The organism is Rhizobium sp. JAB6 (assembly GCF_003024605.1).
In the GTDB taxonomy this organism is placed as follows: Bacteria; Pseudomonadota; Alphaproteobacteria; order Rhizobiales; family Rhizobiaceae; genus Rhizobium.
In genome coordinates, this window is record NZ_PYJQ01000005.1 from 390,691 (window position 1) to 590,981 (window position 200,291).

The window sequence follows — 200,291 nt, forward strand, 5'->3', positions numbered from 1 at the left end:
AACTGATCGCATATTGCATCGGGTGGTGCGCTGCCGCATACATGCTGGGCATGCAAATTTGTCGGTGAGAAAAACAGGCAATGCTGGCATGAGTGGTGAATATTGGTCAGTTTGATGCATTTCTTCGAATATTGCTGAGAGATCATGACGGTTGAGATTATCGGACGCGCAAGCATTGCCCCCGGGGCGGGTTCTATCGATGAACTGCAGCTCGTACTCAAGGAGGGGCGTTGCACCGTAAGCCGTATACCAGAGGAGCGCTGGGATCTTGCGCGCTTTTGGCATCCGGCTGTTGGCATCCAGGGAAAGACTTACAGTTTTGCAGCCGGCGTCTTCGACGATGTCTACGCCTTCGATCCTGCGGTTTTCGGTCTTTCCCAGCGTGAAGCGATGCAGATGGATCCGCAGCAGCGTATCCTCCTGAATATTGTCTGGCGGGCTCTGGAAGATGCAAACCTGCCGATCGATGGCTTCGAAGGCCAGCGCGTGGGCGTCTATGTCGGCGCGTCCTCGCTTGAATATGGCAATCTGACGCTTGAGGACCCGGCCTCGGGCAGCCCGCATTTCATGACGGGCAACACGCTTTCCATCGTTTCCAACCGCATCTCGCATATATTCGGCCTATGCGGGCCAAGCATGACCATCGATACGGCCTGTTCGTCGTCGCTGGTAGCGCTCGACCAGGCCGTAAAGGCCCTGGAAAATAGTGAGATCGATACTGCGATCGTCGGCGGCATCAATATTCTGCTCAATCCCATGTCCTTCGTGGGCTTTGCCCAGGCACGCATGCTGTCCCCAGAGGGCCTTTGCCGTGCCTATGACGACAATGGCCGAGGCTATGTCCGAGCCGAGGGGGGCGCGGCGATCGTATTGCGCCGCACGGACGTCGCGCTTCGCGAGAAAGACCGCAGCTATGCCAGGATCCATGCCGTAGGCGTCAATTCTTCGGGACGCACCAACGGCATTTCCATGCCGTCGCGCGAGGCGCAGGCTGCCTTGCTTCAGTCGATCTATGAAGGGCACAATATCGACGTCAACCGCATCGCCTTCATCGAAGGGCATGGAACGGGAACGAAGGTCGGCGACCCCGCCGAAATCTGGGCGATCGGCGAAGTCATAGGACGCAATCGGCGGGCGCCTGTGCCGATCGGTTCGATCAAAACGAATATCGGCCATACCGAACCCGCATCCGGCCTTTTCGGGCTGCTGAAGGCCGTGATTGCGCTGGAAAATAATTTCCTTCCGGCTTCTCTGCATTTCGATCATCCGAACGAGTCTATCGATTTCGAGAGCCTGAACGTTCGGGTCAACACATCGACGATCGAGCTGCTTCCAGCCAAGCAGGCACGTTTTGCCGGGATCAATTCCTTCGGCTTCGGCGGAACGAACGCTCATGTCGTCATCAGCGATCCCGATCCGATTGCGCCGCCGGAGCCGCCAATCCGGGGTGAGGGGGTCGTTTTTGCCGTCAGCGCCCACACGGCTTCGGCCCTTTCGACATTGCTCGAGGAATACAGGACCCGTCTTGAAACTGCCGAGCCCAAGGAGGCGCGTCAGATCGTTGCTTCCGCCGCCGCTAACCGCGAACCCATGCGTCATCGCTTCGCAGCCCGCGCAAAGGATAGCGCAGCCGTGCTTGCCGCGATCGATGCGCATCTTGCAGGCAGAAATTCGGTCGGCGAGGCGGGCGAAGCGCCGGCGCAGGCCGCCAAGATTGCCTTCGTCTTTTCCGGCAACGGCGCGCAATGGGCGGGAATGGGTGTCGGCGCCTATCAGAAAAACCGCCACTTCCGGCAATGCTTCCAGTCCTTCAGCGCACTCTTCGAATATTATCTCGGCGAGAAGCTGACCGATGTTCTGGTCGCCTCAGATCTTGCTGCGCGCCTCGCCGATACCAAGATCGCACAGCCGCTGCTGTTCGCGATCCAGGCCTCCCTCTCGGATTGTCTGTGGTCCATGGGCGTCAAGCCGGATGCGGTTTTCGGCCACTCCGTCGGCGAAATCGCAGCCGCCTACGCAGCCAAGGCATTGACAGCAGCCGAGGCGGTCGCAATCGTCGCGAAGCGTTCGCTGCATCAGGATCTTCTTGCCGGCGAAGGCAAGATGGCGGCAGTCGTGCTTGGCGAGGATGCAGCGCTGGCCTTTGCGAAAGCCAGGGGCCTGGACAACATATGTATCGCGGCCATCAACGCGCCGAATTCGGTAACGATCTCCGGACCTGCCGATGAGATAGAGGCCTATAAGGACGCTGCGCGTAAATCCCAGATCGTCGCGCATGTTCTCGATATCAACTACCCATTCCATCACCCCATCATCGATCGCGCCAAGGAGGCCTTCTTCGCAGATTTGCCCGATCTGGCGCCGGATAGCGGGACGGGGACCTTTATCTCGACGGTGACCGGCGAACTGCGTGACGGGCGCCTGCTGGATACGCAATATTGGTGGCGCAATGTTCGCGACCCCGTTCTTTTCAAGGCTGGTTGTCAGGTCGCCTTGGCAATGGGCTGCAATCTCTTCATAGAAATTTCGCCGCGCCCGATCCTGTCGAACTATGTCGCGGAGATCGCAAAACAGGCATCGGTTCAGGCCATCGCAATACCGACTTTGTTGCGCGAGGCCCCCATTGATGGCCATGATCCGGTCTCGCAGTCATTTGCGCGGGCGGTTGCCAATGGCGCGCCTGCGCTGCGCACCCGCGGCAGCGCCACGCGCAACGCCTTCGTCAAGCTGCCGTCTCTGCCTTTCGAGCCTGTGGAGCTTCGTGCTCATGCGACAACGGACGAGATCGATATTTTCGGTCGCGATCGTAAAAGCCCATATACACTGCTTGGCTGGCGCACCGATCTCAATGGTACGAATTGGAAGAACCATCTTGACGCCCGCCTTTTCCCGGACCTTGCCGAACATGTGGTCGATGGCAAGGCAATCATGCCAGGCAGTGGCTTTATCGAAATCGCCGTAACGGCCGCGCAGCGCTATTATGGCACTGATGAAGTCGAAATCGGCAATCTCGAAATCTTCCGGCCGATCGAATTGTCTCAGGACAGGATGGTCGAATTGTCGACCATCCTGTCACCCGAAACCGGAGATCTCGAGATCCGGTCGCGCGAGCGCCTCAGCCATGACGAATGGACGGTGCACGCAGTCGGGCGTTGCCGCAAGCCGCTGCCGGGTGAGATGGATGGCAAGGTGGCCGCGCGATCGAGCGGGGACCGTAAGTCCATATTGACGTCCGAGGTGGCCTATGAAACGGCGGAACGTTTCGGATTGCATTACGGCCCGCATTTCCAGCTTCTGGCGAAAGCCGTGGCGTTCGGCCATCATGCCATCGAAGTGGACCTGAAGCCGGCTGCCCCGCCGTCTCATCCCTTCGCCAGCTATAATCTCAGTCCCATGTCCGTCGATGCGGCCTTTCACGGCCTCGTCGCATTGTTCGATCAATTTTCCGGCGATGAAGCCGGCGCTCCCTATATCCCCGTTCACTTTGGCACGGTGAAGGCTTCCGGCAAGGAAAGATCGATCGTCAAAGCCGTCATCGAGATCGAGCGTTTCAGCGCGAATTCGATCAAGGCGCGTTTCACCCTGTTCGATGCGGAGGGCCGCGCGGCTGCCGTTCTTGACGATTGTCGTTTCCGCCGCACGCAACTGCGCCGCAGGGCGACGCTCGATTCGGTCGCATTTCATTATGAAAGCGTACCTTCCGTTCTTTTCGCCGGCGTCGGCAAACCGGGCACTGACGGGCGGCCGATTCCGTTATCCGCCAACTCCGGCGAGAACCGTGCGCTCAACAATGCCAGCCTTCTTCTTGAAGCCGCGGTCTATCGCGCCTGCCACGATATCGCGCTGAAGGTTGCCGACCGCAACGGCGCCGTCGCATTCTCCGGTCTTCCCGGCGATGCCGAATTCCGGTCTTTCCTCGTCAACTGCCTCTACATTCTGGAAGATGCCGGGATTGCGGAGACGGGAGACGGCAAGTGGCATGTCCCCCTTGAGCCGGCACTGCCGCCGGTGGCTGAACTGCTGCAGGAAATCTATCGGGAGGACGCCGGGCGCGTTGCCGAAAGTGTTCTCGTTGGCGATGCCTATCGCGAGACGCTCGAACATCTGGCGACGATACGTCCGCACGTGCTGGAGCGTGATCCGGCTGCTCAGGGGGCGAACATTCCCGGCGGGGCGACTCTGGAGCATGTGCTTGTTCATTCGCCTCTGAGCGAACGGCGGCTTTCTATGCTTGCCGAGGCACTGGCATCCGCCATCGAAGCTGATGCCGGCGCGATCGAACACGTTTTGGAGGTGGGCTCAGTATCGGCCGCTTTCAGCCGAAAGCTGGCGACGATCGCCGCGGCAGCGGGCGCACGTCTCGTAATCGCCGAGCCGCGTGAGCAGGCGCGCCGAGCATTGGAGATCGCTTTCGAGCGTGATGCGCATGTCATCGTCGCCGATCCGGCCAGGCTGACGGATCGCTATGTTGCGGATATCGTGGTCGCCTCCGGCGATCAAAGCCAGTATCTGCTGCGCCATAATGACGATATCAAGCGAATTGTCCGGACGGTTGCCGTCGGCGGCGCGCGGTTGTTGCTGGTCGATCGTGCGCCGAGCGCCTTCAATGATTTCGTCTTTGGCCTTTCCGAAGGCTGGTTTGCCGATAGCCAATCACCGGAATTCCCGGTCGGACGGCTTGGCACGCCGCAGCAGATCGCCGAACTCCTGGGCAGCTTGGGCTTTGCCAAGCCGCAAATCCGCGAGCAGATATTCCCCGAGGGCGCATTGATAGCGGTGTCGGCTCTATCCGAACGACAACCGGAAACAGCTGTTATCGCTGAGACCGCAGCGCCGATCCTGATCTTGTCGGAGCGGGGGAGGAAGGGTCTCGGCAAGCTGGGTGAGAATGCAAAGGTCATCGATCTCGCTGCGCTATCGGCAGATATCGCCGGCGCTCTCGATGTGGTCGACCGGCGGACCAGCCGGATCGTGTATCTTGCCGGCGCGGAGCGCGGCGATGCTGCGGAACTCTCGCTGTCGCGTCTCTCGATCTTCACCGAACTGGCGAACCTGCTGTCCCAGCACGGCGACGGAGCACGGCCTCGGCTGGTAATCCTGGCGTCGGGCGGCTCTCCACTATCGATTGGCTCCGTTAACGACGCCAATGCCGGCCTATGGGTCTTCGGCCGGGTCCTTCAAAACGAATACGATACCTTTGACGTGCATCTGCTGGACGCCGATGCGGATGACGGTCGAATGTTTTCCGCCGTCGATACCCTGATGACGGCGGAAACGGATAATCGCGAATGGTTCATGGATCGCGCGACCGGAAAGGTCCGGGAGATCAGAGCAGTCTCTGGTCCCTTCGATGCCATCGAAGCAAGCCGCCGGGATTTTGCCGCGGCGATGATCCGGCAACATGTGGGCGGTCGTCTGGATAGCGTCGTCTGGGAGGAAGTAAGCCTTCCTACGCCCGGCGAGAGCGAGATTGTCGTCTCCGTCGACGCGACCGGCCTCAATTTCCGCGATGTCATGTGGGCCATGGGCCTCTTGCCGGAGGAGGCGTTGGAAGACGGCTTTGCCGGCGCCACCATCGGCATGGAATTCGCTGGGCGAATTCTTGCCGTTGGCGATGCTGTCGGCGATCTCAAGCCGGGCGACAAGGTGATGGGGATCGGACCTGCTGCGTTCTCGACCCATGTTCGTGTCCATCGTGATGGCGTGACGAAATTGCCGGACCGGATGGACACCGTTGCGGCTGCGACCGTGCCGGTAGCCTTTTTGACCGCCTATTATGCGATGGTCGAGCTTGGGCGCATTCAGCCGGGTGAAACCATCCTGATTCATGGAGCTGCCGGCGGCGTCGGTCTGGCGGCGCTCCAGATTGCCAAGCACAAGGGTGCCAAGGTGATCGCCACCGCCGGCACGGTCGAGAAGCGCGGCTTCCTCGAAATGCTGGGCGCCGATCATGTGCTTGATTCCCGCTCTCTGGATTTCGTTTCCGGCGTGCGGCGGCTTACGGGCGGCGAGGGTGTCGATCTTGTTCTTAATTCGCTCTTTTCCGAAGCGATGGAGCGGAGCATCGAACTGGTCAAGCCATTTGGCCGCTTCCTGGAGCTCGGCAAGCGCGATTATTATTCCGACCGTAAGATTGGCCTGCGTCCATTCCGGCGCAATGTCAGCTATTTCGGTATCGATGCGGATCAGCTTCTGGTCAACGTACCCGATCTCACACGGCGCATCTTCAGGGAGATCGGTCAGCTTTTCACCGAGGAAAAGCTGACGCCGCTGCCATATCGCGCTTTTGCTTATGACGAGATCGGCAATGCCTTCCGGCTGATGCAGAATGCCGGCCATATCGGCAAAATCGTGGTACGGCCGCCCGTTACGGGCGCGGACGGCGTCTTGCGCGCTCCCGCGAAATCCCTGCGATTCGATGGCAAGGGTGTTTTCCTGGTCGCGGGCGGCATCGGCGGCTTTGGGCTGTCCGCCGCCGATTGGCTCGTTTCGAAGGGTGCGCGCCGCATAGCGCTGTGCTCGCGCAGAGGCATTGCCGATGCGGAAACGAAGCAGGCAATAGCAGATTGGGCAAAGCGGGGTGTCGCCACGACGCTGCATGCCTGCGATATCACCGATGCCGCCGCGGTCGAGACGCTGCTTGCCTCGCTTCGCACCGAAGGAGCATTGAAGGGCGTCATTCACGCCGCCATGGTTCTGGACGACGCACTCCTCGCCAATTTGACGCCCGAACGCAATCGTCCCGTTCTCGAGGTCAAGATCCGTGGCGCGGAAAATCTGGATCGCCTGACGCGAGATGACAGGTTGGAGCTCTTCCTGCTGTTCTCCTCGGCAACGACCATGCTCGGCAATCCCGGCCAGGCCAACTATGTAATGGCAAATGGCTATTTGGAAGGTTTGGCGCGTGCGCGTCGGGCCGCCGGTAGGCCTGCGCTCGCCGTCGGCTTCGGCGCGATCGCCGACAAGGGCTTTCTTGCCCGCAACATCGAGGTCAATGACCTCCTCTCCAAGCGTATCGGCAAGGCGGCGCTGAAGGCGCGGGACGCGCTGGAACAGGTCGAGCGTTATATGTTGGCCGACAGAGGAGCTGTCGATGCAGCCGCGGTCATGATCGCCGAGATCGATTGGAATGCCGCTCGTCTGCTGCCGATCGCCGGACGTTCTCTGTTCGAGCCGCTGATGCGCCATGCCGGCAGTCATCAGGCCCTCAACGAGGGTAACAGCATCGATCTCAGGGAGCTGATCCGGGGGAAATCAGAAGAGGAGGCTCAGGCCGCTCTGCATGCGCTTGTCGCTGCGGAGATTGCCGCCATCCTGCGTGTGACGGAAGACACGGTGACGCCCGACAAGGTTTTGAAGGATATCGGCCTCGATAGCCTGATGGCCATGGAGCTCGGCATGAGCTTCCAGCAGAAAACCGGCTTCGATATTCCTCTGAGCGGCGTGGGCGAGGGTACGACGGTGGGCTATGTCGTCAGCCGTTTGCGTGATCGGGTCATGAATCGCAACGGCGATAGCGCCGCGGGCGACGTGGCGGGCGACGAGGTGGTCGAGCGCCTGGCCCGCAGCCATGCCGCAGAACACGAGAAAAGGGCCGTGCAGTGACCGATGTTAGCGAACCGGCGGATGAGAAGAAAAGCAGGCTGCTCGAGCAGATGCGCCGTGTCGGAGAATCCTCCGGCCGCAATCGGGCCGAACGGCTGAACCGGCAGCCACAGTCGCAACCGCGTCAGGCAACCCGCTTCGAGGACCTGCCGGAATATAAGCGTGTCGCAACGCAGCGCATGGCAGGTGAACTGCTCGGCGTTGCCAATCCATTCTATCGGTCGCACGATGCCGCCGCCGGCGCGACGACGCGCATTGGCGGGCGCGAATTCGTCAATTTTGCCTCCTATGATTATCTGGCGACCAATACCGACCTGCATGTCACCAAGCGCGCCAAGGAGGCGATCGACCGCTTTGGAATCTCGGCATCGGCGAGCCGTCTGGTCGCAGGCGAACGGCCTGATCATGTGGAACTCGAGCGAAGGCTTGCCGAGGTCTACGGCGTCGATGCCGCCGTCTGCTTCGTCAGCGGCTATCTGACCAATGTCGCCGCGATCGGCTGCCTGATGGGGCCGCAGGATCTCGTGATCCACGACGAATTCATTCACAACAGCGCGCTTGCCGGCATCAAGCTTTCCGGAGCCGCCCGCCGGCTGTTCCAGCATAACGATGTCGATAGCCTCGAGAGCATCCTGAAGACGCTGTCGTCGGATTTCCGGCGCATTCTGGTCATCGTCGAAGGCATCTATTCGATGGATGGCGATATCGCCGACCTGCCGGCCCTGCTGGAGCTCAAGGCGCGCTACGGTTTCTGGCTGATGGTCGATGAGGCGCATGCGCTCGGCATTCTCGGCAGGACGGGCCGCGGGACGTTCGAGCACTTCGATCTTGATCCGCGCGAAGTCGATATCTGGATGGGCACGCTCTCGAAGACGACGTCGAGCTGCGGCGGCTATATTGCCGGCACGCGCGCGCTTGCCGATATTCTGAAGGCGGAGGCCGGCGGTTTCGTCTACAGCGTCGGCCTTTCGCCGGTTCTCGCCGCCGCCGCCATAGCTGGCCTCGATATCCTCAAATCCGAGCCGGAGCGGACCGAGCGGCTCAGGCGCAACGGCCATCTGTTCCTCAAAGAGGCAAAGGCGGCCGGCCTCGATACCAGCCTTAGCGTGGGACATTCGGTCGTGCCCGTGATCGTCGGCGATTCGCTTCGGGCGGCGCAGCTTTCGAACGACCTGCTCGCCGAAGGCATCAACGTGCTGCCCATCATTCATCCGGCGGTGCCCGAGGGCATGGCGCGCCTTCGTTTCTTCATCACCTGCAATCACACCGATGAGCAGATCCGGCGCGCGGTCAGGCTGACGGCGGAAAAGCTCAAGAGCTTGAAGGACCGCAATTTCGGTCTTGCCTCGCTGGATATGGAAAAGATGATGCAACTGCTGCCCATGGCCCAGGCTCCAGGCGGCTCATAAGTTCGGGGCGATCGTCTCATGCACGTGATCGTCACGGGAGGTTCGAGCGGAATTGGTCTGGCGATAGCGAAGCTTTATGCGGCCCGAGGGGCTCGAGTTTCGCTTCTTGCTCGCGATAGGGGGCGCCTCGAAGAGGCGCGCGCCGAAATCGCAGCGCTTCCCGGCGTCGACGGCGCCTTTATCCGAACTGCTTCCGTTGACGTGGCCTCCGCCGAACAGACTATCGAGGCGGTAAAGCTTTGCGAGGTCTCCTTCGGCCCTTGCGATATCCTCGTCGCCTCCGCCGGCATCGTGGAGCCCCGCGCCTTCGATGCCATGCCGGCATCGGTTTTCGATGAGCAGATCTCCATCAATCTCCTCGGGACGGCAAACGCGGTCCGTGCCGTCTACGCTGGCATGAAAAGCCGGCGCAGTGGCCGGATCATGATGATTTCTTCGGGTGCCGCCTTGATCGGCATCTTCGGCTATAGCGCTTATTGCGCATCCAAATCGGCGCTGTCGGGCTTTGCGGAGGCCTTGAGCGCGGAAGCCGCCGCCTGGGGCGTGCGGATTTCCATCTGCTTCCCGCCCGATACGATGACGCCGCAATATCGCCGGGAAATCGCTCTCAGGCCGCGCAAAGCGGAGATTTTGATGGGGGCGGTCAAGCCGTGGAGTGCGGAGGCGGTCGCTGCGAGAATCGTCCGTGGGATAGACCGCGGCAGGCATAAAATTCACTTCGGGTTTTCGCTGACGACGCTTGCTTTCTTCGGACCGCTGATAAAACCATTGCTGTTATGGTGGTTTTCGCGCAAAACGCGAAAAATATTTGGTGACGAGGGACATCGCGGTCTTGCCGATCTCGCTGAGCAGAGCTTTGATCGCGATAAGTAATACGAAGCGGGCGCCGACGTTGCACGGCCCGCGAAACAAGTGCAAGAGAAGGTAATCAGGGGTAGGCGGCCCGTTCCTCGCTGGTATGGAATGCTGCCGAGGCAGCGGGCATTTGGATGGCGCAGTCTTGAAGCTTCACGATTTTCCAGTTCTTTTGACGCTTGCCTGCTTTACGTTTTCCTGCGTCATCGTCTTTTTGACCGATCCCTTGGCGATGCCGGCGGCTATCAACGCTGAGAATCGTCCGAAAAGAAGCGGGTGGCGGGTGGCGTGCGACTGGGCGGTAAGAATTCCAGTCATCATCCTGATCTATGCGGCTTTCTTCGCCATTTCCTGGCGCCCGATCTACAGCACGCAGGCCGTCATCAGCTTTTTCGTCATCTTCACCGGCATATCGAGAGCGAAATTCGAGTTCATCCGCGAGCCTCTGGTATTTTCAGACATCGCGCTCGTCGTGGATGTCTTCAAATACAAGGAGATCTTCTACGCGACATCGCTGAACATCGTCTTCTGGATCATCGCTTTTGCCTACGTCTTCGGTCTCAGCGGCCTTTACATGTATCTGGAGCCTACGGTTCTGCCGGACAGCCATGCTGTGTTTTGGATCCTGCTGATACTGGCTGCGGCCTTTGCGCCATGGATCGCTTTGTTCAGCCGCGTCATCAGCGACCCGGTCTGCCGTTTTACCCAGAAGTTTCTCGGCAAGGTTGACGTCAAGATCGATACGGTGCGATTCGGCACCTTCGCCTCTGTCGTTTTTCATTTCGTCATCTGGGTCGGGGTTCGGCGCGAAGCGATCGTCTCGGAATTGTCCGAGCGCTTTATGTCGGCGTTGCATGAGCTTTGGGAACACGGCGAAGACGAACCGCTGATCGTGGTCTGGCAATCCGAATCCTTCATCGATCTCAGACATTTCGGCGTCGACAACATCAAACTTCCCAATCTCGATCGCCTGAGGGAGCAGGCTGCGCAATGGGGCCGCATGACGAGCGTCTTCGAGGGCGGCTATACGCTGCGGACCGAATTTGCCGTGTTGAGCGGGCTGCTGCCCGAAAATGTGCATATTGACGCCAGCTACCCCTATCTGCGCGCCAGCCATTACAAGGATGTCGTCTGGCCGGCGCGGCTGAAAAAGGCCGGCTGGAAGACGCAATTCATCCATCCCTACGACAAGACGTTTTTCCTGCGTCACAAGGCATTGCCGCAGCTTGGCTTCGATCGGATGATGATGCTCGACGAGTTCGATCACAACCCCGAGCGCGATGGGCCCTATGTCAGCGACCTCTCCCTGACGAAAAGCGTGATTCGGACGATCGATAATGACGGCACGAGCAAGAATTTCCTCTTTGTCGCATCCATGGCGAATCACGGCCCCTGGGAGCCGGGTCGCTGCGGCGATCTCGTCAATCCCGTGGATATCTACGGCGAACTCCTGATGCGCGCCGATCATGCGCTCGGCAATCTTGCCCATCACCTCGACAGGCTGGACCGCCCGGTTTGGCTGCTTTTCTACGGCGATCACGCACCGCTGCTGAAAGCCTTCGCCGATCCATTCCCCGATCCGCGCACCGATTATGTCATCGTTCCGCTTGGCCGGGCGCGCGCCCATTCTCAAAGACCGCAGCCGCCGCGGGAAGAGGCGCCCTGGAATCTGATCGGCACATTGCTGCGCTATGCCGGCCTCGCCACCGAGGTCGCGGAATGATGCCCAGCAGGGAACGGGCCGCGCGCCCGCGCGTCTTCCTTTTCCTGCAGGGCCCATCCTCGCCCTTGTTCGTCGAGACTGCCCGGATATTGGAAAAGGCGGGCGGCCGCTGCATCCGCATCAACCTGAATGCGGGGGACTGGATCTCGTGGCGCAGGCACAAGGCCTTCAACTATCGCGGCGACTTTGCCGGATGGCGCGCCTATGTCAGGCTCCGAATAGAAGCAGAAAATGTCACCGACCTGATTCTGCATGGCGAAGAGCGTCCCTATCATCGGGTCGCCGTCGAGGAGGCCCGTCGCGCCGGTGTTGCCGTCAATGTCGTTGAGATGGGATATCTGCGGCCGGACTGGGTGACGCTGGAGCGAGATGGCCTCTCCTCCAATTCGCGCTTTCCCGCCGATCCGGCCCATATTCTGAAGGCCGCGTCCAATCTGCCGGAACCGGATTGGATGCGTCGCTACCACCAGACGTTCCTGGCGGAAGCGCTTTACGATCTCGCCTATTATCTGCCGACCGTCTTTCTGTGGTTTCTCTATCCCGGTTATCGGCGGCACGGCCTCTACCATCCCTTGATGGAATATGCCGGATGGCTGAAGAAACTGCCCATAAGCGGCAGAAGGACACGGGAAGCGCAGGGTGTGATCGAGAATCTGATCGCCGGCAACAAACGCTTCTTCGTCTATCCCCTGCAGCTTCAGACCGATTTTCAGCTCCGCGCGCATTCGCCCTTCCATCAGCAGCAGGATGCGATCCGGCTGATTCTCCGTTCCTTTGCGGAGAATGCCGCGCGGGACACGCATCTCATCCTAAAACTTCATCCGCTCGACAACGGGTTGGTGGACTGGCGGGCCTATGCCGGGCACATCGCCACCTCATACGGATTGTCGTCGCGCATCGATCTGATCGATGGCGGCAGTCTCGACCGGCTGATTGCCGCCAGCCAGGGCATGGTGACGGTCAACTCGACCGCGGCACTTTCGGCACTGCAGGCGGGAAAGCCGGTGAAAGCGCTGGGCGCCGCGATCTACGATATCGATGGGCTGATCGATCAGGGCGGCTTGGATCGATTCTGGCTGGACCCAACACCGCCGTCACCGGAACTGCGCGACGCATTCTTTCGCCTGCTGGCCGCGGCGGTACAGGTGCGCGGCAATTTCTGCTCCGGCGAGGGGGCGCGCGCCGCCGCCGCCCAGATTGCCGAGAGACTATTATCGCGGGCGGTCAATTTGCCTGACGCCTATGTCGACCCGCCGCCAAGGTCGCGGCCGATAAAGCTTCATGTGCCGTAAGGACGATGCGCTAGAATGGAAGAAGAATTCGTGCCGCTACCAAGCCTTCAGGCTTAAATTGACAATGCGAGCACTTACATATGGACTGATGGAGAACCCGGCGCGGCGATTCGACGTTGGGAGTGAATGTGGATAACGGTTTGCCGGGAGCAAACGCCATGAATGACAGCAAGATGGAACGATTCATGTTGAAGGAGCTGCTGATCATCATAGCAGCCCTCGTGCTTGTTTCCGTGGTGCTTTTGGGCGTGATTATTCTCGGCAACTACTGAGCCGACGCCATAGGCGCGCAACGTCGCTTATCCGGAGCGCAACAAAGCTGCTCGCAGATCAACCGATAACTTAATCTGTCTGAGAAGTGGTGGGCGATGAGAGACTCGAACTCCCGACATCCTCGGTGTAAACGAGGCGCTCTACCAACTGAGCTAATCGCCCTTCTGCGAAGCGGGTCATTGCCCCGCCGCGTTCGGTGGCCGTGATCTATGCGGAACGAGGAAAAACCGCAAGAGTGTTTATGAAGATTTTTTGATTTTTTTGATTTTTGCGCCGTCCCAGCCGCGCTCATCCACATGCACGGATGCGACGCCCGCCGGATTATTCCCATGCATATCAGGTCCCCATGAAATGCATGAGGCGGGAACCTGCCATGTGAAATCGAGAGGACCGAAAATTGCGGGAGCGCTTGTCCAAAACAATTCGCATTCTGTCATCGATTTGTATTCAAACCTGCTTGACACCCAAACACGAACCCCGTAGTTAGCCGCTCATCGAACGGCGAGGCCGCTTTGATGGATGCGGAAGCATCTGAAATGCTTGAAATGAAATGCGGGTGTAGCTCAGTCGGTTAGAGTGCCGGCCTGTCACGCCGGAGGTCGCGGGTTCGAGCCCCGTCACTCGCGCCATTTCAAGGCAAATTTCGGATCCGCACCGGCTGAAAGGCCAAACAATGCGCGGGTGTAGCTCAGTCGGTTAGAGTGCCGGCCTGTCACGCCGGAGGTCGCGGGTTCGAGCCCCGTCACTCGCGCCATTTCAAGGCAAATTTCGGATCCGCACCGGCTGAAAGGCCAAACAATGCGCGGGTGTAGCTCAGTCGGTTAGAGTGCCGGCCTGTCACGCCGGAGGTCGCGGGTTCGAGCCCCGTCACTCGCGCCATTTTCTCCAAGCCATTACAATCAAACATCATTTTATTGCGATTGCGAAAGAGCCTTTTCGCGTCAGCGCTGATTTGTCGCGTTGCCGTCGCAACACATTGATATCTACCGCTCGATAGTACCCTAACGGACAGATTCAAAAGGCTTGCGCGCGCGCTCCGCCTGCGCTAACCACGGCTCTGTTGCAACGCTCTTTCGCTTGCTGGGCATTTGCTCAGATGCGCCGCCCGGCGCTGACCGCAAGCAGGGATGGACATGATGACTGGACTGCTCAGTTCCTATATTCCGATAGCGATTTTCATTGGTATTGCCCTGGTGATTGGCCTGGCGCTGTTGATCACGCCGTTTGCCGTCGCCTTCAAGGCGCCTGACTCGGAAAAGCTGTCGGCCTATGAATGCGGTTTCAACGCATTCGATGACGCCCGCATGAAGTTCGATATCCGCTTCTACCTGGTATCGATTCTCTTCATCATCTTCGATCTGGAAGTCGCCTTCCTTTTCCCGTGGGCCGTATCCTTCGGTGCGATCGGCTGGTTCGGGTTCTGGTCGATGATGGTGTTCCTCGCGGTGCTGACCATCGGCTTTATCTATGAATGGAAGAAGGGAGCCCTGGAATGGGAGTAGCCCCAAGCAACACGACGCTCGTTGCGCCGCAGCCGAAGGGGATCATCGATCCCGCGACCGGCCGTCCGGTCGGCAGCAACGATCCGTTCTTCGGCGAAATCAATAATGAGCTCGCCGACAAGGGTTTTCTGGTCACCTCTACCGATGAACTGATCAACTGGGCCCGCACCGGCTCCTTGATGTGGATGACCTTCGGTCTCGCCTGCTGCGCCGTTGAGATGATGCAGGTCTCCATGCCGCGTTACGACGTGGAGCGTTTCGGCTTTGCGCCGCGCGCTTCGCCCCGCCAGTCCGACGTCATGATCGTTGCCGGTACGCTCACCAACAAGATGGCGCCCGCTCTGCGCAAGGTCTATGACCAGATGCCCGAGCCGCGTTATGTCATCTCGATGGGCTCCTGCGCCAACGGCGGCGGCTACTATCACTATTCCTATTCGGTCGTTCGCGGATGCGATCGCGTGGTGCCGATCGACATTTATATTCCGGGCTGTCCTCCCACCGCGGAAGCGCTGCTTTACGGCGTGCTTCTGCTGCAGAAGAAGATCCGGCGCACCGGCACGATCGAACGGTAAGGCAGGGGACAAGGTATTATGAGTGAAGCCCTGAACGAGCTCGCCGGCTACCTCACGGAAGTTCGCAGCGCCCTGATCTCGTCGAGCGAGATCAAGTATGGCGAGCTGACCGTGACGACGACGACCGAAAACGTTATCGCCCTGCTGACCTTCCTGCGTGACGACGCCAAGTGCGGCTTTGTCAACATGACGGATATTTGCGGCGTCGACTGGCCGCAGCGCGCCGAGCGTTTCGACGTGGTATACCATCTGCTGTCGCCCAAGAAGAATCTGCGCATCCGCGTCAAGGTTTCCGTCGGCGAGGATCAGCCCGTTCCCTCCGCCTGCGGCATCTACCCGGGCGCCGATTGGTTCGAGCGCGAAACCTGGGACATGTACGGCGTTCTCTTCACCGGTCACCCTGATCTGCGCCGTCTGCTGACGGACTATGGTTTCGAAGGCCATCCGCTTCGCAAGGATTTCCCGACGACCGGTTTCGTCGAGGTCCGCTATGACGATGCCGCCAAGCGCGTCGTCTACGAGCCGGTGGAGCTGAAGCAGGAATTCCGCAACTTCGACTTCCTTTCGCCGTGGGAGGGCACCGATTATGTGCTGCCCGGCGACGAGAAGGCGAAAGCCTAATTGTTGGCGTGTGGCAGGCCTCGACCTGCCATTCTCTGAATATCTGACAACGCGAGCATCGCCGCCATGACAGAACATAACGTTCGCAACTTCAACATCAATTTCGGTCCGCAGCATCCGGCCGCGCACGGCGTTTTGCGTCTTGTCCTCGAATTGGACGGCGAAATTGTGGAACGCGTCGATCCGCATATCGGCCTGCTGCATCGCGGCACGGAAAAGCTGATCGAAACGAAGACCTATCTCCAAGCCGTTCCTTACTTCGATCGCCTCGACTACGTGGCGCCGATGAACCAGGAACATGCCTATGCGCTGGCTGTCGAAAAGCTGCTCGGTATCGATATTCCGATCCGCGGCCAGCTGATCCGCGTGCTCTATTCGGAAATCGGCCGCATCCTGTCGCATCTTTTGAACGTCACCACGCAGGCCATGGACGTCGGCGCGCTGACGCCGCCGCTATGGGGCTTCGAAGAGCGTGAAAAGCTGATGGTGTTCTATGAGCGCGCCTCCGGCTCGCGCATGCATGCCGCCTATATTCGTCCGGGCGGTGTTCACCAGGATCTTCCCGAAAAGCTCGTGCAGGATATCGGCGACTGGTGCGACCCCTTCCTGAAGGCGCTCGACGATATCGACGACCTCCTGACCGGCAACCGCATCTTCAAGCAGCGTAACGTCGATATCGGCGTGGTTTCGCTGGAAGACTGTTGGGCCTGGGGTTTCTCCGGCGTCATGGTCCGCGGCTCCGGTGCAGCCTGGGACCTGCGCAAGGCGCAGCCCTACGAATGCTATTCCGATCTCGAATTCGACATTCCGATCGGCAAGAACGGCGACTGCTACGACCGTTACCTCATCCGCATGATCGAAATGCGCGAATCCGTCCGCATCATGAAGCAGTGCGTCAATCGCCTGCTCGGCGATGCCAAGACCGGACCGGTTTCGTCGCTCGACGGTAAGGTCGTTCCGCCGAAGCGCGGTGAGATGAAGCGCTCCATGGAAGCGCTGATCCACCACTTCAAGCTTTATACCGAAGGCTATCACGTGCCGGCTGGCGAGGTTTATGCAGCCGTCGAAGCGCCGAAGGGCGAGTTCGGCGTGTACCTCGTCTCGGACGGCTCCAACAAGCCGTATCGCTGCAAGATCAGGGCGCCGGGCTATGCGCATCTGCAGGCCATGGACTTCATGTGCCGCGGCCATCAGCTCGCCGACGTCGCAGCCGTGCTCGGTTCGCTCGATATCGTCTTCGGTGAGGTGGATCGCTGATGCGGGTCTGGCAGGTAATAGTTCCGGCGCTTCTGGTCGCCTGCGGTGCTTCGGCACAGCAGACCGGCAAGACGCCGAGCCTGCCGACGCTCAACCTGCAGGGTTCGAATGCGACGAGCACGAATACTGCAAAGGGCGGAAATGAGGGTACGTCGACTGGGGATTCGACCGTTGCGGACCTTCTCTCCCGTGGCTACCAGATCAAGGCCGCTGTCCCGAACGGCGGTAAGTTCGTTGTGTTTATGCAGAAAGACCAGTCGGCCTATGCCTGCGAATTCTCGTCTCTGACGAATACGCGGTGTGGGTCCTTAAACTGAGATAAGGCGTGAAAGATGTCCGTTCGTCGACTAGCCGAAGATCAATTCCAGCCTGCCGCCTTCGCTTTCAATGCGGAGAATGCGGTCTGGGCTGAAAAGACGATCAAGAAATATCCGGAGGGCCGCCAGCAGTCCGCGATCATCCCTCTGATGATGCGTGCGCAGGAGCAGGAAGGCTGGGTCACCAAGGCGGCTATCGAAACGATCGCCGACATGCTCGACATGGCCTATATCCGCGCGCTCGAAGTCGCGACCTTCTATACGCAGTTCCAGCTGCACCCGGTCGGCACGCGTGCCCACGTCCAGGTTTGCGGCACGACGCCCTGCATGCTGCGCGGTGCCGAGGGGCTGATCAAGGTCTGCAAGAGCCGGATCAACGATCACGCTTTCGAGCGCAATGCCGACGGCACGCTCTCCTGGGAAGAGGTCGAATGTCAGGGCGCCTGCGTCAACGCACCGATGGTGGTGATCGGCAAGGATACCTATGAGGACCTGACGCCGGCACGGCTGGAAGAAATCATCGATGCATTCGCCGCAGGCAAGGGTCATGAAATTCCGACCGGTCCGCAGATCGATCGTGTTTTCTCCGCTCCGGAAGGCGGTCTGACCTCGCTCGTTTCGGATGAAGCAAAGGCAAAGAGCACGGCGGGTAAGACGGCCAAGGCAACCGCTGACACGGTATCGATCCCGCCGTCCGAAGCCGCCCGTGCCAAGAGCACGGACGCGGAAACCAATACGAGCCTGAAGACGCCGGCGACGGAACCGGCTGCCGCGGCCAAGAATGCCAAGGCTGCCGAAACGCAGCCGCTTTCTGGGACCGCGGCCGCGGAACCCGTAGCCGGGAGACCGTCGCTGGATGATAAGGATCGCCCGGCTGGCATCGAAAGACCCACACAGCCGGATAATCTGCAGCTCATTTCAGGTGTCGGCCCGAAGATAGAAGGAACCTTGCATGAGCTCGGCATCTTCACTTTCGCGCAGATCGCAAGCTGGAATGAGGCCGAGCGCCGCTGGGTCGATGGTTATCTGAATTTCAGGGGCCGGATCGAACGAGACGACTGGGTCAGGCAGGCTGAGGCACTCGCTAAGGGTGGCGAAGCGGAATATATCAAGGTCTTCGGCAAGAAGCCGCGGTAAGAGGTGAAGCATGTTACAGGATCAGGATCGCATCTTTACCAATATCTACGGCCTCAAGGATAAGTCTCTGAAGGGCGCGATGTCGCGCGGCCATTGGGACGGCACGAAGCAAATCCTCGAAAAGGGCCGTGACTGGATTATCAACGAGATGAAGGCATCCGGCCTTCGCGGTCGCGGCGGTGCAGGCTTCCCGACAGGCCTCAAGTGGTCCTTCATGCCGAAGGAAAGCGATGGCCGCCCGCATTATCTCGTCGTCAACGCCGACGAGTCCGAGCCCGGCACCTGCAAGGACCGCGACATCATGCGCCACGATCCGCATACGCTGATCGAAGGCTGCGTCATCGCAGGTTTCGCCATGGGTGCGAACACCGCCTACATCTATGTCCGCGGCGAATACATGCGCGAGCGTGAAGCCCTGCAGGCTGCCATCGATGAGTGCTACGACGCCGGATTGCTGGGCAAAAACAATAAGCTCGGTTGGGATTTTGATGTTTTCGTTCATCACGGTGCCGGCGCCTATATCTGCGGCGAAGAAACCGCGCTGCTGGAAAGCCTGGAAGGCAAGAAGGGCCAGCCGCGCCTGAAGCCGCCATTCCCGGCCAATATGGGTCTCTACGGTTGCCCGACCACCGTCAACAACGTCGAGTCGATTGCCGTTGCTCCGACGATCCTGCGCCGCGGCGCCGGCTGGTTCTCCTCCTTCGGCCGTCCGAACAATGTCGGCACGAAGCTCTTCATGATCTCGGGCCATGTCAACCGTCCCTGCACGGTGGAAGAAACCATGGGCATCACCTTCCGCGAGCTGGTCGACAAGCATGCGGGCGGGGTTCGCGGCGGCTGGGACAACCTGCTTGCCGTCATCCCCGGCGGCGCATCGTGCCCGGTCGTTCCGGCGGCCGATATCATCGACTGCCCGATGGATTTCGACGGCCTGCGCGAAGTCAAGTCGTCCTTCGGCACGGCTGCGGCGATCGTCATGGACAAGTCGACCGACATCATCAAGGCGATTGCGCGCATCTCGGCCTTCTTCAAGCACGAGAGCTGCGGCCAGTGCACACCGTGCCGCGAAGGAACGGGCTGGATGTGGCGCGTTCTTGAGCGTATGGCTCGCGGCAACGCGCAGAAGCGCGAGATCGACATGCTGTTCCAGGTGACGAAGCAGATCGAAGGCCATACCATCTGTGCGCTCGGTGACGCAGCCGCATGGCCGGTGCAGGGTCTCATCCGCAATTTCCGTCCCGAAATCGAAAAGCGCATCGACCAGTATACCGCCAACGCGACAAGCCACGGCGCAGTACTGGAAGCAGCGGAGTAAGGGTCGAAGATGGCGAGGACCAGCAATATCAGGCAGGACAGCCGAGCGACCGATCATGCATCGGGCGATTTCGGCCGCGTTGCTGCCGATATGCTCGGGAACGCGCCGATCATGCCGATCCATCCGCTGATGGCCCATCCGGCCGCAGCCGTCGCTGCCGTCACCGCGATCGGCTTCGGTTTCGCCTCGCAGATGGCGGGTGCATTCCTCGGGGCGTTTCAGGGTGCCGTTCAGGCAACCACCAAACTGGCCGAAGCCCTGGAAGACGAAAAGCATCAGGCTGAGGTCGCTGAGAAACCACCTGCGGCCGATGGCGGGGCGGGGGATGTAAAGCCTGTGAAGGCGGCGTCCGTTGCCATGCAGGCTGCGCCGAAGCCAGTCGCACCGAAGCCGGCTGCTGCAAAGCAAAAGCCGGCTGCCGTGAAGAAAGCCGAGCCAAAGCCGGCTGCTGCCGCGCCCAAAATCGCGACGGCGACTGCAAAGGAGACGGCAAGGGTCGAAGCCTCCCCGCCGGTCGCCGCCAAGCCGACCACTGGACGCGGCCGCAGGGCGGCCGAGAAGGCTGACGACCTGAAGCGGATCTCCGGCATAGGTCCGAAGCTGGAGCAGGTGCTGAACGGACGTGGCATCAAGCAGTATGTCGATATCGCCGCCTGGAGCGATGCGGATATCGAGCGGATCGACGCTGAGTTGGGCTTCGATGGTCGCATCCGGCGCGATGACTGGATTGGGCAGGCGAAGGCGCTGCTGCCGAAGGGCCGGAGTTGAGATTTTTCCTCGGCTGGATGGTGGCCGGGGATGGTGAATGAACGCGCTCGAGATCATTGCGGAGATGTCCGCGATGTTTCGGTCGCAAAGCTGGTCTTGCGGGGACAAGATTCAGCAAAGCTTATTGTGAGCGAACCGGTGCTATCAGGCGTTTGAGCCGCCCCGATGGCAATCCGGTTTGTGATCATGAAATTGTCTGCGGCCGGATTGGGCTGGAGACGTGACATAGGACTGAGTGGACGATGGCTAAACTGAAGATTGACGGTAAAGAGATCGAAGTTCCGGATCACTACACGCTTATCCAGGCGTGTGAGGAAGCCGGCGCCGAAGTCCCGCGCTTCTGCTTCCATGAACGACTGTCAGTGGCCGGCAATTGCCGCATGTGCCTCGTAGAGGTGAAGGGTGGCCCGCCGAAGCCGCAGGCATCCTGCGCCATGGGCGTTCGCGATATCCGTGGCGGCCCGAACGGCGAGCTTCCGGAAGTCTTCACCAACACGCCGATGGTCAAGAAGGCCCGCGAAGGCGTGATGGAATTCCTGCTGATCAACCACCCGCTGGATTGCCCGATCTGCGACCAGGGCGGCGAATGCGACCTGCAGGACCAGGCCATGGCCTTCGGTATCGACAGTTCGCGCTATCAGGAAGACAAGCGCGCTGTCGAAGACAAATATATCGGCCCGCTCGTCAAGACCGTGATGAACCGCTGCATTCACTGCACGCGCTGCGTCCGCTTCACGACGGAAGTTGCCGGCATTTCCGAACTCGGCCTTATCGGCCGCGGTGAAGATGCCGAAATCACCACCTATCTCGAGCAGGCGATGACCTCCGAGCTGCAGGGCAACGTCGTTGACCTTTGCCCGGTCGGCGCCTTGACCTCGAAGCCCTTCGCCTTCACCGCTCGTCCGTGGGAACTGAACAAGACCGAATCGATCGACGTCATGGACGCTCTCGGCTCGGCGATCCGCGTCGATACGCGCGGCCGCGAAGTCATGCGCATCCTGCCCCGCGTCAATGAGCAGATTAACGAAGAGTGGATCTCCGACAAGACCCGTTTCATCTGGGACGGCCTGAAGACGCAGCGCCTCGACAAGCCCTATGTCCGCAAGGACGGTCGCCTGCAGCCGGCAAGCTGGAGCGACGCTTTCGCTGCCATCAAGTCGGCCGTTTCCGCCACCAGCGGCGACAAGATCGGCGCCATTGCCGGCGATCTAGCCTCGGTCGAGGAAATGTACGCTCTCGCCGAATTGCTGAAGTCGCTCGGATCGGAAAATCTCGACTGTCGCCAGGACGGGACGGCGCTTGATCCGTCGCTCGGCCGCGCGAGCTATATCTTCAACCCCAGCATCCAGGGTATCGAAGCCGCCGACGCGCTGCTGATTGTCGGCGCCAATCCGCGCTTCGAAGCGGCCGTGATGAATTCGCGCATCCGCAAGCGCTGGCGCCGCGGCAAGTTCCCGATCGGCGTGATCGGTGAGGCTGCAGATCTTCGCTACTCCTATGATTATCTCGGCGCTGGTCCGGATACGCTGGCCGATCTCGTCAGCGGCTCGCACAGCTTCGCCGACGTGCTGAAGAATGCCCAGAAGCCGATGATCATCATCGGCCAGGGCGCTCTGATCCGCGAAGACGGTGCCGAGGTTCTGGCAAATGCTGCCAAGCTCGCCGCAGCAGTCGGCGTCGTCAAGGAAGACTGGAACGGCTTTGCCGTGCTGCATACGGCCGCTGCACGTGTCGGCGGCCTCGATCTCGGCTTCGTGCCGGGCGCAAAGGGCGTCAATGCGGCTGCCATGCTGTCGTCGATGGACGTCCTCTTCCTGCTGGGCGCCGACGAGCTCGATTTCAGCCGCAAGGGCGCGAAGTTCACTGTCTATATCGGCTCGCACGGCGATAACGGCGCTCAGAATGCCGATGTCATCCTGCCGGCGGCTGCCTATACCGAAAAGTCGGGCACCTGGGTCAACACCGAGGGCCGCGTCCAGATGGGCAACCGTGCCGGTTTTGCACCGGGCGAGGCTCGCGAGGACTGGGCGATCATCCGTGCCCTTTCCGACGTACTCGGCAGGAAGCTTCCCTTTGATTCGCTGAGGGAATTGCGGGCAAAGCTCTATGCAGCCTTCCCGCATTTCGCCGGGATCGACGAGATTGCCGAAACCGATAGCGCCCAAATTGCCGCACTTGCGAAAAAAGCCGGCGCGATGGGCAAATCGGCATTTGCTTCGCCGATCAAAGACTTCTATTTGACGAACCCGATAACGCGCGCATCGGCTGTCATGGCCGAATGCTCGGCATTGGCCCGCAACAATTTCCGCGTTGCGGCAGAGTAAGGGCACAGGACTATGGACTCATTCGTTTCCACCTATCTTTGGCCGGCGCTGATCATAATCGGCCAGTCCTTGCTGCTCCTGGTCTGCCTGCTGGTCTTCATCGCATACATTCTGCTTGCAGACCGCAAGATCTGGGCGGCCGTCCAGCTGCGCCGCGGCCCGAACGTCGTCGGCCCCTTCGGTCTGTTCCAGTCCTTTGCCGACCTGCTGAAGTTCATGTTCAAGGAGCCGATCATCCCGGCCGGCGCCAACAAGACCGTGTTCCTGCTGGCCCCGCTGGTTTCGGTGGTGCTGGCGCTGTCGACCTGGGCGGTCGTGCCGGTGGCGCAGAACTGGGTCGTCGCCGACATTAACGTCGGCATCCTCTACATTCTGGCGATCTCCTCGCTCGAGGTATACGGCATCATCATGGGCGGCTGGGCTTCGAACTCGAAGTACCCGTTCCTCGGCGCGCTGCGCTCGGCAGCGCAGATGGTATCCTACGAAGTCTCGATCGGCCTTGTCATCGTCACCGTGCTGCTTTGCGTCGGTTCGCTGAACCTGACGGATATCGTGCTGTCGCAGCAGACCGGTCTCGGCACCAAGCTCGGCCTGCCGGCTTCGTTCCTCGACTGGCACTGGCTATCGCTGTTCCCGATGTTCATCGTGTTCTTCATTTCGGCGCTTGCTGAAACGAACCGCCCGCCCTTCGATCTTCCGGAAGCGGAATCGGAGCTGGTTGCCGGCTTCATGGTCGAATACGGCTCTTCGCCGTACATGATGTTCATGCTCGGCGAATATGCAGCCGTCGTCCTGATGTGCTCGCTGACGACGATCCTCTTCCTCGGCGGCTGGCTGCCTCCGGTCGATATCTGGATCCTGAACTGGGTTCCGGGCATCATCTGGTTCCTGCTGAAGTCGTGCTTTGTGTTCTTCATGTTCGCGATGGTGAAGGCGTTCGTGCCGCGCTACCGCTACGACCAGCTCATGCGCCTTGGCTGGAAGGTTTTCCTGCCGCTGTCGCTCGCCATGGTCGTTATCGTTGCATTCGTGCTGAAGCTGACGGGATGGGCATGATGATGTCGATTCTCGCTTCAAGCAGATTTGGAGGTTGAAGATGGCCGGAATTTCCAACGCCGTCAGCTCACTGTTCCTCAAGGAATTTGTCGGCGCATTCTTTTTGTCGATGCGTTACTTCTTCAAACAGAAGGCAACGATCAACTACCCCTTCGAAAAGGGGCCGGTCAGCCCGCGCTTCCGCGGCGAACATGCGCTGCGCCGTTATCCCAACGGCGAAGAGCGTTGCATCGCCTGCAAACTCTGCGAAGCCATTTGTCCTGCCCAGGCCATCACCATCGAGGCCGGACCACGCCGCAACGACGGCACCCGCCGCACGGTGCGTTACGACATCGACATGGTGAAGTGCATCTATTGCGGCTTCTGCCAGGAGGCTTGCCCGGTCGACGCCATCGTCGAAGGGCCGAACTTCGAATTCGCCACCGAGACCCGCGAAGAACTCTACTTCGACAAGGCGCGGCTTTTGGACAATGGCGACCGCTGGGAACGCGAAATCGCGCGCAATATCGCGATCGATTCGCCGTACCGCTGAGCGGAGTTTTGAATATGCCGTGACGGGCGGTCAAGCGTCGCCGTCGCGGTTGAATATAGACCGGGGCTTTGCCGGACATGGGTCCGACCGAGCTCCATCGGGCAGGGGAAACACCTCGCTGCCCGGGGGAAGACGAAAAAGGCACCAACATGGGTCTGCAGGCTCTTTTTTTCTATATCTTCGCCTTTGTCGCTGTGGCGTCGGCGTTCATGGTTATCTCGGCGCGGAATCCGGTCCATTCGGTCCTGTTCCTCATCCTGGTTTTCTTCAACGCGGCCGGTCTCTTCCTGCTGATGGGGGCTGAATTCCTGGCGATGATCCTGCTGGTCGTTTATGTCGGGGCCGTGGCGGTTCTCTTCCTTTTCGTCGTCATGATGCTCGATATCGATTTCTCCGAACTCAGGGCCGGCATCCTGGAATACGCACCGATCGGCGCTTTGATCGGCGTCATTCTCGCGGCCGAGCTGATTGTCGTGATCGGCGGCAGCGTGATTTCGCCGACCATTGCCAAGACCGTCGCCATGCCGATCCCGGCCTTGACGCAGCGGACGAACACCGCCGCCCTCGGCGACGTGCTTTACACCAACTACGTTTATTTCTTCGAGATCGCTGGCCTCGTTCTGCTGGTCGCGATGATCGGTGCAATCGTGCTGACGCTGAAGCATCGCACGCACATCAAGCGCCAGAACATTTCCCAACAGGTCGCCCGCACGCCCGCGACCGCCGTCGAGGTGGTCAAGGTCAAGCCGGGGCAGGGCGTCTGAGGCGAGGCACGAGGATCAAAGGAACAACAACATGGTCATCGGACTTTCCCATTACCTCACGGTCAGCGCCATTCTCTTCGTGCTCGGCGTCTTCGGTATCTTTCTGAACCGCAAGAACGTCATCATCATCCTAATGTCCGTCGAACTCATATTGCTCGCCGTCAACATCAACATGGTCGCCTTCTCGTCGTTCCTCAACGACATTGTCGGCCAGGTTTTCGCTCTATTCATTTTGACCGTCGCTGCGGCTGAAGCGGCGATCGGTCTTGCAATTCTCGTCGTCTTCTACCGTAACCGCGGCTCCATCGCGGTCGAAGACGTCAACGTGATGAAGGGCTGATAAAGCTATGTTTTTATATAAGGCTATCGTCTTTCTTCCCCTGATTGGTGCGGTTATAGCCGGCCTTTTCGGCCGTGCGATCGGCGCCAAGGCTTCGGAATATGTAACCACCGGCCTGATGATCATCGCGGCCGTGCTCTCCTGGATCGTTTTCTTCACGGTGGCGCTCGGCCATACGGATGGCCCGATCAAAGTCGAAGTTCTGCGCTGGATCCAGTCCGGCGGCATCGACGTATCCTGGTCGCTGCGTGTCGACACGCTGACCTCGGTGATGCTGATCGTCGTGAACTCGGTCTCGACCCTGGTTCACGTCTATTCGATCGGATATATGCATCACGATCCGCATCGTCCGCGCTTCTTCGCCTATCTCTCGCTTTTCACCTTCGCCATGCTGATGCTGGTGACGTCCGACAACCTCGCCCAGATGTTCTTCGGCTGGGAAGGCGTCGGTCTGGCCTCCTATCTGCTGATCGGCTTCTGGTTCAAGAAGCCGTCGGCCTCGGCGGCGGCGATGAAGGCCTTCATCGTCAACCGCGTCGGCGACTTTGGCTTCGTGCTCGGCATTGCCGGCGTCTTCGTCCTCTTCGGCTCGATCAATTTCGATGTCATCTTCGGCAATGCCCAGAGCTTCGCTTCCGGGCAGGGTGGCCAGCCGGGCGATATCGTGCTCAACCTCTTTGGCATGCATCTCGACCGCGCCCATGCGCTGACGGGCGTCTGCCTGCTGCTTTTCATGGGCGCAATGGGTAAGTCGGCGCAGTTTCTGCTGCACACCTGGCTGCCGGACGCCATGGAAGGCCCGACGCCGGTTTCCGCGCTCATCCATGCCGCAACCATGGTTACCGCCGGCGTCTTCCTCGTCGCCCGCATGTCGCCGATCTTCGAACTGTCGCAGGATGCGTTGACCTTCGTCACCATCATCGGCGCGATCACGGCCTTCTTCGCCGCGACCGTCGGCCTCGTGCAGAACGACATCAAGCGCGTCATCGCTTACTCGACCTGTTCGCAGCTCGGCTACATGTTCGTCGCTCTCGGCGTTGGCGCTTACGGCGCTGCGATCTTCCATCTCTTCACCCACGCCTTCTTCAAGGCTCTGCTCTTCCTCTGCGCCGGCTCGGTCATCCATGCCGTCGATGGCGAACAGGACATGCGTCACATGGGCGGTCTGCGACCGCATATCCAGAAGACTTTCTGGATGATGATCATCGGCACGCTGGCAATCACCGGCGTCGGTATCCCGCTGACACATATCGGCTTTGCCGGCTTCATTTCGAAGGATGCGATCATCCTGGCGGCCTTCGCCTCGCACAATGCAGCCGCCGGCTTTGCCTTCACGCTGCTGGTCATCGCCGCGATGTTCACGAGCTTCTATTCGTGGCGCCTGATTTTCATGACTTTCTTCGGCAAGCCGCGCGCTTCGCACGAGGTCATGCACCATGTGCATGAATCGCCGAACGTCATGCTGATCCCGCTTTACCTGCTGGCGATCGGCGCTGTCGCCGCGGGCATGTATTTCAATGCCGATTTCGTCGGCCACGCCTACGAGGAATTCTGGAAGCATGCGTTGTTCACGCTTCCCGACAACAAGATCCTCGAGGAAATGGAACATGCGCCTGTCTGGGTTGAGCTCAGCCCGTTCATCGCCATGCTCCTCGGTCTCGTCACCGCCTGGTATTTCTACATCAAGTCGCCGGAAACGCCGCGCCGCCTCGCTCAGCAGCAGCACGTGCTTTACGAGTTCCTCTTGAACAAGTGGTACTTCGACGAACTCTATGATTTCCTCTTCGTCCGCTCCGCCAAGGCACTTGGCCGCTTCCTCTGGAAGAAGGGCGACGTCGGGGTCATCGACACCATCGGCCCGAACGGCATTGCCGCTCGCGTCGTCGATGTCACCAACCGCGTCGTGCGCCTGCAGACCGGCTACCTCTATCACTATGCTTTCGCGATGCTTCTCGGCATTGCGGCCCTCGTTACCTGGATGATGCTCGGGAGTTCCCTCTGATGACCGATTGGCCCATTCTTTCAACGGTCACATTCCTGCCGCTCGTCGGCGTCGTTCTCCTGCTGTTTACGCAGGACAACGGTGCCAATGGTCGCCGGAACGTCCTGAACATTTCGCTGGCAACGACCGTCGTCACGTTCATCGTGTCGCTGTTCGTCTGGATCTGGTTCGACAATGCCAATCCAGGCTTCCAGCTCGTCGAGAAGCATGACTGGCTGAACAGCGGCATCAGCTATCACATGGGCGTCGACGGCATCTCCATGCTGTTCGTCATCCTGTCGACCTTCCTGATGCCCTTCTGCGTGCTGGCGAGCTGGCTCTCGGTCGAAAAGCGGCTGAAGGACTACATGATCGCCTTCCTCGTCCTCGAGACGATGATGATCGGCGTGTTCGTGTCGCTGGATATCGTTCTGTTCTACGTCTTCTTCGAAGCTGGCCTCATCCCGATGTTCCTGATCATCGGCGTCTGGGGCGGCAAGGATCGCGTCTACGCCAGCTACAAGTTCTTCCTCTATACGCTGCTCGGCTCGGTGCTGATGCTGCTCGCCATCATGGCGATGTACTGGCAGGCCGGCACGACCGACATCCAGGCACTGCTGCAATACAAGTTCCCGCCGCAGATGCAGACTTGGCTATGGCTCGCCTTCTTCGCCTCCTTCGCGGTGAAGATGCCGATGTGGCCGGTCCACACCTGGCTTCCCGATGCGCACGTTCAGGCGCCGACGGCGGGCTCGGTTATCCTGGCCGGCGTCCTCCTGAAGCTCGGCGGCTACGGTCTCATCCGCTTCTCGCTCGGCATGTTCCCGAACGCTTCCGAATATTTCGCGCCGCTCGTCTTTGCTCTTTCGGTCATCGCAATCATCTACACCTCGCTGGTGGCGATGATGCAGGACGACATCAAGAAGCTGATTGCCTATTCGTCGGTCGCCCACATGGGCTATGTCACGATGGGTATCTTCGCGGCAAACCAGCAGGGCGTGCAGGGTGCGATCTTCCAGATGCTCTCGCACGGTATCGTCTCGGGCGCGCTCTTCCTCTGCGTCGGCGTAATCTATGACCGCACCCATACCCGCGAGATCGCGGCCTATGGCGGCCTGGTCAACAACATGCCGAAATATGCCGTTGCCATGATGGTCTTCACCATGGCGAATGTCGGTCTGCCCGGCACGTCCGGCTTCATCGGCGAATTCCTGACCCTGATCGGCGTCTTCCGCGCCAATACCTGGGTTGCGCTCTTTGCCGCAACCGGCGTGATCCTGTCGGCGGCTTACGCGCTCTGGCTCTACCGCCGCGTCATTTTCGGCGCGCTGGAAAAGGAAAACTTGAAGAAGCTCCTGGATCTGTCGCCGCGTGAACAGCTGATCCTCTATCCGCTGATCGCGCTGACCATCCTCTTCGGTGTCTATCCGGCTCCGATCTTCGATGCCACGGCGGCGTCGGTTGATCTGCTGGTGAACAATTATACCGCTGCCCTGCACGCTGCGCAGAATGTTGCGCTGTCGATGAATTGATGACGGGACCTATTCGACATGACTGCTGACACAATTCTTGCAAGCCTGCATCTTTCCATTCCGGAGCTCATCCTCGCGGTCGGTGCGCTTGCGTTGCTCATGATCGGCGTCTTCTCGGGCGAGCGGTCGGGACCCACGGTCACCGGTCTTGCCATCGCGGTGCTCGCGGTGGCAGGTCTCTGGATCATCTTCGTGCCGGGTGAGGGGCTAGCCTACGGCGGCGCCTATCTCGCTGATGGCTTCTCCCGCTTCATGAAGATCGTGGCGCTGGTCGGCTCGATCGTTGCCATGTTCCTCAGCATGGGCCAGGCGCGCGAGCAGCAGCTCGATCGCTTCGAGTTCCCGGTCCTGCTCGTGCTCGCGACCCTCGGCATCCTGCTGATGATCTCGGCGCATGATCTGATCTCGCTCTACCTGTCGCTGGAACTGCAGTCGCTGGCGCTTTACGTCGTTGCCGCCATCAATCGTGACAGCATCAAGTCGACTGAAGCCGGCCTGAAGTACTTCGTCCTCGGTGCGCTGTCCTCCGGCATGCTGCTCTATGGCATGTCGCTGGTCTACGGCTTTACCGGTCATACGACCTTCGATGCGATCGCGACCGCACTCAGCGCCGAGACCCGCTCGCTCGGCCTCGTTTTCGGCCTGGTCTTCGTGCTCGCCGGTCTGGCCTTCAAGATCTCCGCCGTGCCGTTCCACATGTGGACGCCCGATGTCTACGAAGGTGCGCCGACCCCGGTGACCGCCTTCTTTGCCGCGGCCCCCAAGGTCGCCGCCATGGCGATCCTGACCCGCATCGTCGTCACCGCCTTCCATCCGGTATTGGCCGATTGGCAGCAGATCATCGTCTTTATCTCGATCGCCTCGATGGTGCTGGGCTCCTTCGCCGCGATCGGCCAGCGCAACTTCAAGCGACTGATGGCCTATTCGTCGATCGGTCACATGGGCTATGCGCTCGTCGGCCTCGCCGCCGGCACCAAGACCGGCGTATCCGGCGTCATGCTCTACATGGTCATCTACATGGTCATGACGCTCGGCTCCTTCGCCATCATCATGGCGATGCGCCGCAAGGACGGCCGCCAGGTCGAGAACATCGATGATCTCGCCGGCCTCTCCGCGACCAATCCTTTCATGGCGGTCGTTCTGACGGCGCTGATGTTCTCGCTCGCCGGCATTCCGCCGCTCGCAGGCTTCTTCGGAAAGTACTTCGTCTTCGTCGCAGCCATCCAGGCGCATCTCTATGCGCTCGCCATCATCGGCGTTCTGGCTTCGGTCGTCGGCGCTTACTACTACCTGCGCGTCATCAAGGTGATGTGGTTCGATGAAGCCAAGGACGAATTCGCACGGACGGCTGGTTCGCTGCGCCTCGTCTTCGGTCTCTCCGGCCTGTTCGTCATTGCCTACGTCTTCTTCGGCGGCGCAATCGGCGGTGCTGCCGATCTGGCTGCTGCGACGCTGTTTTGATGGCGTCTGACATGAACAGCCGGAAGTCGCCCGCCGACTTCCGGCACGATGCCCTTCAGGGAACCTCGTCCACAAACAGCGTCTGTCTCGAACGGGCGCGCGCGGGCGACCCGGGGAACCTGTGGGTGACCGCCGAGCGCCAGACGGGTGGACGCGGCCGCCGCGGCCGTCCCTGGGTGTCGGAAGCCGGCAATCTCTACGCATCTCTCCTTCTGATCGATCCCGCTCCCATGGACCGCCTCGGTTCTCTGCCGCTTGCGGTCGCGGTTGCCGTGCATCGGACGGTGCGCGGGGTGCTGCCGCTGGCGGCCGAGCCGGTCGAGATCAAATGGCCGAACGATATCCTGATCGGGCGCAAGAAGACCTGCGGCATCCTGATCGAAGGCGAGGCCCTGCCGGACGGCCGTTATGCGCTCGTCATCGGCATCGGCATCAACATTGCCGTCATGCCTGACAATCCGATGTATCCCGTCACTTGCTTGAGGCAGCAGGGTTCGATGGTATCGCCGGACGAGCTGTTTGCCCATCTTTATGCCGATATGTCCGAGGCGCTTGACGTCTGGAACCGGGGCAAGGGTGTTCGCGAGATCACCGCGCGGTGGCGGGAGTTCGCGTGCGGCGTCGGGGAAAAGATCACGGTAAACTTGCCGGATCGCTCGATTTTGGGCCATTTCTCGGGAATCGATGATAATGGCTTGTTGATGCTCGAGACCGAGGACGGCAGGATCATGCCGATTGCGGCGGGCGACGTTTTCTTTAGATAAGTGTTGGGGATCAGATGGCGAAGCAAGACGAACTGGTGTTTCTGCCACTCGGCGGCGTCGGCGAAATCGGCATGAATCTCGCGCTCTACGGCTACGGCCCGGCGGAGCAGCGCCAATGGATCATGGTCGATTGCGGCGTCACCTTTCCGGGGCCGGATCTGCCCGGCGTCGATCTCGTCTTGCCGGATATTCGTTTTCTCGCCAAGGAGCGCAAGAACCTCAAGGGCATCATCATCACCCATGCCCATGAGGATCACTACGGCGCGCTCAACGATCTCTGGCCTGGGCTGAACGTCCCGATCTACGCCTCCGCCTTCACTGCGGGCCTTCTCGAAGCCAAGCGCGACTACGAGAAATCGATGGGCGAGATCCCGGTAACGCTGTTCAAGGCCGGTGACCGCATCAACGTCGGTCCGTTCGAGATCGAAGGCGTGGCCGTCAACCACTCGATCCCCGAGCCGATGTCGCTAATGATCCGCACGCCGCTTGGCAATGTCGTCCATACGGGCGACTGGAAGATCGATCACGAGCCCTCGCTCGGTCCGCTGACCGACGAGACCCGTTTCCGCCAGCTCGGCGATGAGGGCGTGCTGGCGCTGATGTGCGATTCCACCAATGCCTTGCGCGACGGCGTCTCGCCCTCGGAAAAGGATGTGTCGGAAAGCCTGCGCAAGATCATCGAGGATGCCGAGGGCAGGGTGGCGATCACCACTTTTTCGTCGAATGTCGGCCGCATCCGTACCATCGCCGAGGCTGCCGAAGCCGCCGGCCGCGAAGTGCTGCTGCTCGGCAGCTCGCTGAAGCGTGTCGTCGATGTCGCCCGCGACATCGGCCTCATGGAAGGCATCAAGCCCTTCATCGCGGAAGACGAATATGGCTATATCCCGCGCGACAAGGTCGTGGTGATCCTGACCGGCAGCCAGGGCGAGCCGCGCGCCGCGCTTGCCAAGCTCTCCCGGGACGAGATGCGCAACGTCGCGTTGGCATCAGGCGATATCGTCGTCTTTTCTTCGCGCGCGATTCCCGGCAACGAGAAGGCCATTCAGGATATCAAGAACGGCCTGATCGAGCAGGGCGTGCATGTGGTAACGGATGCCGAGGCGCTTGTGCACGTCTCCGGCCACCCCCGGCGCAACGAACTGCAGAAGATGTATGAGTGGACGCGGCCGAAGGTCGTTATACCCGTTCATGGCGAGGCAACGCATCTGACCGCGCACAAGGAACTGGCCGAACAGAGCGGTATCGCCACTGTGCCGCGCGTCCGTAACGGCGATGTCGTGCGCCTTGCGCCCGGTCCCGCAGAGGTCATCGGTGAAGCGCCGCACGGGCGCATCTTCAAGGACGGTATTCTGATCGGCGATTTCGACGAGATGGGCATCGGCGAGCGCAAGAAGCTTTCTTACGTCGGTCATGTCGCCGTTAACGTCGTGCTCGATGCGCGCTACGACATCGTCGGCGATCCCGATGTCGTACCGATCGGTCTGCCGGCCTATGACGACGAGGGCGAGGAGATGGAGGACACGCTCTTCGACGCCATCGTCAGCGCCATCGAAAGCATTCCGCGCGCGCGCCGCAAGGATCTCGATATGCTGCAGGAGGCCGTGCGCCGAGCAGTACGCGCTGCCGCCAACCAGGGCTGGGGCAAGAAGCCGGTGGTGACCGTGTTCGTCACGCGCACCGGCGGCTGAGTTCAACGGCCGATCGGGGAGGAGAATGTCGTGCTGGGACGTATCAACCATATCGCGATAGCCGTGCCGGATATCGCCGCGGCTTCCAAGGCCTATCGGGAAACGCTCGGGGCTGCCGTCTCACAGCCGCAGGCACTGCCGGAGCACGGCGTTACCGTCGTTTTCGTCGAGCTGCCGAATAGCAAGGTCGAACTTCTGGAGCCGCTGGGCGAAGCCTCCCCCATCGCAGCCTTCCTGACCAGGAACTCGGATGGCGGCATGCACCACATTTGTTATGAGGTCGCCGACATCCTCGCGGCTCGCGATCAACTTGTCGCGTCGGGGGCACGCGTGCTCGGCAATGGCGAGCCGAAAATCGGCGCGCATGGCAAGCCGGTGCTGTTCCTTCACCCGAAGGATTTCTTCGGAACGCTCATCGAGCTTGAACAAGTGTGACATTAAAGCGCTGACGGGCGCTTTGAAAGATGAGCGCTTTGCTCCTATAAGCGACGTGGAAGAGGAAGAGACGAGCAGGCTTGTCTCGAAGGGAGCATAATGGCACAGCAGATCATCGCCAGTTTCGCCGTCTATTTCGTCATCTGGTGGATTACGCTTTTTGCTGTCCTGCCGTTCGGTCTGCGCACGCAAGGCGAAGACGAGCATGTGATTTTAGGTACGGTCGAAAGTGCGCCGACGAAATTCCGGGCCTGGCGAGTGGTCCTCGTCACGACGCTGGTGTCGGCTCTCCTGTACGGCGCCTGGTATGTTGCATCGCATTATTTCGGACTGAACATAGATTCCATTCCAAGGTTCGTTCCGAATTACAATTGATTGATGGAAAGGGCGGACGGAACCGCGGCAGGCTTTTTCCGGACCGCCTGCGCCCCGCAATCGCCATCAAATCGTCACACGGCTGTCATGTGCATGGCGCATCAAATACCTGACGACGCTTGATCTGCTTCGGCCGAAAGGCTGAAGGACGCGCTCTCGCAAGCGGGCGGAGACAGTAGATCGAGCTGAGAAGCAAAAAAAAACAAGGCTATAAGCCTTGTTTTAAAGTATCGCGTGATCCTTATCCGTTACCGGGGCAGCGAACGAGCGCGCCTAAGATCTGATCCTCCCAAGACTTGACCGCGAAACGGCAAGAATTTAGCCTTCCTGCCTCTTTTGTGAGCTAAAATTAGCTCAAACATTGAGCTTTGTCATCCTTTTTTTTGCTTTTTTGCTACAGTCGCGCAGAATTTTTCTGTTGACGGATTTTCGCCGTAAATCCTTATAAATGTGCGTTTTTTCGAAACAGCCGAAATAGGCGCTTTCCTCTGGATTTCCGGGCTTTTGCCAAAATCTTCTGTTGAAGAATGCGGGTTTCCTTCCTTCGCCGAAGCAGTTATGAACTGCCTCCAGTACACAATTTGCTAACGATTCCGCCACGCGCGGAACGTCAAACTATCTGGAACAAGCGTCATGCGTCTGTCTCGTTACTTCATGCCCATTCTGAAGGAAAATCCCAAAGAGGCTGAAATCGTTTCCCATCGGCTCATGCTGCGCACCGGCATGATCCGGCAGCAGTCGCAGGGTATCTATTCCTGGCTGCCGCTGGGCAAGCGCGTGCTCGATAAGGTCAATGCGATCATCCGCGAAGAACAGAACCGGTCCGGCGCCATCGAGCTGTCGATGCCGACGTTGCAGTCGGCCGAGCTTTGGCAGGAAAGCGGCCGTTATGACGCTTACGGCAAGGAGATGCTGCGCATCAGGGACCGGCAGGATCGACCGATGCTCTACGGCCCGACCAATGAGGAGATGATCACCGACATCTTCCGGTCCTCCATCAAGTCCTACAAGGATCTGCCGCTGAACCTCTATCATATCCAGCTGAAGTTCCGCGACGAAATCCGTCCGCGCTTCGGCACGATGCGCTCGCGCGAATTCATGATGAAGGATGCCTATTCCTTTGATCTGACGCAGGAGGGTGCCGTTCATTCTTACAACAAGATGTTCGCCGCCTATCTGCGCACCTTCAGTCGCCTTGGCCTGCGGGCCATTCCGATGCGTGCGGATACCGGTCCCATTGGCGGCAATCTCAGCCATGAATTCATCATTCTCGCCGACACCGGCGAGTCCGAAGTTTTTTGCCATAAAGATTTCGTCAATTTCGACATTCCGGGCGAAGACACCAATTTCGAGGATGTTGCCGGCCTGAAGAGCATTTTCGATAAATGGACTTCGGTCTATGCCGCTACCTCCGAAATGCATGATGAAGCCGCCTTCAACGCCATTCCGGAAGGCGATCGCCTGTCTGCGCGCGGCATCGAGGTCGGCCACATCTTCTATTTCGGCACGAAATATTCCGAGCCGATGGGTGCGAAGGTCCAGGGCCCGGACGGCAAGGAACATGCTGTCCACATGGGATCTTACGGTATCGGCCCGACACGCCTTGTTCCCGCCATCATCGAAGCATCGCATGACGAGAACGGAATCATCTGGCCGGCTTCGGTCGCGCCGTTCGATGTCGTGGTGATCAACATGAAGGCTGGCGATCAGGCTTGCGATGAAGCTTGCGAAACGGTCTACGCCGCTCTGTCGAGGGCCGGTAAGGACGTGCTGTACGACGATCGCGACGAGCGCGCCGGAACGAAGTTCGCGACCGCCGATCTGATCGGCGTGCCCGTGCAGATCATCGTCGGCCCGCGTTCGATCGCGAGCGGCGAAGTGGAAGTGAAGGACCGCAAGACCGGCGCTCGCGAAACGATGACGGTCGAAGCAGCGATCAATCGGCTGGCAGGCTGATTGACGACACAAAGGATGAAAGGCGTATGGCGGTGAGCGCGGCAGTGGAACAGCAGGAAAATTCGTTCAAGGCCGGTCCATCGTCTCGCCCGTTCTCCGGTTTCGAACGGCTTGTCGCCTGGCGCTATCTGCGTTCCAGGCGAAAGGAGGCTTCGATTTCGGTGATTGCCGGCTTCTCGCTGGTGGGCATCATGCTCGGGGTCGCCGCACTCATCATCGTCATGGCCGTCATGAACGGTTTCCGTGCCGAGCTCTTCAAGCAGATTCTCGGCTTCAACGGCCATGTCGTTGTTCAGCCGATCGATTCGCCGCTGAACGATTATGCCGATCTGGCAAAGAAGTTTTCCGCCGTTCCCGGCGTCACCATGGCCCTGCCGCTCGTCGAGGGCGAAACGCTGGCTTCCGGCCGCGGCGGTTCCGGCACCGGAGCGCTGGTGCGCGGCATCCGCTCGGAAGATCTGACCAAGCTCAAATCGGTGTCGGATCACATCGTTTCCGGCGATATGGTCGGTTTCGCCTCCGGGCAGGGCGTTCTGGTCGGCAGCCGGCTGGCGCGACAATTGGGTCTGACGGTCGGCGACCAAATTACGCTTACGGCGCCGGATGGCGATGTGACGCCCTTTGGCGTCAACCCACGCGTCAAGGCATACACGATCTCCGGCATCTTCGAAGTCGGCATGTCGGAATATGATTCCTCCGTCGTTTTCATGCCGCTGGAGGAGGCGCAGGTCTTCTTCAATGCCGAGGGCATCGTCGAGAAGATCGAGCTCTTCATCACCAATCCGGATGACGTCGATCAGCTGCGGCCGAAGATCGAAGAGGCGGCTGGGCGGCAGATCTTCCTGACGGATTGGCGGCAGGTCAACGCCACCTTCTTCTCGGCGTTGCAGGTCGAGCGCAATACGATGTTCATGATCTTGACGCTGATCGTCCTCGTCGCCGCGCTGAATATCATTTCCGGCCTGATCATGCTGGTAAAGGACAAAGGCAGCGATATCGCCATCCTGCGCACCATGGGCGCGACATCGGGCGCGATCATGCGCATCTTCTTCATGACGGGTGCGGCCATCGGCGTCGTCGGAACATTCGCCGGCGTCGTACTCGGCGTTCTGGTCTGCCTCAATATCGAATCCATCCGCCAGTTCTTCTCCTGGATTTCCGGCACCGTGATCTTCAATCCGGAGGTCTATTTCCTCAGCAAATTGCCGGCCCAGATGAATCTCGGCGAAACCGTCTCCGTCATCGTGATGGCGCTGACCCTGTCCTTCCTTGCCACTATATTTCCGGCCTGGCGTGCCTCGCGGCTCGATCCGGTGCAAGCGCTGCGCTACGAATAAGGATATTCCATTTGATGAAACGCAACGTCGTTCTCCAGCTCTCTGGCGTGGAGCGTCATTACGGGCAGGGCGAGACGCGGCTGTCGATCTTGAACGGGGCGGATTTTACCCTGCACAGCGGCGAGATCGTCGCCCTCGTCGCGCCGTCAGGGACCGGCAAGTCGACGCTTCTGCATGTGGCCGGGCTGCTGGAGCATCCGGATGGCGGCGAGGTGCTCGTCAACGGTCAGGCCTGCGAAGGCTTATCCGACGACGGACGTACGGCCGTGCGCCGCAGCGAAATCGGCTTCGTCTATCAGTTTCATCACCTGCTTCCTGAATTCTCGGCGCTTGAGAATATTATGATGCCGCAGCTCATTTCCGGGCTCTCGCGTAAAGATGCGAGCGAGCGAGCGTCTCAGCTTCTCGACTACATGCGCATCGGCCATCGCGCCGATCATCGCCCCGCCGAGCTTTCCGGCGGCGAGCAACAGCGTGTCGCGATCGCTCGTGCCGTCGCCAATGCTCCGCTGGTGCTGTTGGCGGATGAGCCCACCGGCAACCTCGATCCGGCGACCGCGCACTACGTCTTCGATGCACTGGAGGCTCTGGTGCGTCAGTCGGGTCTTGCGGCATTGATTGCCACCCACAATCACGAGCTCGCAGCCCGCATGGATCGCCGTGTCACGCTGAGTGAAGGCAAGGTGGTCGAGGTTTGATCGCTTCCGTCACGGAACGATCAGGCCACCGCGATAATCCAGTTCATAAGCCTTACGCTCTTTCACCATGATAGCCTCATGGCCGGTGAAGTGGTCGCACGACCCGGTGCTGCGGTCGATATAGCGGCCGTAGACATGTTCGAATTCGAAGCCGCCGAGAAAGCGTTTTTCGTCAAGGTAGAGGCGCAGAAGCGCCGCCTTGATGACCATGCCTGCGCGCGTTCCGTCGATCAGATCGGGTTCGATGATATGGCCGAAATAATTCATGGCCCATACCGGCTGACCGTCATACCAGACGAGTTCCTGGCCCGCGAAATCCGTGCCGCCGAAATAGCTGTCGAGATAGCGCCAGCGGCCGCTCGCATAACCGATGTCATGCGAGCCGCTTCGGCAGGACGGCAGCCTTTCACCGTCGCCGACATAGGTCTCGGCTTTGGCGACGACAATGAAACCGTTCAGCTCGGCAAGGTCAGGCATGACCCTCTCCAATTTTGGTGAGGGGGCACGATGCCATCGCTCGCGGTTTTTGTAAAGAACAAAAAGAGAACAGAAGGCGTTGCTACTGGCCGTTTCCGCAGGCCTTCTGACCGACATCGTCCTGCCAGTCCTGGATGCTCACGGTCTTGGCATCGGTCTTCAGCGTCTTGCCATCCTTCGTCACCTTGCCGGTCAAAACGTTATAGTCGCAGCTGTGACTATTGTCTGGTTCAAGCGTATCGCGGGAATCGTAGGTGTAGCCGGCCACCACGAAGTTGTTGTTGCGATAGGCGAGCGTCAGTGTTTGGGTCCAGCGATCGCGGCCAATGGCGTCATTCTGCGAGACGATCGCGATCGAGCCGTTCGGGAGCGTCGAGATCGACGGTTCCTGGCCGACGATGCCGCCGGGCTCGACGCTGCCCCATATTTTGTTCGGAGCGCTTGCGGCGAGCTTCAGCAAGGAGTGTTCGTCATCGCGCAGATAAATATAGACGCCGATCGGATTGTCGGCCTGATCATTCGGCGCGGGCGCCACTAGAAGCGCGAGATCCGGTTTGCCGTCCTTGTTCCAATCGCCGATCGCGGCGTCGATGATGCGGCCGGGCGCAATCGCATCTTCGGCGCGGGCGGTAGTTGTCAGCGAAAGAAGAATGAGAGCGCAGGCAAGTGATTTCATCGTGATCTCCCTGTTTGCCTTTGCATAGCGCCGGGTTTTTTCGGTGTCCATCGAAGGGCTGAAAACCGTCGGATGAAATTTCTTGACGCCTCTATTGACTCCCGAACAAAAATGGAACAAAAAAGAAACATAACGAGTAAGGAGCGCCTAAATGACCGACATTATTCGAGACGTTGCAGCATTCACTTCCATCGTCATGTTCGTCGCCAGCTTTTCCCTCATCATGATGGCGATGTAAGTTTTGTCCCTGTTTGCACATGCTGTTCCCATATTTGATGGGAGCAACTTCTGGACTTTACGGTCCGCAATGCCGAAAATGCCGCTGATTCATTCAGGCGTGCGGAAGGGTATGGAATGGCGGATGCGGGTGTCAGCGGCGCGGTAGTGCCGGTCGGCAAAATGCCGGAATTCGTGCATCTTAGGGTTCATTCCGCCTATTCTCTGCTAGAGGGCGCGTTGCCGCTCAAGAAGATATTGGCCAAGGCTGCCGGGGACAGTCAGCCGGCCATTGCCATCACCGATACCAACAATCTTTTCGTTGCCCTGGAATTCTCGCAGAAGGCGATGGATGAGGGACTGCAGCCGATTATCGGTTGTCAGCTGTCGATCGATATGGAGGATGGCGGCGAGGGCGAGAAGCGTGGGCCGCAGCAGGCTTTGGCAAAGCTGCCGTCCATCGTTCTGCTCGCTGCCACGGAGCAGGGCTATGAACGCCTCGTCGATCTTGTCAGCCGTGCCTATCTCGGCGGTGAAGGCAACAGCGCCGTTCACATTACCAGCTCGTGGCTGGACGAGATCGGCACGGAGGGCATGATAGCACTGACCGGTTCGCTCACGGGCCCCGTCGATATGGCTTTGAAAGAAGGGCACGCCGCCCAGGCGCTCTCCCGGCTGTTGAGGCTGAAGCAGCTGTTCGGCGATAGGCTCTACGTCGAATTGCAGCGCCATGGCACCTACGATCGTCGTCACGAGCAGAAGATGATCAAGCTGGCTTACGAGCACGAGATCCCGCTCGTCGCCACCAACGAAGCCTTTTTCCCGACCCGGGACGATTATGATGCGCATGATGCGCTGATGGCGGTCGCCCACAATGCCATCGTCTCGGACGATACGCGATTTCGCCTGACGCCGGATCACTATCTGAAGAGCCGCGCGGACATGGCGAAGCTTTTCGCCAACTTGCCGGAAGCGCTTGAGAACACGGTCGAGATCGCCCGCCGCTGCTCCTTCGTATTGAAGACGCGCTCGCCGATTCTGCCGCGCTTTACCGGGGCGACCGACGACCCTGAAGAGGCTGGACGCGCCGAGGCGGCCGAGCTGCGCGCCCAGGCGGTCGAAGGCCTTGAGCAGCGTCTCGCCTCGCTCGGCATGGCACCGGGCTATGCGGAAAAGGATTACCGCGAGCGGCTTGAATTCGAACTGAGCGTCATCGAGCGCATGAAGTTTCCCGGCTACTTCCTGATCGTTGCGGACTTCATCAAATGGGCCAAGCGCCACGATATCCCCGTCGGCCCAGGCCGCGGATCCGGTGCAGGTTCGCTGGTCGCCTATGCGCTGACCATCACCGACGTCGATCCGCTGCGCTTCTCGCTGCTGTTCGAGCGCTTCCTCAATCCGGAACGCGTCTCCATGCCGGACTTCGATATCGACTTCTGCCAAGACCGGCGCGAAGAGGTGATCCGTTACGTGCAGGCGAAATACGGCCGCGAGCAGGTGGCGCAGATCATCACCTTCGGTTCGCTGCAGGCACGAGCCGCCTTGCGCGATGTCGGCCGCGTTCTAGAAATGCCCTATGGCCAGGTCGACAAGATCTGCAAGTTGGTGCCGAACAATCCCGCCAATCCGACCCCGCTCAGCAAGGCGATCGCGGAGGAGCCGCGCCTGCAGGAAGAGGCGGACAAGGAGCCGGTCGTCGCCCGTCTTCTCGATATCGCCCAGAAGATCGAAGGCCTCTATCGCCACGCCTCGACCCATGCTGCCGGCATCGTCATCGGCGACCGCCCGCTGTCGAAGCTTGTGCCGATGTATCGCGACCCGCGCTCCGACATGCCCGTCACCCAGTTCAACATGAAATGGGTGGAGCAGGCCGGCCTGGTGAAGTTCGACTTCCTCGGCCTGAAGACCCTGACTGTCCTGAAGACCGCGGTCGATTTCGTCGCCAAGCGCGGTATCTCGATCGATCTTGCCAGCATCCCCCTCGACGACAAGAAGACCTACGACATGCTCTCGCGCGGCGAGACGGTCGGCGTGTTCCAGGTGGAAAGTGCGGGCATGCGCAAGGCGCTGATCGGCATGCGCCCGGACTGCATCGAGGATATCATCGCGCTCGTGGCGCTTTATCGTCCCGGCCCGATGGAAAACATTCCGGTCTACAATGCGCGTAAGCACGGCGAGGAAGAGATCGAGTCGATCCACCCGAAGATCGATTATCTCCTGAAGGAAACCCAGGGTGTTATCGTCTACCAGGAACAGGTGATGCAGGTTGCCCAGGTGCTCTCGGGCTATTCGCTCGGCGAGGCCGATCTCCTGCGCCGTGCCATGGGTAAGAAGATCAAGGAGGAAATGGACAAGCAGCGCGAGCGCTTCGTCGACGGCGCCATCAAGAACGGGGTTTCGAAGGGGCAGGCCGACGTCATTTTCGATCTTCTCGCAAAATTCGCCAATTACGGCTTCAACAAGTCGCACGCCGCCGCCTACGCCATCGTCTCCTACCAGACCGCCTACATGAAGGCGCACTATCCGGTGGAATTCCTCGCAGCGTCGATGACGCTCGATATGGCCAATACCGAAAAGGTCAACGACTTCCGTCAGGATGCCAAGCGGCTGGGCATCGAGGTCATCGCGCCCTCGGTGCAGACCTCGTTCCGCCATTTCGAGACGGGTGACAACCGCATCTATTATGCGCTGGCAGCCATCAAGGGCGTCGGTGAATCCGCTGTCGACCATATTGTCGAGGTGCGTGGGGACAAGCCCTTTGCCGGCATCGAGGATTTCTGCCTGCGCATCGACCCCAAGCAGATCAACCGCCGTGTTCTGGAAAGCCTGATCTGCGCCGGCGCTTTCGATTGCTTCGAGATCGACCGGGCCCAGCTGATCGCCGGCCTAGACCGCATCATGGGCTATGCCCAGGTGGCGCAGGAAAACAAGCGCAGCGGCCAGCACGACATGTTCGGAAGTGCCGCCTCCGGCCCGGAAAAGATCGTATTTCCGCCCTATACGCCTTGGCTTGCCTCGGAGCGGCTGTTGCGCGAATTCCAGGTACTTGGCTTCTATCTGACAGCGCATCCGCTCGATACCTACAAGAGCGTGCTCGACAAGATGCGGGTGCAGTCCTTCGCCGATTTTTCCGCCGCGGTGAAGCAGGGGGCCAGCAACGGCCGTCTGGCCGGCACTGTCATCTCCAAGCAGGAGCGTAAGACCCGCACCGGCAACAAGATGGGCATCTTCGTCTTTTCCGATGCTTCGGGCCAGTTCGAAGCCGTGCTTTTTTCGGAAACGCTCAACCAGTATCGCGACGTTCTTGAGGTCGGCAAATCCTTCGTCATCACGGCCCAGGCGGACGAGCGCCCCGAAGGCATCAGCCTGCGCCTGCAGACCGCACAGTCGCTGGAAGAGAAGTCGCTGCAGATGCAGAAGGCGCTGCGCGTCTACGTCCGCGATTCGGGGCCGTTGAAAGCCGTTGCCGCACATCTGAACACCAAAGGCGACGGTCTCGTTTCCTTCATCGTCATCAAGGAAGAGGGTCTGCGCGAGGTCGAGGTGGCGCTACCGGAGAAATATCGCATCACTCCCGAAATTGCCGCTGCATTGCGCACGGCACCCGGTATCATCGACGTGGAGCTGGTCTGAAGCAATTTCAGGAAAGTGTTTAGCGGTTTTCCGTCCGGAATTGCGTGGAAGCAAAAAGGCTCTCTAGCCCTTCTTACCCAGCGCGCCGTTGTTGGTAATGGTGATGAAATCGGTCTCGTTGCCGGTTTCCGGTCCGACCCCCGTGTCGGAAATTGTCAGCGACGATCCGGCTGTCAGCAGATCCTCGATGCGGTGGCGGATATCGTCAGGAATGGTGATGCGATTGAGCGCCTGTCCGGCTGCGTCGAACGATTGCGATTGCTTCTCGCTGGTGATGCCGTAGCGCCTCTTCGTCTGCTTGCTCAAATCTTCCTCGAGCGTCATGCCGAACCAGTCGGCCTTGCCGCTGATCCGGTCGATCGCGTTGGCGGTGAAGAAGTGCACGCCCAGCGCTTCCTCCGGCTCGGCGATAAGGGCGGGGCCTTCGAAGAGCGGCCTGAAGTTCTGGCGGACCATGATCGCGCCGTTCGGCGGTTCACCCTTGCCGGCGGCGGCATAGGCTGCCTTCATCAGCGCGGGGCTGACGAGGCTACCCGTCGTTTTGATGTCGTGCGTCTTCTTGAAGTCTTCGATCGCCTGCACCGTCGCCGGTCCCAGCATGCCGTCGGGCGTTCCGGTGATGAATCCCATTCCGTTCAGGATGCCCTGCAGGTCGCGCACGTTTTCGCGCAGCCCGCGCCGGGTTATGAGGATGCTGAGCGGCGCGGGATCGGCCGGCGGCGCCAGCGTCTCCTGCGCCTTCGGTATCCGGATAGACGTAACGTCGTTCGTCGCCACCTGCAGCGATTGTGCCTGCGGCAGGAAGCTCGCAGTCATCGGGCGAAGTTCGATGCCGGAAAATAGCGCCGGCGGCGGAGCGGCGAGCGGTTGGAATAGCATCGCGTTTTCAAATGGCTGCGGCACCAGCGGCTGATCGGCGATGACGACATGCACGCCGCGCTCGGTCATTTGATAAAGCATCTTGGCAAAGGCTTTCGGCATGCGCACACAGCCATGGGATGCCGGATAATTGGGGACGGAATTGGATTCGTGCAGTGCGATCCCCGACCAAGTCAGCCTCTGCATGAAGGGCATGGGCGAGGCCGAATAGAGGTTGGACTCGTGGTAGACCTTTTTCTCCAGAATGGAGAAGATGCCGCTTGGAGTCGTGTGGCCGCGCTTGCCGGTGGAAACCTTCGAAGTCGCGATCACCTTGTCGCCATCATAAACTGCGAGCGATTGCCTATCCTTCGACACGACGATCTGCAGGGTGCGGGCATCCTGCGCGGCAAAGACGGGCTGGGAGAGGGTGGTGGCTGACAGCAGTGCGAGCCCCAACAAAAATGGCTTCATAGACACAACCAAAACGCAATACTCGTTGTACCCAAGGTTAGACTTCGAAGTTTAAGGAAGACTTGCCGAAAGGTCTGTCCGTCTATGAAAGCACGAGTTCGCTGACCGCCAGCCCAATACCTCATCGAGCGGTCGAACTCTGCATCGACGATGACTGAAAGCCTGAGCCTACGGAGGATCAGCGGACGCTGGAAGCGACCCAGTTGTGCCAGTCCTGCTCGCTGCCGTGGAAGGCGTTGAGGTCGATCCTGCCTTCGACGCCGTGAGATATGCCGGAGCCGGAATATTGCCAGAACAGCCATTTGCGGCCGGGATAAACCTTGGACGGATGTTGAGCCACTGATCGCAGCCAGAAGGGATAGTCGAGCAGTTCGCCGGTCAGATTGTCGCGATAGAAATCCGGAGCCGTGTAGACGATCGGGCGCTGGCCGTAATGCTTTTCCAGCTTGTCCATGAACACCTTCATCTTGGCGAGAACCTGCTCGCGCGAAGGGCGCCGCGTGCAGCTCGATTCGCCGTTCCATTCGACGTCGATGACAGGCGGCAGCGCTCCGGCTTCCTTCGGGACGTTGCGGATGAACCAGTCGGCCTGTTCTCCTGCGGTCCGGCACCAGTAGAAGAAATGATAGGCGCCGTGTTTCAGGCCGGCCTGCTGGGCGGCACGCCAGTTCTTCTTGAACATGGGATCGAGATGATCGCCACCATCTGTCGCCTTGATGTAGACGAAGTTTGCACCCTGGGTGCGCAGCGTATCCCAGTCGATTTCGCCCTGCCAACGCGAGACGTCGACGCCATGGACGGCGAGCTTCCTGGGCGAGCTGGACGTACCGAAGTTGATCGGCTTGGCATCGCGGAAGCGATGGCTGTAGATCTGCATCGGCTGCTGCCTCAGGGCGCGGGGCACCGGGTTCGAGGGCGAGAGCATGGCGAGCGGCCGTTGCATCGGGACCGGCGCGTCACCGTCGCCGCTCTGGTCCGAGGGCATAAGTCCCTCAGGCCGGAGATTCGTCGGCATGGCGACCGCGAGCGCCTGCTGCCGCTCGACGCGGGAAACGGTTTCGCCGATTTCGACCGACGGTACCGGCCTGCTGGTTTTGGTGATGGAACTCGTCACTTCTTTTGAAGGCGAGGCGGCTTGCGCGGCTTCGCGCTCGCCTCGGGCGGCGCAGCCTGAAATCGTCAGGCAGGCGAGAAGAATGGTCGATACAGCCGATAGACGCATAGGAACCCGTACGCAAAACACTATGGGCGACGAGTTCCCGTCGCCCCGAAGTTACAAAATCCGAGTCCTAATGGAAATTTACCAAAAAAGTTTGAATCCGAGCTTTTTCGCGAGAAAGAATCGCCCGCGTCACGCAAGGATTTCAGCGCAAGCAAATATCACCCGTTGGTGACGCCGCCATAACATATTGTTATTTCTGGTGTTTATCGCCGAATGTGTAACCGGTCTCGACCGTCTTGCTGCCGAATTTTTCTCGCAGCTTGTCCATGGCGGCTTCCGCGGCGGCTCTGCGCGTGGCCTGAACGTCGATGAGATCGGGCGGGTCCGCGCGTCCAGCATCGCCCAGATCCGTAACGCCGATGCCGATGAGGCGGAACTTCGTGCCGTCCGTTTCAGGTTCGAGCAGCCGCAAGCCGGTGCGGAAAATCCGGTCCGCCAGTTGGGTCGGGTTCTCCAGCCGACGGTTGCGCGTGCGGATTTTGAAATCCGAGGTTTTCAGCTTCAGTACGACAGTCTGTCCGGCAATGCCGCCGCGTTTCAGACGCCGGGAAACCTTTTCCGAGAGATCGCGCAGGATCGGCACGAGATCCTCATGGCGCCAGATATCTTCGAAGAAGGTGGTTTCGGAAGACACGCTCTTCGCCGCTTCATTCGGATGCACGGTTCGGTCGTCGATCCCTCGCGACAGCCGGAAAAGCCGCTGTCCGATGGAGCCGTAACGGCGCATGAGGTCGCCTTCCTCCATAGCCTGCAACTGGCCGATCGTGCGAATGCCGTCGCTTTCCAGCGTCGCGGCAAAGGCCTTGCCCACTCCCCAGATGGTCGTGACCGATCGCGGCTCCAGGAAGGAGAGAGCCTCTTCCTTGCCAATGACAGAGAAGCCTCGCGGCTTCTGCAGGTCGGAGGCAACCTTGGCGAGGAATTTGCAGTAGGAAAGCCCGACGGAGATTGTGATGCCGATCTCCCGTTCCACCCGCTTGGCGAATTTGGCGAGGATGCGAGCCGGGGGATCGTGATGCAGCCGCTGTGTGCCCTCGAGCTCGAGAAAGGCCTCATCGATCGAAAGCGGCTGCACCAGCGGTGTCAGGTTCTGCATCATTGCGCGGACCTCGCGGCCGACGCGCACGTATTTCTCCATGTTCGGCGGGATGACGACGGCCTGCGGACAGGCTTCCAGCGCCTTGAACATCGGCATGGCAGAGCGCACTCCATGGATGCGGGCGATATAGCAGGCGGTGGAGACGACCCCGCGCTTCCCGCCGCCGATGATAACGGGCTTGTCAGCCAGGTCCGGATTGTCGCGTTTCTCGATGGAGGCATAAAAGGCATCGCAATCGATATGCGCGAGGGTCAACGCGTAGAGTTCCCGGTGGTAGACGAGGCGAGGGCTGCCGCAGCTCCGGCAGCGCGTGCGCGTCATCGATTGCTCGCTCAAGCAATCGCGACAGAAGCCGGAGATCTTGTCGGGCGCATGGATCATCGAGCGAGAACAAAAATTGAACATCGCCACTTTATGATCTAAGCTCGCGAGTCTCAAGCTGGAAAACTGCCGGGGAGGCGCGAGTGCAGAACTTAATCGTGCAACCATTGACGCCGGATCGATGGAACGATTTCGAGACGCTGTTTGGACCAAGCGGTGCCTGCTATGGCTGTTGGTGCACTTATTTCCGTGTTCCGACATCGCAGCGCAAGACGATGGACGCAGCAGCAAAGAAGCAGTTGATCCAGGAGCGCATCTCGGCTGGGCCGCCGCCTGGCCTTCTAGGCTATATCGATGGGCAACCGGTCGCCTGGGTGCAGGTTGGTCCGCGCGCCGAGCTGCCGCAATGGAATTCACCGAAAACGGTGTCTCGTCCGCTCGATCCAGCCGATGCGGAAGATAGCTCCGTCTGGGCGGTAAGCTGCTTCTTCATCAATTCGAAGGATCGCGGCAAGGGGCATAGCCATCGCATGCTGTCGGAAGCCGTGAATTTCGCTCGCGCCTCCGGCGCGCGGCTGTTGGAGGGCTGTCCGATCGAGCGTACGAAACAGTCGAAATCCGTCGGCCTCTATGTCGGCTCGCAGCGCATATTCGAGGCCGCCGGATTTTCTGAAGTTGCGAAGCGGAAGGATGGCAGGCCTCTGATGCGCCTCGCTTTTTGAGGGGAGCGGATCGATGACGTCAGCGTGCGATATGGGCCTGGATCAGCGGCGCTGCCTGGCCCCATTCATTGGCTTCCGGAATCCCGGCGGCGACAGCGGGCGCCATGCGGTGAACGATGGAGTCCGGTTTCAGATTGATAAGGAGGCATTCCGGAACATATTCGCTGACCGAATGCAGGTTGTGAGCCATGTCGTCGACGAAGGCGACGGGCATCTCGCGCCGCCGATGCAGCGCACGCACGATCGGTCCCTTCGGCTGCAGCGACGCCAGCAGCGGATAGGCAAGTTCAAGCCTGTCGAGGAGCCGCCGCCTCTGCTGCCAGAACTGCGGCGGCATAGCGGTGAGGAAAACGATGTCAGCGTCTTTCGAGAATTCGCCGAGCGTATCGACCACGCGATCGAGAGGCGTCTGCCATTGTTCCTGCGCCTCGAAGAAGGTCTCGATCAGCCGATGAACATCCTTTTCTTCCAGCGCAGAACCATTGGCCTTGGAGACGATGTTGCCCGTCAGCCGGAAGGAGCGCGGCAGGAATTCATGGCCTTCGGCGTCGATGAAGATCAGGAAAGGCGCAAAGAAGTGCAGGACGACGTCGTCGACATCGCAGACGATCAACGGCCGTTCCTGCAGCCGGATATGCGAGACGTCGAATTCAAGCAGCGCATCCATCGTCAATATTCTCCAGAGGCAAGGCCGGGCGGTGAAAAATGCGCCGACGCGGCGGCGACGGCCTCCGGCGGAATGCCGCTGGCCTCGCAGAAGGCCAGCAATGTCGGTTCATGGTTCATGAGGAAATCGAGCATTCCGGCAAGAAAGGCGGGCTCGTTGATGGCGTTGCGCACCTGTGCCGGCTCTATACCAGTGAGCGCCAGGAAGCGGCCGAACATATCCGGTTCATTGGCCAGCCAGCCTAGCACGGCGATTGCAATCTCCTGCGGGTCGGCCGCGCTCTTCTTCGGGTTCTTGAAGTTACTTTGCATTTTGAAGGGTAAGTTACCTATTTTTCAACCAAATGCCGGTAGCGTGCGATTCAACTATTTCTGGAATCGGTTCCTCGCGACCCTATATTTCGAGAGAATGGATGCAATACCGGATGCAGGGACAGCTTTCCATGGCTAAGCAGGTAATGATTGTAGAAGACAATGAGCTCAATATGAAGCTCTTTCGCGATCTGATCGAAGCTTCCGGCTACACGACGATCCAGACCCGCAACGGCATGGAAGCGCTCGATCTGGCGCGCAAGCACCGTCCCGATCTGATCCTGATGGATATCCAGCTGCCGGAGGTTTCCGGTCTGGAGGTCACCAAATGGCTGAAGGAAGACGACGATCTGCACGTCATTCCCGTGATCGCAGTTACGGCCTTCGCCATGAAGGGCGATGAGGAGCGCATTCGCCAGGGTGGCTGCGAGGCCTACGTCTCGAAGCCGATTTCAGTGCCGAAATTCATTGAGACCATTAAGACCTATCTGGGCGACGCCTGATGATCGGGAAGAGCTGATGACCGCACGCATTCTGGTAGTCGACGATATTCCGGCCAACGTAAAGCTTCTGGAGGCCCGGCTGCTGGCCGAATATTTCGAAGTGCTGACGGCTGAGGACGGCTTTAAAGCCCTTGCCGTTTGCGCGAATACGCAGGTCGACCTCATTCTTCTCGATATTATGATGCCCGGCATGGACGGCTTCGAGGTGTGCGAGCGACTGAAATCCGATCCTCGCACTGCGCGTATCCCTGTCGTCATGGTGACTGCGCTCGATCAGCCCGCCGACCGAGTGCGTGGCCTGAAGGCCGGTGCCGACGATTTCCTGACCAAGCCGGTCAATGACCTCCAGCTGATTTCACGCGTCAAGAGCCTGCTTCGCTTGAAGACTTTGAGCGATGAGCTGCATATGCGCAATGAGACTGCGCGCAATTTCGGGATTAGCGATCTGATGCGCTTTGGAGACGGCCGTCCTGAGGAGACCGGCCAGGTGTTACTGGTCGATGGTCGTGCCAATTCGCAGGAGCGTATCATCCGCGCGCTGAAACCGATTGCTCAGGTCGTCGCGATGTCCGATCCGCAAGCGGCTTTGTTCGAAGCGGCGGAGCAGTCGTTCGAACTAGTCATCGTCAATGCGAATTTCGATGAATACGATCCGCTGCGACTTTGTTCGCAGTTGCGCTCGCTGGAGCGTACGCGCTTCCTGCCGGTACTGCTGGTGACGGAGCAGGGGGCCGATAACATGATCGTCCGCGCGTTGGATCTCGGCGTCAACGACTATATTGTCCGCCCGGTGGATCCCAATGAGCTCGTGGCCCGCTGCCTGACGCAGATGCGCCGCAAACGCTATAACGACCGTCTGCGTGCCAGTGTACAGCAAACAATAGAGCTTGCCGTCACCGACGCGCTCACCGGCCTGCACAACAGGCGCTATCTCGACAATCACCTCAAGGTGCTTTTCGACCGATCCCTCGCCCGGGGCAGACCGCTATCGATCCTGGTCACCGATATAGACCGCTTCAAGACCGTCAACGACACCCACGGACACGATGCGGGCGATGAAGTTCTCAAGGAGTTTGCCGCACGAATCCGCTCGACGGTGCGCGGCGCGGACCTTGCCTGTCGTTACGGGGGTGAGGAATTCGTCGTGGTCATGCCGGACACGCCTGCCGATATCGCCGCAGCTGTCGCAGAACGTCTGCGTGCTGCGGTAGAAAATATGCCTGTGAAACTGCGTGATACTGGTATCGCGCTTAACATCACCGCATCCTTCGGCATCTCATGCCGCCTGGAAACAATCGATACGCCGCAGCAGTTGATGAAACAGGCGGATCTTGCGCTTTACGAAGCTAAAAGGGCAGGGCGTAACAGGGTGGTTGCTTCAGCCGCATAGGGCGAACGGGCGAAAATGGCAGTTACCCATCAATATTGAGGGGGGGCTTTTAGGTTTTGAACAGTGATTCAATTTTTTTGTTCTATACCCGACGGGCATAAGTACTAGGGCTCCGTTTAAAGAAAATAATCATATTTATACTCTCGGCATCAGTATATGATTTCGCTTTTGGCGGGTTTCTGACTGTCTTACTATATTTTGCTGTTTTGTTTACGATTTGCGGATGTGTTCGAGTGCGGAAAGTAGGGGATTGACTGGAGGTAATTTTAACATGCAGTTTTACTTAAATATAAATATTGTGTATTTTCTACCGATAAACGAAATATCTGTCTATCCCGGATGAATTCTTGACTATTTTTTATTAATTCTATCGGGACTTCTTTTCCATTAAAGCCGTGAATTTTAACCATCCGAGCAGACAAGTATTCTTATCATTAAGAATTTGTTGATTTCCTTTTAATTTCGCGCGAATTTAGTTTCATACACGGACAGCCCATTAGGGGTATCCGAGATACCCCATGATGCTCAGGTCCGCCGCATCTCCTGGGTCGTGGGGTCGGTCGGCTGGCAGGCAGAAGATAACGGTTCCTCGTGCCGTTTTGCAGGCTAGCCGGCCCCCGTTCAAAACGCCGTTCTTCATTTCTGAAGGGCGGCGTTTTTCTTTTGTCGATCTTTGGCAAGGCATTGTTTCGGTAGAGGCGTTGTCAAACCACTACTGCAAAATCGGACGACGATCGAAATGAGATTGATAAAACAAAAAAGGCGCTAACCCGGAAGGTTGCGCCTTTTTGTAACCTGAAGTTTAGGAAATTTACTTGATCTTCGTTTCCTTGAACTCGACGTGCTTCTTAGCAATCGGGTCGTACTTTGTCTTCGTCATCTTGTCCGTCATCGTACGGCTGTTCTTCGTCGTGACGTAGAAGAAACCGGTGTCGGCCGTCGACAGCAGCTTGATCTTGATGGTGGTAGCCTTGGCCATAGTCGTCCTGCCTTTAATAAAAATGAACGCCGTGGACGGCCAGTGCGGAGGTCCACGGCGAATTCTGGCGCGAAAATACAAATCGCGCCCGAAAAGTCAACCTCTCTTGCCCATGAAAAGCAGCCGTATTCCCGAAAGAAGGACGTAGAGACCGAAGAAAAAGGCCACAGCCCAGGCAAAGCCGCTGGGATTGGCGAAATCCATGGCCGTGCCGATCGTCGGCGGGCCGAGAACCATGCCGACGGCATAACAGAAGACGAAGGCCGCATTGGCGGCGACAAGATCAACGCCGGTCAGCCGCGTGCCGAGATGGCTGAGGCCGACGGTATACATCCCGGAAACGCAGCCGCCCCAGAAGAGCAGGATGATGGCGAGAATGATCCAGTTCGATGACAGCGACGGCAGCAGGAGCGCTCCGACAAGCCCGATCGTGGCCATGATCGACAGCAGCGGCCGCTTGTCGCGCATGCGGTCGGCAAGCAGTCCGAGCGGAATCTGGAAGACGAAATTGCCCACACCCATGACGGTCAGCAGCAATGCCGCCTGTGATTCGTTGAAACCGAGGCGAGTTGCATAGCTGGTGAAGAGCGATCCCCCGCCAACGGTGACCGCACCGAACACGAAGACCGCAGCCGTCGCCGTCGGCACGAGGAAGATGTAGCGCACGAAATGCAGCTCCGGCTTCTCATCGACGATCGGGCTTTCGTTGCGGGCAATGAAGATCGGGATGGCGGCGGCGAGGATGATGCAGGCGCCGATGAGGAAGGGCATCAGGCCTTCGCTGCCCACGACGGAAAAGACGAGGGGGCCGGCCGCAAATCCCAGAGAGAAGACGGTGGAATAGAGGCCGAGCACGAAGCCGCGCTTGGAAGGCGGCGAGGCGGCGTTGATCCAGAATTCCGACAGGATGAAGAGGGTTGTCGTCGCCCCATGAAAGACGATGCGCAGCGGAAACCACAGAAGCAGATTTTCCGCATAATAGAAGCCGAGGGAGCTCAGAGCCGATAGGAAAACGGCCCAGATCATCGTCTGCACGACGCCGAAGCGATGCGCGAGCTTGGTCGTGACGACTGCTGCCAGCATCGAGGCGACGCCCATCATTGCCGTGTTAAGGCCGATGAGGGTCGAAGGAACGCCGCGCTTTTCGAGAATGATGCTCAGAAGCGGCAGCCCCAGACCGATGGCGATGCCAACGGCGGATACGGAGGTAATGGCTGCGACGAGCGAAGGCCAGTGAATTTCTTCGACGTGGCCGGCCTTGTCGTTCGTCGGTTCAAGCATAAACAAATCCCTGGGGCATGAGGCGGGCGAATCGATCGGAATGTAGAGCACAGGAAGCCACGGCTCGGCCAAATTCAGGTGACAGGTCGGCTTTCATGTGATCGATCACACCCTCCGGAGTAGTCCCTATGACGCGCGGCATGTTCAGACAAGAAATGCTGCTCATGTCAAGCGGTTGCCGGCAAAGCAGTCCGCCCGAAGCACGATTAAGCGACAAAACCTCTGCAGTTTCCGATATAGAAGCGCAATGCAAGGAAACAATCTCTGCCAGCGAGAGACTGACGGCATGAATCGTACCGTATGGTCACGGCCGGCCGTTTCCCTGGTCCCATTCTTCCGGGGTGTCGTCATGACCGCCGAAGCCATGCATGCGCAGCGCCCATTGCAGACCGATGACGCCACCCTTGATCGGCTGGATGATGGCGAGCGCGGCGATAATGGTGATGGGCGTCCAGATGGCAAGATGCGCCCATAGCGGTAGCTTGAAGGTCATATCGGTGAGCATATAGGCACCGACGATCAGGTGCCCGAGAACCAGGATCACTAAATAGGGCGGCAGGTCATCGGCGCGCTGGTGAGAGATATCTTCATCACAAACCGCGCATCGGTCGACAGGCTTCAGAAAGGCGCGGAAGAGCTCGCCGGTGCCGCAGCGCGGGCAGCGGTTCAGCATGCCGCGGGAAATCGATCGCCCGAGCGGACGTTCGCTCTCGTGCGAGCCGCCGAAGCGGATGGGGGAGTCGGATGGGCTGCCCGTCATGAATGCGTACCTCCGTGCCGGCAGCCGTCCTTTATCTGCGGCCGCGCGGCGGTCTCGTGCCCGCTGCCTTGCGGGCCTGGTTCTTGTTGCGGCGCGTGGCCTTATGGAACGAACGCACCGCCGTCGGCATAGGCTTGCCGTCGCTCAGCATCTCGAAGCGCAGTGCTCCGGCAAGCGGCACGGCTTCCGCCAGCCTCACCGTCACATCGTCGCCGAGACGATATCCGAGCCCCGTCCTTTCGCCTGTCAGCGCCTGATGGGCCTCGTCGTAGATGAAGTAGTCGGTGCCGAGCGTGGATATAGGAATGAAACCGTCGGCGCCATAGTCCGGCAGAGTGACAAAAAGTCCCGATTTGGTGACGCCGCCGACGCGAGCCTGGAATTCCGCACCGACGCGGCCGGCGAGATGGTGGGCAATGAGCCGGTCCACCGTCTCACGTTCTGCGGCCATGGCACGGCGCTCGAAGGTCGAGATCTCAGCTGCGATATCGTCGAGCGAGGCTTCTTCGTCCGGCGTGATGCCGCCTTCGCCGAGGCCGAGCGAGCCGACCAGCGCGCGATGCACGATCAAGTCGGCATAGCGACGGATGGGCGAGGTGAAGTGGGCGTACTTCACCAGGTTCAGGCCGAAGTGCCCGATATTGTCGGGGCTGTAGATCGCCTGGCTCTGCGAGCGCAGCACCATCTCGTTGACCATGGTCTGGTGCGCCGTACCTTCGGCCTTTGCGAGGATGCCGTTGAAGCTGTTGGCGCGCACATTGCCGCCCTTGGCAAGCGAAATGCCGAGCGTCGCCAGGAATTCGCGCAGCACTTCCTGCTTGGCGAGCGTCGGGCCATCGTGGATACGATAGATCAGCACCTGCCTGCGCTTTTCCAGCGTTTCCGCGGCGGCGACGTTCGCCTGGATCATCATCTCTTCGATGAGCTTATGCGCGTCGAGGCGCGGCGGCACGAAGACGCGATCGACGGTGCCGTCTGGCTTCAGCAGGATCTTGCGCTCGGGCATGTCCAGTTCGAGCGGCTGGCGCCGGTCGCGGCCTTTCTTCAAAATCTCATAGGCGTGCCAGAGCGGCTTCAGGATCGGCTCCAGCATCGGCCCGGTCTTGTCGTCGGGCTTTCCGTCGATCGCCGCCTGCGCCTGCTGGTAGGAAAGCTTGGCCGCGCTCTTCATCATGACGCGATGGAAGGTGTGACCGGCCTTGCGCCCTTCCTTGGAGAAGATCATCCGCACCGCAAGAGCAGGCCGGTCGACGCCCTCCTTGAGCGAGCACAGATCGTTGGAAATGCGCTCGGGCAGCATCGGCACGACGCGATCGGGGAAATAGACCGAATTGCCGCGCTTCAGCGCCTCGCGGTCGAGGGGCGAGTTCGGGCGTACATACCAGCAGACGTCAGCGATGGCGACCGTGACGATCACGCCGTCCGGATTGTCGGGCGAGGGGTCCATTTCGGCATAGACGGCGTCGTCATGGTCCTTGGCGTCGGCCGGGTCGATGGTGATCAGCGGCAGGCTGCGCCAATCCTCGCGATGCGACATGGTGGCCGGCTTGGCCGCATCGGCCTCCGCCATGACCGCGGCGGGGAAGACGTGCGGTATTCCGTGGGCGTGAATGGCGATCATCGAGATCGCCTTTTCCGAGGCGACAGAGCCGATGACCGACAGGACCTTGGCGCGCTGCAGGCCGAATCGGCCGAGGCGCGCCACTTCGACTTCGACCAGATCGCCATCCTTGGCGCCCCCGGTATAATCCGGGTCGATCACCATCTCCTCGCCGCGCCGTTCGATCGGCATCAGGCGGCCGCCACCGCCGGGCGTTTGGCGGAAGACACCCATGGAGGCGCCCTGCCGCTTGTCGATGACCTTGATGATGCGGGCCGTGTAGGCGGGACCGCCACGATCGACGGCCGGGAAGATCTTCGCGAGAATGCGGTCGCCCATGCCGGCGACCGGCGCCTTGCCCTTGCCGTTGCGACCGGCGGGCGAGGAGGACTGCTTGATCATGACGGCGGGCGCGACGCCGTTTTCCTCAGGCCATTCGGCCGGCCGGCCGATCAGCATGCCATCCTTGTCGCGCGTCGTGATGTCCAGAACGGCAATCGGCGGCAGCGCGCCGGGGCGGATGAGCGACTTGCGGCTCTTCTGCACCATGCCTTCTTCTTCGAGCTCGCGCAGCAGTTCCTTCAGTGCGATGCGGCTCTCGCCCTTCAGGCCAAAGGCTTTAGCAAGCTCGCGCTTGGACGCCTGCTGCGGATGATCGGCGATGAAGCGCAGGATGACCTCGCGCGGCGGCAGCTCGCCATGAATGATCGCCATCGTCGGCTCGGCGTTCTCCCCCCGCTTGGTCGCGCGACCAGACTTGCCGGGCCGTCGCTCCGACGATGAAATCCTGCCGCGCGGTTCCTTGCTCACTCTGCGCTCTTCTTTTTCGCTGCCGTCTTGCCCGCCGGCTTCTTGGCAGCAGCCTTCGGTTTGGCGGTCGTTTTCGTTGCTTTGGCACTGGCTGCGGTAGTCTTTGCCTTGGCGGGCGCCTTCTTGGTGCTGCCGCCGCTCTTGCCGGCCTTGGCGGCGATCAGGGCCAGAGCTTCCTCGACTGTGATCGCCTGCGGATCCGTGCCCTTCGGCAGCGTCGCATTGACCTTGCCCCAATTGACGTAGGGACCATACTTGCCGTCGCGGACGGTGATCGCGCCGCCGCCATCCGGATGCTCGCCGAGCTCCTTCAGCGCCGCTGCGGCCCCGCGCGCCTTGCCGCCTGCCGCTTTGCTCTGCTTTTCGGCAATCAGCGTCACGGCGCGGTTGAGGCCGACGGTGAAGACATCCTCCACGCTTTCGAGATTGGCGTAGCTGCCGTCATGCAGAAGGAAGGGCCCATAGCGGCCGATGCCGGAAGAGATCATCTTGCCGGTTTCGGGATGTTTGCCGATATCGCGTGGCAGCGAGATCAAAGCCATCGCCTTCTCGTAATCGATATCTTCGGGCTTCCAGCCGCGCGGCAGCGAAGCGCGCTTAGCATCCTTGCCGTCACCGCGCTGAATGTATGGCCCGAAGCGGCCCGAACGCAGGGTCAGCTCCTCACCCGTCACCGGATCGGCGCCGAGCGCTTTCGGCTCGTTCAAGCCGTTGGATTCGGCCTCCGCGCCGCCCTCTGACGAAAGCTGGCGCGTATAATTGCATTCCGGATAATTCGAGCAGCCGACGAAGGCGCCGTATTTGCCGAGCTTCAGCGAGAGATTGCCGGTGCCGCATACCTGGCAGATGCGCGGGTCGCTGCCGTCCTCGCGCTTCGGGAAGACAAGCGGTGCCAGCGCGTCGTTCAGAGCGTCGAGCACATTGGTGACCCGCAGTTCCTTCGTGTCTTCGATCTGGGCGAAGAAGTCGCGCCAGAAGTCGCGCAGCACGTCCTTCCAGTTCAGCTCGCCGGCCGAGATACGGTCGAGCTTCTCTTCCAGGTCCGCCGTGAAATCATATTCCACATACTTGGTGAAGAAGCTTTCGAGAAAGGCTGTGACCAGCCGGCCTTTCGCCTGCGGCACCAGCTTGCGCTTGTCGATGGTCACGTAATCGCGGTCTCGCAGCGTCGCGAGTGTCGCGGCATAGGTGGAGGGGCGGCCAATGCCCAGCTCTTCCATCTTCTTGATTAGCGATGCCTCAGAATAGCGCGGCGGCGGTTCGGTGAAATGCTGGGTGGAATTGATCTTCTGTTTGGCGAGATTTTCGCGCGCATTGATCTCTGGCAGGCGGCCGCCTTCTTCGCTGTCGTCGCTCTGCTCGCCATCTTCCTTCTGGTCGGTATAGGCGGCGATGAAGCCGTCGAAGCGGATGACGGAGCCGACGGCGCGCAGACCGGCCTTCTTGCCGGCATTGTCGGCGAGGATCTCGACGGTCGTGCGCTCGATTTCGGCCGATGCCATCTGGCTGGCTATGCCGCGCTTCCAGATCAGGTCGTAGAGCTTCAGCTGATCGTCATCGAGAAACTTGCGGATGCGGTCCGGCACGCGATCGAAGTCGGTCGGGCGGATCGCCTCGTGCGCTTCCTGGGCATTTTTCGCCTTGGTAGAATAGAAGCGTGCCTTTTCCGGCAGGTAACGGTCGCCGAACTGGTTGGCGATGGCCCGGCGTGCCGCATCGATTGCTTCCGGCGCCATCTGAACGCCGTCGGTACGCATATAGGTAATAAGACCGACGGTTTCGCCGCCGATGTCGACGCCTTCATAGAGCTTCTGCGCTACCTGCATCGTGCGCGAGGCCGAAAAACCGAGCTTCGAAGACGCAGCCTGCTGCAACGTCGATGTGGTAAAGGGTGGGCTCGGATTGCGCTTGACCGGCTTTGCTTCGACCGTGTCGACAACATAGGAGGCGCCTTCGAGCAGCGCCTTCAGCCTGCCGGCCTCGTCGCCGTTGCCGATGGCGCGCGGCTGCAGCCGCTTGCCGTCGGCAGAGACCAGGCGGGCTTCGAACTCGTCGCCCCGCGGCGTCTTCAGGATCGCCGAAAGGTTCCAGTATTCTTCCGATATGAAGCGTTCGATCTCGGACTCGCGGTCGCAGACCAGGCGAAGGGCCACGGACTGCACGCGGCCGGCAGAGCGGGCGCCCGGCAGCTTGCGCCAGAGAACCGGCGACAGGTTGAAGCCGACGAGATAGTCGAGGGCGCGGCGGGCGAGATAGGCATCGACCAGCGGCACATCGATGTCGCGGGGCTCGGCCATGGCGTCGAGCACGGCCTTCTTGGTGATGGCATTGAAGACGACACGCTTTACCGGCTTGCCGTTGATGACCCGCTTCTTGTTCAATACGTCGAGCACATGCCAGGAAATGGCTTCACCCTCGCGATCCGGGTCGGTCGCGAGAATCAGGCCATCGGAGGATTTCAGCGCGTCGGCGATGTCCTTGATGCGCTTTTGCGAGGCACCATCGACTTCCCACAGCATTTCGAAATCCTGATCCGGCAACACCGAACCATCTTTGGCGGGCAGGTCGCGCACATGGCCGAAGGATGCAAGAACCTTATATCCGGGTCCCAGATATTTATTGATTGTCTTGGCCTTGGCAGGCGATTCCACCACTACAACGTTCATCATTAAGTCTCTGAATAAGAGGTCGCGCCGGTATAAGGCGCGGGAGATACCGGGTTTTTCCGTCTTCCCGGCCCTCCGACATGGACAGGGAAATCGTCGCGGTCAAGAGGCTACTGCATAATTCCTTAAATCGGGAACGATTGAAGGATAAAATTATGCCGCACCTTTAACGTGTTACAGCGACCTTTGCGCGTCACTGACGCGCGGCGCTGTAATGCGATTTGTGCGCTTGGCGCGACGATGCGCTGCTTAGAATCGGTACGCGTGTCACAATTTTCAATCCAGCATGGAGATCGAGACCAGTCCGCCGGGATGGCGATGCAGCCGGCCCGCCATGTCCAGTTCGAGAAGAACGGAATGAACAGCCGATATCGGCAGGCCGGTGTGGCGGACGATATCGTCGATTTCGACCGGTGTCGGCCCGAGCGCTTCGACGATATGGTCGCGCTCGGCGTCATCGGGCGGTGCGGCAAGCAGCACGCTTCTTTCAACGGGCGGTGCGGCGGGGCGCGCGCGAAAGAGGTCCGGTTCGGCGAGCGGCCGCAGGGCGTCGACGACATCGTCCGGCGACGTGACGATCATCGCGCCGTCTTTCAGCAGGCCGTTCGTGCCTTCGCAGCGCGGATCGAGCGGCGAGCCGGGAACGGCAAAGACGAGCCGGCCGAATTCGCCCGCAAGCCGCGCCGTGATCAGCGAGCCGGACCGCGTCGCCGCTTCGACGACCACGACGCCGAGCGAAATGCCGGCGATAAGCCGATTGCGGCGCGGAAAATCGCGTGCCCGCGGTTCCCAGCCGAAAGGCATTTCGCTGACGGCAAGCCCGTTGCCATCCCATATGTCATTGAGCAGGCCGATATTCTCGGGTGGGTAGGGCTGGTCGAGCCCGCCTGCCATGGCGGCGATCGTGCCGGTGGCAAGGCTGGCGCGGTGGGCTGCCGTATCGATGCCGCGCGCCAGGCCGGAGACCACCGCATAGCCGGCATCGCCACAGGCGCGCGCGACCATCGCGGTGAATTTGGCGCCGCTGATCGAGGCGTTGCGAGAGCCGACCATGCCGATGGCCGGCCTCGTTGCCACAGACATGTTGCCCTTGACGGCCAGCAGCGGCGGCGCGCCATCGATCTCGCGGAGGGCAGGGGGATAATCCGGTTCGCCGATACCGACGAAGCGTGCACCGAATCGATGCACTGCTTCCAGTTCTCGCAATGCGTCCCGCTCGTCTGCGATGCGGACGGCACGCGTCGAGTCGCCGCGCTGCGAAAGCTCCGGTAACATGGCGAGCGCTGCTTCGGCGGAGCCGTAATGATTGATGAGATCTCGGAAAGTGGATGGACCGACATTGTCGGAGCGGATGAGCCTGAGCCAGGCGATCCTTTGTTTTTCGGTCAGCGCAACTCCGGTCCGTCGTGCGCTGCCTGTGTCCATTATCCCTTTGCTCCGATCTTGCCTTCCGTTCCCGCGGTCAGCCGGGCAATATTGGCCCTATGCTTGTACCAGGAGATGACGGTCATTAGCGCCATGACGGCGGCGATCTTATCAGCGCCCAATATCCACAATACAACCGGTATGACAAGAGTTGCAACCAGTGCGGAAAGCGAAGAGTAGCGCGTGGTAAAGGCGATCGCCAGCCAGACGATGGCGAAGATCAGGGCCATCAGCGGCGCGAGACCCAACAGGACGCCGAGATAGGTCGCAACACCCTTGCCACCCTTGAAGCCGATCCAGACCGGGAAGATATGGCCGATGAAGGCTGCGAAACCGGCGAGCATGCCGGCGTCCGCGCCGAAGAAATGCGCCGTGATCAGAACGGCGGCCGTGCCCTTGAAAGCATCGAGCAGCAGGGTCCCGGCCGCAAGTCCCTTGTTGCCGGTGCGCAGTACGTTGGTTGCGCCGATATTGCCCGATCCGATGTTGCGCACATCGCCGAGACCGGCCATGCGGGTCAAAAGGAGTCCGAACGGGATGGAGCCGAGCAGATAGCCGATGAGGAGGGCGGCCAGCGCGGTCTGCAGGGTAAGCTGCCAAGTCCAGAAATCAGCCATCGCGTTCTTATTCTCCGTAAACCCTGGCGCTTGCCTTAGAGACTGTGAACCAGCCTGCCGGCGACATAGGTTGCAACCGCCCTGCCGCTCATTCTCGCATCTTCGAAGGGCGTATTCTTCGAGCGCGACAAAAGCATGTCTTTTGCGACAAGCCAAGGCTCGTCGAGATCGACGAGAGCGATATCGGCTTTGGCGCCGGGCTTCAGCGTGCCGGCGGGCAGCCCGAAGATCTGCGCCGGCCGCGTCGAGAGCGCATCGATGATCCGCATCAGGCTCACCTGGCCGCTATGATAGAGCCGGAGTGCTGCCGGAAGCAGCGTCTCCAGCCCGACCGCTCCGTCCTCGGCCTCCCCAAATGGCAGTCGTTTCGTATCCACATCCTGCGGATCATGCGAGGAGACGATGATGTCGATCGTGCCGCCGGCCAGCGCTTCGATCATGCCCATGCGGTCATCCTCGGAGCGCAGCGGCGGGTAGAGTTTGAAGAAGGTTCGGTACTCGCCGATGTCGTTCTCGTTGAGCGCGAGATTGTTGATGGAGATGCCGCAGGTGACCTTTGCGCCGCGCGAGCGGGCAAGGCGGATCGCTTCCGCCGATTCCGGTACAGAGATCATGGCGGCGTGATAATGGCTGTGCGTCAGCGTCGCGATGCGGAGGTCGCGCTCAAGCGGGATCAGTTCGGCTTCCTTCGGGATGCCGGAGAGCCCGAGCCAGCTTGCCAGAAGGCCCTCATGCATGACGCCGTTTGCGCCGAGATATTTATCGCGCGTCTCGCAGGAAATGACGGCGCCGAATTCGCGCGCATAGGTCATGATGCGACGCAGAACCTGGCTGTCGTGGACGCCGGAATGCGCGTCGGTGAACACGACGGCGCCTGCTTCCCGCAGCAGGCCGATTTCCGTCATCTCCTCGCCGGCAAGCCCCTTGGTAAGGGCAGCGGCCGGATAGACATTGACGACGGCCGTATCGCGCGCCGTCTTCCGGACGAATTCGACCAGCGCAATATCATCGATAACCGGATCGGTGTCGGGCATCATGATAAAGGAGGTGACGCCGCCGGCCGCAGCCGCGCGGCTCGCGGAGGCTATCGTTTCCCGATGTTCGCCGCCCGGTTCGCCGACATGCACGCGGGCATCGACCAGGCCGGGAATGGCGACGAGCCCATTGCAATCGCGAACGGTCGCGCCTTTGGGAACGCCGTGGCTCTTCGCATCCTTGCCGGAGGCAACAATCGCACCGTCTTCGACGACGATGGCGCCGACCTCGTCGAGATCGCGAGAGGGATCGATGATACGGACGTTCTGGAGGACGATCGAGTTGCTCATGAGCCCACTCCCTCGCTGCGAGGTCCCTGGTTCTGTGAAACGAGCAGCGTTTCCATCACGGCCATGCGGACGGCGACGCCCATCTCCACCTGTTCGGCGATGACGCTTTGCGGGCCATCCGCCACTTCGGAGGCGATTTCCACGCCTCGGTTCATGGGGCCGGGATGCATGACAAGCGCATCCTCCTTGGCGGCCTTCAGGGTCTCGGCGTCGAGCCCGTAAAAGTGATAATATTCGCGCACCGAAGGCACGAAGGCGCCGGACATGCGCTCGCGCTGAAGACGGAGCATCATGACGACGTCGGCATCCTTCAGCCCTTCCTTCATCGAATGGAAGATTTCGACACCCATGTCGGCGATGCCGGCCGGCAAAAGCGTGGCCGGTGCGACGACGCGGACGCGTGCTCCCATCGCGTTCAGTAGCAGGATGTTCGAGCGGGCAACGCGCGAATGCAGCACGTCGCCGCAGATGGCAACGATAATGCGCGAGAGCTTGCCCTTGGCTCGGCGGATTGTCAGCGCGTCGAGCAAGGCCTGGGTCGGATGCTCGTGCTGACCGTCGCCGGCATTGACCACGGAGCAGGAGACTTTCTGTGCCAGTAATGCGGCAGCCCCCGCGCTCGAATGGCGGATGACCAGCACATCAGGCCGCATGGCATTCAGCGTCATCGCCGTATCGATCAGCGTCTCGCCCTTTTTGACCGAGGAGTTGCCGACCGACATGTTCATCACGTCGGCGCCGAGCCGTTTGCCGGCCAGTTCGAAGGAGGATTGCGTGCGCGTCGATGCTTCGAAGAAGAGATTGATCTGCGTCAGCCCGCGAAGCGTCGACGTCTTTTTCTCGCGCTGGCGGCTGATCTTGACCGCCTCGTCGGCCTTGTCGAGAAGATAGGTGATATCCTGCTCGGTGAGGCCTTTGATGCCGATGAGGTGGCGGTGGGGAAAGAAGACCATGAACCTGCCCTCTGGATTTCGTCAGGCGGTCTATAAAGAGGCAGCGCCGATGGGGCAAGCGGCGGTATGTGCCGAGGCTGTTTGTTCCCCATGCAATTTCGCCCGAATCCCGCTACAGGAGCGATGCCGGTGGGAGACGTAACTTCCAGTTTCCCTTTAGAACCCACTTGCTCTACAAGCGATTCATGACCCAAGCGACCCGGACCGACGACCCCTTTGCCGACCTGAATCAGCCGAGCCTCTGGACCGGCATCAATGCCTATCGTTCCGATCCGCTGATCGTCGATCTCACCTCTGGCCTGCCGCGTTCGATACGGGAAGAGCTTGAGCAACACGGTCGTTTCGTCACCTCGCATGAGGCTCAGGAATTGGCGCGCATGGCGAACCAGGGTACGCCGCAGTTGCGCACCCATGGCCCGCGCGGCGAGCGTCTCGATGTCGTCGAATTTCATCCCGCCTGGCACGCGCTGATGCGCCGCTCCATGGCGATGGGCCTGCATTCCTCGATCTGGGATGCGCAGGCCGATCCTGAAGCCAAGGGCCACTCGCACAAGGTGCGCGCCGCCCGCTTCTATCTGACGGCCCAGCTCGAATGCGGCCATCTCTGCCCCCTCACGATGACCAGCGCCTCCGTGGCTGCCATGATGGCCTCGCCGGCGGTGCAGAAGGACTGGGCGCCTAAGATTCTCTCGCGCAAGTACGACTCGTCCAACAAGCCCGCCATGCAGAAGAGCGCCGTCACCATCGGCATGGGCATGACAGAGAAGCAGGGCGGTACGGATGTGCGCGCCAACAAGACCAGCGCCGACAAGGTCAGCGAGGGCATCTACCGGCTCTCGGGCCATAAATGGTTCATGTCGGCGCCGATGAGCGACGCCTTCATCATGCTCGCCCAGACGAAGGACGGCATGGGTTGCTTCCTGGTGCCGCGGCTGCTCGAGGATGGTTCGGCCAACGGCCTGCACTTCCAGCGGCTGAAGGACAAGCTCGGCAACCGCTCGAACGCCTCCTCCGAAGTCGAGTTCACCGATACGTTCGGCTTCCTGCTTGGCGCGCCGGATGCCGGCATCCGCACGATCCTCGATATGGTCACGTTGACGCGGCTCGATTGCGCGCTGGCATCCGCCGGCATCATGCGCGCCTCGCTCGCCGAAGCCGTACACCATGCGCGCGGCCGCAGCGTCTTCGGCAAAATGCTGGTCAACCAGCCGATCATGACGCGCGTGCTTGCCGACATGGCGCTCGATGTCGCCGCCGCAACCGCGCTCGCCTTCCGTCTCGCCGAAGCCTTCGACAGGGCAAGCGGCAGCAGCGAAGATGCCGCCTATGCCCGCGTCATGACGCCGGTCGCCAAATACTGGTGCTGCAAGATCGCGCCGGCGCTGATCTATGAAGCCATGGAATGCATCGGCGGCAGCGGCTATATCGAGGAACGCCCGATTGCCCGCCACTATCGCGAGGCCCCCGTCAATGCGATCTGGGAAGGCTCCGGCAATGTCATGGCGCTCGATGTGCTGCGCGTGCTGAACCGGGGCAGGGACCTGTTCGAGACCGTCTTTGCCGGACTTGCCCGCGATCTCGGCCCGGCCGGCAAGAAGACCATCGATGTCCTGCGCGCGGCCATGGCGCTTTGCGAACAGGACGAGGGCGCCGCCCGCCTGCTGGTCGAGCAGATGGCCCTCGCAGCCGGTGCCGCCGAGCTTTATCGCCTGGGAGCCGGCAAGATCGCCGATGCCTTCATAGAAACCCGGCTTGCCGGCGGCTGGCGCGCGACCTACGGGATGCTCGATTCGCGCTTCGATGCCAGCTACATCGTTGATCTGCTGTACCCGCCGGCGACTTAAAGCAGTGCCAGCGTTTTGTCGCAGCATCCTTGATTGATACGATACCAATATTTATTATCTATTGGTATTCGCAAGGAGGGCTTCATGGCTCATAACACATCCGTCTCGCTGGGAGATCATTTCAGCGCCTTCATCGAGGCACAGATAAAGACAGGTCGATATGGCTCTGCCAGTGATGTTGTTCGCGCGGGTTTGCGCCTGCTTGAAGAGCATGAGGTAAAGGTCAAGGCCCTGCAGAATGCGTTGATCGCTGGTGAGGAATCCGGTGAGGTTGCTTCCTTCGATAACGCCGCATTCCTCAAGCGGATGCGCGCGACCTATGGTGAATAGGCCTCGCAAGTACGGTCTTTCCCCGCTTGCGGTAGCCGATCTTGAAGGTATCTGGCGATATATGGTCGAGAACTGGTCTGTAAGGCAAGCCGAGAGCTACCATGCCGAAATCGTTGAAGCTTTCGAGGGATTGGCATCCGGTGAGAAAATTGGTCGTGCTACTGATATCCGCGAGGCTATTTCAAATATGCCGCCGGTTCCCACGTGATCTACTATCTTGTGGGATAAAGAGATCGCCATCATCCGCATATTGCATCGGCGGATGGATGTCGGTCGGCACCTTTGAAGAGGTAGCTGCAGTTTTGATCGATTTAGCCATCAGTAATTTTCACGCTCGCCTTCAGAGGCGCTCATGATCAGTCTTCGCCCGGTTCTCCCCGCGGATATCGATCAGCTCTACGCCATCTCGCTCATGACCGGCGATGCCGGTAAGGATGCGACGCCGCTATATCGGGACGGCCGCCTGATCGGCCACATCTATTCTGCGCCTTACGCAACCATTCATCCCGAGCTGGTTTTCGTTGCCGAGGATGGCGAGGGTGTCTTCGGTTATATTGCCGGTGTCTTCGATACGATTGCCTTCGAGGAGCGGTTGGAGCGCGAATGGTGGCCGCATCTGCGGCGGCTTTATGCCGATCCTGAGGGTGATCCAGCCCTTTGGAATGAGGATCAGAAGCGGATAATGGTGATCCATCACCCACAGCGGACGCCGGCGCCGCTTGTCGAAAAGTTCCCCGCCCATATTCATATGAATCTTTTGTCGCGCGCTCGGGGCAGAGGTATCGGCACGGCATTGCTGGATCGGTGGATGGAGAACGCCCGGGACAACGGCGTCAAGGGCATTCATCTTGGTGCCAATAGCAGTAATCACGGCGGAATTCGGTTCTGGTCTTCGCGTGGCTTCGCGCCCGTGAAAGTTCCGCCGGCTCTGGCATCCGAAACAACAGTGTGGTTTGGTCGGCTTCTCTAATCTGTGGATTCGCGCGGTTTGAGGGACACGAGGCCTGACGGCTTTGTTGTTTGAGGCGATCCGGCTTGCTACTCACCGACCGGTGACAGATTGGAGTCGAGTCGATGGCCCCCGCAAACGCTGCCGTTAAAATCCCCTTGGAAGCGCCCGTCGTGGAAAAGCGCGTGCGCAATCGTGCTGCCACGGAGCAGGCGATCCTTGACGCCGCCAAACGGCTTCTGGCGGAGGAGGGGTTCCAGAATTTCGGTATCAACGCGGTCGCCCGCGGCGCCGGCTGCGACAAGCAGCTGATCTACCGCTATTACGGCGGCTTGAATGGTCTTGTGGAGGCCATCGGCACCGATCTCGGCAGCTGGGTGACGGATCGCATTCCCGACGACACCGGCGGCATGTTCCTCTTGACCTATGGCGATCTCATGGAGCGGCTTTCGATGCTGTTCCTCGATGCCCTGCGCGCCGATCCGCTGATGCGCCGCATCGTCGCCTGGGAAATTTCGGAAAACAGCGAGCAGGTGCGCCGCCTGTCGGAAGCGCGTTCGAAGGCGCTCGCCGGCTGGATCGAGCGCATGCGCGGCTCGTTGGTGCCGCCCAAGGGCGTCGATGCTCAGGCCGTCAACGCCATGATCTTTGCAGCCATCCAGCACATCGTCCTGGCTGCGGCCGTCAGCGATCAATGCGCCGGTCTCGTCTTGAAGAACGGCAAGGATTGGGAGAAGGCGGCAACGGCCTTGAAGCGGATCGTGCGCGGCGTCTACGGCTGACATTGCGTTCAGGCCAGGGACGGATATCCACAGGCCCGGCCGGCCGTTAACCTTAACAAATGGTTTACATTGCGTCGCGGCGGTTAACTCGTCACTGTCGGAAGATGATTAGTTAACCATTAAGCGTGCGGTCATGGGGTTAAAACCCGCTAAATTAGTGTTTCTGGTGACGGCGATGATGTTCTTCGCCGTACTCGCACTAGATATAACGCTGCCTACAATGGTCTTGAGCGCCATGGCGCTGTCGAACTGGCTCGTCCTTTCGGCTGACACGACGCAATTTCAGCGTCGGAGGGGTACTGCATGAAGTGGTTGTTGATTTGCTGGGCCGGACCGGTCTCGTTTCTCGGAGCATGGTATTATCTGTCGTACTACGACATGAGCTTCGGCATCTTTATGCTGACGCGGCAGATGCATGACCTGGTTTTCGACATCTACGGCAAGGTTCTCGGCATTCCGCCGGAAAGCATCCCGCCGCTGGTAGCCCGTGCGATCGCCTTCGACAGCCTGCTGGTCTTCGCAATCTTCGGCTTCCGCCGCCGGGCTGCCATTATGAAATGGTGGCGCCGCCGTCAGGCATCGAGATCGGGCAAGATTGCTCTTCCCAGCGCCGACAGCCTATCCAAGGCTCCCTGAAGAATGAAGCTTGCCGCGGCCGAGTCGATCCGCTCGGCGCGCTTGGCCCGCGAGACGTCCATTTCCAGCAGCGCCCGCTCGGCGGCCACGGTCGAAAGCCGCTCGTCCCAGAAAACGAAGGGCAGGGCGGTCTTTTCCGCCATGCTGCGCACGAAGGCGCGCGTTGCCTGCACGCGCGGTCCGGCAGAGCCATCCATGTTCATCGGGAGTCCTATGACGAAGGCTGCGACCTTTTCCTTCTCAGCGAAGGTCAGCAGCGTTTCGGCATCCTGCGTGAATTTCACGCGCTTGATGAGGGGGCGAGGCGTGGCGAAACGCCGCCCAAGATCCGACATGGCCAGCCCGATCGTCTTCGTGCCGAGATCGAGGCCGGCGATCGGCTGGCCGGGCAACAGCATCACGGCTAGATCTTCGATGGTCAGCGTCGTCATGAGGGTCTCGCTCTCGTCAAAACAAATTGAAGCCAGGGCCGCTTTTCTTTGTCGCGGTTTGGGATATCTCCTAATGCATTTCCAGCAGAAGCGCACAGCGGTTTTGCATGCGGAAATGCGGAAGAGCAAATAGAAGGAGCGTTTCCACCGGAAATGCTCCAGACACCAGCTTTCCATTTCAAATCAAGTCATAAGGAGAAATCCAATGAAGATCACCTGGCTCGGCCATGCTGCTTTTCGTATCGAAACGGCCAAGGCAAAGATATTGATCGATCCATTTCTGTCTTACAATTCTTCCTTTGCGGCCGCCGGCCTCGACATCAAGGACGTTGCACAAGGCGTGACCCATATCCTGCTGACCCATGGCCATGGCGACCATGTCGGTGACACGGTTCAGATCGCCAAGGATACCGGCGCCGTCGTTCTCGCCAATGCCGACCTCGCCTCGTGGCTCGGCACCAAGGGCGTCGAGAAGCTCGAAATGGGCAATACCGGCGGCACCGTCGGCCTCGGCGGATTCTCCGCAACCTTTACCAATGCGCTGCATTCTTCCGCCCAGATCACCGAGGACGGCGTTTCCCACGCGCTCGGCAATCCGAACGGCCTGATGCTGCATTTCGACGACGAGCCGACGCTGTTCCATATGGGCGATACGGATATCTTCTCGGATATGGGTCTCATCAACGAGCTGCATCAGCCCGATATCGGCATCGTGCCGATCGGCGACCGCTTCACCATGGGCGGTGCGGTGGCGGCACTCGCCTGCCAGCGCTTCTTCAAATTCAAGACCGCCATTCCCTGCCATTACGGCACTTTCCCGATCATCGACCAGACGCCGGAAAAGTTCGTCGCCGGCATGGAAGGTTCGAAGACTGCAGTTGCCGCGCCGAAGGTGGGCGAGAGCATTTCTGCCTGACGATACCCGTTGCGTATGGCGGGCATGGCCTTTATAGCGTGAAGCAAATCCACTTTTGGTGGATCATCTTGCTATCCGGAGAATGCCATGTCCGTCGATCTCGCCACTGTCAAACGCGTCGCCCATCTTGCCCGCATCGCCGTCAATGAAGACGAAGCACTGCGGATGATGGGCGAGCTGAACGGCATTCTGGGCTTCGTCGAGCAGCTTTCCGAAGTGAATGTCGATGGCGTCGAGGCCATGACCTCCGTCACCCCGATGGCGATGAAGAAGCGCACCGACGAAGTGACCGACGGCAACAAGGCCGCCGACATCGTCGCCAACGCGCCGAATACCGATCAGAATTTCTTCCTGGTGCCCAAAGTCGTCGAATAACGGTTTCTTTCGAGCCTTTTCCGACCCGTTGCCCCAATTCCAGATCAGAAGCGAAACAAAATGAGCGAACTGACCAGCCTGACTATTGCCGAAGCCCGCGACAAGCTGCGTACCAAGCAGATTACCGCCACCGAACTGACCGAGGCCTACATCTCGGCGATCGAGGCTGCCAATGCTCAGATCAATGCCTATGTGAAGGTGACGCCGCAAAAGGCGCTTGCAATGGCCAAGGTGTCGGACGCCCGCCTAGCGGAAGGCAAAGCCGGTGCGCTGGAAGGCATTCCGCTTGGCATCAAGGATCTGTTCGGCACGGAAGGCATTCATACGCAAGCCTGCAGCCATATCCTGGACGGTTTCGAGCCCCACTATGAATCCACCGTCACGCAGAACCTCTGGAACGACGGCGCCGTCATGCTGGGCAAGCTCAACATGGACGAGTTCGCCATGGGCTCCTCCAACGAGACCTCCTACTATGGCCCGGTGATCAACCCCTGGCGTGCCAAGGGCTCCAACCAGCAGCTCGTTCCGGGCGGCTCGTCCGGCGGGTCTGCCGCTGCCGTTGCAGCGCATCTTTGCGCCGGAGCGACTGCTACCGACACCGGCGGCTCCATCCGCCAGCCGGCTGCCTTCACCGGCACCGTCGGCATCAAGCCGACCTATGGCCGCTGCTCGCGCTGGGGCATCGTCGCCTTCGCCTCGTCGCTCGACCAGGCCGGCCCCATAGCGCGTGACGTGCGTGATGCCGCCATCCTCCTGAAATCGATGGCAAGCGTCGATGCCAAGGACACGACCTCGGTCGATCTGCCTGTACCAGATTATGAAGCCGCGCTCGGCCAATCGCTGAAAGGCATGAAGATCGGCATCCCGAACGAATACCGCGTCGACGGCATGCCGGAAGAGATCGAGACGCTCTGGCAGCAGGGCATCGCCTGGCTGAAGGATGCCGGCGCCGAGATCGTCAATATCTCCCTGCCGCACACGAAATACGCGCTGCCGGCCTATTACATCGTGGCGCCGGCCGAGGCCTCCTCGAACCTTGCCCGCTATGACGGCGTCCGCTACGGCCTGCGTGTCGACGGCAAGGACATCGTCGATATGTACGAAAAGACGCGCGCCGCCGGCTTCGGCCAGGAAGTGAAGCGCCGCATCATGATCGGCACCTATGTTCTCTCTGCGGGCTACTACGACGCCTATTACCTGCGCGCCCAGAAGGTCCGCACGCTGATCAAGCGTGACTTCGAACTGGCTTTCAACGCCGGCGTCGATGCGATCCTCACGCCCGCAACGCCGTCCTCGGCCTTCGGCATCGCCGACGAGAACCTCGCGTCGGATCCCGTGAAGATGTATCTCAACGACATCTTCACGGTGACGGTCAACATGGCCGGCCTGCCCGGCATCGCTGTCCCCGCCGGCCTCGACCAGAAGGGCCTGCCGCTCGGCCTGCAGCTCATCGGCAAGCCGTTCGACGAGGAAACTCTCTTCAAGACCGCCCACGTCATCGAACGGGCTGCCGGCAAATTCACGCCGGCGAAGTGGTGGTAAGCACGACAGGGAGACGAGCGGCTTGATGAACGACTTCATCAAGCTTCGCGACGTTTGAGACTAATTCTGAAAAGGGCCGTCCGGAATCCGGGCGGCCCTTTTCAGGTGCCGATATTCCGCCTCAAGCAAGTCTCGGCGATCCTGCTCCTCAGTATCGCATTCCCAGCGATGTTGCTGGCTGCCGATATGGGGTACTCAAGCGATTGCCTTGCACGGCTATCGGTTGTTCAACTGCGATCGTACGAGCCGCAATCCCTTTTCGCTGATGCGGTAGGGATGCCCGTCGGTGGATTTTATCGCCTTGAGGCGCTTCAGCCGCCGAAAGAGGTCGATGCCGAAATCGGGATAGACCCAGCCGTCGCGCGTGAAGCAATAGACGGTCTCGATCTTCTTGTTTTCGCTGCGTTCGATTTCGATGCGCCCGCCCTGGGCGAGCAGGTGGAGAATGCGCTGTTCTGCGCGAGAAATGTCCATTGTTGTCAGAATCCGTATAGCGCCAAAGAGACGCACAAAAACGATCCGAGCCTTCCCTTGGGGAAGTCGGGGCTTCGTTTTTCAGGCCCGGCACGCAAGAAGACTTGCGAGCGGGGCCTTTACCGGCACTGACAAAAATTAGACATCAAAACTCCGTTGATAACTCCTTTCTAAAAGGGGTTGCGCCGGTCGGTCAAGTTCAACCGTCTCGATGGTTTTGCGGTAGGCGCTTATTAATCTCGCCGCTGGCAAAAGCCTTTGGCCGATGCTTTACTGTTTTCAAACGGCGGGGGCTCGATGATCCATATTCGTAATGCCCATGAAGGTGAAACGGCGGTGCTGGCAAGTATCGGTCTGCGCTCCTGGCAGAAGGCTATGGCCACGATCGGCGGTACGGGCGAGCTTCTGGAAGGCGCAAGCGAGGCTTTTACCAATTTCACCCGCAATCTCTGGCTGACGATATCAGTCATCGAATTGAATGGTGAGGCGGTCGGATGGGCCGCGCGCGAAGCGCTCGATGAGGCGATCTCCGATTTCTGGATCGATCCGGACTTCGCGCGACGCGGTCTCGGCTCGGCTTTGCTTGCGCGGATCGAGCACGATGTGCGCGAGCAGGGGCTGGAAAAGGTGTCGCTGCAGAGCCATGCGGGAAATACCGATGCCATAGCCTTCTTCAAAGCGCGCGGCTATGAGATCCATTGGCTGTCCGTCGTCTATTCCCCGAAGCTCGACAGCGACGTGCCGACGGTCGGGCTTTCGAAATCGCTGGTCGCGGAGAGCGATGGCGCCTACGGATCGGGCATATAGCATGCTGGCGGCGCCGAAAGCCTTGCGCCGTCTCGCCAATTGCTCTACCTCACCAAAGCAGAAAACAGCATTATACAAGAGCTTCCCATGACCATTGTCGACGTCCGCACGCCAGAGCCGAAACGCTTCATTCCCGGTGCCACCGGTGACTGGGAAATCGTTATCGGCATGGAAGTCCACGCCCAGGTGCTGAGCAAGTCCAAGCTCTTCTCCGGCGCCTCGACGGAGTTCGGCAATCCTCAGAATTCCAACGTATCGCTCGTCGATGCAGCCATGCCCGGTATGCTGCCGGTCATCAATGAGGAATGCATCAAGCAGGCGGTGCGCACCGGCCTCGGCCTGAAGGCGAAGATCAACAAGCGCTCGATCTTCGACCGCAAGAACTATTTCTATCCCGACCTGCCGCAGGGCTATCAGATCTCGCAGTTCAAGGATCCGATCGTCGGCGAGGGGAAGATCGTCATCTCGCTCGGTCCCGACCGCCAGGGCCAGTTCGAGGATATCGAGATCGGCATCGAGCGCCTGCATCTGGAGCAGGATGCCGGCAAGTCGATGCACGATCAGCACGCGACCATGTCCTATGTCGATCTCAACCGCTCCGGCGTCGCGTTGATGGAAATCGTCTCCAAGCCGGACATTCGCTCGGCCGACGAGGCGAAGGCCTACATGACGAAGCTGCGTTCGATCGTGCGCTATCTCGGCACCTGCGACGGCAACATGGATGAAGGTTCCATGCGTGCCGACGTCAACGTCTCGGTCCGTCGCCCGGGCGGCGAATTCGGCACGCGCTGCGAAATCAAGAACGTCAACTCCATCCGCTTCATCGGTCAGGCGATCGAGTATGAAGCGCGCCGGCAGATCGGCATTCTGGAAGATGGCGGCACCATCGATCAGGAAACCCGCCTCTTCGATCCGAACAAGGGCGAGACACGGTCGCTGCGCACCAAGGAAGACGCGCACGACTACCGCTATTTCCCCGATCCGGATCTGCTGCCGCTGGAATTCGACGACGCCTTCATACAGGAACTTGCCGAGCACCTGCCGGAATTGCCTGACGACAAGAAGGAACGTTTCGTCCGCGAACTCGGCCTCTCGGTCTATGATGCTTCCGTGTTGGTGTCGGAAAAGGCGATCGCCGATTATTTCGAGGCCGTTGCCGCCGGTCGTGACGGCAAGATGGCGGCAAACTGGGTAATCAACGACCTCTTGGGTGCCTTGAACAGAACGGGCAAAGACATTGAAGAGACTCCGGTTTCGCCCGCCCAGCTCGGCGCGATCATCGATCTCATCAAGGCCGAAACCATCTCCGGCAAGATCGCCAAGGATCTGTTCGAAATCGTCCTCAACGAGGGTGGCGACCCCGCCGAGATCGTCGAAGCTCGCGGCATGAAGCAGGTCACCGATACCGGCGCGATCGAAAAGGCCGTGGACGAGATCATCGCCGCCAATCCGGATCAGGTTGCCAAGGTCAAGGCAAAGCCGACGCTCGCCGGCTGGTTCGTCGGCCAAGTGATGAAGTCGACGGGCGGCAAGGCCAATCCGCAGGCCGTCCAGGCGCTGGTCAAGGCTAAGCTCGGCATCGAAGAGGAATAAGCGGTGTTCTTCGTCCGCACCGCCAGCGAGCAGGACCTGGAAAAGGTCCGTGCTCTGCTCGGCGAAGCCTGGCATGCCACCTATGACCGGATCTATGGGCCGGAAAAGGTCAGTGAGCTCCACGCCTCCTGGCACTCGCCGGCTTCGCTGAAGGCCCGGCTGGCGAACAAGAATTCGGAATTCCTCGTCGCCGACGACGGCAGGACGATCGGTGGCATGGGCTATGCCGCCATGTCCAAAGAGATGACGAAAACCGTCATGCTCCACATGCTCTATGTCAGTCCAAAGCATCAGCGCGAGGGTATCGGCCGCGATATTTTCGCGGAACTGGAGACCTGTTTTCCGGATGCGGAGATCATGCGCCTCGAGGTCGATCCGCAGAACGAGCCCGCGATCGCCTTTTATCAAGCCCATGGCTTTGTCGAGGTGGGCCGCACGGAAAACTGCGGCAGCGGGCAGTCGGGCATTCCGGCGCTGGTATTCGAGAAGCCGTTGGGCGGGCCACTGAAAGAATAGACGAGATCGTTCATGCAAGACGCCCGCCTGGTGATCCGCGAAGCAAAAGAAACCGACCTTCACGCCCTGATCGGCCTCTTTGCCGCCGACGCCGTAGGCGGGCACGGCGATACGACCGACCCCTCTGCCTATGATGACTATCTCCATGCCTTTCGCACCATCGCGGCGTCACCGGAGCAGACGCTCTATGTCGCTGAGCTTGCCGGCGAAGTGGTCGGGACGTTTCAGACGATGATCACGACGACGCTGACCGGCCGCGGATCATCTGCCATGATCATCGAAGCGGTCCAGACGCGAGCCGATATGCGCGGGCAGGGGATCGGAGCGGCGATGATCAGTTTCTGCATCGACGAGGCAAAAAGCAGCGGCATGCGGATGCTGCAGCTGACCTCGAACGCGGTGCGCAAGGACGCCCATCGCTTCTATGAGAGACTGGGTTTCAAGCCGACGCATTTAGGCTTCAAGATGCTATTGAAATGAAGCCTTTTGCCCGCTGGAATCACTGGACAAGCAGGCCTAGGGGCGGCATAAGCAAACTATCGAATTCTGGTATCGCTCGCCCCTCAGCGGGTATCGAGGAAAAGACATGTGGAATTTCATCGTACAGACCTTCACCTGGTGGAATAGCCAAACTTTGGGAACGCGCTTTGCGACCTGGCGGTTTGGCAAGCGTGTCGGCGAGGATGAATTCGGCAACGTCTATTACGAAGGCGGCATGTCTTCCTACGGCCTCCCGAAGCGCTGGGTGATCTACAAGGGCTATGCCGAAGCCTCCGCCATTCCTCCGGGCTGGCACGGCTGGATGCATCATCGCACCGACGTTCCGCCGACCAAGGAAAATTATGTCGCCAAGGAATGGCAGAAGGAACATCGCGCCAATCCGACTGGCTCGCCGCAGGCTTACCGCCCCCCGGGCTCTCTCGCCGCTGCCGGCGAACGTCCGCGCGTGACTGGCGACTACGACGCCTGGACCCCGGGCAACTGAGCGAGAAGCCGGCTCGTCCTTTGGCCACAATTGGGCTTTAGGCGCGACATAAGCCGGCTTTTGCTCGGCGCCTTGACCGAGACCAAGCGGAGATTGGCGGATATGATGGTTTTCACGCGGAGCGCTTCTTTGCGTGCAGCAGCTGTAGCGGGCCTTGCTCTCCTCGCCGGCATCATGGCAGCCCCCACCGCCCAGGCTGCCCGCATCGCCAATCCGGTTGCCGTCTTCTCCGGTCTCGACAAGATCACCGGACGCATCACCACTTTCGATGTCTATGTCAACGAAACCGTGCAGTTCGGCGCGCTGCAGGTGACGCCACGTGCCTGTTATTCGCGAGACGATACCGAGCAGCAGAAGGTGGACGGTTTCGTCGAGGTGGACGAAATTACCCTCGACCGTCGCATCCGCCGCATCTTCACGGGCTGGATGTTCGCCGACAGCCCCGGCCTCAACGCCGTCGAGCACCCGATCTATGACGTCTGGCTGAAAGAGTGCAAGCAGAAGTCCGACGTGCCGGCGCCGGATACCGCCGGCGCGAAGTAATCGGTTTCAAGACGCAGATTGTAAAATCGGACAGCAGGCCACAACCGGAATTTGAAGTGGCCCTCAAAGGATCCACCGCTCAGGGCTGATCGCCGGAAAAGCTGAGATTGGGCGATTCCATCGCCTTCTCCAGCATTTTTGCATAGGCATCCTTCGGCACGTCGATGGCGCCGAATGTCTTCAGATGCTCGGTGGTGAATTGCGTGTCGAGCAGGGTGAAGCCGCGTTCGCGCAGGCGCTCCACCAGATAGACGAGGCAGATCTTGGAAGCATCCCTACGGCGGGAAAACATGCTTTCACCGAAGAAGGCGGACCCCAGTGAAACGCCATAGAGACCGCCCACTAGCCGGTCGCCTTCCCAAGCCTCGACGGAATGGGCATGGCCGATATGGTGCAGGGTGGCGTAGAGCGAGCGGATCGTCTCGTTGATCCAGGTGCTGGGGCGATCGCTCGTCTCCTCGCCGCAGGCCGCGATGACGGCCTCAAAATCGGTATCGAAACGGATGTCGAAGGGGCGTTGGCGGATTTTTTTGGCGAGGCTCTTGGAGACGTGAAACGTATCGAGAGGGATGATGCCCCGTAATTCCGGCTCGACCCAGAAGATTTCCGGGTCGTCTGCCGATTCGGCCATCGGGAAAAGCCCGATGGAATAGGCGCGCAACAGGATCTCCGGGGTAATGCCGGGATGTCTGCCGCGCGCTCCGGGCATTGGCTAGGCCGAGGTTTTCGCCAGGTAGTTTTCCAGCCAGTGGATATCGTAATCGCCGTTGGCGATATCCTGGTTGGAAACCAGATCCTGGAAGAGCGGCAAGGTGGTCTTGATGCCATCCACTACGAATTCGTCCAGCGCGCGTCGCAGGCGCATCATGCATTCGACGCGGGTGCGCCCGTGCACGATCAGCTTGCCGATGAGGCTGTCGTAGTAGGGAGGGATCCTGTAGCCCTGATAGGCTCCGGAATCGATACGCACGCCGAGGCCGCCTGGCGCATGGAAATGCGTGATCGTGCCGGGCGAGGGGATGAAGGTACGCGCGTCTTCGGCGTTGATGCGGCATTCGATGGCGTGGCCATGGAAATGCACCTCATCCTGCGTGACCGAAAGGCCGCCGCCGGAAGCGACGCGGATCTGCTCGTGCACGAGGTCGATGCCGGTGATGGCTTCGGTGACGGGATGTTCCACCTGCAGACGGGTGTTCATTTCGATAAAATAGAACTCGCCGTTCTCATAGAGGAACTCGATGGTGCCGGCGCCGCGATATTTCAGCTTCTTCATCGCGTCTGCGCAGATCTGACCGATCTTCATGCGCTGTTCGACATTGAGCGCCGGGGAGTTGGCTTCTTCCCAGACCTTCTGGTGGCGGCGCTGCAGCGAGCAGTCGCGTTCGCCGAGATGGACCGCATTGCCTTCGCCGTCACCGAAAACCTGAATTTCGATGTGGCGCGGCTTGCCGAGGTACTTTTCCATATAGACGGATTCGTTGCCGAAAGCGGCTGCGGCTTCCGTGCGTGCCGTCGACCAGGCTTCGATCAGGTCCTCTTCCGTGCGGGCGACTTTCATGCCGCGGCCACCGCCGCCGGCGGTCGCCTTGATGAGAACCGGATAGCCGATCTCGCGCGCCGTCTTCAGCGCATCCGCCTCGGTCTTGACTTCGCCGTCGGAACCGGGAACGACCGGGATGCCGAGCTGCTGCGCCGTGGTCTTGGCAGTGATCTTGTCGCCCATGATGCGGATATGTTCCGCCGTCGGACCGATGAAGGTAATGCCGTGCGCCTCGAGAATATCTGCGAATTTGGCATTTTCCGACAGGAACCCATAACCCGGATGCACGGCGTCCGCGCCGGTGATCTCGCAGGCGGCGACGATCTGATGGATGTTGAGATAGCTTTCGCGCGACGGCGGCGGACCGATGCAAACGCTCTCATCCGCAAGCCGCACATGCATCGCGTCGGCATCGGCGGTGGAGTGCACCGCAACGCTCGCAATGCCGAGCTCCTTGCAGGCGCGCAGCACGCGCAGAGCGATCTCTCCGCGATTGGCTATGAGAATCTTCGAAATCATGGGCATGGGCGGCCTACTCGATGACGACCAGGGCTTCGCCATACTCGACCGGACGACCGTCCTGAACGAGAATTTCGGTCACCGTACCGGACTTCGGCGCGGGGATCTGGTTCATCGTCTTCATGGCTTCGATGATGAGCAGCGTCTGGCCTTCCTTGACGGTCGCGCCGACCTGGATGAAGGCGGCCGCGCCCGGTGCCGGCGCCAGATAGGCGGTGCCGACCATGGGCGCGCTGACGACGTTGTCGGGATTGCGGGTATTGCCTGCGGGAGCGGCGGCGGCCGGTGCTGCTGCAACGGCGGCGGGAGCGGCGTAAGCGGCCGGGGCGGCAATCGGCGCCTGAACATATTGCGTCGTGCCGGCGCGCGATACGCGGATACGCATATCTTCCTGTTCGACTTCGATCTCGGTCAGGTCCGTGTCATTGAGAATATTGGCGAGATCGCGAATCAGCGCCTGGTCGATACCCGATTTCTTTTCAGCCATTGGTTTTCTTGCCCTGTATTTTTGTTATTGGGTGATGGATTTCAGCGCTTGAAGCGCCAGGATGTAGCTATGAGGTCCGAAACCGCAGATCATGCCCTTTGCCGCGGGCGCGATCATCGATTTGTGCCGGAATTCTTCGCGTGCGTGGATGTTGGAGATATGGACCTCCACGACGGGAATGGAAATGGCGCGGATCGCATCGTGCAGCGCGATCGACGTGTGACCATAGGCACCGGGATTGATCGCGACGCCGGCTGCCTTGTCGCCGGCCTCATGAATCCAGTCGACCAGCACGCCTTCGTGATTGCTCTGGCGGAAGTCGATGACGAAGCCCAGGCTTTCACCGGCGGATTTGCAGTCGGCTTCGATATCCTTGAGCGTCTTGCCGCCATAGATGCCCGGCTCGCGCTTGCCGAGAGCGTTTAGATTGGGTCCGTTAAGGACGAAAATAGTTTGCGCCATCAGTGGTTCCGTCAAAGTGCAGCGCAACCTATAGACTCCCGAGGCTCTATAGGAAAGCCCCGGTGCGAAGGTTGCGTGCCTCTATATGTGGAAACGCCGCGATTTTGGCATTTTTTGCGCCGTTCAGCAGCTCGTCTTGCCGCAACCCCGAACGTTGGCGATCTTCTCCTTGATGGCATCGAGGCCGATCGCGCCGGAAACCATCTCGTTGCCGATGACATAGGCGGGTGTGCCGTTGACGCCGAGATCGGTAGCAAGCTGGTAGGTCGCCTTGATCGTGGCGGTATTCGGCGCTTTTGCCATTTCGGCCCGGATGGCCGCTTCGCTGACCCCGAGCGAGGTCGCGACATCGATGGCGGCGTCTTCGGAGGCACGGCCCTCGCTGCTCAGCAGCTTGTGATGGAACGCGGCATATTTTTCCGGCGCGAGCAGGCGGAACGCGCTGGAAACCCGCGAGGCGGCAACCGAATCCTGGCCGAGGATCGGGAACTCCTTCAGCACGAAACGGACATTCTTGTCCTGCTGCAGCAGCTTGTCCATGTCGCCAAGCGCATGTCGGCAATAGGTGCAATTATAGTCGAAGAACTCGACAACGGTGATATCGCCCTTCGGATTGCCGATGGCGACATCATCCTTGGAGTTGAAGATCGCATCCTTGTTCTCCGTGATCACCTGCGACGACTGTGCGATGCGGGCTTCGTCCTGCTTCTTTTCGAGCGCGGCCTGCGCATCCAGCAGCACCTCCGGGTGCTCGACCAGATAATCCCTGATGAAATCCCCGATTTCCTTCTTCTGCTGGTCGTCCAGCGCGGCGGCCGGCTGGATTGTGGCGAAGGACGCTGTCAGGGCAATCGCCGTAACCGTCAGCAGGCTTTTGAGAGAAAGGGTCATTGGGGTCCTCTTTTGGATCTGATCGGAGACGTTATTCTCGGATGCGCCATAGCATCGTCGGGTTAACATCCGCAAATGAGCATCGACAATTTACGGTGCGTCCTTATTTCCAGAAACAGGAATTTTCACGACAAAGCCGCAATCGCAGGATTGTGAACGAGCCAATATTGCGGCAAATGTCGCGAGCCGATCCGATCCGAAAGAGAATTGACCCGTGTTTTCCCTATCCAAGCGCAGCGATGTCGAACCTTTCCATGCCATGGACGTCCTGGCGGAAGCGACGCGGAGACGCCAGGCTGGGCACGCGGTCATTTCCATGGCTGTCGGACAGCCGTCCCATCCCGCACCCCAGGCAGCGTTGGAGGCAGCGCGTGCGGCTCTCGGCCATGGGCGCATCGGCTATACGGATGCGCTCGGCACTCTGGCGCTGCGGCAGGCACTTTCCACCCATTATCAGGCGCGCCATGGCTTGAGCATCGATCCCAAACGCATTGCGATCACGACCGGATCGTCGGCCGGATTCAACCTTGCCTTCCTGACCCTGTTCGATGCCGGCGACAGCGTCGCCATCGCCCGGCCGGGCTATCCGGCTTACCGGAATATTCTGGCCGCACTCGGTCTCGATGTCGTCGAAGTGCCGGTCACCGAGGAAACGCAGTTCACGCTCACGCCCGAGAGTCTCGAGGCAGCACAGGCGGCAAGCGGCAAGCGGCTGAAGGGCGTGCTGCTGGCAAGCCCCGCCAATCCCACCGGCACCGTGACGAGCAGGGCGGCTTTGAAGGCGCTCGCCGATTATTGTGCGGATCGCTCCATCGCCTTCATCTCCGACGAGATCTACCACGGCTTGACCTTCGTCGGCGAGGAGACCAGTGCGCTGGAGCTGACGGACGAGGCGATCGTCATCAATTCCTTCTCTAAATATTATTGTATGACCGGCTGGCGCATCGGCTGGATGGTTTTGCCGGAACGGCTGGTTCGCCCCATCGAACGAGTGGCTCAGAGCCTTTATATCTCCGCACCGGAACTGTCGCAAATTGCCGCCGAGGCGGCGCTCGGCGCCGGCGCCGAACTGGATGTTTATCGTGAGAGCTATCGCCGCAACCGCGATTTCCTCATGCGCCGGCTGCCGGAAATCGGCCTTCGCATTGCCTCGCCGATGGATGGCGCCTTTTACGCCTATGTCGATGTCAGCCGCTTCACGAACGACAGCATGGCCTTTGCCCGCAAGATGCTGGCCGAAATCAATGTCGCCGCCACTCCTGGCCTCGATTTCGATCCGCTGGAAGGACATCGCGCCATGCGTTTTTCCTATGCCGGCTCGAATGCCGAGATCGAGGAAGCCACCGAACGCATGGCCGCCTGGCTGAAATAGAATCCGCAATCAATGGCTTGGGCGAACTTGCGGAAGCACTTTCGCAAGTGGGGAATCCATGCGCCTTGCTCGATCTGTTTCAGGTGCTTAGGCAGGGACTGCGAATAAATTGGGTGGCGGAAACGAAAAATCCGGCCGCGTCGCCACGGCCGGATTTTGTCGGATCATTTCCTGATGGGCTTCTTAAAAGAAGCCGCGGCGCTGCCACCAGCCTGCCTTTTTCGGCTTGGCCGGCTCTCCGTCGCTCTCACCCCCTTCGTTGGTACGGGTGGATTTCACCACCGGAGCGGAGGAGGAAACGTTGGATTCGCGGTTGGCGCGGGCCGGCTTGGCTGCGTCCTCAGCCGCTTCGGGTGCTGCCGCCTCCGCCGAATTGTCCAGGGCTTCGGTGGTCTCGGCGACCGCTTCTGCTTCGGCATCTGCTGCGGGCGCGTCGTCGACCACGGGCGTCTCGACCGGCGATGCGTCGACAGTCTTTGCCTTGCGGCGACCGCGGCCCTTGGCGGGCTTCACATCTTCGGTGACGGTCGCTGCCGTCTCGACGGCTGCCATGGCCGGCTGCGCCTCGACGGCGGCTTCGCCTTCGGCAACCGCGATCTCGGCCACCGTTACGGTTGCTTCGTCGCCGTCTTCGGCGTCATTCTCATCGGCTTCGCCGGAGTCGGCCTCCTCGCCTGCAGCCGTGTGTTCGTTGCCTTCGTTTTCACGATTGCGTCGGCCACCACGCTTGCCGCGACGGCGGCGCTTGCGCTTTTGCTGCGCGTCATCCTCACCGCCGGCGGACGCGGCATTGTCTGTGCCGGCATCAGCGTCGTCGTCGTCACCTTCTTCCCCGTCCGCGTCCTCGGCGATATTGGCCACGGAGCCATCTTCGGAAGCCGGAGCGCCTTGGATATCATTGCCGCGACCACGACGCCGGCGACGGCGCTTGCGCTTGCGGTTGCCGTCATTGCCTTCAGAGCGGGCGGTAGGCTGCTGCTCGGTGCTTGCAGCCTTTTCTTCCAGTTCTTCGTCTTCATCCTCATCGGCTTCGATAACGATATCGTCGTCATCATCGTCCGGGATGGCTGCGAAGTTGAACAGGCTTTCGATCTTCACCGGATTGGCGACCGGCTCGCCGCGGTCGATCGCGAAGTGCTGCGTGCCGACGGCATTGTCGGCATCGATGACGATCGCGACGCCGAAGCGGCTTTCGTAATCGATGATCGTCTGGCGCTTGTGGTTGAGCAGGTAGAGCGCGATGTCCGGTGTGGTACGCACGGTGATGTCGTGCGTCGTGTTCTTGAGCAGATATTCCTCGATGCCGCGCAGGACGTGGAGGGCAACCGAAGACTGCGAGCGGACGTGACCCGTGCCGCCGCAATGCGAGCAGATCTGCGTTGTACTTTCGAGAACCGAAGCGCGGATGCGCTGGCGCGACATTTCTAGAAGGCCGAAATGCGAGATACGGCCGACCTGGATACGGGCGCGGTCGTTCTTCAGGCATTCCTTCAGCTTCTTCTCGACGGCGCGGTTGTTGCGCTTCTCTTCCATGTCGATGAAGTCAATGACGATCAGGCCGGCAAGGTCGCGCAGACGCAGCTGGCGCGCGATTTCCTCGGCCGCTTCCAGGTTCGTCTGGAGAGCGGTGTCTTCGATCGAATGTTCGCGGGTCGAGCGGCCGGAGTTGACGTCGATCGAAACCAGCGCTTCCGTCTGGTTCATGATCAGGTAGCCGCCTGAACGCAGCGTCACCTGCGGCTGCAGCATGCGGTCGAGCTGCGCCTCGATGCCGGAGCGCGAGAAGATCGGATGGATGTCGCGATAGGGCTGAACCACCTTGGCGTGGCTCGGCATCAGCATCTTCATGAAGTCCTTCGCTTCACGATAGCCTTCTTCGCCGGCAACGATGATCTCGCTGATATCCTTGTTGTAGAGGTCGCGGATCGAGCGCTTGATCAGGCTGCCTTCTTCATAGACAAGGCATGGCGCGGTCGAAGCCAGCGTCAGCGTGCGAACGTTTTCCCAAAGGCGCATCAGATATTCGAAATCGCGCTTGACCTCGACCTTGGTGCGGTTGGCACCGGCGGTACGCAGGATGACGCCCATGCCCTGCGGCACTTCGAGCATCTTGGCGATTTCCTTCAGGCGCTTGCGGTCCTGCGGATTGGTGATCTTGCGGGAAATACCGCCGCCGCGCGCCGTGTTCGGCATCAGCACCGAATAGCGGCCGGCGAGAGAGAGATAGGTGGTGAGCGCCGCGCCCTTGTTGCCGCGCTCTTCCTTGGCCACCTGCACCAGCAGAATCTGGCGGCGCTTGATGACTTCCTGGATGCGGTACTGCTTGCGCGGCTTGCGCTGGGCCCGATCGGGAACTTCTTCCATCGCGTCTTCGGCGCCGACGGATTCGATGACTTCCTCTTCATGGTCATGATCGTCGTCATCGTCGTCGTCATCGCGGCGGCGCTTGGAGGTCGCGACGTCTTCGGAGATCGAATCGGTTTCGACCATCGCAGCCATTTCGCCCGACGGTCCTTCCTCGTCCTCGCCCGGCGCATCGACGGCGGCCGTTGCTTCCGGAGCGGGGGCTTCTTCGGCTGCGGCTTTCTTGCGGCTGCGGCGCGGCTTTGCCTTCTTGGCGGGCGCTGCCTCTTCCGCGGCTTCGACTGCCTCCGAGGCTGGAGCCTCTTCCGCGATTGCGGCCGGCACTGCGGCTTCTTCGCCCTGCGTCGGGACGATACCGATATCGGGCTGTTCCTGCTGCGAAAGATCGAGCGCGGTTTCGACATGCTCGACATCGTCGTCGCGGCGATGCTCTTCGGCCTCCGCCTTCAGAAGCGCCTGCCGGTCGGCCAGCGGAATCTGGTAATAATCGGGGTGGATTTCGGCAAAGGCGAGGAAACCATGCCGGTTGCCGCCGTAGTCAACGAAAGCGGCCTGAAGCGAAGGTTCTACCCGCGTTACCTTTGCAAGATAGATGTTGCCGCGAATTTGCTTCTTGTGCTGGGACTCGAAGTCAAATTCTTCTATGCGGTTCCCGCGAACGACAACGACGCGCGTCTCTTCCTCGTGAGACGCATCGATAAGCATTTTGTCTGCCATGAAAGCTGTGCTCCTCGGCGCAGACAGTCGGATGGGGGCCTGCCTGTCGCTGGGACAGGCTGGATGTGATCCGCCATTGCTGCACCGGATAATGAAAGTCGCGATTGGTTCGGCGATGACAGCATCCAGACGGCAGCCGGGGCATCATTTCCCTGGGGTCTGTTGACTTTTTGAAAAAGCTGCTGCGGTGACATCCGTAACCAAGCGAGATCGACTATGCCTTAGACCCACAAATGGGTCCGATGAATGTGCTCTCTAAAGAGCGTTTGGTGGCTCTCCACCGATGAATTTCCCGTTTGAAGCCGGAAATTCAGATATCCACTGTTTCGAGCAGAAGTACTGCAGACGGCGGATGAATGCCGCTTATTGGCGCCTGGTACTCGAGGCGGCTGCCTTTGCGACGACTCTATCCCGTCAACACTTCTACCCTAATATGCGTTGTATGTTTTATCTGTCACAATAGCAAGGGAAAAGCCAAGTATGCCATAATATTGATGGATTCGTCGGATGATGAGGACGCGGGAGAGTGTCTTGTCGATTCGTCTCCCGGGCATCATCGATGCAGCCATCAGGTCAAACCTGGTTCCCGTTATTGGGACTTCAAAATCAACGTCGAAACCAATATGGGGCGCGTTGGGCACTTGGTAAAGGGATTGCGGCATGTGGCGGAGATTGGCGTGAGGGCTTTGCGATTTGCGGCAGCGGCCTTCGCTCTGGTAAGTCTCGTTTCGGTTTCGACATTTGCGCCGGCAGTGGCGGCAGATGATTCCGTGCTGGCCTATGGCGCCCGCATCGCCGGTGACGATGCCCGCACGCGGATCGTCATCGACATGGATCGGGCTCCTACCTTCACGGTTCACTACCTCGACAATCCCGTCCGCGTCGTCGTCGATCTCCCGTCAACTGCATTCGGCTTTCCCGCTGGCAGTCTCAAGCCGGCCGGTCTTTTCAAGGATATCCGCTACGGCACGATGGATGCGGATAGCGCCCGCATCGTGCTGACGGCAAAGAAACCGGTAAAGCTGGTTACGGCCAAGGTTCAGGCCGATGAGAGCGGTAAGGGGCAGCGCCTCGTGTTGGATGCCGAGATGCTGCCGGCCGAACAGTTTGCCGAGCTGGTGAAGAAGCAGAGCTGGACGAGTGACGATACCGCAAAGAATGTCGGCGCGGTCGAGCCGACGCAGAAGGCCGATCCGAATGTGTTCCTTGTTGCGGTCGATGCCGGTCACGGCGGCATCGACGCCGGCGCGACCGGTACGGACGGCGTCACGCAGGAAAAGGACATCACGCTCGCATTTGCGAAGATGTTTGCCGACAAGCTGAATGCGCAGCCCGGCATCAAGGCTTTTCTGACGCGCGACAAGGATCAGTATCTGTCCCTGTCCGAACGTGTGACGATCGCCCGGCAGAATCGCGCCTCGCTCTTCATCTCGCTGCATGCCGATACGCTGAAGCAGAAGGATATCCGCGGCGCGACCGTCTATACCATCTCGGACAAGGCGTCGGACCGGCTCGCCGGCGAAGTGGCCGATCGTGAAAACAACTCCGATCAGATTGCCGGCGCCGAGGCTCAGACGCAGCCGGCCGCCGTCAACGACATTCTGATGGATCTGACGCGCCGCGAGACCCAGGCCTTTTCCATCTCGCTGGCGCAGGATGTGCTGTCCTCGTTCAATGGTCAGATCGCCATGATCAACAATCCGCATCGCCATGCAGGTTTCCAGGTCCTGACGGCGCCCGACGTACCTTCGATCCTGCTCGAGCTCGGCTTTCTCTCCAACAAGGAGGATGAAAAGCTGCTGCTCGATCCGACTTGGCGCGGGAAGGTAGCCGACCGTCTGACGGAGGCGGTGAAACAGTATCGCGTATCGATCATCGCAAACGGTGGCTGACGGCTCCGGATAGAACGATTGCCGTGGCTTCCATGTAACAGCAATGTACTTTAGAACTGGATCAAATTGGAATGTCGGCCACGAGCCCTATTTTGCTCACATTCCCGCCGTTACAGCGAAGTATCATTTGCTCGCGTATGACGCACGGCTTTGTCCCATTGCCGTCTTGCATTCACGCCGCGAGCGTGCAAAACGCCCGTGACTATGCGATGATCTCGCGCACGTGCCGCATGAAGAACAAGCACCGGTAGTATCAGATGATCAGACTGATTGGATATTTCTTTGGCCTCGGCTGCCTCCTGTTTCTGGGTGCGGCGGCTGCGGCTGCCATCTATCTGAGCGTGGTCTCGAAGGAACTGCCCGATTATGAGGTGCTTGCCAAATACGCGCCGCCGGTAACGACGCGCATTCACGCCGGCAACGGCGCGCTGATGAAGGAATATTCGCGCGAGAACCGGCTTTTCGTGCCGATCCAGGCCATTCCCGATCGCGTCAAGGCGGCCTTCCTTTCGGCCGAAGACAAGAATTTCTATAATCATCCGGGTGTCGATGTCGGCGGCCTTATCCGCGCCGTGGCCGTGAACCTGCAGAATATCGGTTCGGGTCGCCGCTTCGTCGGTGCGTCCACCATCACGCAGCAGGTCGCCAAGAACTTCCTGCTTTCGGCCGACCAGACGTTCGACCGCAAGATCAAGGAAGCGATTCTCTCTTTCCGCATCGAACAGGCTTACAGCAAGGACAAGATTCTTGAGCTTTACCTGAACGAAATCTATTTCGGCCTGAACTCCTACGGCATCGCCGGCGCCGCGCTGACCTATTTCGACAAGTCGGTCAACGAGCTGACCATCGCCGAATCGGCCTATCTGGCATCGCTTCCGAAAGGTCCGTCGAACTACAATCCGTTCCGCCGCGCCGAGGCGGCGCTCACCCGCCGCAACTGGGTGATCGACCGCATGGTCGAGAACGGCTATGTCAGCCAGAGCGATGGCGAAGAAGCGAAGAAGCAGCCGCTGGGCGTCGTGCCGCCGAAGAGCGGCCCGTCGCTGTTCGCCTCCGATTATTTTGCCGAGGAAGTTCGCCGCCAGCTGATCGACCAATATGGCGAAAAGACCCTCTACGAAGGCGGTCTTTCCGTTCGCACCTCGCTCGACCCGCAGATGCAGCTCGAAGCTCGCAAGGCCCTTCAGGATGGTCTGGTCGATTATGATGAGCGCCGCGGCTATCGTGGCCCGATCAAGCAGATTGCGACTTCGCAGGATTGGGGCGCCGAGCTCGCCAAGGTTCCAAGCCTGAGCGACGTGCCGGAATGGAAGGTTGCCGTCGTCCTTTCCGTATCCGATCAAGGCGTCGATATCGGTCTCCAGCCCCGCGTCGATGCCGCCGGCAAGGTATCGACGGAGCGCACGCGCGGCACGATCGCTCCCGCCGACATGCGCTGGGCCTATCGCTCGGCCGGCGGCAAGTCTGCCAAATCGCCAAGCGGCGTCCTGAGCCCAGGCGACGTGATTTACGTGCAGAAGACCGGCAATGCCGATTCGAGCAGCTATCGCCTGCGCCAGCCGCCGAAGGTGCAGGGCGGTCTCGTGGCCATGGACCCGCACACCGGCCGTGTGCTCGCAATGGTGGGCGGCTTCTCCTACGCGCAGTCGGAATTCAACCGTGCCACCCAGGCGAAACGCCAGCCGGGCTCGTCCTTTAAGCCCTTCGTTTACGCCGCCGCCATGGACAATGGCTATACGCCGGCCTCCGTCATTCTCGACGATCCTGTGCAGATCACGCTCAGCAACGGCGATGTCTGGAAGCCGACGAACTACGAAGGCGAGGGCGGTGGCGTCCATACGCTTCGTTTCGCGATTGAACACTCGCGCAACCTGATGACGGTCCGTCTTGCGTCCGACATGGGCATGCCGCTGGTTGCGGAATATGCCGAGCGTTTCGGCATTTACGATCATATGAACCCCGTGCTCGCCATGTCGCTCGGTGCCGGCGAAACAACGGTGCTGCGCATGGTTTCGGCTTATTCGGTCATCGCCAACGGCGGCAAGCAGATCAAGCCGACGCTGATCGACCGGATCCAGGATCGCTACGGCAAGACCATCTTCAAGCATGAAGAGCGCGTCTGCGACAGTTGCAACGTCAGTGCCTGGCAGAATCAGGAAGAGCCCGTCATCGCCGACAACCGCGAACAGGTGCTCGATCCGATGACGGCCTATCAAGTCACGTCGATGATGCAGGGCGTCGTCATCCGCGGCACGGCGGCCGGCAAGATCAAGCTCAATACCGATGTCGCCGGCAAGACCGGCACCACCAACGATGAGAAGGACGCCTGGTTCGTCGGCTACACGCCGAGCCTGGTTGCCGGCCTTTACATCGGATATGACACACCGTCCACGCTCGGCCGCGGCGGCACCGGCGGCGCGCTTGCGGCACCGATCTTCAACGAGTTCATGCAGGCTGCGACCAAGAACCAGCCGCCGGAGAAATTCCAGGTGCCCGCCGGCATGACGATGGTTGCAGTCAACCGTGCGACCGGCATGGCCGCGCAGCCCGGCGAGCCGAATGCCATCATGGAAGCCTTCAAGCCCGGCACGGGTCCGGCTACCAGCCTGCAGGTCATCGGCGGCGGCGATGCCGCGGCTCAGGTGGCACCGGAGGAAATCCTGCGCACGTCGCCCCAGGCAAACCAGGCTGTTACCTCCGGAGCGGGCGGTCTTTTCTGATCCTTTCCGATTTGTCGATCATCACGCCGCGGGGCTTTACAGCAGCGGCATGTATATCTATGTCACCAGCACTCTTGGAATTGGATGACCGCTTGCCTTGAGCGGTGAACTGAAGAAGTGGGATTATGCGAGCCGAAATCGAGAAAGTAGTCGATGAAACCAAGCAGGCTATCACCCTGCTGAGGAGGCATCTTTGACTGGGACCAGGCGATAAGACGACTGGACTGGTTGAACAATAAATCAGAGGATCCGACCCTCTGGAACGACGCTGCCGAGGCGCAGAAGCTGATGCGCGAGCGCCAGCAGCTTGACGATGGCATCAGCGGCGTGCGCGCGCTGGAACAGCAACTTGCCGACAATGTCGAGCTGATCGAGCTTGGCGAGGAAGAGGGCGACGCCGATGTCGTTCGCGAAGCTGAAGAAGCGCTCAAGGGCTTGAAGGCGGAAGCCGCGCGCCGGCAGGTGGAAGCCATGCTCTCGGGCGAGGCGGATGCCAACGATACCTATCTTGAAGTCCACTCCGGCGCCGGCGGCACCGAAAGCCAGGACTGGGCGAACATGCTCTTGCGCATGTATACCCGCTGGGCCGAGCGTCAGCGCTTCAAGGTGGAACTGCTGGAAGTCCATGACGGCGAAGAAGCCGGCATCAAGTCCGCGACCCTGCTCATCAAGGGACACAATGCCTATGGCTGGCTGAAGACCGAATCGGGTGTGCATCGCCTGGTGCGCATCTCGCCCTATGACAGCAATGCGCGCCGTCACACGTCGTTCTCGTCGATCTGGGTTTATCCTGTTGTCGACGACTCGATCCAGATCGAGATCAACGAGAGCGATTGCCGCATCGATACCTACCGTTCATCGGGCGCCGGCGGCCAGCACGTCAACACGACCGATTCGGCCGTGCGCATCACGCACATCCCCACGGGGATCGTCGTGCAGTGCCAGCAGGAGCGCTCGCAGCACAAGAACCGCGCCAAGGCCTGGGACATGCTGCGCGCCCGCATGTATGAGGCCGAATTGATGAAGCGGGAAGAGGCTGCCAACGCCGAAGCCGCCTCCAAGACGGACATCGGCTGGGGGCACCAGATCCGCTCCTACGTCCTGCAGCCTTATCAGCTGGTAAAGGATCTGCGCACCGGCGTTTCCAGCACGGCGCCAGGCGACGTTCTGGACGGTGATCTCAATGAGTTCATGGAAGCTGCCCTTGCGCACCGCATCAGCGGCGCCGCCGATGCCGTCGTGGACGACGTCGAATAGGGTCGCGTCCGTTCGAGCATAGAAAAAGCCCCGGCGACGGGGCTTTTTTCATGGTGCATTGGCGTCTTGGGCCTGATGCAAATATCTCACTCAATCTGAAAACTGTTCCGCCAGAATCCTGTCCGACCATGATCTGTCCGGATCGGAGAGGATGCGGGCCGTTGTATCCTCGCTCTGGCGGATCTGAATGCCGAGAACCGATTTGACCTCGGTATTGTCGGCGGCGGCATTGACCGGGCGCTTCTCCGCTTCGAGCACGGTGATGTCGACCGTCACTTTGTTCGGAAGAAGCGCGCCGCGCCAGCGGCGGGGGCGGAAGGCGCTGACGGGCGTCATGGCGAGCAGCGGTGCTTCGAGCGGCAGGATCGGGCCGTGGGCGGAAAGATTGTAGGCGGTGGAACCTGCCGGCGTCGTCACCATCAGTCCGTCGCAGATCAGTTCCGGCAGGCGAACCAGCCCATCGATCTCCACCTTCAGCTTTGCCGTCTGATAGGACTGGCGAAACAGCGAGACTTCATTGATGGCAAGCGCGACGCAGGAACTGCCGTCGGCATTGCGGGTGGTCATCTGCAGGGGATGAAACGCGTTTTCGACGGCTGCCTCGATGCGCTCGGACAGACCATCCGTGCGATAGTCGTTCATCAGGAAGCCGATGGAGCCGCGATTCATGCCGTAGACGCGCTTGCCGGTATTCATCGTCTTGTGCAGCGTCTGCAGCATGAAACCGTCACCGCCGAGAGCCACGATGATATCCGCATCTTCCTGCGATGTCTGGCCGTAAAGGCCAATAAGCTCTTCCTGCGCCGCTTGAGCCTCTGGCGCGGTGGAGGCGAGAAAACAGACGGATTGAAGATTGCGCGACATGCAATGTCCTTTGAATAGCGATTCTTCGTAATGTTATTCCCTTGCCGCGACAAGACGTTTCGCTCGGACTGGTGAATCGGTCGATCCCCAGCTTTGAAGCGGATCGACCGATTTTCCCTTTACAGGATTTCAAAATCTGGTACTTGGCATGCCGTTACGCCCTTGTAGCTCAGTTGGTAGAGCACCTGATTTGTAATCAGGGGGTCGCGGGTTCGAACCCTGCCGGGGGCACCATTTTCCTGTATATCGTCGATCATTTCATCTCCGGTATGGAAAACCGGCGGCAGCGACATAATATGTCGTCATGCGCGCGTTCCAACTACGCGTAGCGGTCATCAATCCTATCTTCGTGTGTCTGGAACCATATGCCCAGCAATCCCAAGAAGCCTAAACTCGAACACTCCGAGCTTTCGGGTGAATTCACCGATGATGGTGTGACCGTTCTGGTCGATATCTTTCGCCCGGCCGGCACCAATGCCGACTGGCGGATGGAGGTCATTACGCCGGAAGAGGATCTGATCGAATGGGAAGAGCCCTTCGCGACCGATCGCGAAGCATTCGACGAGTTCCTGGCGACGATTGCACGCGATGGCATCAGATCGTTCTTCGACGAAGCGGATCCTGCGATACACTGATCACTCGTCGGCGCATGGACGGCGACAGACGCGCGGAAAGAGCAGCCTGTGGAAGGGCCCGCCTTCGTCATGAAGGCGGCCGGCAATATCAGAAATATAGTTATGCTTGCGATTTGCAGGTAGCGGTCAGGCTCTGCCGCCTTATTTGCGTACCAGCAGCAGGGGCTCGCCTTCCTCTTCTTCGGACTTCTGGAAGCTGCCATCGGGCTTCATGTCGAAGGATAGAGACGAGCCGTCATTGCCCAGCATGACGAGCCCGAACCCTTCTGTCGCCCAGAGGGAAAGCTTGAGGTCGCCGACTTCGCCGGCGCAGTTGCCGTTTGACGACATCTTGGCGGTGCCGTCCTGATCCTTGTCGGCGGTAAGCGTGATATCGCAGACGGGCTTGCCATCCGGTGTCTGGATGCGCCAGGCGCCGGCAAGGCTTTCGGTGGTCGGCACATGATCGACATCGCCGAGCGCCGGCAGCAGCCAGGTCCGGTCGCCGCCTTCGCTTTCCCACGGCGAGCCTTCCTCCTGCTGGAAGCGCATGAGGGACTTGCCCCCACTGTCCGCGATCGCCAACGCTCCATCATCGGTGAAATTCCAGATCTTGGCTGCGGCGAGCGCGGGCAGCGGCGTCGCACAGGCATCCGCCCCCGTAATCTCGTAGCCGCCCGACACCGTATTCGTCCCGAAAGTGAGGCGGCAGCCCTTGGCACCGCTTTCCGGCGCAACCAGCCAGACGCCGGCCTGCGCCTGGATCATTTCGTCATCGGCGGAATGCGCCGGCTGGACCGCTGTCAGAGCAAGAGCGGCGGCAACCGCCGCGGGACCAAGAAGACGGATCAAGGCAAATTCTCCGAACGTGCTGCGGCCGCCAAGGGCGCCACTATGATTTGAGATAGGACCGCGTCGCATATAGCGCGATCGCGGCTGCGTTCGAGACATTCAACGACTTGATGGCGCCGGGCATATCGAGCCGAGCGAGCGCATTCACCGTTTCCCGCGTCTTCTGGCGCAGGCCCTTGCCCTCGGAGCCGAGCACGAGCGCGATCTTGTCGCCGCTGAAGGTTCCTTCCAGCGGAGCCGGACCTTCCGAATCAAGCCCGATCGTCGTGAAGCCGAGACGGTGCAGTTCTTCGAGCGCATCGGCGAGATTGGTGATCTGTATATAAGGTATGAGCTCGAGCGCGCCCGAGGCCGACTTTGCCATCACGCCCGATTCGGTCGGGCTGTGGCGCTGCGTGGTGATGACGGCACCCGCATCGAAAGCGACGGCCGAGCGCATGATGGCGCCGACATTGTGCGGATCCGTCACCTGATCGAGAACGAGGAGCAACGGGCTGTCCTTCAACGCCTCGAGGCGGCGCACGGGCAGGGGACGCGTTTCCAGCATGACGCCCTGGTGAATCGCTTCTGGGCCAAGCACCTTGTCGATATCCTGCGGCGAGACGATCTCGACCGGGATGCCGAGTTGATCGGCCGGACCGATTTCCAGCCGCACCAGCGCATTCTGCGTCGCGGACAGCTTGACGTTCTTGCGCTGCGGATTGCTCAGCGCCGCGCGAACCGTATGGAGCCCATAGAGAAAGACCTGATCGGGCGCGAGTGCCGGCGGCTTCCAATCGTCCGCGCCGGCCTTCTTGCGCTTCTGCGGCGTCGGCGTAGGTATCTCGCCACGCTCGCGCTTGGCATCGCGATGCGCGCGGCGCAGCGTTGCATAATGGGTGTCCTTGGCCGAGCGGTCGCCGGCGGTGTGGTCTTGGCCCTGGCGGCCCGGTGATTTGTCTTTGCTCATGGGGCTTTATAACCAGCGCCTTCCCGAGCGCCTAGTCCTCTTTCGGTGCCGGGCTTTTCCCACAGACTGAAATTTTTTCGTCATTTTTGGCAATTCCTTGTGTTGACAGACGGAAATCGTCCGGTCATATACGCGGCGCAGATCACGGCGGCGACGCCACGGTCTGACAAGCTTGGTCGCAAGATCCAGTCGGAAAACTGGAGGGATGCCCGAGTGGTTAAAGGGGACGGACTGTAAATCCGTTGGCTCAGCCTACGTTGGTTCAAATCCAACTCCCTCCACCATTCCGTGCCGGATCTTGACCATCCCGCGGGTATAGCTCAATGGTAGAGCAGCAGCCTTCCAAGCTGAATACGCGGGTTCGATTCCCGCTACCCGCTCCAGCTATTTCAGTCATTTAGCTATATCCCATATCACTATGCGGCCAATTGCCTTTGGCAAGGGCCATCCAAGATGCTCTTCCCGAGGGCTACTCTCTCTTCCTCTTGAATTGTTCTTTGAGGGCTTTTAAATATCGGGAGACGGATAAAGAGCCTCGGGCCGAGGTTTTCCGTCCACCCCGAACTTCTCAAGCCGAGTTCGTGTCGGGCCTTCAATTCAAAGGAGGCCTATTGTGCCAAACAAAATGTTCGCCATCAGACCTGTCAAAGGTGCAAGATTGAATTGCACGCGGCGGAGGTCGGAAATCAATCGATCGTATTTTGTCCTTCATGCAAAGCGACCGGTCCCCTTGATGGCGCTGGCCTGATTGACGATCCACTACCAGATTGGGCGGTGACAAATTTGCTTGCACAGTCCTTTGTTCATCGCGAACGCTAGGTTTTGTCGTTATTTGACCTCGGCAACGATCTCCAGGTCGAGGTCAATGACGTTAATCCGCGGCTTGACCTTTCCGCATAGCTGTACCTGCAGAATTCGGCAATCTACCCTCCAGGCGTCTCCGACTTGTTGACCTTATTAGGTGGTGCGACTCCCATCTTTGCATAGTTGACATGAAGGGTTGCTTATATCAGCGCGAGCTATAGATACTGCTCAAGCAACCGAAACGGGAGAGCGCAAATGGGTATCTTCGACAAGATCAAGGGTGCAATCTGGGGAGAGGCAAAGGCTGCGGGAGCCGCTCCGGCGCCATCGCAAACTACGGCGGCAACTGCCAATCCGGCGCCTGCGCCAACGCCGGCTCCTTCAGCGACTACGGCAGCAACCTCGCCTGCAACCAGCGCGCCGTCCGCGCCAGTGGATATCGCCTCGATCCTCGATGCAGCGGTCAAGAAGAGCGGCCAGAAGCTGGATTGGAAGCATTCGATCGTCGATCTCATGAAGGCGCTCGGCATGGATGCAAGCCTTTCCGAGCGCGAGGAGCTGGCGCAGGAGCTCGGCTATACCGGCGATACGGGCGATTCCGCCAAGATGAACACGTTCCTCCACAAGGCTCTTCTGAAGAAGCTTGCGGACAATGGCAGCAAGGTGCCGGCCGATCTTCTCGATTGATTGTCTTTTGTCCCGGCGGTCGGCAATGCGCCCGCCGCCGGATGGCATGCCAATCAGGCGACGAGCCATGATTGCGTCCGGTAGTTGCGCGCTCCCGCCGATGGGCGAGGGCGCCTTTTGTTTGCAGCGCCAGATGCCCGGCGGCGCCTCTGGAATTCCTCTTGGCGCTCCTATCTAAGCGCCTGAACCGGCAAATGCTTTTACATCTTGCCGGATCGGCCGGCAAAGCTTGTGCGGCGAAGGAATGCCGAAGGCTGCGGACCGCGCGCCGTCGGCCGGGCTTTGCCGGAAATAGCGCCTGCAATTAAGTCTTGCGCAAATGCGATGAAAGCCTTAAACGGCGGCACTAAACCGGTTCGCCGGGGCCACTCATTACGTTCACAGGAAGCATTCAAATGGCAAAGAGTAAGTTTGAGCGCAATAAGCCGCACGTTAACATCGGTACGATCGGTCACGTTGACCACGGCAAGACGTCCTTGACGGCAGCGATCACGAAGTACTTCGGCGAGTTCAAGGCGTATGACCAAATCGACGCGGCTCCGGAAGAGAAGGCCCGTGGCATCACGATCTCGACGGCCCACGTTGAATACGAGACGCCGAACCGTCACTATGCGCACGTTGACTGCCCCGGCCACGCCGACTACGTGAAGAACATGATCACGGGTGCCGCTCAGATGGACGGCGCGATCCTGGTTTGCTCCGCCGCCGACGGCCCGATGCCGCAGACGCGCGAGCACATTCTGCTCGCCCGCCAGGTTGGCGTTCCGGCGATCGTCGTATTCCTGAACAAGGTCGACCAGGTTGACGACGCCGAGCTTCTGGAACTCGTCGAGCTCGAAGTTCGCGAACTTCTGTCGTCCTACGACTTCCCGGGCGACGACATCCCGGTCGTCAAGGGTTCGGCGCTGGCTGCGCTTGAAGATTCGGACAAGAAGATCGGCGAAGATGCGATCCGCGAGCTGATGGCTCAGGTTGACGCCTATATCCCGACGCCCGAGCGTCCGATCGACCAGCCGTTCCTGATGCCGATCGAAGACGTGTTCTCGATCTCCGGCCGTGGTACGGTTGTGACGGGCCGCGTCGAGCGTGGCGTGATCAAGGTTGGTGAAGAAGTCGAGATCGTCGGCATTCGTCCGACGTCGAAGACGACGGTGACCGGCGTTGAAATGTTCCGCAAGCTGCTCGACCAGGGCCAGGCCGGCGACAACATTGGCGCGCTGATCCGCGGTGTGAACCGTGACGGCGTCGAGCGTGGTCAGATCCTGTGCAAGCCGGGTTCTGTGAAGCCGCACAAGAAGTTCAAGGCCGAAGCCTACATCCTGACGAAGGAAGAAGGCGGCCGTCATACGCCGTTCTTCACGAACTACCGTCCGCAGTTCTACTTCCGTACGACGGACGTGACGGGCATCGTGACGCTTCCGGAAGGCACGGAAATGGTTATGCCTGGCGACAACGTGACGGTTGACGTCGAGCTGATCGTTCCGATCGCGATGGAAGAAAAGCTTCGCTTCGCCATCCGCGAAGGCGGCCGCACCGTCGGCGCTGGCATCGTGGCATCGATCGTCGAGTAATCTTCGGATTATTCTTTTACTAGAAGGGCCTCGCTGGAAACAGCGGGGCCTTTTCGCATTGGGCAAGTCAGCGCCTCGATTCTGCTATCTCGCTGGAAGAACCTCCGCTCACCAAGCCGTGTCTTGCGAAACAGATACAAGGGCCTATGTATCGCTCGATTTTCCAAGGAGGAGATTTTCATGAAGAAACGTATTTTGTTTACCGGCGGAAGCGGCAAGGCGGGGCGTCATACGGTTCCGTGGCTGGTCGATGCCGGCTATGAGGTCCACAATGTCGATCTCGTGCCGCTGAACAGTCCTGGCGTCACCAACCTGCAGGCCGATGTCACCGATGCGGGACAGGTTTATAATGTCCTGACGATGCATCGCGACTTTCCCGATCTCGATCAGGGCAAGGGCGTGCAGCCTTTCGACGCCGTCGTGCATTTCGCAGCCATCCCGCGCATCCTGATCAAGCCGGACAACGAGACATTCCGCATCAACACGATGAGCACCTACAATGTCATCGAGGCGGCGGCGAAGCTCGGTGTGAAGAAGATCATCATCGCCTCCAGCGAGACGACCTATGGCGTCTGCTTCGCCGAAGGCCATCGCGACTTCCATCAGTTCCCGCTGGAGGAGGACTATGATGTCAATCCGATGGATTCCTATGGCCTGTCCAAGGTCGTAAACGAGAAGACGGCTCGGGCTTTCGCCGAGCGTTTCGGCATCGACATCTATGCGCTGCGTATCGGTAACGTCATCGAGCCGCATGAATATCAGCGTTTCCCGGAGTTTTTCGCCAATAGCGAAATCCGCAAACGCATTGCCTGGAGCTATATCGACGCCCGCGATCTCGGCCAGATCGTTCATCTCTGCATCGAGAAGAACGGCCTCGGCTTTCAGGTCTTCAATGCCGCCAACGACACGGTATCGGCCAATACGCCATCGCGAGAGCTGGCCGCCAAGCACTTTCCGAATGTCCCCTTCACGCGCGAGATCGGCGAATATGAGGGCTTGCTGTCCAACCGCAAGATCCGCGAGGTCCTGGGCTTCAAGGAGGAACACGACTGGCGGAAATACGTGAAGGTCTGAGGCGCAAAGCCTGAGAATCCCCCGGGGGCTGCATTTTGGGGGTGTCCGGGGGAGGGGAGCGGCGAAATCTCTCCATTTGTTACGCAGCATAACCAAAAATGCTTCCGCAAACACTCGACAAATATCCTGGTTTCTTTAAGTAGGTTCAGGTTCGCGGCATCTCCTGTAGATTGCAGCGCGTCGTGCGGCGTATTCGGCACATGGTTGAACCGTCATTCCGCGGCCGAAAGGCTTCATGCGATGAAATGAGCCTTGCTTGTCTCACGGCGAAGGATAATTTGCCGGCTGATTCAGAACAGACCAGCCGTTTCGGAGGTATCATGAAGGATAATGTTGCACGCATTTTCGTCGGGTTCGATTCCAAGGAGGTCGTGGCCTATCACGTCCTGACCCAGAGCATCATCGAGCGCTCGTCTATTCCGGTGGTGTTCTCGCCGATCGTGCTCAACAATCTCGAGGGCATCTTCACGCGCGAGCGCAACCCGCTGCAGTCGACCGAATTTTCCTTCTCGCGCTTCCTCGTGCCTTACCTCAGCGATTACCAGGGCTGGAGCATCTTCATGGATTGCGACATGCTCGCCCGCGCCGATATCGCGGAGCTTTGGGCGTTGCGTGACGATCGCTACGCCGCCATGTGCGTCAAGCACGACTACCAGCCAAAGATCGAGACCAAGTTCCTCGGTCAGACGCAGACCAAATACGAGAAGAAGAACTGGTCGAGCATGATCCTGTTCAACAACGCCAAATGCACGGCGTTGACGAAGGATTTCGTCAATACGGCGACTGGTCTTCAGCTGCATCAGTTCAAGTGGCTGGAGAATGACGATCAGATTGGCGAGGTGCCGGTGGTCTGGAACTATCTAGTAAACGAATATGATTATCGCGAAGATGCCAAGCTGGTGCACTTCACCGATGGCGGCCCGTATTTCGACGAATATCGCAACGACGATTACGCCGAAGAATGGTTCGCCATGCGCGATCGGATGCTGCACGTCCAACAGAAATGAACGAAGTGGACCACAGAACGTCGGACGCCATTGATGTCGGCCTTCCGGCTGCGGGTGCCGCAGCCGGCCTGAACGGCGCCGACGAATGGCGCGATGTGCTGGCGGGCTTCTCGCATATCGTCCTAGTCGCCAACAGCGACGCGGTCGATATCGCCAGCCTGCAGACGCAGTTTCCGGAAACGGCGCTCTTCGTCTTCTTCAACAAGGTTTACAAGGTTCTGGACCGTCCGTTCCATGGGCATTCGCTGCTGATCTCTCGTGGTCAGCCGCGAGGCGCCAACATCGTCTATCGCGGCGAAGTGGGCGAGGTGGTCAAATTCTTCCCCGCGGAATATTTCCTCGGCGTCATGAACATCCGGCTTGGTTCGGAAGAGAAGCTCAATCCGGCCGCCGATTTTCAGGGCGCACCGACCGGCCATCTCGATCTCGTGGGCTTCTGTTCGGATTTCTATACGGAAGGCAAGACGCCGACGAGCGGCTTTGCCATGGCGCTTTGGCTCAGTGATCTGAAACTGCCCGGTGCGATCGTGCTTGCCGGCTTCTCGGCAAGGCGCAGTCAGAAGTGGAGGGTCGTTTCCGTCCATGACTGGAGTTTCGAGCAGACCTTCCTTCGCCTTTTTGCCCGCCTGGGAAAGATCACCATCCATGGCGGGGTCGCGCTGAACCCCTATCTCCGCCTTGCTGAGCGCTTCACGGAAGTGCCGCCGGCCGAGATTGCCTTGGCCGCGGCCGAGGTTTTGTCGGAGAGGTTGGGCAATAGCGACGCCGAAATAGATAAGCTGATCTCCCTGACCAATGTGATTCGCTCCGCGGATAGTTTCATGCGCCGCCTCAGGCCGAAATTTCTCAAGCGCAAGCCGAAAGGCTCACCCGGAGAGTAACGAAGGCGAGGGCATTCTTTCCGATAGCATTTGCGGCAGCTTTGCCCCTTGCGGCGGACCTTTTGTTCGAGCTTGCTCCATGCGAAACTGCGGTTCCGCTTTGGGAAAAAGCAAAAAACGCTCTTGCCAATCGTTTCATCCCGCCTTAAAGGGAGCGCCATGTCTTCGAACTGCTTGGGCGGTCCACCGCTCGAAGCGAATATTCGAAGGAAGAAGGGGTATAGCTCAGTTGGTAGAGCGGCGGTCTCCAAAACCGCAGGTCGTAGGTTCGAGCCCTGCTGCCCCTGCCATTTTCCTCGATTTGACTGGCGCGTCGTTTCGCAGCTTCTTGGATTGGGGATATGCCGGATTGCCGGCAAATTTTAGAAAGCACCGTATTGCCTCTTGTTAAATCGGGAATCGGTGTTTATGTAGGGTTCAACAGACACGCGGTGCGTGGGGCTGATATGTTCAGCTTTACGCGCCGTAATTGCGTGGGCAGTCAATGGCATCCAAAACGAATCCAATAGCGTTTCTGCGGCAGGTGCGCTCCGAGACGTCGAAAATCACTTGGCCCTCGCGTCGCGAGACGATGATCTCGACGGTGATGGTGCTCGTCATGGTCGTTTTCGCCTCGCTGTTTTTCTTTGCTGCCGACCAGCTTATTGGCTGGATTCTCAGCTACGTGCTGAATACCGGCAACTGATATCGGGTGGAGATGAACATGGCGGCACGTTGGTACATCGTCCACGCTTATTCTAATTTTGAAAAGAAGGTGGCTGATTCCATCGAGGAGAAGGCCAGGCAGAAGGGTCTCGAGCATCTGTTCGAGAAGATTCTTGTGCCGACCGAAAAGGTTGTCGAGGTTCGTCGCGGCCGTAAGGTCGACAGCGAGCGCAAGTTCTTCCCGGGTTACGTGCTCGTACGCGCCAACCTGACGGATGAGGCCTATCATCTGATCAAGAATACGCCGAAAGTCACTGGCTTCCTCGGCTCCGATAATAAGCCCGTTCCGATTCCGGATTATGAAGCCGAGCGCATTCTCGGTCAGGTCCAGGAAGGCGTCGAGCGGCCGAAAGCTTCCGTATCCTTCGAGATCGGCGAGCAGGTCCGCGTGTCCGATGGCCCGTTTGCCTCGTTCAACGGCACGGTTCAGGATGTGGACGAAGAGCGTTCTCGCCTGAAGGTGGAGGTGTCGATCTTCGGCCGCGCCACGCCGGTCGAGCTGGAATACAGCCAGGTCGAGAAGGTCTGATTGTGATTTCTACGAAAGGTTGGCCTGGCGGCTGGCCTTTTGTTCGAGTTTGGATATAAGTAAATACTTACTTATGTCTCGCGGCAAAGCCGCAATTCGCGTGGAAGGGTAGGGTCTTAGCCAGGCCTGGCGATCCGCACCACGCAACCGCAGCCGCCGGAGCGATCCGGCATTAGTCGGCCGGGCAACCGGCCATGTAGAAAGGCAGAGAGAAATGGCTAAGAAAGTTGCAGGCCAGCTCAAGCTGCAGGTCAAGGCCGGCTCGGCGAATCCGTCGCCGCCGATCGGTCCTGCGCTTGGTCAGCGTGGCATTAACATCATGGAATTCTGCAAGGCGTTCAATGCCGCCACGCAGGAAATGGAAAAGGGTATGCCGATCCCGGTCGTCATCACCTACTACCAGGATAAGTCCTTCACCTTCGCAATGAAGCAGCCGCCGGTCAGCTACTTCCTGAAGAAGGAAGCGAAGATCCAGTCCGGCTCGAAGACCCCGGGCAAGGGCGCCAAGGCCGGCACCCTGACCAAGGCTCAGGTCAAGGCAATTGCCGAAGCCAAGATGAAGGATCTGAATGCCGCCGATATCGAAGGCGCAATGGCCATGATCGAGGGCTCCGCCCGCGCCATGGGCCTGGAAGTGGTAGGTTAAGACCATGGTAGCAAAGCGTATTCAGAAGATTCGTGAAGGCGTTGATCCGACCAAGCTTTATGCTCTGGATCTGGCCATCAACATGGTCAAGGAACGTGCCGTCGCCAAGTTCGACGAAACCGTCGAAATCTCGATGAACCTCGGTGTTGACCCGCGTCACGCCGACCAGATGGTTCGTGGCGTCGTCAACCTGCCGAACGGCACCGGCCGTACGGTTCGCGTTGCCGTCTTCGCTCGTGGCGCCAAGGCTGATGAAGCCAAGGCTGCCGGTGCAGACATCGTCGGCGCGGAAGACTTGGTTGAAATCGTTCAGGGCGGCAAGATCGATTTCGATCGCTGCATCGCCACCCCGGACATGATGCCGCTCGTCGGCCGTCTCGGTAAGGTTCTCGGCCCGCGCGGCATGATGCCGAACCCGAAGGTTGGCACCGTCACGATGGACGTCAAGGGTGCTGTTGAGGCTTCCAAGGGCGGTGCCGTCGAGTTCCGCGTCGAGAAGGCTGGTATCGTCCATGCCGGTATCGGCAAGGCTTCCTTCGACGCCAAGGCTCTGGAAGAAAACATCCGCGCCTTCGCCGACGCTGTCATCAAGGCGAAGCCGGCTGGCGCCAAGGGCAACTACCTGAAGCGTGTTGCGATCTCCTCGACCATGGGTCCGGGCGTCAAGATCGAGCCGTCGACGGTTACGGCGCCGAGCGCCTAAAGATTATGCCGGGCGTTGTGCCCGGCGTTTAAGAATTCCCGGCCTTTCGGGGCTGGGATTTCCGGAGAAATCCGGAATTCCTGTCCGAGATTGCAGGTGGTTATCCCTTAATCACTCAAGCCTGCATGAGACGGGTAAGACCCGAATTTTGAAGAAGCTTCGCTTCGATGAACTCGGTTCGAGCCTTGGATGCCTTGTGCCTTGGAGCCGTCAGGCTCGAGCGCGAGGGGACAGGATCCTCAAGCGTCGCTTGGGATCTCATCGATCCCAGGAGGCAAAAGGCAACCCGGCAGGCCCGTTAACCCGGTCCTGTCAACTGGAGAAAAGCAGTGGAAAGAGCGGAAAAACGCGAATTCGTCACGGAACTGAACGAAGTCTTCAAGGCTTCGGGCTCGGTTGTCGTGGCCCACTATGCTGGTGCTACAGTCGCTCAGATGAACGATTTTCGTTCCAAAATGCGCGCTGCTGGCGGCACCGTCAAAGTCGCGAAGAACCGCCTGGCCAAAATTGCTCTTCAGGGCACGGATGCGGAAGGGATTTCCAATCTCTTCACCGGTCAGACGCTGATCGCATACAGCACTGATCCGATTACCGCTCCGAAGGTCGTCGTGGATTTCGCCAAGAGCAACGACAAGATCGTTGTTCTGGGCGGCGCCATGGGAACAACAACGCTCAACGCCGAAGGTGTCAAGTCGCTCGCGACCCTGCCTTCGCTGGACGAGCTGCGCGCGAAGCTGCTGGGCATGATCCAGACTCCGGCTACCCGCATCGCAGGTGTTGTTGCAGCGCCGGCAAGCCAGCTTGCTCGCGTGTTCTCGGCCTACGCCAAGAAGGACGAAGCCGCGTAAGGCGGTTTTTCGCTGTTCATAACCAACCAGTTCGAACCGAACAAAAGGAACTACTAAAATGGCTGATCTCGCAAAGATCGTTGAAGACCTCTCCTCGCTGACCGTTCTCGAAGCTGCAGAACTGTCGAAGCTTCTCGAAGAAAAGTGGGGCGTTTCCGCCGCTGCTCCGGTAGCTGTTGCTGCCGTTGCCGGTGGTGCTGGCGGCGCTGCTGCGGCTGCTGAAGAAGAAAAGACCGAGTTCGACGTCATCCTCGCTGATGCCGGCGCGAACAAGATCAACGTCATCAAGGAAGTCCGCGGCATCACCGGCCTCGGCCTCAAGGAAGCCAAGGACCTCGTTGAAGCCGCTCCGAAGGCTGTCAAGGAAGGCGTTTCCAAGGCTGAAGCTGCTGACATCAAGAAGAAGCTCGAAGACGCCGGCGCTAAGGTCGACGTTAAGTAAGCTTGAAACTGCTTTGGGAGGTGGCTTTTTGCTACCTCCCATTTGCCGTTTTTCTGAACGAATTACCCAAAAGCCGCGGGCAAAACGGCTTTTGGGTAATGGGTTCTTCAAGAGGATGGTCTCAAACCGAACCGCGACGCAATCCGGCTGAGCGGTTTTCGGTTAAATAGACGAGATTGAACTACTCATTGATTGATGGGGTCGCCTGGCCAGCGATTCCCATCCGTTGCAGGCCCGGGTGCAGGATTTTAAAGGAGCGACGATGGCTCAGACCCTTTCGTTCAACGGTCGCAGGCGCGTACGCAAGTTTTTTGGTAAGATTCCCGAAGTCGCAGAGATGCCGAACCTCATCGAGGTTCAGAAGGCGTCCTACGATCAGTTTCTCATGGTCGAAGAACCGAAGGGCGGCCGCCCGGACGAAGGTCTTCAGGCTGTCTTCAAGTCGGTTTTTCCGATCACCGATTTCTCCGGCGCGTCCATGCTGGAGTTCGTTTCCTATGAGTTCGAACCGCCGAAGTTCGACGTCGATGAGTGCCGCCAGCGCGACCTGACCTACGCCGCGCCGCTGAAGGTGACCCTCCGTCTGATCGTGTTCGACATCGACGAGGATACGGGCGCGAAGTCCATCAAGGACATCAAGGAACAGAGCGTCTACATGGGCGACATGCCGCTCATGACGAACAACGGTACGTTCATCGTGAACGGCACCGAGCGCGTGATCGTGTCGCAGATGCACCGTTCCCCGGGCGTCTTCTTCGATCACGACAAGGGCAAGAGCCATTCTTCCGGCAAGCTGCTCTTTGCCGCTCGCGTCATCCCCTACCGCGGTTCCTGGCTCGACATCGAATTCGATGCCAAGGACATCGTCTACGCCCGTATCGACCGCCGGCGCAAGATTCCCGTGACGTCGCTTCTGATGGCGCTCGGCATGGATGGTGAAGACATCCTGTCGACCTTCTACACGAAGTCGCTCTACCAGCGCGATGGCGATGGCTGGCGTATTCCCTTCAAGCCGGAAACGCTGAAGGGCGCCAAGACCGTTGCCGACATGATCGACGCCGACACCGGCGAAGTCGTGGTCGAAGGCGGCAAGAAGCTCACGCCGCGCCTGCTGCGTCAGCTGCAGGACAAGGGCCTCAAGGCTCTGAAGGCGACCGACGAAGAGCTGTACGGCCTGTTCCTGGCGGAAGATATCGTCAACTTCCAGACCGGTGAGATCTATCTCGAAGCCGGCGACGAAATCGACGAGAAGACCCTGCCTGTCATCCTGAACGCGGGCTTCGATGAAATCCCGGTTCTCGGCATCGACCACATCAATGTCGGCGCCTACATCCGCAACACGCTCGCAGCCGACAAGAACGAGAACCGCCAGGACGCTCTGTTCGACATCTACCGCGTCATGCGTCCGGGCGAGCCGCCGACCATGGAATCGGCCGAAGCCATGTTCAACTCGCTGTTCTTCGATGCGGAGCGCTACGATCTCTCCGCCGTCGGCCGCGTGAAGATGAACATGCGCCTCGACCTCGACGTCGAAGACACCGTCCGCATCCTGCGCAAGGACGACATCCTGGCCGTGGTCAAGATGCTTGTCGAGCTGCGTGACGGCAAGGGCGAGATCGACGATATCGACAACCTCGGCAACCGCCGCGTCCGTTCGGTCGGCGAGCTGATGGAAAACCAGTATCGTCTCGGCCTGCTGCGTATGGAACGCGCGATCAAGGAACGTATGTCCTCGATCGAAATCGACACGGTCATGCCGCAGGATCTGATCAACGCAAAGCCGGCCGCCGCCGCCGTCCGCGAATTCTTCGGCTCCTCGCAGCTGTCGCAGTTCATGGACCAGGTGAACCCGCTTTCGGAAATCACTCACAAGCGTCGTCTTTCGGCTCTTGGCCCGGGCGGTCTGACCCGCGAGCGCGCCGGCTTCGAAGTCCGCGACGTTCATCCGACGCACTATGGTCGTATTTGCCCGATCGAAACGCCGGAAGGTCCGAACATCGGCCTCATCAACTCGCTGGCGACCTTTGCCCGCGTCAACAAGTACGGCTTCATCGAAAGCCCTTATCGCCGCATCATCGACGGTAAGGTGACCAACGACGTGCTCTACCTCTCCGCTATGGAAGAGGCGAAGTACTACGTTGCTCAGGCCAACGCCGAGCTCGACGCCGACGGCTCCTTCATCGAGGAATTCGTCGTTTGCCGTCACGCCGGCGAAGTCATGCTCGCTCCGCGCGACAACATCAACCTGATGGACGTCTCGCCGAAGCAGCTGGTTTCGGTTGCTGCCGCTCTGATCCCGTTCCTGGAAAACGACGACGCCAACCGCGCGCTCATGGGCTCGAACATGCAGCGTCAGGCCGTGCCGCTTCTGCGTGCCGAAGCTCCGTTCGTCGGCACGGGCATGGAGCCGGTCGTCGCGCGTGACTCCGGTGCTGCCATCGGCGCCCGCCGCGGCGGCGTGGTCGACCAGGTCGACGCGACGCGTATCGTTATCCGCGCCACCGAGGACCTCGATCCGTCGAAGTCCGGCGTCGATATCTACCGCCTGATGAAGTTCCAGCGTTCGAACCAGAACACCTGCGTCAACCAGCGCCCGCTGGTCACCGTCGGTGACGTGGTCAACAAGGGCGACATTCTCGCAGACGGTCCGTCGACCGACCTCGGCGATCTGGCCCTCGGCCGCAACGTGCTCGTCGCGTTCATGCCGTGGAACGGCTACAACTACGAAGACTCGATCCTGCTCTCCGAGCGCATCGTTGCCGACGACGTGTTCACCTCCATCCACATCGAAGAATTCGAAGTGATGGCGCGCGACACCAAGCTCGGTCCGGAAGAAATCACCCGCGACATCCCGAACGTTTCGGAAGAAGCGCTGAAGAACCTGGACGAAGCCGGCATCGTTTACATCGGCGCCGAAGTTCAGCCGGGCGATATCCTCGTCGGCAAGATCACGCCGAAGGGCGAAAGCCCGATGACGCCGGAAGAAAAGCTCCTGCGCGCCATCTTCGGTGAAAAGGCATCCGACGTTCGCGATACCTCCATGCGCATGCCGCCCGGCACCTACGGTACGGTCGTCGAAGTCCGCGTCTTCAACCGTCACGGCGTCGAAAAGGACGAACGTGCCATGGCGATCGAGCGCGAAGAGATCGAACGCCTTGCCAAGGACCGTGACGACGAACAGGCGATCCTCGACCGTAACGTCTACGGCCGTCTGGTCGAGATGCTGCGCGGTCAGGTTGCTCTTGCTGGTCCGAAGGGCTTCAAGAAGGGCACGGAACTGTCGAACGCAGTCGTTTCGGAGTATCCGCGTTCGCAGTGGTGGATGTTCGCCGTCGAGGACGAAAAGGTCCAGAGCGAGCTCGAAGCCCTGCGTGGCCAGTACGACGAATCCAAGTCGCGCCTCGAACAGCGCTTCATGGACAAGGTCGAAAAGGTCCAGCGCGGCGACGAAATGCCTCCGGGCGTCATGAAGATGGTCAAGGTCTTCGTCGCTGTGAAGCGCAAGATCCAGCCGGGCGACAAGATGGCAGGCCGTCACGGGAACAAGGGCGTGGTCTCGCGCATTGTTCCGGTCGAGGACATGCCGTTCCTCGAAGACGGTACGCATGTCGATATCGTGCTGAACCCGCTTGGCGTTCCCTCGCGCATGAATGTCGGTCAGATTCTCGAAACGCACCTCGGCTGGGCTTGCGCCGGCATGGGCCGTCAGATCGGCGAACTGATCGAAGCCTACAAGGCGAGCGGCGACATCGAGCCTCTGCGCAAGACGATCGATCTGGTCGTCGGCGATGGCCCGAAGAGCGACGACGTTCACGAGTATGACGATGCATCGGTGCTGCGTCTGGCCGATCAGTGGAAGCGTGGCGTGTCCATCGCAACCCCGGTCTTCGACGGTGCCGGCGAAGCTGACGTCAACAAGATGCTGGCAATGGCAGGTCTCAAGGAAACCGGTCAGTCGACGCTGTACGACGGACGTACCGGCGAGCAGTTCGACCGCCAGGTCACGGTTGGCTACATCTACATGCTGAAGCTGAACCACCTTGTCGACGACAAGATCCACGCCCGTTCGATCGGACCGTACTCGCTCGTTACCCAGCAGCCGCTGGGCGGTAAGGCGCAGTTCGGCGGTCAGCGCTTCGGTGAAATGGAAGTCTGGGCGCTCGAAGCTTACGGTGCAGCCTACACGCTGCAGGAAATGCTCACGGTCAAGTCGGACGACGTGGCCGGCCGTACCAAGGTCTACGAAGCCATCGTTCGTGGCGACGACACCTTCGAGGCGGGCATTCCGGAAAGCTTCAACGTTCTCGTCAAGGAAATGCGCTCGCTGGGCCTCAGCGTCGAACTGGAAAACTCCAAGGTCGACGATCTGCAGACGGCAAGCCAGCTTCCCGACGCAGCCGAGTAATAGCCTGCGGGTGCGCGCTGTCGGTCAGCGCGCACCGCTTGGAATATTGCAGCGCCGTTGGCGTCTCTTAGGATGCATGGCGCCGCAAGGCGGTTTTAAAGCGTCAGTCCGGTTCCCGGGATTTGCCGGCACTGTTCGCAATTCGAGGGCGTTTCGCCCCTAAAGGAGATAGGCATGAACCAAGAGGTCATGAATCTTTTCAATCCGCAGGTGCCTGCGCAGAATTTCGATTCCATCCGGATTTCGATTGCGTCGCCGGAGAAGATTCTTTCCTGGTCTTATGGCGAGATCAAGAAGCCGGAAACGATCAACTATCGTACGTTCAAGCCGGAACGCGATGGTCTTTTCTGCGCACGAATCTTCGGTCCGATCAAGGACTACGAATGCTTGTGCGGCAAGTACAAGCGCATGAAGTATAAGGGCATCATCTGCGAAAAGTGCGGCGTCGAAGTCACGCTGTCGCGCGTTCGCCGTGAGCGCATGGGCCATATCGAGCTCGCCGCTCCCGTCGCCCACATCTGGTTCCTGAAGTCGCTGCCTTCGCGCATTTCGACGCTGCTCGACATGACGCTGAAGGATGTGGAGCGCGTTCTCTATTTCGAAAACTACATCGTCACCGAGCCGGGTCTCACCGCGCTCAAGGAGCACCAGCTCCTGACGGAAGAAGAGTACATGCTCGCCGTCGACGAATATGGCGAAGACCAGTTCACCGCCATGATCGGCGCTGAAGCGATCTACGAGATGCTGGCCAGCATGAACCTCGAAAAGATCGCTGGCGACCTGCGCTCGGAGCTTGCCGACACCACGTCGGACCTCAAGCAGAAGAAGCTGATGAAGCGCCTGAAGATCGTCGAGAACTTCATGGAATCCGGCAACCGTCCGGAATGGATGATCATGAAGGTCGTCCCGGTCATCCCGCCGGACCTGCGTCCGCTGGTTCCGCTGGATGGCGGCCGCTTCGCGACCTCGGATCTGAACGATCTGTACCGCCGTGTCATCAACCGTAACAACCGTCTGAAGCGCCTCATCGAACTGCGCGCTCCGGGCATCATCATCCGCAACGAAAAGCGCATGCTGCAGGAATCTGTCGATGCGCTGTTCGACAACGGTCGTCGCGGCCGCGTCATTACCGGCGCCAACAAGCGTCCGCTGAAGTCGCTGTCCGACATGCTCAAGGGCAAGCAGGGCCGCTTCCGCCAGAACCTGCTCGGCAAGCGCGTCGACTATTCCGGCCGTTCGGTCATCGTGACCGGTCCGGAACTCAAGCTGCATCAGTGCGGCCTGCCGAAGAAGATGGCGCTCGAGTTGTTCAAGCCGTTCATCTATGCCCGCCTCGACGCGAAGGGTTACTCCTCGACCGTCAAGCAGGCGAAGAAACTGGTCGAAAAGGAAAAGCCGGAAGTCTGGGATATCCTGGACGAGGTCATCCGCGAGCATCCGGTTCTCTTGAACCGCGCACCGACGCTGCACCGCCTGGGCATCCAGGCCTTCGAACCCACGCTGGTCGAAGGCAAGGCCATCCAGCTGCACCCGCTCGTCTGCACGGCCTTCAACGCCGACTTCGACGGTGACCAGATGGCCGTTCACGTGCCGCTCTCGCTGGAAGCCCAGCTGGAAGCCCGCGTGCTGATGATGTCGACCAACAACATTCTGCACCCGGCAAACGGCGCGCCGATCATCGTTCCCTCGCAGGACATGGTTCTCGGCCTCTACTATCTGTCGATCATGAACCAGAATGAGCCCGGCGAAGGCATGGCCTTCTCGGATCTCGGTGAGCTGCATCACGCGCTTGAAAACAAGGTCGTGACGCTGCATTCGAAGATCCGCGGCCGCTTCAAGTCAGTCGGCGAAGATGGCAAGCCCTATTCGAAGATCTATGAAACGACCCCCGGCCGTCTGCTGATCGGCGAACTCCTGCCGAAGCATGGCAAGGTGACCTTCGATATCTGCAACCAGGAAATGACCAAGAAGAACATCTCCAAGATGATCGACACGGTCTACCGCCATTGCGGTCAGAAGGACACGGTCATTTTCTGCGACCGCATCATGCAGCTTGGCTTCTCCCATGCTTGCCGCGCCGGCATTTCGTTCGGCAAGGACGACATGGTCATTCCGGATACCAAGGTTAAGATCGTCGGCGATACCGAAGCGCTCGTGAAGGAATACGAGCAGCAGTATAACGACGGTCTGATCACCCAGGGCGAGAAGTACAACAAGGTTGTCGATGCCTGGGGCAAGGCCACGGAAAAGGTCGCCGAAGAAATGATGGCCCGCATTAAGGCCGTCGAATTCGACGAAAAGACCGGTCGCCAGAAGCCGATGAACTCGATCTACATGATGAGCCACTCGGGTGCTCGTGGTTCGCCGAACCAGATGCGTCAGCTGGGCGGCATGCGCGGCCTCATGGCCAAGCCGTCGGGCGAAATCATCGAGACGCCGATCATCTCGAACTTCAAGGAAGGTCTCACCGTTAACGAGTACTTCAACTCGACGCACGGTGCCCGCAAGGGTCTGGCCGACACCGCCTTGAAGACCGCGAACTCGGGCTACCTGACCCGCCGTCTCGTCGACGTCGCGCAGGATTGCATCGTCACGCAGATCGATTGCGGCACCGAAAACGGCCTCACCATGACCGCCATCGTTGATGCCGGTCAGGTCGTCGCCTCGCTCGGCGCCCGCATCCTCGGCCGCACGGCGCTGGACGACATCGATCATCCGGTCACGGGTGAGCGCATCGTCGATGCCGGCAAGATGATCCTCGAGCCCGACGTCATCGAGATCGAGAAGGCGGGTATCCAGTCGATTCGCATCCGCTCGGCTCTGACCTGCGAAATCCAGACGGGCGTATGCTCGGTCTGCTACGGCCGCGACCTTGCTCGCGGTACGCCTGTCAACATCGGCGAAGCTGTCGGCGTCATCGCCGCGCAGTCGATCGGTGAGCCGGGCACGCAGCTGACCATGCGTACCTTCCACCTGGGCGGCACGGCGACCGTGGTCGACCAGTCGTTCCTGGAAGCCTCCTACGAGGGCACGGTTCAGATCAAGAACCGCAACATGCTGCGCAACTCCGAAGGCAACCTCGTTGCCATGGGCCGCAACATGACGGTGCAGATCCTAGACGAACGTGGCGTCGAACGCTCCTCGCAGCGCGTTGCCTACGGTTCGAAGCTGTTTGTCGATGACGGCGACAAGGTGAAGCGCGGTCAGCGTCTGGCGGAGTGGGATCCCTATACCCGTCCGATGATGACGGAAGTGGCCGGTACGGTTCACTTCGAAGACGTCGTCGACGGTCTCTCGGTTCTCGAAGCGACGGACGAATCCACAGGTATCACCAAGCGTCAGGTTATCGACTGGCGCTCGACGCCGCGCGGCTCCGATCTGAAGCCGGCGATCGTCATCAAGGACGCCAGCGGCAATGTCGCCAAGCTCTCGCGCGGTGGCGAAGCTCGCTTCCTGCTGTCGGTCGACGCGATCCTGTCGGTCGAGCCGGGGCAGAAGGTGTCGCAGGGTGACGTTCTCGCCCGTTCGCCGCTGGAAAGCGCCAAGACCAAGGACATCACCGGTGGTCTGCCGCGCGTTGCCGAACTGTTCGAAGCTCGTCGTCCGAAGGACCACGCCATCATCGCAGAGATCGATGGTACGATCCGCCTCGGCCGCGATTACAAGAACAAGCGCCGCGTCATCATCGAGCCGGCGGAAGACGGTGTCGAGCCTGTCGAATACCTGATCCCGAAGGGCAAGCCCTTCCACCTTCAGGAAGGCGACTATATCGAAAAGGGTGATTACATCCTCGACGGTAACCCGGCTCCGCACGACATCCTGGCGATCAAGGGCGTGGAGGCTCTGGCTTCCTACCTGGTCAACGAAATCCAGGAAGTCTATCGCTTGCAGGGCGTTGTCATCAACGACAAGCACATCGAAGTGATTGTCCGTCAGATGCTGCAGAAGGTTGAGATCACCGATGCGGGCGACAGCCAGTACATCGTCGGCGATAACGTCGACCGTATCGAGCTGGACGATGCCAACGACCGCCTGATCGAAGAAGGCAAGAAGCCTGCTTATGGCGATCCGGTTCTGCTCGGGATCACTAAGGCATCGCTGCAGACGCCGTCCTTCATCTCGGCCGCATCCTTCCAGGAAACGACGAAGGTGCTCACCGAAGCTGCAATCGCCGGCAAGACCGACGGTCTGCAGGGCCTGAAGGAAAACGTCATCGTCGGCCGCCTCATCCCGGCCGGTACCGGCGGTACCATGACGCAGATCCGCCGTATCGCTACGGCCCGCGACGAGCTCATCCTCGAAGAGCGCCGCAAGGGTACGGATGCCGGCGTCGCAACGCCGATGCTGCAGGATCTCGCCAGCGAAAGCAGCCCGGCCGAATAAGCGTGGTCTGAATTGACAAAAATCAAAACCGCCCGGAGCGATCCGGGCGGTTTCTTTTTATGCGACGCTAAGATCGATGGGGCGAGGGGAGGCCGCTCCGCTAGCGGCCGTCCAGATCAGCGGAAACGGATGATCGCGACTTCGCCTTCGAGCGCGCCCTGATAGGCGGAGGCATGGGGCTCTTCGTCCGGTATATCCGTCAGGAGACCGATCTGATCGAGGTCGGCCTCAATGAAGCCCTCTTCGGCCAGCGCGTTGAGCGCCTCGCGCACGGCGGTATCGTCGTCAGGCGCTTTCAGCATGACATGCAAGTCGACGCCTTCGCCGCCATCGGTCTCGTAGCCCTTGCCGATGATGATGAAGACCATGGGGCCGTCGGAATTGTTGTCGTTGTCTGGCGCAGTAATCATGGATCTTCCTTCGGGAGTATCGAATCGACCCGGCGATTCCTTTTCGCCGCGCGGGTCCGTCGGATGGAAATGTTCTTGCGTGATTCCTTATAGGGATTTTGACGAAATACCAAAGTCCATCTTGCCGAAGGGGAGGCATTTCCGTATCCAATGCGTCAAATGGCTGGTTTGGCCGGGGTTTCCGGGCTTTGTGACAAAGATAATTTCTTAACCGGCCTTGACGAACCGGCGGGAAACCAGTAGTACCGCCGCCATCGGAACCCATGTGAGACATGGCTATTCGGGACGACGCGTCCTGGAGTTCACCTCAAACAAGGTTCTAAACGCACGTTGAAGACACGAATGCTGCACGCACGACGCCACTTTGGGTGTCCTCTGCTTTTCTGTGGTCCATCTGCGAGAGCGGATCGGGCCACGTTTTGCGCATTGAGACGAACGTGTGTCGGTGCCGGTGACGGCGAAAGTCATGCCCGCAAGGGTGTCGAGATAGATTTACAAGGGATGGTTGAATGCCTACCGTAAACCAGCTGATCCGCAAGCCTCGCCAGGCGCAGGTAAAGCGTAACAAGGTTCCCGCTCTTCAGGAGAACCCGCAGAAGCGCGGTGTTTGCACCCGCGTCTACACGACGACGCCGAAGAAGCCGAACTCGGCTCTGCGTAAGGTCGCAAAGATCCGCCTGACCAACGGCTTCGAAGTCATTGGTTACATCCCCGGTGAAGGTCACAACCTTCAGGAACACTCTGTCGTCATGATCCGTGGCGGCCGCGTTAAGGACCTTCCGGGTGTTCGCTACCACATCATCCGCGGCGTTCTCGATACCCAGGGTGTCAAGAACCGCAAGCAGCGCCGTTCGAAGTACGGTGCAAAGCGTCCGAAGTAATTCGGTTTTTAGATAATCCGGCGCTGCGCGAGGTTCTCCGCGTGGTTGAGCGTCGCAACAGTTGAGAGACGAGAAGTTATATGTCCCGACGTCATAGAGCAGAAAAGCGCGAGATCAATCCGGACCCGAAGTTCGGCGATCTGGTCGTTACCAAGTTCATGAATGCCATCATGCTGGACGGCAAGAAGTCCGTAGCGGAAAACATCGTATATGGCGCATTTGACGCCGTGCAGGGCAAGGCAAAGCAGGAGCCGCTCGGCGTGTTCCATCAGGCTTTGGATAACATCGCTCCGCACGTTGAAGTCCGCTCGCGCCGCGTTGGTGGTGCTACGTACCAGGTTCCGGTCGATGTGCGTCCTGAGCGCCGTCAGGCTCTGGCGATCCGCTGGCTGATCACTGCTGCTCGCAAGCGTAACGAGACGACGATGATCGATCGTCTCTGCGGCGAACTTCTCGATGCCTCCAACAACCGCGGCGCTGCCGTCAAGAAGCGCGAAGACACGCACAAGATGGCCGATGCCAACCGTGCGTTCTCGCATTATCGCTGGTAATCCCGAACGGTTTCGGAAAGGCAGTCCACAATGGCTCGCGCATATAAAATCGAAGACTACCGCAATTTCGGTATCATGGCGCATATCGACGCCGGCAAGACCACGACGACCGAGCGTATTCTTTACTACACCGGTAAGTCGCACAAGATCGGCGAAGTTCACGATGGCGCTGCCACGATGGACTGGATGGAGCAGGAGCAGGAGCGTGGCATCACGATCACCTCTGCTGCTACCACGACCTTCTGGAAGGGCCGCGACGGCAAGACCCGCCGCTTCAACATCATCGACACCCCCGGCCACGTAGACTTCACCATCGAAGTCGAGCGTTCGCTGCGCGTTCTCGACGGCGCCATCGCGCTCCTCGACGCCAATGCCGGCGTTGAGCCGCAGACGGAAACCGTCTGGCGTCAGGCTGAGAAGTATCATGTTCCGCGCATGATCTTCTGCAACAAGATGGACAAGACCGGCGCCGACTTCTATCGCTCGGTCGAGATGATCAAGACCCGCCTCGGCGCGACCGCAGTTGTCATGCAGCTGCCGATCGGCGCTGAAAGCGACTTCAAGGGCGTTATCGACCTGGTCGAGATGAATGCTCTGATCTGGCGCGACGAGTCGCTCGGCGCCCAGTGGGACGTCGTCGAAATCCCGGAAGACATGAAGGCCAAGGCTGAAGAATATCGCGAAAAGCTGATCGAGACCGTTGTCGAGATCGATGAAGCCGCGATGGAAGCCTATCTCGAAGGCAATCTGCCTGACAACGACAAGATCCGCGAACTCGTTCGTCGCGGCACGATCGACGTCAAGTTCCATCCGATGTTCTGCGGTACCGCCTTCAAGAACAAGGGTGTTCAGCCGCTCCTCGACGCCGTTGTCGATTACCTGCCGTCGCCGCTCGACATTCCGGCGATCAAGGGCATCGATGCCAAGACCGAAGCCGAGATCGAGCGTCACGCTGACGATAACGAGCCGCTTTCCATGCTCGCGTTCAAGATCATGAACGACCCGTTCGTCGGTTCGCTCACCTTCGCCCGCATCTACTCCGGCAAGCTGGAGAAGGGCGTTTCTGTCATGAATACGGTCAAGGACAAGCGCGAGCGCGTCGGCCGCATGCTGCAGATGCACTCCAACTCGCGTGAAGACATCGAAGAAGCCTATGCAGGCGACATCGTTGCTCTCGCCGGCCTCAAGGAAACCACCACGGGCGACACGCTCTGCGATCCCCTGAAGCCGGTTATCCTGGAGCGCATGGAGTTCCCCGAGCCGGTCATCCAGATCGCCATCGAGCCGAAGTCCAAGGGCGACCAGGAAAAGATGGGCCTTGCGCTCAACCGCCTGGCTGCAGAGGACCCGTCCTTCCGCGTCAAGACCGACCAGGAATCCGGCCAGACCATCATCGCGGGCATGGGCGAACTGCACCTCGACATCATCGTCGACCGCATGCGTCGCGAGTTCAAGGTTGAAGCAAACGTGGGCGCTCCGCAGGTTGCTTACCGCGAAACCATCACGCGCCTGACGGAAAAGGACTACACGCACAAGAAGCAGACCGGTGGCACCGGTCAGTTCGCTCGCGTCAAGCTCGTATTCGAGCCGAACCCGGAAGGCGAAGACTTCAAGTTCGAGTCCAAGATCGTCGGCGGTGCTGTTCCGAAGGAATACATCCCGGGCGTTCAGAAGGGTATCGAAAGCGTTCTGTCTTCGGGCCCGCTGGCTGGCTTCCCGATGCTCGGCGTCAAGGCGACGCTGATCGACGGTGCCTTCCATGACGTCGACTCGTCGGTTCTGGCCTTCGAAATCGCTGCTCGCGCTTGCTTCCGTGAAGCAGCCCGCGAAGCCGGCGCTCAGCTCCTTGAGCCGATGATGAAGGTCGAAGTCGTGACGCCGGAAGATTACGTCGGTGACGTTATCGGTGACCTGAACTCTCGCCGTGGTCAGATCCAGGGCCAGGAGAGCCGCGGTATCGCCGTCGTCATCAGCGCGAACGTCCCGCTGGCGAACATGTTCAAGTACGTCGATAACCTGCGTTCGATGTCTCAGGGTCGTGCGCAGTACACGATGACCTTCGACCACTACGCGCCGGTTCCGTCGAACGTCGCACAGGAAATCCAGGCAAAGTATTCCGGTCAGAAGTGACCGGAATACCAATTGACCGATAACAAGAATTGATCCCCCAGGGGACAGGAAAACGGAGAGCCGAAAATGGCAAAGAGTAAGTTTGAGCGCAATAAGCCGCACGTTAACATCGGTACGATCGGTCACGTTGACCACGGCAAGACGTCCTTGACGGCAGCGATCACGAAGTACTTCGGCGAGTTCAAGGCGTATGACCAAATCGACGCGGCTCCGGAAGAGAAGGCCCGTGGCATCACGATCTCGACGGCCCACGTTGAATACGAGACGCCGAACCGTCACTATGCGCACGTTGACTGCCCCGGCCACGCCGACTACGTGAAGAACATGATCACGGGTGCCGCTCAGATGGACGGCGCGATCCTGGTTTGCTCCGCCGCCGACGGCCCGATGCCGCAGACGCGCGAGCACATTCTGCTCGCCCGCCAGGTTGGCGTTCCGGCGATCGTCGTATTCCTGAACAAGGTCGACCAGGTTGACGACGCCGAGCTTCTGGAACTCGTCGAGCTCGAAGTTCGCGAACTTCTGTCGTCCTACGACTTCCCGGGCGACGACATCCCGGTCGTCAAGGGTTCGGCGCTGGCTGCGCTTGAAGATTCGGACAAGAAGATCGGCGAAGATGCGATCCGCGAGCTGATGGCTCAGGTTGACGCCTATATCCCGACGCCCGAGCGTCCGATCGACCAGCCGTTCCTGATGCCGATCGAAGACGTGTTCTCGATCTCCGGCCGTGGTACGGTTGTGACGGGCCGCGTCGAGCGTGGCGTGATCAAGGTTGGTGAAGAAGTCGAGATCGTCGGCATTCGTCCGACGTCGAAGACGACGGTGACCGGCGTTGAAATGTTCCGCAAGCTGCTCGACCAGGGCCAGGCCGGCGACAACATTGGCGCGCTGATCCGCGGTGTGAACCGTGACGGCGTCGAGCGTGGTCAGATCCTGTGCAAGCCGGGTTCTGTGAAGCCGCACAAGAAGTTCAAGGCCGAAGCCTACATCCTGACGAAGGAAGAAGGCGGCCGTCATACGCCGTTCTTCACGAACTACCGTCCGCAGTTCTACTTCCGTACGACGGACGTGACGGGCATCGTGACGCTTCCGGAAGGCACGGAAATGGTTATGCCTGGCGACAACGTGACGGTTGACGTCGAGCTGATCGTTCCGATCGCGATGGAAGAAAAGCTTCGCTTCGCCATCCGCGAAGGCGGCCGCACCGTCGGCGCTGGCATCGTGGCATCGATCGTCGAGTAATTCGAAGACGGCCGCTCCATCCAAGCGGCCGATTCGATGACAATATTATGATGCAAGCGGCACTAGCCGCTTGCTTATGACATAGAAATGTTGCAAATGGCGCGCGAGCGCGATTTGCGCGCTGCTTCGGGTAACGAAGCGGCCAGTGAAATTAACAATAAGGTGGGCCGAAAGGCCTAAAGAGTGGATAGGGATGCCGCAGTCGGCGTCCCTCTCGATCTTTGAAACCGGTGGTCCGCCTTAGGAAACAGAACAAACCGTGCCTTTTCGAGAGGCACGCGAGATAACAAACACAAGGATAACGTCGAATGAACGGCCAAAATATCCGCATTCGCCTGAAGGCGTTCGATCACCGGATTCTCGATGCTTCCACGCGCGAGATCGTGTCGACGGCGAAGCGCACCGGTGCAAGCGTCCGGGGCCCCGTTCCGCTTCCGACTCGTATCGAGAAGTTTACGGTAAACCGGTCCCCGCACATCGACAAGAAGAGCCGCGAGCAGTTCGAGATGCGCACGCATAAGCGCCTCCTCGACATCGTTGATCCGACCCCGCAGACGGTAGACGCGCTGATGAAGCTCGATCTCGCCGCCGGTGTCGATGTTGAGATCAAGCTCTGAGACCTCCGGTCCTCGAGCTGAGTGAGAAGGATTGAACCGATGCGTTCAGGTGTGATTGCACAGAAGGTGGGAATGACCCGCGTCTACAACGACGCCGGCGAGCATGTCCCGGTTACCGTATTGCGTATGGAAGGCTGCCAGGTCGTAGCCCAGCGCACAGTTGAAAAGAATGGCTACACCGCAGTTCAGCTGGGTGCCGGCCAGGCTAAGGTTAAGAACACGACGAAGGCTCTTCGTGGCCATTTCGCCGTTGCAAGCGTAGAGCCGAAGGCCAAGCTCGCAGAATTCCGTGTGACGGAAGACAATCTGCTCGCAGTCGGCACCGAGCTCAACGCAGGTCACTTCACGGCGGGCCAGCTCGTCGACGTGACCGGCACGACGATCGGTAAGGGCTTTGCCGGCGCCATCAAGCGCCACGGCTTCGGCGGTCTGCGCGCCACGCACGGTGTGTCGGTTTCGCACCGTTCGCACGGTTCGACCGGTTCGCGCCAGGACCCGGGCAAGGTGTTCAAGAACAAGAAGATGGCTGGTCACATGGGCCAGACCCGCGTCACGACGCAGAACCTTGAAGTGGTATCGACCGACGAAGATCGTGGTCTGATCCTGGTCAAGGGTGCGGTTCCCGGCTCCAAGGGTGCCTGGATCATCGTGCGCGACGCCGTCAAGTCGGCAGCGAAGTAAGGGAGCCAAACCAATGGAATTCAACGTCAAGACCCTTGAGGGCAAAGACGCCGGGAAGGTTTCCCTTTCTGATGCGATTTTCGGCCTCGAGCCGCGTGAAGACATTCTCGCTCGCGTCGTTCGCTGGCAGCTTGCCAAGAAGCAGCAGGGCACGCATCAGGCAAAGGGCCGCGCAGACGTAGCGCGCACCGGTGCCAAGATGTACAAGCAGAAGGGTACGGGCCGCGCTCGTCACCATTCGGCTCGCGCTCCGCAGTTCCGCGGCGGTGGTAAGGCTCACGGCCCGGTCGCCCGCAGCCATGAGCATGATCTGCCGAAGAAGGTTCGCGCCCTCGGCCTGCGTCATGCTCTCTCGGCCAAGTTTAAGGCTGAAGACGTGATTGTTATCGACAATCTCGTCGCTACCGAAGCCAAGACCAAGGCACTCGCTGGCGCTTTCGAGACGCTCGGCCTGACGAACGCTCTGTTCATCGGCGGTGCTGAACTCGACAGCAACTTCAAGCTCGCAGCCCAGAACATCCCGAATATCGATGTTCTGCCGGTTCAGGGCATCAACGTTTACGACATCCTGCGCCGCGGCAAGCTCGTGCTGTCCAAGGCTGCAGTTGAAGCTCTAGAGGAGCGATTCAAGTGACGGATCTTCGCCATTACGATGTGATCGTTTCTCCTGCGATCACCGAAAAGTCCACGCTGCTTTCGGACAATAACCAGGTTGTTTTCAACGTTGCCAAGACCGCGACGAAGCCGGAAATCAAGGCTGCCGTCGAAGCGCTCTTCGGCGTCAAGGTTACGGCCGTTAACACTCTGCTGCGCCTCGGCAAGACCAAGCGGTTCAAGGGTCTCGTCGGCAAGCAGAAGGACGTGAAGAAGGCTGTTGTGACGCTCGCCGAAGGCCAGTCGATCGACGTCTCCACCGGTCTCTGAGGAATAAGAAAATGGCATTGAAAACATTCAATCCGACGACCCCGAGCCAGCGTCAGCTGGTCATTGTCGATCGCTCCTCGCTCTACAAGGGCAAGCCGGTCAAGTCGCTGACCGAAGGCCTCACCTCCAAGGGTGGCCGTAACAACACCGGCCGCATCACCGTCCGTTTCCAGGGCGGTGGTCACAAGCGCAGCTATCGTCTGGTGGACTTCAAGCGTCGCAAGTTCGACGTTGAAGCAACCGTCGAGCGTATCGAATACGATCCGAACCGTACCGCTTACATCGCTCTGGTGAAGTATACGGACGGCGAACTGGCCTATATCCTCGCTCCGCAGCGTCTCGCTTCGGGCGACAAGGTCATCGCCTCGGAAAAGGCAGTGGACGTGAAGCCGGGCAACACCATGCCGCTTCAGTTCATTCCGGTCGGCTCCATCATCCACAATGTGGAAATGAAGCCGGGCAAGGGCGGTCAGATCGCCCGCTCCGCCGGTTCCTACGCTCAGCTCGTCGGTCGTGACCAGGGCATGGCGATCCTTCGCCTGAACTCGGGCGAACAGCGCCTCGTGCACGGCACCTGCCTTGCAACGATCGGTGCGGTTTCGAACCCGGATCACGGCAACATCAACGACGGTAAGGCCGGTCGTTCGCGTTGGCGTGGCAAGAAGCCGCATAACCGCGGCGTTGTCATGAACCCGGTCGACCATCCGCACGGCGGTGGTGAAGGCCGCACCTCCGGTGGTCGCCATCCGGTGACCCCATGGGGCAAGCCGACCAAGGGCAAGCGTACGCGGTCGAACAAGTCGACCGACAAGATGATTATGCGCTCGCGCCATCAGCGCAAGAAGTAAGAGAGGAAGTCTCAAGTGGCTCGTTCAGTATGGAAAGGTCCGTTTGTTGACGGCTATCTTCTCAAGAAGGCTGAGAAGGTGCGTGAAGGCGGACGTAACGAAGTAATCAAGATGTGGAGCCGCCGCTCCACCATCATGCCGCAGTTCGTTGGTCTCACCTTCGGCGTCTACAACGGCAGCAAGCACATTCCGGTCAGCGTCAATGAGGACATGGTCGGGCACAAGTTCGGCGAGTTCGCCCCGACCCGTACCTATTATGGTCACGGTGCGGACAAGAAGGCGAAGAGGAAGTAACAATGGGCAAGGCAAAAACCGAACGCCGGCTGAAGGACAATGAAGCGCAGGCAGTTGCGCGCACGCTCCGCGTCAGCCCGCAGAAGCTCAACCTGGTCGCGGCTTCCATCCGCGGCAAGAAGGTTGACCGCGCGCTCGCAGAGCTGGAATTCTCGCGCAAGCGTATCGCTGGCGCCGTGAAGAAGACGCTCGAATCTGCGATCGCCAATGCAGAAAACAACCACGATCTCGACGTTGACTCGCTGGTCGTAGCGGAAGCTTACGTCGGTAAGTCGATCGTCATGAAGCGTTTCCACGCTCGTGGTCGTGGCCGCGCATCTCGCATCGAGCGTCCGTTTGCGCACCTAACGATCGTCGTTCGTGAAGTGGAAGCTCAAGGGGAGGCCGCATAATGGGTCAGAAAATCAATCCGATCGGCTTTCGTCTTGGCATCAACCGTACCTGGGATAGCCGCTGGTTCGCGGACAATGCCGAATACGGCCAGCTCCTCCACGAAGACCTGAAGATGCGCAAGTTCGTCATGAACGAACTGAAGCAGGCTGGTATCTCCAAGGTGGTCATCGAGCGTCCGCACAAGAAGTGCCGCGTCACGATCCACTCGGCTCGTCCGGGCCTGATCATCGGCAAGAAGGGCGCTGACATCGACAAGCTCCGCAAGAAGCTGTCGGACATGACGAATTCCGAAACGCACCTCAACATCGTTGAAGTCCGCAAGCCGGAAATCGACGCGACGCTGGTTGCCCAGTCGATCGCTCAGCAGCTGGAACGCCGTGTTGCTTTCCGTCGCGCCATGAAGCGCGCCGTTCAGTCCGCGATGCGTCTTGGCGCCGAAGGCATCAAGATCACCTGCGCCGGCCGTCTGGGCGGTGCAGAAATCGCTCGTACGGAATGGTACCGCGAAGGTCGCGTGCCGCTGCATACGCTGCGCGCCGACATCGACTACGGTACGGCTGAAGCAGAAACCGCTTTCGGTATCTGCGGCATCAAGGTCTGGATCTTCAAGGGCGAAATCCTTGAGCACGATCCGATGGCCTCCGAACGCCGCGCGCTCGAAGGCGACGCCCAGGGTCCGGCTAGCCGCGATCGCGATAGAGACCGTCGCCGCGACAACGCTTGATAGCGTACGTGGCAGATAAGTTCGGAGAATAAGAAAATGTTGCAGCCAAAGCGTACGAAGTACCGCAAGCAATTCAAGGGCCGCATCAAGGGCGTTGCCAAGGGTGGTTCTGATCTGGCGTTCGGCGAATTCGGCCTGAAGTCGCAGGAGCCTAACCGCGTCAACGCTCGCGAGATCGAAGCGGCCCGCCGCGCGATCACGCGCTATATGAAGCGCGCCGGTCGTGTATGGATCCGCGTGTTCCCGGATGTTCCGGTAACCGCAAAGCCGACCGAAGTCCGTATGGGTAAAGGTAAGGGCTCTGTCGAATACTGGGCATGCAAGGTCAAGCCCGGCCGTATGATGTTCGAGATCGACGGTGTGAGCGAAGAAATCGCTCGTGAGGCTCTGCGCCTCGGCGCTGCCAAGCTCTCGGTCAAGACGCGCTTCGTTCAGCGCATTGCAGAGTAAGGAAGAAGCTCATGAAAGCCGCAGATGTTCGCGCCCTGAGCGCCGACCAACTCAAGGACGAGCTTGCCAAGCTGAAGAAGGAGCAGTTCAACCTGCGCTTTCAGAAGGCGACCGGCCAGCTCGAGAAGTCCTCGCGCATCAACGAAGTCCGCAAGGACATCGCTCGCGTAAAAACCATTGCCCGCCAGAAGGCGGCAGAAGCAAAGGCCTAAAGGAAGAATAACATGCCGAAGCGCATTCTGCAGGGCGTCGTGGTCAGCGACAAGAACGAGAAGACGGTAGTTGTCCGCGTTGAGCGTCGTTTCGCTCACCCGCTGCTCCAGAAGACCGTTCGTCGTTCCAAGAAGTACAAGGCTCACGACGAAAACAATCAGTACAAGACCGGCGACGTCGTTTCCATCGAGGAATGCGCGCCGATCTCCAAGGATAAGACCTGGACGGTCGTTTCCGCCCAGTCCAAGTAACAGAATTTCGCTCAGGCTCTTGCGCTTGGGCGAAATATCTGTATGAAGCACGAGCTTGGAAGCAGGACGCTCGCGAACGGGCGTTCTTTTGCTTTATTGATGGCCGGCAGAGACGATCCTTGGTGATCGCAAAGCCAGGCATAATCAGACAAGACACTAGTCCATAAGCCGGGGTAGGGGGTCGGTTGACCCAACCATTCCGGTAACAACAAGAAGGCGACCTGACATGATTCAGATGCAAACAAACCTCGACGTGGCGGATAATTCCGGCGCACGTCGTGTCATGTGCATCAAGGTGCTGGGCGGCTCGAAGCGCAAGTATGCCTCGATTGGCGACGTTATCGTCGTTTCGATCAAGGAAGCTATTCCGCGCGGCCGTGTAAAGAAGGGTGACGTGATGAAGGCGGTCGTCGTTCGTACCGCCAAGGACATCCGTCGTCCGGATGGCAGCGTCATCCGCTTCGATACCAACGCAGCAGTCCTCATCGACAACAAGAAAGAGCCGATCGGCACCCGTATCTTCGGACCGGTTCCGCGCGAACTCCGCGCCAAGAACCACATGAAGATCATCTCGCTGGCTCCAGAAGTACTGTAAGGAGCGGAGCGATGCAGAAGATCCGTAAAGGCGACAAGGTTGTCGTATTGACCGGTAAGGACAAGGGCCGTACCGGCGAAGTCATTCAAGTGCTGCCGAAGGAAGACCGTGCGGTCGTTCGTGGCGTCAACGTCATCAAGCGCCACCAGCGCCAGACGCAGAACCAGGAAGCCGGCATCATCAGCAAGGAAGCCCCGCTTCACCTGTCCAACATTGCGATCGTCGACAAGGACGGCAAGCCGACCCGCGTCGGTTTCAAGGTTGTGGATGGCAAGAAGGTCCGTGTGGCCAAGACCTCGGGAGAAGTGATCGATGGCTGAGGCAAAGTACGAGCCGCGGCTCAAGAAGGAATATGTTGCTCGCATCCGCGCAGCCATGCAGGAGAAGTTCTCCTACGCTAACGAGATGCAGATCCCGAAGCTGGACAAGATCGTGATCAACATGGGTGTTGGCGAAGCGACGGCTGATTCGAAGAAGCCGACCGTTGCTGCTGCCGACCTGGCGGCCATCGCTGGCCAGAAGCCGGTCATCACCCGCGCACGCAACTCCATCGCTGGCTTCAAGGTCCGCGAAAATATGCCGATCGGCGCGAAGGTTACCCTGCGCGGCGCCCGCATGTATGAGTTCCTGGATCGTCTGGTCAACATCGCGCTTCCGCGCGTTCGCGACTTCCGCGGCCTGAACCCGAAGAGCTTTGACGGTCGTGGCAATTTTGCCATGGGCATCAAGGAGCACATTGTGTTCCCTGAGATCAACTACGACAAGGTTGATCAGATGTGGGGCATGGACATCATCGTTTGCACGACGGCGACGACCGACGACGAAGCACGGGCTCTTCTGAAAGAGTTCAACTTCCCGTTCCGTCAATAACCGTAACGACGAGCGTAGAAAAGGAACCCTGATATGGCGAAGACAAGCGCAGTCGAAAAGAACAAGCGCCGCCGCAATACGGTTGCCAACCAGGCCGCGAAGCGGGCTGCTCTCAAGGCAATCATCATGAACCAGTCTCTCTCGATCGAAGACCGGTTCAAGGCCACTCTGAAGCTGGCATCGCTCCCGCGCGATGGATCGAAGACCCGTATTCGTAACCGTTGCGAAGTGTCCGGCCGTCCGCGCGCCTACTACCGCAAACTGCGCATGTCGCGTATCGCGCTGCGTGAACTCGGCAATCTCGGCAAGGTGCCGGGCATCGTCAAGTCCAGCTGGTAAGGAGCAGATTAGATGTCTATGACTGATCCTTTGGGCGATATGCTCACCCGCATCCGCAATGGCGCTTCGCGCCGCAAGTCGTCGGTTTCGACGCCTGCGTCCAAGCTCCGTGCACGCGTTCTCGATGTGCTCCAGGCTGAAGGCTACATCCGTGGCTATTCCGTCGTCGATTTCGGCAACGGCAAGTCTGAGCTCAACATCGAACTCAAGTACTACGAAGGCGCATCGGTGATCCGCGAGATCGGCCGTGTGTCCAAGCCGGGCCGCCGGGTTTATGTCTCGGTCAAGTCCATTCCGCAGGTCGCGAACGGTCTCGGCATCACTATCCTTTCGACCCCGAAGGGTGTGATGGCCGATCACCAGGCTCGCGAACAGAATGTTGGTGGCGAGGTTCTCTGCTCGGTCTTCTAAGATCGAACAGAGATATCTCCTTCGAAACAGACAGGTTTGAAAAATGTCTCGTATCGGTAAGAAGCCCGTTCAGGTGCCTGCAGGGATCACGGCCACGGTTGATGGCCAAAAAGTGACTGCCAGGGGCCCCAAGGGCGAGCTGTTTTTCGTCGCTAACGACGAAATCGGTCTCAAGCTGGAAAACAATGCAATCGTCGTGACGCCGCTCAACGACTCCAAGGATGCTCGCGCAAAGTGGGGCATGTCCCGCACGATGATCGAGAACATCTTCAAGGGTGTTAAGGACGGTTACGAGCGCAAGCTCGAAATCAACGGCGTCGGCTACCGTGCCTCCATGCAGGGCAAGAACCTGCAACTCGCGCTCGGCTTCAGCCACGACGTGATTTATCAGCCGCCGCAGGGCATCACCATTGCTGTGCCGAAGCCGACGGAAATCGTCGTCACCGGCATCAACAAGCAGCAGGTTGGCCAGGTTGCCGCTGAAATCCGCGAATATCGCGGTCCTGAGCCCTACAAGGGCAAGGGCGTCAAGTATGCCGAAGAGCGGATCGTCCGCAAAGAAGGCAAGAAGAAGTAAGGAACACGCGAAATGGCTAGCAGGAAAGAAGCACTTGCGCGTCGCGCCAACCGCGTGCGCCGCCAAATCAAGTCGGTGGCCAATGGCCGTCCGCGCCTGTCGGTTCATCGCTCGTCGAAGAACATCTACGCCCAGGTCATCGATGACGTGGCTGGCAAGACCCTCGCGGCTGCCTCCACCCTCGACAAGGATCTGCGCGGTTCTCTGAAGACCGGTGCCGATACCGCAGCCGCAGCCCTCGTTGGCAAGCTCGTAGCCGAGCGCGCCTCCAAGGCCGGCGTGAAGGAAGTCGTGTTCGATCGCGGCGCTTTCATCTATCACGGCCGTATCAAGGCCCTGGCTGAAGCAGCCCGCGAAGGCGGCTTGACCTTCTAATCAGATTTCCGGCCGGTAATCCCAAGGATGCCGGCCGGATGTTCACCGGACCGCAAATCTCCTTTGGGAGGTTGATGCGGTCCTCGTTTTGTTTGCCCGTTGCACCCGGAAAAGAAAAAGGAAGAGGACAATGGCACAGGAAAAGAGGGCTCCGCGGGAAGACCGTCAGAGCCGTGAAGAGCGCGATAGCGAATTCGTCGACAAGCTGGTCGCGATCAACCGCGTCGCCAAGGTTGTCAAGGGTGGCCGTCGCTTCGGTTTCGCCGCTCTCGTCGTTGTCGGCGACCAGAAGGGCCGCGTAGGCTTCGGCCACGGCAAGGCACGCGAAGTGCCGGAAGCCATCCGCAAGGCAACCGAAAGCGCCAAGCGCGACATGATCTTCGTACCGCTGCGCGACGGCCGTACGCTGCATCACGACGTTCATGGCCGTCATGGCGCCGGCAAGGTTCTGCTGCGCTCGGCCAAGGTCGGTACCGGTATCATCGCCGGCGGTCCGATGCGCGCCGTTTTCGAAACGCTCGGCGTTCATGACGTCGTTGCCAAGTCGACCGGTTCGTCGAACCCGTACAACATGGTTCGCGCCACGTTCGACGCCCTGAAGCACCAGGTTCACCCGAAGGACATCGCAGCTCAGCGCGGCATCAAGTATGCCACGCTGCAGGCTCGCCGCGCCGCTTCGGGCAACGCCTCCGAAGAATAAGGGAGTTTGACCTATGGCCAAGACGACCAAGAAGGCTGAAGCTAAGGCGACCGTTACGGTCGAGCAGATTGGCAGCCCGATCCGCCGTCCGGATGTTCAGCAGAAGACGCTGATCGGTCTCGGACTGAACAAGATGCACCGTCGCCGCACGCTGGAAGATACTCCGGCTGTTCGTGGCATGATCCGTGCTGTCCAGCATCTCGTTCGCGTTGTCGACGAGAAGTGAGCCGGAGGTAATTCGCTATGAAACTGAATGAAATCAAGGATAACGAAGGCTCGACCCACAGCCGCAAGCGCCTCGGCCGCGGCATCGGCTCCGGCTCTGGCAAGACCGGCGGCCGTGGTGTGAAGGGTCAGAAGTCCCGTTCGGGCGTTGCGATCAACGGCTTCGAAGGCGGTCAGATGCCCATCTACCGTCGTCTGCCGAAGCGCGGCTTCAACAACATCTTCGCATCCGACTATGTTGTCGTATCGCTGGCACGCATCCAGGCTGCCGTCGATGCCGGCAAGCTCGATGCCAAGAGCACTGTCGATGCGGCAGCCCTCAAGGCAGCTGGCGTCATTCGCCGCGTCAAGGACGGCGTTCGTGTTCTCTCGGACGGCGAACTGAAGGCGAAGCTTTCTCTTGAAGTTGCAGGCGCTTCCAAGTCTGCCGTCGAGAAGATCGAAAAGGCTGGCGGTTCCGTCAAGCTGCTCGCTGCCGCCGCAGAATAATATTATCGATAATCGCCCGAAGTGACTTCACTTCGGGCGATTTTGCTCCCATATGTGAGCCTCACGAATCTGATCGATGCGGCAAGTGTCTTTCCGATCGATAACGGGAACCAAGGGTGAGGCGCCCGATTGCAGCGCAATCCGTCCGAAGCCCGGCTTTTGAACAATTTACAGACTGATTCCGGACTCGGCCGACTATGCCGGAATTGGTGATGCGGAGATTTGCATGGCTTCTGCAGCGGAACAATTGGCGTCCAATCTCAATTTTTCGACCTTTGCCAAAGCTGAGGATCTCAAGAAGCGCCTGTGGTTTACGCTCGGCGCTCTCCTCGTCTACCGGCTCGGCACCCACATTCCGCTTCCTGGCCTCAATCCTGCCGCTTACGCCCAGGCTTTCCAGAATCAGTCGGGCGGCATTCTCGGCCTCTTCAACATGTTCTCGGGCGGCGCCGTGCAGCGCATGGCGATCTTCGCGCTCGGCATCATGCCCTACATCTCGGCCTCCATCATCGTTCAGCTGATGACGTCGGTCGTCCCGTCGCTTGAAAACCTGAAGAAGGAAGGCGAGCAGGGCCGTAAGATCATCAACCAGTACACCCGCTACGGCACGGTGCTGCTCGGCGCATTGCAGGCCTATGGCATTGCGATCGGCCTGGAGCATGGCAATGGCGTCGTCGTAGACCCGGGTTGGTTCTTCCGCATTTCGACCGTTATTACCCTGCTCGGCGGCACGATGTTCCTGATGTGGCTTGGCGAGCAGGTGACGTCGCGCGGCATCGGCAACGGCATTTCGCTGATCATCTTCGCCGGTATCGCTGCAGGTCTTCCGACCGCGCTTGCCGGTACTCTTGAACTTGGTCGTACTGGCGCGCTGTCCACGCCGCTTATTCTTGCCGTACTGATCGTCGCCATTCTGGTCATCGCGCTCATCGTCTTCGTTGAGCGCGCCCAGCGTCGCCTGCTGATCCAGTATCCGAAGCGTCAGGTCGGCACGCGCATGTTCCAGGGCGATACGTCGCATCTGCCGCTGAAGCTCAATACTTCGGGCGTCATCCCGGCGATCTTCGCGTCGTCGCTGCTGCTGCTGCCGGCAACCGTCGCAGGCCTCGGCAACAACACCGCGCTTCCGACCTGGGTGACCTCGATCGTCGCGGCCCTTGGCCACGGCCAGCCGGTCTATATGGTGCTTTACGGCGCCCTGATCGCTTTCTTCGCCTTCTTCTACACGGCTCTTGTCTTCAATCCGAAGGATACGGCCGACAATCTGAAGAAGCACGGCGGCTTCATTCCCGGCATCCGCCCGGGTGAGCGCACCGCCGAATATATCGATTACGTGCTGACCCGTATCACGGTCATCGGCGCGATCTATCTTGTCTTCGTCTGCATCCTGCCCGAAATTCTCGTATCCCAGACCGGTATTCCCTTGTCTCTGGGTGGCACTTCGCTTCTGATCGTGGTTAGCGTAACGCTGGATACGGTGGCGCAGATTCAGGGTCACCTGATCGCACAGCAATATGAAGGCCTGATCAAGAAATCGAAGTTGCGTGGAGGAAAGAGGGGGCGATGAGACTCATACTTTTAGGGCCGCCGGGAGCAGGTAAGGGGACCCAGGCCCAGCGCATCGTGGAAAAGCATGGCATTCCGCAGCTTTCCACAGGCGATATGCTGCGCGCGGCCGTGCAGGCCGGCACGGAAGTCGGCAAGCGCGCCGAAGCCCTGATGAAGGCCGGCAAGCTCGTTCCGGATGAGGTGGTCAACGCCATCGTTTCGGAACGTATCGATCAGCCGGATTGCGCCAGGGGCTTCATCCTCGACGGTTTCCCGCGCACGCTGGTCCAGGCGGATGCAACGGAAAAGATGCTCGATGCGAAGGGCCTCGAGCTCTCGGTTGTCATCGAGTTGAAGGTCGATGATGCTGAACTGATTCGCCGCGTCTCCGGCCGCTATTCCTGCTCGAACTGCGGCAGCGTCTATCACGACACTGACAAGGTTCCGGCAAGCGCCGGTGTCTGCGACAAATGTGGTTCAACGCATTTCAAGCGCCGTCCGGACGACAATGCCGAAACCATGGCGACCCGCCTCCAGGTCTATTACAAGGAGACCTCGCCGCTCATTGGTTACTACTACGCCAAGGGCAAGTTGCAGAGCATCGACGGCATAGCCGATATCGAGCATGTGACCGAAAGCATAGAGGCTATCCTGGCTAAGCTTTAGATAGCCTAAAATAAACTTGCCGGAGCGGTTGCTTTTTTGCGCTGATTCCGCTAAACACCGCGCCAACTCGCGACATGCCATGCGATCGGCGCGGATTTCCAACGGGAAGTCCGAGCACGGTCGTTTTGACATGTGGCGGACACACATCGAACAAGCAGCTCCCGGGCTGCATAACAAGACCCTTTGCCAAGGCAAAAGGAATGCAAGGAGAACAGGCGTGGCTCGTATCGCTGGCGTCAACATCCCGACTGCAAAGCGCGTAGTTATTGCGCTTCGTTACATTCACGGGATCGGACCGAAGTTTGCACAGGAAATCTGCGAGAAGGTCGGTATTCCGGCCGAGCGTCGCGTCAACCAGTTGACGGATGCCGAAGTTCTGCAGATCCGCGAAACCATCGACCGTGACTATCAGGTCGAAGGTGATCTGCGTCGCGAAACCGCGATGAACATCAAGCGTCTTATGGACCTGGGTTCCTACCGTGGCCTGCGTCATCGTCGCGGTCTGCCGGTTCGCGGCCAGCGCACGCACACCAATGCTCGTACCCGCAAGGGTCCGGCAAAGGCGATCGCTGGTAAGAAGAAGTAATTTCCGGGCAACCGGATTTGGGAGGCTGGCGGTCCGCCGGCCTCTTTTGAGTTTGAAGCGGTGCTCCATGGGTGCCGCTTCGGTGTAGCCGCTGGGATTACGGCGGTGCAGAGATCCAAGAAAGGACTAACATGGCCAAGGAAGCCGTCCGCGTTCGCCGTCGCGAGCGCAAGAATATCACGTCGGGCGTCGCACACGTCAACTCGACCTTCAACAACACGATGATCACCATCACCGACGCACAGGGCAATGCGATTGCCTGGTCGTCCGCTGGTGCCAAGGGCTTCAAGGGTTCGCGCAAGTCGACCCCGTTCGCTGCTCAGATCGCTGCCGAAGACTGCGCCAAGAAGGCTCAGGAACACGGCATGAAGTCGCTGGAAGTTGAAGTTTGCGGCCCGGGCTCCGGTCGTGAATCCGCTCTGCGCGCCCTCCAGGCTGCCGGTTTCATGATCACGTCCATCTGCGACGTGACCCCGATCCCGCACAATGGTTGCCGCCCGCGCAAGAAGCGTCGCGTCTGATCATCGCCACTCACGACGCCGGCCGGGGTAGATGCGCCCGACTTGGTGTTACTCAAGCTCGGTTGCCACGATTGGATGGTGGCAACGAACGGAAGGCAAAAACATGATTCAGAAAAACTGGCAGGAACTGATCAAGCCCAACAAGGTCGAGTTCACCTCGAGCGGCCGCACCAAGGCAACGCTCGTGGCCGAACCGCTGGAGCGTGGCTTTGGTCTCACCCTCGGCAACGCGCTGCGTCGCGTTCTGCTGTCTTCTCTGCGCGGTGCTGCCGTAACGGCCGTGCAGATCGACGGCGTGCTGCATGAGTTCTCCTCTATCCCGGGCGTTCGGGAAGACGTGACGGACATCGTGCTGAACATCAAGGAAATCGCCATCAAGATGGACGGCGATGACAGCAAGCGCATGGTCGTCCGCAAGCAGGGCCCAGGCGTTGTAACGGCTGGCGACATCCAGACGGTCGGCGATATCGAAATCCTCAACCCTGAGCATGTCATATGCACGCTCGACGAGGGCGCCGAAATCCGCATGGAATTCACCGTCAACAACGGCAAGGGCTATGTGCCCGCCGAGCGCAATCGTGCGGAAGATGCTCCGATCGGCCTCATTCCGGTCGATAGCCTCTATTCGCCGGTCAAGAAGGTGTCCTACAAGGTTGAAAATACCCGCGAAGGACAGGTTCTCGACTACGACAAGCTGAGCATGTCGATCGAAACCGACGGTTCGATCAGCGGTGAAGATGCCGTCGCTTTCGCGGCTCGCATTCTTCAGGATCAGCTTGGCGTGTTCGTCAACTTCGACGAGCCGCAGAAGGAAGCCGAAGAGGAAGCAGTTACCGAACTCGCTTTCAACCCGGCGCTCCTCAAGAAGGTGGACGAGCTGGAACTGTCCGTTCGCTCGGCAAATTGCCTGAAGAACGACAACATCGTCTACATCGGCGACCTCATTCAGAAGACCGAAGCAGAAATGCTCCGCACGCCGAATTTTGGTCGCAAGTCGCTGAACGAAATCAAGGAAGTTCTCGCTTCCATGGGCCTGCACCTCGGCATGGAAGTGCCGGCATGGCCGCCCGAGAACATCGAAGATCTCGCCAAGCGTTACGAAGACCAATACTAACCAACAAACTGCAGGCGAACGATGCCTGCAAGTGAAGGAGAATAGCCATGCGCCACGGTAAAGCCGGCCGCAAGCTGAATAGAACCGCTAGCCACCGCAAGGCGATGTTCGCCAACATGGCGGCTTCGCTCATCACCCATGAGCAGATCGTTACCACGCTCCCGAAGGCGAAGGAAATTCGTCCCATCGTCGAGAAGCTGGTAACCCTCGGTAAGCGCGGCGACCTGCACGCTCGCCGCCAGGCCATCTCGCAGATCCGCGACGCAGCCGTCGTTTCGAAGCTCTTCGACGCGATTGCAACCCGCTACGCCACCCGCAACGGCGGCTACCTGCGCATCATGAAGGCCGGCTTCCGCCAGGGCGACAATGCCGCTCTCGCAGTGGTCGAATTCGTCGATCGCGACGTCAATGCCAAGGGCGCAGCCGACAAGGCTCGCGTTGCCGCCGAAGAAGAAGCCGCAGCCGCTTAAGGCTAAGCTTCGGATAAATATAAAAGGCCGGATGAGCGATCGTCCGGCCTTTTCTCGTGTATGCTACTGGAGCGGCCCTTCAATCTCCCTGAATGCTTTGGAGTATAGGAAGCGGCTTGGCTGAGTCGCAGCCGACTCGGGCATGTCAGGGATAGGGAGCGTCGTGGGACATGCAGCGAAACTTGATGCGCGGGAGACTGCTTCTGTTCGTGGCGTTGCTGGTGACCATCGCCAGCGGTCTTGCGTTGCGGCGCTACGGTTATGCGATCAATCTGCCTTTCGCGATCGTCAAGTATGGCGGCTCGTTATTGTGGGGAGCGATGGTCTATTGGCTCCTGGCGGCGATCTTCGTGCTGCAGGAGCGTTTCAGGATTGCCGCGGCGGCGCTTTTTATCGCCGTCGCCGTAGAGTTTTTCAGGCTTTGGCACACGCCTGATCTCGATGCCTTTCGATTGACTGCCACCGGAGCCTTGTTGCTGGGCAGGGTGTTCTCGCCGTGGAATATCGTCGCCTATACCGCCGGTATCGCGCTTGCGCGGGTGCTTGATCACGCGCTATCGAAGCCCAGGCCCTTGTGAAAGGCGATAACTGCCACGGCGGGGGCTCATTCAGCCGCCACGGCCAGCCTGCGCGCGGGTTCGCTGCGATGAAGATGAACGGCAAGCGTATCCCAGGGCGGTGTAATGGAAAGCTGCGCCAGCAGCCGGCCGATTTCGCCCCTGTGGTAGCCTCCATGCGTGACGAGATGAAGGAGCATCTCCTGGCGCGTCATGCAGCCTTTGTCGCCATCCGTGAAGACGAACGGTACCGGAGCTGGCAGAAGCTCCGGATCGACGGCTTCGAGATAGGTCAGATACCATTGATCTGAAGCTGTTAGCGCCGCGCGAAGATCGGCCAGGGACGGCGTCTCCGGCGTATTGTCATCCGCGTAGCCGTGCTCCCTTCCGGTGAGATGCGCCGCGAATATGCGGCCGACGACCAGCGAGTGGTTCATCAGGCGTATGGAGAGATGGCGTTCCTTGTTGTGATGTGCAGGATCGAGGCGGCCGATAGCGTCGAACAATTCCCCATTCGCCCAGGCCTGATAGCGGAACAGAGTTTGCAGCAATGATATTTCGCTCACGATGAAACACCTTTCGTCATTCCATGAAATGCGAGTAATCTGTCCACATTTTCATGGAATGGGTGGCGCATGTCTACTCGCATTAAAAAGCCGCGCGTTCCGATGCGAAAAGAGCCGAGCCAGGCGCGTTCGCGGGCAACGGTCGATGCGATTGTCGTATCGGGCGCTCGCGTTTTAGGGGAGCGAGGATGGGCCGGCTTCACGACGAATACGGTCGCGGCCGTCGCCGGTATCAGTATCGGTTCGCTCTACCAGTATTTCCCCGACAAGCTCTCCTTGGTCGAGGCCATAAGGCACCGTCATTTCGACGATGTGCTTGCGGTCCTGCGGCAGGCGACAACAGGTGGATTGCCGTTGCAGCAGAGCGTCGAAACGCTTGTCCAGGGAATGATCGACGCACATTGCGTCAATCCGGACCTGCATAGGGTGCTGCTGGATGAGGTACCGGGGCTTGAGGGGTCGCGGTCGGCCCACGATGCATTCCTGGCGGATTATCAGCTCTATTACAGGGATTTTGTCGCTGCGCATCGACATGCCGATGGGATGCCTTCTGATGATCTTCTTGCGGAGATTCTGTCCGGCGTCGTTGAAGGTGTCATCCATAATGGTGCACGGAAAGGCACCTTGGACTCGCCTGATCTGAAGCAGGAATTGGTCAGGATAATCTGTTCCTATCTGGCCAAAACGGGTCACGATTGAGCATTCCCCAGACCTTCATTATTCCGCGATTTCCGGTCCACAAGTGGGGCTTCTCATCAAAATTCGCATAGCTGCATTGCCCATTTCGAATGGCGCTTTCGATGATAATAATTTGAATCCTAATTAGTTTAGTGCTAATAGAATACTCATGAAATCGCTGAACGCCCTACAACGCATATTCACCGCCAATCTGCTGACCACCGGCCGCCAGTGGCGCCGGGCTGTCGATCTCGCGCTGAGTTCCCATGGCATATCCGAGGCGGTGGCCGCGCCGCTGCTTTGGATCGGCCGCTTAGGGGGAGGCGTGCGGCAGGTGGTGCTTGCCACCTGTGTCGGCATCGAAGGTCCGTCTCTGGTTCGGCTGATCGATCAGCTCGAAAGCATGGATCTTGTCATCCGCAAGGATGACCCGACGGATCGGCGTGCGAAAGGCCTATGGCTGACGCCCGAGGGCGAAAAGCTGGCTTCCCGCATGGAAGACGTACTGGATGAGCTGCGTGGCAAGATCCTTGCCAATGTCGAGCCCGCGGATATCGAAGCTGCGGTTCGCGTCCTGAAGGCTTTCGAGGAATTTGAGGCATCCAAGGCCGTCGAACCGGAGCCGGAGAAGGTCTCATGAGCATTCCATCCTGGCGCGATTGGCTATTTTCCGTCAAAGCCTTCATCGCTGCGATCATGGCGCTGTTCATCGCCTTGTCGCTCGATCTGCCGCGTCCCTATTGGGCAATGGCCGCAGTTTATGTGGTCGCCAATCCTCTTGCCGGGGCAACCAGCTCCAAGGGGCTTTACCGGGCGCTCGGCACGCTTATCGGTGCCACCGCGTCGGTGATCCTCATCCCGCTCTTCGTCAACGCACCGGAATTACTCTCCATCGTCGTCGCGCTGTGGACCGGCACCTTGCTGTTCATCTCGATGCTCGACCGCACCTCGCGCAGCTATGTCTTCATGCTGGCGGGCTATACATTGCCGCTGATCGCGCTGCCGACCGTCGGGTCGCCCGAAACCATTTTCGATGTGGCGCTTGCCCGCTCCGAAGAGATTATTATCGGCATCGTCTGCGCGAGCGTGGTTAGCGCCGTCGTCTTTCCGAGCAGCGTCGGCACCGTTCTCGGCCAGCGCATAGGATCCTGGCTGGATGACGCCGGCGCCTGGGCGGATGAGATCCTGCGCGGCGAGGGCGCTTCGCCCGCGACACCTTTGAAGCGACAGAAGCTTGCCGCCGATGTTTCCGGCCTGGATCTCGTCATCAGCCAGCTGCGCTATGATGCCGGCAGCCGCGACATCGTGAGGCATTCGCGCGAGCTGCGCGGCCGCCTGCTGATGCTGCTGCCGCTCTTCTCCTCTCTTGCCGATCGCCTGCACGCCTTGAAGGCCGGTGGCAAGCCATTGCCGCAGGAATTGGTTGCCGTTCTGAATGAAGTGGCCGATTGGCTCGGGCAGGGCGGTCGCGGCAAGGCCGATGAGACCGCCGAGACCTTGTCGCGGAAAATCGAGGAGTTGCAGGAGAACGATCTGGACATCGGTTGGGACGATCTCGTCCGGTCGAGCGCTCTTGCTCGCCTCAAGGAAATTGTCGACTTGTGGCAGGATTGCCTGACGCTGCGCGCCCAGATCGTCTCCGGACAGCAGGTCGGCACCTGGCGCCCCGCATTCCGCTACCGCAATGTCGTCGGTCGCAGCAGGCACTATGATTACGCCCTGCTTGCCTTCTCCGCCGGTAGCGTCATCGCCGGGATTGCCGTCGCCTGCTTCTTCTGGATCTATTCCGGATGGGAGGATGGCGCCGGCTTCGTTAGTATGGCGGCCGTTGCCTGCTCGTTTTTCGCCGCGCTCGATCGTCCCGCACCCTTCATCACCACCATGTTCATCTGGACTGCGGTGAGCCTGCTCATCGCCGGCATCTATATCTTCGGCGTGTTGCCGTCGATTTCCGGCTTCGAGATGCTCGTGCTGGTCTTTGCTCCGCCCTTTCTGGCGATGGGACTGCTGATCACGCGCCCGCAGACCAACATGCTCGGCATGCTGCTGGCGGTAAACGGAGCCAGTTTCATCGCGCTGCAGGATCGTTATACCGCCGATTTCGCCAGCTTCACCAACAGTGCAATCGCCGCTCTGGCCGGTGTGGGCTTCGCCTTGGTCTGGACTTTGCTTACCCGCCCGTTCGGTTCCGAGCTTGCCGCCTGGCGATTGGTGAGGGCCGGCTGGAGAGATCTGGCCGAAACCGCAGCCGGTATCCGCCGCGCCGACCACGAACGCCTGTCCGGCCGCATCCTGGATCGCCTTGGTCAGCTCGTGCCGCGTCTCGCAGGGATCGAAGATCGGGAGCTGAAGAAGGTCGATGGCTATGCCGATGTCCGTCTCGGCTTCAATGTGCTGATGCTGCAGAAGGAGCGCGCGCAGCTGAAGCCGGCTGCCGCTGCATCGGTCAGCGAAGTCCTGATCGGCGTGTCGGATTTCTATCGCTCGCGGCTGAAGGCCAAGCGCGCGATCGATCCTGACGACGATCTGCGCGCCTCTATCGACCACAGCCTCGAAGCAGTGGCGCAGGAAAAGCGAGATTCCGCTCGAGCCAGCCTCGATGCGCTTGTCGGCCTTCGCCGCGCGCTCTTTCCGCATGCCGAACCGCCGGCGAGCTGGCGGCCGCCCGTAGCGGATACAACCCAACCTCATCCTATCGCCGCCGAGTAATATCATGCCCGCAGAATTCGATCTCTATGGCGTCTATATCCCACGCCTTCTCGTTCTCATGCTCGCGCCCCTGTTTGCCGTCATCATCCTTCGGCGCCTGCTCGCGTGGATCGGAGTCTACACTCTGGTCTGGCATCGCGGTCTCTTCGATCTTGCGCTCTACGTCCTGCTGCTCGGCGCCTTCTCCTCAGTCTCTCGTTGGTACTTCACATGAACGCGTTAAAACTTATCGGCCGTGTGGCCGTCACACTCATCTTCGTCGTTGCCGCGGTCTATGTCAGCCGTCAGCTCTGGGGCCACTACATGGATGAACCATGGACACGCGATGCGCGCCTGAGAGCCGATGTCGTCGGCATCGCGCCCGATGTCTCGGGTCTCGTGAGCGAGGTCCTTGTCAAGGACAACCAGACCGTCAAGAAAGGCGATGTCCTTTTCCGCGTCGATCGCGATCGTTTCGCCATCGCTCTCGAACAGGCGGACGCAGCCCTAGCAAGCAGCAAGGCGGCTCTCGAACAGGCCCAGCGTGAAAGCGCACGGCAGGCGCGGCTCGGCGATGCCGCCTCCCTGCAGCAGAAGGAGCAGGCCCTGACCACCGTCCAGCAGGACGAAGCGGCCGTTCGTCAGGCAACCGCCAATCGCGAACTCGCCCAGCTCAATCTCGACCGCTCCGAGGTTCGCGCTACCGTCAACGGCACGATTTCGAACCTCAGCCTGCGTCCGGGCGATTACGTCTCTGCCGGCACTGCGAAGGTCGCGCTGATCGATACAGATTCGCTCCGCGTCGAAGGCTATTTCGAGGAAACCAAACTGCCGCGCATTCATGTCGGCGACGAGGTTTATATCCATCTGATGGGCCAGACGGAAAAGCTGACCGGCCATGTCGAAAGCATCGCTTACGGCATCGAGGATCGCGAGCGAACCTCCGGCGGCCTGCTAGCCAACATCACGCCGACCTTCAGTTGGGTACGCCTGGCGCAGCGCGTACCGGTGCGCATCGCGCTCGACAAGGTTCCCGACGGCACGAAACTGATCGCCGGCCTGACGGCAACCGTCGAGGTGCAGGAGCATGGCCAGGAGAAAATCGCCAGCGCTGCCGAATGATCATGGCTCGGTAGGCGGGGCGGCCGCCTCAGGCCGCTCTGGAGCTCGACGCCGCGGCAGGTCTGCGCGTCGCCCGGCGTCTCTCCATCATGATCGGCCGATAGGATCTGTAGAGAATCATTGCGATGAGCAGGCCGATATAGATGAACTGCTCCACCGAAAGTACCTTGGTGGACAGGGCGAAGTGCAGGGCACCGCAGGCGGCGATGATATAGACGAGGCGATGCAGCCAGATCCATTTCTTGCCGAGCTGCTTGATCGAGAAATTGTTCGAGGTCACGGCCAGCGCCAGCAGCATGACGAGCCCCGCCATGCCGAACATGATGAACGGCCGCTTCAGCACGTCATCGATCACGGCTTGCACGTCCAGCGCCTGGTCGAGAACCATATAGACCGTCAGATGCATCAGGGCGTAATAGAAACAGAGCAGGCCGAGCGCGCGGCGATAGCGCAGATAATTCCAGCCGAAGAGATCGCGAAGCGGCGTGACCGCAAGCGTCAGCAGCAGGAAGCGGATCGCCCACAGGCCCAGGAAGAGTTCGAACGTCTTCACCGCGTCGGCGCCAAGCTGGTCCGTCGCCCCGAGATAGAATTCCCACGCAGCCGGCAAAAACCCGACGACATAGAGCGCCCAGACGGACGCGGACTGCCAGCGCTTGGGAAGAGCGAAGGAGAGGGCCATCAGAAATTCACCCTGAGATCCATGCCGCTATAGAGGCTGGCGACCTGATCGGCGTAGCCGTTGAAGGGCAAGGTGGGGTGGCGGTTGGACCCGAAGAAGCCGCCTTCGCCAATGCGCCGCTCGGTCGCCTGGCTCCATCGCGGATGATCGACGGCCGGATTGACGTTGGCATAGAAGCCGTATTCCTGGCTGTTGGTCGCCTGCCAGGTATTCAGCGGCTGCTTGTCTGTCAGCGTGATGCGCACGATCGACTTGATGCCCTTGAAGCCATATTTCCACGGCACGACGAGCCGGATCGGCGCGCCATTCTGGTTCGGCAGGGTCTCGCCATAGAGGCCGACGGCAAGCAGCGTCAGCGGATTGCGCGCCTCATCCAGGCGCAGTCCCTCGACATAGGGCCAGTTCAGGGATTGCAGGAGGCCGGACTGCCCCGGCATCTCTTCCGGGCGCACCACGGTCTCGAAGGCCACATATTTGGCGCTGCCCTGTGGTTCCACCTTGTCGAGCAAGGCAGAGAGCTGGAAACCGTCCCAGGGAATGACCATCGACCAGGCTTCGACGCAGCGCATGCGATAGACGCGCTCTTCCGGCGGAAATTCTTTGATCAGTGCGTCGATATCGAAGGTGCCGGGCTTGTTGACCATGCCGTCGACCTTGATGGTCCAGGGACGGGGCTTGAACTTGCCGGAGAGGCTGGCCGGATCGGACTTGTCGAGGCCGAATTCGTAGAAATTATTGTAGGTGGTGACGTCCTTGATAGGCGTCAGCTTCTCGTTGACCGTATAATTGCTCTTGGTCGCCGTCAGCGCCTCGGCCAACGCCGCCTTGCCGCCGATCGCCGCCATGCCGATGCCGGCCGCGGCGGCCGTCAGGAACTCGCGGCGCTTCAGATAAATGGAATGGGGTGTAATCTCGGAAGATGCGATTTTGGGCGGGCGATAGGCGGCCATGGAACTATTCCTCTATGCGATAGCAGCTTCGATATGAGCGATACGCAACGGACACGGGTTTTGTTACACTCTTAGGCCGGCATTTCTTTGGAAGTGAAAGCAACTTTTTGTGTGCGCTTGTGATCGGGCCGTTTCGTTCCCAACTTTGGTCGAGCGACTTGTTTGCCCGGATGCGGCTCTTGCCCGGCAGCGTACCGGATTCGCTTGAGTTGATAGTGACAGTATCGCACGATTGGATTAGGACAATTCCAAAAAGCGGAGTTGCCGGCGCCCCTTTGGCCCGAAACCTTTGGCCCATGCCCGGCGCCGTACAAATTCCAGGATGACGAGGAAGACACCATGCCAGCTTATCGTTCCAGAACCACCACCCACGGCCGCAACATGGCCGGCGCGCGCGGCCTTTGGCGCGCGACGGGTATGAAGGACAGCGATTTCGGCAAGCCAATCATTGCGGTGGTCAATTCCTTCACCCAGTTCGTGCCCGGTCACGTCCACCTCAAGGATCTCGGCCAGCTGGTCGCGCGGGAAATCGAGGCGGCCGGCGGTGTTGCCAAGGAGTTTAACACCATCGCCGTCGATGACGGCATCGCCATGGGCCATGACGGCATGCTCTATTCGCTGCCGTCGCGCGAGCTGATCGCCGACAGCGTCGAATATATGGTCAATGCCCATTGCGCCGACGCCATGGTCTGCATCTCCAACTGCGACAAGATCACTCCCGGCATGCTCATGGCCGCGCTGCGCCTGAACATCCCGGCAGTCTTCGTGTCCGGCGGCCCGATGGAGGCCGGCAAGGTCGTGCTGCATGGCAAGAAGCATGCGCTCGATCTGGTCGATGCCATGGTTGCCGCCGCCGACGACAAGATCAGCGATGAAGACGTCCAGGTCATCGAGCGCTCGGCCTGTCCGACTTGCGGCTCATGCTCGGGCATGTTCACCGCCAATTCCATGAATTGCCTGACCGAAGCTCTCGGCCTGTCGCTGCCGGGCAACGGCTCGACGCTCGCGACCCACGCCGACCGCAAGCGCCTCTTCGTCGAAGCCGGTCATCTGATCGTCGATCTCGCCCGCCGTTATTACGAGCAGGAGGATTCCTCCATCCTGCCGCGTTCGGTCGCTTCCAAGCAGGCGTTCGAGAATGCCATGGCGCTCGACATCGCCATGGGCGGCTCGACCAACACGGTTCTGCACATCCTGGCAGCCGCGCATGAAGGCGAAGTCGATTTCACCATGGCCGACATCGACGCGCTGTCGCGCCGCGTGCCGTGCCTCTCTAAGGTCGCGCCGGCCAAGAGCGACGTACACATGGAAGACGTACACCGCGCCGGCGGCATCATGTCGATCCTCGGCGAGCTCGACAAGGGCGGTCTCATCAACCGCGATTGCCCGACCGTGCATTCCGAAACCATCGGCGACGCCATCGACCGCTGGGACATCACCCGCACCAACAGCGAAAGCGTGCGCGAATTCTTCCGCGCGGCTCCGGGCGGCATTCCGACCCAGGTTGCCTTCAGCCAGAATGCCCGCTGGGAAGAACTCGATACCGACCGCGAAAACGGCGTCATCCGCTCCGTCGAGCATCCCTTCTCCAAGGATGGCGGCCTTGCCGTCCTCAAGGGCAATCTGGCGCTCGATGGCTGCATCGTGAAAACGGCCGGCGTAGATGAATCGATCCTGAAATTCTCCGGCCCGGCAAGGGTCTTTGAAAGCCAGGACGCATCCGTCAAGGCGATCCTCAGCAACGAGATCAAGGCCGGCGACGTCGTCGTCATCCGCTACGAAGGCCCGAAGGGCGGCCCGGGCATGCAGGAAATGCTGTATCCGACGAGCTATCTGAAGTCGAAGGGCCTCGGCAAGGCCTGCGCGCTGATCACCGACGGCCGCTTCTCCGGCGGCACCTCGGGCCTGTCGATCGGTCACGTTTCTCCGGAAGCAGCCAATGGCGGTACGATCGGCCTGGTGCGCGAAGGCGACATGATCGACATCGACATTCCGAACCGCACCATCAGCCTACGCGTCGATGACAAGGAGCTTGCCGCTCGCCGCGAAGCCCAGAACGTTAGGGGTTGGCATCCGGCCGAAGTGCGCAAGCGCAACGTCACTACGGCCTTGAAGGCCTATGCCGCTTTTGCGACCAGTGCGGACCGCGGTGCCGTTCGCGATCTGGGTGGAAAATAACAAGCCCCTTCGCCCGTCCTGAGTTCATCGAAGCGCGGGGAGAAGCTGTGAGCCGTATCTCGCCCTTGGCGGGCGAGATACGGCTTTCGCATTCGCGGCACTTCTTACAGCGGCCGATTGATCTGCTTGTAGGCGTCGTTCAGCTCTTTTTGCCGCTCCTGATAGGATGAGGTCAGGCACGCAACATCGGCGCCGCAGGCCTGCCGCTTCTTCAGCCATTCGGTCTGCTGGTCCTGCATCGTGCCGCGCGCACCCATGGCGAGAAGCCCGGAAAGCAGGTCGAAGGTTGTCACCATCCTCACGTCGGCATCGTTGAGAGCCCGCACATCGCAGATCGTTTTCTCGTCCGGCTTCAGGTTCTGTGCCTCGCAATCGAAGCTGGCGGCGTGCGAGGCACCGGCCATTCCTAGCGAGACGAGGAAAGTGGCGGCGGCAAGATGGATCGATCGCATATGTGGCTCCCTTTGACGATTCCAAACGCGAAATGCATCACAGCATGTTTTTGTTCGGCGAGCCTGTTTTTTATCGCCGCCAACTTCCATTTATACTTCATGGTTCCGCCCTCTTTTCTTTCTAGCGTCGGACGCTACAACGTTGTTTAAAGAGCATTAAAAAGGGAAATTTCCATGCATGTCCTCCTGGAGCGCGCTGCCGTTTCGATGATTGCCCTCGTCATGGCGATGTCGCTTTCCGCTGAGGCTCAAACGGCGAAGACGCTGCCGCAGAGCCAGACGCAGATGCAGCTTTCCTTCGCGCCGCTGGTCAAGCAGACGGCCGGCGCCGTGGTGAACGTCTATGCCGAGCGTGTGGTTCAGCGTCAGTCCCCCTTTGCCGGCGATCCCTTCTTCGAGCAGTTTTTCGGCCAGCGCATGCCGAATCGTACCGAGAAGCAATCGTCGCTGGGCTCAGGCGTCATCGTGGAGGCGAATGGCACCGTCATCACCAACAACCACGTCGTTGACGGCGCTGACGACATCAAGATCGCGCTCTCGGACGGCCGCGAGTTCCCCTGCAAGGTGGTTTTGAAGGACGATCGCGTCGATCTCGCCGTCCTCAAGATCCAGTCGAAGAGCGAGACTTTCCCGGTTCTGCCGCTCGGCAATTCCGACGGCATCGAAGTCGGCGATCTCGTGCTCGCGATCGGCAATCCCTTCGGCGTCGGCCAGACGGTGACGAGCGGTATCGTCTCGGCGCTTGCCCGCAATCAGGTGAAGAACGAGGTCGGCTTCTTCATTCAGACCGATGCTTCGATCAATCCGGGCAATTCCGGGGGCGCGCTCGTCAACATGGCCGGCGAGCTGATCGGATTGAATACGGCGATCTTCTCCCAGGGCGGCGGCTCCAACGGTATCGGCTTCGCCATTCCCGCCAATCTGGTCAAGGTCTTCCTCGCCGCCGCCGACCGCGGCGACAAGGCGTTCGAGCGCCCCTATATCGGCGCTACTTTCGAGCCGGTGACATCGGATGTCGCCGAAGCGCTCGGGCTGGACAAGGTTCGCGGCGCGCTGGTGACCAAGGTCGTCGATGGCGGCCCAGCAGCCAAGGCCGGCCTGAAGCCCGGCGAAGTGATCACTGCGCTGAACAATATCTCGATCGAGCATCCGGATGCGCTCGGATATCGTCTGACGACGGCCGGTCTTGGCGCGACCGTCTCATTGACTGTTCTCGATAACGGCAAGGAGCATCAGGCCACGATGACACTTGCCGCAGCGCCCGAATCCACGCCGCGCGACGAGCGGGTGATCGAAGGCAACAATCCCTTCTCCGGCGCGACCGTTGCCAATCTCTCGCCGCGCGTTGCCGACGATCTGCATATGCCGCCGGATTCCACAGGCGTGGTCATCGAAAGCTTGAAACCGAATTCGCCGGCCGACCGGCTTGGATTTGCCGCTCGTGATATCGTCATTTCCATCAACGGGGTGGCGATCAACACGACGGAAATCCTTCAGAAGGCCGTTGCCTCCAATCCTAGCTTCTGGCGCGTCGAGATCGAGCGTGACGGCCAGCGTATCAGGCAATTCTTCCGATGAGCGATGATCTGTTTGCACCGCGGGTACCGGAAGAGGTCGCCAACAAGCGGCCTCTGGCCGATCGCCTGCGGCCGCAAACATTGGCCGAAGTCACCGGCCAGGAACATCTGACCGGCGAGGACGGCGTGCTGCGCCGGATGATCGAGGCGGGTTCGCTGGGATCGATGATCTTCTGGGGACCGCCCGGAACCGGCAAGACGACGGTAGCAAGGCTGCTTTCGGGCGAGGCGGGTCTCGCCTTCGAGCAGATTTCCGCGATCTTCTCCGGCGTCGCCGATCTGAAGAAGGTGTTCGAGGCGGCAAGGCTGCGCCGCATGGATGGCCGCCAGACCCTGCTGTTCGTCGACGAGATCCATCGCTTCAATCGCGCCCAGCAGGATAGCTTCCTGCCTGTCATGGAAGACGGCACCGTCATTCTGGTTGGCGCAACCACGGAAAATCCATCCTTCGAGCTCAACGCCGCTCTTCTTTCCCGCGCGCGTGTCCTGACGTTCCGCTCGCATGACGAGGAAAGCCTGGAAGAGCTGCTGCGGCGGGCCGAAACGGTGGAAGGCAAACCGCTGCCGCTGACGGAGGATGCCCGAGCCAGCCTGATCCGCATGGCCGATGGCGATGGCCGCTCGGTACTGACGCTGGCGGAAGAAGTCTGGCGAGCCGCACGCAAGGACGAGCTTTTCGATCCCGATATGCTGGTCAAGATCGTCCAGCGACGCGCCCCGGTCTATGACAAGGCGCAGGATGGCCATTACAATCTGATTTCGGCCCTGCATAAGTCGGTTCGCGGCTCCGACCCGGATGCTGCGCTCTATTATCTCGCCCGTATGTTCGATGCCGGCGAAGATCCGCTCTATCTCGGACGTCGGCTGGTGCGCATGGCGGTGGAGGATATCGGGCTTGCCGATCCGCAGGCTCTCGTCATCTGCAATGCCGCCAAGGACGCCTATGATTATCTGGGCTCGCCGGAAGGGGAATTGGCGCTGGCGCAGGCCTGCGTCTATCTCGCGACCGCACCGAAATCGAATGCCGTCTATACGGCTTTCAAGGCCGCGACCCAGGCCGCCAAACAGAACGGTTCGCTGCTGCCGCCGAAGCACATCCTCAATGCGCCGACGAAACTGATGCGCACCGAAGGCTATGGTGACGGCTATCGCTACGATCACGACGAGCCGGACGCCTTTTCGGGCCAGAATTACTTCCCGGAAAAGATGGGCCGCCAGACCTTCTACGATCCGCCGGAGCGTGGGTTCGAGCGGGAGATCCGCAAGCGGCTGGATTGGTGGGCGAAGCTGCGCAAGGAGCGCGGCGAACGCTAGGATCCGGTATCACCGCCCAGCGGCGGTTTCCTGCAGAGCCTTCTGCATTCGCGGAACAGTTGCATTGTCGACGATTTTCACGCTCGACTCAGCTAGTCCGTTATGGCCTTCCATATCGACGACGAGATGCCAGTGGCCCGATTCGGGAATAGTGAGCCGGATCGGCGATTTCTTGGCGACACCGCCAAGAAATTGATGCTTTAGGGTTTCCGTGAAGCGCTGGAAGTTCGAACTGTTCATCAGCCTGACATTGGCGACGGCTGAAAGTGTAATTTCGATCACCGTTCCGGCGCGCTGTTCCTTAAGATCGTAGTGGCTGTAGCGGAAGGCAGGCTTCGACATGGCTTTCTGCTCTTTGGATATCTGGCCGAAAGCTTACCTGAGGACGGTTAAGGAAGCGTTCGGCGAGATACTGCCGAAGGCCGGCCAAGAGCAAATTCAGTGCAGGTTTGACGGGGCGGGGCAAAGCGCCCAGCACCGATTTCCTTCGGTAGCAGGCTGGTGAACCGCTGCCGGAGGGTCGAAAATCCGCTTGAGATCGCCGTAGCCGTCCTAGCCGATCGCCTGCTGGTTCTTGCGGTCGAGTTGCGTCACCAGCGCCAGAATGGTCGCCGAGACCGGCGTCGGTACGTTGATGAGCTTCCCGAGTGAGACGATGACGCCGACCAGGGGCGTTATTTCCAGTGCCTTACCGGCAAGCAGATCCTGCAGCATCGAGGTCCGCACGGGTCCAATCTGCCGGGAACGCTCAAGACGCTCCTCAATCGACATGGTGATTTGCGATCCCAATGCTTCGGCGACCGCTTTCACCTCGCTCATCACCTGGCCGACCATGGCGGCCAGCGCCGGGTCCTCCATGATATCGGACATCAATCCGCGCGTCAGCGCACTGATCGGATTGAAGGCTGCATTGCCCATCAGCTTGTTCCAGATATCGTCACGGATGCGCGGGGAAATGGAGACGTTGATGTCAGCTTGCTGCAATAGCGCCGCAATAGCTTCGATATCGGCCGTCGTTTCGCCGGAAGGCTCGCCAAGGATAAAGCGCCCGCTATTGCTGAGCCTGATCTCGCCGGGTGCAACGACCTCCGCGCTCTGATAGGCGACACAGCCGATGACGCGTTCCGGTCCGATCAGGCGCCAGAGATCACCGTTCGGATCAAGTTCTTCTATCTGGCGTTCCGCGTACCCGCTTTGACGATCCCGGTGAAAATACCACCATGGGACGCCGTTGAGGATCATGACGACGCGCGTGCCGGAATGCAGCAGTTTCGCAATGCCTGGAGCAGCTGCGCCAAGCTGATGACCTTTCAGGCCGGTGATTATGAGATCCTGCGGTGGCAGCTCGCCTGCATCGGAAGTTGCCGTCATCTGCGTAACGAGGGGGCTCTCCGTATCCGCTTCCCATAGGCTTATGCCGCCAGCGCGAATGGCCTCCAGATGGGCTCCACGTGCCACGACGGAAATCTTGGTCTGGCTCTCGTCGGAGGAGGCGAGCTTGGCCGCGATTGCGCCGCCGAGGGCGCCGGCGCCACAGACACAGATGTTCTTGAAGCGGAAGGGTGTCATGACTTGATGCTCCGAAGGAAGCCGCATACTCCGCCAAGATATGGCGGGATCATAATTTGGCGAGTGGTTTATCAGATTGCCGGCAATTGGAATCGAAAAATCACCGGGCTTTTCGGCGCACTGCAGGTCTCTCGCAATCTCACCATGATTGTGCGGCTTGAATAACAGGCTTTTTCGTTCGGCACGGGCTTGGGCTAGTCTTTACCACAATCGCATCCTAACCTCTGCCACATTGCTCTGGACCGTGGACAACCGGTGCGATATCGATTTCTCAATTGTCCTTTCTAAGTTGATGAATTCGCCGGGGAAGATCGTTGCGTTTCGAAGCCCTCAACCGTCTCTGGGATAGCGTTCGGGAGACCAGCCATGATTTCCGTGCCTCGACGGATGTTTTTCCCGTCGTCGATATCGAAAAGCTGACCGCGACCCTGGACCTGAAGGAAAAGGGTGCCGCTGCCGGGCGTCAGAACCGGCCGCCGCCGGATGCGCAGTCGCATGACGAGACGGAACAGCGCATCGTCGCCTGGGTCGAGGCGGAGAAGAAAAGCTCCTATCAGATCCTCGAAGACCAGTTCCAGACCTTCGACAGCCGCCTGCGCAATCTTGATTTCGAAGGCCAGTTCGGCCTGATCCGCCAGGCAAACGCTTCAAGCGTCTCGGATTTCAAGGCCGAAGTAGCAAGCGGCGTCGACGAGCTGCATGGCCTGCGCCGCAAGCTGAAAACCGCCGAGGACGAGATGGTGGATTTCAAGGCCAGGCACAAGCTGCAGCGAGCCGCCAAGGTTTCCAGCAGGGCCGCCTGGGGCTTCAAGGTCTCGCTGATCGTCTTCCTCGTGCTCATCGAAATGGTGATGAACGGCAGTTTTCTCGCCAAGGGCAGCGAGCAGGGCATCGTTGGGGGCGTGACGGAGGCGGCCGCTTTCGCCTTCCTGAACATCGGCACGGCGCTGATGTTTTCCTTCTTTTGTGTGCGGTTCCTGGTGCACCGGTCCTTTGCGCTGAAGCTGCTCGGTCTTCTTGGGCTTGTCGCCTATGTCGCCGTGGCTTTGGGCATCAACATCGCGCTGGCGCATTATCGCGAGGTCTCCGCAACGATCTTGAGCGGGGCGGGTGCCGAGGTGATCCAGCGCCTGAAGGCGGCGCCGCTCGGGCTGCAGGAGCTGAATTCCTGGATGCTCTTTGCCATCGGCCTGATGTTCTCGCTCGTCGCCTTCATCGACGGCTGCTATCTGACCGATCCCTATCCCGGCTTTGCCGGCGTGCAGAAGCGTCTCGATGCGGCGCGAGACAATTATATCGATCGCAAGCTCGATCTCATCGAGGACCTGCGCGAGATCCGCGACGAGCACAACGGCAAGATCGAGGAGATCATCCGCGACCTCTCGCTGCGCCGGCAGGAAACGGCTGCCATCATCGCCCATCGTGCGAGGACCGCAGGCCTTTTTGCCGAACACCAGAACCATCTCGAGCGTGCTGCCAACGTGCTGCTCACCTCCTATCGCGACGCCAACCGGGCGGTGCGCACCGAGCCGGAGCCATCCTACTTCCAGACCGCTTACAAGATGGAGCGACTGACGCCTGTCATCCGCATCGAAGAGGAATGGGACGATAAGGTGCTCGGCGCGCGCATCCAGAGCGCCCAGGCGGAATTATCGGAGCAGATCAAGCGGATCGGCGACGAATTCGAGCGAGCCATCGAGAAATATCATCAGCTCGATAATCTTTTCCCGGAGAGCATCCTTGGCGCGACGCAAGCGGCGTAGTCGGCGCGGCGGGTCCGCCGGTCTCATCATCGCAACGGTTTGTCTCGCCGTCCTGTCTCTCGGGATCGTCGGCGCCTATGGCTGGCTGCGCTACAAGGCGAGCGGAAACGTCGCCGTCGACCAGGCGTCGCTCTGCCCGATGGATGGCCCGAAGGCGGAAACGGCTATCCTCCTCGATGTCACCGATCCGATATCAGACACGACAGCGCTCGATCTGCGCAACCAGTTCCAGAAGATCGTCGCGGACGTGCCGATCGGCGGCGCGATCGACATCTATGCGCTCACCGAGAAGGAGGGCGAACTGATCCAGACCTTCCACGGCTGCAATCCGGGAAGCGGCGCAAACGTCGACGAATGGACCAGCAATCCGCGCCTGGCGCAGGCGCGGTGGGAGAAGGGCTTCCAGAAGCCGATTGCCGATATCGCCGGCAAGCTGACCGAAGGCGAATCGGGCAGGCTGTCGCCGATCATGGCCGCCATCCAGAAGATCAATCTGGAAGTCTTTGCCAATGCGCCGGCCGGCATCCCGAAGCGCCTCTACATCGCCTCCGACATGATCGAGCACACCGCCGCCTTTTCGAACTACCGCGACGGCATTTCCTATCAGAAGTATCAGCACAGCTCCGCAAACGACCGTTTCCGCACCTCGCTGGATGGTGTCATGGTCAGGATTCTTGCCTTTCAAAGGCCGAACATGAAGTTCAGCATGGAGGATCTGGCGAACTTCTGGGCGCAATGGATCAAGAACAACAAAGGTGATTTCGACGGCTTCGTGCGGTTGGAGGGGATACGCTGATGGCTAATAGCGACGCCAGATATCTCGTCCGGGATTACGGTCCGATGATGCTTTTCGCCTTCATCACCGTCGGGGGCATGATCTTCATCTGGTCGTCGAAGCTCATGGGCTGGTCGCTGCCCATCGTGACGGGCATACCGCTCTTGCTGATGGCGATCTACTTCATCGTGTCGCTGGCCTTCGCCGGCTTTCGGCTGCACAACGAGCAGGCGGGCGACAACCTCTACTACATGGGTTTTCTCTTCACCCTCTCGAGCCTCGGCGTATCGCTCTATCTTTTTGCCGGCGAAACATCGATCGAGACAATTGTCCGCAATTTCGGTATCGCCGTCACCTCGACCATTGCCGGCGTGACGCTGCGTATCCTCTTCAACCAGATGCGGCGCGATCCGATCGACATCGAGCGCAGTGTGCGTCACGAGCTTGCGGAAATGACGCGGCGCGTGCGCACCGAACTCGACTCCTCGTCACGCGAGTTTTCGCATTACCGGCGCGTCAGCAATCAGATGCTGTCGGAAGGGTTCGAGGAGATCGCGCGGCAGGCCGAGCGCAACGGCCAGGAAATCAACAGGATCCTGGAAATGCTCGCAAAGCAGGCGGTGACGCCGATCAACGACGCGGCCGCCCAGCTGACGACGACGACATCGCAGCTTTCGCAGATCATCAGCACCTTCGGCGCTGCGGTCGAGAATGTCGGCAAGAAGCTGGAGGAGATACGCTCGCCGGAAGATGTGGTGCGCGCGGAGCTGGCGCCGGCGATCGCCGCCATTAAGGATATGTCGGAAGCCCAATTGCAGCCGCTGCGCAACATCGAGCTGGCGCTCAGCCGCATGGCGGAGGCGATGGGGCAGGCGCCGGCGCCGAAACCGCAGGCCGAGGGCGATATCGCAGCGGAACCCAAGACCGTGCCGCGAAAGCGCTGGTGGCGTCTATGGTAGCAGGGGGTTTGGACAGCACGCCGAAACTGGAGCACAAGGGCTACAACCGCGGCCTGATCCTCGGCCTGACGATGGCCGAATCCATGCTGCTTCTGGTCTTCTGCCTGCTGCTCGTCGCCGCCGCCTTGATTTCGGCCGAGAGAAGCAAACGCTACGAAGCCGAGCGCAAGCTTGAGAAGGCCGAAGAGCAGGTCGCATTGCTGGAGAAGAAAAGGGCGGAGCAGGCGGCCGAGATCGTGCTTCTCCAGTCCAAGGTCGTCTCCGGCGATCTCTCCGCCGCTGACAAGGCCATGGTGGACAAGCAATGGCGAGAGCTGGTGCTGGCGAAAGAGACGCTGGACAGCGTAACGGATCAGGGTGCGACACCGGCCGATCTGCAATCGCTGTCCAAGGTCGCGGCCGTTCTGAAGGAACATGGCGTCTCGCTCGCGACGGCACCCGATGCGGTCAATAAGCTTCTGGCTGGCAACGGCGGCGGGAAGGGCATGCACGATTGGCCGCCCATCATCAATCTCGACGACGCCAAGAAGAACTATTTCCAATCGGGAAGCGCCGAGCTTACGGGCACTTTCGCTCAGCTTCTCAGCACGACGATTACGGATGAAATCGCCAGCAACCTGAGCCTCTACGGCGCCAATATCGTCGAGGTGATCGGCCATACGGACGAGCAGCCGGTGGCGCGGGAGAAATCCAATCTCGACGATACGATCATCAGCGCGATGGACGGCAAATTGCCGGTGTCGGCCCTGCTGCCGGCCGACAATGCCGGGCTCGGCCTTGCCCGCGCCATTGCCGTCGCCAATGTGCTCAAGGCCAATCCGAAGCTGAAGGATGCGACCATTCTGCCGATGTCGGCCGCGCAATTGATCCTGCCCGGCGATACCGTCACTTCGGGTCAGCGCGGCGCCGTCGAGGCACGGCGCCGCATCGAAATCCGCGTGCGCGGCAGGACGGCGCCCGTCGCCGTCATCAATGCCGGTGCCGCACCGTCAGTGAATACGCAATAGCGCCGATTTGGCGAGCATCAGCTTCTGAGGCCAGGTGCCTCGTAGCCGGTGCGCTCGACATATTCCGTGTAGCCGCCGGGATATTGGTGGATGCCTTCCGGCGTCAGCTCCAGAACGCGATTGGAGAGTGCGGCCAGGAAATGCCGGTCGTGCGAAACGAACAGCATCGTGCCCTCATATTGCGACAGCGCCTGGATGAGCATTTCCTTGGTGTCGAGATCCAGATGGTTGGTCGGCTCGTCCAGCACCAAAAGGTTCGGCGGATCGAAGAGCATGATCGCCATGACGAGCCGCGCCTTCTCGCCGCCCGACAGCACGCGGCATTTCTTTTCGATATCGTCGCCGGAGAAGCCGAAGCAGCCGGCGAGCGCCCGCAGAGAGCCTTGACCGGCCTGCGGAAAGTCATGTTCGAGCTGCTGAAATACCGTGCGCTCTCCATCCAGCAGGTCCATGGCATGCTGAGCGAAGTAGCCCAACTTGACGCTGGCGCCGAGCGCCACGCTGCCTTCATCCGGCTCTGCCGCGCCTGCCACCAGCTTGAGCAGGGTGGATTTGCCGGCGCCGTTGATGCCCATGATGCACCAGCGCTCGCGGCGGCGTACCATGAAATCAAGCCCTTCATAGATGGTGCGGCTGCCGTACTTCTTGTGGACGTTCTTCAGCACGGCCACATCTTCGCCCGAGCGCGGCGCCGGCTGGAATTCGAAGGCAACCGTCTGGCGGCGCTTCGGCGGCTCGACGCGATCGATCTTTTCCAGCTTTTTCACGCGGCTCTGCACCTGCGAAGCATGCGAGGCGCGCGCCTTGAAGCGTTCGATGAACTTGATCTCCTTGGCGAGCATCGCCTGCTGTCGCTCGAACTGCGCCTGCTGCTGTTTTTCGTTCTGGGCGCGCTGCTGCTCGTAGAATTCATAGTCACCCGAATAGCTGGTCAGGTTGCCCGCATCGATTTCGATGATCTTGGTGACGATGCGGTTCATGAACTCGCGGTCATGCGAGGTCATGAGCAGCGCGCCTTCATAGCCCTTCAGGAAGGATTCGAGCCAGATCAGGCTTTCGAGATCGAGGTGGTTGCTCGGCTCGTCGAGCAGCATGACATCGGGCCGCATCAAGAGGATTCGCGCCAGTGCGACGCGCATTTTCCAACCGCCCGACAGCGCGCCGACATCGCCGTCCATCATCTCCTGGCTGAAGCTCAGGCCATCAAGCACTTCGCGGGCGCGGCCTTCGAGGGCATAGCCGTCCAGCTCTTCATAGCGCGCCTGCACCTCGCCATAGCGCTCGATGATCTCATCCATCCTGTCGGCCTGGTCCGGATCGCTCATCGCTGCTTCGAGTTCGCGAAGTTCGGCGGCAACGGCGCTCACAGGGCCTGCGCCTTCCATCACTTCGGAGACGGCGCTACGGCCCTCCATCTCGCCGACATCCTGATTGAAGTAGCCGATTGTGACGCCCTTGTCGACGGAAACCTGTCCTTCGTCGGGTAGCTCCTGGCCGGTAATCATCCGGAACAGCGTCGTCTTGCCGGCGCCGTTCGGACCGACAAGCCCGACGCTCTCGCCCCTGTTGAGGGCAGCGGATGCCTCGATGAAGAGGATGCGATGACTGTTCTGCTTACTGATATTTTCGATACGAATCATAGTTACGCGAGGCCCGAAGATAGTTTTTCGGGGCCTTATGCCATGGGTCGGGCCGTCTGTCGCAGGTTTTCGAGGGCAAACCGGGATGCATTTTTACGCCACCCGCCAATCTATGCTCATCCGTCAGCCGCGATTGCCGGGCGCGGGCGCGATGGTCGCATTTTGCGCTGGATGGGGCGCTCGATGCACCAGTAACAAGCGATGGCAAAGGCGAGCGATCCCAGCGCGACCAAGGCAGGCTGAAAGCCGTGCGGTATTCCAATGCGCAGAAGCAGCGCCGTGACCAGGATGCCGGTCAGCACGTGCCAAAGATAGATGGAATAGGAGGCGTCCCCGAGGAAGTGCAGGAATGCGAGCTTGGGAACTCCGCGCTCCCGCTCGGCGAAAACGGCGCCGGATAACAGCAGCATAGCCGGCACTCCCCAGCGCATCGCCCGTTCTAGATGGGTGAGCGGGCCACTCGCAGCAAGCAACACGAAACCTGCGATCATCAAGCCGGCAGCGACGCGAAAGGGCAGCCGATATCCCTGCTTCCACAGATGTCCGATGAGGATTCCGGCGGCAAATTCCAGGATGATCGGCTGCGTGAAAATATCGGCATACCCGGAGGGTAGCAAGAAATGCGCAACGACGACGGCGCCCAAAGCGGCGATCAGGAACCATAGCCGGCGGAGCTCCGGCACAAGCAATGATATCGAAAAAATCAGATAGAAGAACATCTCGTAGGACAGGGTCCAGCCCTGTTCGATGACGGGATGGAGCGCTTCATCCTTGATGATGGGCACGAAAAACAACGAACCCAGCAGATTGCCCACGCTCGAATTCATGTCGAAGAAGAATTGGGGTTTCGACACGGCCACGGCGAATGTCGCCAATGTCGCAATCCAGTAAAGCGGCACGATCCTGATGATCCGGCGCCAAATGAATTCCTGTGGGCCGATCGGTCTTCCAGCGGTCGTAACCCACATGATGAAGCCGCTGATGACGAAGAATATATCGACCCCCGCTGCCCCGATCTTGAAGTTCAGGCCGTATGTTTCGCTCACATGGAAGCAAAGAACCGAGATCGCCGCGATGGCGCGCAGATACTGGATGCTCTTGATATCGCTGCCGGTTTTCAGGACGGTGCCTCCTGCGACTGGACTACTCGCGGATGTTCCGATGGCCGATTTAGCAATAGAATGCGTCGAAAGGCCGGACACCCGTGCGGAATGGCGTGGAAGTACGGCAGATATGGCTGGCAGCGACAATTTCAATTAAAATGGATGATTTCCCGCCATTTCGTGACTCAAAATGGACATCTGAAGTGAGGCGGCGTGAATGCTGGCCCAGCCAAAGGCCTCTCCGTATGCAAGGGACTAGCAATCCGCCGAAGCCGGTTAGACCGGTCGAACTTCGGCAAGCCGCTTGACCGCATATTCATCCTGCCAGCAGACAGCAGCTTCCCATGCAGCAGATGCTTGTGCGGCGATATCATATGCGCAATCGTTCAGATCGGCAGCATTGTCAGGCAATACGAGATCAAGATCTGGAACATCGACATGTGACTCGTCCCAATCGATCAACGCGACATGATCTGTCGTCATGCGGATATTGCCGGGATTGTTGGGATTTCCATGGACGACGCATGTCTGACGCCCGACGAGACGCGCCCAGGCTGCTCGACATCGAGCAACGCCCTCGGGCGGCATCGCAGTAAGATCGATTCTCGTTCCGGCGTCGGCATACAGCAGGTCGGTCGACGATTTCCAACCGGGGCGCTGCGGCCAGTCCTGCGTCAGCCGATGCAGCTCGCGCAGCGTATCGGCGACGCGACGCCAATCCGTCCCCGTCTCGGGCGGTCCGCCCCCCAGGTATTTCATTACCGTCAGGCCCTCCACGAACAGCCGGCCGTCCATCGTTGGGATCGGCACTGGAACGGTCATGCCTTCGCGATCGAGGTGTTGGAGTAGGGCGGCTTCCCAGCCAAGATCGGCGTCGGTTCTGGAGCCGAGACGAGCGACGGCAATTCGTCCATGAATGCGAACGCGCCATACATCGTTGGCAACCCCGCCGGTGAGTGGTTCGAGGCGGACCGCGTCTTCACCCCATTGCGCGAGTGCTTCCCATCCCATTGGTGATATCCTGGCGCATGATTGGCCTCACTCCGTCCGCAGGCGCGGACAAGGCCAATTAATGCAAGTTTTGCGGGCTGAGCAAGTTAACGAGTATCATGAAAACCTCGAAACGAGTTCACCGGGCCATTGCGGACCCGGTGAGCATCTATCTGCATGATGACACTGACTTTGCGCCCAACGTAACGTCGATACCGCAAGTTCATGTCATTCTAGGGGATCGGCCGAATACTCAGCTGCAGCCGCTCGTTGCCCCACACGTGTCGCACTTCTCGCAAGTTCCATTCCGGACCATCGTGAAGTTCTGGCACTCCGTGCACATGTTGCCGGTGTAGCCCTGCATGATGGAGCGGGCGCGGCGTTCGGATTCCAGCTTCTTGGCTTCCGTCTTGGCATTGGCAGCTTCGCTTGCCGCGTTGTCACTGAAGAGGCCGGTCGCGGATTCGGAGATAACTTCCTCTGCGATCTCTTCGGCCAATTCCTTCGCACGCTCCTCATAATCCCGCTTGAAGGCGACGACTTCGGAGGTCGAGACGGAGCTTGCCGGTTCCAGTTTGCGGACCGTGTTGCCGGCGAAAGCCGTTACCGTGCCGAGCGAGGCAGCGCGGGCAGGGGCAGCCGTTGCCGAACCCTTGGCTTCAGCTGCCGGACGCTCGCCCGATGTTGGCACCAGCGTCGGCTTGTAGCCGCGGGTCAGGCCCTTGGAGACGACATCGGCCTTGCCTTCGGAAACACCACGGCCGAGCGCCGTGTTGTTGAAGTCGGAGGTGTCGACATGAGCGAGATCGTGACGGCCGAGATAGGAGATGGCGAGTTCGCGGAACACGTAGTCGAGGATTGACGTGGCGTTCTTGATGGCGTCGTTGCCAGTGACGATGCCGGCCGGTTCGAACTTGGTGAAGGTAAAGGCGTCGACATATTCCTCGAGCGGCACGCCATACTGCAGGCCGAGCGAGACGGAGATCGCGAAGTTGTTGATGAAGGCGCGCAGAGCCGAGCCTTCCTTGTTCATGTCAAGGAAGATTTCGCCGAGACGGCCGTCGTCATATTCGCCGGTGCGCAGGAAGATGGTGTGACCGCCGATCTTGGCCTTCTGGGTATAGCCCTTGCGCCGGCTCGGCAGTTTTTCCTGCGTGCGGATGACCTTTTCGATCACGCGCTCGACGATCTTTTCCGTGATGGTCACTGCCTGCGCGGCTGCGGGAGCCTGCAGGAATTCCTCCAGCGCATCTTCGTCGCCATCATCCTCGATCAGCGAGGCATTCAGCGGCTGGCTGAGCTTGGAGCCGTCGCGATAGAGCGCATTGGCCTTGAGGCCGAGCTTCCAGGACAGCATGTAGGCGTTCTTGCAATCCTCGACGGTCGCCTCGTTCGGCATGTTGATCGTCTTGGAGATAGCGCCCGAGATGAACGGCTGGGCTGCCGCCATCATGCGGATATGGCTTTCGACCGAGAGATAACGCTTGCCGATCTTGCCGCAGGGATTGGCGCAATCGAAGACGGCGAGGTGCTCGTTCTTGAGGAACGGAGCGCCTTCCAACGTCATGGCGCCGCAGACATGGATGTTCGCGGCCTCGATATCCTTCTTGGTGAAGCCGAGGTGCTCAAGCAGGTTGAAGCTCATATCGGCCATCTGCTCGTCGGAAACCTTCAGCGTGCCCTTCAGGAAGTCGGCGCCGAGCGTCCACTGGTTGAAGACGAACTTGATGTCGAAGGCGCTCTTCAGCGCAGCGTTGACGGCATCGACCTTCTCGGCGGTGAAGCCCTTGGCCTTCAGCGTCGACGGGTTGATGGCCGGAGCCTGGTTCAGGTTGCCGTGGCCGACGGCATAAGCCTCGATCTCGGCGATCTGGCTTTCGGAATAGCCGAGCGTGCGCAGTGCTTCCGGAACGGCGCGGTTGATGATCTTGAAGTAGCCGCCGCCGGCGAGCTTCTTGAACTTCACCAGGGCGAAGTCCGGCTCGATGCCGGTCGTGTCGCAATCCATGACGAGGCCGATCGTGCCCGTCGGCGCAATCACGGTTGCCTGGGCGTTGCGGTAGCCATGCTTTTCGCCGAGTTCCAGCGCCTTGTCCCAGGCAGCCTTGGCATGAGCGACGAGATCCTGATCCGGATTGTCGGCATGGATCAGTGCCACCGGATTGACCGAGAGGCTTTCGTAGCCCGAGGTCTCGCCGTAAGCGGCGCGGCGATGGTTGCGGATGACGCGCAGCATGTTTTCGCGGTTCGGCTTGAACATCGGGAAGGTCCCGAGTTCGGAAGCCATTTCGGCCGAGGTCGCATAGGCGATGCCGGTCATGATCGCGGTCAGCGAGCCGGCAATGGCGCGGGCTTCGTCCGAGTCATAGGGGATGCCCGACGACATCAGCAGGCCGCCGATATTGGCATAGCCGAGGCCGAGCGTCCGGTATTCGTAGGAGAGCTCGGCGATACGGCGCGAGGGGAACTGCGCCATCATCACGGAGACTTCGAGAACGACGGTCCAAAGGCGGACGGCGTGCTCGTAGTCGGCAATGTTGATGCGCTTCGTCGCTGCGTCCTTGAAGGTCATCAGGTTCAGCGAAGCGAGGTTGCAGGCCGTATCGTCGAGGAACATGTATTCCGAGCACGGATTGGATGCGCGGATCGGGCCGGCAGCCGGGCTGGTGTGCCAGTCGTTCATCGTCGTGTTGAAGTGTAGGCCCGGATCGGCCGATGCCCAAGCGGCGTAGGAGATGGATTCCCACAGGTCGCGGGCCTTCAGCGTCTTGACGACCTTGCCATCCTTGCGGGCGGTCAGGTTCCAGTCGCCATCGTTCTCGACGGCACGCAGAAAGTCGTCCTTGATGGAGACAGAGTTGTTGGAGTTCTGGCCGGATACGGTGAGATAGGCTTCCGAATCCCAGTCCGTGTCGTAGGTCTTGAACTCGAGATCCTTATAGCCCTGGCGGGCGAACTGGATGACGCGTTGGACGTAGTTTTCCGGAACCTGGTCCTTCTTGGCGGCGCGGATTTCGCGCTTCAGGGCAGGGTTCTTGGCCGGGTCGAAGCAATCGTCATTGTCACCCTCGCAATTGACCGTCGCCTTCATGATCGCCTTCAGGTGCTTGGCGACGATCTTGGAGCCGGTGACGAGGGCGGCAACCTTCTGCTCTTCCTTGACCTTCCAGTTGATGTATTCCTCGATATCCGGATGGTCGATATCGACGACCACCATCTTGGCGGCGCGCCGCGTCGTGCCGCCCGACTTGATGGCGCCGGCAGCGCGGTCGCCGATCTTCAGGAAGCTCATCAGGCCGGAGGAACGACCGCCGCCGGAAAGCTTTTCACCCTCGGCGCGCAGCATCGAGAAGTTCGAACCGGTGCCGGAGCCGTATTTGAACAGGCGCGCTTCGCGAACCCAGAGGTCCATGATGCCGCCTTCATTGACGAGATCGTCCTCGACCGACTGGATGAAGCAGGCATGCGGCTGCGGATGCTCATAGGCCGACTTGGACTTAGTGAGCTTGCCGGTGAAGGGGTCCACGTAATAGTGGCCCTGGCCGGGGCCGTCGATGCCGTAGGCCCAATGCATGCCGGTGTTGAACCACTGCGGCGAGTTCGGAGCCACGCGCTGGGTGGCGAGCATATAGGCAAGCTCGTCCCGGAAAGCGGAAGCATCTTCCTCGGAGGAGAAATAGCCGCCCTTCCAGCCCCAGTAGGTCCAGGTGCCGGCAAGGCGATCGAAGACCTGGCGCGCATCGGTTTCGGAGCCGCTCTGCTGCTCCTTCGGCAGGTCCTTCATGGCCGCATCGTCGGGAACCGAACGCCACAGGAAGGAGGGAACGTCGTTTTCCTCGACCTTCTTGAGCTTGGCAGGCACGCCCGCCTTGCGGAAATATTTCTGCGCGAGAATGTCGGCGGCAACCTGCGAGAATTGCGCGGGCACGTCGATGTTCTCGAGGCGGAACACGATCGAACCGTCAGGATTCTTGATCTCGCTCGTCGCCTTGCGGAATTCGATGTCCGCATAGGGTGACTGGCCGGCCTTCGTAAAACGACGTTCGATGCGCATGGTCCCAATCCTTTATTCGTTGGTGCGCGCCCATATGAAACCGGGCGCAAAAATTCTCATTCCGGCATCGCGAATTCAACGCGCAGCCAGTCTCTGATCCGCTTTCCGACAGGAGGTGTCATCCGGAGATGTCTTTCCTGTATCTTGTGGTGATGGTGGCTGCAAACACTAAATATAGTATTAACAGCTTATTGCCGCCAGTCCCCGCATATGTTTTTTCGGCAGCATCGATCTCGGCACAAAAAACCTCGCAGCGGGCCACCTGCAAAGGTGAATCGCCTCGAATCCAAATCCGATTTCGAATTGAGAACCAGCCCTCGTACCCCGCCTGGCCCAGTCGCCGCCGCGACGTCGTCCATTAACTTTGAAAGACCCGATTCCGTCAAGGGGTGGTTTGTAACGGATTGCTAACCACAATATCTTGTGGGCTTGCCTGTGGAAACTGGGGAAACGCCAGGAGGCTAAGAGATTCAAGAGGTTGAGGAGGGATGCTCGTCCTCCGTGCGACCGTTGGCGCGACAACTATTATTACCGCCGGTGTCGGAAGCGACAAAATTGTGACCGTGACCTCGATGCCATTGGCAGCGCTGCAAATTCATGCCGTGACGCATCATGATTCGCGTGGAAACCCTTGAATCCCACGTATTCCGGCACTGTGACGTCCACTAAATCTAGTGGGCGCCGCAGCGCCCACCTCTATTACCGCTATTCGAATCATATTTAGGCATCGCGATCAGATCGGGATCGATTCGCGCTGCCGGCAGCCGGCAGATCAGCCGCGGTGACCCTTGGCGATCGGCTCCTGATAGGTGAAGCCCATGTCCCAGGGGAAGTAGATCCAGGTATCCTGGCTGACCTCTGTGATGAAAGTATCGATGGTGGGAACGCCCGTCGGCTTGGCGTAGACGCAGGCAAAATGCGCCTTGGGCAGCATCGCGCGAACTTCGAGAGCCGTCTTGCCGGTATCGGTGAGGTCGTCGATGACGAGGACGCCTTCGCCGCCGTTGACCGACAGTTCCGGTGCGATGCCCTTGAGCAGGTTCATTTCGCCCTGGCTGGAATAGTCGTGATAGGAGGCGACACAGACCGTCTCGATCAGCCGGATATTGAGCTCGCGCGAGATGATGGCGGCCGGCACGAGGCCGCCGCGGGTGATGCAGACGATCGCCTTGAATTCGCGGTTGAGGCCGGCAAGCCGCCAGGCAAGCGCGCGCGCATCGCGGTGGAACTGATCCCAGGATACGGGAAAGGCTTTATCGGGCAGGGACATGGCAGAAAGCTCCGGGGCATGGAATAACGACGCACCGGCGGCGCCGGCGACCCTCAGCAGACCCCGCGCCGGGCGCGGACCAAGAACCAAATCCGGAACGCGATTCGCTTGCTATCTGCTTGAACAGGATCTCATCCGGGAAAAGCCTGGGCTTTTCGGGATCATGCCCCTTCGACCGCGCGAACGGTTCCCTGGCGGGAATTCTGTCATCGGTCGCTGCTTTCTGCTGGATTTACTGGCAAAAGGCAATAGCTGCAAAGTGTGCAACCGGTGCGCATTCACACCGGTTGCCACAAGATATGAGCTTTGAGCCGCTCAGCGCGCCAGCAGCGTCATCGCTGTCATCGAGTGCAGCAGGGTGCGCGTCGTGCCGCCGAAGATCATCTGCCACAGCCAGGAATGTGTATAGGCACCCATGACCAGCAGATCGATGCTATCGTCGGCCAGGCGGTTTTCGATGACCTGCGATGGTGTCGATTTGCCGATGCAGGCTGCCGTCTCGAACTTGGCGCGCACTCCATGGCGCGTCAGCGCCGCGGCTATCCGGACACCGGTTTCCTTGGACGGATGCGGGTCCTTTTCCGACGTGCTGACGGAAAGGATCTCGACCGAATCCGCAGCCTTGAGGAAAGGCAGTGCGTCGAAGGTGGCGCGCGCCACTTCCTTCGAGCCGTTCCAGGCGATCAGCACGCGGCGGATGGGCTTCGGTTCCTTGAGAATGTAAGGAATCAACAGAACCGGCCGGCCGCTGTCGAACAGGAAGGTTTCGACATCGACCTGGGTATCGGCGTATTTCGACGGATCCGGCTGCACGGCAACGAGGAGATCGGCGCTGCGGGCGCTTTCGATCAATGGCTCGGTGCCGTAGCCGACCGAACTGGCAAAGCTGTGCCATTCGTAATCCAGGCCGGCGGCTTCCATCTTAGAGCGGAACAGCCTCTCAATGTCGAGCGCCTGATTATGGGCAACATCCTGAAGTGCCTGGACCGCGACAGGATCCGGAATCTCCATCGGCGCCACCAGCGGCACGGTCGAGACGATTTCCGCATGAAGCCCGATCACATGGGCGCCGTGCTCCCTTGCCAGCGCGGCTGAGAACTCCGCCGCGACGCGCGTATTGTCGGGATTGTCGAGAACGGTCACTATCGTTTTATAGGACATGAAGAGATCTCCCATGCGGAAGGGTTGGATCGGATCATGATATCAACATTCCGCTGCAAGATAATGCTCTGAATGGTCTCAGAGTTCCCCGGAAAGCACACGTCCTCGTTGAACGTCACGCCTCGGCCGACTGATTTTCCGTAGAGCCCCGCGCGTCATATCTGACGCGCAAAGGTCCCAATAGTACTTTAAGTCTGCTGCATAATTGCCTGAATCGATTTCGATTTAAGGAATTATGCGGTCGCTTTCGACTGACGGATGGTTTCGATCATCGCGCGCACTTCGGCTGCGACACTTTCAACGAGTTCGGCGGACCGGCCCCTGACGACGATCTCGGTGGAGAAGAATTGGCCGACATAACGCGGGTAGGAGCCGATGCTGGTATCGGGATGTGCCTTCTGGATGAGGCCGAGCGGCGTGCCGATCTCGCCTTCGCCATAGGGGCAGGAAATCGCTGTCGATAGCACCTGTGCCCCGGTCCTGAGCGTCGGCATGACATTGTCGAGCATCGCCTGGAAGACCTGCGGCACACCGGCCATGACATAGACATTCCCGATGTTGAAGCCGGGTGCGGTCGAGACCGGATTGGCGATATGCTTCGATCCCACGGGCATGCGGGCCATGCGCTGGCGAGCCTCGGTGAATTCCATCTCGCGCCGTGCATACATTTCGCCCATGATCCGCATCGCCTCGGCATCGTGCTGGCAGGGCACGCCAAAGGCCTTGGCCACGGCATCTGCCGTGATGTCGTCATGAGTCGGACCGATGCCGCCAGAGGTGAAGACGTAATCATATTGGCCGCGCAGAGCGTTCAGCGCGGCCACGATGGCATCCTCATCGTCGGCCACGATGCGGACTTCCTTCAGGTCGATGCCGGCCAGCAGCAGCACATCGGCAAGATGGCCGATATTCTTGTCCTTGGTCCGGCCGGAGAGCAGTTCGTCGCCGATGGCCAGCATGGCGGCTGTGACAATGATTTCGTTCGACATGAAGATATCCAGGACAATGCGCAGTCGGCGCGTTCAAAAAGGTCCGGGATAGGTAGCGCCGTTTGCGGCGAATGCAAACGCTGGTTTTCGCGCGACCGCCGGACCCGGCGAATATTGCAAATGAAATTCCGTCTACGCAAGATGAACAGTGCGTTCTGAGCCCTGGGGGCTGTGCCTCCGTCGTATCGCTGATACAACATTCCCCGACATTCAACGCGTCCAACAAACGGGAGACGTTCTTATGGCTAAGGTTCTGGTTCTCTATTATTCCTCGTACGGTCATATTGAGAAGATGGCTTATGCCGTCGCGGAAGGTGCAAAGTCCGCCGGTGCAGACGTCACCGTCAAGCGTGTGCCCGAACTCGTTCCGGAAGACGTCGCCAAGGCCTCTCACTTCAAGCTCGATCAGGAAGCCCCGATCGCAACCCCGGACGAACTGGCAGACTACGACGCCATCATCGTCGGCGCCGGCACGCGCTTTGGCACGGTCGCCTCGCAGATGCGCAATTTCTGGGATCAGACCGGCGGCCTCTGGTTCAACGGCAAGCTCGTCGGCAAGGTCGGTTCGGTCTTCACCTCGTCCGCAACGCAGCACGGCGGCCAGGAATCAACCATCCTCGGCTTCATCCCGACCTTCCTGCACCAGGGCATGGCCGTCGTCGGTCTTCCTTACGCCTTCCAGGGCCAGATGGGCACGGAAGAAGTCAAGGGGGGCTCGCCCTACGGCGCCTCCACCATCACCAATGGCGACGGCTCCCGCCAGCCTTCTGAAATCGAACTGGAAGCCGCAAAGTATCAGGGCGCACACGTCGCCAAGATCGCGGCCAAGCTCACGGCCTAAATTTGAAAGTTCTGCAAATGTGGAAGAGGCGCGGCGAAAGCTGCGCCTTTTTCATTGGGATTTTGATGGAATTCGATTTTGGTGCGGACGACGGGGGTCGAACCCGTACAGCCAAAGGCCGAGGGATTTTAAGTCCCTTGCGTCTACCAGTTTCGCCACGTCCGCGTGCCTTTCCCATCAAGCACTTGAGCGATTCAGTCAAGGAAATGTTTTGCGGGAGGGATTTGATCTGTGTGGCTCAGCCCGGCTGACCCAGGCGAAGCCCGCCGGAACCGACGGATCGGTTTTAGGGCGGGCCTCTAACCATCATCATGATGGCTGTATCATATTGGACGCAGGGGGAGCTTGGCTGTCAATTCACAGATTTAGGGGTTTCGACAGTCAGGGGCATAAATGGTTAATGACTTGTTCGGTGCGGCCAATCTCGCCATGGCAGGACCAAAAGCGCGCTAAACAGGCTTTCTTTGCTCATCTTTCCTGTGTCATAGCGGGGATGGATTGAAGAAGGACGGATAGACCGTGGACAAACAGACTGTTCTCGAAGCCAAAGAGGCCATGCGTGGTCTCTTTCCCGCAACGCCGCTGCAGCTGAACGAGCATCTCTCCGCCCGCTATGGCGCCGATATCTGGCTGAAGCGGGAGGATCTGACGCCGGTTCGTTCCTACAAGATCCGCGGGGCCTTCAATTTCTTCCGCAAGGTGATCGCTGCGGGCGGCACGGGAAAGACCTTCGTCTGCGCATCCGCCGGCAATCACGCCCAGGGCTTTGCCTTCGTCTGCCGTCATTTCGGCGTGCCAGGCGTGGTCTATATGCCTGTGACGACGCCGCAGCAGAAGATCGACAAGACCCGCATCTTCGGCGGCGAGTTCATTACCATCAAGCTCTTCGGCGATTTCTTCGACCAGTGCTATCAGGCCGCACGCGAGCATGTTGAACGTATCGATGGCGTCATGGTGCCCCCTTTCGATCATGCCGATATTATCGAAGGGCAGGCGACGGTTGCTGCCGAGATTGCCGAGCAGCTGCCGGAAGGCGTCATCGCCGATTGCGTCCTTCTGCCTGTCGGCGGCGGCGGTCTTGCTGCGGGCATCACCGGCTATTTTGCCGATAAGCTTCCGCGTGATGCCTTCACCTTCGCCGAGCCCGCCGGAGCGCCGAGCCTGCGCCGCAGCATCGAGGCGGGGCAGGTGGTCACTCTTGCCAAGGTCGATAATTTCGTCGATGGCGCTGCCGTCGGCCGTATCGGCGAGCTGAACTTCGCCGCGCTGAAGGGTTTTGCGGCCGATCAGGTCAAGCTCATCGAGGAAAACGCCATCTGCGTTACCATCATCGATATGCTGAATGTCGAAGGCGTCGTACTGGAGCCGGCCGGCGCTCTGGCGATCACGGCGCTGGAAAAGCTCGATCGCGACAGCATCCGCGGCAAGACGATCGTCGCGGTCGTCTCCGGCGGCAATTTCGATTTCGAGCGCCTGCCCGATGTCAAGGAGCGCGCCATGCGCTACGCGGGCTTGAAGAAATACTTCATTCTGCGCCTGGCGCAGCGCCCCGGCGCGCTTCGCGATTTCCTCAACATGCTCGGGCCGGAAGACGATATCGCCCGCTTCGAATATCTGAAGAAGAGCGCTCGCAATTTCGGCTCCATCCTGATCGGCATCGAGACCAAGAATCCCGATAATTTCAAGCAGCTTATCGCGAACTTCGAAAGTTCCGGCATGGGTTATGAGGACATCACCGAAAACGAGATCCTGGCAAACCTGATCATTTGACTTTGCGACCCTGCAACCTTCATGCTAAAGGCGATCCATGGCTTCGTTCTTTTCAAATATCCTTTCGATTTTCACCGGTGGCGCATCGCAGGCCGACGCTGAAAAATCCGGCGGCTCGACGGTCAGCGTCGAACCCCAGGTGCATGCCGGCTGCACGATCTATGCGACGCCGCAGCGCGAGGGCAGCCAGTTCCGGCTCATGGGCCGGATTGAGAAGGATGTGAACGGCGAGATCCTGGTGCGCAATTTCATCCGCGCCGATGTCTTTACCTCGTTGGACGATGCCGTGGAATCGACCTTCCGCAAGGGCCAGCAGATCATCGACCAGAACGGTGCCGGCCTCTTCGGCGATGGCGAAAAGGTTCGCCAGGTCTGATATCGAGCGCATTTACTTAACAGGTGCCTGATGCAGGGGCCGCCTTTGCATCTGCTTTGGCGGCCCATAACACCCACTTACAATTGATGGCTGATAATTCGCAGGGCTCAAGCCGTGCGGAAGAGCTTGGCGCCGGACGGAGCGTTGATGGCGCCGCCGTCGACGGTGATTTCGATGGCCGTTACGTTGGCGGAATCATCGGAGGCGAAATAGAGCGCTGCCTTGGCGATTTCGTCGGCTTCGCTCATGCGGCCGAGCGGGCTGAGGCTGCCAAATCGGGCCTGCAGCGCATCGAGAGCTTCCGGCGTGCTGGCGCGCGGTTCCCAGATCGGCGTCTTGGTGGCGCCCGGTGTGACCTGATTGACGCGGATGCCGCGGGGCGCGAGTTCGGAAGCAAGGTTGCGCGTCATGGCGCGAACCGCACCCTTCGTGCCCGCGTAGGCCGACGCGCCGGGAATGCCGAGAACTGCATGTACGGAGCCGTTCAGGATCACGGAGCCGCCATCGTTCAGATATGGCAGGGCGGCCTGCACGGTGAAGAAGACGCCGGTGAAATTGACGCGGACGATGGTTTCGAACTGCTCAAGCGTCGTCTTGCCGAGCGGCGTATCGCCGGCAATGCCCGCATTGGCAAAGACCACATCGAATTTCCCGAGCTTTTCCGCAGCCTCGGCAAAGGCCTTTTCCATGGCCGGGATGTCGGTGGTGTCGGCCTGCAATGCCAGCACGCCGCCGCCCAGTTGCTCGGCTGCCGCAGCCAGTGTCTTGGCGTTGCGGCCTGTTATGGCGACCTTGGCACCTTCGGCGAGGAAGAGGCGGGCTGTGGCAAGGCCAATACCGCTGTTTCCACCGGTGATGACCGCAACCTTGTTCTTGAGACGCATATTCGTAGCTCCTGTTGGCTTTTGTCACGATCTGGATTATGATCGTTATCTATAAGGATTATGATCGTAATCCATTTTGTCAAGCCGGGCATGGAAGGATTTTCGATGGGCCGCTCACAATTGGAGAAGCAGAAGACACACGAACACATCGTGACGCTCGCCGCCAAGCGTCTGCGCGAAGAGGGACTGGAAGGGATCGGCGTCGCCGACCTGATGAAGGAAGCGGGTCTGACGGTCGGCGGCTTCTACAAGCATTTCGCCTCCCGCGACGAACTGGTGGCGGAGGCGGTAGGATCGGCGATCGGGTCGTGGCGGCGTCAGCAGGAGGAAAGGGGGATCGACCCTGAAAGCATCTCGCTCAACGATTATGTCGATACCTATCTCAGCGAAGGTCACCGCGATCATTGCGGCGAGGGCTGCGCCTATGCGGCGCTGACGGCGGATATTGCGCGCAGCAGCGATGCGGTCCGCGCTATTGCGACGGATGGTCTGCGAAGGAATTTCGACGCGATGACGGCGCGCATGCCGGAGCCGGAAACTGCTGAAGCTAGACGGAAGGCGATTATCGCCTCCTGCCTCATGACCGGCGCGCTCGGTCTCGCGCGTGTGGCGAATGACGAGGCGCTTTCCCATGAAATTTTGGAGACGGCCAGGCAGTTCGTAAAAGCGCTGCCACAGGCGAAATAGCAAGGCGGCCGGTTTGCAGCCGGCCGCCTGTCATCATCACAATATGCAGTCGATTAAGCGGCGAGAGCCAGTTCCGAAGCGCGAGCCTGGGCAGCGCCGATGGCCTTTTCGGCAGCTTCCGGACCAAAAGCAACGCCTTCGATATAAACGGTCTCGACATCGGTGATGCCGATGAAGCCGAGGATGGACTTGAGGTAAGGAACGGCATGATTCATCGGCGCAGCCGGGCCTTCGGAGTAAACACCGCCAGAAGCGAGCACGATGTAGGCCTTCTTGCCGGTGACAAGGCCCTTCGGGCCTGTTTCGGTATAGGTGAAGGTGCGGCCCGCGCGCGTGATATTGTCGATCCAGGTCTTCAGCGAGGAATAGATGTTGAAGTTTATGAGGCCAGTGCCGATGATCAGCGTGTCGGCTGCGAACAGCTCATCGACCAGCGCGTCGGAGACCTTGACCAGTTCCTGCTGCTCGGGCGTGCGGGCGTCGGCCGGCGTGCGGATGGCGGCCGTGAAGGGGCCGTCGATATGCGGCAGGTTGTCGGCAGCGAGATCGCGCTTGACGAGCGTCTTGCCCGGATTGTTGGACTTGATCTTCTCGGCCAGCTCGGTGGCGATTTTGGTGGAGAGCGAATCCGGACGCGGGCTGGAGGTCAGAAGCAGAATGGAGGACATATCCGTTTTCCTTTTCAATGAGTTGCTAAATCGGCTGGGAGAGTCCGATCACGTTCGCCTCAATAAATAAGTCGTCAGTACTATCGAGAAAAACTGTGATAATATGGATCGGAATTATCGATAGAATGGATGGCAGATGCTTCCCAATCCCACCCTCGACCAATTGCAGGTCTTTCTGACCGTCGCCGAGTCAGGCAGTTTCTCGGCCGCTTCGCGTATGCTCAACCGCGCGCAGTCGGTTATCAGCTACACGATCGCCAATCTGGAGGCGCAGCTCGAAATGCCGCTGTTCGAGCGGTCCGGCTCACGCCAGCCGAAATTGACGGATGCAGGCAGGGTGATGCTGGAGGATGCGCGCCGCATTCTCTCCGATCTGCAAGTGATGCGCGCGCGCGTGAAAGGCTTGAAGAGCGGACTTGAAGCGGAAGTGGCTGTTGCCATCAGCGTCATGGTGCCGGTCCATGCGACCGTCGATGTGCTGCGGGAATTCCGCGATCGCTTTCCTTACGTTGCCTTGCGTCTCGACACCGGCGAACTCGGCTCGATGCTGGAGCTGGTTGCCAGCGGCAAGTCGACGATCGGTATTGGCGGCTCGGTGCTGAAGCAGGATGATTCCCTCGTCATTGAGCGCATTGGCCATTCCTTCATGCTGCCGGTTGCCGCCCCAATGCATCCGCTCGCTTTGCTCGGACGACCCCTGACGCTTGCCGATGTGCGCGAAGAAGTGCAACTCGTCGTCACCGATGCGTCAAACCTCACCAATGGCAAGGATTTCAATGTCCTGTCCTACAAGATCTGGCATCTCAGCGATATAGCCACCAAGCATCAGCTGATCCGAGGCGGTCTTGGCTGGGGCGGCCTGCCTGCCTCATTCATCATGGAGGATCTGCAGAAGGGCCGACTGGTACCACTGGATCTCGATGCCTACGATCAGAGCGAGTACCCGATCTACGCGGTCCGCAAGGTCGACAATCCTCCCGGTCCGGCGGCAGCCTGGATGATCGAAGCTTTCCGTTCGCGCCTGGCGCGATGCCCGAATCAGGCCGATTTCAAATCTGCTGTCGAGATGTTCCATCCAGGCGACAAGCGCCTGGCGGCGGAGTGAAAAAGTCCTCTCCCTGAAAATGGGAGGCAGGTGCGTAAGGGACTTTTGGTGCCGTGACGCCTTCTCCCCCAAAGGGGAGAAGGTGTAGTCAATGATTACAGCACCAGCCGGTAGTTACGGAAGCCGTCGGCACCTTCGCCGGCGTCTTCGATCTTCACGCTCTTGACCTGATCGAGGAAGTCCTTGGCCTTTGGCGAGCTCTGGAACCGCGCGGTCATGCCCGGCAACGGCTTGAAGGTCCAGTTGCCGTCGGCGGTCGGGTTGATCGTGCCCTGGTCGTGAACATAGCGCACGATGACGTCGCGATTGGTGTCCGGTGCCTGATAGACGACCTTGTCCGCCGCGATCTCCGGGAAGTTGCCGCCGCCGCCGGCACGGTAGTTGTTGGTCACGACCAGGAACCTCTGTGCGGGGTCGATCGGCTTGCCGTCGAACTGCAGATTCTGGATGCGGTTTGCATCGGCATTCAGGACCTTGCCGTCATCGCCGAAGCGGCGCGGCTGGGAGAGGTCGATCTGGTAGGTGACGCCATCGATGACGTCGAAGTTGTAGGACGGGAAGCTGTTGTTGATCAGGTCCGCATCCTTGGCGCCCGGCTGGATCTGGTTGAACATAGCGGCCGACATTTCCAGCCAGTTCTTGACCTGTGCGCCGCTGATGACGACCGCCTGAACCGTGTTCGGATAGAGATAGAGGTCGGCGACGTTCTTGATGGCGATATTGCCGGCGGGAACGTCCGTATAATAATCGGCGCCGTTGCGGCCGCCGCATTTGAAGGGGGCTGCCGCCGAAAGGACCGGCAGGTCCTTGTATTGCGTCTCCTTCAGTATGTTCTTGATGTACCAGATCTGCGCCTGGCTGACGATCTGGACAGAAGGATCGTCGGCGACCAGCGCGAAGTAGGAATAAAGCGGTGCGGAGGTCTTGCCGACCGGCGTGCGGACATAGGTCAGCGTCGCCTCATGCTCGGCCTTGGCGGCTTCGACGACTTCCTTCTTGTCGGCGACGTCTGCGATAACCTTCTTCTTGTCGTCGCGATGGTAGATCGGCCGTGCTTCGGACGTGAAGTCGACGATCTTCCAGCTCTTGCCGTCCTTTTCGAGCAGCAGGTCGATGAGGCCGAGATGCGAGCCCCAGAAGCCGGCCATGACGGCGGGCTTGCCGTGCAGCGTTCCCTTGACCGGATCGGCGTCCTTGATGCCGTCCCAGGTCTTCGGGCCGGGGAAGACGAGATGCTGGTGGCCGGTGAAGACGGCATCGATGCCATCGATCGCGGCAACGTAGAGCGAGGCGTTTTCCATCTTTTCGCTCGGCCCGCTGCCGTCGATGCCGGAATGCGAAAGCGCGACGATGATGTCGGCGCCTTCAGCCTTCATGACCGGAACCCAGGCCCTGGCGGCCTCCACGATGTCGCGCGTCTGCGCCTTGCCTTCGAGATTCTTGATGTCCCAGAGCATGATCTGCGGCGGCACGAAGCCGATGAAGCCGATCTTGATCGGGCTTTCATTGCCGGCGCCATCCTTGATCTTCTTCTCGAGGATCAGATAGGGCTTGAAGAACAGGTCGTCCTTCGTCGGGTCGGAGGCAAGCTGGCCCTTGGTCAGGTTGGCGCAGACGAAGGGGAAGTTCGCGCCGGCCAGCACCTTGAACATGAAATCGAGGCCGTAGTTGAATTCGTGGTTGCCGAGTGTGCCCACGGAGTAGCCGAGCGTGTTCATCGCCTTGATGACCGGATGGACGTCGCCGTCCTTCATGCCGTGCTGATAGGCCATGTAATCGCCCATCGGATTGCCCTGCAGCACATCGCCATTGTCGATCAGGAGTGAATTGGTGGCTTCGGCGCGGATATTGTCGATGATCGTCGCCGTGCGCGCCAGACCCATCGTGTCGTTCGGCTTGTCGGCATAGTAGTCATAGGGGAAGACGTTGACGTGAATGTCGGTCGTTTCCATGAGGCGCAGATGCGCCTGGTTGCTCGCCGCGCGGGCCGCGAAAGGATGCAGCACGATCAGCGCCGCCGTGGCGCTGAGGCCTTGCAGCAGGGAACGGCGCGACATGCTGGGCAAATCCAGAATGGAAGACATAAGACACTCCTTCAACGATAGGGCCATGGTCCGTCGATCATCTCTCGGGCGAGGAGATTAGGACGATTTTCGAAGGTGTGCACCAGGAATGTGACAGGCTTATTGTGGATCGTAGCCGGCTTTCGCCTGCATGCCGTCAACGCTTGAGAACCGGCTTGATGTCCTTGTGGAAAAAGCGGAAATAGGATGCGACTTTCGCTGAGGCATTGGACGAGCGATCGAATTCGATGCCAATGCGCCCGTTGTGTGCCCAGCGCACGAAACCATCCAGCAGGCCGATATCATCGCATTCGATGCGAACCTTGCTGCCAGCCGCCGCATAGAGGGGCGCCTGCAGGTCGAGCGCGATGCCGCTCGTGGAAATATCGACGACGCGGCCGGTCACGAGCTTGGTGAAATAGCGGACCTGGCCCATGAGCCGAGCGTGATGGCGCGCCGAGCCTCGGGTTTTGATTTTCAGGTTGCCCTGAACCAGAGATTTCGAAGAGAACTGCATGATGGTACCCCGGCTCATCCGTCTTTTTCTCGGTTTGGATATCAGATGTGCCTTGAGGGATATTTAGCACGATCGCTAAAATTGTAGCCGGCGTCCCGAATCGGTACCATCGAGATGACCGCAGCGATAGGCGATGTGACCATGAGAGGTGCAGGATATGCGTATCGTTTCGTTGAATGCATGGGGCGGCCGGCTGCATGAGCCGCTGATACCCTATCTCGTTAATGCCGGCGCGGATGTTCTTTGCCTCCAGGAAATGGTTCGCACGCCGGATGCGGACGCTGATTGGCTGGTCTATCGCGATCATGGCGTCGAGCTCCCACAGCGCGCCAATCTCTTTGAGGAGTTGAAGGCTGCTTTGCCGGCTTACGATGCTTTCTTCCTACCCGTGGCGCGAGGCGATCTTTTCGATGGGGACCGGCAATTCGATTCCGAATTCGGACTGGCAACCTTCGTGCGCAGGACCTGTCCGGTCATCGGTCAAGCGGCCGGCTTCGTTCATGGTGAATTTTCGGCCTATGGCTATGGGCTGCATCCGCGCTCCCGCAATGCCCATTGCATCCGCCTTTTCGACTATGAGCGCGGCTATCCCATCACCATTGCTCATATGCATGGCCTGCGGGATCTGGAAGGCAAGGGTGACACGCCCGCCCGTCGTCATCAGGCAAATGCGTTGGTGGACCTCATTCGCCAGGTGAAGAAGGCGGGTGACCGGCTGGTCGTCTGCGGCGATTTCAACCTGCTGCCCGGCAGCGAGACCTTCGATATTCTCGGCACGCTTGGCCTTGTCGATCTCGTCACTTCACGGGGACATGGGGACACGCGCACGTCCCATTATAAGAAGCAGCCCCGCTTTGCTGACTACATGCTGGTGACGTCCAATATCGAGGTGATTAATTTCGATCCTGTCGCCGAGCCTGAGGTTTCAGATCATCGCGCCTTGCTGCTGGACTTGCGTTGAACACCGTCAGAGGCCGACATTCGGTCGGTCTATGATCTCGCGCAGCGCGAAGCTGGAATTGATTTTCACCACATGCGGAAAGGCCGAGAGCCAGTCGCGGTGGATGCGTTCGTAGTCTTCGAGGTCCCGCGCGGCGACCCGCAGTATGTAGTCGTATTCGCCCGACATGAGGTAGCAGGAGAGCACATTGGGGCAGCGCTTCACCGCTGTCTCGAATTCGGAAAGCGTCTTGGCGAATTGCCCTGAAAGGGAGATGTGCACGAAGGCAATCATCTTGTAATCGAGTGCCTTGTGCGAGAGATGCGCATGGTAGCCGTCGATGATGCCGCTCTTTTCGAGGATATCGAGCCTGCGGGAGCATGCCGAGGGCGAAAGCCCGACCTTTTCGGCCAGTTCCGAATTGGTGATGCGAGCGTTCTGCTGCAGCATCCGCAAAATCGAATGATCTATGGCGTCGAGGTCGGACATTCGAAGATCTTTCGAAAAAATTTCTGTCTGCGCAATAAATCACGAAAAATGACCTCAGCGCAAATTGTCTTTGCAAGGACATTGCGGGGCGGTGGTGGTCTGATTTCCGTTAGAGAAAATGAAATACGCAAAAGCATTCGAGGAGGAATGAAATGCGCGTTGGCTGCCCCAAGGAAATCAAGAACCACGAATATCGCGTCGGTCTGACGCCGGCGTCCGTTCGCGAATATGTCGCCCATGGCCATGAAGTCTGGGTCGAGACGAAAGCAGGCGCCGGCATCGGCGCCGACGATCATGCCTACATCGCCGCAGGCGCCAAGATCGCCGCAAGCGCCAAGGATATTTTCGAGAAGTGCGACATGATCGTGAAGGTCAAGGAGCCGCAGCCCTCGGAATGGGCACAGCTTCGCGAAGGTCAGCTTCTCTATACTTATCTGCATCTTGCGCCCGATCCGGAACAGACCAAGGGTCTGCTCGCCTCAGGCGTGACCGCTGTCGCCTACGAAACCGTCACTGACGAGCGTGGCGGCCTGCCGCTGCTGGCGCCGATGTCCGAAGTCGCCGGCCGCCTGTCCATCCAGGCGGGCGCAACGGCCCTGCAGAAGGCCAATGGCGGCCTCGGCATCCTGCTTGGCGGCGTGCCGGGCGTGCTGCCGGCCAAGGTGACGATCATCGGCGGCGGTGTCGTCGGCCTGCATGCCGCCAAGATGGCCGCCGGTCTCGGCGCCGATGTCAGCATCCTCGATCGCTCGCTGCCGCGCCTGCGTCAGCTCGACGACATATTCAACGGCCGCGTCCATACCCGCTACTCCAGCATCCAGGCGCTGGAAGAAGAGGTCTTCTCCGCCGATCTCGTCATAGGTGCCGTCCTGATCCCCGGCGCCGCCGCGCCGAAACTGGTGACCCACGAAATGCTGTCAGGCATGAGAAAGGGTTCTGTCATCGTCGACGTCGCCATCGACCAGGGCGGCTGTTTCGAGACCTCGCATGCGACGACGCATTCCGATCCTACCTATGTGGTGGAAGGCGTCGTCCATTATTGCGTCGCCAACATGCCGGGCGCGGTTCCCGTTACGTCCGCGCATGCGCTCAACAACGCCACGATCTATCACGGCCTCGCGCTCGCCGATCGCGGCTTGCGCGCCATCGCGGAAGACAAGCACCTCCGCAATGGTCTCAATGTCCACAAGGGCCGCATCACGAACCGGCCGGTGGCCGAAGCGCTTGGCTATGAGGCCGTCGCGCCGGAAAGCATTCTGAACGTCGCGTAAAGCCCATCGCGCGCACGTCAGATGGAGGCGCCGGCATCCCCGTATGCCGGCGCTCCTATTTTATCGATCCGGCATTGATAGCAGTTGTTGCGTGCCGAACGGACGTGGACATAGGCGATGTCTGGACGTTCGAGCAGGGAAGCCGCGTAGGCTGCGATGTCATCAATCGGCGTGACCGCGCCTGTTCCATAAACGATGCGGTCGTTCTTGCCATAGCCGCGCACGATGAAATCCTTGCTGGTCGTCAGTACCGGCGGCAGGATTTCTTCCGCTTCATAACGCTGGCACGGCCGCTTGTGCAGAAAGATCGGGCCGGTCTCCGCATAGGGCTGCAATTCGGGGAAGGGACGATAGGCAAAGACCAGCAGCTCCTCGCCGGCATCGATATTGCGCAGGCAGTGGCGGCAGGGGTGGCCCGGACCATCGGAAATCATCGTCTCCGGCTGGTGACCGTAGGCATCCGCGCCGCCGCTCCAAAGAAGTTCGGCGTCGGAGGTGGGCATGGCTGCAAAGGCGATGGAAGGCATGGCAAATCTCCTCGTGAGGTTTACCATGTGATGCGCCGGAGCGTGGCGCGAAGCCACCCGATTCCTGCTGCTGCAAAAAACTTAGCTCGTCCTGGCGAGCTCCAGCAGTTCCTTGTCGCTCAACGGCCGGACGATGCCTTCCCCCGTCGAGATCGGGGAGAAACCGAACATCTGATAAAGCTGCAGCGCCCTGGGATGATCGAGATTGTTTGTCGTCGTAATGATCCGCTGCGGGTTCAGTGTCCATATGGCGTAGAGCGACTGCAGCAGGAACCATTTGCCGATGCCGAGACCGAGCGCGTGTTCGATAAGGCCGAAATGGCTAAGCTCGATCGTCTCTTCGTCCTGGCGGAAATATTCGAAGAACCCGCCTGGTGCGCCATTGACGTAAAGCACGCTGATATCGTTTCGTTGGTCGTGAAGAACAGTGGCCAGTTGCTCGTCGGAGAGGCGCAGACGCTCCACCCAATGCCAGCGGGCGCCCACTTGACGATAGAGATAGCGGTAGAAGGGCAGCGGAATGCCAGGCGCCCGCATGATCGCGGTCTGGATATTGACGGGCACGGGCAGGCTGGCCTTGGGCGGCGCGGTCATTTCCAAACGGGTAATGTGGACTTTGATCGACGATGGCGTTTTCACGGCGGCGACGCTCAATCTTGACCGGTGACGATGGGCGTATCCGCCAGGCTGCCCCATTCCGACCAGGAGCCGTCATAGAGCTTGTTGTCGCCGTGGCCGAGGGATTCGAGCGCCAGTGTGATGATGGCGGCGGTAATGCCGGACCCGCAGGTCGTCACGACGGGCTTTTCGAGATCGATGCCGGCCTTCTCGATGGTTTCTCTTAGTTCCGGCAGCGACTTGAACTTGCCGTTCGTCGCAAAGACCCCGGATGGCAGGCTTCTTGCTCCCGGCATATGGCCAGAGCGCATGCCTTCGCGCGGCTCCGGCTCGGTTGCCGCAAAGCGCCCGGCGCTGCGGGCATCGGCAATCTGCAGCGAATGGTTGTCGACGATTTCTCGCATTTCCTCAAGCGAAACGACGCGGCTGGCATTGAATTTTGGCTTGAACGTCACAGGCGCAAAGGCAGGCACCGCCGTCTCCAGAGGCTGTCCCTCGGCCTTCCAGCCGTCCAGACCGCCATCGAGCACGAAAACATTCGGCGCACCCATGACGATGTGGAACAGCCACCAGACGCGCGGCGAGGCGAATACGCCTGGGCCATCGTAAACGACGATGCGATCATTTTCGCTGATGCCGAGCTTGCCGACCTCGGCCGCGAAGAATTCGGGCGAGGGGACCATATGCGGCAGGTTTGTCGAATGATCCGAGATCTTGTCCTGGTCGAAGCGGATCGCACCGGGAATATGGCCGCTGGCATATTCGGCGTCGGCATCGCGCTTCTGCGCCGGCAGATAGAAGGATGCGTCGAGGATGCGCAGATCCTTGGCACCTAGCTCGCCTTGCAGCCAGTCTGCGGATACGACGAAACGGCTCTTGTCCGCTGCCATGATGATCTCCCTGCTGTGGTTTATTGGTTTTGGTATCGGGATACGGATAGGAGTGCTTGCCCGGTCAATTCTCGTCGGTCGGCGCGCCGAACCGAATGCGGAAGCGGCGGTTTTCCTTGCCCTTCTTCTCGATCTTGGCGATGTAAATCGCGCCGACTTCCTGCGTCTCCGACACATGCGTGCCGCCACAGGGCTGGCTGTCGATCACCGAATCCTCGCCGATGCAGACAAGGCTGACGCGGCCGAGGCCCATCGGCGGGCGCACATTCTTGGATTTGACGATGCCGGGATTGGCAATCAATTCCTCATCCGTGATCCAGCGGACGAAAACCGGATGGTTTTCATTGACGAGCGCCATCATCTTCGCCGTCACCTCATCCTTGTCGATCGTGTCGCTCATGTCGAAATCGACCCGGCTCTCATCCTCGCCGACCGCGGCACCCGTGATCGGATAGGGGCAGACTACCGAAAGCAGGTGGCAGGCCGTATGCATCCGCATCAGCTTATAGCGGCGTGCCCAATCGATATGCAGCACCAGCTTCTCGCCGACGATGGGCAAGGGCTGAGTTTCGAGCGGGACGTGAATGATGATGTCCTTGATCGGCCCATGCTTCGTTTGACCGAGCATGATCCTCGAGCCGTCGCCGCGCTCGAGGAAACCCGTATCGCCCGGCTGACCGCCCGAGGTGGCGTAGAAGCAAGTCTGATCGAGCTCGATGCCCCCATCTTCGTGAATTGCGGTGACGACTGCTTCGGCAGTCGAAAGATAGAAATCGTCACGATAGAGGGCATGGACGGTCATATGATCACGCTGTTGTTTCGTAGGGGACGGCGATTTCAGCCCGCTTTTCCAAATAGCTTGGCAGCGGCAGGCCTTTCGACTTCAGGAAGTCGGGATTGAAGAGCTTGGACTGATAGCGATTGCCGTAATCGCACAAGATGGTCACGATCGTATGTCCGGGACCGAGATCCCGGGCAAGACGAACCGCACCCGCGATGTTGATGGCCGTCGAGCCGCCGAGGCACAGGCCCTCATGCTCGACCAGATCGAAGACATAGGGAAGCGCTTCCGCATCGGTGATCTGATAGGCAAAGTCCGGCGTGAACCCCTCCAGGTTTGCCGTAATGCGGCCCTGGCCGATGCCCTCGGTGATCGAGGAGCCGGAGGACTTCAGCTCGCCATTCGTGTAGAATTCATAGAGCGCCGCGCCTTCCGGATCGGCGATACCGATCTTGATGTCCTTGTTGAAGGCATGGAGGCCCATGGCGACGCCGGCGAGCGTGCCGCCGGAACCGACCGAGCAGATGAAGCCGTCGATCTTGCCATTGGTGTCCGCCCAGATTTCCTTGGCGGTCGTCTCGATATGGGCCTGACGGTTGGCGACATTGTCGAACTGGTTTGCCCAGATCGCACCGTTCGGCTCGGTCTTTGCCAGCTGTTCGGCAAGACGTCCGGAGACCTTCACATAATTGTTCGGGTTCTTGTAGGGGACGGCCGGAACTTCCACCAGCTCGGCGCCGAGCAGCTTCAGCGCATCCTTCTTTTCCTGGCTCTGTGTCTCAGGAATGACGATGACGGTGCGATAGCCGAGCGCCTTGGCAACCAGCGTCAGGCCGATGCCGGTATTGCCGGCCGTGCCCTCGACGATGACGCCGCCGGGCCTCAGCAGACCCTTTTTTTCGGCGTCGCGAATGATGTAGAGCGCCGCGCGATCCTTCACCGACTGGCCGGGATTGAGAAATTCGGCCTTGCCGAGAATGGTCGAGCCCGTCGCCTCTGAGGCGCCCTTGAGCTTGATCAACGGCGTATTGCCAATGGCTTCTAGGACGGAGGGATGGACGGTCATTGGAATCTGCCTTCTGTTCGCAACTACTGTAAGAACGGTCTTTTCCCTTCACAAGGCGGCATAGGCAAGAAATTCTGTTCCTTGCTGTCTGTTCACCCTGCAAAATTCGACTTGGCGAGCCTCTCGGCCTCTCTCTTTCATCCAAGTTCCGGTCTCCAATTGGTGACATTGTTTTCCCGATGAAGCCGCCAGTCTGGCCGAAAGCGGCCACAATGATGCGCTATTTCTAAAATGCCACGGACGGCCGCGATTTAAGCGTTTGATGTAGGCGGCCGCCAGCCAAGGAGAAGAGCCATGAGCCCGTTCATCGCACGTCCTGAACACGGAGTCGTCTGGATTACCGGCGCCAGTTCCGGTATCGGCCGCGCGCTCGCCCTGAAGCTGGCGGAAGAAGGATACAAGGTTGCCGTTACGGCTCGCAGCCACGAAAAGCTTCTGGCTCTGCAGGCGGAGGCAAATGCGCTCGCCGGCAGCATTGTCGTGCTGGATGGCGATGTAACCAGTGCCGAGGACATGGAACACACCGTTGCGGCCATCGAATATCAACACGGTCCGGTGGCACTGGCCGTTCTGAACGCCGGCATCTATTTGCCCGCTCGCGGCGAAGACCTCAATCACGAGGCGTTCGAGCGCAGCTTTGCGGTCAATCTCCACGGCGTCGTCAATTGCCTCGTTCCGGCGGTCCGGCATATGCGGGCGAGGGGATACGGTCAGGTCGCGCTCGTATCTTCCGTTGCCGGCTATGGCGGCCTGCCCGGCGGCGCGGCTTACGGGGCCAGCAAGGCCGCGCTCATCAACATGGCCGAAAGCTTGAATTTCGAGCTCGATCGCATGGGCATTCGTATCCAGCTCGTCACCCCCGGCTATGTCGATACGCCGTTGACGGCTAAGAACAAGTTCGACATGCCTGATATCGTGTCCGCGCAGCAGGCGGCTGACGCAATATCAGCCGGACTGAAATCGCCGAACTTCGATATCAGCTTCCCCAAAGGCCTGGTCTACCGGGCAAAGCTGTTGAAGCTTCTGCCCTACAGCCTCTATTTCCGCGTGCTCCGATATTTTCTCGGAATCAGCCACAAGCGCCGGCACGTCGGTCCGCGCGTTACCGCGCATCCGGCCGAATAGCGACTATCCATTTTCTTTCAATGATGCTCGCGCGGCGCGCGCGATAGCATGATCGGGGACCAGCCGGCGCTCATCTTGCCGGGTTTGTCCCGAAGCACGTTCTTGATTTGTTCATCGCTACGCCTGCCGGATCGCAACGCCGGAACCGGCATACGGTGTCGGTCGCCGAATAATTCCGCTACCGCGCGTTTCATCGCGAAATAGCACCCGCAACTCTCGTGAGGAAATCCGGATGCGGTTTGTGATATAAGGGATCCTTGTCACTGTTCTGTAATGCAAATTCGCTAGCAGTCCACCCGATTGACGTGCCGAGAATGGACAGGCGGGGAAGATTAAAATGGCGGAAATCCGGATCGAACAAGTTCGCAAGGCCTACGGGCGCAATCCGGTCGTCCATGGCGTCGACCTGAATTTCCGATCGGGCGAATTCGTCGTCATCCTCGGGCCTTCCGGCTGTGGCAAGTCCACGCTGCTGCGCATGATCGCCGGCCTTGAGGACATCACCTCGGGCGAGATCATCATCGATGGCAAGGTGGTCAACCAGCTCGAGCCGCGCGAGCGCGGCTGCGCCATGGTCTTCCAGAACTACGCGCTCTACCCGCACATGGATGTCGCCGCCAACATGGGCTATGCGCTCAAGGTCGCCGGCGTGCCGCGCGCCGAGCGCGAACGCCGCATCAGGGAAACCGCCAAGATCGTCGGCCTTGAGGATTTCCTGGCCCGTAAGCCGGCCGAGCTCTCCGGCGGTCAGCGCCAGCGCGTCGCCATGGGCCGCGCCATCATCCGCGAGCCCAAGGTCTTCCTCTTCGACGAGCCGCTTTCCAACCTCGATGCGAAGCTGCGCGTGCAGATGCGCGTCGAAATCCGCCGCCTGCACAAGCGCCTGTCGGCGACCTCGGTCTTCGTGACGCACGATCAGGTCGAGGCCATGACACTCGCGGACAAGCTCGTCGTCATGTACAAGGGCAATGTCGAGCAGGTCGGCACGCCGCTTGAGATCTACAATACGCCCCGCACGCGCTTTGTCGGCTCTTTCATCGGCTCCCCGGCGATGAATTTCCTGGAAGGTACCTTCGCGGCAAACGGCGAGCAGTTCATCTTCGACGGCATTCCGATCGCCATTGACGCTAACATCGGCAAGCGTCATGCCGGCCAGCCGGTCGCCCTCGGCATCCGTCCCGAACATGCGCGCCTCGTCCCCGAGGGCACGCCCGGCGCCATTCCGGCGACAGTCGATTTCGTCGAAGAACTCGGTGCCGGCCGTGTCATCCATTGCGACATCAACGGCTCGAGCTTTGCAGTGGCGGTCGCCGACCATACGACCGGTCAGACCGGTCAGCCGGTTGGGCTGGAATTGCCGCAGCAGCACACGCATCTCTTCGCCCAGGACACCGGGCTGCGGCTGGATGCCGTCGCCACTGTCATGCCGCTCAAGGTGCTGGCGAGCTGAATTTCTAACATAAATTTTCAGCAGGTATCGCCCGGAAGTTTTCCCGACTTCCGGGTTTTTTATGTGCTGCAGGCTGACTGAGAACTCGATCGCAGGCGGATTGCCGCGCTCGCAGGGCGGCGCGGCAGGTAAACGAGATCATTTCTCCGTGGCGATCATGCCGCGGACGACCCAGCGCTGCATCAGCACGACGACGGCAAGCGGCGGAATCATGATGATCAGCGTGCCGGCCATGGCGATATGCCATTCGGGAAGGCCGCCAAAGTTCGGGATGAGTGACTTGAGTTCGTGAACAGCCGTTATGTGGGCGGGATCGGTGGTCACCAACAGCGGCCATAGATACTGATTCCAGGCCCAGAGGAACATGATGGTGCCGAGGGCGGCCATATTGGTGCGTGACAGCGGCAGCAGGATGTCGATGAAGAAGCGCAATGCCCCGGCGCCGTCCATGCGCGCGGCCTCGGCCAACTCGTCGGGTATCGTCAGGAAGAACTGGCGGTAAAGAAAAGTGCCAGTCGCCGTCGCGACCAGGGGCAGGATAAGGCCGATCGAGGAGTTAAGCAGCCCGAGGTTCAGCGAGACTTCGATACCCGTAAGCTTTGCGACGAGCCAGGTGATGCCGGTAACGTCGAGAATTCCCTGAAAGGGCGACAGCACGTTCGCTGCGACCGCATAGGTCGGCACGATACGCACTTCGAGCGGCAGCATCAGCGTTATGAAGATCAGCCAGAAAATGAAACGGCGGCCGGGATAGCGGAAATAGACCAGGGAAAAGGCCGTTATCGCCGAGATGAGCACCTTGCCCACCGCAACGCCGGTGGCGAAAATCAGGCTGTTCAACAGCTTGGGGCCAAGATTGGCGGTCGTCCAGGCCGTCTTCATGTTGATCCAGAAATCCGAGCCGGGAATCAGCGACATCGGCACTTTGTTGACGTCGGCGATGTTATGCGATGCGGCAATGGCGACGATGGCCAGCGGGCCGATGGCGACGATGAAGCCAAGGAGCAGGATCAGGTGGGTGAAGAAATTAAGGATGGGGGTGCGCTCGACCATGTCAGCCTCAACGGTAATGCACGCGCTTCTCGATGAAGCGGAACTGGAAGATGGTAAGCAGGACGATCAGCAGCATGAGAATGATGCTCTGCGCCGCCGCACCGGAAAAATCGAGACCTTTGAAGCCGTCCGAATAGATCTTGTAGACCATGAGGTTGGTCGAGTTGTGCGGGCCGCCCGATGTCATGATGTCGACGATGCCGAATGAATCCTGGAAGCTTTCGGTGATGTTGATGACGAGCAGGAAGAAGATCGTCGGCGTGATCAACGGGAACTGGATGTCCCAGAAGCGGCGGAGCACGCCGGAGCCGTCCATGGCGGACGCCTCGATCAGCGCGCGCGGAATGGCCTGGAAAGCGGCCAGGAAGAAGATGAAGCTGTATCCGATATATTTCCACGAGAAGGCGGCGATGATGCAGGCCATGGCGGCGTTGCCATCAAGACCCGGGTCCCAAAATCCCGGCCACCAGTGATTGACCACGGCCATGAGTCCTGCTTCCGGCGCCAGGATGAAGCGGAACGCCATCGCCGATGCGGGCGCAGCAATACCGTAAGGCCAGATCAGGACTACGCGATAGATTTTCGAGCCGCGCAGCTGCCGGTCGGTTAGCGCCGCAAGTATCAGCCCGCCCACCATGGAAATACTTGTGCTGATAGCAGCGAAGATGATGCTGATCGTGACCGAGTTCCAGTAATCGGAACTGGCGAGAATGGATTTGAAATTGTCGAGACCGACCCAGATGTTGCCGCCGCCCCAGGGTTGCTGCAGCGTCAAGGACCAGAAGACCGCCTGACCGGCCGGCCAATAGAAAAAGGTGAAGATAAGGAGCAGCTGCGGCACTGCGAACAAGATGCCGACGCTCCATTTGTTAAAAGTTACTCGTTTTTCCATGGTCTCTACCGGCTTGAGATCTCGATGCCACGCTTGGCCTCATAACGAACGTCCGCCGGGAAACCCCGGCGGACGCTGTTCTGTTATGAGCTTTACCGCTTATGGCAGCTGCTTGCCCTTGTAGGTGGCTTGGAAGCGCTCGAGCACGGCGTCGCCGTTCTTGACGAGGGTGTCGATGCCTTCCTGGACGCTGACCTTGTTGGCGAAGATGGCCTGCATCTGATTGCCGAACTCGGCGCGGATCTGCGTGAAGCTGCCGAGGCGGATACCGCGGGTGATCGCGGTCGGCTCGGAAGCGGTCAGGCTGGCGATCGCGACTTCGCGACCCTTGTAAGGAGCCTTGTCGTAGAAGCCGGAGGACTTCATGAATTCGAAGCCGGACTTCGTAACCGGGATGTAGCCGGTGTTGGTCGACCAGAAGAGGGCGGTCTCGGGCTTGGCGATGAAGTTCAGGAACGCGGCAGCGCCTTTGTATTCGTCCGACGACTTGCCGGAGAGAACCCAGAGCGAAGCGCCGCCGACGAGCGAATTCTTGCGCTCGGTGCCGGCGTAGACCGGAAGCTCGGCCACATCCCAGTTCATGCCGGCCTTCTGCGTCTTGCCGACCGTACCGTGATCGCCGACCGAGGTCATGATCATCTGGCAATCGCCGGCGGCGAAGGCCTGAACCATATCCTGGCCGAGGTCCTTGGACTTGATCTTGACGAGACCCTGGTCGTACCAGCTCTTGAGATCCGTTACGTACTTGACGAACTTCGTCTTGTTGACGGTCAGGCGGGCGTCGAGACCGTCATAACCGTTGTTCTTAGTGGCAATCGGCTGATCGTGGATGGCCGAGAACTGCTCCATCAACTGCCAGCTTTCGTTGCCGGAGATATTGATTGCCATCGGGCAGTCATAGCCGGCGCCCTTCAGCGCCTTCATGTCTTCGGCGGCTTCTTCCCAGGTCTTCGGAGCGGCAGTCCTGCCGATCTTGGCGAAGGCGTCCTTGTTCCAGTAGAGCAGGGCGGTCGAAGAGTTGAAAGGGAAGGAAAGCAGTTCGCCCTTCGAGGTGGCGTAATAGCGCGCGATACCGGGGAAATAGTTGTTCCAGTCGACCTTGTAGTTATTCTCGGCCATCAGCTTGTCAACCGGATAGTAGGCGCCCGAGAGCATCATCGTCGCGGTACCGACGTCATAGACCTGGACGATCGTCGGCTGCTTGCCGGCGCGGAAGGCGGCAATGGTGTTCTGCAGGGCGGCGTCGTAATTGCCTTGGCTGACACAGGAAACTTCATAATCCTTCTGGGAATCGTTGAAATTCTTGCAGAGCGTCTCGACCACGCGCTGGAGGTCGCCCGACAGGCCAAACCAGAAATCGAACTTGACGGGAGCTGCGGCAGCCGGCATCGCCAGAGCGACGCTCATGACGCCTGCGGCGGCGGCAGAAATGTAGTTTTTAAGTTTCGACATAACCCTATTTCCTTTTGAAAGCTCGGAACCGATGGCCTTGCGCAAGTCCGCGGTAGCGCGGGTTATAGACAAGCTGTGTGACAGTTTGTTGTGGGCAAGAACCCCGCATCGGCGGGCTTTTTCATAGGGATCACAGGTCTTTGGCGGAGTGCTCTTTGCAGGATCGTGCAGTTGAGCTTTCACTAATCAAGGGATGTAGCTGGCAGGTGTTCGCTCATAGATTGCTGATCGGCAAAAGACGCAATACTCTTTCTTGCGTGTGTCCAGCACCATGTTGCAAGATCGCTGACGGGGATGTTCGGAAGATATGGAGGAGGGGGAATATGGGTCTCAGCGAGCGGCAGAAAATGGCGGCGGGGGAGTGGTACTGCTGTTTCGATCCGGAGCTTGACACCTTGCGCTGGCGGGCGCGCGAGGCGGTGCACGCGCATAACACGATGCCGCCGTCCGAACGCGGCCATCTCGCACCGGCCTTAGCTGCACTCTTTGCCGAGATCGGCGAAGAGGTCTTTATAGAGGCACCGTTTCACTGCTCGTATGGCATCAATATCTCGCTCGGCCGCCGCGTCTATATGAATGCCGGCTGCACGATCCTCGACAGCGCCGGCGTACGGATCGGCGACGGCAGCATGCTTGGGCCCGGAGTCCACATATATTGTGCCGAGCATCACAAGGATGCCGAACTGCGCGGAGCAGGCCTTGAGGTCGCGCGGCCGGTGACGATCGGCAGAAGCGTATGGATTGGCGGTGGAGCGATCCTCGTCGGCGGCATCACGGTGGGCGATGGCGCCATCATCGGCGCTGGCGCGGTCGTCACCAGAGATGTTGCTGCAGGTTCAACCGTCGTCGGCAACCCGGCTCGTTCGATCCGTGAAGGGTAGGAAGAAGAGAGCTTAGTTCGCCGGGCGGCGTTTTCGCGTCCACCATACGGCGAAGCGGCGGCGCCAGCGGCGCACCATCGGCATATCGTGGGAGAGCACGATGAAGCCCAGTGGCAGCATCCAGAAGCCGAGCACTGGCAGGAAGCCGAGCAGTCCGCCAAAAATGAGCGCTATCCCCACGCCAACCCGGGCAAGGCGCGATCGGGGCAGGGGAATTCTCACCGAGCCGAAAACCAGCTCGCGGGTTGAGGGATCAATGCCGAAACGGCGGGTTTTCCGGCCGTTCCGATCGGCATTTGCTGTCGTTTCGCTTTGATCGGTCATCCACAGGAAATGGTGGCGCGAGGAAATAATGCAAGAGAATGCATTTTTTTTGAAAAAACCGCTTGGCAAATCGGGAAAGCATTTGTATTACCCCGCTCACACCGCGCCAAGCGCATTCCCTGGTAGCTCAGCGGTAGAGCATTCGACTGTTAATCGACAGGTCGCCGGTTCGAATCCGGCCCGGGGAGCCACTTTTTTCCTTAAAAAATGCGATATTGAAAGCGTAACGATCGCTTTTTCTGTTCGGTGCCTTTGCCCCATCGCGCTGTGAACGACTTGTGTCGGCGCGGGAGGGGAATGCTTTAACAGCCCAATTTTGCAGTTTATTGCATCAGCTCATGCTCACGGTTTGACAGTCTTGCTCTTCCGGCCGTGTCGCCGCAGGCGCAGCGTTCTCGTTGCTTGGCTTTCGAAGACGTGGCACGATCGCTGCGCTCGCGCCCAGTGGGGGATGGGAGCAAGTTTGGGAGAAGGGGTTTCTACATGTTGGGCGAAGCGACTGGGCATAATACGGAGATCCGCCGTATTTCATGGACAGGGTGGACGATCTCGTCGATCGTCATCCTCGCATTTGCGGCAGATGCCGCTGTGAATTTGTTCGCACCGTCAATGGTGAGTGCACAGATGCAGGAAACGGGGTTCTCGGCAAGCCAGGCGATGCCTTTGGGGCTCTTCGTTCTCCTTTGCGTAATTCTCTATGCGATCCCGCGCACCGCCGTGCTCGGCGCCATCCTGATGACGGGCTTTCTCGGCGGCGCGATTTGCACGCATTTCCGTCTCGGAGAAATCGGCTCCCCTCCACAGCTTATAAGTTTACTTTTGGGTGTCATGGCGTGGGGCGGGCTGTATCTTCGTGACAGGCGGATAAGAAGCCTCCTGCCTCTCCGCTCCGCGATCGGCTGAACCGGAAGCAGGCTGCTGGCGAAGCTCTTTTGTCTTGCAATACCAGACCATAAGACCGGTATTTGGCTCGTTATGAACTAGGAGCGCATTGGATGAATAAAACTGTGCTGAAGAGCGGCGCCTGATGGTCTTCTATAAACCCTCGGGCCGCCGCTTTTGCGTGGCTACCCCGTGGTATTCTAACAAAAATAGTTCAAGGTGGGGTTGCTCTCGCGAATGTGAGAGGATGTTCATGTATCGTTAATGCAGCGTGGCGCATGAACATATATGCGCGATCCGCGCAGCATAGTCCCCCAATGCTTTAGAGGTTCGACATGAAAAATCTGATTCTTGCTTCTGCAGTCGCCGTAGCATCGATTTTTGCCGTCAGCTCGCCGTCCGAGGCTGCTCCGATGCATCATCGTCATTACCACCGCCATCATCATCACTGCTATATGAAGAAGGTGAAGCACCGGGTTCACGGCCGCTGGGTCGTCCGCAGAGTACGCGTCTGCCGTTAATCGGAAGTCATCCGGAACTGACGCGAGTTTCGTAAGATCAGAAGGCCGCTGCCGGTTTCTCCGGCAGCGGCCTTATCATTTGCCGGCGAAACAGCCATGGATGATGCATGGACCGCCGGTATGACGAGAATGATCCGGTGTAGCTGTTAAGGCCGGATCTCGAACATTACACCGCCATGGTGCCGATGATGATAATAACGGCGATCGTCCCGCCACCTGTCGTTCCAATGACGGCGCTCCCAGCGCCGTTCCCGCCAATGGCGGTGATCACGATCGCGCCAATAAGCTCTCCGGTCATCGTCGTAATATCTGCGCGTCCCCTGCTCTTGAACCAGGATGACGTTGGACGCCATCGGTGACGATGAGTTGGCCAGTGGCATTGAGGCCGCGGGGAAGGTGGCGGTCAACAGCGCGCCCACGGCCAATGCGGCGCTTAAAGCGAGTGAAGCGAAGTGTTTCAAGATGGTAACTCCTATATTCAGTCGCGTCCCTTTCACGATGTAACGTCACGGCGGCGGCTAGGTTCCCTCCAGCTATTGAGGTGGAGAACCTTGCGCCCATCGCAGGAGAGCGGGCGATTTAGGAGTTGCCAAAAAAAGGGGGCCAGCAGGGAAAGCCGGCCCCCTTCCTTCTCTGATCGGAGGTCAATCTGATCAGGTTAGAAGTTGCGTTCGAAGCGCAGGATGCCCGAAACGGTGTCGTCGTGGGCATAGTCATAGTGAACGTAAGTCAGTTCAGGCTCGACCAGGAGGTTCTTGACCGGGTTGAACTTCAGGTTCGTGGTTGCTTCGAAGATCTTCGAGTCGCTGTAAGCAAGCTGCAGGTTCCACTTCAGCTTGTCGTTGAAGGGAACGCCAACGCCGCCCCAAACAGCCCAGTCACCCCAGCCGCACTTCGATGCATTGACAGTGCCGTTCGGCGCCGTGCAAGCGGAGATGTCCTGGTTGGTACCGGCGTATTTGTTGAGCTTGTCGCCGTCGGTGTTCCAGCCACCCATCAAGAAGGCCGTGAATGCACCGAAGTCAGCGTCGACACGAGCCTTGATGGCGCCTTCTTCGACGATCGAGTCGTAGCCGCCGACGACCTTGAAGCCCCAGGCGCCGGACTTGAAGCCGGCACCGGCAACGACGTCAGGAGCGTAATGGTTGGCCTTGTCGTCCGTCCACCAGCTTGCACCGTAGGAAGCGCCGGAGCCGCTGGAGTTCGAGTCTTCGAGCGAGACCACGGCCGAGAAGCCGTTGCCAGCGTCATATTCATAGGTCAACTGGTTGAGTTCGTACGGGCCGTCATAGATCACGTCGTCGTTGATGACGTCGCCGGCGTAGCCGATGTACAGGTTGTACTGCGAGTCCTTCTTACCAACGGTGAAACCACCGAGGCTTATGTAGGACCACAGCAGATTGGTGGAGGTGGCGCCGCCATCGTGCCAGTCCCAGCGAACGATGGTTTCGGTCTTCAGCGGACCGTATTCGGTGTCGGTCGCGGTGTCGACGTTCAGCTCGGCACGAGTATGCCACAATGTGCCCTGATGGCTGTCGCGGTTGTAAGCGTTGTACCATTCACCTTCGGTACGTACCTTGCCGCCGATCTTGAGGCAGGTTTCGGTGCCCGGGATGAAGAAGTAGCCAGCACCGTACGCGTCGCAGATGCGGACGTATTCCAGCGGCTCCGGCTCGGCTGCGACGATTGCGTCAGCCGCGTGAGCACCGGATACTGCTGCAAGAGCAGCAGCGGAGCCGAGAAGAAGGCTCTTGATGTTCATAATAACTCCAATCTTTCTTGATTGGGCATGAGATATCGCGCCGAAAACGACGTGCCCAACCCCATCCCGTTCGTGTTCCCTATCAGTAGGTGCGAAGTAATAAGCTTCGCGAACTATTTCCTGAACCTGCTTGGGTGATTTGGCAAGATACTAAGGGGATGGAACTATATGTGTACTACTTGAAAATGGGTGTTGTTGCAAAAATGACGCAATTCGCAGAGCCTCGCCGGTCGGAACGCCGTTTGACCGCATTCGAATAGGTTCTGTCCGGCGAACTAGAAAAGCGTATATGTCTTGGAGCGCTAGAAGCGGCCGGCGCGCCGATGTCGGCGGGTGAGGGTAGAAAACCGCTATAGTATGATGTCACCGGCGCTCGCGCTCGCGCTCGGCCGATTGCCGTGCGGGTGGCTGTACTGAGGCGGATTTACTGAGCCGTGAGCAACGATGTCGGGTGAGAAAACTGATACGGGATGAGCGTCATTCTGCGGCGGAGAAGATGGCAGCTCGTCTGGAAAATCCATTTTGGTGCGAGTGCCGCTGTCTGACTGTGGTGCGTCCGACGACATTACTGGGGGCGTAGTCTCGTCGGACGCGGCACTGTCCGGTCCGTGGGTGGCATACAAGCCGGTGGTACTAATTCTAGCATCTACCCTAGGTCCCCATAACCTACCTGAATGGGCTGGCGGCAACGGCGCCTCCGGACGGGCGGCTATACCCGATTCGACAAGGTTCCTTTTGGTCCGGCCGCAGCGGGGACATGTCTGGATCATAAATCATTTTGGAAGAGATGGAGGCCTCGCCCGGAATCGAACCGGGGTGCAAGGATTTGCAGTCCTCTGCGTAACCACTCCGCCACGAGGCCATCCGAAAGCAATTTGCGTTGTGGTGGCGCGGATTTAGAATGATCCAAAGAAAACCGCAAGAGGGTTCATTCTGAATTCTGTCCTTTTTTCATTCCGAAAAAAATATTTGCCATGCGGACGATGAATGCATTGGCGCAGGGATTGGGCGAGCCCGCCGACATGCTCATGTCGATGTGAACTATATCTGCGAGCCACATCGCCGCAATATATGATCGCGCGACACTATCGTGCGCAGCTTTTAAGCATGGAGAGATTGGACAGCCACGCTGAAACTTCGAACCTCCCGTTGAGGAGGATCCATGACGAAGCCGCCAGCAGAGCAGTTCCGGTGAGCTCGCGATCCATGAAAAGCAAAAGCGGTCCAGTCTAGGGAAAAAACTGGGCCGCCTTTTGCTGGACTAGAGGTCAATCAAATTCAGCACGCTAATTATAAGATTGGCTTAGTATTTGTCAACAGGAATGCGACACAGTGCCTTCGTGCATCGAGCATGATGTCTCGGCTTTGATCTCTCTCGCAGGATCGCCCCGCGATGCATTCGCTTCGCAATCTGGGCGGATAGGGCTATCTCCGGACTCAGTGAATCATTGAGAGATGTCCGCAGCGCCGGTGGCGCATGGGAAATCGGGCCGCGCTGGTAAGGGCCTATTCCTCAAGACACGGAAAGGCGAATTTATAGGCGCGCGCGATCAGAGAACTGGCGGGCCGCTCCAGTTGCCAGGAGTGCTCGGCCATCCATTTGCAGGCTATCGTCGTCGCCTTCGTGTTGCTGAGCTCGGGCGGTAGGCAGAAAGCGCCGACGAACTGTTGAAGGTAGCGCTCATAGCGCGAGGAGTTTTTGGGAGTTTGCTTCGTGGCCCGGATCGTCAGGTTCTTCGTTCGCTGGGCCTCGTCCAGAATCCCCTGAATGTAGACCGAAGCGAGCGCTCGATCCTCTTCGCACCATTCGTCGAGCTGTTTTCCGGTAACGACGTGTCCGATGATCGGGGCTGTCTCTTTAGGCTCGTCCTCGCTTGACGTTTCCTCGCTGAACGCGACCTGGGGCAAAAGAAGAAGAAGCGCTGCGGCGAAGAGCGAAAGCCTCATTCGGAAAACCTACATCATCGAGGAAAGACTCGCGGCCAGAAAAACCACCAGCGGCAGCGAGGTTACGACGAAAAGAACGAGAGAAACAGGCATCCCAGCCACCTTCTATTCAAATTTAATATCTGGGCCGAATGGCTTCGGGCCGGAAGGTCGATTGGTCCACCGCGCGGGTGCAACGCATTGAAGCGTGGTCGCGGGAAGTTAACATTTTGCTAACGGCGTCCCGATGCTGAGCATGGCGGATCCCTAAGATGCCGCGTATCCCGGGGCGCTGACTTGATTTGCGGATGTCGATTGTTGTTCGCGGGCGACGCCCCGCCATGAATCTCCGCGCCTGTTGCCGCAATGCCTTGAAAGCGCAGCGTCAGGCGATTAAGACACGCGTAACAGAAAGTAGAGCCAGCCCGTTCGGGCACCAGGGCGCAAGAGGATAAGATGGATTTCGAAGCAGCGCGCGTGAAGATGGTCGAGAACCAGATCCGGACCACGGATGTCACCTCCCATTCCGTGTTGAATGCATTTTTCGCCGTACCGCGCGAAAATTTCGTACCGGAGAAATCGAAACTTCTGGCCTATGTCGATTGCGATATCGAGGTCGCTCCTAGCCGCTTCCTGATGGAAGCATCGCCGCTCGCAAAGCTGCTGCAGCTCGGCACCATCACCAAGGACGACAAGGTTCTCGATGTCGGCTGCGGCACGGGTTATGCATCCGCCGTCCTGTCGCTCCTCGCCGGCAAGGTTGTCGCGCTTGAATCCGATGAAGGGCTCGCGGCCCAGGCGAAGAGCAATCTTGCCGCGCTTGGCTACGACAACGTGACCGTCGTTCGCGGTGATCTTGAAAAGGGGCATGCCGCCAATGCACCCTACGATGTAATTTTCCTCAACGGTTCGATCGAGCAGTTGCCGCAGGACCTGCTTGCCCAGCTCGGCGAAGAGGGCCGCCTGATCACGGTTATCGGCTATGGCCATGCCGCCCGCGCGACCGTTTTCATGCGTGAACGCGGTGCCTTTTCGGAAAATGTCTTCTTCAACGCCTCGATCAAGCCGCTGCCGGGCTTTGCAAAGACGAAGGAATTCGTCTTCTGATTTTCTGAATGTCCGATGATTGAGCTTTGCGACAGGCGCTTCCGGGCGCCTGTTTTTTATTGTCACCGCCTGTGGCAGAATCATCCTTAGCAGAGCGATTCGACGTGATCGTAACAAAACTGTGCATCACCGGGTTTAGTGCTTTTCAGGTGATTTTGTTCCCGAAGACAGTCATCTAGGGTGGCCCTGATTCGGGTGCCGCCTGGTGAGTTTCTGGTGCGAGTTTCCGGTCGTCGAATATGGGAAAACGGGGATGAATATGGCTCAGCCAAATGTAGTGCGTGAACCGTCCATGGAAGAGATTCTGGCGTCGATTCGCAGGATCATCGAAAGCAATGAACCCGTAGGCGCCAAGCCGACCCCCGCGACGCATTTTCCCCCCTCCGGCATGCGCGCCGACGATATTCAATTGACCATCGATGAAGAGTTTGCGGCCGCTGATCGCGCCCGTGCCGTCGAACAGGATCCGCGTTTCGTCGCCGCAAACTCGCAGCTGCCGGTTGCCGAACCGGAAGCTGCCGGCCGCGGTCTCTCGTTGGCTGATGTTGCCGCGCGCGTGCGCGCTGCTTCCGAACGCAACACTGCCGCTTTGCTGAATGCAGGGCGCGAGCCGCAGCCGCGTGAGCTGCCGCCGGCCATAGCCGCGCGCCTTGCCGAGGTGAATGTCGAGCCGGTCGCCGATGTCCCCTTGAGACAGGCCATTGCAGATGTTGCCGCACCGATGGCTCAGCCGGTGATCCGCGCGCCCGAAGTGGAATCGGAGACGGAAGAGCGGAAGCCGGTGGCTGCCGCTGTGGCGCCTCAGGTCGCAGCGTCCGTTGACGCACCTATTTTCGAGGCGCCGGAACCCGCCGTTGCCATGGAGGTGGAAGCATCCTTGTCGTCGACGCAGGCCGTGTCCGCGTCGCCACTGATGTCGGAAGCTGCCGGTGCTCAGGTTTCCCGCTCATTCGAGGAATTGGCCGCCATTGTTGACGGCAGTCCGCGCCGCTCTCTCGATGAGCTGGCCCAGGAGATGCTGCGCCCCATGCTGCAGGAATGGCTCGACGATAACTTGCCGACGCTTGTCGAACGCCTCGTCCGTGAGGAGATCGAACGGGTGGCTCGCGGTTCGCGCCGCTGACGCGCCTGAGCTTCGGCTTAACCGATCCGCCGCTCCGGGCTCCGGGGCGGCTTTTTTATTGACTTGCCCACAGCCATCCTATTTACAACCCGCATCACCCAGTCCTCTAGATCCGGTCATAAAATGCTCGACAAAACATATGATTCCGCCACCGTCGAACCGAAGATCGCCCAAAAATGGGATGAGGCCGACGCTTTTCGCGCCGGCGCGAACGCCAAGCCGGGCGCGGAAACCTTCACGATCGTCATACCGCCGCCGAACGTGACCGGTTCGCTGCATATGGGTCATGCGTTGAACAACACGTTGCAGGACATCATGGTGCGGTTCGAGCGCATGCGCGGCAAGGACGTGCTCTGGCAGCCAGGCATGGACCATGCCGGCATTGCCACGCAGATGGTTGTCGAACGCCGTCTCGCCGAGCGCCAGCAACCGGACCGCCGCAAGATGGGCCGCGAGGCCTTCATTGAGAAGATCTGGGAATGGAAGGCAGAATCGGGTGGCTTGATCTTCAATCAGTTGAAGCGTCTCGGCGCCTCCTGCGACTGGTCGCGCGAACGCTTCACGATGGACGAGGGCCTGTCCAAGGCCGTTCTCGAAGTCTTCGTCACACTCTACAAGGAAGGCCTGATCTACAAGGACAAGCGCCTCGTCAATTGGGATCCTAAGCTCCTGACGGCCATCTCCGATATGGAGGTCGAGCAGCATGAGGTGAAGGGCAATCTCTGGCACCTGCGCTATCCGCTGGAGCCGGGCGTTACCTATGAGTATCCGATCGCCTTTGACGAGGAAGGCAAGCCGACCGAATTCGAAACGCGTGACTATATTGTCGTTGCGACGACGCGTCCGGAAACGATGCTCGGCGATACCGGGATCGCAGTCAATCCGGAAGACGAGCGTTACCGGGGCATCGTCGGCAAGCACGTCATCCTGCCAATCGTTGGCCGCAGGATTCCGATTGTCGCCGATTCCTATGCCGATCCAGCCGCCGGTACCGGCGCAGTCAAGATCACCCCGGCGCATGATTTCAACGACTTCGAAGTCGGCAGGCGCGCCGGGCTGCGCGCCATCAACGTCATGGACGTCGATGCTTCGATTACCATCAAGAACAATGAGGATTTCCTTCAGGATCTCGATCATCCCGCAGCGCTGCACGGCGCTTGGGACGAGCTTGAAGGCAAGGACCGCTTCGAGGCACGTAAGATCATCGTCCGCATCTTCGAAGAGGCCGGTTTGCTCGACAAGATCGAGCCGCACACGCACGTGGTCCCCCACGGCGATCGCGGCGGCGTGCCGATCGAGCCCCGTCTGACCGAACAGTGGTTCGTCGACAACAAGACGCTGGGACAGCCTGCGCTGGAATCCGTCCGCGAGGGCAGGACCAAGTTCATCCCCAGGAATTGGGAAAACACCTATTTCAACTGGCTTGAAAACATCGAGCCGTGGTGCATTTCCCGCCAGCTCTGGTGGGGCCATCAGATTCCCGCGTGGTATGGGCCGGATGGTCAGGTCTTTGTTGAAAAGACCGAGGAAGAAGCGCTGCAGGCAGCGATACAGCATTATCTTTCGCATGAAGGGCCGATGAAGGCCTATGTCGAAGACCTGCTGGAGAACTTCAAGCCGGGCGAAATCCTGACGCGCGACGAAGACGTGCTCGACACCTGGTTCTCGTCGGCACTCTGGCCGTTCTCGACACTCGGCTGGCCGGACGAGACGCCTGAACTGGCGCGCTATTATCCGACGAACGTCCTCGTTACCGGCTTCGATATCATTCCCTTCTGGGTCGTTCGCATGATGCAGATGGGCCTGCATTTCATGAAGGATGAGAACGGCAATCCCGTAGAGCCGTTCAGCACCGTCTACATTCATGCCCTGGTGCGCGACAAGAACGGACAGAAGATGTCGAAGTCCAAGGGCAACGTCATCGATCCTCTTGAACTGATCGACCAGTACGGCGCCGATTCCCTGCGTTTCACTCTCGCGATCATGGCCGCGCAAGGCCGCGACGTGAAGCTCGATCCGGCCCGTATTGCGGGCTACCGCAATTTCGGCACCAAGCTCTGGAACGCTACCCGCTTTGCCGAAATGAACGGCGCAAAGAGCGATCCGCATTTCGTCCCGGAAGCGGCAGAGCTTACGGTCAACCGCTGGATCCTGACGGAACTGGCGCGTGCGGAACGTGACGTCACCGAGGCGCTGGAAAGCTTCCGCTTCAATGATGCGGCAGGCGCGCTCTATCGCTTTATCTGGAACCAGTTCTGCGATTGGTATCTCGAGCTCTTGAAGCCGATCTTTAATGGCGAAGATGAAAATGCCAAGGCGGAAGCCCAATCTTGCGCTGCCTACGTCCTGGAAGAGACCTACAAGCTGCTGCATCCGTTCATGCCCTTCATGACCGAAGAGCTATGGGCACATACCGCAGGCGAGGGCAGGGAGCGCGACGGTCTCATCTGCCATGCGGATTGGCCGACGCCGTCCTATGCCGATAACGTCGCCGCCGATGAAATCAATTGGCTGATCGATCTGGTCTCCGGCATTCGCTCCGTGCGTTCGGAAATGAACGTTCCGCCGGCTGCAACGGCACCGCTGGTCGTTGTCGATGCCAATAGCCTGACGCGGGAGCGCTTGTTCCGCCACGACGCCGCCATCAAACGGCTGGCGCGCGTGGAAACGGTCTCGCTTGCCGATACCGCGCCCAAGGGTGCTGCTCAAATCGTCATCGGCGAGGCGACGGTATGCCTGCCGCTCGGCAGCCTCATCGATCTCTCGGCCGAAAAGGCGCGTCTTGAAAAGGCGATTGCCAAGAACGACCAGGAGATTGCCCGCATCGCCGGCAAACTTTCGAACGAAAAGTTTGTGGCCAACGCCAATCCGGACGTCGTTGCCGCCGAGCGCGAGCGTCTCGGCGAACTCGAGGGGCAGCAATCAAGCCTCAAGGTGGCGCTCGCCCGCGTAAGTGAAGCCGGCTGAGGCGCTTGTGTAAACCAGCGCTGTCGCCCAGGACGGATGCGCGCTCAAATGTGAAAAGCGCGATAAGTAAAGCCGAGAGCTCGGCTTCGCGTTGGGAAGCACACATCGAAGAATCGAAAAGGCACGCGGTAATCGTCGCGTGCCTTTCTGTTTATTCGCTCGATTCGACCGAATTGATTTGATGTATGCCGCCAGATCCCCCCGCCAGTTTCGCACAGGCGAAACAGATTATTCATAAAGTGCTGAATGCAATCGAAAAGCAAAGCTGTTGTCATATTGTAACAGAATTGTTGCAGTGAAGAATGAAAATCTCTCTGGGGCTCGAAAATGCTGTTCCGAAAGAAAAAATCACCTACGCCAAGGGATTTTGAGTGGCGGGGTTCGTTTTCTTACGTAAATCAATCGCTCTCTTACATGGCCGGCGCTCTTTCGCGCCACATTGCCAATTTACGCGATCATCGCAACAATCAAACCACTGAATGCACCTGTGGGGGAGATACAATGGCATTTTCTATTGCGCTGAGGGGCGCAGTCACACTCGTCATCGGCTCGTCTCTTGCGAGCGCCGCCTTCGCAGGCGGTCTTGATCGCGGCGGCTACGACATCGATCTGCTCTTTGACAAGGGCCGTTACGTTTTCGAGTCGGGTGTTACCTATGTGATGCCGGACCGCAAGCTGAAGAACGCCAAGGACATCAATCCGGCCGACGGCAATCTCAATAATCGCAGCCGTTCGACGGATGCGTCGGAAAATTACGCCATTCCGTATGCCGGCTTCAAGATCGGCATCACCGACGACCTCGACTGCATGGCTGATTATTCGCAGCCGTTCGGCGGGCACCTCAATGAAGGCGCAAATTGGGCCGGCGCCAACAACGAAACCGAAGTGAAGGTTCGCACGAACAACTATTCGGCCACGTGCTCGTATAAATTTGATGCCGGTCCGGGCCAACTGCGTCTGATCGGCGGCGGCTTCTATCAGGAAGTCAGCGGCTACAAGTCGCGCCTAGTCTATGCCACGCCGGCCCCGATTTCCGCCATTTACAACGGCATGGGCTCGCTCGACATCGACGGTCACGGCTGGGGCTGGCGTGCCGGTATCGCTTACGAAATTCCGGAATATGCCTTCCGCACAAGCCTCGTCTACAACAGCCGGGTCAAATACGACAATCTGAAGGGTAGTGTCGACCTGACCGAAGTACCGCCGCCTGTCGTCCCGGGCTTCGGTGGCAAGGTGACCTCGGTTTTCGGCTCGGCCGATGCCCCTGATTCCCTCGAGTGGAAGGTACAGACTGGCATCGCGCCGGACTGGCTCGCCTTCGGTTCGGTCAAGTGGACGAACTGGAGCATCCTGCAGAGCATTGCACTCTGCCCCAGCTCCACCCGCAGCATATCCTGCAGAGCCAGTGGCCCGACCGAGCTGACTTCACTCGACTTGCTGTACAAGGACGGCTGGACGATCACCGGCGGCGTCGGGCACAAGTTCAACGACAAGTGGAGCGGTGCCGTCAGCCTGACCTGGGATCGCGGCACGAGCGACGGCTATGGTATGAACTCGGATACATGGACCCTCGGCGCGGGCGTGGCCTACAAGGCGACCGAACATGTTCAGTTCAATTTCGGCGGTGCTCTCGGCCTCATGACATCAGGCAAGTCCGGCCCGGTCACGCGAGGCGGTGTCGTCTATGGCAACGATGCGACCTACAGCTTCGGCAATGACTTGGTCGCTGCTCTTCAGACATCGGTTAAAGTCAGCTTCTGATGACGAGCCGTTGAATTGAAGGAGCTTGATGGTTGTTCCTTCGCTTTATTATCGACGTCGCGAGCTCTCACGGGTTTCGCGACGTTTCTTTGTAAGATCGGAAAAATGGAGCATAAACCGCGCCTTCTCCCCGATTCATGGTTAAAGAAAACCCAAGTCCGATAAAATTTTTGTGACGAATTAGCAACACTCTATTTCAAGACATTGCGGCCACGTGATCAGATTACAATTTGTCCATTTCCCGCCACAAATGGGGAGCAGCGATTACGTGGGCACAGGGGCAAGCCTTGTAGAAAGTGCGTAAGCGGTTGATGGGTGAACTTCCACTTTGGCATAAACAACAATTCGGGATCGGAGCCGTGATGCTTCCGGTGCGGTGGAAAAATCATTGTCTGCCAAGGGAAGTCGTCAGCCGGCCGATCTTTGATTTCCATCATCGGAAGGCGATTGCGAACGCTCCTTCGGCGGTGGAACACGATCGCCGCCGCGCGAATGCTGGTTTGGACATAATTGCAAGTTATGCTCGCAATTGTGGCAAACAGCATTGGTTGGAGGTCACGGGAATCGCCATCTCGAAAGACGATCCAGTCTCGTGCGCCATCAGGGAAAACATTCGTGAAACTGGCGGCGTTTATGCAAGCGCCGTAACAGGTCCGAATGGAGCGAAAGAAATCGACTGTTATGTTTAAGTCCGAGTTCATATCAGCGAGAGTCATGATGCTCAGCCTGTCTCTTGCCGCTGCGGTGGTGCTGGCGGGGCAAGCCAAGGCATTTGACATCAATGCCGGCGTCACCAAGGAATCGGGTCCGTTCGATCTCTTCAAGTTCGGCTTCAAGGCCTATAAGAACGGGCAGAAGGAAGAGGCGGTCGAAGCCTATCGCTACGCCGCTGAAAAGGGTCACACCGGCTCCCGCTGGGCTCTGGCCAACATGTATGCCGATGGCGACGGCGTCACGCAGAATGATTTCGAAGCGTTCAAGATCTACAGCGAGATCGCCCAGCAGGGCGTGGAGCCGGGTTCGGAAGATACTGGTTTCTTCATCAATGCGCTGCTGGCGCTTGCGAGCTACTACAAGACCGGCATTCCCAATAGCCCCGTGAAGATCGACCTCAATCAGGCCCGTCAGCTCTATTTCCAGGTCGCCTCGACCTTCGGCGTTCCCGAGGCGCAATTTCAGCTGGCGCAGATGATGCTGTCCGGCGAGGGCGGCGCCACCAACGTTCAGCAGGCCAAGAAATGGCTGAATCAGGCCCGCAAGAGCGGCCATCCGGGCGCCATGGCCGTTTTTGGCAATCTCCTGTTTCAGGAAGGCCAATCCATTCGCGGTCTGGCCTTCATGACGGCGGCACTCGACAAGTGCAAGCCGAAGGATTGCAGCTGGATGGAAGACATGCAGGAACAGGCCTTCTCCGTTGCCAACGAAAACGATCGCCGTGTGGCAGTCTCCATGGCCCATCAGCTCGACGTCGCGGGCTCCGACTGATCGGCATTGCATCGGGCTTCCATCCGGAAGGGATGGATAGCGTTTCCCGACCCGGATTGAAGCCTAGTTGCTGAAATCCAGGTGGGCGACAACGGGGACATGGTCCGACGGTTTTTCCCAGGCGCGCACATGCTTCTCGATTGCCGTTCCGGTGAGGCGATCGGCCGCCTCCGGTGACAGCATCAGGTGATCGATGCGGATACCGTTGTTTTTTGGCCAGGCGCCGGCCTGGTAATCCCAGAATGAGTAAAGCTTGATCGCGTCCGTCGTCGCGCGTACCGCATCGGTAAAGCCGAGATGTTCGAGCCGGCGGAAAGCCTGGCGCGTCTGCGGCAGGAAGAGTGCGTCGCTCTCCCAGACCTTCGGGTCGAAACAATCATGCGGCTCGGGAATGACGTTGTAGTCGCCGGCGAGTATCAGCGGCTCTTCAAGGGCCAGGCGCTCCAGGGCGAATTTGCGCAGGCGCTCCATCCAGGCGAGCTTGTAGGGGTATTTTTCCGTATCGACCGGGTTGCCGTTCGGCAGATAAAGGCAGCAGATTCGCAAGGCGCCATGTCCTTCAACGGAGAACACCGCTTCGATGAAGCGGGCCTGTTCGTCGCTGTCGTCACCCGGCAAGCCGCGCGTCACTTCATCCGGCCTGATCTTCGAGAGAATGGCCACGCCGTTGAAGCCCTTTTGCCCATGCGTTTCGACGTGATAGCCGAGCGCCTCGATCTCCAGCCTGGGAAATCCTTCATCGACCGTCTTGATCTCCTGCAGGCAAGCGATGTCAGGGTTCGAGTCCTTCAGCCACTGGCAGAGATTCTCGATACGCGCTTTGACGCCGTTGATGTTCCAGGTGGCGATTTTCATGGGCGGCTCATTCCTTTGCTTCGCCCTGTTGTATCCGCAGCCGGCGGGCTTGACTACAGCCCATATGAAAACCGGCCCGGAGTGATGGCTCCCGGCCGGTCATCAAACTGTGGAAAAGCTGAATGAGGATCAGATGGCAAAACTCGTGCCGCAGCCGCAACTTGCGACCGCATTCGGATTCTTGATCTGAAAGGATTGTCCAAGCAGGTTGTCGACGAAATCGATCTCGGAGCCCGCCATATAGACCAGCGACAGCTGATCGATCAGGACGGTCGCATTGTCCTTTTCGACAATGATGTCGTCAGCTTCGGGGCCTTCGACGAGATCGAATTTATAGGAAAAACCCGAGCAGCCGCCGCCTTCGACGGCGACACGAAGGGCGCGCTTTCCGGATTCCGCTTCCACGATCGCAGCGATTCGCTTGGCGGCTGCATCCGATAGGGTAACACTTGTCTCAGTCATATCTTCCTCCTGCCGGGGTCAAGATCCGGAGAGAACCAATAAGCCGCTGAACTTTCAAACGGCTGATATCCGTAGCCTTTATCATGAAAGTCAGGCCGGTGACAGCTATGGTTTCCTGGTTGAGCCAGACACCATTTTACTGTTTTCTCGTCTATAGGTATGAAGGCCGCAAAGCGGCGTCAATGGGCCGGGATGTGCGAAGAGCCGGCATGTGCGTCTCGATGGGCAAGCCCGGGACTCATTGCAGGGAGGACCGCCGCGCTGATGGTGGTGCGGGAGCCGAATGCCGGAATGGATAGATAATGACGATTGATACGCATGCATTGGGTTTCGGATATGGGGAAAAGGCAGCCTATGCGACAAATCCCTCGGAATCACGTGGAAGGCTCTACCAGGAAGGCTCGAGCCCGACGCGTTCTGAATTCCAGCGCGACCGCGACCGGATCGTCCACGCGACCGCCTTCCGCCGGTTGAAGCATAAGACCCAGGTCTTCATTGCTCAGGATGGCGACCATTACCGCACTCGATTGACGCATACGATCGAGGTTGCGCAGATCGCCCGCGCCCTGGCGCGGGCCTTGAAGCTGGATGAAGATCTGGCGGAGGGTGTGGCGCTTGTCCACGATTTCGGCCACACGCCTTTCGGTCATACGGGCGAGGATGCGCTGCATGAGGTGCTGCTGCCCTATGGCGGCTTCGATCACAACGCTCAGTCCCTGCGTATCGTCACCAAGCTCGAGCGCCGCTACGCCGATTTCGATGGACTCAATCTTACCTGGGAAACGCTTGAAGGCCTCGTCAAGCACAATGGACCGCTGATGACGCCCGATGGCCAGGGCATCCGCGGTC

General features: G+C 59.7%; 187 protein-coding genes and 11 tRNA genes. 135 read left to right on the plus strand and 63 right to left on the minus strand.

The features are described from left to right. The first annotated feature begins 144 nt into the window (after positions 1-144). From C7U61_RS07725 to C7U61_RS07745, 5 genes are all read left to right on the plus strand, one after another. Entirely contained in the window at positions 145-7,605 is a 7,461-nt protein-coding gene (locus C7U61_RS07725; protein WP_106997548.1) for a type I polyketide synthase, read from the plus strand. A gap of 50 nt (positions 7,606-7,655) precedes the next feature. Next, complete coding sequence (locus C7U61_RS07730; protein ID WP_245410774.1) at positions 7,656-9,014, plus strand: aminotransferase class I/II-fold pyridoxal phosphate-dependent enzyme; 1,359 nt, start codon at positions 7,656-7,658, stop codon at positions 9,012-9,014. An 18-nt stretch (positions 9,015-9,032) separates the two neighbouring features. After that, the gene (locus C7U61_RS07735; protein ID WP_106997550.1) at positions 9,033-9,887 is read left to right on the plus strand and encodes an SDR family oxidoreductase; all 855 of its coding nucleotides are present in this window, start codon (positions 9,033-9,035) and stop codon (positions 9,885-9,887) included. An 85-nt stretch (positions 9,888-9,972) separates the two neighbouring features. After that, positions 9,973-11,592, plus strand: a complete 1,620-nt coding sequence (locus tag C7U61_RS07740; protein ID WP_106997551.1) for a sulfatase-like hydrolase/transferase — start codon at positions 9,973-9,975, stop codon at positions 11,590-11,592. Beyond that, complete coding sequence (locus C7U61_RS07745; RefSeq protein ID WP_106997552.1) at positions 11,589-12,884, plus strand: capsular biosynthesis protein; 1,296 nt, start codon at positions 11,589-11,591, stop codon at positions 12,882-12,884. Before C7U61_RS07740 ends, C7U61_RS07745 begins: the two co-directional genes overlap by 4 nt. Before the next feature lie 359 nt (positions 12,885-13,243). Here the strand turns inward: C7U61_RS07745 and C7U61_RS07750 are convergent. After that, a tRNA-Val gene (locus C7U61_RS07750) sits at positions 13,244-13,319 on the minus strand. A gap of 390 nt (positions 13,320-13,709) precedes the next feature. Between C7U61_RS07750 and C7U61_RS07755 the strand changes: the two genes are divergently transcribed. The 26 genes from C7U61_RS07755 (at position 13,710) to C7U61_RS07880 (ending at position 37,889) form a co-directional block, all read left to right on the plus strand. Next, a tRNA-Asp gene (locus tag C7U61_RS07755) sits at positions 13,710-13,786 on the plus strand. A 48-nt stretch (positions 13,787-13,834) separates the two neighbouring features. Then, positions 13,835-13,911 (plus strand) — tRNA-Asp (locus C7U61_RS07760). A 48-nt stretch (positions 13,912-13,959) separates the two neighbouring features. Next, positions 13,960-14,036: transfer RNA gene (locus C7U61_RS07765), tRNA-Asp, on the plus strand. Positions 14,037-14,293: 257 nt separating this feature from the next. Continuing rightward, positions 14,294-14,659: an NADH-quinone oxidoreductase subunit A gene (locus C7U61_RS07770; RefSeq protein ID WP_034489570.1), complete on the plus strand. Its 366-nt coding sequence runs from the start codon at positions 14,294-14,296 to the stop codon at positions 14,657-14,659. Continuing rightward, a complete protein-coding gene (locus tag C7U61_RS07775) occupies positions 14,650-15,231 on the plus strand; it encodes an NADH-quinone oxidoreductase subunit B (RefSeq protein WP_015339504.1) in 582 nt (193 codons plus the stop codon). Before C7U61_RS07770 ends, C7U61_RS07775 begins: the two co-directional genes overlap by 10 nt. Positions 15,232-15,249: 18 nt before the next feature. Further along, positions 15,250-15,852 carry an NADH-quinone oxidoreductase subunit C gene (locus tag C7U61_RS07780; protein ID WP_106997553.1) on the plus strand — a complete coding sequence of 201 codons (603 nt, stop codon included), beginning with the start codon at positions 15,250-15,252 and terminating at the stop codon, positions 15,850-15,852. A 66-nt stretch (positions 15,853-15,918) separates the two neighbouring features. After that, complete coding sequence (locus tag C7U61_RS07785; RefSeq protein ID WP_106997554.1) at positions 15,919-17,109, plus strand: NADH-quinone oxidoreductase subunit D; 1,191 nt, start codon at positions 15,919-15,921, stop codon at positions 17,107-17,109. After that, positions 17,109-17,426, plus strand: coding sequence for a hypothetical protein (locus C7U61_RS07790; RefSeq protein WP_106997555.1), 318 nt, complete (start codon positions 17,109-17,111; stop codon positions 17,424-17,426). The genes C7U61_RS07785 and C7U61_RS07790 overlap by 1 nt, the downstream gene beginning before the upstream one ends. Positions 17,427-17,441: 15 nt before the next feature. After that, complete coding sequence (locus C7U61_RS07795) at positions 17,442-18,563, plus strand: NADH-quinone oxidoreductase subunit E (RefSeq protein ID WP_106997556.1); 1,122 nt, start codon at positions 17,442-17,444, stop codon at positions 18,561-18,563. Positions 18,564-18,573: 10 nt separating this feature from the next. After that, positions 18,574-19,878: an NADH-quinone oxidoreductase subunit NuoF gene (nuoF, locus tag C7U61_RS07800; protein ID WP_069614974.1), complete on the plus strand. Its 1,305-nt coding sequence runs from the start codon at positions 18,574-18,576 to the stop codon at positions 19,876-19,878. Between the two features lie 9 nt (positions 19,879-19,887). Further along, the gene (locus tag C7U61_RS07805) at positions 19,888-20,646 is read left to right on the plus strand and encodes a 5' DNA nuclease (RefSeq protein ID WP_106997557.1); all 759 of its coding nucleotides are present in this window, start codon (positions 19,888-19,890) and stop codon (positions 20,644-20,646) included. 242 nt (positions 20,647-20,888) lie between these two features. Next, positions 20,889-22,970 carry an NADH-quinone oxidoreductase subunit NuoG gene (gene nuoG, locus C7U61_RS07810; RefSeq protein WP_106997558.1) on the plus strand — a complete coding sequence of 694 codons (2,082 nt, stop codon included), beginning with the start codon at positions 20,889-20,891 and terminating at the stop codon, positions 22,968-22,970. Between the two features lie 12 nt (positions 22,971-22,982). Continuing rightward, positions 22,983-24,026: an NADH-quinone oxidoreductase subunit NuoH gene (gene nuoH / locus C7U61_RS07815; RefSeq protein WP_106997559.1), complete on the plus strand. Its 1,044-nt coding sequence runs from the start codon at positions 22,983-22,985 to the stop codon at positions 24,024-24,026. A gap of 40 nt (positions 24,027-24,066) precedes the next feature. Continuing rightward, complete coding sequence (nuoI, locus tag C7U61_RS07820; protein ID WP_069614971.1) at positions 24,067-24,558, plus strand: NADH-quinone oxidoreductase subunit NuoI; 492 nt, start codon at positions 24,067-24,069, stop codon at positions 24,556-24,558. A 149-nt stretch (positions 24,559-24,707) separates the two neighbouring features. Then, positions 24,708-25,322, plus strand: a complete 615-nt coding sequence (locus C7U61_RS07825; protein WP_015339514.1) for an NADH-quinone oxidoreductase subunit J — start codon at positions 24,708-24,710, stop codon at positions 25,320-25,322. 31 nt (positions 25,323-25,353) lie between these two features. Then, complete coding sequence (nuoK, locus tag C7U61_RS07830; RefSeq protein WP_007689961.1) at positions 25,354-25,662, plus strand: NADH-quinone oxidoreductase subunit NuoK; 309 nt, start codon at positions 25,354-25,356, stop codon at positions 25,660-25,662. A 7-nt stretch (positions 25,663-25,669) separates the two neighbouring features. Then, positions 25,670-27,664 carry an NADH-quinone oxidoreductase subunit L gene (gene nuoL, locus C7U61_RS07835; RefSeq protein ID WP_106997560.1) on the plus strand — a complete coding sequence of 665 codons (1,995 nt, stop codon included), beginning with the start codon at positions 25,670-25,672 and terminating at the stop codon, positions 27,662-27,664. Beyond that, complete coding sequence (locus tag C7U61_RS07840; protein WP_106997561.1) at positions 27,664-29,175, plus strand: NADH-quinone oxidoreductase subunit M; 1,512 nt, start codon at positions 27,664-27,666, stop codon at positions 29,173-29,175. Before nuoL ends, C7U61_RS07840 begins: the two co-directional genes overlap by 1 nt. 18 nt (positions 29,176-29,193) lie before the next feature. Further along, positions 29,194-30,636 (plus strand): NADH-quinone oxidoreductase subunit NuoN, encoded by a 1,443-nt coding sequence (gene nuoN, locus C7U61_RS07845; RefSeq protein WP_106997562.1) that lies wholly within the window; start codon positions 29,194-29,196, stop codon positions 30,634-30,636. Then, positions 30,636-31,400 (plus strand): biotin--[acetyl-CoA-carboxylase] ligase, encoded by a 765-nt coding sequence (locus C7U61_RS07850; RefSeq protein WP_106997563.1) that lies wholly within the window; start codon positions 30,636-30,638, stop codon positions 31,398-31,400. Before nuoN ends, C7U61_RS07850 begins: the two co-directional genes overlap by 1 nt. 14 nt (positions 31,401-31,414) lie before the next feature. Then, the gene (locus tag C7U61_RS07855; protein WP_106997564.1) at positions 31,415-33,088 is read left to right on the plus strand and encodes a ribonuclease J; all 1,674 of its coding nucleotides are present in this window, start codon (positions 31,415-31,417) and stop codon (positions 33,086-33,088) included. 30 nt (positions 33,089-33,118) lie between these two features. Then, complete coding sequence (gene mce / locus C7U61_RS07860) at positions 33,119-33,523, plus strand: methylmalonyl-CoA epimerase (protein ID WP_106997565.1); 405 nt, start codon at positions 33,119-33,121, stop codon at positions 33,521-33,523. A gap of 99 nt (positions 33,524-33,622) precedes the next feature. Continuing rightward, the gene (locus C7U61_RS07865) at positions 33,623-33,898 is read left to right on the plus strand and encodes a DUF1467 family protein (protein ID WP_106997566.1); all 276 of its coding nucleotides are present in this window, start codon (positions 33,623-33,625) and stop codon (positions 33,896-33,898) included. A 633-nt stretch (positions 33,899-34,531) separates the two neighbouring features. Further along, positions 34,532-35,854 carry a proline--tRNA ligase gene (gene proS / locus C7U61_RS07870; RefSeq protein ID WP_106997567.1) on the plus strand — a complete coding sequence of 441 codons (1,323 nt, stop codon included), beginning with the start codon at positions 34,532-34,534 and terminating at the stop codon, positions 35,852-35,854. A 26-nt stretch (positions 35,855-35,880) separates the two neighbouring features. After that, positions 35,881-37,191, plus strand: a complete 1,311-nt coding sequence (locus C7U61_RS07875; RefSeq protein WP_106997568.1) for a lipoprotein-releasing ABC transporter permease subunit — start codon at positions 35,881-35,883, stop codon at positions 37,189-37,191. A gap of 14 nt (positions 37,192-37,205) precedes the next feature. Next, entirely contained in the window at positions 37,206-37,889 is a 684-nt protein-coding gene (locus C7U61_RS07880; protein WP_106997569.1) for an ABC transporter ATP-binding protein, read from the plus strand. 9 nt (positions 37,890-37,898) lie between these two features. Here the strand turns inward: C7U61_RS07880 and C7U61_RS07885 are convergent, their stop codons facing one another. Further along, complete coding sequence (locus tag C7U61_RS07885) at positions 37,899-38,366, minus strand: DUF5680 domain-containing protein (protein WP_106997570.1); 468 nt, start codon at positions 38,364-38,366, stop codon at positions 37,899-37,901. A gap of 82 nt (positions 38,367-38,448) precedes the next feature. After that, positions 38,449-39,042 carry a hypothetical protein gene (locus C7U61_RS07890; RefSeq protein ID WP_106997710.1) on the minus strand — a complete coding sequence of 198 codons (594 nt, stop codon included), beginning with the start codon at positions 39,040-39,042 and terminating at the stop codon, positions 38,449-38,451. 354 nt (positions 39,043-39,396) lie between these two features. Here C7U61_RS07890 and dnaE point away from each other — a divergent pair, with 354 nt between their 5' ends. Continuing rightward, positions 39,397-42,891 (plus strand): DNA polymerase III subunit alpha, encoded by a 3,495-nt coding sequence (gene dnaE / locus C7U61_RS07895; RefSeq protein ID WP_106997571.1) that lies wholly within the window; start codon positions 39,397-39,399, stop codon positions 42,889-42,891. Positions 42,892-42,954: 63 nt separating this feature from the next. Here the strand turns inward: dnaE and C7U61_RS07900 are convergent, their stop codons facing one another. From C7U61_RS07900 to C7U61_RS07910, 3 genes are all read right to left on the minus strand, one after another. Continuing rightward, the gene (locus C7U61_RS07900; RefSeq protein WP_106997572.1) at positions 42,955-44,223 is read right to left on the minus strand and encodes a L,D-transpeptidase family protein; all 1,269 of its coding nucleotides are present in this window, start codon (positions 44,221-44,223) and stop codon (positions 42,955-42,957) included. Positions 44,224-44,401: 178 nt separating this feature from the next. Next, the gene (locus C7U61_RS07905; RefSeq protein ID WP_106997573.1) at positions 44,402-45,445 is read right to left on the minus strand and encodes a GH25 family lysozyme; all 1,044 of its coding nucleotides are present in this window, start codon (positions 45,443-45,445) and stop codon (positions 44,402-44,404) included. 190 nt (positions 45,446-45,635) lie between these two features. Beyond that, positions 45,636-46,925 carry a DNA polymerase IV gene (locus C7U61_RS07910; protein ID WP_106997711.1) on the minus strand — a complete coding sequence of 430 codons (1,290 nt, stop codon included), beginning with the start codon at positions 46,923-46,925 and terminating at the stop codon, positions 45,636-45,638. Positions 46,926-47,008: 83 nt separating this feature from the next. Between C7U61_RS07910 and C7U61_RS07915 the strand changes: the two genes are divergently transcribed. Beyond that, positions 47,009-47,587: a GNAT family N-acetyltransferase gene (locus tag C7U61_RS07915; protein ID WP_106997574.1), complete on the plus strand. Its 579-nt coding sequence runs from the start codon at positions 47,009-47,011 to the stop codon at positions 47,585-47,587. Between the two features lie 19 nt (positions 47,588-47,606). Here C7U61_RS07915 and C7U61_RS07920 read toward each other — a convergent pair whose 3' ends face one another. Then, positions 47,607-48,254: a hypothetical protein gene (locus C7U61_RS07920; protein ID WP_106997575.1), complete on the minus strand. Its 648-nt coding sequence runs from the start codon at positions 48,252-48,254 to the stop codon at positions 47,607-47,609. A 2-nt stretch (positions 48,255-48,256) separates the two neighbouring features. Beyond that, entirely contained in the window at positions 48,257-48,565 is a 309-nt protein-coding gene (locus tag C7U61_RS07925) for a DUF3572 domain-containing protein (protein WP_106997576.1), read from the minus strand. Positions 48,566-48,696: 131 nt separating this feature from the next. Here C7U61_RS07925 and C7U61_RS07930 point away from each other — a divergent pair, with 131 nt between their 5' ends. After that, positions 48,697-49,068 carry a response regulator gene (locus tag C7U61_RS07930; RefSeq protein ID WP_106997712.1) on the plus strand — a complete coding sequence of 124 codons (372 nt, stop codon included), beginning with the start codon at positions 48,697-48,699 and terminating at the stop codon, positions 49,066-49,068. 16 nt (positions 49,069-49,084) lie between these two features. Further along, positions 49,085-50,458, plus strand: coding sequence for a PleD family two-component system response regulator (locus C7U61_RS07935; protein WP_106997577.1), 1,374 nt, complete (start codon positions 49,085-49,087; stop codon positions 50,456-50,458). An 811-nt stretch (positions 50,459-51,269) separates the two neighbouring features. On the opposite strand, the gene rpmG is transcribed toward C7U61_RS07935, so the two are convergent. The 9 genes from rpmG to C7U61_RS07980 all read right to left on the minus strand — a co-directional run bounded on the left by rpmG (position 51,270) and on the right by C7U61_RS07980 (position 62,874). Then, positions 51,270-51,437 carry a 50S ribosomal protein L33 gene (gene rpmG, locus C7U61_RS07940; RefSeq protein ID WP_003587245.1) on the minus strand — a complete coding sequence of 56 codons (168 nt, stop codon included), beginning with the start codon at positions 51,435-51,437 and terminating at the stop codon, positions 51,270-51,272. A gap of 96 nt (positions 51,438-51,533) precedes the next feature. After that, complete coding sequence (locus C7U61_RS07945; protein WP_106997578.1) at positions 51,534-52,718, minus strand: MFS transporter; 1,185 nt, start codon at positions 52,716-52,718, stop codon at positions 51,534-51,536. A 304-nt stretch (positions 52,719-53,022) separates the two neighbouring features. Continuing rightward, entirely contained in the window at positions 53,023-53,478 is a 456-nt protein-coding gene (locus C7U61_RS07950) for a DUF983 domain-containing protein (protein WP_106997579.1), read from the minus strand. A gap of 31 nt (positions 53,479-53,509) precedes the next feature. Then, positions 53,510-55,888: a ribonuclease R gene (gene rnr / locus C7U61_RS07955; RefSeq protein ID WP_106997580.1), complete on the minus strand. Its 2,379-nt coding sequence runs from the start codon at positions 55,886-55,888 to the stop codon at positions 53,510-53,512. Continuing rightward, complete coding sequence (gene topA, locus C7U61_RS07960) at positions 55,885-58,554, minus strand: type I DNA topoisomerase (RefSeq protein WP_106997713.1); 2,670 nt, start codon at positions 58,552-58,554, stop codon at positions 55,885-55,887. Before topA ends, rnr begins: the two co-directional genes overlap by 4 nt. Before the next feature lie 276 nt (positions 58,555-58,830). Next, a complete protein-coding gene (gene dprA, locus C7U61_RS07965; RefSeq protein WP_106997581.1) occupies positions 58,831-59,979 on the minus strand; it encodes a DNA-processing protein DprA in 1,149 nt (382 codons plus the stop codon). Then, entirely contained in the window at positions 59,979-60,596 is a 618-nt protein-coding gene (gene plsY / locus C7U61_RS07970) for a glycerol-3-phosphate 1-O-acyltransferase PlsY (RefSeq protein WP_106997582.1), read from the minus strand. Before plsY ends, dprA begins: the two co-directional genes overlap by 1 nt. A 35-nt stretch (positions 60,597-60,631) precedes the next feature. Beyond that, positions 60,632-61,921 (minus strand): dihydroorotase, encoded by a 1,290-nt coding sequence (locus C7U61_RS07975; RefSeq protein WP_106997583.1) that lies wholly within the window; start codon positions 61,919-61,921, stop codon positions 60,632-60,634. After that, positions 61,918-62,874 (minus strand): aspartate carbamoyltransferase catalytic subunit, encoded by a 957-nt coding sequence (locus tag C7U61_RS07980; protein WP_106997584.1) that lies wholly within the window; start codon positions 62,872-62,874, stop codon positions 61,918-61,920. Before C7U61_RS07980 ends, C7U61_RS07975 begins: the two co-directional genes overlap by 4 nt. Positions 62,875-63,059: 185 nt before the next feature. Between C7U61_RS07980 and C7U61_RS07985 the strand changes: the two genes are divergently transcribed. The 6 genes from C7U61_RS07985 (at position 63,060) to C7U61_RS08010 (ending at position 67,415) form a co-directional block, all read left to right on the plus strand. Then, positions 63,060-64,718, plus strand: a complete 1,659-nt coding sequence (locus tag C7U61_RS07985) for an acyl-CoA dehydrogenase family protein (RefSeq protein ID WP_106997714.1) — start codon at positions 63,060-63,062, stop codon at positions 64,716-64,718. Between the two features lie 84 nt (positions 64,719-64,802). Further along, positions 64,803-65,048 (plus strand): type II toxin-antitoxin system ParD family antitoxin, encoded by a 246-nt coding sequence (locus tag C7U61_RS07990; RefSeq protein ID WP_106997585.1) that lies wholly within the window; start codon positions 64,803-64,805, stop codon positions 65,046-65,048. A gap of 61 nt (positions 65,049-65,109) precedes the next feature. After that, entirely contained in the window at positions 65,110-65,256 is a 147-nt protein-coding gene (locus C7U61_RS19625) for a hypothetical protein (RefSeq protein WP_245410767.1), read from the plus strand. A 144-nt stretch (positions 65,257-65,400) separates the two neighbouring features. Then, complete coding sequence (locus C7U61_RS08000; protein ID WP_106997586.1) at positions 65,401-66,018, plus strand: GNAT family N-acetyltransferase; 618 nt, start codon at positions 65,401-65,403, stop codon at positions 66,016-66,018. 104 nt (positions 66,019-66,122) lie between these two features. Next, positions 66,123-66,779 (plus strand): TetR/AcrR family transcriptional regulator, encoded by a 657-nt coding sequence (locus C7U61_RS08005; protein ID WP_106997587.1) that lies wholly within the window; start codon positions 66,123-66,125, stop codon positions 66,777-66,779. A 303-nt stretch (positions 66,780-67,082) separates the two neighbouring features. Beyond that, a complete protein-coding gene (locus tag C7U61_RS08010) occupies positions 67,083-67,415 on the plus strand; it encodes a DUF6105 family protein (protein WP_106997588.1) in 333 nt (110 codons plus the stop codon). Here C7U61_RS08010 and ruvX read toward each other — a convergent pair. Further along, entirely contained in the window at positions 67,352-67,846 is a 495-nt protein-coding gene (ruvX, locus tag C7U61_RS08015; protein ID WP_106997589.1) for a Holliday junction resolvase RuvX, read from the minus strand. The two genes, C7U61_RS08010 and ruvX, sit on opposite strands and share 64 nt — an antisense overlap. Positions 67,847-68,051: 205 nt before the next feature. On the opposite strand from ruvX, the gene C7U61_RS08020 reads away from it, so the two are divergent. From C7U61_RS08020 to gatA, 3 genes are all read left to right on the plus strand, one after another. Then, on the plus strand, positions 68,052-68,762 hold the full coding sequence (locus tag C7U61_RS08020) for a metal-dependent hydrolase (RefSeq protein WP_106997590.1): 711 nt from the start codon (positions 68,052-68,054) through the stop codon (positions 68,760-68,762). An 87-nt stretch (positions 68,763-68,849) separates the two neighbouring features. After that, entirely contained in the window at positions 68,850-69,137 is a 288-nt protein-coding gene (gatC, locus tag C7U61_RS08025; RefSeq protein WP_106997591.1) for an Asp-tRNA(Asn)/Glu-tRNA(Gln) amidotransferase subunit GatC, read from the plus strand. Between the two features lie 60 nt (positions 69,138-69,197). Beyond that, positions 69,198-70,679 carry an Asp-tRNA(Asn)/Glu-tRNA(Gln) amidotransferase subunit GatA gene (gene gatA, locus C7U61_RS08030; protein ID WP_106997592.1) on the plus strand — a complete coding sequence of 494 codons (1,482 nt, stop codon included), beginning with the start codon at positions 69,198-69,200 and terminating at the stop codon, positions 70,677-70,679. Positions 70,680-70,895: 216 nt separating this feature from the next. On the opposite strand, the gene C7U61_RS08035 is transcribed toward gatA, so the two are convergent. Further along, positions 70,896-71,153 carry a YjhX family toxin gene (locus C7U61_RS08035; RefSeq protein ID WP_106997593.1) on the minus strand — a complete coding sequence of 86 codons (258 nt, stop codon included), beginning with the start codon at positions 71,151-71,153 and terminating at the stop codon, positions 70,896-70,898. 297 nt (positions 71,154-71,450) lie between these two features. Here C7U61_RS08035 and C7U61_RS08040 point away from each other — a divergent pair, with 297 nt between their 5' ends. The 6 genes from C7U61_RS08040 (at position 71,451) to C7U61_RS08065 (ending at position 75,597) form a co-directional block, all read left to right on the plus strand. After that, complete coding sequence (locus C7U61_RS08040) at positions 71,451-71,960, plus strand: GNAT family N-acetyltransferase (protein ID WP_106997715.1); 510 nt, start codon at positions 71,451-71,453, stop codon at positions 71,958-71,960. A gap of 87 nt (positions 71,961-72,047) precedes the next feature. Further along, the gene (gene gatB, locus C7U61_RS08045) at positions 72,048-73,553 is read left to right on the plus strand and encodes an Asp-tRNA(Asn)/Glu-tRNA(Gln) amidotransferase subunit GatB (RefSeq protein WP_106997594.1); all 1,506 of its coding nucleotides are present in this window, start codon (positions 72,048-72,050) and stop codon (positions 73,551-73,553) included. Between the two features lie 3 nt (positions 73,554-73,556). Further along, positions 73,557-74,069, plus strand: a complete 513-nt coding sequence (locus C7U61_RS08050) for a GNAT family N-acetyltransferase (RefSeq protein WP_106997595.1) — start codon at positions 73,557-73,559, stop codon at positions 74,067-74,069. A 12-nt stretch (positions 74,070-74,081) separates the two neighbouring features. Next, on the plus strand, positions 74,082-74,549 hold the full coding sequence (locus C7U61_RS08055; RefSeq protein WP_106997596.1) for a GNAT family N-acetyltransferase: 468 nt from the start codon (positions 74,082-74,084) through the stop codon (positions 74,547-74,549). A gap of 106 nt (positions 74,550-74,655) precedes the next feature. Next, the gene (locus tag C7U61_RS08060) at positions 74,656-75,054 is read left to right on the plus strand and encodes an NADH:ubiquinone oxidoreductase subunit NDUFA12 (RefSeq protein WP_106997597.1); all 399 of its coding nucleotides are present in this window, start codon (positions 74,656-74,658) and stop codon (positions 75,052-75,054) included. 102 nt (positions 75,055-75,156) lie between these two features. Beyond that, a complete protein-coding gene (locus tag C7U61_RS08065) occupies positions 75,157-75,597 on the plus strand; it encodes a DUF2155 domain-containing protein (protein WP_106997598.1) in 441 nt (146 codons plus the stop codon). Between the two features lie 79 nt (positions 75,598-75,676). Here C7U61_RS08065 and aat read toward each other — a convergent pair whose 3' ends face one another. The 5 genes from aat to C7U61_RS08090 all read right to left on the minus strand — a co-directional run bounded on the left by aat (position 75,677) and on the right by C7U61_RS08090 (position 79,496). Next, on the minus strand, positions 75,677-76,306 hold the full coding sequence (aat, locus tag C7U61_RS08070; RefSeq protein ID WP_106997599.1) for a leucyl/phenylalanyl-tRNA--protein transferase: 630 nt from the start codon (positions 76,304-76,306) through the stop codon (positions 75,677-75,679). Between the two features lie 3 nt (positions 76,307-76,309). After that, on the minus strand, positions 76,310-77,662 hold the full coding sequence (accC, locus tag C7U61_RS08075) for an acetyl-CoA carboxylase biotin carboxylase subunit (RefSeq protein ID WP_181315816.1): 1,353 nt from the start codon (positions 77,660-77,662) through the stop codon (positions 76,310-76,312). A 7-nt stretch (positions 77,663-77,669) separates the two neighbouring features. Beyond that, positions 77,670-78,143, minus strand: coding sequence for an acetyl-CoA carboxylase biotin carboxyl carrier protein (gene accB / locus C7U61_RS08080; RefSeq protein WP_106997600.1), 474 nt, complete (start codon positions 78,141-78,143; stop codon positions 77,670-77,672). Between the two features lie 24 nt (positions 78,144-78,167). Next, the gene (aroQ, locus tag C7U61_RS08085; RefSeq protein WP_106997601.1) at positions 78,168-78,605 is read right to left on the minus strand and encodes a type II 3-dehydroquinate dehydratase; all 438 of its coding nucleotides are present in this window, start codon (positions 78,603-78,605) and stop codon (positions 78,168-78,170) included. Between the two features lie 123 nt (positions 78,606-78,728). Next, on the minus strand, positions 78,729-79,496 hold the full coding sequence (locus tag C7U61_RS08090) for a DsbA family protein (protein ID WP_106997602.1): 768 nt from the start codon (positions 79,494-79,496) through the stop codon (positions 78,729-78,731). 214 nt (positions 79,497-79,710) lie between these two features. On the opposite strand from C7U61_RS08090, the gene C7U61_RS08095 reads away from it, so the two are divergent. Further along, a complete protein-coding gene (locus C7U61_RS08095; protein WP_106997603.1) occupies positions 79,711-80,868 on the plus strand; it encodes an aminotransferase class I/II-fold pyridoxal phosphate-dependent enzyme in 1,158 nt (385 codons plus the stop codon). Between the two features lie 183 nt (positions 80,869-81,051). Here C7U61_RS08095 and C7U61_RS08100 read toward each other — a convergent pair whose 3' ends face one another. Next, entirely contained in the window at positions 81,052-83,949 is a 2,898-nt protein-coding gene (locus C7U61_RS08100) for a ribonuclease E/G (RefSeq protein WP_106997604.1), read from the minus strand. A 677-nt stretch (positions 83,950-84,626) separates the two neighbouring features. Between C7U61_RS08100 and C7U61_RS08105 the strand changes: the two genes are divergently transcribed. The 3 genes from C7U61_RS08105 (at position 84,627) to prfB (ending at position 89,818) form a co-directional block, all read left to right on the plus strand. After that, complete coding sequence (locus C7U61_RS08105; RefSeq protein WP_106997605.1) at positions 84,627-85,841, plus strand: N-acetylmuramoyl-L-alanine amidase; 1,215 nt, start codon at positions 84,627-84,629, stop codon at positions 85,839-85,841. Positions 85,842-86,098: 257 nt separating this feature from the next. Further along, positions 86,099-88,561, plus strand: a complete 2,463-nt coding sequence (locus C7U61_RS08110) for a penicillin-binding protein 1A (protein ID WP_106997606.1) — start codon at positions 86,099-86,101, stop codon at positions 88,559-88,561. A gap of 125 nt (positions 88,562-88,686) precedes the next feature. Then, positions 88,687-89,818, plus strand: a protein-coding gene (prfB, locus tag C7U61_RS08115) for a peptide chain release factor 2 (protein ID WP_106997607.1) whose coding sequence is annotated in 2 segments (ribosomal slippage) — positions 88,687-88,755 and positions 88,757-89,818 — 1,131 coding nt in all. Because the reading frame shifts where the segments join, the coding sequence is not laid out codon by codon here. Between the two features lie 90 nt (positions 89,819-89,908). On the opposite strand, the gene C7U61_RS08120 is transcribed toward prfB, so the two are convergent. Continuing rightward, entirely contained in the window at positions 89,909-90,682 is a 774-nt protein-coding gene (locus C7U61_RS08120; RefSeq protein ID WP_106997608.1) for an NAD kinase, read from the minus strand. A 158-nt stretch (positions 90,683-90,840) separates the two neighbouring features. On the opposite strand from C7U61_RS08120, the gene C7U61_RS08125 reads away from it, so the two are divergent. Continuing rightward, positions 90,841-90,916: transfer RNA gene (locus tag C7U61_RS08125), tRNA-Thr, on the plus strand. Positions 90,917-91,047: 131 nt separating this feature from the next. Next, positions 91,048-91,317, plus strand: a complete 270-nt coding sequence (locus C7U61_RS08130) for a hypothetical protein (protein WP_106997609.1) — start codon at positions 91,048-91,050, stop codon at positions 91,315-91,317. A gap of 141 nt (positions 91,318-91,458) precedes the next feature. On the opposite strand, the gene C7U61_RS08135 is transcribed toward C7U61_RS08130, so the two are convergent. Beyond that, complete coding sequence (locus C7U61_RS08135; RefSeq protein WP_106997610.1) at positions 91,459-92,148, minus strand: AprI/Inh family metalloprotease inhibitor; 690 nt, start codon at positions 92,146-92,148, stop codon at positions 91,459-91,461. 40 nt (positions 92,149-92,188) lie between these two features. Continuing rightward, a complete protein-coding gene (gene rlmB / locus C7U61_RS08140; protein ID WP_106997611.1) occupies positions 92,189-93,097 on the minus strand; it encodes a 23S rRNA (guanosine(2251)-2'-O)-methyltransferase RlmB in 909 nt (302 codons plus the stop codon). A 199-nt stretch (positions 93,098-93,296) separates the two neighbouring features. On the opposite strand from rlmB, the gene C7U61_RS08145 reads away from it, so the two are divergent. From C7U61_RS08145 to rpoC, 16 genes are all read left to right on the plus strand, one after another. Further along, positions 93,297-93,381: transfer RNA gene (locus C7U61_RS08145), tRNA-Tyr, on the plus strand. 25 nt (positions 93,382-93,406) lie between these two features. Continuing rightward, positions 93,407-93,480 (plus strand) — tRNA-Gly (locus C7U61_RS08150). Positions 93,481-94,156: 676 nt separating this feature from the next. Next, the gene (locus C7U61_RS08155; protein ID WP_106997612.1) at positions 94,157-94,588 is read left to right on the plus strand and encodes a DUF3597 domain-containing protein; all 432 of its coding nucleotides are present in this window, start codon (positions 94,157-94,159) and stop codon (positions 94,586-94,588) included. Between the two features lie 395 nt (positions 94,589-94,983). Next, on the plus strand, positions 94,984-96,159 hold the full coding sequence (gene tuf / locus C7U61_RS08160; protein ID WP_095434658.1) for an elongation factor Tu: 1,176 nt from the start codon (positions 94,984-94,986) through the stop codon (positions 96,157-96,159). 180 nt (positions 96,160-96,339) lie between these two features. Then, a complete protein-coding gene (locus C7U61_RS08165) occupies positions 96,340-97,233 on the plus strand; it encodes an NAD(P)-dependent oxidoreductase (RefSeq protein ID WP_106997613.1) in 894 nt (297 codons plus the stop codon). A gap of 320 nt (positions 97,234-97,553) precedes the next feature. Then, positions 97,554-98,240, plus strand: coding sequence for a glycosyltransferase (locus tag C7U61_RS08170; protein ID WP_069614840.1), 687 nt, complete (start codon positions 97,554-97,556; stop codon positions 98,238-98,240). Then, the gene (locus C7U61_RS08175; RefSeq protein WP_106997614.1) at positions 98,237-99,121 is read left to right on the plus strand and encodes a 3-deoxy-manno-octulosonate cytidylyltransferase; all 885 of its coding nucleotides are present in this window, start codon (positions 98,237-98,239) and stop codon (positions 99,119-99,121) included. The genes C7U61_RS08170 and C7U61_RS08175 overlap by 4 nt, the downstream gene beginning before the upstream one ends. Positions 99,122-99,335: 214 nt before the next feature. Then, positions 99,336-99,411 (plus strand) — tRNA-Trp (locus C7U61_RS08180). A 194-nt stretch (positions 99,412-99,605) separates the two neighbouring features. Continuing rightward, complete coding sequence (gene secE, locus C7U61_RS08185; RefSeq protein ID WP_106997615.1) at positions 99,606-99,806, plus strand: preprotein translocase subunit SecE; 201 nt, start codon at positions 99,606-99,608, stop codon at positions 99,804-99,806. An 18-nt stretch (positions 99,807-99,824) separates the two neighbouring features. Beyond that, complete coding sequence (gene nusG / locus C7U61_RS08190) at positions 99,825-100,355, plus strand: transcription termination/antitermination protein NusG (protein ID WP_106997616.1); 531 nt, start codon at positions 99,825-99,827, stop codon at positions 100,353-100,355. 214 nt (positions 100,356-100,569) lie between these two features. Then, positions 100,570-101,001, plus strand: a complete 432-nt coding sequence (rplK, locus tag C7U61_RS08195; RefSeq protein WP_047637054.1) for a 50S ribosomal protein L11 — start codon at positions 100,570-100,572, stop codon at positions 100,999-101,001. Positions 101,002-101,005: 4 nt separating this feature from the next. Further along, positions 101,006-101,704: a 50S ribosomal protein L1 gene (rplA, locus tag C7U61_RS08200; RefSeq protein ID WP_106997617.1), complete on the plus strand. Its 699-nt coding sequence runs from the start codon at positions 101,006-101,008 to the stop codon at positions 101,702-101,704. A 329-nt stretch (positions 101,705-102,033) separates the two neighbouring features. Continuing rightward, positions 102,034-102,552 carry a 50S ribosomal protein L10 gene (gene rplJ, locus C7U61_RS08205; protein ID WP_106997618.1) on the plus strand — a complete coding sequence of 173 codons (519 nt, stop codon included), beginning with the start codon at positions 102,034-102,036 and terminating at the stop codon, positions 102,550-102,552. 58 nt (positions 102,553-102,610) lie between these two features. Continuing rightward, positions 102,611-102,994 (plus strand): 50S ribosomal protein L7/L12, encoded by a 384-nt coding sequence (gene rplL, locus C7U61_RS08210; RefSeq protein ID WP_069614844.1) that lies wholly within the window; start codon positions 102,611-102,613, stop codon positions 102,992-102,994. Between the two features lie 262 nt (positions 102,995-103,256). After that, complete coding sequence (gene rpoB / locus C7U61_RS08215) at positions 103,257-107,399, plus strand: DNA-directed RNA polymerase subunit beta (protein ID WP_106997619.1); 4,143 nt, start codon at positions 103,257-103,259, stop codon at positions 107,397-107,399. Positions 107,400-107,573: 174 nt separating this feature from the next. Continuing rightward, the gene (rpoC, locus tag C7U61_RS08220; RefSeq protein ID WP_106997620.1) at positions 107,574-111,782 is read left to right on the plus strand and encodes a DNA-directed RNA polymerase subunit beta'; all 4,209 of its coding nucleotides are present in this window, start codon (positions 107,574-107,576) and stop codon (positions 111,780-111,782) included. 116 nt (positions 111,783-111,898) lie between these two features. Here rpoC and C7U61_RS08225 read toward each other — a convergent pair whose 3' ends face one another. Beyond that, entirely contained in the window at positions 111,899-112,192 is a 294-nt protein-coding gene (locus tag C7U61_RS08225; protein ID WP_106997621.1) for a transcriptional regulator, read from the minus strand. Positions 112,193-112,701: 509 nt separating this feature from the next. Here C7U61_RS08225 and rpsL point away from each other — a divergent pair. The 32 genes from rpsL (at position 112,702) to C7U61_RS08385 (ending at position 132,455) form a co-directional block, all read left to right on the plus strand. Continuing rightward, positions 112,702-113,073 carry a 30S ribosomal protein S12 gene (rpsL, locus tag C7U61_RS08230; protein WP_003507760.1) on the plus strand — a complete coding sequence of 124 codons (372 nt, stop codon included), beginning with the start codon at positions 112,702-112,704 and terminating at the stop codon, positions 113,071-113,073. Positions 113,074-113,153: 80 nt separating this feature from the next. Beyond that, complete coding sequence (rpsG, locus tag C7U61_RS08235) at positions 113,154-113,624, plus strand: 30S ribosomal protein S7 (RefSeq protein ID WP_069614847.1); 471 nt, start codon at positions 113,154-113,156, stop codon at positions 113,622-113,624. A 30-nt stretch (positions 113,625-113,654) separates the two neighbouring features. Continuing rightward, positions 113,655-115,754, plus strand: coding sequence for an elongation factor G (gene fusA, locus C7U61_RS08240; protein ID WP_106997622.1), 2,100 nt, complete (start codon positions 113,655-113,657; stop codon positions 115,752-115,754). 66 nt (positions 115,755-115,820) lie between these two features. Beyond that, positions 115,821-116,996, plus strand: a complete 1,176-nt coding sequence (tuf, locus tag C7U61_RS08245; RefSeq protein ID WP_095434658.1) for an elongation factor Tu — start codon at positions 115,821-115,823, stop codon at positions 116,994-116,996. Between the two features lie 308 nt (positions 116,997-117,304). Beyond that, complete coding sequence (gene rpsJ, locus C7U61_RS08250; RefSeq protein ID WP_003547547.1) at positions 117,305-117,613, plus strand: 30S ribosomal protein S10; 309 nt, start codon at positions 117,305-117,307, stop codon at positions 117,611-117,613. Between the two features lie 39 nt (positions 117,614-117,652). After that, a complete protein-coding gene (gene rplC / locus C7U61_RS08255) occupies positions 117,653-118,294 on the plus strand; it encodes a 50S ribosomal protein L3 (RefSeq protein ID WP_075852342.1) in 642 nt (213 codons plus the stop codon). 13 nt (positions 118,295-118,307) lie between these two features. After that, a complete protein-coding gene (rplD, locus tag C7U61_RS08260) occupies positions 118,308-118,928 on the plus strand; it encodes a 50S ribosomal protein L4 (protein WP_015339599.1) in 621 nt (206 codons plus the stop codon). Beyond that, positions 118,925-119,218, plus strand: a complete 294-nt coding sequence (locus C7U61_RS08265; protein WP_015339600.1) for a 50S ribosomal protein L23 — start codon at positions 118,925-118,927, stop codon at positions 119,216-119,218. Before rplD ends, C7U61_RS08265 begins: the two co-directional genes overlap by 4 nt. Before the next feature lie 11 nt (positions 119,219-119,229). Beyond that, positions 119,230-120,066, plus strand: a complete 837-nt coding sequence (gene rplB, locus C7U61_RS08270) for a 50S ribosomal protein L2 (protein ID WP_069611898.1) — start codon at positions 119,230-119,232, stop codon at positions 120,064-120,066. Positions 120,067-120,081: 15 nt separating this feature from the next. Beyond that, a complete protein-coding gene (gene rpsS / locus C7U61_RS08275; protein WP_037199970.1) occupies positions 120,082-120,360 on the plus strand; it encodes a 30S ribosomal protein S19 in 279 nt (92 codons plus the stop codon). A 2-nt stretch (positions 120,361-120,362) separates the two neighbouring features. Then, positions 120,363-120,752, plus strand: coding sequence for a 50S ribosomal protein L22 (gene rplV, locus C7U61_RS08280; RefSeq protein WP_004118391.1), 390 nt, complete (start codon positions 120,363-120,365; stop codon positions 120,750-120,752). After that, a complete protein-coding gene (gene rpsC / locus C7U61_RS08285; protein ID WP_004118393.1) occupies positions 120,752-121,477 on the plus strand; it encodes a 30S ribosomal protein S3 in 726 nt (241 codons plus the stop codon). The genes rplV and rpsC overlap by 1 nt, the downstream gene beginning before the upstream one ends. A gap of 36 nt (positions 121,478-121,513) precedes the next feature. Beyond that, positions 121,514-121,927: a 50S ribosomal protein L16 gene (gene rplP / locus C7U61_RS08290; protein WP_004118395.1), complete on the plus strand. Its 414-nt coding sequence runs from the start codon at positions 121,514-121,516 to the stop codon at positions 121,925-121,927. 11 nt (positions 121,928-121,938) lie between these two features. Continuing rightward, on the plus strand, positions 121,939-122,139 hold the full coding sequence (gene rpmC, locus C7U61_RS08295; RefSeq protein WP_007690763.1) for a 50S ribosomal protein L29: 201 nt from the start codon (positions 121,939-121,941) through the stop codon (positions 122,137-122,139). Positions 122,140-122,151: 12 nt separating this feature from the next. Next, entirely contained in the window at positions 122,152-122,391 is a 240-nt protein-coding gene (gene rpsQ, locus C7U61_RS08300) for a 30S ribosomal protein S17 (protein ID WP_069611899.1), read from the plus strand. A gap of 226 nt (positions 122,392-122,617) precedes the next feature. Then, positions 122,618-122,986, plus strand: a complete 369-nt coding sequence (rplN, locus tag C7U61_RS08305) for a 50S ribosomal protein L14 (RefSeq protein WP_003573790.1) — start codon at positions 122,618-122,620, stop codon at positions 122,984-122,986. An 11-nt stretch (positions 122,987-122,997) separates the two neighbouring features. Further along, positions 122,998-123,306: a 50S ribosomal protein L24 gene (rplX, locus tag C7U61_RS08310; protein ID WP_069611900.1), complete on the plus strand. Its 309-nt coding sequence runs from the start codon at positions 122,998-123,000 to the stop codon at positions 123,304-123,306. Further along, positions 123,299-123,856 carry a 50S ribosomal protein L5 gene (gene rplE, locus C7U61_RS08315; RefSeq protein ID WP_004118404.1) on the plus strand — a complete coding sequence of 186 codons (558 nt, stop codon included), beginning with the start codon at positions 123,299-123,301 and terminating at the stop codon, positions 123,854-123,856. The genes rplX and rplE overlap by 8 nt, the downstream gene beginning before the upstream one ends. Positions 123,857-123,889: 33 nt before the next feature. After that, the gene (gene rpsN / locus C7U61_RS08320) at positions 123,890-124,195 is read left to right on the plus strand and encodes a 30S ribosomal protein S14 (protein ID WP_004118406.1); all 306 of its coding nucleotides are present in this window, start codon (positions 123,890-123,892) and stop codon (positions 124,193-124,195) included. A gap of 12 nt (positions 124,196-124,207) precedes the next feature. After that, positions 124,208-124,606: a 30S ribosomal protein S8 gene (gene rpsH / locus C7U61_RS08325; protein WP_015339607.1), complete on the plus strand. Its 399-nt coding sequence runs from the start codon at positions 124,208-124,210 to the stop codon at positions 124,604-124,606. Positions 124,607-124,649: 43 nt separating this feature from the next. Beyond that, positions 124,650-125,183 carry a 50S ribosomal protein L6 gene (gene rplF, locus C7U61_RS08330; protein WP_106997623.1) on the plus strand — a complete coding sequence of 178 codons (534 nt, stop codon included), beginning with the start codon at positions 124,650-124,652 and terminating at the stop codon, positions 125,181-125,183. A gap of 12 nt (positions 125,184-125,195) precedes the next feature. Next, positions 125,196-125,558: a 50S ribosomal protein L18 gene (rplR, locus tag C7U61_RS08335; protein WP_004118412.1), complete on the plus strand. Its 363-nt coding sequence runs from the start codon at positions 125,196-125,198 to the stop codon at positions 125,556-125,558. A 130-nt stretch (positions 125,559-125,688) separates the two neighbouring features. Further along, positions 125,689-126,258 carry a 30S ribosomal protein S5 gene (gene rpsE, locus C7U61_RS08340; protein ID WP_004118414.1) on the plus strand — a complete coding sequence of 190 codons (570 nt, stop codon included), beginning with the start codon at positions 125,689-125,691 and terminating at the stop codon, positions 126,256-126,258. A gap of 13 nt (positions 126,259-126,271) precedes the next feature. Continuing rightward, positions 126,272-126,484 carry a 50S ribosomal protein L30 gene (rpmD, locus tag C7U61_RS08345; protein WP_007690786.1) on the plus strand — a complete coding sequence of 71 codons (213 nt, stop codon included), beginning with the start codon at positions 126,272-126,274 and terminating at the stop codon, positions 126,482-126,484. A gap of 17 nt (positions 126,485-126,501) precedes the next feature. Continuing rightward, the gene (gene rplO / locus C7U61_RS08350; RefSeq protein ID WP_106997624.1) at positions 126,502-126,972 is read left to right on the plus strand and encodes a 50S ribosomal protein L15; all 471 of its coding nucleotides are present in this window, start codon (positions 126,502-126,504) and stop codon (positions 126,970-126,972) included. A 226-nt stretch (positions 126,973-127,198) separates the two neighbouring features. Continuing rightward, positions 127,199-128,539, plus strand: a complete 1,341-nt coding sequence (gene secY / locus C7U61_RS08355; RefSeq protein WP_015339610.1) for a preprotein translocase subunit SecY — start codon at positions 127,199-127,201, stop codon at positions 128,537-128,539. Beyond that, complete coding sequence (locus C7U61_RS08360) at positions 128,536-129,186, plus strand: adenylate kinase (protein ID WP_106997625.1); 651 nt, start codon at positions 128,536-128,538, stop codon at positions 129,184-129,186. Before secY ends, C7U61_RS08360 begins: the two co-directional genes overlap by 4 nt. A 217-nt stretch (positions 129,187-129,403) precedes the next feature. Further along, positions 129,404-129,772, plus strand: a complete 369-nt coding sequence (rpsM, locus tag C7U61_RS08365; protein WP_004118424.1) for a 30S ribosomal protein S13 — start codon at positions 129,404-129,406, stop codon at positions 129,770-129,772. A gap of 131 nt (positions 129,773-129,903) precedes the next feature. After that, positions 129,904-130,293 (plus strand): 30S ribosomal protein S11, encoded by a 390-nt coding sequence (gene rpsK, locus C7U61_RS08370; RefSeq protein WP_106997626.1) that lies wholly within the window; start codon positions 129,904-129,906, stop codon positions 130,291-130,293. A gap of 103 nt (positions 130,294-130,396) precedes the next feature. Further along, positions 130,397-131,407, plus strand: coding sequence for a DNA-directed RNA polymerase subunit alpha (locus C7U61_RS08375; protein ID WP_047634789.1), 1,011 nt, complete (start codon positions 130,397-130,399; stop codon positions 131,405-131,407). Between the two features lie 47 nt (positions 131,408-131,454). Further along, on the plus strand, positions 131,455-131,877 hold the full coding sequence (rplQ, locus tag C7U61_RS08380) for a 50S ribosomal protein L17 (RefSeq protein ID WP_015339614.1): 423 nt from the start codon (positions 131,455-131,457) through the stop codon (positions 131,875-131,877). 170 nt (positions 131,878-132,047) lie between these two features. Beyond that, entirely contained in the window at positions 132,048-132,455 is a 408-nt protein-coding gene (locus tag C7U61_RS08385) for a DUF2809 domain-containing protein (protein WP_181315817.1), read from the plus strand. 26 nt (positions 132,456-132,481) lie between these two features. Here the strand turns inward: C7U61_RS08385 and C7U61_RS08390 are convergent, their stop codons facing one another. Next, the gene (locus tag C7U61_RS08390) at positions 132,482-133,000 is read right to left on the minus strand and encodes a DinB family protein (protein WP_106997627.1); all 519 of its coding nucleotides are present in this window, start codon (positions 132,998-133,000) and stop codon (positions 132,482-132,484) included. A gap of 69 nt (positions 133,001-133,069) precedes the next feature. On the opposite strand from C7U61_RS08390, the gene C7U61_RS08395 reads away from it, so the two are divergent. The 5 genes from C7U61_RS08395 (at position 133,070) to C7U61_RS08415 (ending at position 137,488) form a co-directional block, all read left to right on the plus strand. Continuing rightward, complete coding sequence (locus C7U61_RS08395) at positions 133,070-133,699, plus strand: TetR/AcrR family transcriptional regulator (protein ID WP_106997628.1); 630 nt, start codon at positions 133,070-133,072, stop codon at positions 133,697-133,699. 148 nt (positions 133,700-133,847) lie between these two features. Next, positions 133,848-134,318: a MarR family transcriptional regulator gene (locus tag C7U61_RS08400; RefSeq protein WP_106997629.1), complete on the plus strand. Its 471-nt coding sequence runs from the start codon at positions 133,848-133,850 to the stop codon at positions 134,316-134,318. Then, positions 134,315-136,387 carry an FUSC family protein gene (locus tag C7U61_RS08405; RefSeq protein ID WP_106997630.1) on the plus strand — a complete coding sequence of 691 codons (2,073 nt, stop codon included), beginning with the start codon at positions 134,315-134,317 and terminating at the stop codon, positions 136,385-136,387. The genes C7U61_RS08400 and C7U61_RS08405 overlap by 4 nt, the downstream gene beginning before the upstream one ends. Positions 136,388-136,391: 4 nt before the next feature. After that, complete coding sequence (locus tag C7U61_RS08410; protein WP_106997631.1) at positions 136,392-136,601, plus strand: DUF1656 domain-containing protein; 210 nt, start codon at positions 136,392-136,394, stop codon at positions 136,599-136,601. Beyond that, positions 136,598-137,488 carry an HlyD family secretion protein gene (locus C7U61_RS08415; protein WP_106997632.1) on the plus strand — a complete coding sequence of 297 codons (891 nt, stop codon included), beginning with the start codon at positions 136,598-136,600 and terminating at the stop codon, positions 137,486-137,488. Before C7U61_RS08410 ends, C7U61_RS08415 begins: the two co-directional genes overlap by 4 nt. A gap of 28 nt (positions 137,489-137,516) precedes the next feature. On the opposite strand, the gene msrQ is transcribed toward C7U61_RS08415, so the two are convergent. Beyond that, a complete protein-coding gene (gene msrQ, locus C7U61_RS08420) occupies positions 137,517-138,173 on the minus strand; it encodes a protein-methionine-sulfoxide reductase heme-binding subunit MsrQ (RefSeq protein WP_106997633.1) in 657 nt (218 codons plus the stop codon). Next, positions 138,170-139,120 carry a protein-methionine-sulfoxide reductase catalytic subunit MsrP gene (msrP, locus tag C7U61_RS08425; protein ID WP_106997634.1) on the minus strand — a complete coding sequence of 317 codons (951 nt, stop codon included), beginning with the start codon at positions 139,118-139,120 and terminating at the stop codon, positions 138,170-138,172. The genes msrQ and msrP overlap by 4 nt, the downstream gene beginning before the upstream one ends. A gap of 339 nt (positions 139,121-139,459) precedes the next feature. Here msrP and ilvD point away from each other — a divergent pair, with 339 nt between their 5' ends. Next, positions 139,460-141,298, plus strand: a complete 1,839-nt coding sequence (gene ilvD / locus C7U61_RS08430; RefSeq protein ID WP_106997635.1) for a dihydroxy-acid dehydratase — start codon at positions 139,460-139,462, stop codon at positions 141,296-141,298. Positions 141,299-141,402: 104 nt separating this feature from the next. Here the strand turns inward: ilvD and C7U61_RS08435 are convergent, their stop codons facing one another. Next, on the minus strand, positions 141,403-141,702 hold the full coding sequence (locus tag C7U61_RS08435) for a hypothetical protein (RefSeq protein WP_244441467.1): 300 nt from the start codon (positions 141,700-141,702) through the stop codon (positions 141,403-141,405). A gap of 222 nt (positions 141,703-141,924) precedes the next feature. Here C7U61_RS08435 and C7U61_RS08440 point away from each other — a divergent pair, with 222 nt between their 5' ends. After that, entirely contained in the window at positions 141,925-143,328 is a 1,404-nt protein-coding gene (locus tag C7U61_RS08440; RefSeq protein WP_106997636.1) for a DegQ family serine endoprotease, read from the plus strand. After that, positions 143,325-144,641 (plus strand): replication-associated recombination protein A, encoded by a 1,317-nt coding sequence (locus C7U61_RS08445; protein WP_106997637.1) that lies wholly within the window; start codon positions 143,325-143,327, stop codon positions 144,639-144,641. Before C7U61_RS08440 ends, C7U61_RS08445 begins: the two co-directional genes overlap by 4 nt. Before the next feature lie 9 nt (positions 144,642-144,650). On the opposite strand, the gene C7U61_RS08450 is transcribed toward C7U61_RS08445, so the two are convergent. Continuing rightward, positions 144,651-144,983 carry a DUF1883 domain-containing protein gene (locus C7U61_RS08450; RefSeq protein WP_106997638.1) on the minus strand — a complete coding sequence of 111 codons (333 nt, stop codon included), beginning with the start codon at positions 144,981-144,983 and terminating at the stop codon, positions 144,651-144,653. Positions 144,984-145,193: 210 nt separating this feature from the next. Beyond that, entirely contained in the window at positions 145,194-146,210 is a 1,017-nt protein-coding gene (locus tag C7U61_RS08455; RefSeq protein ID WP_106997718.1) for a 2-dehydropantoate 2-reductase, read from the minus strand. 314 nt (positions 146,211-146,524) lie between these two features. Between C7U61_RS08455 and C7U61_RS08460 the strand changes: the two genes are divergently transcribed. The 4 genes from C7U61_RS08460 to C7U61_RS08475 are packed head-to-tail and all read left to right on the plus strand — an operon-like array spanning position 146,525 to position 150,714. Continuing rightward, positions 146,525-147,973 carry a hypothetical protein gene (locus C7U61_RS08460; RefSeq protein WP_106997639.1) on the plus strand — a complete coding sequence of 483 codons (1,449 nt, stop codon included), beginning with the start codon at positions 146,525-146,527 and terminating at the stop codon, positions 147,971-147,973. Continuing rightward, positions 147,951-148,769, plus strand: coding sequence for a hypothetical protein (locus C7U61_RS08465; protein ID WP_106997640.1), 819 nt, complete (start codon positions 147,951-147,953; stop codon positions 148,767-148,769). Before C7U61_RS08460 ends, C7U61_RS08465 begins: the two co-directional genes overlap by 23 nt. Further along, positions 148,769-149,707 (plus strand): hypothetical protein, encoded by a 939-nt coding sequence (locus C7U61_RS08470; RefSeq protein WP_106997641.1) that lies wholly within the window; start codon positions 148,769-148,771, stop codon positions 149,705-149,707. The genes C7U61_RS08465 and C7U61_RS08470 overlap by 1 nt, the downstream gene beginning before the upstream one ends. Beyond that, positions 149,701-150,714: an OmpA family protein gene (locus C7U61_RS08475; RefSeq protein WP_106997642.1), complete on the plus strand. Its 1,014-nt coding sequence runs from the start codon at positions 149,701-149,703 to the stop codon at positions 150,712-150,714. Before C7U61_RS08470 ends, C7U61_RS08475 begins: the two co-directional genes overlap by 7 nt. Before the next feature lie 17 nt (positions 150,715-150,731). On the opposite strand, the gene C7U61_RS08480 is transcribed toward C7U61_RS08475, so the two are convergent. From C7U61_RS08480 to C7U61_RS08510, 7 genes are all read right to left on the minus strand, one after another. Beyond that, positions 150,732-152,354 (minus strand): ABC-F family ATP-binding cassette domain-containing protein, encoded by a 1,623-nt coding sequence (locus C7U61_RS08480; RefSeq protein ID WP_106997643.1) that lies wholly within the window; start codon positions 152,352-152,354, stop codon positions 150,732-150,734. A gap of 116 nt (positions 152,355-152,470) precedes the next feature. Further along, entirely contained in the window at positions 152,471-153,556 is a 1,086-nt protein-coding gene (locus C7U61_RS08485) for an acyltransferase (RefSeq protein ID WP_280952762.1), read from the minus strand. Positions 153,557-153,733: 177 nt separating this feature from the next. Next, positions 153,734-154,468, minus strand: a complete 735-nt coding sequence (locus tag C7U61_RS08490; RefSeq protein ID WP_106997644.1) for a phosphotransferase — start codon at positions 154,466-154,468, stop codon at positions 153,734-153,736. 232 nt (positions 154,469-154,700) lie between these two features. Further along, a complete protein-coding gene (locus tag C7U61_RS08495; RefSeq protein ID WP_106997645.1) occupies positions 154,701-158,501 on the minus strand; it encodes a vitamin B12-dependent ribonucleotide reductase in 3,801 nt (1,266 codons plus the stop codon). Positions 158,502-159,273: 772 nt separating this feature from the next. Continuing rightward, positions 159,274-159,771: a xanthine phosphoribosyltransferase gene (gene gpt, locus C7U61_RS08500; RefSeq protein WP_069611931.1), complete on the minus strand. Its 498-nt coding sequence runs from the start codon at positions 159,769-159,771 to the stop codon at positions 159,274-159,276. A 315-nt stretch (positions 159,772-160,086) separates the two neighbouring features. Then, positions 160,087-160,932: a universal stress protein gene (locus C7U61_RS08505; protein WP_106997646.1), complete on the minus strand. Its 846-nt coding sequence runs from the start codon at positions 160,930-160,932 to the stop codon at positions 160,087-160,089. Positions 160,933-161,165: 233 nt separating this feature from the next. Beyond that, complete coding sequence (locus tag C7U61_RS08510; RefSeq protein ID WP_106997647.1) at positions 161,166-161,921, minus strand: competence/damage-inducible protein A; 756 nt, start codon at positions 161,919-161,921, stop codon at positions 161,166-161,168. A gap of 241 nt (positions 161,922-162,162) precedes the next feature. On the opposite strand from C7U61_RS08510, the gene wrbA reads away from it, so the two are divergent. After that, a complete protein-coding gene (gene wrbA / locus C7U61_RS08515) occupies positions 162,163-162,762 on the plus strand; it encodes an NAD(P)H:quinone oxidoreductase type IV (protein WP_106997648.1) in 600 nt (199 codons plus the stop codon). A gap of 79 nt (positions 162,763-162,841) precedes the next feature. Here wrbA and C7U61_RS08520 read toward each other — a convergent pair. After that, positions 162,842-162,927, minus strand: a tRNA-Leu gene (locus C7U61_RS08520). A gap of 354 nt (positions 162,928-163,281) precedes the next feature. On the opposite strand from C7U61_RS08520, the gene ilvA reads away from it, so the two are divergent. Further along, the gene (gene ilvA / locus C7U61_RS08525) at positions 163,282-164,532 is read left to right on the plus strand and encodes a threonine ammonia-lyase (RefSeq protein ID WP_106997649.1); all 1,251 of its coding nucleotides are present in this window, start codon (positions 163,282-163,284) and stop codon (positions 164,530-164,532) included. 37 nt (positions 164,533-164,569) lie between these two features. Continuing rightward, positions 164,570-164,908 (plus strand): HlyU family transcriptional regulator, encoded by a 339-nt coding sequence (locus C7U61_RS08530; RefSeq protein WP_106997650.1) that lies wholly within the window; start codon positions 164,570-164,572, stop codon positions 164,906-164,908. A gap of 107 nt (positions 164,909-165,015) precedes the next feature. On the opposite strand, the gene C7U61_RS08535 is transcribed toward C7U61_RS08530, so the two are convergent. Beyond that, positions 165,016-165,792 (minus strand): SDR family oxidoreductase, encoded by a 777-nt coding sequence (locus C7U61_RS08535; RefSeq protein ID WP_106997651.1) that lies wholly within the window; start codon positions 165,790-165,792, stop codon positions 165,016-165,018. Between the two features lie 105 nt (positions 165,793-165,897). Between C7U61_RS08535 and C7U61_RS08540 the strand changes: the two genes are divergently transcribed. Beyond that, complete coding sequence (locus tag C7U61_RS08540; protein ID WP_106997720.1) at positions 165,898-166,479, plus strand: TetR/AcrR family transcriptional regulator; 582 nt, start codon at positions 165,898-165,900, stop codon at positions 166,477-166,479. A 53-nt stretch (positions 166,480-166,532) separates the two neighbouring features. Here C7U61_RS08540 and C7U61_RS08545 read toward each other — a convergent pair whose 3' ends face one another. Further along, positions 166,533-167,147, minus strand: coding sequence for an FMN-dependent NADH-azoreductase (locus C7U61_RS08545; RefSeq protein WP_106997652.1), 615 nt, complete (start codon positions 167,145-167,147; stop codon positions 166,533-166,535). Between the two features lie 136 nt (positions 167,148-167,283). Here C7U61_RS08545 and C7U61_RS08550 point away from each other — a divergent pair, with 136 nt between their 5' ends. Beyond that, on the plus strand, positions 167,284-168,252 hold the full coding sequence (locus C7U61_RS08550) for a LysR family transcriptional regulator (RefSeq protein WP_106997653.1): 969 nt from the start codon (positions 167,284-167,286) through the stop codon (positions 168,250-168,252). Positions 168,253-168,347: 95 nt separating this feature from the next. On the opposite strand, the gene C7U61_RS08555 is transcribed toward C7U61_RS08550, so the two are convergent. Both C7U61_RS08555 and C7U61_RS08560 read right to left on the minus strand, forming a co-directional pair. Continuing rightward, positions 168,348-170,336, minus strand: coding sequence for a bifunctional 2',3'-cyclic-nucleotide 2'-phosphodiesterase/3'-nucleotidase (locus C7U61_RS08555; RefSeq protein WP_106997654.1), 1,989 nt, complete (start codon positions 170,334-170,336; stop codon positions 168,348-168,350). Positions 170,337-170,472: 136 nt separating this feature from the next. Next, entirely contained in the window at positions 170,473-170,850 is a 378-nt protein-coding gene (locus tag C7U61_RS08560; RefSeq protein WP_245410769.1) for a PilZ domain-containing protein, read from the minus strand. A gap of 139 nt (positions 170,851-170,989) precedes the next feature. Between C7U61_RS08560 and C7U61_RS08565 the strand changes: the two genes are divergently transcribed. Next, a complete protein-coding gene (locus C7U61_RS08565) occupies positions 170,990-171,793 on the plus strand; it encodes an endonuclease/exonuclease/phosphatase family protein (RefSeq protein WP_106997655.1) in 804 nt (267 codons plus the stop codon). Positions 171,794-171,799: 6 nt separating this feature from the next. Here C7U61_RS08565 and C7U61_RS08570 read toward each other — a convergent pair whose 3' ends face one another. After that, positions 171,800-172,261 (minus strand): Lrp/AsnC family transcriptional regulator, encoded by a 462-nt coding sequence (locus C7U61_RS08570; protein ID WP_106997656.1) that lies wholly within the window; start codon positions 172,259-172,261, stop codon positions 171,800-171,802. Positions 172,262-172,413: 152 nt separating this feature from the next. Here C7U61_RS08570 and ald point away from each other — a divergent pair, with 152 nt between their 5' ends. Then, positions 172,414-173,532, plus strand: a complete 1,119-nt coding sequence (gene ald, locus C7U61_RS08575) for an alanine dehydrogenase (protein ID WP_106997657.1) — start codon at positions 172,414-172,416, stop codon at positions 173,530-173,532. Between the two features lie 17 nt (positions 173,533-173,549). Here the strand turns inward: ald and C7U61_RS08580 are convergent, their stop codons facing one another. The 5 genes from C7U61_RS08580 to C7U61_RS08600 form a co-directional block, all read right to left on the minus strand. Further along, positions 173,550-174,059 (minus strand): DUF1203 domain-containing protein, encoded by a 510-nt coding sequence (locus C7U61_RS08580; protein ID WP_106997658.1) that lies wholly within the window; start codon positions 174,057-174,059, stop codon positions 173,550-173,552. A gap of 81 nt (positions 174,060-174,140) precedes the next feature. Beyond that, a complete protein-coding gene (locus C7U61_RS08585) occupies positions 174,141-174,755 on the minus strand; it encodes a GNAT family N-acetyltransferase (RefSeq protein WP_106997659.1) in 615 nt (204 codons plus the stop codon). Then, complete coding sequence (gene sseA, locus C7U61_RS08590) at positions 174,710-175,567, minus strand: 3-mercaptopyruvate sulfurtransferase (protein ID WP_106997660.1); 858 nt, start codon at positions 175,565-175,567, stop codon at positions 174,710-174,712. Before sseA ends, C7U61_RS08585 begins: the two co-directional genes overlap by 46 nt. Positions 175,568-175,631: 64 nt before the next feature. Next, on the minus strand, positions 175,632-176,369 hold the full coding sequence (locus C7U61_RS08595; protein ID WP_106997661.1) for an alanyl-tRNA editing protein: 738 nt from the start codon (positions 176,367-176,369) through the stop codon (positions 175,632-175,634). A 4-nt stretch (positions 176,370-176,373) separates the two neighbouring features. Beyond that, the gene (locus tag C7U61_RS08600) at positions 176,374-177,414 is read right to left on the minus strand and encodes a cysteine synthase A (RefSeq protein ID WP_106997662.1); all 1,041 of its coding nucleotides are present in this window, start codon (positions 177,412-177,414) and stop codon (positions 176,374-176,376) included. A gap of 294 nt (positions 177,415-177,708) precedes the next feature. On the opposite strand from C7U61_RS08600, the gene C7U61_RS08605 reads away from it, so the two are divergent. Then, entirely contained in the window at positions 177,709-178,539 is an 831-nt protein-coding gene (locus tag C7U61_RS08605) for an SDR family NAD(P)-dependent oxidoreductase (protein ID WP_106997663.1), read from the plus strand. Between the two features lie 337 nt (positions 178,540-178,876). Further along, positions 178,877-179,989, plus strand: a complete 1,113-nt coding sequence (gene ugpC, locus C7U61_RS08610; RefSeq protein WP_106997664.1) for a sn-glycerol-3-phosphate ABC transporter ATP-binding protein UgpC — start codon at positions 178,877-178,879, stop codon at positions 179,987-179,989. A gap of 138 nt (positions 179,990-180,127) precedes the next feature. Here ugpC and C7U61_RS08615 read toward each other — a convergent pair whose 3' ends face one another. From C7U61_RS08615 to C7U61_RS08625, 3 genes are all read right to left on the minus strand, one after another. Further along, positions 180,128-181,042 (minus strand): ABC transporter permease subunit, encoded by a 915-nt coding sequence (locus tag C7U61_RS08615; RefSeq protein WP_106997665.1) that lies wholly within the window; start codon positions 181,040-181,042, stop codon positions 180,128-180,130. A 7-nt stretch (positions 181,043-181,049) separates the two neighbouring features. Further along, on the minus strand, positions 181,050-181,934 hold the full coding sequence (locus C7U61_RS08620) for a sugar ABC transporter permease (protein WP_106997666.1): 885 nt from the start codon (positions 181,932-181,934) through the stop codon (positions 181,050-181,052). Between the two features lie 99 nt (positions 181,935-182,033). Beyond that, positions 182,034-183,386 carry an extracellular solute-binding protein gene (locus tag C7U61_RS08625; protein ID WP_106997667.1) on the minus strand — a complete coding sequence of 451 codons (1,353 nt, stop codon included), beginning with the start codon at positions 183,384-183,386 and terminating at the stop codon, positions 182,034-182,036. A 323-nt stretch (positions 183,387-183,709) separates the two neighbouring features. Here C7U61_RS08625 and C7U61_RS08630 point away from each other — a divergent pair, with 323 nt between their 5' ends. Further along, positions 183,710-184,267 (plus strand): sugar O-acetyltransferase, encoded by a 558-nt coding sequence (locus tag C7U61_RS08630; protein WP_106997668.1) that lies wholly within the window; start codon positions 183,710-183,712, stop codon positions 184,265-184,267. A 12-nt stretch (positions 184,268-184,279) separates the two neighbouring features. Here C7U61_RS08630 and C7U61_RS08635 read toward each other — a convergent pair whose 3' ends face one another. Beyond that, on the minus strand, positions 184,280-184,591 hold the full coding sequence (locus C7U61_RS08635; RefSeq protein WP_106997669.1) for a hypothetical protein: 312 nt from the start codon (positions 184,589-184,591) through the stop codon (positions 184,280-184,282). 116 nt (positions 184,592-184,707) lie between these two features. Between C7U61_RS08635 and C7U61_RS08640 the strand changes: the two genes are divergently transcribed. Beyond that, positions 184,708-184,782 (plus strand) — tRNA-Asn (locus C7U61_RS08640). A gap of 292 nt (positions 184,783-185,074) precedes the next feature. Continuing rightward, complete coding sequence (locus C7U61_RS08645; protein WP_106997670.1) at positions 185,075-185,494, plus strand: DoxX family protein; 420 nt, start codon at positions 185,075-185,077, stop codon at positions 185,492-185,494. 666 nt (positions 185,495-186,160) lie between these two features. Here C7U61_RS08645 and C7U61_RS19720 read toward each other — a convergent pair. From C7U61_RS19720 to C7U61_RS08670, 4 genes are all read right to left on the minus strand, one after another. Next, complete coding sequence (locus tag C7U61_RS19720; protein WP_280952765.1) at positions 186,161-186,292, minus strand: hypothetical protein; 132 nt, start codon at positions 186,290-186,292, stop codon at positions 186,161-186,163. Between the two features lie 360 nt (positions 186,293-186,652). Further along, positions 186,653-187,756, minus strand: a complete 1,104-nt coding sequence (locus C7U61_RS08660; protein ID WP_106997673.1) for a porin — start codon at positions 187,754-187,756, stop codon at positions 186,653-186,655. A 788-nt stretch (positions 187,757-188,544) separates the two neighbouring features. Then, positions 188,545-188,618: transfer RNA gene (locus C7U61_RS08665), tRNA-Cys, on the minus strand. A 644-nt stretch (positions 188,619-189,262) separates the two neighbouring features. Then, complete coding sequence (locus C7U61_RS08670; protein ID WP_106997674.1) at positions 189,263-189,703, minus strand: Rap1a/Tai family immunity protein; 441 nt, start codon at positions 189,701-189,703, stop codon at positions 189,263-189,265. A 435-nt stretch (positions 189,704-190,138) separates the two neighbouring features. Here C7U61_RS08670 and C7U61_RS08675 point away from each other — a divergent pair, with 435 nt between their 5' ends. From C7U61_RS08675 to exoR, 6 genes are all read left to right on the plus strand, one after another. Beyond that, a complete protein-coding gene (locus C7U61_RS08675) occupies positions 190,139-190,789 on the plus strand; it encodes a protein-L-isoaspartate O-methyltransferase (protein ID WP_106997675.1) in 651 nt (216 codons plus the stop codon). Between the two features lie 259 nt (positions 190,790-191,048). Continuing rightward, complete coding sequence (locus C7U61_RS08680) at positions 191,049-191,912, plus strand: DUF2497 domain-containing protein (protein ID WP_106997722.1); 864 nt, start codon at positions 191,049-191,051, stop codon at positions 191,910-191,912. Positions 191,913-192,035: 123 nt separating this feature from the next. Next, the gene (locus tag C7U61_RS08685; protein ID WP_106997676.1) at positions 192,036-194,879 is read left to right on the plus strand and encodes a valine--tRNA ligase; all 2,844 of its coding nucleotides are present in this window, start codon (positions 192,036-192,038) and stop codon (positions 194,877-194,879) included. Between the two features lie 501 nt (positions 194,880-195,380). Beyond that, positions 195,381-196,640: an OmpP1/FadL family transporter gene (locus tag C7U61_RS08690; protein ID WP_106997677.1), complete on the plus strand. Its 1,260-nt coding sequence runs from the start codon at positions 195,381-195,383 to the stop codon at positions 196,638-196,640. Positions 196,641-196,951: 311 nt separating this feature from the next. Continuing rightward, the gene (locus C7U61_RS19360; RefSeq protein ID WP_146143947.1) at positions 196,952-197,329 is read left to right on the plus strand and encodes a hypothetical protein; all 378 of its coding nucleotides are present in this window, start codon (positions 196,952-196,954) and stop codon (positions 197,327-197,329) included. Next, complete coding sequence (gene exoR / locus C7U61_RS08695; RefSeq protein ID WP_106997678.1) at positions 197,322-198,125, plus strand: exopolysaccharide production regulator ExoR; 804 nt, start codon at positions 197,322-197,324, stop codon at positions 198,123-198,125. Before C7U61_RS19360 ends, exoR begins: the two co-directional genes overlap by 8 nt. A 63-nt stretch (positions 198,126-198,188) precedes the next feature. Here the strand turns inward: exoR and xth are convergent, their stop codons facing one another. Together xth and erpA are read right to left on the minus strand one after the other, a co-directional pair. Continuing rightward, the gene (gene xth, locus C7U61_RS08700; protein ID WP_106997679.1) at positions 198,189-198,980 is read right to left on the minus strand and encodes an exodeoxyribonuclease III; all 792 of its coding nucleotides are present in this window, start codon (positions 198,978-198,980) and stop codon (positions 198,189-198,191) included. 129 nt (positions 198,981-199,109) lie between these two features. Continuing rightward, entirely contained in the window at positions 199,110-199,442 is a 333-nt protein-coding gene (gene erpA, locus C7U61_RS08705) for an iron-sulfur cluster insertion protein ErpA (protein ID WP_106997680.1), read from the minus strand. Positions 199,443-199,744: 302 nt separating this feature from the next. Here erpA and dgt point away from each other — a divergent pair. Beyond that, the coding region (gene dgt, locus C7U61_RS08710) for a dGTP triphosphohydrolase (protein WP_146143948.1) at positions 199,745-200,291 on the plus strand (547 nt) is incomplete at its 3' end.

What these genes read in the sequence shown, in the direction of transcription:
- C7U61_RS07725 (WP_106997548.1), top strand. Translation starts at nt 145, where the DNA reads ATGACGGTTGAGATTATCGGACGCGCAAGCATTGCCCCCGGGGCGGGT.
- C7U61_RS07730 (WP_245410774.1), top strand. Translation starts at nt 7,656, where the DNA reads ATGCGCCGTGTCGGAGAATCCTCCGGCCGCAATCGGGCCGAACGGCTG.
- C7U61_RS07735 (WP_106997550.1), top strand. Translation starts at nt 9,033, where the DNA reads ATGCACGTGATCGTCACGGGAGGTTCGAGCGGAATTGGTCTGGCGATA.
- C7U61_RS07740 (WP_106997551.1), top strand. Translation starts at nt 9,973, where the DNA reads ATGGAATGCTGCCGAGGCAGCGGGCATTTGGATGGCGCAGTCTTGAAG.
- C7U61_RS07745 (WP_106997552.1), top strand. Translation starts at nt 11,589, where the DNA reads ATGATGCCCAGCAGGGAACGGGCCGCGCGCCCGCGCGTCTTCCTTTTC.
- C7U61_RS07770 (WP_034489570.1), top strand. Translation starts at nt 14,294, where the DNA reads ATGACTGGACTGCTCAGTTCCTATATTCCGATAGCGATTTTCATTGGT.
- C7U61_RS07775 (WP_015339504.1), top strand. Translation starts at nt 14,650, where the DNA reads ATGGGAGTAGCCCCAAGCAACACGACGCTCGTTGCGCCGCAGCCGAAG.
- C7U61_RS07780 (WP_106997553.1), top strand. Translation starts at nt 15,250, where the DNA reads ATGAGTGAAGCCCTGAACGAGCTCGCCGGCTACCTCACGGAAGTTCGC.
- C7U61_RS07785 (WP_106997554.1), top strand. Translation starts at nt 15,919, where the DNA reads ATGACAGAACATAACGTTCGCAACTTCAACATCAATTTCGGTCCGCAG.
- C7U61_RS07790 (WP_106997555.1), top strand. Translation starts at nt 17,109, where the DNA reads ATGCGGGTCTGGCAGGTAATAGTTCCGGCGCTTCTGGTCGCCTGCGGT.
- C7U61_RS07795 (WP_106997556.1), top strand. Translation starts at nt 17,442, where the DNA reads ATGTCCGTTCGTCGACTAGCCGAAGATCAATTCCAGCCTGCCGCCTTC.
- nuoF (WP_069614974.1), top strand. Translation starts at nt 18,574, where the DNA reads ATGTTACAGGATCAGGATCGCATCTTTACCAATATCTACGGCCTCAAG.
- C7U61_RS07805 (WP_106997557.1), top strand. Translation starts at nt 19,888, where the DNA reads ATGGCGAGGACCAGCAATATCAGGCAGGACAGCCGAGCGACCGATCAT.
- nuoG (WP_106997558.1), top strand. Translation starts at nt 20,889, where the DNA reads ATGGCTAAACTGAAGATTGACGGTAAAGAGATCGAAGTTCCGGATCAC.
- nuoH (WP_106997559.1), top strand. Translation starts at nt 22,983, where the DNA reads ATGGACTCATTCGTTTCCACCTATCTTTGGCCGGCGCTGATCATAATC.
- nuoI (WP_069614971.1), top strand. Translation starts at nt 24,067, where the DNA reads ATGGCCGGAATTTCCAACGCCGTCAGCTCACTGTTCCTCAAGGAATTT.
- C7U61_RS07825 (WP_015339514.1), top strand. Translation starts at nt 24,708, where the DNA reads ATGGGTCTGCAGGCTCTTTTTTTCTATATCTTCGCCTTTGTCGCTGTG.
- nuoK (WP_007689961.1), top strand. Translation starts at nt 25,354, where the DNA reads ATGGTCATCGGACTTTCCCATTACCTCACGGTCAGCGCCATTCTCTTC.
- nuoL (WP_106997560.1), top strand. Translation starts at nt 25,670, where the DNA reads ATGTTTTTATATAAGGCTATCGTCTTTCTTCCCCTGATTGGTGCGGTT.
- C7U61_RS07840 (WP_106997561.1), top strand. Translation starts at nt 27,664, where the DNA reads ATGACCGATTGGCCCATTCTTTCAACGGTCACATTCCTGCCGCTCGTC.
- nuoN (WP_106997562.1), top strand. Translation starts at nt 29,194, where the DNA reads ATGACTGCTGACACAATTCTTGCAAGCCTGCATCTTTCCATTCCGGAG.
- C7U61_RS07850 (WP_106997563.1), top strand. Translation starts at nt 30,636, where the DNA reads ATGGCGTCTGACATGAACAGCCGGAAGTCGCCCGCCGACTTCCGGCAC.
- C7U61_RS07855 (WP_106997564.1), top strand. Translation starts at nt 31,415, where the DNA reads ATGGCGAAGCAAGACGAACTGGTGTTTCTGCCACTCGGCGGCGTCGGC.
- C7U61_RS07865 (WP_106997566.1), top strand. Translation starts at nt 33,623, where the DNA reads ATGGCACAGCAGATCATCGCCAGTTTCGCCGTCTATTTCGTCATCTGG.
- proS (WP_106997567.1), top strand. Translation starts at nt 34,532, where the DNA reads ATGCGTCTGTCTCGTTACTTCATGCCCATTCTGAAGGAAAATCCCAAA.
- C7U61_RS07875 (WP_106997568.1), top strand. Translation starts at nt 35,881, where the DNA reads ATGGCGGTGAGCGCGGCAGTGGAACAGCAGGAAAATTCGTTCAAGGCC.
- C7U61_RS07880 (WP_106997569.1), top strand. Translation starts at nt 37,206, where the DNA reads ATGAAACGCAACGTCGTTCTCCAGCTCTCTGGCGTGGAGCGTCATTAC.
- C7U61_RS07885 (WP_106997570.1), bottom strand. Translation starts at nt 38,366, where the DNA reads ATGCCTGACCTTGCCGAGCTGAACGGTTTCATTGTCGTCGCCAAAGCC.
- C7U61_RS07890 (WP_106997710.1), bottom strand. Translation starts at nt 39,042, where the DNA reads ATGAAATCACTTGCCTGCGCTCTCATTCTTCTTTCGCTGACAACTACC.
- dnaE (WP_106997571.1), top strand. Translation starts at nt 39,397, where the DNA reads ATGGCGGATGCGGGTGTCAGCGGCGCGGTAGTGCCGGTCGGCAAAATG.
- C7U61_RS07900 (WP_106997572.1), bottom strand. Translation starts at nt 44,223, where the DNA reads ATGAAGCCATTTTTGTTGGGGCTCGCACTGCTGTCAGCCACCACCCTC.
- C7U61_RS07905 (WP_106997573.1), bottom strand. Translation starts at nt 45,445, where the DNA reads ATGCGTCTATCGGCTGTATCGACCATTCTTCTCGCCTGCCTGACGATT.
- C7U61_RS07910 (WP_106997711.1), bottom strand. Translation starts at nt 46,925, where the DNA reads ATGATCCATGCGCCCGACAAGATCTCCGGCTTCTGTCGCGATTGCTTG.
- C7U61_RS07920 (WP_106997575.1), bottom strand. Translation starts at nt 48,254, where the DNA reads ATGGATGCGCTGCTTGAATTCGACGTCTCGCATATCCGGCTGCAGGAA.
- C7U61_RS07925 (WP_106997576.1), bottom strand. Translation starts at nt 48,565, where the DNA reads ATGCAAAGTAACTTCAAGAACCCGAAGAAGAGCGCGGCCGACCCGCAG.
- C7U61_RS07930 (WP_106997712.1), top strand. Translation starts at nt 48,697, where the DNA reads ATGGCTAAGCAGGTAATGATTGTAGAAGACAATGAGCTCAATATGAAG.
- C7U61_RS07935 (WP_106997577.1), top strand. Translation starts at nt 49,085, where the DNA reads ATGACCGCACGCATTCTGGTAGTCGACGATATTCCGGCCAACGTAAAG.
- rpmG (WP_003587245.1), bottom strand. Translation starts at nt 51,437, where the DNA reads ATGGCCAAGGCTACCACCATCAAGATCAAGCTGCTGTCGACGGCCGAC.
- C7U61_RS07945 (WP_106997578.1), bottom strand. Translation starts at nt 52,718, where the DNA reads ATGCTTGAACCGACGAACGACAAGGCCGGCCACGTCGAAGAAATTCAC.
- C7U61_RS07950 (WP_106997579.1), bottom strand. Translation starts at nt 53,478, where the DNA reads ATGACGGGCAGCCCATCCGACTCCCCCATCCGCTTCGGCGGCTCGCAC.
- topA (WP_106997713.1), bottom strand. Translation starts at nt 58,554, where the DNA reads ATGAACGTTGTAGTGGTGGAATCGCCTGCCAAGGCCAAGACAATCAAT.
- dprA (WP_106997581.1), bottom strand. Translation starts at nt 59,979, where the DNA reads ATGGACACAGGCAGCGCACGACGGACCGGAGTTGCGCTGACCGAAAAA.
- plsY (WP_106997582.1), bottom strand. Translation starts at nt 60,596, where the DNA reads ATGGCTGATTTCTGGACTTGGCAGCTTACCCTGCAGACCGCGCTGGCC.
- C7U61_RS07975 (WP_106997583.1), bottom strand. Translation starts at nt 61,921, where the DNA reads ATGAGCAACTCGATCGTCCTCCAGAACGTCCGTATCATCGATCCCTCT.
- C7U61_RS07980 (WP_106997584.1), bottom strand. Translation starts at nt 62,874, where the DNA reads ATGGTCTTCTTTCCCCACCGCCACCTCATCGGCATCAAAGGCCTCACC.
- C7U61_RS07985 (WP_106997714.1), top strand. Translation starts at nt 63,060, where the DNA reads ATGACCCAAGCGACCCGGACCGACGACCCCTTTGCCGACCTGAATCAG.
- C7U61_RS07990 (WP_106997585.1), top strand. Translation starts at nt 64,803, where the DNA reads ATGGCTCATAACACATCCGTCTCGCTGGGAGATCATTTCAGCGCCTTC.
- C7U61_RS19625 (WP_245410767.1), top strand. Translation starts at nt 65,110, where the DNA reads ATGGTCGAGAACTGGTCTGTAAGGCAAGCCGAGAGCTACCATGCCGAA.
- C7U61_RS08000 (WP_106997586.1), top strand. Translation starts at nt 65,401, where the DNA reads ATGATCAGTCTTCGCCCGGTTCTCCCCGCGGATATCGATCAGCTCTAC.
- C7U61_RS08005 (WP_106997587.1), top strand. Translation starts at nt 66,123, where the DNA reads ATGGCCCCCGCAAACGCTGCCGTTAAAATCCCCTTGGAAGCGCCCGTC.
- C7U61_RS08010 (WP_106997588.1), top strand. Translation starts at nt 67,083, where the DNA reads ATGAAGTGGTTGTTGATTTGCTGGGCCGGACCGGTCTCGTTTCTCGGA.
- ruvX (WP_106997589.1), bottom strand. Translation starts at nt 67,846, where the DNA reads ATGACGACGCTGACCATCGAAGATCTAGCCGTGATGCTGTTGCCCGGC.
- C7U61_RS08020 (WP_106997590.1), top strand. Translation starts at nt 68,052, where the DNA reads ATGAAGATCACCTGGCTCGGCCATGCTGCTTTTCGTATCGAAACGGCC.
- gatC (WP_106997591.1), top strand. Translation starts at nt 68,850, where the DNA reads ATGTCCGTCGATCTCGCCACTGTCAAACGCGTCGCCCATCTTGCCCGC.
- gatA (WP_106997592.1), top strand. Translation starts at nt 69,198, where the DNA reads ATGAGCGAACTGACCAGCCTGACTATTGCCGAAGCCCGCGACAAGCTG.
- C7U61_RS08035 (WP_106997593.1), bottom strand. Translation starts at nt 71,153, where the DNA reads ATGGACATTTCTCGCGCAGAACAGCGCATTCTCCACCTGCTCGCCCAG.
- C7U61_RS08040 (WP_106997715.1), top strand. Translation starts at nt 71,451, where the DNA reads ATGATCCATATTCGTAATGCCCATGAAGGTGAAACGGCGGTGCTGGCA.
- gatB (WP_106997594.1), top strand. Translation starts at nt 72,048, where the DNA reads ATGACCATTGTCGACGTCCGCACGCCAGAGCCGAAACGCTTCATTCCC.
- C7U61_RS08055 (WP_106997596.1), top strand. Translation starts at nt 74,082, where the DNA reads ATGCAAGACGCCCGCCTGGTGATCCGCGAAGCAAAAGAAACCGACCTT.
- C7U61_RS08060 (WP_106997597.1), top strand. Translation starts at nt 74,656, where the DNA reads ATGTGGAATTTCATCGTACAGACCTTCACCTGGTGGAATAGCCAAACT.
- C7U61_RS08065 (WP_106997598.1), top strand. Translation starts at nt 75,157, where the DNA reads ATGATGGTTTTCACGCGGAGCGCTTCTTTGCGTGCAGCAGCTGTAGCG.
- aat (WP_106997599.1), bottom strand. Translation starts at nt 76,306, where the DNA reads ATGCCCGGAGCGCGCGGCAGACATCCCGGCATTACCCCGGAGATCCTG.
- accC (WP_181315816.1), bottom strand. Translation starts at nt 77,662, where the DNA reads ATGCCCATGATTTCGAAGATTCTCATAGCCAATCGCGGAGAGATCGCT.
- accB (WP_106997600.1), bottom strand. Translation starts at nt 78,143, where the DNA reads ATGGCTGAAAAGAAATCGGGTATCGACCAGGCGCTGATTCGCGATCTC.
- aroQ (WP_106997601.1), bottom strand. Translation starts at nt 78,605, where the DNA reads ATGGCGCAAACTATTTTCGTCCTTAACGGACCCAATCTAAACGCTCTC.
- C7U61_RS08090 (WP_106997602.1), bottom strand. Translation starts at nt 79,496, where the DNA reads ATGACCCTTTCTCTCAAAAGCCTGCTGACGGTTACGGCGATTGCCCTG.
- C7U61_RS08100 (WP_106997604.1), bottom strand. Translation starts at nt 83,949, where the DNA reads ATGGCAGACAAAATGCTTATCGATGCGTCTCACGAGGAAGAGACGCGC.
- C7U61_RS08110 (WP_106997606.1), top strand. Translation starts at nt 86,099, where the DNA reads ATGATCAGACTGATTGGATATTTCTTTGGCCTCGGCTGCCTCCTGTTT.
- C7U61_RS08120 (WP_106997608.1), bottom strand. Translation starts at nt 90,682, where the DNA reads ATGTCGCGCAATCTTCAATCCGTCTGTTTTCTCGCCTCCACCGCGCCA.
- C7U61_RS08130 (WP_106997609.1), top strand. Translation starts at nt 91,048, where the DNA reads ATGCCCAGCAATCCCAAGAAGCCTAAACTCGAACACTCCGAGCTTTCG.
- rlmB (WP_106997611.1), bottom strand. Translation starts at nt 93,097, where the DNA reads ATGAGCAAAGACAAATCACCGGGCCGCCAGGGCCAAGACCACACCGCC.
- C7U61_RS08155 (WP_106997612.1), top strand. Translation starts at nt 94,157, where the DNA reads ATGGGTATCTTCGACAAGATCAAGGGTGCAATCTGGGGAGAGGCAAAG.
- tuf (WP_095434658.1), top strand. Translation starts at nt 94,984, where the DNA reads ATGGCAAAGAGTAAGTTTGAGCGCAATAAGCCGCACGTTAACATCGGT.
- C7U61_RS08165 (WP_106997613.1), top strand. Translation starts at nt 96,340, where the DNA reads ATGAAGAAACGTATTTTGTTTACCGGCGGAAGCGGCAAGGCGGGGCGT.
- C7U61_RS08170 (WP_069614840.1), top strand. Translation starts at nt 97,554, where the DNA reads ATGAAGGATAATGTTGCACGCATTTTCGTCGGGTTCGATTCCAAGGAG.
- C7U61_RS08175 (WP_106997614.1), top strand. Translation starts at nt 98,237, where the DNA reads ATGAACGAAGTGGACCACAGAACGTCGGACGCCATTGATGTCGGCCTT.
- secE (WP_106997615.1), top strand. Translation starts at nt 99,606, where the DNA reads ATGGCATCCAAAACGAATCCAATAGCGTTTCTGCGGCAGGTGCGCTCC.
- nusG (WP_106997616.1), top strand. Translation starts at nt 99,825, where the DNA reads ATGGCGGCACGTTGGTACATCGTCCACGCTTATTCTAATTTTGAAAAG.
- rplK (WP_047637054.1), top strand. Translation starts at nt 100,570, where the DNA reads ATGGCTAAGAAAGTTGCAGGCCAGCTCAAGCTGCAGGTCAAGGCCGGC.
- rplA (WP_106997617.1), top strand. Translation starts at nt 101,006, where the DNA reads ATGGTAGCAAAGCGTATTCAGAAGATTCGTGAAGGCGTTGATCCGACC.
- rplL (WP_069614844.1), top strand. Translation starts at nt 102,611, where the DNA reads ATGGCTGATCTCGCAAAGATCGTTGAAGACCTCTCCTCGCTGACCGTT.
- rpoB (WP_106997619.1), top strand. Translation starts at nt 103,257, where the DNA reads ATGGCTCAGACCCTTTCGTTCAACGGTCGCAGGCGCGTACGCAAGTTT.
- rpoC (WP_106997620.1), top strand. Translation starts at nt 107,574, where the DNA reads ATGAACCAAGAGGTCATGAATCTTTTCAATCCGCAGGTGCCTGCGCAG.
- C7U61_RS08225 (WP_106997621.1), bottom strand. Translation starts at nt 112,192, where the DNA reads ATGATTACTGCGCCAGACAACGACAACAATTCCGACGGCCCCATGGTC.
- rpsL (WP_003507760.1), top strand. Translation starts at nt 112,702, where the DNA reads ATGCCTACCGTAAACCAGCTGATCCGCAAGCCTCGCCAGGCGCAGGTA.
- rpsG (WP_069614847.1), top strand. Translation starts at nt 113,154, where the DNA reads ATGTCCCGACGTCATAGAGCAGAAAAGCGCGAGATCAATCCGGACCCG.
- fusA (WP_106997622.1), top strand. Translation starts at nt 113,655, where the DNA reads ATGGCTCGCGCATATAAAATCGAAGACTACCGCAATTTCGGTATCATG.
- tuf (WP_095434658.1), top strand. Translation starts at nt 115,821, where the DNA reads ATGGCAAAGAGTAAGTTTGAGCGCAATAAGCCGCACGTTAACATCGGT.
- rpsJ (WP_003547547.1), top strand. Translation starts at nt 117,305, where the DNA reads ATGAACGGCCAAAATATCCGCATTCGCCTGAAGGCGTTCGATCACCGG.
- rplC (WP_075852342.1), top strand. Translation starts at nt 117,653, where the DNA reads ATGCGTTCAGGTGTGATTGCACAGAAGGTGGGAATGACCCGCGTCTAC.
- rplD (WP_015339599.1), top strand. Translation starts at nt 118,308, where the DNA reads ATGGAATTCAACGTCAAGACCCTTGAGGGCAAAGACGCCGGGAAGGTT.
- rplB (WP_069611898.1), top strand. Translation starts at nt 119,230, where the DNA reads ATGGCATTGAAAACATTCAATCCGACGACCCCGAGCCAGCGTCAGCTG.
- rplV (WP_004118391.1), top strand. Translation starts at nt 120,363, where the DNA reads ATGGGCAAGGCAAAAACCGAACGCCGGCTGAAGGACAATGAAGCGCAG.
- rpsC (WP_004118393.1), top strand. Translation starts at nt 120,752, where the DNA reads ATGGGTCAGAAAATCAATCCGATCGGCTTTCGTCTTGGCATCAACCGT.
- rplP (WP_004118395.1), top strand. Translation starts at nt 121,514, where the DNA reads ATGTTGCAGCCAAAGCGTACGAAGTACCGCAAGCAATTCAAGGGCCGC.
- rpmC (WP_007690763.1), top strand. Translation starts at nt 121,939, where the DNA reads ATGAAAGCCGCAGATGTTCGCGCCCTGAGCGCCGACCAACTCAAGGAC.
- rpsQ (WP_069611899.1), top strand. Translation starts at nt 122,152, where the DNA reads ATGCCGAAGCGCATTCTGCAGGGCGTCGTGGTCAGCGACAAGAACGAG.
- rplN (WP_003573790.1), top strand. Translation starts at nt 122,618, where the DNA reads ATGATTCAGATGCAAACAAACCTCGACGTGGCGGATAATTCCGGCGCA.
- rplX (WP_069611900.1), top strand. Translation starts at nt 122,998, where the DNA reads ATGCAGAAGATCCGTAAAGGCGACAAGGTTGTCGTATTGACCGGTAAG.
- rplE (WP_004118404.1), top strand. Translation starts at nt 123,299, where the DNA reads ATGGCTGAGGCAAAGTACGAGCCGCGGCTCAAGAAGGAATATGTTGCT.
- rpsN (WP_004118406.1), top strand. Translation starts at nt 123,890, where the DNA reads ATGGCGAAGACAAGCGCAGTCGAAAAGAACAAGCGCCGCCGCAATACG.
- rpsH (WP_015339607.1), top strand. Translation starts at nt 124,208, where the DNA reads ATGTCTATGACTGATCCTTTGGGCGATATGCTCACCCGCATCCGCAAT.
- rplF (WP_106997623.1), top strand. Translation starts at nt 124,650, where the DNA reads ATGTCTCGTATCGGTAAGAAGCCCGTTCAGGTGCCTGCAGGGATCACG.
- rplR (WP_004118412.1), top strand. Translation starts at nt 125,196, where the DNA reads ATGGCTAGCAGGAAAGAAGCACTTGCGCGTCGCGCCAACCGCGTGCGC.
- rpsE (WP_004118414.1), top strand. Translation starts at nt 125,689, where the DNA reads ATGGCACAGGAAAAGAGGGCTCCGCGGGAAGACCGTCAGAGCCGTGAA.
- rpmD (WP_007690786.1), top strand. Translation starts at nt 126,272, where the DNA reads ATGGCCAAGACGACCAAGAAGGCTGAAGCTAAGGCGACCGTTACGGTC.
- rplO (WP_106997624.1), top strand. Translation starts at nt 126,502, where the DNA reads ATGAAACTGAATGAAATCAAGGATAACGAAGGCTCGACCCACAGCCGC.
- secY (WP_015339610.1), top strand. Translation starts at nt 127,199, where the DNA reads ATGGCTTCTGCAGCGGAACAATTGGCGTCCAATCTCAATTTTTCGACC.
- C7U61_RS08360 (WP_106997625.1), top strand. Translation starts at nt 128,536, where the DNA reads ATGAGACTCATACTTTTAGGGCCGCCGGGAGCAGGTAAGGGGACCCAG.
- rpsK (WP_106997626.1), top strand. Translation starts at nt 129,904, where the DNA reads ATGGCCAAGGAAGCCGTCCGCGTTCGCCGTCGCGAGCGCAAGAATATC.
- C7U61_RS08375 (WP_047634789.1), top strand. Translation starts at nt 130,397, where the DNA reads ATGATTCAGAAAAACTGGCAGGAACTGATCAAGCCCAACAAGGTCGAG.
- rplQ (WP_015339614.1), top strand. Translation starts at nt 131,455, where the DNA reads ATGCGCCACGGTAAAGCCGGCCGCAAGCTGAATAGAACCGCTAGCCAC.
- C7U61_RS08385 (WP_181315817.1), top strand. Translation starts at nt 132,048, where the DNA reads ATGCAGCGAAACTTGATGCGCGGGAGACTGCTTCTGTTCGTGGCGTTG.
- C7U61_RS08395 (WP_106997628.1), top strand. Translation starts at nt 133,070, where the DNA reads ATGTCTACTCGCATTAAAAAGCCGCGCGTTCCGATGCGAAAAGAGCCG.
- C7U61_RS08400 (WP_106997629.1), top strand. Translation starts at nt 133,848, where the DNA reads ATGAAATCGCTGAACGCCCTACAACGCATATTCACCGCCAATCTGCTG.
- C7U61_RS08405 (WP_106997630.1), top strand. Translation starts at nt 134,315, where the DNA reads ATGAGCATTCCATCCTGGCGCGATTGGCTATTTTCCGTCAAAGCCTTC.
- C7U61_RS08410 (WP_106997631.1), top strand. Translation starts at nt 136,392, where the DNA reads ATGCCCGCAGAATTCGATCTCTATGGCGTCTATATCCCACGCCTTCTC.
- C7U61_RS08415 (WP_106997632.1), top strand. Translation starts at nt 136,598, where the DNA reads ATGAACGCGTTAAAACTTATCGGCCGTGTGGCCGTCACACTCATCTTC.
- msrP (WP_106997634.1), bottom strand. Translation starts at nt 139,120, where the DNA reads ATGGCCGCCTATCGCCCGCCCAAAATCGCATCTTCCGAGATTACACCC.
- ilvD (WP_106997635.1), top strand. Translation starts at nt 139,460, where the DNA reads ATGCCAGCTTATCGTTCCAGAACCACCACCCACGGCCGCAACATGGCC.
- C7U61_RS08435 (WP_244441467.1), bottom strand. Translation starts at nt 141,702, where the DNA reads ATGGCCGGTGCCTCGCACGCCGCCAGCTTCGATTGCGAGGCACAGAAC.
- C7U61_RS08440 (WP_106997636.1), top strand. Translation starts at nt 141,925, where the DNA reads ATGCATGTCCTCCTGGAGCGCGCTGCCGTTTCGATGATTGCCCTCGTC.
- C7U61_RS08445 (WP_106997637.1), top strand. Translation starts at nt 143,325, where the DNA reads ATGAGCGATGATCTGTTTGCACCGCGGGTACCGGAAGAGGTCGCCAAC.
- C7U61_RS08450 (WP_106997638.1), bottom strand. Translation starts at nt 144,983, where the DNA reads ATGTCGAAGCCTGCCTTCCGCTACAGCCACTACGATCTTAAGGAACAG.
- C7U61_RS08455 (WP_106997718.1), bottom strand. Translation starts at nt 146,210, where the DNA reads ATGACACCCTTCCGCTTCAAGAACATCTGTGTCTGTGGCGCCGGCGCC.
- C7U61_RS08470 (WP_106997641.1), top strand. Translation starts at nt 148,769, where the DNA reads ATGGCTAATAGCGACGCCAGATATCTCGTCCGGGATTACGGTCCGATG.
- C7U61_RS08475 (WP_106997642.1), top strand. Translation starts at nt 149,701, where the DNA reads ATGGTAGCAGGGGGTTTGGACAGCACGCCGAAACTGGAGCACAAGGGC.
- C7U61_RS08480 (WP_106997643.1), bottom strand. Translation starts at nt 152,354, where the DNA reads ATGATTCGTATCGAAAATATCAGTAAGCAGAACAGTCATCGCATCCTC.
- C7U61_RS08490 (WP_106997644.1), bottom strand. Translation starts at nt 154,468, where the DNA reads ATGGGATGGGAAGCACTCGCGCAATGGGGTGAAGACGCGGTCCGCCTC.
- C7U61_RS08495 (WP_106997645.1), bottom strand. Translation starts at nt 158,501, where the DNA reads ATGCGCATCGAACGTCGTTTTACGAAGGCCGGCCAGTCACCCTATGCG.
- gpt (WP_069611931.1), bottom strand. Translation starts at nt 159,771, where the DNA reads ATGTCCCTGCCCGATAAAGCCTTTCCCGTATCCTGGGATCAGTTCCAC.
- C7U61_RS08505 (WP_106997646.1), bottom strand. Translation starts at nt 160,932, where the DNA reads ATGTCCTATAAAACGATAGTGACCGTTCTCGACAATCCCGACAATACG.
- C7U61_RS08510 (WP_106997647.1), bottom strand. Translation starts at nt 161,921, where the DNA reads ATGTCGAACGAAATCATTGTCACAGCCGCCATGCTGGCCATCGGCGAC.
- wrbA (WP_106997648.1), top strand. Translation starts at nt 162,163, where the DNA reads ATGGCTAAGGTTCTGGTTCTCTATTATTCCTCGTACGGTCATATTGAG.
- C7U61_RS08530 (WP_106997650.1), top strand. Translation starts at nt 164,570, where the DNA reads ATGGCTTCGTTCTTTTCAAATATCCTTTCGATTTTCACCGGTGGCGCA.
- C7U61_RS08535 (WP_106997651.1), bottom strand. Translation starts at nt 165,792, where the DNA reads ATGCGTCTCAAGAACAAGGTTGCGGTCATCACCGGTGGAAACAGCGGT.
- C7U61_RS08540 (WP_106997720.1), top strand. Translation starts at nt 165,898, where the DNA reads ATGGGCCGCTCACAATTGGAGAAGCAGAAGACACACGAACACATCGTG.
- C7U61_RS08545 (WP_106997652.1), bottom strand. Translation starts at nt 167,147, where the DNA reads ATGTCCTCCATTCTGCTTCTGACCTCCAGCCCGCGTCCGGATTCGCTC.
- C7U61_RS08550 (WP_106997653.1), top strand. Translation starts at nt 167,284, where the DNA reads ATGCTTCCCAATCCCACCCTCGACCAATTGCAGGTCTTTCTGACCGTC.
- C7U61_RS08555 (WP_106997654.1), bottom strand. Translation starts at nt 170,336, where the DNA reads ATGTCTTCCATTCTGGATTTGCCCAGCATGTCGCGCCGTTCCCTGCTG.
- C7U61_RS08560 (WP_245410769.1), bottom strand. Translation starts at nt 170,850, where the DNA reads ATGAGCCGGGGTACCATCATGCAGTTCTCTTCGAAATCTCTGGTTCAG.
- C7U61_RS08565 (WP_106997655.1), top strand. Translation starts at nt 170,990, where the DNA reads ATGCGTATCGTTTCGTTGAATGCATGGGGCGGCCGGCTGCATGAGCCG.
- C7U61_RS08570 (WP_106997656.1), bottom strand. Translation starts at nt 172,261, where the DNA reads ATGTCCGACCTCGACGCCATAGATCATTCGATTTTGCGGATGCTGCAG.
- ald (WP_106997657.1), top strand. Translation starts at nt 172,414, where the DNA reads ATGCGCGTTGGCTGCCCCAAGGAAATCAAGAACCACGAATATCGCGTC.
- C7U61_RS08580 (WP_106997658.1), bottom strand. Translation starts at nt 174,059, where the DNA reads ATGCCTTCCATCGCCTTTGCAGCCATGCCCACCTCCGACGCCGAACTT.
- C7U61_RS08585 (WP_106997659.1), bottom strand. Translation starts at nt 174,755, where the DNA reads ATGGGGCAGCCTGGCGGATACGCCCATCGTCACCGGTCAAGATTGAGC.
- sseA (WP_106997660.1), bottom strand. Translation starts at nt 175,567, where the DNA reads ATGGCAGCGGACAAGAGCCGTTTCGTCGTATCCGCAGACTGGCTGCAA.
- C7U61_RS08595 (WP_106997661.1), bottom strand. Translation starts at nt 176,369, where the DNA reads ATGACCGTCCATGCCCTCTATCGTGACGATTTCTATCTTTCGACTGCC.
- C7U61_RS08600 (WP_106997662.1), bottom strand. Translation starts at nt 177,414, where the DNA reads ATGACCGTCCATCCCTCCGTCCTAGAAGCCATTGGCAATACGCCGTTG.
- C7U61_RS08605 (WP_106997663.1), top strand. Translation starts at nt 177,709, where the DNA reads ATGAGCCCGTTCATCGCACGTCCTGAACACGGAGTCGTCTGGATTACC.
- ugpC (WP_106997664.1), top strand. Translation starts at nt 178,877, where the DNA reads ATGGCGGAAATCCGGATCGAACAAGTTCGCAAGGCCTACGGGCGCAAT.
- C7U61_RS08615 (WP_106997665.1), bottom strand. Translation starts at nt 181,042, where the DNA reads ATGGTCGAGCGCACCCCCATCCTTAATTTCTTCACCCACCTGATCCTG.
- C7U61_RS08620 (WP_106997666.1), bottom strand. Translation starts at nt 181,934, where the DNA reads ATGGAAAAACGAGTAACTTTTAACAAATGGAGCGTCGGCATCTTGTTC.
- C7U61_RS08625 (WP_106997667.1), bottom strand. Translation starts at nt 183,386, where the DNA reads ATGTCGAAACTTAAAAACTACATTTCTGCCGCCGCCGCAGGCGTCATG.
- C7U61_RS08630 (WP_106997668.1), top strand. Translation starts at nt 183,710, where the DNA reads ATGGGTCTCAGCGAGCGGCAGAAAATGGCGGCGGGGGAGTGGTACTGC.
- C7U61_RS08635 (WP_106997669.1), bottom strand. Translation starts at nt 184,591, where the DNA reads ATGACCGATCAAAGCGAAACGACAGCAAATGCCGATCGGAACGGCCGG.
- C7U61_RS08645 (WP_106997670.1), top strand. Translation starts at nt 185,075, where the DNA reads ATGTTGGGCGAAGCGACTGGGCATAATACGGAGATCCGCCGTATTTCA.
- C7U61_RS19720 (WP_280952765.1), bottom strand. Translation starts at nt 186,292, where the DNA reads ATGACCGGAGAGCTTATTGGCGCGATCGTGATCACCGCCATTGGCGGG.
- C7U61_RS08660 (WP_106997673.1), bottom strand. Translation starts at nt 187,756, where the DNA reads ATGAACATCAAGAGCCTTCTTCTCGGCTCCGCTGCTGCTCTTGCAGCA.
- C7U61_RS08670 (WP_106997674.1), bottom strand. Translation starts at nt 189,703, where the DNA reads ATGAGGCTTTCGCTCTTCGCCGCAGCGCTTCTTCTTCTTTTGCCCCAG.
- C7U61_RS08675 (WP_106997675.1), top strand. Translation starts at nt 190,139, where the DNA reads ATGGATTTCGAAGCAGCGCGCGTGAAGATGGTCGAGAACCAGATCCGG.
- C7U61_RS08680 (WP_106997722.1), top strand. Translation starts at nt 191,049, where the DNA reads ATGGCTCAGCCAAATGTAGTGCGTGAACCGTCCATGGAAGAGATTCTG.
- C7U61_RS08685 (WP_106997676.1), top strand. Translation starts at nt 192,036, where the DNA reads ATGCTCGACAAAACATATGATTCCGCCACCGTCGAACCGAAGATCGCC.
- C7U61_RS08690 (WP_106997677.1), top strand. Translation starts at nt 195,381, where the DNA reads ATGGCATTTTCTATTGCGCTGAGGGGCGCAGTCACACTCGTCATCGGC.
- C7U61_RS19360 (WP_146143947.1), top strand. Translation starts at nt 196,952, where the DNA reads ATGGGTGAACTTCCACTTTGGCATAAACAACAATTCGGGATCGGAGCC.
- exoR (WP_106997678.1), top strand. Translation starts at nt 197,322, where the DNA reads ATGTTTAAGTCCGAGTTCATATCAGCGAGAGTCATGATGCTCAGCCTG.
- xth (WP_106997679.1), bottom strand. Translation starts at nt 198,980, where the DNA reads ATGAAAATCGCCACCTGGAACATCAACGGCGTCAAAGCGCGTATCGAG.
- erpA (WP_106997680.1), bottom strand. Translation starts at nt 199,442, where the DNA reads ATGACTGAGACAAGTGTTACCCTATCGGATGCAGCCGCCAAGCGAATC.